Genomic DNA, 228022 nt, shown 5'->3' with positions numbered 1-228022 from the left:
GATCGGGCATCGACAGGCGGATCAGGGTGCCGGACACGAGATCGGCCTCGATCATCGGCAGCGGCATGTTGCCCCAGCCGATGCCCTGGCGCAGCAGGGCGTGCTTGGCGCCAAGGTCGGCGAGGCGCCAGGTCTTGGGGCTCATGACCGAGAAGTCCTTGCCTTCGGTGAAGCGCGAGCGGTCGCTGAGCACCAGCTGCGTATATTCGCGGCCGGCGCCGGGCGGGATCAGGTCCATGCGGCCGAGCGGATGGTCGGGCGCGGCCACGGGCACCATCGCCACCGAGCCGACCGAAACGCTTTCGAGCCCGTCGACACCGGCAAAAAGCGGGCCGGACAGGCCGACCACCGCCGTGCCGTCGAGCACCATCGCAGTGATCGCGCCCAGCGCTTCCACATGGAGGCGCAGCTGCACGGTCGGAAATTCCGCGGCAAAGGCCCGCAGGATCACGCCGAGGCGTTCGGCCGGAAACATGACGTCCACCGCCAGGTCGACTTCGGCCTCCAGACCGTCGAGCAGGCCTTTCACTTTGGCGCGCAATCCGTCGATCCCCTCGGCCACACCGCGCGCTTCCGACAGGACGGCACGGCCGGCTACGGTAAGCTGCGGCTTGCGCGTGCCTTCGCGTTCGAACAGCAGAACGCCGAGCTGGGCTTCGAGGTTGGCGATGCCGTAGCTGATGACGGAGACCGCGCGGTTCAGCTTGCGCCCGGCGGCAGCGAAACTGCCGGTGTCGACGATGGCCAGGAAGATGCGCAGCTGGTCCAGGGTCGGCGTACCGGGGTTGCTCACTTTTCAATCTCCTAGAACAGTCAGGTCGATTTTATCCCTCTGAACTTGAAATGCGGGCAAGTCTATATGGGGTTTCAAGAGAGGGCGGCACCTCACCCCGCCGCCCCCGGAGACAGGATATGATCGAACTTCGCCCTTATGACAGCCTCGGTGGTGCCAACCACGGCTGGCTCGACGCCAAGCATCACTTCTCGTTCGCCGGCTATCACGATCCGGCCCGCGTCCACTGGGGCAACCTGCGCGTCTGGAACGACGATGCGATCGCGCCGCAGACCGGCTTCCCGCCGCACCCCCACCGCGACATGGAAATCATCACTTATGTCCGCGAGGGTGCGATCACTCACCAGGACAACCTGGGCAACAAGGGCCGCACCGAGGCCGGCGACGTCCAGGTGATGAGCGCGGGCACCGGCATCACGCACTCGGAATACAACCTTGAGGACGTGACGACGAAGATCTTCCAGATCTGGATCATCCCGACCCGCGACGGCGAAGAACCGAGCTGGGGCGCCAAGCCCTTCCCCAAGGGCGACCGGTCGGGCCAGTTCGTCACGCTGGCATCGGGTTACGAGAATGACAACGATGCGCTGCCGATCCGCACCAATGCCCGCGTCATCGGCGCTACCCTCAAGGCCGGCGAAACCGCCGAATATCCGCTGGGCAAGGACCGCAAGGCCTACCTGGTGCCGGCCATCGGCGCGGTGCAGATCGAGGACGTGCGCGTCAACGCCCGCGACGGCGCGGCCATCAGCGACCTCGACGTCCTGCGGGTGACCGCGATCGAGGACAGCGAGATCGTCCTGGTCGACGCGGCCTGACACCAAGGCCGAAACGAGTTGGGGAGCGGGCGGAAATCGTCCGCTCCCTCATCTCCCGGATTGCAATTTACCAGATCGGCGCCGACCTTCTTCCCCGGCGCTCAGGCATACAAAAGAAGCGCAAGGAAGGATTGCCCCATGACCGTTCGCTCATCCGATATCGAAGGTGTAGACCTTGTCGTTCTCCCCCCCGTTCGCGACCTTGGGGACGGGTTCCAGGTCCGCCGCGCGCTGCCCACTGCGCAGCGCCGCATGGTCGGCCCTTTCATCTTCTTCGACCAGATGGGTGAGGCGGTGTTCCGCAGCGGCGAAGGCCTCGACGTACGCCCGCATCCGCATATCGGCCTTTCCACGCTGACCTACCTCGTCGAAGGCGAGATCCTCCACCGCGATTCCCTCGGCTCCGTTCAGGCGATCCGGCCCGGCGAGGTCAACTGGATGACCGCGGGCAGCGGGATCGTCCATTCCGAGCGCACGTCTCCCGAAGTCCGCGCCAGCGGCGGCAAGCTGTTCGGGCTCCAGACCTGGATCGCCCTGCCGAAGGAAGCCGAAGAGATCGCGCCGGCCTTCGCCCATCACAAGGCGGACGAGATCCCGGTGACCGAGGATGCCGGAACGCGCCTGACGCTGATCGCCGGTACGGCCGACGGCCTGACCTCGCCGCTCAAGACCTATTCCGACATGGTCTACGCCGATATCGTCATGCTCGACGGAGCGCGCTACCAGGTGAAGGCCGAGCACGTCGAACGCGCGATCTATGTCGTCGGCGGCGAAGTCGAAGTGGAAGGCCAGACCGGCAGCTTCAAGGAGACCGAACTGGTGGTCTTCAAGCCCGGCGCCGAGGTGATCCTCAAGGCCAAGGGCGGCACGCGCCTGATGCTGCTGGGCGGGGAGCCACTGCCGGAGAAGCGCCATATCTACTGGAACTTCGTCTCCTCCTCGCTCGACCGCATCGAGCAGGCCAAGGACGACTGGAAAGCCCAGCGCTTCGACCGTGTGCCCGACGAGAGCGAATTCATCCCCCTTCCGGCCTGAGGAGCTTCAAACCATGGCACATGGAACCGCGCATATCGGCGAAACCCCCTGGCGCACCGAGATCGTGGTCGGCGGTCACGCGATCACCGCCGACGAGCCCCAGGCGCTCGGCGGGCAGGGGGTGGGACCCGCGCCTTACGACCTGCTGCTCGCCAGCCTGGGGGCCTGCACGGCGATCACATTGAAGATGTACGCCAGTCGCAAGGGCTGGCCCCTGGTATCGGTCGATGTCGACTTGCGGCTCGCGGGTGCGAAGGACCAGATGCATATCGAGCGCAAACTCTCGATCGTGGGCCTCGACGAGGAGCAGAAGGCTCGGCTTGCCGATATTGCCGAGCGGACGCCGGTGACTTTGACGTTGAAGGCGGGGCTGGGGATCGAGACGGAGCTGGTTTGAAGTTCTCGCTCTCTTCCTCGTCATTGCGAGCGTAGCGAAGCAATCCAGGGGCGGCTTAGTGCGGCTCCTGGATTGCCGCGTCGGCTGCGCCTCCTCGCAATGACGAAGGGAGGTGTTGTGCCTCTTCAGCCTTTTTGCCGCAGTGCCCCCAGGTCGATCCCGTGCTTGTTCACTTTGTAGTAGAACGTCTTGCGCGGCAGATCGAGCGCGCGGATGGCCGCGCCGATCTCCCCGTTCGCGGCGATCACGGCGGCGACGATCTCCTCGCGCTCGAAGGCGTCGACCCGCTCGGTCAGGCCCTTGTTGCCCGAAGGGGAGGGCGTGGGAGAGGGATCGCCGAGGCCCAGCACGAACTGCTCCGCGAAATTGGCGAGTTCCCGCACGTTCCCCGGCCAGTCATGGCGTTCCAGCATCGTGCGGACCGCCGCGGTGACGGGCGGAAGCTCGCGGGCGACGCGGCTGGCGGCATCGCCGGCGAAGCGGGCGAAGAGAGCGGGGATGTCCTCGCGCCTTTCCCGTAGCGGCGGGATGCGCAGGCGCATGGCGGCGAGGCGGTAGAACAGCGGCGGCAGCAGCGAGGGCGGCGGGCCTTCGGCCGCATCCTGGCTGGTGGAGATCACGCGCACGTCGACGGGCATGGCCTCGCCCCGGCGGCGCAGGACGCGCTGCTCTACGAAGGGAAGCAGGCGCTCCTGCAAGTGCGCCGGGCCGCGGTCGATATCGTCGAGGTAGAGCGTGCCGCGATGAGCTGCGGCCAGGCCGGGTTCGTCGATGCCGGTTGCAGTGAAGAGCGGTTCCGCGAGCGCCTCGGGCATTCCGGCGCAGGCCAGAGGCAGAAAGCGGTGGCGCGCACGCTTGCCCGCGCGGTGGATCAGGCGGGCGAGGAGGTCCTTGCCGGTGCCGGTCTCGCCTTCGATGAACAAGTCTATATCCGCATTGGCCAGCACCGGCACCATCTCGCGAAGCCTGCGGATGGCGGGGCTTTCGCCCAGGAACAGCGGTGCGTCGGCATCTTGCGACATGGCCCGCAGGCGGCGGTTTTCCAGCGTCAGCCCGCGCGCGGTGGCGGCGCGGGTGACGGCGGCGATCAGCGCCTCGGGCGCGAAAGGCTTGGTGAGAAAGTCCCAGGCGCCCGCCTTGAGCATCTGTACCGCCATCTCGATGTCGCCGTGGCCGGTGACCAGCACGACGGGCAGATCGGCATCGCGCTCGTGAAGCTGGCGGAACAGGTCGATGCCGGAGACGTGCGGCATACGCACGTCGGTAACGACCACGCCAGGCCAGTCGGCGGTGAGCGCCGCCAGCGCCGGGGCGGCGGCCGGGAAGCTTTCGACTTCGAACCCGGCGAGTTTCAGCAGCTGTGCCGTCGAACGGGCAAGGTCTTCGTCGTCCTCGACGAGGGCGACGCGGCGGGTGCCGGCGGAAAGGTCGGTCATCGGGCCAGTCTCAATTGCAGTTCGAAGGCGGCCCCGGTGTCGCTGGGCACGAGGCGCAGGGCGCCGCCGAACTCCTGCGCGATATCCTGCGCGATCACCAGGCCCAGCCCGAGCCCTTCGGCGCGGCTGGTGGCGAAGGGCGTGAACAGGCGATCCGCGATGTCCGGGGCGATGCCGGGGCCATTGTCGGTGACAGTGATGCGCAGCGTTTCGCCCTCGATCGCCAGCGACAGGATGATGCGGGGCGCCGCGCGCCCGGCGAGCGCTTCGATGGCGTTCTGGAGGAGGTTCACCAGGATCTGTTCCAGCCGCACCTTGTCACCGCGAACCTTGAGGCCGGGGGGAATCGCCGGGGTTTCGAAGGTCAGCGCGGCAAGGCGCTCCTTGAGCAGGAGGCGCGCGCCGTCGAGCACTTCGGCCAGCGGCACCGCGCTCTCGCCGGTGCTGCCCTTGCGGGCGAAGCCGCGCAGCTGCGCGGTGATGATGCCGATGCGTTCGGCAAGGCGGTCGATGGCGGAAAGATTCTCGCGCACTTCCGCGGCCGCACCGAGGTCCAGCAATTGCCCGGCCGAGCTGGCATAGTTGCGGATCGCGGCCACGGGCTGCGCGGTTTCGTGAGCGACGCTGGCCGTGACTTGTCCCAGCGTGGCGAGGCGATTGGCGAGGCGCAGCTCCTCGCGCAGCAGGGCCGCGCGCTGTTCGAGCGCACTGCGCTCCTCCATCTCGCGGCGCAGTTCGGCCGTCCGCTCGGTGACGGCGGCTTCCAGCTGGGCGGTGCGTTCACGGCGGCGGCGGTTGCTCTGGGCGAGCCACCAGAGGGCGCCGACGGCGAGCAGGGCCAAAGTCGCGGCCACGGCCTGGGCGCTGCGCATCGGCGTGGTGACGGCCACCCGGATCGGCAGCGCCAGATTGACCTGCCACTGGTCGCGGTTGGGCGCGCTGGTGGCAAGAAGCAGGCGTCCGCTGCGTTCGGGCATGTGCAGCAGGCCGTCACCGTCGCTGGAGAAGCGGGCGGGCGTCAGGCGCGGAATTCCGATGTCGCCGGCAATGGCCCGCTGGAGGGCAGGATCGAGCGGGCGCGTCATGGCGAAGCGCCAGGCGGGGCGGCTGGCGACGAGGACCACCCCGTTGCGGTTGGTCACGAAGGTCTCGCCGCCTGCCGTGCGCCACTGGGCCTCGATCCGGTCGAAGTCGAGCTTGATGACGATCACACAGTCCCCGGCGGCTTTTCGCGCCAGGTATAGGCCGGGACGATGGCTTACGGTGCCCAGCGCGAACTGGGCGCCGTCGCCGCGGCGCAGGGCGTCGCGGTAATAGCGCCGGAAACGGTAGTCGCGGCCGACGAAACTGTCGCGGTGGCGCCAGTTGCTGGCGGCGATCGCGAACCCGTCTTCTCCCACCAGGTAGATGGCCGAGGCGCCGATCTGGCCGGCGAAGGATTCCAGCTTGGCATTGAGCCGCTCGTCCGCGCCGCTTTCGCGATTGGCGGCGGCGATCACGTCCCGGTCGTCCGCCAGGGTCTGCGGCAGGAGGCGGAACCGGGCGATCTCGCTGTCGAGCAAGGACTGGCGCAGCCGCGCGTCGGCAGCGACCGATGCGGAGAACGCCGCGGTGGCGCGCTGGCGCACGAATTCGCCGGCCAGACCCGCGGCAAGGAGCGCGGCGGCCAGGGCTGCCAGCAGCCAGTAGAGCGTGTGGCGACGATTCACCGCGCCAGCCTAGACCGGCAGGGAGCGATGTGCAAATTTCTGCACATCGCTGCAATGCAATGTGCCGATTGTTGCCCCTCGGCTCCGCATCTCTCCGCCGTAAAGGCCCGGAAATCAGCCGTTTCCAATGAATGCAAAAACTGCTTTTGCCGCAGCGTGGAATCGAACAGTTTCTGCCCGGCACGCGATAAGCATAAGTCTTGAGCGTGCCCGAGAGAGGAAGGAAGGCCTTACCATGCACGCCCAGTTGTCCGACACGCACGAACCGACCGCGCCAAAGCGCTGGTACGGACATCTTTATGTGCAAGTGCTCGTCGCCATCGCGGCGGGCGTGACGCTGGGCCACTTCGCCCCGGCCACGGGTGAGGCGCTGAAGCCGCTTGGCGATGCCTTCATCAAGCTGGTGAAGATGGTGATCGCGCCGGTCATTTTCCTGACCATCGTCACCGGCATCGCCTCCATGCGCGACTTGCGCTCGGTGGGCCGGGTGGCGGGCAAGGCGTTCGGCTATTTCTTCTTCTTCTCTACCCTGGCGCTGATCGTCGGGCTGGCCGTCGCAAACGTGGTTCGCCCCGGCCAGGGCCTGAACATCGATCCCGCCACGCTCGATGCCTCGAAGGTCGCACTTTACTCCGAGAAGGCACACGAAACGTCGATCACCGGGTTCCTGATGGAAATGATCCCGGACACATTCCTCTCCTCCATGACCCAGGGTAATATCCTTCAGGTCCTGGTGATCGCCATTCTCTTCGGCATTGCGCTGGCCATGCTGGGCGACCGCGGTGCGCGTCCGCTCTCGCTGCTGGAAGACGTGTCGCTGGTGTTCTTCAAGCTGGTCTCGATCGTCATGAAGGCCGCGCCGATCGGTGCTTTCGGCGCCATGGCCTTCACCATCGGCAAGTACGGCGTCGGCAGCCTTGCCAACCTCGTGGGCCTCGTCGCGACCTTCTACCTGACTTCCGCACTCTTCGTGGTGGTGGTGCTGGGCGTGGTCGCGCGGCTGGCAGGCTTCTCGATCTTCTCGCTGATTTCCTACCTCAAGGCCGAACTGCTGCTGGTGCTGGGCACGTCTTCCTCGGAAAGCGCGCTGCCTTCGCTGATGGAGAAGATGGAGCGCGCCGGCTGCCCCAAGAGCATCGTCGGCCTCGTCGTTCCCACCGGCTACAGCTTCAATCTCGACGGCACCAATATCTACATGACGCTGGCGGCGCTGTTCATCGCGCAGGCCTGCAACGTGGAACTGACGCTGGGCCAGCAGGTGCTGCTGCTGGGTGTGGCCATGCTCTCGTCAAAGGGTGCGGCGGGCGTCACCGGCGCGGGCTTCATCACCCTGGCCGCCACACTGTCGATCGTGCCTTCGGTGCCGGTCGCGGGGATGGCGCTGATCCTGGGCGTCGACCGCTTCATGTCGGAATGCCGCAGCCTCACCAACTTCATCGGCAATGCCGTGGCGACGGTGGTGGTCTCGCGCTGGGAAGGCCAACTCGACACCGAGCGGTTCAAGGCCGTGCTCGCCAATCGCGAGCCCGCTGCCACCGCGAGCCCCGCGCTCGTCTGACCCGAGATTGTTTGGGGCCGGTGCCGCTTTGAAAATACCCCGCGGGCATTCTTCAAACGGGCACTGACCCTCGGGGCTGCGGCCCCGCACAGGAATCATCCTTATGAAGACCGGTCTTCCGCGGCTGCTTGCCGCCACCCTTTGCTGCGCCCCGGCTCCGGCGCTTTTCGCAGCCCCCACCGCTGCACTGGCAGACGAGGCGAAAGCCCCGATCTACCCGGTTTCCTCCAATGGCGACGGCGCCGTCACTAACGGCTACAGCATCTCCCGCTGGGCCGAGGACTGGCGGTCGATGGCCGATACCAAGAAGCGCGACGACTTTCTCGACCGGCTCAAGTTCCTGCCCCTGAACGAGACCGGAGACATCTACGTCACGCTTTCGGGCGAACTGCGCCTGCGGGTCAACCAGACCACCAATCCCAACTTGCGCGAGGCCGAGGCCCAGCGGCAGGACATCAGCCGCATGGTGGTGGGCGCCGACGTCCATGTCGGCCCGCATTTGCGCTTCTACGGGGAACTGGCCCATGCCGGCCTCGCGGGCGAGAACATCGGCACGCCCGCCACCAACATGAGCAACGGCCTCGTCGCCCAGCAGTATTTCGCGGAGGCCAATGGCCGGCTGGCAGGGCTGGACGTGGGCATCCGCTATGGGCGGCAGGAGTTCGTGGACGGACCCAACCTGCTGACGTCGCAGCGCGACAACAACACCATCCACTACACGCTCAACGGCGTGCGCGCCTGGGCGCGCGGCAAGGCGGTGCGGGCGGACGTCTTCGACTTGCGCCCCACCGCTTATGGCGAGGACGGCATCGGCGACGACAAGAGCGATCCCGAGCGCCGCTTTTCCGGCGTGACGCTGGGTTATGCCGTGCCGAAGACGTTCCTGGGCGATTCGAAGCTCTTCGTGGATCCCTTCCTCTGGCGGCGCCGTAACGGCGTGGGCACCTGGGGAGGGCGGATCGGCCCGGCCACGCGCTATTACGGCGGGGTCCACGTCTACGGCGATGCCGGGCCGATCAACCTCGACTGGACGGTGAACCACCAGTGGGGCGAATTCATCGACCAGAAGATCGACGCCTGGCAGGTGCTGCTGGCGCAGTCCTACCGGCTGGGGGCGTCGAAGTCCGCGCCGCGGATCGGGCTCAGCGCGGACTATGCCAGCGGCGGGGGCGGCTATGGCGACGGCAAGCTGCGCGATGCCTACTCGCCTTTCGGCAACAACGTCTATTTCAGCTACCAGCTCTACCTGACGCCCAGCAACTTGCGCGCCATCGCGCCCACTTTCAGCTTCACGCCGCTGAAGAACGTGAAAGTGAATGCCGAATACCGCTTCGCCTGGCGTGACAGTGTCACCGATGCGGTCTATCGGGCCAACGGCCAACCCTTTGCCGGCACCCAGAACGGCCGGGCGCGCAAGATCGCCGAACTCGCCCGCTTGCAGGCGGTCTGGCAGATCTCGCCCCGCGTTTCGTTCACCGGGCGCTACGAGCATCTCGAAGCCGGCCCCGCGCTGACCGATGCGGGATACCGCAGCTCCGATTTCCTGGCGGGCTGGCTGAGTCTGCGTTTCTAGGGCGAAATTCGCCCTGGATCATTGGTTTGAAGCATTTTTTCGAGTCGTCAGGCGGCCTGCCTGACCTGAAAATGCTGTGAAGGAAAGGTCGTCGATGTCTCCCACCCGTCACGCTGCCGCCCGTGCGCTGCTTTCCGATCCCCTGACCAACAAGGGGACCGCTTTCACCGCCGAGGAGCGTGACGAGTTCGGCCTCCATGGCCTGCTGCCGCCCCATGTCGGCACGCTGGACAGCCAGATCGAGCGCCGCCGCAAGGCGCTGGAGGAAAAGGAAAGCGACTTCCAGCGCTACGCTTTCCTGCGCGAGCTTCAGGATTCGAACGAAGTGCTGTTCCATGCGCTGGTCCAGAGCGACCTGCCGCGCATGCTGCCACTGGTCTATACGCCCACCGTGGGCGAGGGCTGCGAGCGCTTCAGCGAGATCTGGCGCCGCCCGCGCGGCCTGTTCCTGAGCTACCCCAACAAGGACCGCATTTCCGACATCCTGGCCGACCCCGCCTATGACCGGGTCAAAGTGATCGTCGTCAGCGACGGCGAACGCATTCTCGGCCTGGGAGACCAGGGCGCGGGCGGCATGGGCATCCCCATCGGCAAGCTGGCGCTCTATACCGCCTGCGCCGGCATCCACCCTTCCGAAGTCCTGCCGATCCTGCTCGACCTCGGCACCGACAACCACGCGCGCCGCGAAGACCCGCTCTACGTAGGCTGGCGTGCCGGGCGCGTCCGGGGGCAGGACTACGACGATTTCGTCGAGGCTTTCGTCAGCGCGGTGGATGACCGCTTCCCCGGCGTCCTGCTCCAGTGGGAGGATTTCGCGGGCAAGAACGCCTACGATCTCCTGGTCCGCTATCGTGACCGGCTGCTCAGCTTCAACGACGACATCCAGGGCACCGCCGCCACAGCCGTCGGCACGCTTCTGGCAGCGATCGGCAGGACCGGCGTGCCGCTGACCGAGCAGCGCGTCGTGCTCTTCGGCGCGGGCGCGGCGGGCAGCGGCGTGGCGGAGATGCTGGTCCAGGCCATGGTCGCCGAAGGTCTCGACGACAGGTCCGCGCGCGCCCGGATCTGGGCGGTCGACCGGGACGGATTGATCCTTTCCGACGTGCCCCGCCTGCCGCCGCAGCAGCTTCGCCTTGCCCGCGATCCGGCAGAGATCGCAGGCTGGAACGTCAGCGGCCAGAACATGATCTCGCTTCAGGAAGTGGTCGCCAATGTCCACCCGACCGTGCTGATCGGCACATCGGGCCAGAAAGCGGCCTTCGATGAGCGCACCGTCCGCACCATGGCCGAAAACGTCGAGCGCCCGGTGATCTTCCCGCTATCGAACCCCATCTCGCGCGCCGAAGCCCATCCCGCGGACATCCTGGAGTGGACCGGCGGCAAGGCCATCGTCGGCACCGGCAGTCCCTTCGGCACGCCGGGCGTCACGCAAGTCAACAATGTCTATGTCTTCCCCGGTGTCGGCCTTGGCGCCCTGGCGAGCGGGGCGACCGCGATCAGCGACGGCATGTTCATGGTCGCCGCGCGCCGCCTGGGCGAACTGAGCCGCGCCGATCACGATGGCCTGCTGCCCGCCGTGACCGAGCTTCGCGACGTGGCACTGGAAATCGCCGTCGTGGTGGCGGCCCAGGCACAGGCCGAGGGTCTCGCCACGGCCGAGCCGGATGCGCTGACGCGGGAAAGCATTGCCGCCAGCATGTGGCAGGCCCAATACGTCTGAACGGCCACTAGCCCGAGAAGGAACACGACATGACCCCGGCAAGCGAAGCTCTCAAGGTCGGCCTCCTCGGGTACGGCTATGCCGGGGCCACGTTTCACGCTCCGCTGATCGGCGCGGTGGAAGGGCTGGAACTGGTCGGCGTCGCCAGCCGGAGCGCCGACAAGGTCCTGGCCGCGTTCCCCGGTGCGACGGTGCATGCCGACCCCGCGGCCCTGCTGGGCGATGCAGAACTCGATCTGGTGGTCGTGGCCACACCTAACGATACGCATTTCCCGCTGGCCCAGGCGGCCTTGCGCGCGGGCAAGAACGTCGTCGTCGACAAACCCTTCACGCTCGACATGGCCGAGGCCCGCGCGCTGATCGCCTTGGCCGAAGAGACTGGCCGCCAGCTCACCGTGTTCCACAATCGCCGCTGGGACAGCGATTTTCGCAGCATCTGCAAGGCCATTGAACAGGGTCTTCTCGGCGAAGTCTCACACCTCGAAAGCCACTTCGACCGCTTCCGCCCGCAAGTGCGTGACCGTTGGCGCGAGAACGATGGACCCGGCGCCGGCATCTGGTTCGATCTGGGGCCTCATCTCGTGGACCAGGCGCTGCTGCTGCTGGGCTTGCCGGACCGGGTCACGGCTTCTCTGGCACTCCAGCGCGAAGGCGCGCGCAGCGCCGACTGGGCCCATGTGGTGCTGGAGTTCGGCGCGAAGCGGGCGGTTCTGCATGCCTCGATGCTGGTGGCGGGCGGCGTGCCGCGCTTCATCGTCCACGGAACCGGCGGCAGCGCCGTCAAGCAGGGCATGGACGTGCAGGAAAGCCAGTTGCTCTCCGGCATGGCGCCTGGCGCCGAAGGGTGGGGCGAGGACCCTGATCCGCTCGTGCTCTACAATGGCGAAGGACAGGCAAGCCGTCTTCCGGCCGAACCCGGCGACCAGCGTGAGTTCTATCGCCTGGTGGCAGAAGCGGCGCGGGGCAGGGCGGCCAATCCGGTGCCGCCGATCCAGTCGCTCGCGGTCATGGCCGTGATCGAGGCGGCCGAGCGATCCGCTGCGGAAGGACGCGGCATGGAGCTGCCGCTGACTGAAGCCGAGCGCGCGGCCTGGACGGCAAGCCGGGCCGGGTGAGCCGGTCCTGGTCGTGAGGGCGGCCGAAGAACCCGCCTCTCGAACCCTGCGCCGCCGTCATCCCGAACCCGTTTCGCGCAAGTAGCCCAAACGAAAACGGGCCGCCCTTTCGGACGGCCCGTTTCTCATTTCCCTGCAGCCGAAGCTCAGCCCGCGGGTAGGAGCTTGCGGTCGCTGGCGATGCGGTTCATCGCCTTCTGCAGCTTCTCGAAAGCGCGCACCTCGATCTGGCGGACGCGCTCGCGGCTGACGTGATAGACCTGGCTCAGCTCTTCGAGCGTCTTGGGGTCTTCGGTCAGGCGGCGTTCCATCAGGATGTCACGCTCCCGCTCGTTAAGGCCGTCCATGGCCTCCACCAGCATGGCGTGGCGCACGGTGGCTTCTTCGGCATCGGCAACGGTTTCGTCCTGAAGCGGGCGTTCGTCCGCCAGGATGTCCTGCCACTGTCCTTCGCCTTCCTCGCGCAGGGAGACGTTCAGCGAAGCATCGCCGCCCATCATCATGCGCCGGTTCATGTTGACCACTTCCTGCTGGGAAACCCCGAGCGTGGTAGCGATCTTGGCGACATCGTCCGGATGAAGATCCGAATCCTCGTAAGCGTCGAGGTTCTTCTTCATGCGGCGAAGGTTGAAGAACAGCTTCTTCTGCGCGGCCGTGGTGCCCATCTTCACGAGCGACCACGAACGCAGGATGTACTCTTGAATCGAAGCCTTGATCCACCACATAGCATAAGTGGCGAGGCGGAAGCCCCGATCGGGTTCGAACTTCTTCACGCCCTGCATGAGGCCGATGTTGCCTTCGGAGATGAGTTCCGAGACCGGCAGGCCATAGCCGCGGTAACCCATGGCGATCTTCGCAACGAGGCGAAGATGGCTGGTGACCAGCTGGCCGGCTGCCGCCGGATCCTCATGCTCCTTGTAGCGCTTGGCGAGCATGTATTCCTGCTCGGGCGCGAGAAGCGGGAACTTGCGGATCTCGGACAGGTAACGGTTGAGGCTCTGCTCACCGCCCAGTGCCGGCACCGCCGGGAGATTACGTTCCTTGCTCACAATATCCGTCCTTTCCGGTCGGCCCGCGGTCGAAGACCCTTGCGAGGCGTCTTAGCTTGCGGCCACCTGTTCAAGATAGCACAATTATCCGATTTCAGTTTCGCAGTTCATCGATCAGCGTCTGCATGTCGTCGGGCAGCGGACTGATGAAATGGACTCTCTCTCCAGTAACGGGATGGACGAAGCCGAGTTCCGCGGCATGAAGAGCCTGACGGACGAAGCCGAGTCGCTGGAGGATCGGACGAATCGCAGTTGGGGTACGACCATATACAGGGTCTCCCAATAGCGAATGCCCGATTGACGACATGTGAACGCGCACCTGATGCGTCCTTCCGGTTTCCAGCCGGCACTCCACGAGCGATGCGTTCTTCAGCGTTTCCAGTGTCTTGTAATGGGTGACGGCATGCTTGCCGCGCCCGTCCTCCACCAGGGCCATCTTCTTGCGGTTGACACTCGATCGGGCGATGGCGCCGCGCACCGTTCCCGCGATCGGGATGGGGCGCCCGGACACGACGGCCCGGTAGGCGCGTGCGATCGAATGGTCGGCGAACTGCGCGGCCAGGCCCTCATGCGCCTTGTCGGTCTTGGCGACGACGAGCAGGCCGGACGTGTCCTTGTCGATTCGATGGACGATTCCCGGCCGCGCCACGCCGCCGATGCCGGAAAGCTGGCCGCGGCAGTGATGGAGCAGGGCGTTGACCAGGGTTCCGTCGAGATTGCCCGCCGCCGGATGCACGACGAGACCGGCCGGCTTGTCGACGATGACGAGATATTCGTCCTCGAACACGATGTTCAGCGGAATGTCCTGCGCGGCCGCCTCTGCCGGTGCGGCTTCGGGCACGTCGATCGCGAAAGCGGTGCCCCCCGCCACCTTGAGCGAAGCCTGCGAGACCGGCTTGCCGCTCAGCGTTATGCGCCCTTCGCCCATCAGCGCCTTGACGCGTTCGCGCGAAAGTCCGCTGGCCTCTGCCAGCGCCTTGTCCAGACGGCCGCCCTCGCTGCCGATGAACCCTTCGATGATGTTTTCGTAAGCCCCCATTGCCTGTAGGATTTGGGGATGAATGTCGAAGTGACAAGTGAGCTGATCGCAAGATTGCATGCAGAATCTTTACGTGCCCATCCGGAGGAATGCTGCGGCATCCTGCTGGGCACGCGGGAAAATGACGGCGAACGGATCGCGGGCGCGATTCCCGCCGCCAACGTCGCCGCGGAGCCTGCGCGCCATTTCGAGATCGACCCCCGCGTCCTGCTGGCCGCACACCGTGCCGCGCGCCAGGGCGGACCGCAAGTTATCGGCTATTACCACTCCCACCCCACCGGCGATCCCGTGCCTTCCGCCACGGACTGCGAACATTCCACCGGGGATTTGCGCGTTTGGGCGATCATAGCCGACGGGCAGGTTGCTTTCTGGCGCGATACCGGGAAAGGATTTGCGGCCGTCACGAGCCGTATTGTCGAATGATCCTTCGCAACGGCCTGAACTCGAATGATTACTGCAAAGGGAAGTCCCCGTTCCATGACCACAAGCTCGCTCGAACTTGCCAGCCTGCTTTGTTCGCGCCTGTGCCATGACATGCTCAGTCCCGTTGGTGCGCTGACCAACGGGCTGGAGCTGCTTGCGGACGAGAAGGACCCTGAAATGCGCCAGCGCTGCTTCGAGCTGCTGGACCAGAGCGCGCGGATTTCGGCTGACAAGCTGAAGTTCTTCCGCCTGGCCTTCGGCGCTGCGGGCGGCTTTGGCGACATGGTTCCCGTCACCGAGGCGCGCGCCCTGATCGATGCGCTGGTGGCCAACAACGCCCGCATCGTGCTGAACTGGGCGCTCGCCAGCGATATGCTGCCCAAGCCGGCGGTGAAGACGCTGCTCAACTTCGGCCTGATCGGCATCGAGGCGCTGCCGCGCGGCGGCACGCTGGATCTCGCGGCGGAATTCCGCGACGGCATGAGCGAGATCGTCGTGCGTGCGGCCGGCCCGCGCATCGCTTTCGACCGCGACATCGGCCGCGCCCTCGAAGGCGCGCTGCCGGAAGGCGACTTGTCGAGCCGCACCGCGCCGGCCGCGATGATCCAGCAACTTGCCCATGCCCAGGGCGGCAAGCTGCAATATGCCCTGGCCGACGACGCGCTGGTGCTCGGCGCCGTGCTGCCCGGCGCGTGAAGGCCTGAACGGAGAAGGGCGGAAGGACGACGATGAACCGCTGGCTTGTCAATTCCATCGTCAAGTCGCCCAACTTCAATGAGCGCAAGTTGCCGATCTCGATGGTCGTGCTGCATTATACCGGCATGAAATCCGCCGCCGAGGCGTTGGAGCGGATGTGCGATCCCGAGGCGGAAGTCTCGGCGCACTACATGATCGACGAGGCGGGCGCGGTGACTTCGCTCGTCCCTGAGGAAAAGCGGGCCTGGCATGCCGGGCGCTCCTACTGGCGGGGCGTTACCGACGTGAATTCGGCCTCGATCGGCATCGAACTGGTCAATCCCGGGCACGAATGGGGCTATCGTCCCTTTCCCGAAGCGCAGATGGAAGCCTTGCTTCCGCTGCTGGCCGATATCGTCAAGCGCAACCACATTCCGCGCGGCAACGTCGTCGGCCATTCCGACATTGCCCCGGCCCGCAAACAGGATCCCGGCGAGTTCTTCGACTGGGCCAGGCTGGGCGACCTGGGGCTGGCGCTGAAGATCCCGCTCGCGAAGATGAACTTGTTCTACGACAATCCGGGCGCCTTCTATCTCGCGCTGGAACGGTTCGGCTACGACATTTCCGACGGCCGCGCCGCAGTCACGGCTTTCCAGCGCCGCTGGCGGCCCGAACTGATCGACGGCCAGATCGATGGAGAAATCGGCGCGATTCTCTTGGAACTGCTGTTGGAGCAGGGCAGCGGCCGTGCTAGGTGACCGCTCGCACCGGGGGGCCGGGCAGCCGCGGGCGTCTTTTGACGCGCGAGGAAAGTCCGGGCTCCACGAAACAAGGGTGGCGGGTAACGCCCGCCGGGCGAGTCGGGTTTTCAGGCCCGGCGAAGCTTAGGGAAAGTGCCACAGAGAGCAGACCGCCTCGCCAACAGGGTTCGTCCCTTGCGGCAGGTAAGGGTGAAAGGGTGCGGTAAGAGCGCACCGCGCTTCCGGTAACGGAAAGCGGCATGGCAAACCCCACTCGGAGCAAGACCGAATAGGGGCTGCGCGCCGTCTTTGAACGGCGGGTTCGTTTCGGACCCAGGCAGCCCGGGTTGGTCGCTTGAGCGGCGCAGCAATGCGTCGCCTAGAGGAATGGCTGCCGCCGCGGCGTAAGGTCCCTCCTTGGGGAGACCACGCCAGGTACAAAACCCGGCTTACAGGCTCCCCGGTGCATTTTCATGACAACGCGCGATGCCGGATCGCCGCGCACGCTTTGTCGAACCGCTCAGGCGGGGGGGCGAACCGCTCAAGCGGGTGCTTCCGCAGCGACCTGGACCGTGATCCCGTCCTCGCTCTCGCAGGCCTGGATGAACCAGCGCTCGCTGCCCTGGAGCCCGATGGCGGTGAGGCGGCCGTGCATGTAGGCCCCGGTGTCGATACCCACGCGGTTGCCCCGGATCTCCGGTTCCTGCGTGATCGTATGCCCATGGATGACGAAGCCGCCGAATTCCCCATTGTGGCTGAGGAACGGTTCGCGGATCCACCGGCAGTCGTGCCCCAGCTGGTTTTCCAGCGGCGTTTCGGGTCGGACGCCGGCATGGACGAAGACGTAGTCGCCCACGCGGATCATCTTCTGGAACCCGTCGATGAAGTCGAAATCGTCCTGCGGGATGGCTTCCATCGCCGCGCGCTGCAGTTCGTCGAGTTCGGCATCCATCACGAATTGCGGGTCCATGCCATAAGACAGGATGGTCTCGCGGCCGCCGAATTTCAGGAAGCTGCGAAAGGCGTCCAGCTTGTCGCGGGAGACGAGCAGCATTTCCTCGTGATTGCCCTGGATGAATTCGACATCGCGTTCGCGCGCCCATTGCCGGGCGCGGGCCAGCACCCCGGCACTGTCCGGTCCGCGGTCGATCAGGTCGCCGAGCAGGATGACCAGGCTATGCGCACTGTTTCGTTGGGCGTCGTCGCGCTCGATCGCCTCTATCAGGCGCTCGAACAGGTCCAATCGGCCGTGGATGTCGCCGATCGCATAGATGCGCTGTCCAATGGGCAGTTGGGGAAGGCGGGCGCTGGGAGCGCGGCCGAGGAGGTTTCTGATCTTCGCGAGCATTGCGTTGGTGGCGACTATAGGAAACGCGGCTCATGCCCACAAGCACAACGCGGCCTTCGTCATACGCATTAAGCCGAGGCGTGCCGGCTTCGCGGGTAGTGGCCCAAAATCCACACAAGGTTTCCCGAATGTTTCTGGAATGAGATTTTTCTTGTTCCAATCTTGGGTGCGGTGCAGCAATATTGTGCAGCTGCAATCGCCTTCAAGACAGAAAGGCGATGCGGCAAAGCAGGCTGGGACGAGACACCCCAAGAAGAATTCAGTGAGGGAATGACCATGTTTATGTCCGTCCGCGGCGCTTTCGCCGCCACTCTGCTCGCATCCAGTGCAATCGCAGCAACTCCGGCTTTCGCTGACGAGGCCGACGCGCCTTCCGAAGTGACCGTGACCGGCAACGTCGCGCTCACCAGCGACTATCGCTTCCGCGGCGTCTCGCTCTCCGGTGGTGATCTGGCCGTCCAGGGCGGCATCACCGTCTCCCACAAGAGCGGTTTCTACGCCAGCATCTGGTCCTCCTCGCTTCACAGCAGCGAAGTGGACGTGGATGGCGACGGCGTGGGCGACGGATCGGTCTATGGCGACCAGGAACTCGATCTCATCGGCGGCTGGACGGGCGAAGTGACCTCGGGCCTGACGCTTGACGCCGGGCTGCTCTATTACGTCTATCCCAGTGGCAAGATCGGCGACGCGAACTATTGGGAGCCCTACGCCTCGATCAGCGGGCAGGTCGGACCGGCCAAGCTGAAGCTGGGCCTTGCCTACGACTGGAAGCAGAAGGGCCTGCTCGACAACAACGGCAGCAAGTCGGACAACCTCTACGTCTACGGCAATGTCGACGTTGCCATTCCGAACACGCCCGTCACCGTTTCCGGCCACCTCGGTTATACCGACGGCGTCCTTTCGCCCTGCTACTATTGCACGGACAGCCGGACGTTCAACGACAAGACCGGCATCGACTATTCGATCGGCGCCTCGATGACGCTGTTCGGCCCGCTTTCCGCCAGCATCAGCTATGTCGGCGTCAGCGGCGTCTCGGTCGACAGCTATACGGACGACACCGTGGTGGGCACGCTTACCGCCTCGTTCTGATCGACAAGCGTTTTGCAGGAGGACCCGCCCGGAGCGATCCGGGCGGGGCTTGCCTCTACTTGAGATAGAAGTCCACGGTCGTGACCACGCGCACCTTCTTGTAGGGCGTATCGGACACGCCCCAGCCACCACCCGAATCGCCGTCGCGCGCTTCGATGGTGAAATAGCCCTGGGTCGCGCTCTTGATGGCGCCGACCTGGGCGCCGCTGTCCTGCGCGAACTGTTCGGCAGCCGCCCGTGCATCGCGGGTAGCAGCAGCGACCATCGGCGGCTTGATGTCGTTGAGGCGAGTGAAAGTGAAAGCCATGCCCGAACCTTCCTCCAGGATGACCCCGCGCCGCACCAGTTCGAACTGACGCCTCACTGCCGATTGCGCGCGCTTCACGTCCTGAGTGCGCAAGGTGACGCGCTGGCGGACAGTGAAAGTGACGACGCCATTGTCCTTGCTCTGCTGCACGTTGGCCCCGGTCGGCTGCAGCGCATCGGCAGGGAACCCGAGTTCGCGGAAGAACGTCTCGATCGCCCGCGTATCGTTCTCGACGCCCGATTGCGCCGTCGAAAGATCGCCGGCGGAAGCGGAATAGGCGATCGTCCAGGTCGCAAGGTCGGCCGTGACGTCGCGCTCCGCCAGCCCGCGAACCGTCACCGAGCGATCCGCCCGGTGCGCGCGCTTCATGCCGTCGCCAAGGAGATAGCCGCCGGCCACCAGCCCGATGGCCAGGATCGTGGAGGCCGCCAGCCAGCCCCTAACGACAGGATCGCGCAAGAAGGAGGTGGAGTGGCGAGGGTCGGATGGGCTAGTGTCAGGCATCGCGGCTTCTCCCTGAAGTCTCGCGGAGCATGGCCGAACAGGTGTGTATCCGCGATGAACCGTTTTTCATATGCGATAAGTTGAAGGAATCTCCGTGACCAAGTACCTCCACACCATGATCCGCGTGACTGATCCGGACGCGACGATCCGCTTCTTCGAACTGATCGGCCTGCAGGAAACCCGCCGCTTTTCGAGTGAGCAGGGCCGGTTCACGCTGATCTATCTTGCCGTGCCGGGCGAGGAGTCCGAAGTGGAGCTGACCTATAACTGGCCGGCCGAGGACGGCTCGTTCGAGCAGTACGAGGGCGGCCGCAATTTCGGCCATCTCGCCTTCCAGGTCGACGATATCTACGCAACCTGCCAGACGCTGGCCGATGCCGGCGTGACGATCAACCGGCCGCCGCGCGACGGCCACATGGCCTTCATCCGTACGCCGGACGGCATTTCGGTCGAGCTGTTGCAGGACGGCCGTCTCGATCCCGCCGAGCCCTGGGCATCGATGCCGAACATCGGCAGCTGGTAAACCCGACGCCGCCGGGCGCGGGCTACGCTGGCTCAGTGCATTGGGCAACGCCCGGCGGCTTTTCGGACGGGTTCCCGAAAAGTTAGTTAACTTTGTGAAATAGACGCTTGTTCATTGGTGTGCCGCTGGCGCCGGACATACCTCCCGCCCCGCAACGGAAGTCTTGGGAATCGGTTGGCGACAGTGCCTCCGACAGCCGGGACAGGGATTAATTCCGATCTCCAGCGGGGGCTAACATGGGATTGGTTGAACTTGTTCGGCAGGCGCTTTCAGGCCTGCTTATGATCGAGCAGGAGCTTTTGCTCTTCGCCGGTTTCTGGGTGCTCATCGGCACTCTCGACGAAGTGGCGGTCGATTGCTGCTGGCTATGGTTCCGCATGACGGGGCGGGCACGGACGCAGCGCATCACGGGCGACGCTGCCCGCGCGCCGCTGCGGGGCAAGGCGGCGATCTTCATTGCCGCCTGGCAGGAAGACCAGGTGATTGGTCATACGATCCGCCATGCCTTGTCGGCCTGGCGGCAGGACGATTTCACGCTCTATGTCGGTTGCTACGGCAACGATGCCGCCACTGTCGGCGCAGCGATGGAGGGCGCGGGCACGGACGCGCGCGTTCGGGTGATCATCCATGAACGCGCCGGACCCACCACCAAGGCGGATTGTCTGAACCGGCTCTACCGCGCGCTTTGCGACGATGAACGCCAGAGCGGCCGGGCCTATCGCTGCGTCATTCTTCACGACGCCGAAGACATGGTCCATGCTGCCGAACTGGCCGTGGTCGATGCAGGTCTGGCTTCGGCGGACTTCGTGCAGATTCCGGTACGGCCGGAGCCGCAGGCGGCATCGCGCTGGGTGGGCGGCCACTATCTCGACGAGTTCACCGAAGCCCATACCAAGTCGCTGGTCGTCCGCGATGCCTTGGGGGCGGCGATTCCGGCAGCAGGAGTAGGCTGCGGGTTCGGCCGCGACATGCTGGAGCGGATCGCGCAAGGCCGCCTGGCCGAAGGCAATCCGGGTCCGTTCGCGGCGGAATGTCTCACCGAGGATTACGAACTGGGCGTTCTGGTATCGCGCGAAGGCGGGCGCTCGCGCTTCCTTCGCGTGCGGGACGAGCAAGGGGAACTCGTCGCGACGCGGGCCTATTTCCCGGCCCGGTTCCGCGAATCGATCCGGCAGAAGACGCGCTGGATCCATGGCATCGCCTTCCAGGGCTGGGAAAGGCTCGGCTGGGAAGGCAGTTCGGCAGATACCTGGATGGCCCTGCGTGACCGGCGCGGGCCTCTCACCGCGATCGTGCTCGCCAGCAGCTATGCCCTCATCCTGGTCGAGGGCATTCTCGGGGTTCCGCGGATCCTGGGCTGGGAAACCGCCACGAAGCCGCCGCCGATGCTGGCCTGGATGATCGCGGTCGGTCTGTTCAGCCTGGTGTGGCGCAGCGTGGTGCGCGCTGCACTCACGACCCGCGAATATGGGGTTGCCGAGGGTTTCCGCGCCATCTTGCGCATTCCGGTGGCCAACTACATCGCGATCATGGCCGGGCGTGATGCCTTGGCCTCCTACATCCGCACGCTGAGGGGCGGCGAGGTCACCTGGGACAAGACCCGGCACGATGCGCATCCGGCCTCGCTTGGCGGAGTGGCGGCAGCATGAGCCTGACACAGCCTTTTCGCGGACAGCCGCTCGTGGCCTTGCTGGCAGTGCTGGCAGGCTGGATGGGCGGCCGGATCTCAACCTGGCAAAGTCCTTTGCCGATCGAGGCAGACATCGTTCATGCTTCTCCGGTCGCAACCGGCGGCGGACAAGGTCTCGCTGGCAACGGCAGCGATGATGCCCTTGAAGGCCCCCTGTCGCCGCCCGGCTCGGGGCTCTATCCGCCCCTGGAATACCTGGCGATGGAGCGGGGCATGGCCGGGCCGGGTTATGCCATGCCGGCAAGGACGAGCCAGCCCTATCCCGTATTCGTGCGCGTGCCGGTATGGGTGAACGGCCCGGGTTACGGAGTAGCGACCCGGGCGCCGGCGGCTTTTCCTCTGAGTCAGGATCTCCCGATGCAGTATGGGATAAGCGGCCTGCCCGGCGCGCCGGAGTGGCGCGCGCGTGGCTTCGATGTCACGCCGGCCGCGTTCGTTTCCGGCACGGCAGCTGGGTCGCGCATGCCTTCGGGCCTGCCGCCGCTCTGGCAGCTTGCGGCTCAGCCCGGCCCGCCGCCGAGCGTAACCCCTGTCGCGGGACCGAGGCCGTTCCCCAAGCGATGGTCCGGAGATTCCTGGGCGCTGCTTCGGCATAACGGTGCAGGGGGGATCACCAACGGCGCGCTGCCCGCGACCTATGGTGCCAGCCAGACCGGCGCGGTGCTGCGCTATCGCCTGTCGCTGGACGATCCGCGGCGCCTTACGGGCTACATGCGCACGACCACGACGCTGAGTTCGGTCATGCGCGAAACCGCCGGCGCGCTGGGCTTTTCCGCCCGGCCTTTCCCGAAGCTGCCGGTCATCGCCGCACTCGAGGCCAGATTGACGGAGCAGGGGGGCGTGCACCGTTTCCAGCCGGCGGCCATGGCGATCACCGAGCTTCCGCCGTTTCCTCTGCCGAAGGGCTGGCGCGGCGAGGCCTACGGGCAGGCGGGCTATGTCGGCGGCACGTTCGCAACGCCTTTTGCTGACGGACAGTTTCGCGCCGACCGCGGGCTGTTCTCGGTGGGGCGCCTGGAAGGACGCCTGGGCGGAGGCGCCTGGGGCGGCGTGCAAAAAGGTGCCGGACGGCTCGATGCCGGACCGAGCGCGACGTTTGCCGTGCCGCTGGGACGCGGGGCATTCGGAAGGGTTGCCGTCGACTGGCGGTTCCGTATCGCCGGCGATGCCGATCCCGGCTCGGGGCCTGCCGTCACTCTATCCGCAGGTTTCTGATTCCCGGCTTTCCTAGCGGCGGATGCTGCGGTAGCGAGAGGGGTGGAATGGATGTCTACCTCCCCATAGCCAACCTCTCCGTCAACGGTCTCATCATCGTTGGCCTGGGGGCGATCACGGGCCTGCTTTCGGGCATGTTCGGCGTGGGCGGCGGCTTCCTCACCACGCCGTTGATGATCTTCTACGGCATCCCGCCGACCGTGGCCGCTGCTTCCGCGGCCAGCCAGGTGACCGGCGCCAGCGTCTCCGGCGTGTTCGCGCATACCCGGCGGGGCGGGGTGGATTATCACATGGGCACGGTCATGGTGGCCGGCGGCATCATCGGCACCGGCATCGGCGCGGCGCTGTTCAGCCTGCTGCAGCGGCTGGGGCAGATCGATACGGTCATCAATATCCTCTACGTGTTGATGCTCGGCTCGATCGGCGGACTGATGGCCAAGGAGAGCATCCAGACGATCCGTGCGGAGCGATCCGGGGTGCCCATCGCGGCCCGCAAGCGCCGCCACCACCCGATGGTCGCCAGCCTGCCGCTGCGCTGGCGATTCTACCGCTCGGGGCTGTACATCTCACCGCTTGCTCCGCTGTTGCTCGGCATGGGCACCGGCATCCTGACGATGCTGATGGGCGTGGGCGGCGGCTTCATCCTCGTGCCGGCGATGCTCTATATCCTTGGCATGAGTGCCAATGTCGTGGTCGGCACTTCGCTCTACCAGATCCTGTTCGTCACCATGGCGACGACGATGATGCATTCGATGACCACCCATGCGGTCGACATCGTGCTGGCCTCGCTGCTGCTGCTGGGATCCGTCACGGGCGCGCAACTCGGCGCGCAATTCGCCCAGAAAGCGAGCCCGGTGAAGCTGCGCCTCGTCCTGGCGATCATCGTGCTGCTGGTCGCGGGGCGCATGGCGATCGGGCTGGGCTATCGTCCGGACGAGATCTACACGGTCGCCCCGCTGTGAAGCGCGGGCTGGCCCCGTTCCTCGCGCTTGCCGCGGCCATGGCGCTCGGCGGCGCACGCGATCCGATCCTGGTTCCCGAGGTGTCCCAGCACGAAGTGGATCTGCGGCAAGGCTTCACCGGCACCGAATTGCTGCTGTTCGGCGCGATCCTTACGCCGGAAGGCTCCCGCGCTGCGCAGGATTACGACATCGTGGTCGTGCTCAAGGGACCGACCCAGTCCATCGTCCTGCGCGAAAAGCAGAAAGTCGCCGGCATCTGGATCAATGCGGACAGCACGGAATTGCGTTCCGCGCCGTCCTACTATGGCCTGGCGTCGACCCGGCCGATCAAGGACATCGTCGACGACAAGACGGCCGCGATCTACGAACTCGGTCTCAAGTGGCTGCAACTCTCGCCGATCGGGGCCATCGATCCCACCGAGCAGGCGCGCTTTTCCGACGGCCTGGTCGATCTCAATCGCCGCAACGGCCTCTATCGCGACGAGGAGGGCGGCGTGAAAGTGAGTGAGCAGGTGCTCTATCAGGCGCGCATCCGGCTGCCCTCGCAAGTGCCCATCGGCACCTATACGGCGGAGACTTATGCCATTTCGCGGGGGCGGGTGGTCGCTTCGGCCAGCAGCCAGGTCCAGGTGCGCAAGCTCGGCTTCGAAAGGGCGATCGCCAACTTCTCAGAAAACTACGGCTTTGCCTATGGCCTCTTGGCGGTCCTCGTTTCGGTGGGCATGGGCTGGCTTGCCGGACGGCTTTTCGCCCTCCGCTAGGCAGCATCGCCGGCCGCTCTTAGGCGGAAATTAACCGCGCCGAACTAGCGTTTTCGAACGAAAACGCTTGTTTCGAGGGCTCAATGAACGAGATGCGAATGGACGGCTTCGATCCTGCGACGGCCCCGCACCCCCGGGTGGGCGGCGAAGAGGGGCGCGAGCCGATCGGCGTGATCCTGGAGATTTCCGGTGCCGGCGCCCGCATCGCCTTCGATCTGGCGCGCCTCAACGATGCCGCGCAGCACGTCGATCCTTCGATCGCCATGTCGGGGCAAGTCGGCAGCCAGGTCAAGGTCCGGGTGGGCCGGGGCTGGTTGCTCGCCAGCATCCGCAACCAGAAGAGCGACGCCACCGTCCCCGGCGGCATCGTCGCCGAGGCCGACTTTTTGGGTGAAGGGCTGGAGGAACGGCTGACGGGTCGCATCCATGGATTTCGCCGCGGCGTCACGCGCTATCCGACGCCCGGCGCGCTGGTCTACCCGGCCGACACGGACGACTTGCGCCAGGTCTATGCCAGCGACGGGCGGCAGGCGGTTCAGATCGGCACCGTCTATCCCACCAAGGACATTCGCGCCGGGCTCTACATCGATGCCCTGCTCGGCAAGCACTTCGCGCTGCTGGGTTCGACCGGCACCGGCAAGTCTACGAGCACCGCGCTGATCCTCCACCGGATCTGCGAACAGGCGCCGGAAGGCCATATCATCATGGTCGATCCCCACGGCGAATATGCTGCCGCCTTCCGCAACACCGGCGTGATCCTCGACGTCTCGAACCTGCAGATGCCCTATTGGCTGATGAACTTCGAGGAACATTGCGAGGTCCTGGTCACCACGCGCGGCGATGAGCGGCAGCTGGATTGCGAGATCCTGGGCAAGTGCCTCCTGGAGGCGCGGGCGAGGAACCGCCTGGCGGAGCAGATCGGCAAGATCACCGTCGATTCGCCGATTCCCTATCTGCTCTCCGACTTGTCCAACATCCTGAACAACCACATGGGCAAGCTCGACAAGGGCCACTCCAGCGCGCCCTACATGCGGCTGCGCAACAAGCTCGACGAATTGAAGGGCGATCCGCGCTACCAGTTCATGTTCTCGGGCATGCTGGTGGGCGACACGATGGCCGAGTTCGTCTCGCAGCTGTTTCGCCTGCCTTCGCGCGGGCGGCCGATCTCGATCATCGACGTGTCCGGCGTGCCGTCCGACATCACCAGCACCGTGGTGGCCGTGCTCAGCCGCATGGTCTTCGACTTCGCCGTCTGGGCGCGGGAGGAGAAGACGCGGCCGATCCTGCTCGTCTGCGAGGAAGCGCACCGCTACGTTCCGAACGAGAAGAACGCCGACGGTTCGTCGGTCGGCCGCATCCTTTCGCGCATCGCCAAGGAGGGCCGAAAGTACGGCATTTCGCTGGGCCTTATCACGCAGCGGCCGTCCGACCTTGCGGAGGGCGTGCTCTCGCAGTGCGGCACGATCATCTCGATGCGTCTCAACAACGACCGCGATCAGGCTTTCGTCCGCGCGGCCATGCCTGAAGGCGCGCGGGGTTTCCTCGATTCCATCCCGGCGCTGCGCAACCGCGAATGCGTGATCTGCGGCGAAGGCGTGGCGATCCCGATCCGCGCTTCGTTCGACGATCTGGAGGAATTCCGCCGCCCGGCGTCCGCCGATCCCTCGTTCATCGAACTCTGGAGCCAATCCGGCGGCGAGGAGGAGATGGTGCTCCGCACGGTCCAGCGCTGGCGGGCCCAGGGCAGATAAGCAAAACCGCGGAGAACCCGGCGCGCGCGGTCAGGCCTTGAACGCCGCGCGCCACTTGCCCCAGCGGTAGTAGCCGATCGTCAGAGCGACAGTCAGGGCCGAACCGACGGGATAGGACCACCACACCGCGTCGCTGTCGATGACCGGATAGGCGAGCCAGTAGAAGCCCAGACGTCCCGGATAGAGACCCAGGAACATGATTACGAGCGGGGCCACCACGGCGCCATAGGCGCGCATCGTGCCGGTGAGGATCATCGTGATCGACACGATCACGAAGCTGGCCGTGCAGACGAGCTGAATGTGCCGGGCGATCGGCATGGCCGGGCTGTCTCCGCCCAGGAACAATGCCAGCAGCGGGCGGTCGAACAGCACGATCAGCGCCGCCACCAGGGTCGAGAGCGCCAGGTTGGTGACGAGGCCCACTTCGGTCACTTTGCCGACACGGCCATGGTCGCCCGCGCCGAGCGACTGCGCCACCATGGCGCTCACCGCCGAGCCGATCGCGAAAGCGGGCATCTGGAGGTAGTTCCACAATTGCAGCGAGGCCCCGTAGGCTGCCGCGGCGTCCAGCCCCTCGCGGTTGACGAGGCTGACCATGATGAGGCCGGCGGAGGACACCAGCAGCATCTGGGCGCCCATCGGCAGGCCCTTGACGATCACATAGGCCAGTTCAGGGCCGCGCGGCACCAGATAGCCCAGTTCCGGCCCGCGCAGGCGCATCGGCAGGTCCTGCCGGTAGATGCGCCAGAGCTGGTAGACCAGGCCGGCGAAGTTCGCGAAGGCCGTGGCCATGGCCGAGCCGGCGATACCCAGCGTGGGGATCGGGCCGGGCCCGATGATGAGGAGCGGATTGAGCACGATGTCGAGCGCGACCGTCAGGATCATGGCGTAGAGCGGCGTCTTGGAATCGCCCGCGCCGCGCATCCCCATGGAGACCATCATCGACATCGAGCCTAGCGGGATCGTCACGAAGATCACCCGCAAGTAGGCGAGCGCCTCGACCCGGCTGGCCTCGGGCGTGCCGAGCGAATGGAGCAGGGCATCCGCCCCGAACCAGCCGCCGATGCCGCAAAGCCCCGAGAGAACGAGACAGAAGCCCAGCCCGGAGCCGAACGTGCGCCGCGCCGCGTCGATGTCGCGCGCGCCGAAGTGCTGGCCGACGCGCACCGTCGTGGCCATGCCGAAGCCGAACACCAGCGCGAAGAGCAGGAACATGATGACGTTGGCATTGGCCGTTGCCGCCAGCGCGGCCTCGCCCAGCAAGCGCCCGACCCAGATCGCGTTGACCGACCCGTTCAGCGTCTGGAGCACGTTGGAAATCAGCATCGGCACCGAGAAGACCATCAGCGTCTTCAGGATCGGTCCCTGCGTGAGGTCGCCCTTCATCCGCTCCATCTGCCGGGGGGGCTGTCCCTCCTCGGGTTCGGTTTCCCCGTGCGGAATCGGTGATGCCTCGTTCATATGCCCCTCAAGTTCCCCGCGTATCGCCCCAGATGTGTATGTGCAGCCGGTCCGTGAAGCGATAGCCTTCCTGCGTGCATAAATCCGAGAGCCATCCCGACCTCTGCCGGATGACATCGCTGGAGCGACCTTCCGGCATCAGGAATATCCGCTCGGCGGGGATCGCGTGGCGTTCCTGGAGCGCGCGGACTTCGTCCACGTCGGCAGGTTCCGCCACCACGAACTTGAACCAGGCCCGCGGGTCCGCCGCCCAAGCGTCGAGCCGCTCGGGCACCAGCGCCAGTTCCGCCGGGTTGCCGCTGTGCGAGAGCTTGGGGCTGACGTTGTACTGCTGCACCCGTGCGTCGAGGCCCGCATGGGGCGCAACCGAGCCGTTCGTCTCGATCTCGACATGCATCCCCGGTCGCGCCTCGTCGAGCGCCGCCAGCATCCGCGCCAGCTGCGCGCCCTGAAGCAGGGGCTCGCCGCCGGTGATGACCAGCCGGTCGGGCGGAAGGTCGGCCACCATGCGCGCCACGTCGGCTTCTTCGGCCATGACCTGGTTGGCCTTTCGCTCGAACGCAAGCTCGTCCCGATGGAAGCGGTTATCGCCGGAAAAGCGCCAGGTATAGGCGGTGTCGCACCACTCGCAGGCCAGATTGCAGCGCGACAGCCGCACGAAAGTGCTCGGCCGCCCCATGCTGGCGCCTTCGCCCTGAAGCGAGGCGAATACTTCGGGTTCGCCGGGAGTGGTGGTGGCAAGAGCAAGCGTCACGGTATTCTCGAATGCAGTTTGATGGAGCGTGGTTGACACAGTTTACACGGTCCAGGGGAGAAAATGTCACCTTGTGTGGGAGGTGTCATCTTGCGGCTGGTTGCGTGCAGGAAGAGCAGGGCGATCACGCGCGCGAAGGTGTCAGATGCGCGTGATGTAGGAAATCGAAAAAAGTGAGAAGTCCTGGGGGATGATCCCCCAGACCCTCGGAATGTCGAGGTCTCGCCCTGGCTGGCCGTTTTGCGCCCACTGGGAGCCGGGAGACAAATGGCCTGCGGTCGCAAGGAGAGCACGGGCGTGGCTGCGCGCGCGACCTCGCCAGTATCGGGGTGCAGGGGTGTTAACCCCTGCGTTTCCCTTTTCTTATCCCAGCCGCGCCAGCGCCGCAGCCAGACGCTCCGCCTCCGCCGAGTGGTGCGCATGATCCGCACGCGCCTTGTCGATCGCCTCGGGCTTGGCCTTCTCGACGAAGGCCGGATTACCCAAACGCTTGTCGAGCGAATCCCGCTCCTTGACCGAAGCGGCCATGGCCTTTTCGAGGCGCGCCTTTTCCGCCGCAATGTCGATCACGCCTTCCAGCGGGATCGCCAGGGTCGCATCGCCCGCGCCCACCTGCATGGCGGCACCGGCGGGGGCAGCCTCGAAGTGGATCGCATCCAGACGGGCCAGACGGTCGATCGCGGTGCCGTTGCGGCCGATCACCGCGCGGGTCGCGTCGGAAGGGTCGGCGACATAGGCGGTAAGGCGGGCGCCCGGCGCGATGCCGAGTTCGGACTTGGCGCCGCGAAGGTTGCCGATCAGCGCGATCAGCCACTCGACTTCGGCCTTGGCCCCGGCATCGACCGCGGCTTCCGGTGCGGGCCATGCGGCGACGATCAGGTCGTTCTCGCGGGTGCCCATCTTGCTCCACAACTCTTCGGTGACGAAGGGCATGAAGGGGTGGAGCATGACGAGGATCTGGTCGAGCACCCAGCCGGCGACGGCCTTGGTCTCGTCATCGAAGCTGCCCTTGATGAGTTCGATGTACCAGTCGCAGAACTGGTTCCAGACGAAGTGGTAGATCGCATTGGCAGCCGCGTCGAAACGCAAGTCGGCCATGGCCTTGTCCAGCGCGGCGACGGTTTCGACGACTTCGCCGATGATCCACTTGTTGACCGCCGTGGTCGCCTTGGGGGCGGCGACGGAGGTGCTGGCGACGATGCCGTTGGACTGGCAGAAGCGCGCGGCGTTCCACAGCTTCGTGGCGAAGTTGCGGTAACCTTCGACGCGCTTTTCATCCATCTTCACGTCGCGGCCCTGGCTCTCCATGGCAGCCATGAAGAAGCGCAGCGCGTCGGCGCCGTACTTGTCGATCAGGCCCAGCGGATCGACCACGTTGCCCTTGGACTTCGACATCTTCTGGCCATCGGCGGCGCGGACGAGGCCGTGGAGGTAGAGCCGCTTCCACGGCACTTCCTTCATGAAGTGGATGCCCTGCATCGCCATGCGCGCATCCCAGAAGAACAGGATGTCGAAGCCGGAAACGAGCAGGTCGTTCGGATAGTGCTTCTTCAGCAGCGGCGCATCTTCATCAGGCCAGCCGAGCGTGGCGAAGGGCCAGAGCGCGGAGGAGAACCAGGTATCCAGCACGTCGTTGTCGCGGGTCAGCTTCTTGTTGCCGGCCTGCGCCTGTGCCTCTTCCTCGGTTTCGGCGACGAAGATTTCGCCGTCTTCCGAATACCACGCCGGGATGCGGTGGCCCCACCAGAGCTGGCGGGACACGCACCAGGGCTGGATGTTTTCCATCCAGTTGAAGAAGGTCTTTTCCCAGGTCTTGGGGACGATCTCGATGGCGCCCGAGCGGACGGCTTCCATCGGCGGGCCGGCCAGCGTCTGCGCATCCACGTACCACTGGTCGGTCAGCCAGGGTTCGATGACCACGCCGCTGCGGTCGCCGAACGGGGTCTGGATCACGCGATCCTCGACCTTTTCGAGCAGGCCGTCATCCTCCAGGAATGCGACGATCGCCTTGCGCGCCTCGAACCGGTCCATGCCGATGAACTGCGCGGGGACGAGGCCGTCCTGCGTCTGGCAGACCTTGGCATCGGCATCGAGCATGTTGAGCATGTCGCCGGCCTTGAAGCCTGCGCGCTTGCCCACCTCGAAGTCGTTGAAATCATGACCCGGGGTGATCTTCACCGCGCCGGAGCCCAGTTCGGGATCGGCATGCTCGTCCGCAACGATGGGAATCTCGCGGCCGGTGAGCGGCAGGGTGACGGTGGCGCCGCGTGCAAGGAGTTCCTTGTAGCGTTCATCCTCCGGGTTCACCGCGACGGCCATGTCGGCCAGCATCGTTTCGGGGCGGGTGGTGGCGACGTGGATGTGGCCCGAACCGTCCGAAAGCGGATACTTGATGTGCCAGAAGTGGCCGTTGGTCTCGCGCGTTTCGACCTCAAGGTCGGAAATGGCGGTGCGGAACTTGGGGTCCCAGTTCACCAGGCGCTTGTCGCGGTAGATCAGGCCCTGCTTGTGCAGATCCACGAAGACCTTGACCACGGCCTTGGTGAAGTGCGGGTCCATCGTGAACTGCTCGCGGCTCCAGTCCATCGAGCAGCCCAGGCGGCGCAGCTGGCCGGTGATGGTGCCGCCGGATTCGGCCTTCCATTCCCAGACCTTCTCGATGAACTGCTCACGCGTGTAGTTGGCGCGCTTGTCTTGCTTGGCCTCCATCTGGCGCTCGACCACCATCTGCGTGGCGATGCCGGCGTGGTCGGTGCCGACCACCCAGAGCGCGTCCTTGCCCTTCAGGCGTTCGTGACGGATCACGATGTCCTGCAGCGTATTGTCCAGCGCGTGGCCGATGTGGAGCGATCCGGTGACGTTCGGCGGCGGGTTCACGATGGTGAACGGCTGCGCGTCAGGGCGTTCGGGGCGGAAAAGGCCTTCGCCTTCCCAGTGCTGGTACCACTTCGCCTCGATCTGGGCGGGGTCGAAAGTCTTGTCCAGCGCGGCTTCGGGCGCGGTTTCGGGGGAGGCTTCTGGAGTGTCGGTCATGGCGCCGCGCTTTGCCAGTGCGGGGCGTCATTCGCAAGTGCCGCCAACACGGGATGCCGCCATAGTCGCGGGACGTGCATAAAGGATGGCTCCAATACGGTTGCGATTGCGAAATGAACAATTCGCCGCGCCGGGGGAACCCCTTGCCGGTACAGGCATTTTCCCCCAATACGAGCACACATGCGGGAATGGGCTGAATTCACTCTGTCGGAAAGCGACCAGGACGGCGTCCGGACTGTGGCGCTGAAGGGGCCGTTGCGCGTCCATTCTCTGGGCAATCTCGACCACAAGCTGGCCGCCTTGCACGGCCCGTTCGACCGGATCGACATGTCCGGCGTCACCGATATCGACACCACCGGCGCCTGGCTCGTCTGCCGCTATGCAAGCGAGCATAACCTTGAAGTCGTGGGTGAAAGCGACCAGGCCAAGCACCTGTTCGCGGCGATCGGCCGCGTCCCTGACGAACAGCCTGAGATCGAGCCGGAACGGCCTCTTCTGGTCCGCACGGTGGGCGAACTCGGTGATCTCGTGGTCGGCTGGGGGCACGGGCTGGTCCGCTCTGTCGGCTTCCTGGGGGAGCTGATCTCGGCGCTCGGCGCGGCTATCCGGCACCCCTCGCGGCTTCGGGGCACGGCGCTGGTGCATCACATGCAGCATGTGGGCGTCAACTCGCTGTGGATCGTCGGGTTGATGAGCTTCCTCATCGGCATCGTCATCGCCCAGCAGGGCGCGGTGCAGCTGGCGCAGTTCGGCGCCGAAATCTACACGATCAACCTCACCGGCCGGCTCGCGATGCGCGAACTGGGCATCCTGATGACCGCGATCATGGTCGCGGGGCGCTCGGGCTCGGCCTTTGCGGCGCAGATCGGCACGATGAAGTTGACCGAGGAGGTGGACGCCATGCGCACCATCGGCGTCTCGCCGATGCAGGCTCTGGTGGTTCCGCGCGTGCTGGCGGCGATGCTGATGATGCCGCTGCTCGGCTTCTATTCCACGGTGCTGGCGATCATCGGCGGCGCCTTCATCGCGAATTTCGCGCTCGATATTCCGTTCTGGACTTTCCTTCAGCGCACTCAGGAAGTCGTGCCGATCACTGACGTCTGGGTGGGCTTGCTCAAGGCCCCCGTCTTCGCGCTGATCGTCGCCCTCGCAGGCTGCTATCAGGGGATGCAGGTGACCTCGAACGCCGAGGAAGTGGGCGCGCGCACCACCCAGGCGGTGGTCACGGCGATCTTCACCGTGATCGTGCTCGACGCCTTCTTCGCGATCTTCTTCACCAAGATCGGCTGGCAATGATCGAAAGCGAAAGCCTTCAGGCGGAGCCGGCGGAAACCGCCGCCGATTCCGATGAGAAATTCCCGATCGTGGTCGAGGGGCTGCGCAATGCCTTCGGCGATCACGTCATTCACGAGAATCTCTCGCTCAAGGTCCGTAGGGGTGAGATTCTGGGCGTCGTCGGCGGATCGGGCACCGGCAAATCGGTGCTGATGCGCTCGATCATCGGGCTCCAGCAGCCGGAATCGGGCGAGATCACCGTGCTCGGTCATCACATGGGCGATTCCACCGATGAGGAAGGCCGCGACTTGCGCTCCCGGTGGGGCGTCTTGTTCCAGGGCGGCGCCTTGTTCTCGACCTTGACCGTGGGTGAGAACGTGGAAGTGCCGCTCAAGCAGTTCTATCCCGAAATCACCGACCAGATGCGCGGCGATATCGCGCGCTTCAAGGTCCGGCTCGCGGGCCTGTCGGAAGAATCCGCTTACAAGTATCCCAACGAGCTTTCGGGCGGCATGCGCAAGCGTGCCGGCCTGGCGCGGGCGCTGGCGCTCGATCCCGAACTTCTGTTTCTGGACGAGCCGACCGCCGGCCTCGACCCGATCGGTGCCGCCGCTTTCGACCGGCTGACGCGCGGGTTGAAGGAGACGCTCGGGCTGACGGTATTCCTCATCACTCACGATCTCGATACGCTTCACGCCATTTGCGATCGCGTGGCGGTGCTGGCGGACAAGCAGGTGATCGCCGTGGGCACGATCCCGGAATTGCTGGCGCTCGATCACCCCTGGATCCAGGAATATTTCAACGGCCCGCGCGGCCGTGCCGCGCTGGGCGCGAAAGACGAGATTTCGATGAACGACGACGCGCTTGTCGCGCAGGACGGTTCCCCTCCCGAAGGACCGGCCGTGGACAGCAGCAACGGGCGCGATATCAACGGACGCGGGGCATAGGGTAATCAGCATGGAAACACGGGCCAATCATATCTGGGTCGGAGCCGTCACGCTGGTCCTTCTGGCGACCCTGGCGGCGTTCATCATCTGGATTGCGCGCCTGAACGATGGTGCGCGCAACGAATACGACATCTTCTTCAAGCAATCGGTCGATGGCCTGGCCAAGGGGTCGGGCGTCGATTACGCGGGCGTGCCGGTAGGGCAGATCAAGGAAATCGAGCTGTGGCCGCAGGATCCCAGCTTCATCCGCGTGCGGGTGAAGGTGGACAAGAAAGTGCCCGTCACCGTCGGCACCACCGCCACGATACAGGGCAGCTTCACCGGCGTTGCCGATATCCAGCTTGAAGGCGCCGTGAAGGATGCGCCGCTGCTGACCGAGCCGGGTCCGGAAGGCGTGCCGGTCATCCCCACCAAGCGCGGCGGCCTGGGTGAAATCCTGTCGAACGCTCCGCTGTTGCTGGAGCGCCTGGCGACGCTGACCGAAAACCTCAACCTGCTCCTCTCGGAAGAGAACCGCCGGTCGATCACCGGTATTCTCAAGAACACCGACAAGATGACCAAGGATCTTTCGTCGGCGACGCCGCAAGTGAAGCAGACCCTGGCCGAACTTCAGGGCACGCTCAACCAGGCGACCCGCACGCTGACCGCGTTCGAAGGCGTGGCCGGCAAGGCCGACAGTCTTCTGGGCGATCAGGGCAATTCGCTGGCCGAGCAGCTCCGCAACACGCTGGGCGCGGCGCAGAAGTCGATGGAGACGCTGGACCAGACCCTGCAGCATGCGCAGCCGGCCTTCGATCAGGTCTCGCAGCAGACGCTTCCCGCCGCCGAAGCTGCGATCCGCGACTTGCGCGCCACCAGCAAGGCGCTGCGCAACGTGACGGAAAAGATCGACGAGCAGGGCGCTGGCGCGCTCATCAAGGGGCAGAAGCTGCCCACGTACAAGCCATGAACGGGCGATCCATGCGCCTGCACGAACCGAGAATGAAGATGGGAACCGCGATGAAGCTCCGGCACAAGACCCCGATCCTCGGCGGCGCGCTTGCAGCCGCGGCAGCCCTGGCGCTTTCGGGCTGCATCAGCCTGGCGCCCAAGGCCCCCGACCTGCTGCTGCGCCTGACGCCGGACCAGACCGCGCCGGCCGGTTCGCAGGCCGCCGGGCAGATCTCCGAGGCCATTGTCGTGCTCGATCCCGAAGCCGATCGCAGCCTGGACGTGCTGCGCGTGCCGGTGAGGGTGGACGGATCGACCCTGTCCTATCTCAAGGACGGCTGGTGGATTGAAAAGCCGAGCCGTCAGTTCCGCTCGCTTCTGGCAGAGACCTTGCGGGCCCAGACCGGCCAGCTCGTCGTCGAAGGCGGCGATTTCGAGGTCACCGGCAAGACGCTGATCGGCGGAAGGCTGCTGCAGATGGGCTATGACGTCCCCACGTCATCGGTCATCGTGCGTTTCGACGCGATCCGCACCGAGCGCAGCGGCCCGCTCGTGACCCGGCGGTTCGAGGCGATCGTGCCGGGCGTGAAGGCGGAAGCAGCCTCGGTCGGTCCGGCGCTCAACAAGGCGGCGAATGACGTTGCCAACCAGGTCGCCACCTGGGTGAAAAGCGGCGGGGCAAGCGCTGCGCCTCAATAATCATGACAATTGCTGTAAGTAATTGTCGCATTTGGGTGCAGGGTCGAGGTAAGTAGGAGGCGATTTGGAATTTTAATTCAGACGCCTCTTTTTATTTTTTCGCCCATTTTCTGTTTTCCAGAAATCCGCAGTCGGCCTTCATTCTTGAGGGCGGTGTTGTGGTAAAAACATCACAATGACACTTCTGTGACGTGACTTGTTCAGTGCGCTGTATTGAAAGCATTTTCCTGCGCTGTATTCGGCCCGGACCCCGCGGCCGCAACGGCCGGGTAAAACAGAATGCAGGAGCTACCATGAACAAGTTCGCCCTTCTTGGCGCCGTCGCCCTTTTTGCCGCGCCCGTCGCCGCCAATGCGCAGGCTTATGTCCAGGCTCAGACCGGTCTCGACAGCGTTTCGGTCAATGGCGGTTCGTCGGAAGGCCTGACTTACGGCGTGGCCGCAGGTTATGATTTCCCGGTGCGCGAAGCCTTGTTCTTCGGCATCCAGGCGGGCATTTCGGGCAGCACCACCAAGGAATGCGCAACCGATCTCCTGGCTACCGGGGACAAGCTCTGCGTTCGCGCCGGCCGCGATCTCTCCGCGATTGCCCGCGTCGGCACCAATGTCGGTGACACGACCAAGCTCTACGTGCTGGGTGGCTACACCAATGCCCGGCTGCGCGTGACGTACAACGACGGCGTCAACAAGGACAGCGACGGCGTCAACCTCGACGGTTTCCGCCTTGGCGCCGGTTTTGAACATGACTTCGGTGGCAACCTGTTCGGCAAGGTCGAATACAACTATTCGAACTTCGAACAGGGCTACAGCCGCCACTACGGCCTTGCCGGTCTTGGCGTGAAGTTCTGATCAGAGCCAAGTCTGCACGGCGGCTCTGCCGCGTGAGGCTATAAAAAAAGCCCGCTCCGGTTCGACCGGGGCGGGCTTTTCGGCTTTTTCGTGCAGCTTCAGGCGCGCGCCAGTGCGGCCAGCCGGATCGCCAGCTTGAACGCCTCGAACCTTGCGGCGCGGCGTTCGGCGGCTTCCCAGTCTTCGCCCCAGAGTTCGACCTGCCAGTCTTCTTCGAGGTTGGCCGCGTTCCACAGGGCCTCGGCATCGGCATCGGACCGAATCGCCGCCATGGCGATCACCAGCGACGCGGCAAGGCTGGAGAGCATCTTCAGCGCCGCCAGCGCAAAGTCGTTCTCGGCGGCGAGGGCGGTTTCCAGCCGCGCCAGCGTTTCGGCGGGCTGAGGCTTGTGGAGCACGCCGGAAATGCGGGCGAAGCGGATGTCGTAGCGCTGTTCGGCTTGCGCCAGCAGGGGCTCCCACAAGGCCAGCTGGCGCTGGTAGAGCGCGTCCTCGGGATCGCCGCGATAGCAGAGCGTGTCGGTTTCGGCATAAGGCAGCACGTCACGCACGGTCTGCGCCCGGTCCTGGGCGACGGCGTCGATCGCGAAGTCGGCCAGGTCGCGCAAGTGGAAGGACTGGGCGTCGATCTGCTCGCCCTGCGCGGCCCATTCGGCGGCCAGCGCTTCGGCCAGCGCGCGGGTGGGGACGATCTGCGCGCGGCCGCCGGCCGTCCTGATGGGGCGGCCGTCCAGCAGCACGCGCCACTGGCCATCGATCTCCCCGACGCCGGCTTCCTTGTAGAAGCGCTTCATCGCGGACTGCGCCATTTGCGGGCGAGGATCTTGGGGACGACGAAGACGTCGACAAGGCCGTTGGCGATCAGCAGGTAGCCGAGCCAGAGCGGCGCGGCGAGCTTGTTGGCGCCGATCGCCATGCCCGCAATCACGCAGGCGACGCCGAACAGGCGCACGAGCTGGATCGTGGCGAAGCGGGCCTTTGCGGGGTCTTTCTCGCTCACGTCAGCAGGTACTCCATGAGGTCGTTCGGCGCTTCGCAGACCTTTTCGGCGCCGGCCTCGATCAGTTCGCGCGGGTGATGATAGCCCCAATCCACGCCGACGGCACGGGTCCCGGCGGCCCGGGCCATCTTCATGTCATAGGCCGTGTCACCGATCATCACGGCGGCTTCCGGCATCGCCCCGGCCTCTATCAAGGCTTCCTCCAGCATCGCGGGATGCGGCTTGGAGGGATGGCGGTCGGCGGTCTGGAGCGTGACGAAAAGATCGGAAATCCCGTTCGCCGCCAGGCAATGCGTCAGGCCGCGATCGGACATGCCGGTAGCGACCGCGAGCGTCCAGCCGCGGGCGTGGAGCGTGCGCAGGCAATCCTCGATACCGGGGAACAGGGGTTGCGACACGCGCCCCTCTTCGCGGGCCTGGCGGAACGACACCTTGTAGGCCTCGGCCATGGCGTCCTGCTGGCGCTCGTCGCTTTCCGGCAGCAGCTGGCGGATGGCCTGCGGCAGCGAGAGGCCCACCGCGCGCCGGATCAGGGCGCGGGAGGGGGCGACCAGGCCGAATTCGGCGAAGCTCGCCTCCATCGCCTCGCAGATCGGCGCCTGGCCATCGACCAGCGTGCCGTCGCAATCGAAGACGGCGAGCTTCACGGACGTGGTCACCGCTTACCTCGCGGCGACGACGGACCACCTGCAGAGGGACGCGCGCCGCCGGGGCGGGGGGCGGGCTTGCCAGAGGGCTTGCCAGTGGGCTTGGAAGCGGGCCTGGAAGCGGGCTTGGCGCCGGGCCCGGCCTTGGCCGCCGGCCTGCCCGCGGGTTTTCCGGCAGGCTTGGCACCCAGCTTGCTGCCGGGCTTGCCCGAAGGCTTGCCGCGCGAACCGGGGCGTTCCGAGCTGCCGTCGCGGCGTGAGCGTCGTTCGCCGCGGCGTTCCTTGCGGTACTGCTTGGCATGGGCCTTGGCCATGCGCTTCTCGTCGTCCTTCCCGGGCGCCGGGGGCGCTTCGGGCAATTCGGCACCGTCGTTCTCGTCGAAGCCGAGCGAGGCCAGCGAATTGGCGAAATGCTCGGGCAGGGGGGCGGTCACGTCGAGCGGCACGCCGTCCGGGTGATCGATGATCAGGCGGCGCGCATGAAGGTGCATCTTGCGGCTGATCGTGCCCGAGAGGAACGCTTCCTGGCCGCCGTACTTGCCATCGCCGACGATGGGGTGGCCAATGGCGGCCATGTGGACGCGAAGCTGGTGGGTACGACCGGTCAGCGGGTGGAGTTCCACCCAGGCGGCGCGGTTGCCGGCGCGATCGAGCACGCGGTAGCGGGTGCGGGCCGACTGGCCGCCTTCCTCATCGACGTGCATCTTCTCGCCGCCGGTGCCCGGCTGCTTGGCGAGCGGCAGCTCGATCATACCGTCGTTGATGCTCGGCACGCCGACCACCAGCGCCCAGTAGATCTTGCGCGCGGTGCGACCGGAGAACCGCTTGGAGAAGAACGCCGCGCTGCCCGGCGTGCGGGCGACCAGCAGAACGCCCGAGGTGTCCTTGTCGAGGCGGTGGACCAGGCGCGGACGCGGACCCTTTCCGGCATAAGCGTCGAGCAGGCCGTCGACGTGCTCCTTCATGCCCGAGCCGCCCTGCGTGGCGAGGCCCGGCGGCTTGTTGAGCACGATGGCGGCGCGGTCCTGCGTGAGGACCATGGCGTCGGCGCGTTCGATCTCTTCCTCGGTCAGTTCGCGGCGCGGGCGCGATCCGCCCAGGCCGGGCTTGGCCTCGCCGCCCGGCGGTACGCGCAGGACCTGCCCGGGCGTCAGGCGGGTATCGACATCGGCGCGCTTGCCGTCGACGCGGATCTGCCCGGTTCGCGCCCAGCGCGAGACCATGGCGAAGCCCACTTCGGGCAAGTGGCGCTTGAACCAGCGATCGAGACGAACGCCTTCATCGTCGCGGCCTACGGTAAATTGGCGGACAGTGTCCGAATTGTCGCGGCTCATGCGGCGACTCCCTTCATGATGGAAAGACCGGCAAACAGCGCGGCGAAGCCTGCGATCAGCGTGATCGCGACATAGAAAGCCGCAAGACCGACCTGCCCGCGCGAGACGAGGGCAATGGTATCGAGGCTGAACGAGGAAAACGTGGTGAAGCCGCCTAATACGCCGACGCCGATAAGCAGGCGAGCGCTCTCGCCCTCGGTGCCGCGCAGCAGTAGCCAGCCGGCCAGCACGCCCATGGCAAGGCTGCCGACGACATTGACGGTCAGGGTGCCATAGGGAAACGCGCCGGCGCGGACAGGTCCGATGGCGGTGGTCCAGGCCAGCCCGGCGAGATACCGGAGCCAGGAGCCTAGACCGCCGCCGAACGCCACGAAGAGCGAGGAGGCAAGAAAGGAAGGTTGGGACATCGCGCCGCCTTAGCCGCGAATGCGCAGTTTTCCAATCGTCGCCGTCCGAACCGTCCGGCAGGGCAGTCGTCTATAAAGGTTCCAGGGTGCGACCCCACTCCGCAAGGAGACATAATAATGCAAATCTCATCGTCGACGAGCGCGCTGAGCGCTCTTTTCAATCCGCGTCAGGACATGGACGACAAGATCTCGACCGCGGTCGGCAATGGATCGATCAGCGATACGGACGCCTCGGCGCTCGAATCGGCCCTCGATTCGATCGACGACGCGCTCGGTACGAGCGGATCGGCCAGCCGGCTCGCGCCTTCGCAGATGAAGGATCGGATCGATTCGCTGATCTCCGACCAGGTGGAGAATGGCACGCTCAGCGAGGACCAGGCGAGCGCCTTGCAGTCGCTGTTCGCGCAAGGCCCGTCGCAAGGCGGCGATGCGGGCGCTGCGGGTGAAGGTGGCTCCGGCGGACCAGGCGGGCCGGGCGGCCCCGGTGGTCCCGGTGGCCCTCGCGGCGCGGGCGGTCCGCCTCCCGGCGGCGGGTCCGTCGAGGAAGCCGACGAAACCGACGAAACCGAGGCGACGGACGAAACGGATGAAACCGATTCGACCGACGATACCGAAGAGACCGACGAAGCCGACGCGACTCTCGCAGCCGTGCAGGCGTTTCTCGAGAACCTGAAGGCCCAACAGGCCGAGGGAACGACCTATACTGCTTCGGCGGCGACCTCGGCTGCGGTTTCCGCCGCGGGCCTGGTCGTGGATCAACTGGCCTGATCCTTTCTATCGGTGTATAAGTGCTCTCCATCGGGGCTTCAAAACCCGGTGGAGAGCGCATCCGGGCCAAGAAAACGGCCAAGGTTGCTTGCCTTCCGGTGCTGGCAGTGCTAGCGGCCCCCAACTTCGAGCCGACCCCGCCATGGGATTCGGTGCAAATTCGTGTTTTTCTTTCAGGGTACCTTCCGCGTCGGAATGCGGAATTCGTACTTTTGATTTGTGAGGTGTGTCGGTTTATGCAGATTCTCGTCCGCGACAATAACGTCGATCAGGCTCTTCGTGCGCTCAAGAAGAAGCTGCAGCGTGAAGGCGTCTACCGCGAGATGAAGCTGCGCCGTCACTACGAAAAGCCGTCGGAAAAGCGCGCTCGCGAAAAGGCCGCCGCTGTGCGTCGCGCCCGCAAGCTGGAGCGTAAGCGCATGGAGCGTGACGGCGCCAAGTAAGATCGGCGTCGGCCCCGCCCGGTGGGCGGGGTTGCGGCAGCGCATGGTTCCCGTTTCCGAGCGGGCCTCGCGCAAGGATGCCGCTACAGTCAGGATCGTGATGACACGATTGTGATTGGCACATCTTAAATTGCTCGGCTTGCGGCTTGAACGCCGCTCCGGCTTGAGCCATGAGGGCGCGGAAATTTCCATCCGCGCCCTTTGTGCATCTGCCGTGCAGGTGTTCCTGGCGGGCGAACCCGAACGAGGCCCTAGACCATGACTGAGATCACTCGCGTTCCGCTGCAGCCGATTGAAAAGGGCTCGCTGGGCAAGATCTGGCTCGGCGTCGCTGCAATCGCGCTGGCCGCGGGTGGTGTCGCCTATGCTGCCCTGCCGCCGCAGGTCCATGTCAAGACGCTGACCGCCGGCACCGGCGAATCGCCGACCGTGGCGGATGTGGTGCTCATCAACTACAAGGGCACGCTGCCTGACGGTAAGGTCTTCGACCAGGCCCAGCAGGTGCCGATGGCGCTCAACGAAGTGATCCCGGGCTTCTCCAAGGCGCTGGTGAAGATGCAGCGCGGCGGCAAGTACGACGTCGAGATTCCCGCGAAGCTTGCTTACGGCGACAAGGCCGTGGGCCAGATCCCGGCAAACACGGACCTGAACTTCGAGATCGAGCTGCTGGACTTCAAGAGCCGCGCCGAGATCGAACAGCAGCAGCGCCTGATGCAGCAGCTCCAGCAGATGCAGGGCGGCGGTGCTCCTGGCGCACCCGGCGCGGCCATCCCCGGCGGCGCCCTTCCGGGCGGTGCCGTGCCCGGCGCCGAAGGCCCGGCACGCTGATCGCGTCCTTCATGAACCGCAAGATCGGCTCTTCGCTTCTGGCGCTGGCTTTCGTCCTGCCTGCCGCGGCTCCGGCCGCCGCGCAGGAAAAGGCCGCGCCGGCTGTCGGCTCCACCGCTGCCGCGCCGGCCCGCAAGGTCGCCGTCACCACGCTGACCGCGGGGCAGGGCGAAAAGCCCACCCGTGAGGACTATGTGCTGGTGAGCTACAAGGGCATGCTCAAGGACGGCACCGTGTTCGACCAGAACGAGCAGATGCCGATGGCGGTTGGAAGCGTCGTGCCCGGCTTCGCCGACGGCCTCGTGCAGATGCAGCGCGGCGGCAGCTATCGCCTGGAGATCCCTTCGGAGCTGGCCTACGGCGCCGAGGGCGGCGGACCGATTCCGCCGAATTCGGATCTCGTCTTCGAAGTCACCTTGCTGGACTTCAAGACCCAGGCCGAGCTGGACGCGATGATCGCGGCACAACAAGGTCAAGGCCAGGAGCAGGCGCAACCGGGGCAATCCGGCCAGTAACGCGCCTGCCAATAGCACATCGGGGCGTGCTCCTCGCGGAGGCGTCCCTGCTTGAAGCAAATTCGGCCGGGTGCTAGCTGCCCGGACTGATCTCCCGGCGTGGTGCGCCATGCCGGTCAAACCTGAAGGAAAGCCATGTCGGTCGATACCGCAACCGTTGCGAAGATCGCCAGCCTTGCCCGCATCAAGGTGAGCGAGGCTGAAATCGAGGCGATGGTCCCCGAACTCAACGGCATTCTCGCCTGGGTGGAGCAACTCGGCGAAGTCGATACCTCGAACGTCGAGCCGATGACCGCCGTCATCCCCAACACGCTGCGCCTGCGCGACGACGTGATCGATGCCGATCCGCTGACCGGTGGCAACAAGCGCGATGCCGTTCTGGCCAATGCTCCCGCCGCCGAACACGGCTTCTTCGGCGTGCCCAAGGTGATCGAATAATGCCCGATACTTCAAACTCTCTTACGGAACTCGGCGTCGCGCAGATCCGCGACGGCGTTGCGAACGGCGATTTCTCCGCTGTCGAAGTGGCAGAAGCGTTCAACGCCAATGTCGCCGCCGCGCAGGAAGCGCTGAACGCCTTCATCATCGCCACGCCCGAAAAGGCGATCGAAGCCGCACAGGCCACCGATGCCAAGCGCGCGCGCGGCGAAGCGCTCGGCAAGATGGGCGGCGTGCCGATCGGCATGAAGGACCTGTTCGCGACTTTCGACGTGCAGACCACGGCCGCCAGCCACATGCTGGAAGGCTTCAAGCCGCAGTACGAATCGACCGTCTCGCAGAAGCTGTGGGACGCCGGCGCGGGCATGCTGGGCAAGCTCAACCTTGACCAGTTCGCCATGGGCTCGTCGAACGAGACCAGCTACTTCGGCAATGTGATCTCGCCGTGGAAGCGGAATGACGGCGGCAACGCCGCGCTGGCTCCGGGTGGTTCCTCGGGCGGTTCGTCGTCGGCTCTCGCCGCGCGTCTCTGCCCGGCGGCGACCGGCACGGATACCGGCGGCTCGATCCGCCAGCCTGCTGCGTTCACCGGCACCACCGGCATCAAGCCGACCTACGGCCGTTGCTCGCGCTGGGGCGTGGTCGCTTTCGCCAGTTCGCTCGACCAGGCAGGCCCGATGGCCCGCTCGGTGCAGGACTGCGCGATCATGCTCGAAGCCATGGCCGGTTTCGACGCCAAGGATTCGACCAGCCTCGACCTGCCGGTGCCGAACTGGGAAGCGGCGCTTTCCGGCGACATGAAGGGCAAGAAGGTCGGCATTCCCAAGGAATACCGCGTCGACGGCCTGGACGACGACGTGTCGAAGTCGTGGGACGACGGCATCGCCTGGTTGAAGGATGCGGGCGCGGAGATCGTCGAGATCTCGCTGCCGCACACCAAGTACGCGCTGCCGACATACTACATCATTGCGCCTGCCGAAGCCTCGTCCAACCTCGCGCGCTATGACGGCGTGCGTTATGGCCTTCGCGACCTCCCGGACGGTGCCAACCTTCAGGACATGTACGCCGCTACCCGCGCCGCCGGTTTCGGCCCCGAGGTGAAGCGCCGCATCCTGATCGGCACGTACGTGCTCTCGGCCGGCTTCTACGACGCCTACTACACGCAGGCCCAGAAGGTCCGCGCGCTAATCGCGCAGGACTTCGCGCATGCCTTCGAGCAGTGCGACGTGATCCTCGCGCCGACCGCGCCCTCGGCCGCTTTCGGCCTGGGCGAGAACGTCGACGATCCGCTGAAGATGTACCTCAACGACGTCTTCGCGGTCCCGGCCTCGCTCGCGGGTCTTCCGGCGATGTCGGTCCCGGCCGGCCTCAACCGTGAGGGTCTGCCGCTGGGTCTTCAGGTCATCGGCAAGGCTTTCGACGAACAGGGCGTGCTGAACGCCGGTCTCGCGCTTGAACAGCGCGCGCAGTTCGCGGCCAAGCCGGAGAAGTGGTGGTAGACTGGTTTACCCTTCTCGACCTGCTGGTAAGTCTCGGGGACCTTGTTCCCCGCAGCAAGCACAAGAGAGGGGACGACCGACCCGCTCGTCGGCGCAAGACGCCGGAGCGGGAAAGGAATGACGGGGAGGGGCAGCGGCACCTGCTGCTGCGTCGCCCCAGGAGTGGACCGAAACACGATGACTGAATCAACCTATCGCATCCAGGGCGCCACCGGTGACTGGGAGGTCGTGATCGGCCTCGAAGTCCACGCGCAGGTCACCTCGAACTCCAAGCTGTTCTCCGGCTCGGCGACGGCATTCGGTGCGGAGCCGAACAGCCAGGTCTCGCTGATCGACGCGGCGATGCCGGGCATGTTGCCGGTGCTGAACGGGGAATGCATCCGTCAGGCCGTGCGCACCGGCATGGCGATCGAGGCGCAGATCAACAAGTGGTCGCGCTTTGACCGCAAGAACTACTTCTACGCCGACCTTCCGCAGGGCTACCAGATCAGCCAGCTCTACCACCCGATCGTGGGTGAGGGCTCGCTGACCATCGACGCGGACGAGAAGGCAGGGATCCCGGCCGACAAGGTCATCGGCATCGAGCGCATCCACGTCGAACAGGACGCGGGCAAGCTGATGCATGACCAGCATCCGACGATGTCCTATGTCGACCTCAACCGTTCCGGCGTCGCGCTGATGGAAATCGTCAGCCGTCCGGACATGGCCTCCCCCGCCGAAGCCGGCGCCTACCTGTCGAAGCTGCGCACGATCCTGCGCTATGTCGGCTCGTGCGACGGCAACATGGACCAGGGCTCGATGCGCGCCGACGTCAACGTTTCGGTGCGCAAGCCCGGTGACGAACTCGGCACCCGTACCGAGACCAAGAACGTCAACTCCGTGCGCTTCGTCATGCAGGCGATCGAGCACGAGGCCAGCCGTCAGGTCGACGTGCTGGAAGCGGGCGGCAAGATCGTGCAGGAAACCCGCCTGTTCGACCCCACCACCGGCTCGACGCGTTCGATGCGCTCGAAGGAAGACGCGCACGACTATCGCTACTTCCCCGATCCGGACCTGCTGCCGCTGGAACTGGACGATGCCTTCCTGGAAGCATGCCGTGCCAGCCTGCCGGAACTGCCAGACGCCAAGCGCGCCCGCTATGAAGGCGAACTGGGGCTTTCCGCCTACAACGCCGCCGTGCTGACCGCCGACGTCGATACCTTCGCGTGGTTCGAGGCGCTGCTGGCCGAAACCGCTTCGGCGCAGGGCAAAGCGCCCGCCGAAGTGGCCAAGCAGGCGGCCAACTGGCTGATCTCCGAGTTCTTCGGCGCGCTCAACAAGCAGGGCAAGAGCCTTGAAGACTCGCCGATCAACCACGAGCAGGCGGCGGAACTGCTGGCGCTTGTCGGCAAGGGCACGATCTCGGGCTCGATCGCCAAGCAGGTGCTGGAAACGATGTTCGAGACCGGCGACAATGCCGGTGTCATCGTCGAGCGCGAGGGCCTGAAGCAGGAATCGGACACCGGCGCCATCGAGGCCAAGGTGGACGAGATCCTCGCCGCCAATGCCGACAAGGTCGCGCAGTACCGCGAAGGCAAGGTCGCGCTGTTCGGCTTCTTCGTCGGCCAGACGATGAAGGCCATGGCCGGCAAGGGCAACCCGCAGGTGGTGAACGAGATCCTCAAGGCCAAGCTGGGCTGATCTTGCGCCTGAACGAATAGAAAAAGCCCCGGAAAAGCAGAGCGCTTTTCCGGGGCTTTTTCGTTGTGCGGCGTGAGGTCCGCTCGGCAGTGACCCGGTTCGCCGGGGCCGGCCATTCCGGAAAACCCGGCGTCACGCCGGCGCGGGCGGCAGGTCTCATCCCGCCGCCGCACTCCCGGATCAGCTCGTTTTCGTGCCCTCCAGCGGCATGGTGCCGAAGAACCCGGCCTTGATCGTGCCGGTCAGCGCGGTTCCGTCGACCGTGGCCTTGCAGTCGAGGTCGATCGGCATGGGCGAAGTCATCTTCATCTTCCAGCTCAGCTGGTTGCCGCTGATGGTGCCGCCGCGCAGCTCCATCGTGCCGAGATCGCCCGTGATCTGGCCGGTGAAAGTGTCACCTTCGGGCACGATGGTCAGCGTGCCCTTCTGGTGGCCCATCGGGGTCTTGGTCGAGCATTCGTAAGTTCCGCCGAGCAGCGACATTCCATTTCTCTCCTTTATTCCTGGCCTTGAGGCGCGGCCGGGGCGGCGCGCACTTCCACGGGCAGGCCCAGGCCCTTGAGTTGCGGTTCCACCAGCTTGCGGTCGCCCACCACCACGAAGGTCAGGCCCTTGGGCTGGAGGTACTGGGTGGCGGCGGCACCGATCGCCTTGGCATCGATCGTGCGATAGCGCGCGGCGAGCCCGACGTAGTAGTCTTCGGGTCGGCCGAGGCGGTCATTCTTGCGGATCGCGGCCTGCACTGCCGCCCCGGTTTCGAACTGGTTGGGAAGCTGACGGATCGCGCCTTCGGTGACGCGCTGCAGTTCCTCGGCGGTCACCGGCTTGCTGCCCGGGAACGCGTCCATGTCGGCGATGATCGCCTTGATCGCCTCTCCCGTCTTGTCCGATTGGACCGGGGCCGAGACTTGTACCGAGCGCGGTCCGACAGGCTGTGCAACGCCGCTGCGCACGCCGTAACTCCAGCCCTTTTCCTCGCGCAGGTCCTTGTTGAGGCGCGAGAGGAAGCCGCCGCCCATCACGTCGTTGGCGAGCTGCAGTGCTTCGGTATCGGGCGTGCGGCCGGTCATCGGCAGCACGCGGCCCGCCATGATCACCGATTGCGGGGAGCCCGGACGGTCGATCAGGACGATGCGGTTGCCGCCTGCCGCCGGCACGGCGGCGCCGAGCGGCTTGACGGGCTTGGGCGCGGCCGGGGCCTGCCATTGCCCGAAGGCGCGTTCGAGCATCGGCTTCAGTTCGGCCATGGTCACATCGCCGACGACGGTGATGGTGGCGATATCGGGGCGAAGCCACTTGTCGCGCGCGGCCTTGAGCTGCGCCGGGGTCAACGCGGCCAGTGAGGCGGCATCGCCCAGGCCGTCACCCGGCTGGGCATAAGGATGCGTGCCGAAGAGTTCCGCCCCCAGCGAACGCGCGGCGAGAGCGTTCGGCGTGGAGAGCGCCTGTGCCAGCTCCGCTTCCGACTGCGCCTTGACACGGGCGACCTCGGAGGGGGCGAAGGCGGCGTCGCGGACGATCTGCGCGGTGAGATCAAGCGAAGGCGCCAGATTGGCGGACAGCGCCGAGAGCGTCACGCTGCTGGTATCGAGCGACCCGTCGATCGAGATGCTGGCGCCCAGTCGCTCCTGCGCTTCGGCGATCTGGGTGGCGTCGAGCTTGCTGGTGCCCTGGTCGAGCATGGCCAGCATCAGCCCCTGTGTGCCCGGCGTGTCGAGCGCATCGGCGGCATAGCCGGCGTCGAAGTCGAGCGTGAGGACCAGCTTTGGCACGGCCGTGCGGCGCGCGAGCGCGACCGGAATGCCGTTCGACAAGGTGGTGCGCTCGATGGCGGGGAAAGTCAGGGCGCCGATCTGGCCGAGGGGCGGCATATCGCGTTTGGGACCGGCGGCGAGGGTGGGGGTTTTCCCCTTGGGGGCGGCGCCCTTCGGGTTGGAGCCGGGCGCGGGGTTTTCCGCCTCGTCGCCCCAGCCGCCCATGGCATCGCCGCTTTCCTTGCGCTGGCCGGGCAGGACATCGAGCGCATAGACCGGGCGCGAGAGCCACTTGTTCATGGCCGCCTTGATCTCCGCCGGCGTCAGCGCGGCCATGCGGGCAAGGTCTTCCTTGTATTTTGCCGGATCGTCAGAATAGACTTGGCCCTCGGCCAGGGTCGCGCCCTTGCCGCTGAAGCCGCCGACGCGCTCCAGCCCGCCGATCTCGCCGGAGAGGGTGCTGACGACGGCGCGGCGCACTTCGTCTTCCGTCGGCCCGTCGCGCAAGTAGTCCGCCAGCACCTTGTCGAAAGCGGCATCGGCCTTGGCGCGGTCCACGCCGGGCTTCACGTCCATCGCCATGGTCAGGAAGCTGAGCTGCTGGAAGACCTGCGAATAGGCGGTGACCGCCACGGCCAGCTGCTGTCCGCGCACCAGTTCGTTGTCGAGCCGCGAACTGGCGAGGCCGCCGAGGATGTGCATGCCCATTTGCAGGGCGAGCGTCTCGCGGTCGTTGAGGCCGGGCGCGGTCCAGTTGCGGGTGAGGCGCAGGACCGGCACCTGATCGACGATCTCGCGCTTCACCGGTGCGCCCAGCGTCAGCGGTTCCGCGGTTACCGGCTTGATGTCCGGGCCGCGCGGGATGTCGCCGAACCACTTCTCCACTTTGGGCCGCGCGGTGGCGGCGTCGATGTCGCCCGAGAGCACGAGCACCACGTTGTTCGGGCCATAGTGATCGGTGAACCACTTGCGCACATCGGTGAGGGTGGCGGCGTCGAGATCGGCCATCGAGCCGATCGTCGAGTGGCGATAGGGGTGGCCGACGGGCAGCAGGCCTTCGCTCTGCGCATATTCGAACAGGCCGTAAGGCTGGTTGTCGCCCTGGCGCTTCTCGTTCTGGACGACGCCCCGCTGCTTGTCGAGCTTGTCCTGGGTCACCGCGGGCAGCAGGTGGCCCATGCGGTCGCTCTCCATGAACAGGGCCACGTCGAGCGCGCCGGTGGGCACGGTTTCCACGTAGTTGGTGCGATCGTACCAGGTCGAGCCGTTCGTGGGGGTGGAGCCTGCCGCTTCCAGCGGGATATCGAAGTCCGGCACGTTGGCCGAGCCGCCGAAGAACAAGTGCTCGTACAGGTGCGCGAAGCCGGTCTTGCCGCGCGGTTCGTTCTTGGAGCCGACCTTGTAATAGGCCGTCACGCCGACGATCGGGGCCTTGCGGTCGGTATGGACGATCGTGGTGAGGCCGTTGGCCAGCACGAACTTCTCGTAGGGAATGTCCACTTTGGCCACGAGTTCGGCCGGGGAGGCGGGGGCCGGACCCGCCTTGTCGGCAGGCGCGGCAGGCGCCGCGGCGAGGTCCGCTGTCGGGGCGCTGGCGCAGGCGGAGAGGAGCAGAGCGGCGGCGAGCGCGATGGCGCTGGAACGAGGAGCAAGTCGCATGGCCGAAGGTCTAGCACGTTGTTCGGCAAGGGCCAGCGGCAATGGTGCGGCGCCGGGATCGGCGGAACGCCGTCGCCCTGGATCCAGTCCGGGACGACGGATCCCTGATCCCTCAGCCCCGCTTGAAGATCTGCCCCGAATCGAAGCGGGTGATCCGCCATTCGCCGTCCGGATCGCGGCGGCATTCCATCGTCACGTCGGCAACGGCCAGCGGATCGCAATACTTGTCGAAGGGGCCGTCGCCCAGCGCGGCGAAGAAGACCAGGAGGTAGCCGACTTTCGCCTGGTCGGCGCCGTCGAACGAGACGCGCAGCGAGGTGATGATGTGGCGCATGGTCATCAGGCCCGCGCCCGCGCGCATGGCCTCGGCCCGGCCCTTGTAGAAGGCTTCCACTTCTGCCAGCCCTTCACGCCAGGCGCCGCCGACGTTGTAGGAGACGTCTTCGGCCAGCACGTCGGTCTTGCGCATTTCGAGGCCGTTGTGAATGTCCAGTTCGTCGCCCCATTCGTAGACGACCTGCTTGATCGCAAGCACGTCCGCTGCCTGCTGGGGAGTGAATTTCGCCACGTCTGATGCCTCTTCCCGTTGTTTTTCCGGTCTGGTTGGCGAAGGCTAGGCAAGGCGGCGTGCGGCGCCAAGCGAATGCGGCCCGATCGCCGCGTTCAACGCCCGGGCGACGTTTGGAAGCGGCCTGACCGAAAACCCGCGGAAAATCCTGCCCGATCTCAGGTGATTTTGGGGTGGCATTCGGCGCTGTGGTTCCCATCTTGTAGCCAGCCGGTTCCGGCTCTTGAGAATCCACGCTTTCTTCCCATCTGCGGCCGGAAATGACCGCGGCGCGAAAAATGTCACGGCATGCCTTGTGTTGTAAATATGCAACACTATATGGTCGAGATCAGGAGGCAATTCATACCATGAATCTCGAAAAATTCACTGACCGGGCCAAGGGGTTCCTTCAGGCGGCGCAGACCGTTGCGATCCGCATGAACCACCAGCGCATCAGCCCCGACCATGTCCTCAAGGCCCTTCTCGAGGATAGCGAGGGCATGGCGTCCGGTCTCATCCAGCGCGCGGGCGGCAACCCGGCCTTCGCCGTGCAGGAAGTTGACAAGGCGCTGGGCAAGATTCCCACCGTCTCGGGCAGCGGCGCGCAAGGCGCGCCTGGCCTGGACAATGACGCGGTGCGCGTGCTCGATCAGGCTGAGCAGCTCGCCGCCAAGTCCGGCGACAGCTTCGTCACCGTGGAGCGCATGTTGCTGGCGCTGGCGCTTGCCACCACCACTTCGGCCGGGCAGGCGCTCAAGGCCGCCAACCTCACGCCCCAGGCACTGGAGGCGGCGATTTCCGAGCTGCGCGGCGGCCGCAATGCCGACAGCGCCTCGGCCGAGAACGCTTACGACGCGATGAAGAAATACGCGCGCGACCTCACCCAGGCCGCGCGGGACGGCAAGCTCGATCCGGTGATCGGCCGCGACGAGGAAATCCGCCGCACCGTGCAGATCCTCGCCCGTCGCACCAAGAACAACCCCGTCCTCATCGGCGATCCCGGCGTCGGCAAGACCGCCATCGCCGAGGGCCTGGCGCTGCGCATCGCCAATGGCGACGTGCCCGACAGTCTCAAGGACCGCAGCCTCATGGCGCTCGACATGGGCTCGCTGATCGCGGGCGCCAAGTATCGGGGCGAGTTCGAGGAGCGGTTGAAGGCCGTGCTCGACGAAGTGAAGGGCGCGGACGGGCAGATCATCCTGTTCATCGACGAGATGCACACGCTGATCGGCGCGGGCGCTTCCGAAGGCTCGATGGACGCGGGCAATCTGCTCAAGCCTGCGCTGGCACGCGGCGAACTGCACTGCATCGGCGCGACCACGCTCGACGAATACCAGAAGTACGTCGAGAAGGACGCCGCCTTGCAGCGCCGCTTCCAGCCGGTCTTCGTGGGCGAGCCGACGGTCGAGGACACCATCTCGATCCTGCGCGGGCTCAAGGAAAAGTACGAGCTGCACCACGGCGTGCGCATCACCGATGCGGCGCTGGTGGCCGCGGCGACGCTTTCCAACCGCTACATCACCAACCGCTTCCTGCCGGACAAGGCGATCGACCTCATGGACGAGGCCGCCAGCCGCATCCGCATGGAAGTGGAAAGCAAGCCCGAGGAGATCGAGAAGCTCGACCGCCGGATCATCCAGCTCAAAATCGAGGAAATGGCCCTCGCCAAGGAGACCGACGAGGCTTCCCGGGACCGCCTCGTCGCTCTGCGCGAGGAATTGGCCAATCTGGAGCAGCAGTCGAGCGAACTGACCACCCGCTGGCAGAACGAACGCGACAAGATCGCCGCCGAGGGCAGGATCAAGGAGCAGCTCGACGCCGCGCGCAGCGAACTCGATCAGGCCCAGCGGCTTGGCGATCTCGCCAAGGCGGGCGAGCTGTCCTACGGCACGATCCCCTCGCTGGAGCGCAAGCTGACCGAAGCGCAGGCCCAGGCGGGCAACGCTCTTTTGCGTGAAGAGGTCACGGAGGACGACATCGCCGGTGTCGTCAGCCGCTGGACGGGCGTGCCGGTGGACAAGATGCTGGAAGGCGAGCGCGAGAAGCTCCTCAAGATGGAGGAGATGATCGGCGCGCGCGTGATCGGCCAGAAGGACGCGGTTTCCGCGGTGTCCAAGGCGGTGCGGCGTGCCCGCGCCGGGCTTCAGGATCCGAACCGGCCGCTCGGCTCGTTCCTGTTCCTCGGCCCCACGGGCGTCGGCAAGACCGAACTGACCAAGGCACTGGCCGGCTTCCTGTTCGACGACGACAGCGCGATGGTGCGCATCGACATGTCGGAGTTCATGGAAAAGCACGCGGTTTCCCGCCTGATCGGCGCGCCTCCGGGCTATGTCGGTTACGATGAAGGCGGCGTGCTGACCGAAGCCGTGCGGCGCCGGCCCTATCAGGTCGTGCTGTTCGACGAAGTCGAGAAGGCGCATCCGGACGTGTTCAACGTGCTGCTGCAAGTGCTCGACGATGGCCGCCTGACTGACGGACAGGGCAGGGTGGTGGACTTCACCAACACCCTTATCATCCTGACCAGCAACCTCGGCAGCCAGTACCTGACCCAGCTCGACGAGGATCAGGATGTGGACAGCGTGGAGCCGCAAGTGATGGAAGTGGTGCGCGGGCATTTCCGGCCCGAGTTCCTCAACCGCCTGGACGAAATCGTGCTGTTCCACCGCCTTGGCCAGGAACACATGGGCCCGATCGTCGATATCCAGGTCGCGCGCGTGCAGAAGCTGCTCAAGGACCGCAAGATCACGCTGGACCTCACCGAGGCCGCCAAGCGCTGGCTCGGTCGGGTAGGCTATGATCCCGTCTACGGCGCGCGGCCGCTGAAGCGCGCGGTGCAGCGCTACTTGCAGGACCCGCTGGCGGAGAAGCTGCTCGCCGGCGAAGTCCCCGACGGCTCGCATTTGCGGATCGACGATGGCGACGGCGCACTGGCGATCGTGGTGGAGTGATCGCGACCGTCCCGAACGGAAAAAGGCCTCGGCATTGCCGGGGCCTTTTTTTGTCATGGCGTCGCCGCTCAGCCCTGGTCCCACACGTCGAAGGGCTGCGCCCGGATCCAGCGCGTGGCGGCCCACTTGGCGCCTTGGCGGACCGGCGCGCCGGCATGACGGCTGCGGGGGTCCGGCGAACCGTCGGGGAGTGTATTGTCGAAGGCGACCATGTCGCCGCCGCCGCCCGCAACCGAGAGGTTCTGCTCGGGAAAGCAGGTTTCGCCCCCGAGATAGCCGGTGTTGAGATAGAGCAGCGCCGTCACCTTACGCTGGTTGGTGACGTGCGGCAGAGTATCCATGTGAGCGCGGTATTCCTGCCCGGGCGCATAGTGCAGCACGTTGAGCGGTTCGCCCTGTTCCACGCGCGTGCCGGTGGCCGCGGCCAGCCGCCGCATGATGGCCTGGAGCGGCAGGGACTCGCGGGTCGGACCGACCACGGCAGCAGATGACGTGCGGATCGGATGCGGTATGGCGCGGCCGGTGCGGGGATCCGCGACGATCGAGGGTGCCAGCAGGTCGCGCACGGACATGGCGAGATGCGCGCATTCCTCGGGTGTCACGAACTGCCGCCAGCGCCTGACCTGATAGCCCCGGCCCAGCCGTTCGGGTTCGGGCAGAGCGAGGGGATAGCCGTCCGCGTCGATCTCCATCCGCCCGAGCAGGTCCAGGTCTTGCGCGGCGGTGCCGCCGTAGCGCTCCGCGGTGTCCCGCAGGATGGCCGTGGCGCCTGCCCAGTCCTGAGGGGCGCCGGTACCGTTGGCGGTGAGAGCGGCCTCCATCAGCGCGGCATCCTCGCTGCCGGCGGACGTGGCCGCACGCAGCAGACGGCGCGCTTCGCCGAGGTCGCGAGGCAGGGGACTACCGATCAGCCGCCACCGCGCGAGCATGGCGAGACACTCGGCGTCCCCCCGAGCGCCGGCCTCCTGCGCGATCGCCACGGCGTCCTGCTGCCGCCCGCTGTCCAGCGCATTGCGGGCACGTTCACTGGCTTGAGTCATGACGCCTTTCTTGAACGCTCGAACGACCAAAGAAAAGGGGCGGCAGGATAACCCGCCGCCCCCGAAGAGTGGTTATGAACGAAAAGATCAGAACTTGGCAGTGATGCCGGTGTAGAAGTAGCGACCCATGTTCGGGTAGACGCCCGAGCCCTCGCCGATACCGGTCAGGCCGTACGGAGGCATCTTGTTGAACACGTTGTCGACGCCGAGGTAGAACGAATAGTTGTCGTCGATGTCGTAAGCGGCGCGGATGTCGTGGTAGAACACATCCGGATACTTCTTGATCGGCGCATAGTCTTCGTTCTGCGGCGGCAGGCCGTTCAGCGAATTGTAGTCCTCATAAGTGTTGAGGTACATGCCGCCGATCCAGCGCATCTGGTAGCCCAGCTTGAGCGCGCCGGTCTGGAACGATGCGTTCATGGTCACTGCGTCCGACGGATAGCTCAGTTCGTCGATCAGGCGATCCTTGAAAGTCGGATCGCTTGGGTCGGTGAACTGGTCCATCTTCAGATAGTGGGTCCAGTAAGCCGTCAGTGATACACGACCAAAGTCAAATGAGTGGTCATAGTTGACCTGCGTGTCGATGCCGCGCCACTTGAGCTTTGCATAGTTCAGCGAGCTTTGCAGCAGCGAACCTTCGAGGATTTGATTCGCCTGTTCGCCGTTAGGACCACCATTAGCGCCGGCGCGCTGGAACAGCGGGCAGAACGAGTTGTCGAGGCTCGTCGAATCGTAGCACAGGTTTGCAATGTCCTGCGCGTCGACGGAGGCGATCACGTTGTCGACGGTCATGTCCCAGAAGTCGACTGAAATCGACAGGCCCGGAACCCAGCGCGGCTGGATGAGAGCGCCGACAGTGAACGAATCCGAAGTCTCCGAACGAAGGTCGGGGTTGCCGCCGCTAATGATTTCCAGCGATTGCGCGTAGTTGAAGTCGTATCCGACCGGTACGCCGGCCGCGCGGCAGTTCGCTTCGCGATTGGCTGAACCCGCCGCGATGTTACGCTCGGAGCAAGGGTCAGTGAAGCCCGGTGCGAAATTCTGACCGGCAGCTGAGTAAAGTTCGACCAAGTTCGGTGCGCGAACCGAGCGAGCGTAAGTGCCTCGGAAGGTCAGATCCTGGACGGGGCTCCAGATGGCTTCACCACCATAGGCCCAGACCGTTCCGGCCGAACCCTTGTAGTCCGACACGCGGGCATTGCCGCGCAGGCTCAGGGTTTCGAAGAAAGGCTTGTCGTTGAGGATCGGCAGCAGGATTTCGCCGTAGGCTTCCTTCACTTCGAAGGCGGGTGCCGAGAACGACGGGATGGCGTTGTAGAACGCGTATCCGGCCTGCGTCACTTCGTCGAGATCGTAGCGAACCGTTTCACGGCGATATTCACCGCCGACCGAGAAGGCCACAGGGCCGCCCGGAAGGTTGAGGAACTCGCTGGTGTCGCCCGAGACATAGCCCATGACGTCGAACTGGCGCATCTTGCCGGTGGCGAGGCTGTTGGTGAGGATGTAATCCTTCGCCGCCTGGCTGACCGAACCCTGGCCGAACGGATTGAGCGGAACGCAGGCCGCGACGTCGCCGGCCAGCAGGTTCAGCGGATCGCCGATGCCGGACACCGAGCGAGCGGCAGCGGGGTTGACCTGCGAGCGGCAGACGATGTTGCCGTTGGCGTCCGTGGTGGAGTCAAGTGCCAGCAGGTAGCGCTGGACGTTGACGTTGCCGCGGATCAGGTTGCGTTCCTTGTGCTCGCCGTAGTTGACGGAAAGTTCGTACTTCCAGTCGTCGTTGAAGTCACCGCGCAGACCGCCGACGATGCGGAAGGTCTCGCGACGGATTTCTTCGTCACGGTTGCCGAAGTCGGCCCAGTTGCGACGCAGGTTGAAGCCGAAGGTGCCGTTGGCAATGGCGGCCTGCTGGGCTGCAAGCTTCTGGGCGGCGCTGGTGGTGACGTTGCCGTCATCGTCCACCGTGTCGGTGAAGGCAGCACCCGTGTTCGCGTTCACGGTAGAGGCCGCGAAGGTGTTGGTCAGCAGCTGGCGGGCGTCAGCGTTCAGGTAGGGGTTGTCGAGGCGGACGCGTTCGCGCGTGTCGCCGCCGAGCGTGGTGCCCTGCGAGAAGAACGGGCCGCTCTGCGAGCCGCGGGCATCGGTGCGGCTGTACTTCGCTTCGAAGAACGGCACGAGAGCCGGAGTGATCTCGTAGTGGCCGGTCAGGTTGACGGTATACCGCTTCAGGTCAGGCGAAAGTGCCATGAGCCGGCCTTCGCGGTTGCTGGAGCCGTTGCCACCCTGGAAGCTGCCGTTCGGGCCGATGCCGATGCGTTCGCCGGTCTGCGGGACCAGCGTGCCGTCGGGCTGGAACTGATAGTTGCAGGTGAAGGCCGAACCATTGGTGCCGCTTCCGCAAAGACCGGCGCTCGGGTTGCCGTATGCCGCGACCATGCCGCCCAGCGAGATCGTGGCCGAACGGATGTCGTTGTAGAACGTACGGTCGAACACGCCGTCCGAACCGTTCGGCGTGCCGGCGGGATCGGTGTCGGTAACCACGAAACCGTGGTTGTTGCGCAGGCCGGGGCGGCCGGAAGCGTAGAAGTCGTCCGAGTGCGAGTATTCACCGGCGAGGGTGATGTTACCGCGGCCTTCGGAGAAGTTCTTGCCGGCGACGAACGACACGAACTGCTTGCCGCCGTCCTTGTAGTTCGAGATGCCGTTCTGGGCACGAACGCTGAGGCCGTCGTAATCTTCCTTGAGGATGAAGTTCACGACGCCGGCGATAGCGTCCGAACCGTAAACGGCGGAGGCGCCGCCGGTCACCACGTCCACGCGCTCGATCAGGTCGGCCGGGATCGTGTTGACGTCCACCGAAACGGCGTTGACCAGAACGTCGCTGCCGACGTGACGACGGCCGTTGACGAGCACGAGCGTGCGCGAGGTGCCCAGGCCGCGAAGGTCAAGCAGGTTGAGGCCGCGGGTGCCGAGGAAGCGCGTCGAGTTCGCCTGGCTGAAGTTGCTGCGCAGCTGCGGCAGTTCGTTCAGCTGGTCGCCCACCGAGAGGTTGCCGCTGCTGAACACCTGCTCGCCGGTCAGGATGGCGACCGGGTTGGCCGATTCCAGATTCGGCGTCGAAATGCGCGAACCGGTGACGACGATGGCGGGGGCGCTGGCCGAGTCGTCGGCGTCGGCTGCGGCCTGGTCTTGCGCGTATGCGCTCGTGGCGAAGGCCAGAGCGAATACGGGCAGGCTGGCTGCGCTACGCAGCGCCGCCTTCTTCAGAGAGTTTTGCACGTTGTTGTGTCCCTTGTTGCTTTCGTGCGCACAGCTGGAAGCGTGACCAGACCCGCCGTGCACCCGGATGCAGCAATCTTCGTGCGTGGACGCGGAAGATTGCCATGAGGGATTTCTCGCGCCGAGGGCGTTCGCTTTCAATCGTAAACGCCGCCCTCGGCCGAATTGCAGCTACGGTTGTGACAAACCTGCAACAGCAAAACTCCGCATTTTCAGGGAGATTTCCGTCAATAACTCAGAGTAGTTGTGATCGGATTGTCACAAAAATCTAATGTCTAGGCAATATCGAGACGAAATATGTCGTGCGCGACCCATGATGACGAATTTAGTTGCTCGCGGCTTTTTTGCGCCGATCGTCATGGCCGTGAAGCAAACGTCACTTCACGCGGCGCATTTTGATCGGTCTTTGACCATTCACCGAGACGGTGAACGTTCCAAGCACGCCGCGTGCTATTTCTGCTTTGTTGCCGATCTTGGGGGAAAGCACGAACTCGCGCGTGTCGTTCTGCTCCCAGGTGCTGCCGTCCTCGAAATCGATCAGCCAGCCCGCACCGGTCCTTCTTACGCCGGCGACGGTCGTCGAGACTGCCTTCAACTCCTCGGCCGCATCTTCATTGCCTCCAAAGCCCATGAGTTTCGCGACCGGCGTTGCAAAACCGAACAGGCCGCGCTTGGCGGTTTCGACAGCCTTCTTGTCGGCGATGACGATTTCGTGCCGGCTGGTAGCCTGGTCGAGCGCGGCAACTTGTTTGTCGTAGCAGGCCAGGCGCGCGGCGGCGTCGGCGATTTCACGGCAGGCGACGAGTTGCCGGTAGGGTTCGGGTTGATCGGTGGGGTTCTTGTCGGCGGCCAGCGCCGCCTGGGAAGCCAGCAGCGCCATGGCCGCCGCTGACAGATATGCCTTGTTCAATGCCCGTTCCCTTCGCTGCCGGATATCTCCGGTTTGGTAGCAAGCCAGACCGTGCGGCAGCAAGCGAACTGATCGAGCCGCAGAATGTGGGGTCTTCTGCTGTGCTTTCGCAGCATTACCGCTCTCGATGGACGCGTCCGTGAAATGATGTTGCGGCAATGTCACGACATGGAACAGAAATTTGCGGACTGAGCTGAACGGGATTCGCTGTAAAACCCGCTCGTCTAATTCGCCTTTGTTGCGGATTTGTCACAAGGATCCGCGAATGTTGCGGGGAACCGTCAAAGCCCTTTGAGCAAGTCCTGCTTTGCGTAATGAAAGCCTATCTTCCGCCGCGCGAAATATCCTTACAGGGGGGTCGCGTGTCGGAAAATTCAAGGGGCGGCGTCACACCGTGCCTTAGAAAAAAGGGACACACACACGTGAACAAGCAAACTCTCACCGCGCTGAAGGCTGGCGCAGCACCTCTGGTGCTCGGCTTCGCCCTGCTCAGCAGCGGCGCCCAGGCGCAGGACGCGGCCGACGACACCGCCAGCGGTCCGGCGATCGTCGTTACCGGCAGCCGCATCGTCGCACCGAACCAGGCTTCGATCGCGCCGATCACCACCGTGACGTCGCAGGACATCCAGCTGCAGGGCACGACCCGCACGGAAGACCTGCTGAACTCGCTGCCGCAGGTTGTTGCCGGCCAGAGCTCGGGCCTCGCCAACGGCGCCACCGGCACCGCCACGGTCGACCTTCGCGGCCTCGGCCCGTCGCGTACGCTCGTGCTGATCAACGGTCGCCGTCTGATGACCGGTGACCCGAACAGCACCACTTCGGCGGCTGACCTTAACTTCATCCCGGCTGCGCTGGTGAAGCGCGTCGACGTGCTGACCGGCGGTGCTTCGGCGACGTACGGCGCGGACGCCGTTGCCGGCGTCGTCAACTTCGTGATGGATACCGAGTTCGAAGGCTTCAAGATCGACGCCAACTACGGTCTCTACACCCACAAGAACAAGAACGGCTTCATCGGCGACCTGCTCGATGCCAAGGCGGGCGATCCGGCTTATGCCTACCCGCGCGGCAGCAATGCCGACGGTGGCCAGTACGACCTGACCGCGGCCTTCGGCACCAGCTTCGACGACGGCCGTGGCCACGCCACTGCCTATGTCGGCTATCGCCGTGCCACCCCGGTTCTTCAGCGCAAGCGCGACTACTCGTCGTGCTCGATCGGCACGAACGCTGCCGGAACCTTCGCTTGCGGCGGTTCGGCAACGGCTGCACCGGGCAACGTCCTGTACTACGATCCGGCCAACACCAGCTCGTCGACGATCGGTGCTCTTGGCGCCGGCACGATCACGCAGGGCGGCCAGAACATCTACAACTTCGCGCCGCTGAACTATTATCAGCGTCCGGACGAACGTTACACGGCCGGCGTCTTCGCCGACTACGAAATCAACACCGCGATCCATCCCTACATGGAATTCATGTTCATGGATGACCGCACCGTCGCGCAGATCGCGCCGTCGGGCGATTTCGGCAACACGCTGACCATCAACTGCGACAACCCGCTGATGTCGGCCGCCCAGCGCGCCGAAATCTGCCAGCCGAGCAACCTGATCAACGGCTTCCTCGGCAACTTCCCGCTGGCAGCTGGTGCGAACTACAACACCAACCCCGGCGCCGCTCCGGTCAACTTCACCGATCCCACGACCGGTGCGACCTACAACAAGGCGTTCATGCAGCTTCTGCGTCGTAACGTCGAAGGCGGCGCTCGCCAGAGCGATCTCCAGCACACCTCGTTCCGTACCGTCATCGGTTCGCGCGGCGAGCTGGGCAAGGCCTGGTCCTACGACGCCTACTACCAGTATGGCCGCACCAACTATACGCAGGTCTACTCGAACGAGTTCTCGGCTGCCCGCCTTGCCAACGCGCTCGACGTTGTCCAGACGGCGAATGGCCCGGCTTGCCGCGTCACGGTTACCGGCCAGGACCCGAACTGCTCGCCCTATGACGTGTTCAGCGGCAACATCTCGCAGGCTTCGCTCGACTATCTGACGGCGACCGGCTTCATGAAGGGCCAGACCTCGCAGCAGGTGGCAAGCGCCAGCTTCACCGGCATGCTCGGCGAATACGGCATCAAGTCGCCGTGGTCGTCGGACGGCGTCAACGTGGCGCTTGGTGTGGAATACCGCCGCGACTCGCTGGAACTGCGGACCGACAACGCCTTCACCACCGGCGATCTCACCGGTCAGGGCGCTCCGACGCTCGACACCGACGGCGCCTACAAGGTCACCGAGTTCTTCGGCGAAATCGATATTCCGATCGTCCAGGACAGCTTCATCCAGAGCCTGTCGTTCAATGGCGGCTATCGCTACTCGCACTACAGCATCTCGAACGGCCGTACCTTCAACACCAACACCTACAAGCTGGGTGTCGATCTTGCCCCGGTCTCGGACATCCGTCTGCGCGCCGGCTACAACCGCGCCGTCCGCGTGCCGAACATCCAGGAACTGTTCGCTCCGCAGATCGTCGCGCTTGACGGCACGACCGATCCTTGCGCCGGTCAGGACGTGCTCACGCCCGTCTGCGCCGCACAGGGCGTCAGCGGTGGTACCTCGCTTAACCCGGCCGGCCAGTACAACGGCCTGATCGGTGGCAACCCCGACCTCAATCCGGAAAAGTCGACCACCAAGACCCTTGGCGTCGTTCTTCAGCCGCGTTGGGTTCCGGGTCTGACCGCCAGCGTCGACTGGTTCGACATCAAGGTGAAGCAGGCCATCCAGCAGTACGGCGCGGACGCGATCCTCGCGGCCTGCGGCTCGGGCACTACCGAAGCGTGCGACCTGGTCAACCGCGACCCCTCGGGCTCGCTGTGGCTGACCTCGGGCGGCTACGTGGTCGACATCTACCACAACGTCGGCGGCGTGAAGACGCGCGGCTTCGAGTTCAACGGCAACTACTCGACCGAGATCGGCAATGCCGGCCGCGTGTCGCTTAGCTTCGTGGGCACCTGGCTGAACAACTACATCGTCGATAACGGTCTGACCGAGTCGTACAACTGCGCCGGCTACTACGGCCCGACTTGCGGCACTCCGCTGCCCAAGTGGCGCCACAAGGCCCGCGTGAGCTACACCATGTCGAACGGCGTCGGCCTTTCGCTGCAGTGGCGCCACCTGTCGTCGGCCACGGTTGAGTTCTCCAACCCGTCGTCGTCGCTGATCACGTCGGCCTCGCGTGCGCTTCGCAATCAGAACTCGCTTGACGACAAGCTGAAGGCGATGGACTACTTCGACCTGACGCTGACCGCCGACCTCGGCAAGAACCTGACCTGGCGTCTGGGTGCGACCAACCTGCTGGACAAGGATCCGCCGCTGGTCACCTCGAACGCTTGCGCCAGCGTCGTCTGCAACGGCAACGCCTATCCGGGTACGTACGACGTTCTGGGTCGCTACGTGTTCACGGGCATCAGCATGAACTTCTAATCGTTCCCACGAACGGTTAGTCTTTGGCGGCGGTCTTCCCCGGAGGGCCGCCGCTTCTGTTTCCGGCGGACACGTCCGCCAAGCAATTCGGACCCCTGCATGACCACGACCGCCAAGCCATCGGAAAAGCCCAATCCCTCGGATGAGCTTCGCCGGATTGCCGGATTGGCTCGCATGGGGCGGCTCGACGAAGCGGCGCAGGCCGTCGTCGCGGCCGTGGCAGCCGAACCCGAAGATCCCGCGCTGGCCGCTCTCGGCGGTGCGGTTGAGTTCCACCGCGGCGATTTTTCGCGTGCTGCGACATATCTGGAGCGCGCCCATTCCCTGCGACCGCAGGACCTGGTCGTGCGCACCAATCTGGCCGAATCCTATTTGCGGACCGATCGCAAGGACGAGGCTCTGGCGCTCTGCGATGAGGCCTGCGCTTTCGCTGAACCGAGCCTGCGCCTTGCCCGGCTCGGTGCGCATCTGGCGCAGGAGGCCGGAGATTTTGCCAAGGCCGCACGGCTTTATCGCCATGTCCTGGCGAGGCAGCCGGACGATTGGTCGCTGCTGAACAATCTCGGCAACACTCTTAGCGAGCAGGGAGAGGCGGCGGAAGCCATCGAGGTGCTGCAGCGCGCGATGGCGCTGGCTCCCGATTCCCCGCCGATCCGTGTCAATCTGGGGACGGCCTTGCTCCTCGCGGAACGTGTGGAGGAAGGGGAGACCGTGCTGCGCGATGCGGCGCGCGATTTCCCGAACGATCATGTGCCGATGCTGACTCTGGCGCGTTTTTACCACGATAACGGTATCGAGGATCGCCAGTACGAAGCCATCGCCGAGGCCGCGCGGCGCGCGCCCGGCAATGCCGCGTTGCAATCCGATTACGGTCAGGAAGCCGCCCGGCGTAACGACTATGCCATCGCCGAAGGCCAGTTCGAGGCCGCTCTTGTCATCGAGCCGGCACTGGGCCCGTCCTTCGTCGGGCTTGCTGCCGTCTACGAACGCAGCAACCGCGAGGCGGAGCTGGAACCCTTGCGTGAGCGCGCCCTTGCCAGCGGAACCGATGCGCAATCGCTGGCCTATATCGATGCCCTGCGTTTCAAGCGGGCCGAGGACTTCGGGCAGGCATTCGAGGCGCTGGAGCAGTCGGGCGAGGTGGTCGTGGCCAATCGCCGCCATCAGCTTCGCGGCATCATGCTCGACCGCATGGGGCGCTATGACGAGGCTTTCGGCGAATTCGCCGCCATGAACGCCAGTCATCTCGACGAGCCGTCGCAGCCTGCCGTTCGCGCCGAGCGATTCCGCGGCGATCTCGCGCGGGATCGGGCGCTCGTGACGCCGCAGTGGCTGGGCGGCTGGAGCGAGACCCCGCCTGCCGATCGTGCCTCTCCGGTCATTCTGCTGGGCTTTCCTCGTTCAGGCACGACGTTGCTCGATACGATGCTGATGACGGCGCCGAACACCCTGGTGCTGGAAGAGGAACCTTTCTTCGGAGAAATCGAGACGCAGCTTGGCGGCGTGAACGCTTTGGCAGGGCTGGATGCCGAGGCCATCGTTGCCGCACGGGCCCGTTACTTCGAGCGCGTATCCCAGCATGCGCCGCTGGGGCCGGATACGTTGGCGCCAGACACGCTGATCATCGACAAGCACCCGCTGCACCTGGGCAAAGTCCCGGTGATCCGCCGCCTGTTCCCCGATGCCCGCTTCGTGCTGGCGCTGCGGCACCCCTGCGACGTCATCCTCAGCTGCTTCATCACCAACTTCCGCCCCAACAATGCCATGAGCAATTTCCTGGATCTGGAGACGGCGGCGCGGTTCTACGATCTCACCTTCTCCTATTGGGAGCAGGCGCGGGAGGTGTTCGACCTGCCGGTCCGTACGGTCGTTTACGAAAGGCTGGTTGCAGACCAGGCGCGCGAGCTGGCACCGCTGTTCGACTGGCTGGACCTGCCGTGGGCCGGCGAGGCGTTCGACCACCGCGAAGCCGCGCGTGCGCGCGGCGTGGTGCGTACGGCCAGCTACGCCCAGGTCACCGAGGCGATCTATACCCGCGCGGCCGGGCGCTGGCGGCGGTACGAGAAGCATCTTGAGCCGGTGCTGGATATCCTGCGGCCCTGGGTGGAGCGCTTCGGTTATTCGCTTGAGGACGACCGGGTGCCGGCCTGGGGCGGCCCGCCGGACCTCGACATCGATCCGGTCTGAACACGCTCGGGGGGGCAATGAACTCAGGGACTACGACTTTCGCGCAAGTGGACCGGCTGACGGCGGCGGGCAACCTCCCGGCCGCGGCGCAGGCCCTGCAGATTTTGCTGGAGAGTGCCGGATCGGAATCGGGTTCGCCCGATTTCGAACTGCCGCCGCTCGATGTGCCGGCGCTCATGGCGCAATGGCTCAAGCTGGCGGGTCTGCGCCGGGCCTTGCGGCAGCCGCACAAGGCGCTGGAGGCTGTCCACCGCGCGCTGGACCTGGCGCCGCTCGACTTCATGGCGCTTGTCATGCGGGCCGGGCTGCTGGAGCGGATCGGCGATGCCCAGGCGGGCGCGGCCTGGGGCGAAGCCCTGGCGCAGTTGCCGGATGGCCCCATGCCGTCGCCGCTCGAAGCTGCCGTAGCGGCGGGGAGGGCGTTTCATGCCAACTGGCTGGAGGAGCGCGGCCAGCACCTGGAGCAAGTCGCGCGGACGGCGGGCCAAGAGGCCGAGACTATCGAGGCCGATGCCGATGCCGATCTGGACTGGCGGATGGCGCGGTTCCGCGACAATATCCTGCGCAAGACGCGGGTCTATCACAGCGAACCCACGCATTTCCATTATCCCGGCCTGGTCGAGCGGGAGTTCCATCCCCGCCATGCGACACCTTGGCTGGCCGAAGTGGAGGCCGGTTTCGAGGCGATCCGTGCGGAGATGCTGGCGCTGATGCAGTCCGAGCGCGCCGAGCTGGAACCCTATATCCAATATGAGGACCGCGAGAACCTGGCGCAGTGGCGGCCGCTGAACCGCAGCCGGGACTGGAGCGCGATCCATCTGCTGCGACACGGCAGGGAAGTGACGCACAACGCCGCGCAGGCGCCGCGCACGATGGAGATCCTCTCGCGCCTGCCACAGCCGCAAGTTGCCGGCGCCTCCCCGAATGCGATGTTTTCGCTGCTGGCGCCGCACACCGCGATCCCGCCTCATGTCGGCGTCGACAATACGCGGCTGGTCTGCCACCTGCCGCTCGTCGTCCCGCCGGGTTGCTGGTTCCGCGTCGGTGCCGAGACGCGGGAATGGCGGGAAGGCGCGGCTTTCGCGTTCGACGATACGATCGAGCACGAGGCGATGAATCCCACCGATGTCCTCAGGATCGTGCTGATTTTCGACGTCTGGCATTACGGCCTTGCCGAAACCGAGCGCGGGGCGGTGGCGGCGACGATTGCCGCGGCGGGCCGCGACGTGGACGGGCGCTAGTGTCCGTGCCCGGGGACGAGAGGCAGGCGCTGGCCGAACTGGCGGAACAGGCGCTCGCCCGCGGCGACGAGGAACAGGCCGAAGCGCGGCTGGCGGCCTGGCTGGCCCGCAATCCGCGCCGCCATCCCGCCGATGTCACCGTCCTCCATTGGACCGCGATGCTGCGCCGCGCGCTCGACCGCCGTGACGGTGCCATTGCCGCGCTGGAGGCGGCGCAGCGGCTGGCGCCGGACAATGGCGGTGTGGTCCATGCGCTGGCGCATGTCTCGCTGGAGGCGGGGCGCCCCTCGGCGCGGCTGTTCGAGCAGGCGACCCTGTTGGCCCCCGCGAAAGGCGAGATCCGGCTGGGGCTCGCCTCGGCGCGGCTTGCCGAAGGGGAAGGGCCGCGCGGCCTGGCCGAGCTGGAGGCGATGCTCGCGGCCAACCCCGGCTGGATGGAAGGACATCGCCAGTTCGCCCAGTTGTCCGTCATGGTGGGGCAGGATGGCCGGCTGCTGGCGAGCATCGAGGCGGCCTTGCAGCGCTTCCCCCAGAGCGATGGCTTGCGGGCGCTCGCTATCGAACTGCTGCTTTCCGGCGAGCGCCATGCCGAAGTCCTGGCCGCAGCGGACCGCGCGATCGCTGTTCACGGGCCGGTTCGCACGTTCCTCCTGGCGCGGGCGGCTGCGCTAGACGAACTGGGACGGGGCGAGGAAGCGGCCGCCGCATTCGCCGCTCTGGGTGCCGCGACCGATCAGGGCCATGCGGTCTGGCGCCTGCGCCATCTGCTGCGACGGGGGGAGGCCGCGCAGGCCGTCTCGGAAATGGAGCCTCTTCTCGCCGGGGAGGGCGCGGAAGCGATCTGGCCTTACGCGGCCCTGGCCTGGCGACTGGCAGGCGATCCGCGGTCTGCTTGGTTGGAGGCGGAGGGGCTTGTCCGCGTGATCGACCTCGATCCTGCCGAGATCGGGCTGGACGCGCTCGTGCCGATGCTGCGCGGTCTCCATGCGCGATCCGGTCGGTTCCTCGATCAGTCCGTTCGCGGGGGGACTCAGACGGACGGGGTCTTGCTGGCGCGATGCGAACCGGAAATCACGCGCATCCGCGAAGTCCTGCGCGGCGAAATCGCAAAATTCGAAGACAGCCTTCCGCCGGTCGATGCCGCCCACCCCACGCTTGCGCGGAAGCGAGGCCGGCGTCCGCGGTTTGCCGGTAGCTGGTCGGTACGGCTGGCCGGCGCGGGCTTTCATGCGCCGCATCATCACCCGCAAGGCTGGATCAGCTCGGCGCTCTATCTCGCTGTTCCGCAAGGCCTTCCTCCCGGCGAGGGATGGCTCGATCTGAGTGGTGCGCCCGCAGGACTGGGCGATCTTGCCCCGCGCGTTTCGGCGGAGCCGAAGCCGGCGCGGCTCGTGCTGTTCCCGTCGTGGATGTGGCATGGGACCCGGCCTTTCGCCGCGGGCGAGCGCATGACGCTCGCCTTCGACGTAGCGCGCACTTGAAGTGCGATACGTCCCGATTTACCTTCGTTTCATCCAGTCTTTTCGGCGCGCGAACCCAAAGGTCGGCGCCACGGAGTTACACGATGCACATGATCACACGAGTTGCCGTCGCTGCCTGCGTCCTGGCAGCCAACCCCGCGCTGGCAAGCGACCCGGCGCCCCAGGTAACGGGCCAAACGATGGCGCAGACTGCACCGGTTGCGCCGGCCGCGGTTCCGGCCACGTCCGTCGCCAAGAACGACATCGAGAAGAAGGACCCGATGATCTGCCAGCGGGTGGAGGAAATCGGCTCGCGTCTGCGCGCAAAGAAGATCTGCATGAGCAAGAGCCAGTGGGAAGAACAGCGCCGCGGCGATCGTTCGAACATCGAGCGTTCGCAGATCCAGCGCGGCATGGACCCGGTGGGCTGATTCAGCGCGCCATCCTGCTCACGGAGCGGGCCCCCGCGCCGGGGCCCCCGCCGGCCGACGACGCCAGGCGACGGCGCCAGGCCATGACGCCGGGGCGCGATTTCACTCTGCCCGATTGACCTGCCGGTTTCAGCTGCTTAACCGGTTGATTAAATCGTCGGGCCTGAATCATCAGGTCCAGGTCATCGGGCAGGCATGCCCTCGCCGTTCGGTGGGGCTGGCCTGTGCGGGCAGGAAGGGGAAGCAGCATGAAACTGGACAGCAGCCTTGCCGCCGTCGTTACCGGCGCGGCATCGGGCCTGGGCGCAGCCACGGCGCGCGCGCTGGCGGAGCAGGGTGTGAAGGTCGCCGTGTTCGACCTTAACGCCGATGCCGGAGAAGCCATTGCGGCAGAGATCGGCGGCGTGTTCTGCCAGGTCGACGTGACTGACGATGCCAGCGTCGATGCCGGCTTCGCCAAGGCCCGCGCCGCTCATGGACAGGAACGGGTGCTGGTCAATTGCGCCGGCATCGCGCCTGCTTCCAGGACCGTCGGCCGGAACCGCGAGACCGGCGCGCCGCGCGCGCACGACATGGCCCTGTTCGAGAAGGCCATCGGCATCAATCTCATCGGCACTTTCCGCTGCATCAGCAAGGCGGCGGCGGGCATGGTCACGCTCGATCCCGTCGATGACGCCGGGGCGCGGGGCGCCATCGTCAACACGGCCTCGATCGCGGCGCAGGACGGGCAGATCGGGCAGGCGGCCTATGCGGCGTCGAAAGGCGGTGTGCTGGCGATGACCCTGCCGATCGCGCGCGACCTCATGAGTGAGGGAATCCGCGTGAACACGATCCTCCCCGGCATTTTCGAGACGCCGATGATGACCGGCATGCCGCAGCAGGTACAGGATTCGCTGGCCGCCATGGTTCCGTTCCCCAAGCGCCTGGGCAAGCCGGACGAATATGCGAAGCTCGCTCTCTTCATGCTGGAGCATGACTATATGAACGGCGAATCCGTCCGGCTCGACGGCGCGATCCGCATGGGCCCGAAGTAAGCGTTTCGGGGAACAGGGGCGGAAACCGGGACATGGCGCAAGGCAATTCCACAAGCGAGACCGGCGCGCCGCCGCCCGGCGCCCGCGCCCAGTTGCTCGAGACGGCGAGCGCCATCATGCGTGACGGCGACGTGATCGACATCTCGCTGTCCGAACTGTCGCTACGCTCGGGCCTCAATTCGGCGCTGGTGAAGTACTACTTCGGCAACAAGGCCGGGCTGCTCAAGGCGCTGCTCGACCGCGACTGGCAATCGATCGTCACCAGCGTCGACGCGCTGGTGGCCAAGGACGGCTGGTCGCCCGAGGCCAAGTTGCGGCGCCATCTCTGGAAGGTCGTCGATACCTTCTACGAGGTTCCCTACCTGAACCGCCTGACCATGCGCATGGTGCGCGAAAGCGACGATACCGAGGCGCGCCGCATTGCCGACTGCTACCTCTCGCCGATCTACCGCGCCTATGAACAGCTCATTGGCGACGGTGTGCGGGCAGGGGTGTTCCGTGAAATCGATCCGCAACTTTTCTACTTCACGGTGACCGGGGCGGTGGACCGATTCTTCTCGGCGCGGCTGGTGCTGAAGCATTGCTTCGACCAGGACACGTTGACCGAGGAACTGCGCGACCGCTACCGCGAACACACGATCGACATCATCATGGCAGGTATCCTTGCGCGCTGAAAAAAGCAGCTTCTGGCACATCGGCATTCTGGGCGGATCGGGTCTCGCCGCCGGCATCGAACTGGACGAGGCGCAGGAGATCACGGTCTCCAGCCCCTTCGGCGCGCCTTCCGGCCCGGTGACCACCGGCTGGCTTGGTGGTGTGCGCTTCACGTTCATCGCACGCCACGGCGCGGGTCACGCCATTCCGCCATCCGCCGTGAATTACCGGGCCAATATCGACGTGCTCAAGCGCTGCGGCGCTACCGACGTGCTGGCGCTCTCCGCGATCGGCTCGCTGCGTGAGGAGATGGCGCCGGGGCACATGGTCATGGTCGACCAGTTCATCGACCGGACCACGGGGCGTACGGGCAGCTTCTTCGGCACGGGGCTGGTCGCGCATGTCAGCCTGGCCGATCCCGTCTGCCCGCGCCTTTCCGCAATGGCAGGGGCTGCGGCCGAAGCGGCGGGAGCCAGGGTCCATCGCGCCGGCTGCTACCTCGCGATGGAGGGGCCGCAGTTCTCGACCCGCGCGGAAAGCCGGATGTATCGGAACTGGGGCGCCGACGTGATCGGCATGACCGGCATGCCCGAAGCGAAGCTCGCGCGGGAGGCGGAGCTTCCTTACGCCATGCTGGGCATGGTCACTGACTACGATTCCTGGCGCGAGGAAGAGGCCGGCGTCGAAGTCAGCCATGTCCTGGAAGTTATGCATGCCAATGCAAAAGTCGCGCGCGACATGCTGCGGAGCCTGGCGGCCGGCCTACCGCCCGAACGCGCACCCAGCCCCATCGACCGGGCGCTCGATCATGCCTTGATAACCGCGCCCGATGCGCGCGACCCGGCACTGGTGGCGCGGCTCGATGCCGTGGCCTGCCGCCTGTTCGGCGAGCGGGACTGATCTTCCGGGACAGGCGCGGGCCGGGCTGAGGCCCGTCATCCCCGCCTGGGCCTTAGCCTCCGCGCGTGACCGGGATCAGCGCTCCGGTAACGGCGCGGCCGGCGTCGGAGGCGAGGAAGGCGATCACGTCCGCTATCGCTTCGGGCTGAACCCAGGTGGCGAAGTCCGCATCCGGCATGTCCGCCCGGTTGGTCGGCGTGTCGATGATGCTGGGCAGGATGGCGTTGACGGTGACGCGGGTGCCGGCGAGTTCTTCGGCGAGCGCCTCGGTCAGGCGGTGGACGCCCGACTTGGAAGCGGCGTAGGCGCCCATGCCCATGCCGGCCTTTACCGCCGCTCCGGCGCCGATGCTGATGACCCGGCCCGCCGCCGATGCCTTGAGTTGGGGCAGGGCAAGCTGGGTGATCGTGGCCGCCGTCGTGAGGTTCATGGCCTGCATGCGCGCCCAGCTCGCCAGCGATCCGCCTTCCAGCGTTTCCCAGGTGAAGCCGCCCGCGACATTGACCAGCACGTCGATCCCGCCATGCGCAGCGGCAACCCGGTCGAGCGCGGACTGGGTGGCGGCGGCGTCGGTCAGGTCCACGCCGCCGATGTCGAGCGCGCCGACCAGCGGGTCACGGGCCTCGGGCGCGAAGTCGATACGCGCCACCTTGTCGCCGGTGCGGGCGAATGCGGCGGCCACTGCCGCGCCGAGAATGCCGAAACCACCGGTGACGATAACCGAACGTGCCATGAAAACTCCTCACTTTGGCGCGAGGCTAGCCATCCGTCCGGGTCGCGGCAAGGCGCCATCGGCCTGGACGGAAAGCCAACGCCCCGTCGATGCCGCAAGGGCAAAGGAAAGGGCGGCCGTCCCCCAGGAAGGCCGCCCCTGGTCCAGGCGAAAGGCCATTTCGGCCAGTTCGCCCGGGGCGCCTTTCAGCGCCTTTTCACATGCAGTTCAGAGCTGGCCGAGCATGTGGTCGGCGGAGCTGACTTCGAAGGCACCGGGCGCCTCGACGTTGATCTGCTCCACCACGCCGTCGTTCACGACCATCGAGAAGCGCTGGCCGCGGTGGCCCATGCCGAAGCCGGTGCCGTCCATCACCAGGTCCATGGCCTTCACGAAGTCGCCATTGCCGTCGGACAGCATGGTGACATCGGCAGAGCCCGAGGCCTTGCCCCAGGCGCCCATCACGAAGGCGTCGTTGACGGCGGTGCAGGCGATCTCGTCGACGCCCTTGGCCTTCAGTTCGGCGGCCTTGTCCACGAAGCCAGGCAGGTGCTTGGCCGAGCAGGTCGGGGTGAAGGCGCCGGGAACCGAGAACAGCGCGACCTTGCGGCCGGCGAAGAACGCCGCGCTCTGCACGGGTTCGGGGCCGCTTTCGCCGGCCTTGATCAGCTTCACGTCAGGCAGCTTGTCTCCAACGGCGATGGTCATCGTGTAAATCCTTCTGATGCAAGTCGATTGCGACGGTGCAGATATAGAGTGCCGGCGCGCTCCGGCAATGTCGCGGCCGGAGATTGCACGCCTCGTCACCGGCTTTAGGCGATGTTAACCAACTCGTGTAAACTCTTGCCCTGGGACGGGACGAAAACCCGCCATTGGAGGAGGAGCACGAAGATGAGCAACAAGCCTGAAACGCGCGTAAGCAAAAGCCGATCCTTCCTGGCGATCGCAGGCGCGGTGGCCGCGCTGGCAGCGCTCCCGGCAGCAGCCGCTCCGAAACCGGCGGCGATCGGCGATGACGGATCGGAACGCGTGCAGCGTCTGGACGCGATGCTGAAAGTCACGGCCATGCGGTGCGAGAGCCGGGGAGAGGGCTTCGATACCGATTACCGCACGTTCAGCCGGCAGCATCGCGGCGATCTCGACACGGCGGCGCGGCACATGCGCAGCGCCTATCTCCATGCCTATGGCGCGAAGAACGGCCAGCGCGCGCTGGAGCGGATGAACCTCGGGATGGCGAACCAGTACGGCGCCGGACATCCCTGGCTGGATTGCGGACAGCTGCGGCAAGTGACGCAGGGCCTCGCCATCGCCATCGGGCGCGAGCCTCTGGTCGAGACCGCCGGGCAGCTGCTGGGCTATCGTCCGGTGCAGACCATACCGGCGCTGGCCATCCGCTAGGGACATCCGCAAAGGCGGCTGACGGCCAGTTTCGGGGGCTATTCCGCCGTCCGAACCACCCCCCGAAAAACCATCGCATCGCACCGAAGGCGGCGCGTTTCCGGCTTTTGAGCCCAGGAAACGCGCCGCCTTTCGCGTGTGCTTCACGAAGGCGCTCTGCTGCCTTGACGGGTGCCGATTCGTGATCTAATTAGAATAAGCATTCCGGTTTTATAAAGGCGCCCGATCGCAAAGCGGCGCCGACTAGGGAGAGTTTGATGAGACTGGCATTCGTGCTTCTTTCCACGTCCGCGCTGGCCGTTCCGATGACCGCCATGGCCCAGACGGAATCCGCGCCGCAGCCTGCCGGCGAAACCGCGGCGCAGGAACAGCCCACCGGCCTTGGCGACATCATCGTCACTGCCAACCGCACGGCTTCGAGCGCGCAGGACACGCCGACCGCGCTCAACGTCTATTCGGGTGATGCACTGCGCGATGCCGGCATCGCTTCGGTGCGCGACCTTGCGTCGATCGACGCCAGCGTGAACATCTCTCCGTCCGCAGGCGCAGCTTATGTCGCGGTGCGCGGCATTGCCTCGACCGACGTGACGGAAATCGGCGACCCGTCCGTTCCCGTGTCGCGTGACGGTTTCTACACCAACCGTTCTTTCTCGCTGAACTCGTCGATGTACGATCTGGCGCGCATCGAAGTGCTGAAGGGCCCGCAGGGCACGCTCAACGGCCGTAACTCGACCGGCGGCCTGGTGAGCATCATCACCAATCGCCCGCAGTTCGTGAACGGCGGCTATAGCGCGGTCGAAGTGGGCAACTTCGGCGCGTTCACCGGTGAGATGGGCGCGAACCTGGCAGTGAGCGATACGTTCGCGATCCGCGCCTCGGGCACGTACCTGACCCACAAGGGCTATCGCAAGATCGACGGACCGACCACCTCCGGGGACGACGAGGACTTCGCCTCGGGCCGTATCCAGGCGATGTACAAGTCGGGCGGTCTTTCGGCATGGGTGTCCTACCAGCACGATTCCCGCACCGTGAACGGCGATGCCATCCTGCGCGGCACGCTGGGCGGGCCGAAGCCCAGCTTCAAGGACCTGGGCGCCTTCCCGGGCGATGCTGCACAGAAGACCACGCTGGAGGGGGACCGCGTCCGCTGGGAGCTGGCCTACTCGACCGACAGCAATCTCAACTTCATCTATGCCGGCGGCTACGACAGCCAGAACTGGCACAACGTTCTCGACGCCACCGGCCCGGAATATCCCGCCAACCGCCAGTTCCGCCAGAACGAGCGCCCGAAGACCTGGAACCACGAATTCCGGGTGAGCAACGACAGCGCATCGAAGCTGTTCTTCCAGGCCGGCTATTTCCGGTTCAGCGAGAACAACACGGTCGATTCCGGCCTGTTCAACCTCGACATGACCGGCCTGTTCGCGGATGGCGGTCCCTTGGCGGCGCTCGGCCAGCCGGACCAGTACGGCATCAAGTTCGACTACAAGATCAAGACGCGCTCGCAGGCCGTGTTCGCCCAGGTCGACTACGACCTGACCGACCAGCTCGAACTCAGCCTTGGCGGCCGCTACACCTGGGACAAGAAAGTGCGCAGCGGGCAGGCGTTCCTGGACCTGCAGGCCCTGTCCAGCCCCTTCGCGCCGGCCTTGAGCTTCCCGGTGGCGGGCGACGGCAGGCTGAGCGACGGGCAGCCGACCTGGCATGTCGGCCTGAACTATCGTCCCATGCCTGACACGCTGATCTATGCGAAGTACGACCGCGGCTACAAGTCCGGCGGCTTCAATTCGAACGGCAGTTCCGCTTCGGTGCCTTACGATCCCGAGCAGCTGGATGCCTTCGAGATCGGCACCAAGAACTCGCTGATGGGCAACAAGCTGCAGCTCAATGGCGACGTGTTTTATTCGAACTACCGTGGCTACCAGGCCTCGCAGACCTCGGACGTGCTCCAGGGCAGCGGCATCTTCAACGTCGGTTCGGCGAAGATCTTCGGCGTCGAAGGCGAAGTGAAGGCGCTCCTGGGCGAAACCACCCGGATCGGCATCAATGCGGCCTACCTGCACACCAAGTTCGGGGACGGCATCATCGTCGACGACGGCGATGGCAATCCGCAGGACATCAGCGGCAATCGCCTGCCCAATGCCCCGTCGTTCACCGTCACCGGTTCGATCGACCAGGACTTCGTCGTGGGTGCCGGCAAGGTCACTGCCCATGCCGACGCGAAGTTCTCGTCGAAGTACTACTTCTCGGCCTTCAACGTCGACGACATCTCGACCGACGATTTCGTGGTCGCCAATGCTTCGCTCGGTTACGAGCCGGACGTAGGCGGCTGGAAGGTGATCGCCTTCGTGCGCAACATCTTCGACAAGAACGTGCTGGCCTATGCGCAGCAGAACTTCGTCTCGCACACCAACAACTACCAGTTCCAGCCCCCGCGTACTTACGGCGTGCGGGCGAGCGTCAACTTCTGACGCCGGATACCGTCTTCGCGGGCCTGCATTTCTCCTCCGCGGGCCCGCGGCAAACTGCCCCACGCAAAATGGGGAGGGGCGTGGCATCGCTGCCGCGCCCCTTATTTTGTGCGGCCGGGATCAGCCGGCCGCGAATCTCGCGCTTCTGTTCAGAAGTCGGTCTTGAGATAGGCCAGGCACATCCGGCCCAGCTCGATCTTCAGTTCCTTCCAGTCCTGCGGATGGACCGATTCTCCGGTGGAACCGAGGCTCAGCTGGCGGGCGAGCGTGGCGAAGATGATCTGGTAGGCGGCATTGGCCTTGCGCTCGTGATCGCTGCCGCCGAACTGGTCGCTGTAGTTCAGCATGGCACCGATCCCCAGGGCGGCGGCACGGTTGGCGCTCTGGCGGCCGGGACCGGCGACCAGTGGGTCGAAAGCGGCGCGGGCCATGCTCTGGCGCAGGAGCGGCGCTTCCTCGCGCAGCAGTTCGGCGTAGTTCTCGACGAAGGCCGGAACGACGGTGACCAGCGAGTCGGACTGCTCATGCACGCGGGCCATCATCTCGTCCTCGCGCACTTCCATGCGCTTGAGATGATTGCCGATCACGGCGCGGACGAGGTTCTCCTTGCTTTCGAACCGCAAGTAGATGGACCCGATCGAGACGCTGCCTTCCTGGCTCACTTCCTGGAGGGTGAACTCTTCGCTTCCGCGTTCGAGCATGAGTTTTTCGGCCGCCGCGACCATGCGTTCGAGCGACGCCTTGCTGCGCCCCTGCTGGGGCTTGCGGCTGACGGAATCGACGGCGAGCTTTTTTTCAGCCGAGCGGGGCTTTGCGCGTGTTGACATGGCAGCAACAAACAGCCTATCGAAATCAGAACGTCAATTCTAATTCATATTTATTTCACACCGGCACGCACGCCATCGCGGCGGCGGCAATGACCCCAAGGGAGGGGAAGATGCGTTTTTCCGTATTTCTGAACGCCCGATCGCTCGGTCCCGAACAGGATCGCAGGCTGATGAAGGACCTTGAGGGGCACGCGAAACTGGCGGCCGATCTCGATTACGATGCCATCTTCCTGCCGGACCATCACTTCAACGGCTACATGCCGGTGGCCAGCGACAGCTTCATCTTCGCCGCTTATCTCGCCGCGCAGATGCCGAAGATGCATTTCGGCTTTTCGGTCGTCTCCGTGCCGCTGCACCACCCGGTGCGCCTTGCCGAGCGGATCAACATCCTGGACCAGCTGACCGACGGCAAGCTGCTGGTGGGCGTCGGTTCGGGCACCACGCCGGAAGAGATGATCGGCTTCGCGGTGGACTACCGGGATGCCGGTTCGATCGCGGAGAACAACCTGGCGCTGGCGGAACAGCTCTGGGCCAAGGGCATGGAAGACCCCGCCGTCGTGATCGACAACGGGCCTTACAAGGGCCGCGTGCTCCAGCGCATCACGCCTGCGCCTTATACGCCGGGTCATGCACGCCTGATGCCGGTGGCGATGAAGGAAGCCAGCGCGCGCCGTGCGGCGGAGAACGGCTGGCCGGCGTTCATCCCGGCCTTCACCCCGCCCAGGATCGGCGGCACCGAGCCCTTCGTCCACGTCAAGAAGTGGTTCGACATCTACAAGGGCTTCCTGCTCGATGCCGGGCATGACGATGCCGTGGTGAAGTCCGCGCTCGACTGGACGACTCACACCTATCAGGTGGTCCATGTGGCCGAGAGCGACGACCAGGCGCGCGAGGAACTGGAAGTGATCCTGCGCAGCTACCAGGAAGCGATCGAGCGCGAGGCCGAATTCAACGCCCGCGCCGAGAGCGACGATGCCAACAAGAAGACCGACAGGACGCCCGACGCCCTCAGCGACGACTGGATCGGCACCTGGTGCCTCTACGGTTCGCCCGAGACGGTTCAGGCGCATCTGGCGCCTTATGCCGAACTCGGCATCGGCAACGTGCTCTGCGGCACGACCACCGGCCCGCTGACCGAGCAGCGCCTCGCCTATGGCGACCAGACGCTGCGCCTGATGGCGGAGAAGGTGATGCCGGCGTTCAAGGCCGCAGTGCCGGCCTGAGGCTTTCGATACCGACATGACGGCGCGGCCCGCAAGAAGGCCGCGCCGGTTTAGGAGAATGCGATGACCGTGATTTCGCCCGCCGCTCCCCGGCGGATCGTGGGCCTCGGCGGAACGTTCCGCCAGGCCTCCTCCAGCGAGCGGATCGTGCGCGCCGTGCTGGCCGAATGCGCGGCACTGGGCGCCGAGACAGTGATGTTCGACGGGCCCGCGCTTGCGGGCCTGCCGCATTTCAACCCCGAGAAACCCGACCGCACGCCCGAGGAACAGGCGCTGGTGGAGGCCGTGCGCGGCGCTGACGGTATCGTCATCGGCAGCCCCGGCTATCACGGCGGCTATTCGGGCCTCGTCAAGAATGCGGTCGACCTGCTGGAAGACTTGCGCGGCGATAGGCGCGTCTATTTCGACGGGCGGCCGGTGGGCCTGGTGGTCACGGCGGCGGGCTGGCAGGCCTGCGGCACCACGCTTTCCGCCTTGCGCGACGTGGTCCATGCGATGCGCGGCTGGCCGACGCCGGTGGGCGTTGCAGTCAACTCGGTGGAGCAGAAGCCTTTCGCGCCGGACGGAACGCTGGCCGACGAAGGCATTGCCCGCGCCGTGCGTGCCCAGGCCGAGCAGATCATGGGCTTTCGCATGGCGCCGAGCCCGGTGGAGGTCGCCGCATGAGCGATGTGACTTTGGCGCAATCCTGCGCGCTCACGGCCGGCGGGTCGATGTGGTCGACACTGGCCGTGCCGGAAGCGGGGATCCCGTCTTTCACCATGTCCGATGGCCCGCTCGGCATCGCCAGCGGCAAAGTGGATGAGCGCGACATCGCCTTGCTCAGCCCTTGTTCGACCCTGCTGGGCGCCACCTGGGACCGCGACCTCACCCGCCGTATCGGCGCCCTGGTGGGCAGCGAGGCCGTGGCGCGCGGCGTGGATGCGGTGCTGGCGCCCAATCTCAATCTCGCGCGCAGTCCGCTGGCGGGCCGGGCCTTCGAGTATTTCTCCGAGGATCCGGTGCTGACCGGCGTGCTCGGCGCGGAATGGGTCAGGGGCCTGCAGTCGACCGGCACTGGCTCGGTCGCCAAGCACCTGGTCTGCAACGACAGCGAAACCGCGCGGGACGAAGTGGATGTGCGCCTGGACGAGCGCACCTTGCGCGAAGTCTACCTGCTGCCGTTCCAATACGCGGTGGAGGCGGGCTGCGTGGGCCTGCTGGCCGCCTACAACAAGGTCAATGGCGCCTGGTGCGCGGAGCAGGGCCATGTCCTGACCGAAGTGGTGAAGCAGGATTGGGGCTTCGATGGGCTCATCATGAGCGACTGGTTCGGCACCCATTCCAGCGAGGGCACGATCAATGCCGGCCTCGATCTGGAAATGCCGGGGCCGGCGCGGTTCATGGGGGGCAAGCTGGAGGCGGCGGTATCCGCAGGGGCGGTCGATCCGGCGCGCATCGAGGATGCGGCATCGCGCGTGGCCTCGGTCGCGCGCCGGGTCACTGCGAACAAGGCGCCGCCGATCCCCGCAGCCGAGGCCGAGGCGCTGCTGGTGGAGGCGGCAGCGGCCGGCTTCACCCTGCTGCGCAATGAGAGGGACATGCTCCCGCTCGCGCCGGGATCGGTGAAGACGCTGGCGGTCATCGGCCCCAATGCCTGGGCGCCGTGCTTCCAGGGCGGGACATTCGCGAAGATCTCGATCTCGCCCGATGCGCCGACCCCGGTGGACGCGCTGCGCGAGACTTACGGCGAGTCCTGCGAGATCCTGTTCGCGCCGGGCGTCGATCCGCAGCCGCGCCTGCCGAACATGAGCGTGACGCCCGCGATCGACATCGGCGACGGCTGCACGCGCGGCATGACGCTGGAATACTTCGCCGCGCCGGAATGTGCGGGCGAAGTGCTCACCCGCGAGACGCGCGATACCAATTCGCTGGTCTGGTTCGTGGGCGTGCATGAGCAGGCGCGTTTCATGGAGCCCGGCTCGGTGCGCGCCAGCGGACGCTACACCGCAGAGCGCAGCGGCGAGCACAAGCTGCACCTCGGTTCGACCGGCGCGGCACGCATCCTCGTCGATGGCAGGGAAGTGCTGCGCGCCGGGGGCGAGGTTCCTGCGGGCGACGTGATGGGCGTGCTGAAGCGCGGCGATTCCGATGCCGTCAGCCTGGATCTTGCCGAAGGGCAGGACGTGGCGATCACGGTCGAGTTCTCGTGGACCGGCGGGCGCGTGCAAGGTCTCTGGTATGGCCTGCGCAGCCCCGGCAGCGCCAAGGAAATGCTCCAGGTCGCTGTCGATGCTGCACAGGCAGCGGATGCCGTGTTCCTGATCGTGGGGGAAACCTCCGATTCCAGCGTGGAAAGCAAGGACCGGCCGGATACGCTGCTTCCCGCCGAGCAGCTTCGCCTGATCGAGGCGGTGACGGCGGCCAATCCGCGCACGGCGGTGATCGTCAATGTCGGCCATGCCTTCGACAGCGCGTGGGAGGAGAAGGCAGCGGCGCTGCTTGCCGTCTGGTATCCGGGTGAGGGCTTCGCCCGCGCGCTGGCGGATGTGCTCTCCGGCGCGCGCGAGCCTGGCGGCCGTCTGCCGGTGACGTTCGCGGCGAACGAGGCGGACTATCCGGCTTTCGCGCTCCAGCCTGCGGAGGACGGTTCGCTGACTTACGCCGAAGGCACCTTGCTGGGCTATCGCGGCCTTGCCGCCAGCGGCACGGCCGCGCGTCATCCCTTCGGTTCGGGCATGGGCTATGCGCGCTTCGCATGGGACGATGCTGCGGTGGAGGGCAGCATGCTGCACGTCACCGTGGCCAATCTGTCGGACCGCGGGGGCAGCGATGTCGTGCAGGTCTATCGCGACCATCCCGAACGCGCGCTGGTGGGTTTCGCCCGCGTCGTTCTGGCTTCCGGGGAGCGCCGCCGCATCGCTGTGCCGCTGGAACCCCGCGCGCTCCAGCGTTGGGGGACAGAGGGCTGGGAGCCGGTTGCTGACCGGCCGACGCTGCGGCTTGCACGGCATTGCGAAGATGCCGGACTGGCCGTCGAAATGGAGATCGCTGCGCTGACCTGAAGCGCAGCATTTTGCGGAAAAGGAAAGGCCCGCCGGGATCGCTCCCGGCGGGCCTTTCTGCTTTTGCTCTGCCTGACAGATCAGGCCATCAGCGGCGTCCGTCCGCGGGTCATGCCCATCGTCAGCGCGCCGATGGCGACCACCAGCGAGACCACGCCGGCAGTGACGAAAGCGCCCTGCATGGAGCCGGTCGCGCCGCTGGCCTGATGCACCAACACGGGTGAGATGAACTGGCCGAAGAAGAACGAGCCGGTCCAGATGCCCATGCCCCGGCCGCGATGCTCGAAGGGGAACTTGGTCTGGGCCCAGGCGATCAGCGAGGGAACCGCCATGCCCGCGCCGGTCTGCTGGATGGCCAGGCCGGCGATCATCTCGGCTGGATTGCGGGCGAGGCCGATCACCGCGAGGCCGGTGCCGAGAATGGCGAGGAAGGCCCCGAGCTGCACGCCGTTCGAACGGCCCGACAGGATTCGGAACAGCAGCGCGCCCAGGATCACGAACAGGCTGGGCAGGAAGCTCATCTTGGCGACGGCGCCCGGATCGGTCACCCCCACTTCACCGAAAGCGATGCTGCCATTGACGATGAAGACGTAGTACTGCGCGGCGGAGAACAGCGTCAACGCGGCGACGCCAAGCGCGGCGCCCAGCGGGAAGCGGGCTTTGTCGCCGGTGGCTTCCGCAGGTGCGTCGTCATGCGCGGCGCGGCCCTTGGGCTCGTAGAGGAAGGCCAGCATCGCGAAGTAGATCGGGAAGGCGACGAGGTAGACAAGGAAACCGCCGTTCCACTTCATCGACGCGACCAGGCCCGACATCAGGATCACGCCGGAAGCCAGGAATGGGCCCACCACGCCTTGCAGGAACAGCCAGTTGCGGCGGCTTTCATTGTCCCAGTAGTCGCCGATCAGGGTGTTGACGATGGTCAGGATGCCCGCCTCGCAAATGCCCAGCGCCAGGCGGCTGGCGAAGATCTGGTTCAGGTCGTCCAGGAAGAAGGGCAGGGTGCCGAACAGTCCGTAGAAGAACGTGCAGATCAGCAGCAGCCGGCGGCGGCCGAACTTGTCCACGAACCAGCCTGCGAACGGGGCGAGGATGGCGATGGTCAGGCCCGGCGCGGTGACCATCAGCGGCACCTTGGCGGCGGCGTTCGGGTCCGTGTGGAAGTGCGCGATCATCGACGCCACGATCGGGAACATCGACACGATCGCGAAGATCGGAAGGAAAGCCGCGATGACGATCGTCATGCCCTGCGGCTTCATGGTGAGCTTGCTGAAGAATCGGGAAACCGGGTTCATGCCTCTCCGCCCGCGCCGCTGACCGGCGCTATATTAGAATTGCTATTCTCTTTTTGTTATCGGTGATTTTGATCGCGGTCAATGCCATCGAAGGCCTTGACCGATGGGCTTCGATAAAATTAGAACCATCATTACAAATCATACGAGAGGAAGCATGACGAAAGCGCGCCTGCGGATGGGCATGGTGGGTGGAGGGCCAGGGTCCTTCATCGGCCCGGTGCACCGAATCGCTGCCGAACTGGACCGTGAGATCGAACTGGTGGCGGGCGCCTTCAGCAGCGATGCCGCGCGTTCGCGGCAGGCGGGCGAGAGCTATCGCATCGATCCCGCGCGGGCTTATCCCGATCTCGCGGCGATGCTGCGCGAAGAGGCGGCGCGGGAGGACGGGATCGATTTCGTTGCGGTGACGACGCCCAACTTCCATCACCTGCCTGCCGTGAAAGCCGCGCTCGCGGCCGGTATCCCGGTGATCTGCGACAAGCCTGCCACCGCCACCCTGGCCGAAGCCGAGGAGATGGCGGCGCTGGTGGCGGCTGCGGGATTGCCCTTCGCGCTGACCTACACTTACTCCGGCTATCCGCTGGTGCGCGAGGCCCGCGCCCGCGTCGCGGCCGGAGCGCTGGGCGCGATCCGCAAGGTCGTGGTCGAATATCCGCAAGGCTGGCTTGCCGCCGAGGCAGAGGGCAAGCAGGCCGAATGGCGCGTCGATCCTGCGCGCGCGGGCGCCGGCGGCTGCATTGCCGATATCGGCGTCCATGCCTTCCAGCTTGCCGAGTTCGTCACCGGCCTGCGCGTCACCCGCATCTTCTCGGACCTTGGCGCGGTGGTGCCGGGCCGCGTGCTCGACGACGATTGCCAGATCCTGCTGCGCTTCGAGAACGGCGCGCGCGGGGCCCTGCTCGCCAGCCAGATTGCGGTGGGCGAGCGCAATGGCCTGAGCTTGCGCATCTACGGCGAGAAGGGCGGGCTCTGCTGGCGACAGGAAAGCCCGAACGAATTGCGCCTCTATCACCTCGATGGCCGCACCGAACTGGTGCAGGCGGGCGATCCGGGCCTTGGTCTCGATGCCGTAGTGGCCAGCCGGACGCCGGGCGGACATCCCGAGGGATACCTCGAAGCCTTCGCCAACCTCTACCGCGACTTCGCCAGAATGCTGCGCGGCGAGCCCGGCGCACTGGTTCCCGGCATGGCCGAGGGCCTGCGCGGGATGCACCTGATCGACCTGGCCGTGCGTGCCAGCCGCGATGACCTCGGCTGGGTCCAGTTTCCCGCCTGATCGGAACGAGAAAGACCATGAGAACCATCAAGGGCCCCGCCATCTTCCTCGCCCAGTTCGCAGGCGACGAAGCGCCGTTCAACACGTTGGAGAGCATGGCCGACTGGGCTGCGGGTCTGGGCTACAAGGGCCTGCAGGTCCCCAGCGGAGACGCGCGGCTGTTCGATCTGGAAAAGGCCGCCGAGAGCCAGACCTATTGCGACGAAGTGACCGGCATGCTGGCCGACAAGGGCCTTTGCATCACCGAACTTTCGACACATCTTCAGGGCCAGCTCGTAGCGGTCCATCCCGCCTATGACGTGCAGTTCGACGGTTTTGCTGCGCCGCATGTGCGCGGCAATCCGAAAGCGCGGCAGGCCTGGGCGGTCGAGCAGATGAAGCTGGCGGCCAAGGCGAGCCGCCGCCTCGGCCTCACCACGCAGGCCAGTTTTTCCGGCGCGCTGGCGTGGCCCTATTTCTACGCCTGGCCTCAGCGCCCCGCGGGGTTGGTCGAGGATGCCTTCGACGAACTGGCCCGGCGCTGGAAGCCGATCCTCGACGTGTTCGACGAGAACGGCGTCGACATCGGTTTCGAGCTGCACCCCGGCGAGGACCTGCACGACGGCGCGACATTCGAGATGTTCCTGGACCGCGTCGGCAACCATCCGCGCGCGAACATCCTCTATGATCCCTCGCACTTCGTGCTGCAGCAGCTGGACTACCTCGCCTTCCTCGACATCTACCACAGCCGGGTGAAGTGCTTCCATGTGAAGGATGCCGAGTTCCGCCCGAATGGCCGGGTCGGGGTCTATGGCGGCTATCAGAACTGGGCGGACCGCCCCGGCCGCTTCCGCTCGCTGGGCGATGGGCAGGTGGATTTTGGGCAGATATTCTCGAAGCTGGCGCAGTACGATTTCGCCGGCTGGGCCGTGCTCGAATGGGAATGTGCGCTCAAGCATCCCGAGCAGGGCGCGGCGGAAGGCGCACCGTTCATCGAGCGGCATATCATCCGCGTCACCGATCGGGCCTTCGACGACTTCGCCGGCAGCGGCAGTGACCGCATGCTCAATGCCCGCCTGATGGGAATCGGCGAATGAGCGGCGCGAAGAACGGCTGGAACCGCCGCGAGTTCACGGCGGGCGCGGCGCTGCTGGCGCTGGCTCTGGGGATCCCGGCGGCGGGCGTGAAGCTGACCGATCTCGACGCGGCGGACCTGCCCAGCGACCGCCAGCGCCGACTGATCGCGGATGTCTCGGACCTCGTGATTCCGCGCACCGATACGCCGGGCGCGCGCGACGTGGGCGTTGGCGACTTCGTGGTTCTGGCCCTCGCGCACGGGCTTGCGGGAACCGGCGCGCCGATGGCGTCGGAAACGATAACGGCCGCTGTGGCCCCGTTCCGCCGCCGCAACGGTTCGCTGCGCCATCTGGCCTGGCTGGAGCATAGGCTCGACCGCGCGGCGGGCGGCGACTTCCTGCGGCACGATCTTGCCGAGCGCACGCGCCTGTTGGCCGCGCTCGATGCCGAGGCTTTCGCGCAAGGCGCCCCGCCTTCGCCGTGGACCGCGCTGAAGGGCCTGATCCTCACCGGCTATTACACCAGCGAAGCGGGCGGATCGCAGGAGCTTCGCTACGAACTCGTGCCCGGCAAATGGGAGTGGGACATCCCCCTCCAGCCCGGGATGCGCGCATTTTCCAGCGACTGGACCGCAGTGGATTTCGGCTGACCATGACAAACAACACGCAATTCGATGCGCCCCAGTCCGACGCGCCCCAGTTCGATGCGATCGTCGTCGGCTCGGGCATTACCGGCGGCTGGGCGGCCAAGGAACTGACCGAGGCGGGCCTCACCGTCCTGATGGTGGAGCGCGGCCGCAATATCGAGCATCAGACCGGCTACGACACCGAACTCAAGGCGCCTTGGGAAATGCCGTTTCGCGGGCAGGGCGATGCCGAGCTTTATGCGCGGGAATACCCGGTGCAGATGCTCAACCGGCACTTCAACGAGTTCACCGAAGGCCACTTCGTCAACGATGCCGATCAGCCCTACCAGAAGGCGCCCGGCAAGGACTTCGACTGGTTCCGTTCCTACCAGCTCGGCGGTCGCTCGCTGACCTGGGGGCGGCAGTGCTATCGCTGGTCGGACTACGACTTCGGCGCCAACAAGCGCGACGGGTTCGGCACCGACTGGCCGATCCGCTATGCCGACCTGGCGCCGTGGTACGACAAAGTGGAGGACTTCGTCGGCGTCTCGGGCGCGGCGGAGGGGCTGCCGCAGCTTCCCGACGGGCGCTTCCTGCCGCCGATGGAACTGAACTGCGTCGAATCCGCAATGCGGGAGCGAATCCGGGCGAAATACCCGGACCGCGTCATGACCATCGGCCGCACCGCGAACCTTACCGAAGCGCGGCCCGAGCAAGGCCGGGGGCATTGCCAGTATCGCAGCATCTGCGCGCGGGGCTGCTCCTACGGTGCCTATTTCTCGACGCAGTCGGCGACGCTGCCCGCGGCGCAGAAGACGGGCCGGCTCAAGGTCGTCACCGATGCACAAGTACACAAGGTGGACTACGATCCGAAGAGCGGCCGCGTCACCGGCGTGCGCTGGATCGACACCAGGACCGGCGAGCACAAGGTGGCATACGCCCGCGTCGTGTTCCTGAATGCGGGCGCGTTCAACTCGGTTCACCTGATGCTGAACTCGGCCAGCGAGGCGATGCCGCAGGGCCTCGCCAATTCCAGCGGCGTGCTGGGCACGCATATCATGGACCATGCCAATACGATGGCGGCCATGGCAGTGGTGCCCGGTTTCGAAGGGCGGACGAGTTTCGGGAACCGGCCGACCGGCATCGTCATCCCGCGCTTCCGCAATCTCGACACGCTGGACGGCGAGGGCTTCACGCGCGGCTATTCGTTCCAGGGCGGCGCGCTGCAAGGCACCTGGACGCGCGGCAAGCGGATGGGCGGCATCGGCAAGGACTACAAGGAAGAGCTGCACCAGATCGGCGCCTGGACGATGGTCCTGGTGGTCTTCGCGGATTCGATGCCGCGCGCCAGCAACCGCCTGACCCTCAGCAGGCGCACCGACCCGCGCGGCGTCCGCCAGCTTGAGATCGCCTTCGCGCACGGCAAGGAGGAAATGGCCGCGCTTGCTGATGCCCACCGCGAGGCGACGGCGATGCTCACCGATGCCGGCGGCCATGTCGTCATGGGCTTCGACAAGCCCGGCCACGGCGGCACTTCCATCCACGAGATGGGCGGCGCGCGCATGGGCTGGGATCCGAAAACCTCGGTGCTCAACCGGCACAGCCAGGCGCACGACATCCCGAATCTCTTCGTCACCGACGGCGCGCAGATGAGTTCGTCGGCCTGCCAGAACCCCTCGCTCACGTACATGGCGCTTACCGCGCGCGCCTGCGCAACGGCGGTTTCGATGCTGAAGGAAGGCGTGTTTTGACGGCGCTTGCGGCGCCGGCGCTTGCCGTGAACCTGACCGAGCGGCAGAAGTCGCTCGCCTATCTGACGCTGATGGTGGCGCTGGTCCTCGAGATCGTGGACGTCACCATCGTCAACACCGCGCTGCCGGTGATCGAGCAGGATTTCGGCGCGGCGGCGGCGCAGGCGCAATGGGTGGCGGCGGGCTATTCGCTGGCCTTTGCGCTGCTGCTCATGCTGGGCGGGCGGCTGGGCGATGCCTTCGGCTACAACCGCCTGTTCATCGGCGGCGTGGCTGGGTTCACTTTCGCCTCATTGCTCTGCGGAATGTCGGCCAGCCCGGACCAGCTGATTGCCGCGCGCGTGCTGCAGGGCGCGGCGGGGGCGATGATGGCGCCGCAGGTCATGGCGCTGATCCAGGTGCTGTTCGAGCCGCTGGAGCGTGTGGCGAAGCTGGCCTGGGTGGGCGTGATCGGCGGACTTTCGGCGATCTGCGGACCGATCATCGGCGGCGTGCTGATCCATGCGAACCTGTTCGATCTCGGCTGGCGAAGCGTGTTCCTGATCAATGTGCCGGTGGGCGTAGTAGCGGTCATGGTCGCGCGGCGGCTGCTTCCGGACGCGCGGTCGCCGCTCGCGCGCGGGATCGACGGGGGCGGGACCATGCTGTTCGCCGCGTCGATGGCGGCGCTGCTCTATCCCCTGGTGCGCGGGCATGATCTGGGCTGGCAGCCGTGGCATCTGGCGCTGCTGATCGCCGCGCCGGTGATGATGGCGCTTGTCTGGCGCCGGACGCTGCGCCGCCGGCGAAGGGGCGAGCCGACCTTGTTCGCGCCCGAATTGTTCCATCAACGACAGTTCTCGTTCGGTCTTGCCATCGCTCTCTGCTTCGGGGCGGCGACGGGTGGGTTCCTGTTCGTCTTCGCTTTCGGCGCGCAGAAATTGCTGAGCTTCTCGCCGCTCCAGACCGGCCTGCTGCACATACCGTTCAGTGCCGGGGTGATGCTCGGTATCGCATTCCTCGGCCGCAAGCTGGTGACCAGCCACGGCAGATGGGTGCTGGTCGGCGGGATCTCGCTGATGGCATTGTTCGCGGGTGGGACCTTGCTGTGGATCGAGAGCGGCGTGCCGTTCTGGTGGGCGCTGCCCTGTCTCGCACTGGCCGGGACCGGCATGGGCATGACCAGCGGGCCGCTGACGCCGGTGATCCTCGCCCGCGTCGATCGCAGCCATGCCGGCGCCGCGAGCGGTTTGATCAAGACCGTGCAGGAACTGGGAATGGCGCTGGGCATCGCGGTGGTCGGCACCGCCTTTTTTGCCGGGGGAGCGGCAGGCGCAGTGGGCGCCGTCCTGCCCGCGGTGGCGGCGATCGAGGGCCTCATGCTGATCTGCTTCGTGCTGGCGCTCCAGCTTCCGGCGCCGCTCTTTCCCGAGCAGGATGCTTGACTGGAATTCGCGTTCTATTTAAAACCAAGCCCAGCCTGGTAGCGGAGTCTCTCCGCTTGGGAAGTCGGCGCCGCTGCTAGAGCCGCGCCTTCATGCTGCGGGCCGCTTTGTCCTTCGGGACGACCCTTTCGGGGGTGGCGGCGCAGCATGTGAGCAGCACGATATCTGCGCACATCGTCCCGGCACTCCCCGAAAATCACTGGGAGAAGACGATGTCCGATTACGTGCGCAATCTCTGGTATCTGGGCGCCTGGGACCACGAAGTGCCCGAGGGCGGCATGCTGTCTCGCACATTGCTGGACGAGAAGTGGTTGATCGCCAGCCTGTCCGACGGGACATATGCAATGCTGACAGACCGCTGCCCGCACCGCTTCGTGCCGCTGAGCAAAGGGCGGTTGGAGCAGGATGTGATCCATTGCCCCTACCACGGGCTCGGCTTCGATCGCACCGGGGCCTGCGTGCACAATCCCTTTCCGGCGCCGCCGCCCGCGCATGCCCGCGCGCGGACGATGCCGGTGGTCCATCGCCATCGCGGACTGTGGTTCTGGCCCGGCGATCCCGAGCAGGCCGATCCCGCGTCGATCCCGGACTTCGCGTTCGTCGACCGGGAGGACATGCAGCGCAGCCGCCTCGTCATCCAGGGGCATTACGAGCTGGTGACGGACAACCTGATGGACCTGACGCATGCGGAGTTTCTCCACGTCGCCAGTTTCGGCGTGAACGGCTCGATCTTCTCGGGCCGGCAATCGGTCCTCACCGATGAGAGCGGAGCGATCTGGAACAACTGGGACATGGAGGCGGTCACCCCGCCGATGTGGGCCGCGCCGATGCTGGGCGAAGGGGACCGGGTGGACCAGTGGCTGCACATGCGCTGGCACGCGCCTGCGGCGATGGCGCTGGCGGTCGGACTGGCCCGCGCGGGGACGGGGCGCAAGGACATGGTCGTGCCGCAGATGCTCAACCCGCACATCATCACGCCGGAGACGCGTACCAGCAGCCACTACTTCTACGATCACGAGGCAACGCCCGAGGCCGAGGCCCTGGCGCGCCAGGTCTTCGTGGAGGAGGACGAACCGATGATCGAGGCGGCGCAGCAGGCGCTGGGCGAGCAGGACTTCTGGACGGCGCGTCCGGCGATCCTGGAAACCGATGCCGCCGCGATCCGCGCGCGGCGCCGGCTGATGCAGCTGCGGCGGGCAGAGGCGGGGGCGGAAGAGAAAGCCATCCTTGCCGAAGCAGGGTGAGGATCGGGGGCGGCGGCGCAGTGCGCTGCCGCTCCGTCGATCTGCGTCCTACCTGGCGTGATGCTCCTGGGCGTTCAGCATCATCAGCGCCAGGAAATCGTCGAAAGCGAGGCGGGCGTCGATCCTCGTGCAGACTCTCAGGCTGCGTCCGGCGATTTCGGCTCCGTAAGTGCCGTCGTCGTTGACGGCACGCGCCGTGACCGTCTCCAACCGGCTGCTCTCCGGCGTGAGCGTGCCCAGGACGACCGTGGGTGTATCGCCCATGGGCCAGGCGCCGCCGATATCGACGAAGTCGGGCGGCGAGGTGAAGCGATCGTAGAGCCACTGCGTGAAAGGCGAGATCGGCCGCAGCCGCGCCTCCATGTCCGCGATCGACATCTGCATCTGGCGATAGGTCGATTGCGGCACCTGGATCAGTTCCAGCGCCGGATCGCCGAGAACCCGGCGCGCGGCGGGAAGGTCGGCCATGAGATTGTATTCCCAGCCGCCCGCCGGTCCGCTGGCTGCTGCCCCAGTGCCTGACGAATAGTCTCCGCCGCCGATCCAGATCGCTTTCATGCGCCCGGCGATGCGCGGCTCCAGTTGCAGCGCGGCGGCAAGGTTGGTGAGCGGGCCGCCGCACGTGAAGACGAGCGGCAGCTTGTCCTCGCGCATGGCCTCGGCCACGATGGCCCTGGCGGCGGCGGAGGGCGTCAGCTCGCCCAGGTTCTCGGTGCCGGCGACTGTCGGAACCGCCGCGATCCCCAGGCGCTCCGCCAGTTCTATCGCGACCGCGGCGCCAAGCCGGGCCGTCCGGTCGGCAGGGCCTTGCGAGGGGAACTTGCGATCCAGCGCCGAGGATGTGACGAGCACGGTGCGCGCCTTGGGGCTGAGCAACTGATGGGCCAGCGCGACCAGCGAGTCCGGGTCGCCGGCATAGTCGTTGTCGGCAATCACGCGAACCGAGGCGCGCTGGGGGATCCGCTTGAAGTCGGCTGCGGCCAGGGGACCGTGCAGGGCAAGCGCGCTGCCCGCGCCGATCATGCCTGCCACGGCGCTGCGACGGTCCGTCATCATGGTTCAGCCTCCCTCGAAAGCACGGTAGCGATAGTCGCGGAAGCGAGCCAGGCCATTGCCGCTGGCGAAGAGGGCCGGGCGAAGGCTGGCGAGATCGTCCATCGTATTGGCATGGTAGCCGGAGACTTCGCTGCGCACGGCATGGCGGATCCAGTCGCCGCCGGGCACGCGGTGGTACATGGTCACGATCTGCCGTGCATTGACGATCCGCAGGTCGATCCGGCTGCCTTTCGCCACGGGCTCCTGCCAATAGCTTGGTTTGCCGCCGCGGTAGCTGACCATCCGGGTGCCGTCATAGCCCATGCCCAGGAACAGGCGATCGTTGAAGAACAGCAGCAGCCCCGCTTCGGCCCCGCCTTCCAGTTCCAGCGAGACGGTGCATTCGTAGGCATGGTCGCCGACAAGATGGGTAAGCGGGGAGCAGTCCTGCGGCCCGGCTCCCTTGGCGGCGAGCGCCAGCGCGCCGCCGCTGACCACGGCGCGCGTGCTTTCGCTGGGGGCCTGGTTGTAGAACCGCCAGCGCGTGCCCAGCGCGGCGCGCGAGAAATCGTCGGACCAGGCCATTCCCTGCCGAAGATCCCGCGGGGCCGAGACGCTGCCGGTCTGGCCGCGAACGGCGGGCTTGGGCAGGGGGCGGGAGAGATCGGCGCCCATGGCGCGGGGCCAGCCGTCCTTGTCCCACTGGATCGGTTCGAGCAGCGTCTGGCGGCCCAGCGTGTAGAAGCCGTTTTCATAGCCGTGATAGACGGCCCACCAGTCTCCGCCCGGCCCTTCCACCAGACTGGCATGCCCGCGCGAGAGCCACTTGTCCGCCGGGTTCCAGGTGCGGATGATCGGATTGTGCGGGCAGTCCTGCCAGGGGCCGTTGATCGAGCGGGCGCGGGCCACCGTCACCATGTGACCCGTGGGCGGACCGGCCGTGCCGCCCACCGCGGTCACCAGGTAGAACCAGTCGCCGCGGCGGAACAGCTTGGGGCCTTCCAGCGAATAGGCCTCGGTCACCCAGTCGTCGGGGTACTTCCAGCCATCGTAGACTTTCTCCACCGGCCCGTCGGTGGCGAGGCCGTCGTCCGTGAGGCGCACGCGGTTGACGCCCGAGAGGAACAGGTAGCGCTTGCCGTCTTCGCCCACGACATGGCCGGGGTCGATCAAGCCGCCGATGCCAAGGTCGATCGGGTCGCTCCAGGGGCCGCGAATGTCGTCGGCGTGGATGACGAAGATATTGGCAAAGCTCTTGAGGCCCTGCGACCAGGGCGCCTGCATGAACGGGATGTAGATGTAGTAGCGCCCCTCGTGCTTCACGAGATCGACCGCGAAGACGGTGCCGAGAGGCTTGTCGAGCGCGGGGCCGATGGGCGTCCAGTTCACCAGATCGCGCGAGTGCCAGATCAGCAGGCCCGGCGCCGCCTCGAAGGAGGAATGGGTGAGGTAATAGTCCTCACCGTCCTTGAGGATCGTCGGGTCCGGGAAATCGCCGGCCAGCGCGGGATTGAGATAAGTCCCGTCGCCGCGATCCGCCCGCCGCTGGCCCTCGGTGCCGGGCAGGGCAGGGGCCTTGGCCGGCGCGGCGCGGCCCGCGCTCCAGGCCGCACCCGAGCCCGCTGCGAGGCCCGCACCCAGGCCCGTGAGGGAACCCAGGCGCAAGGCGTCACGCCGGTCGATCATCGGGCGAGCGAAACGCGCTTGGCGTCGCTGTTGACCGAGGGGAAGGGCAGGTAGGAGACGCGCAGCTGCTGGAGCAGCGAAAGCTCGTGCTCGCCCTCGGGGAAGCCACCGGCATGGTCCACCAGGATGGTCGCCGGCGCGCCGAAGGGCCAGCGGCGATCGTAAGCCACTTCCATTTCGTCCAGGCTGAGCGGGCCTTTGCCTTCGTCGAAACGGACGGCTTCGCGAGGCAGGGCGGCGCCGTCGATCGAGACGTCCAACTTCTCGACCATCGAGAGGCCGAGGCCGCGATAATAGCCCAGCCGGGCCTCGAAGGCGAAGCCGGTCGGTGCATCGGCCGGGCCGGTGTTGCGCAGGGTGGCGGCGTCGATCAGGTACTTGTCGAACATCAGGCGATCTCCCTTTCCGCGTCGGCTTTGGCAATGAGGCGTTCGAACATGACGTGCTGGCGGCGGACCTGTTCGCGGCTGTCGACCGGCGAGACGTCCTGGATCCAGCGGTTGCCCTCGTATTCGCTGGAGAGCGTGCCTTCCCAGCCGCACTTCACCAGTTCGGGGATCACTTCGTCATAAGCGATCGTGGGATCGGTGCAGTCCTCGCTCATGCCGTAGAACTTGGCCTGGATATGCCGGAAATAGGGGGCATAGTCGCCGATCCGCCGGGGGTTGGCATAAGGCGCGTGGCGCAGGGTCTCGGCCATGGCGATTTCCGCCTTGTTGCCGCCCATCTTCACGGCGACTTCGTAGATCGTGTATTCGCACATGATCTTCTGTTCGTGCTGGTCGACGATGAACTGCGTCACTTCCGGCCGGGCGCCCTGCCGTTCGAAGCGGGCGCGGAATTCGGGCGGGTAATGCTTCATGAAGATGCCCATGTCGGGCAGGATGCCGAGGTGCTTCGTGCCCAGCCGATCCGCTTCCTCGATGGTGCGCAGGATCCAGGCATGTTCGAGATGCCAGGGCGCGTGGACTTCGACGCCCATGTGGACGTCCAGTTCCTCGGCATAAGGCACGCACTGCGCCAGGATGTCGGGCCGCACGAAGACCAGCACGCGCATGTTGCGGATGCCCAGGCGGTTGCAGAGCACCAGATCGCGCCGGATGCTCTCCACCTGTTCGGCATCGGAGATCAGTTCGCCCTTGCGCAGCTTGGTGTCGAGAAACATGTCGTAGCAGGTGAAATGCGCGCCGTGGCGGGCGAGCATCTCGTGCCAGCGGGCCACTTCGGCATCGTCGATATGCGGGAAGGCCGGCATGTTCTGCTCGGGCAGGATTTCGATGCCCGTCGCGCCGATCGACGCGCCGAAGGCGATGCAGTCCTCGACCGACATCTGCCCCAGGAACATCTCTTCCTGGAAGCTGTAGAGGCTGACGCCCCGCTGGATTTTCGACATGTACCCCATCTCCCGGGCCTGCCTGTGCAGTGCCTTAGTGTATTAGAATTACAATTCATGTTTGGGCGATGCGCGCGAGGCTGTCAATCGGGGGAGAGCGCAATTATTCGGTGTCGGCTCGGCTTAAGAGGTCAGCCGCGATCTTTGGCTAGATCGTCGGCCCGATCTTCGGGCAAGCGCTTCAGCTCCGGGCCGGGATGTCGATCACGCGGTCGGCCAGCCGGTCCACTTCCGCGCGGTCGTGGCTGACATAGAGGATCGGCAGGGCGAGTTCGTCGCGGATGCGTTCGATCACGGTGAGGATTTCCTCGCGTCTTTCGGCATCGACCGAGGCCAGCGGCTCGTCCATCAACAGGAAGCGGGGGCCGGAGAGCAAGGCGCGGCCGATCGCCACGCGCTGGGCTTCGCCGCCGGACAGCGTGGCCGGGCTCCGGTCGAGCAAGTGGCCGATGCCCAGGAAGCCGAGCGCGGTGTCGAGATCCATCCAGCGCTGCGCCGGCGGCGCCAGACGCCAGCCGTAGAGCAGGTTGTCCCGCACGGAGCGGTGCGGAAACAGGCGAAGGTCCTGGAATACGTAGCCGCAGCGGCGCTGCTCGGGCCGCAGGTCGATGCGCCGGGCCTTGTCGAACAGTATCGTGTCCTCGACGAGGATGTGGCCGGCGCTGGGCCGCGCGAGTCCGGCGATGGCGTCGAGCAGGGAGGTCTTGCCCGCGCCCGAAGGCCCGAACAGCGCGGTCAGGCCGCCTTTTTCGGTCCGGAAGACATATTCCAGCCGCAGCTTGCCGCGCTTCAGGGAGATCGCCAGGTCAAAGGGCATGATGTGCCGCCCCCGCCTGGCCGTATCGGGAGCCGCTGCGCCGCGCGAGCCATTCGGACGCCACCAGGGCGACGAGCGAGACGAGGATCGACAGCACGGCCAGGCGCGTCACCTGCCACTCCGAACCGGGCATCTGCAAGGCGCTGTAGATGGCGAGCGGCAGGGTCTGCGTTTCGCCCGGAATGTTGGAGGCGAATGTGATGGTCGCGCCGAATTCGCCGATCGAGCGGGCGAGGCCGAGCACGAGTCCGGCCAGGACGCCGGGCATGGCAAGCGGCAGGGTGATCGTCGCGAAAGTGCGCCAGCGCCCGGCGCCGAGCGTGCGGGCGGCGCTTTCGAGGCGGCGATCGACCGCCTCGATCGAGAGGCGCATGGCGCGGACCATGAGCGGCAGTGCCATGACTGCGGCGGCCAGCGCGGCGCCGGTCCAGCGGAAGATGAACGTCAGCCCGAAGCCTTCCGCGAAGAAACGGCCCAGCGGACCGGCCGGGCCGAAGGCGATCAGCAGGAGCCAGCCGGTGACGACAGGCGGCAGGACCAGCGGCAGGTGCACCAGCGCATCGAGCAGGACCTTGCCGGGAAAGCGCCAGCGGGCGAGCACCCAGGCGAGCGCAAAGGCGACCGGCAGGATCGCGGCCATGGCGACGCCGCTGACCTTCAGCGACAGGAGCAGGACCTGCCATTCTTCCGGGGAGAGGGCCGTCACGCCAGCGGGTCGTGCAGGATCAGCGCGCGCCGAAGCCGAAACGGCGGAACACGGCCTTGCCCTCGGTGGAGATCAGGTAGCGGCGGAAGCCTTCCGCGTCCTTGTGGCGCGAGGATGCCAGCACCGCCACCGGGTAGCTGATGGGGTCGTGCGAACTGGCGGGGAAAGTGCCTACCACCTGCACGCCGGGTTCGGCGCGGGCGTCGGTGCCGTAGACCACGCCCAGCGGCGCGGCGCCCCGGCTGACGAGCGCCAGCGCGGCGCGCACGTTTTCGGCGGGCGCCAGCTTGCCCTGCACCGAAGGCCAGACCTTGAGCCGGGTCAGCGCCTGCTTGGCATAGATTCCGGCAGGCACGGCGTTCGGGTCTGCCACGGCCAGTCGGTTCGGGCCAAGCGCGGCCGCCAGCGGGAAACCGGGGCGAATCGTCAGGCGCTTCGCCTTGCCCGCGGGGCCGACCAGCACCAGGGTATTGGTCAGGAACGACACGCGGGTCTTGGGGCGCAGCAGGCCCTTGGACTGCACTTCGTCCATCCAGGGTTCGTCGGCGGAGACGAAGACGTCTGCCGGGGCGCCCGATTCGATCTGGCGCGCGAGGGCGGACGATCCGGCAAAGGAGATCTTCGGGCGCGGATGCCCCTTGGCCGCCCAGGCGTCGGCCGCGGCATTCATCGATTCCTGCAGGCTGGCCGCCGCCAGCACCAGGGGTCCCGACTGCTGGGCAACGGCAGGTGCGACCGCCAGGGCGAAGACCGCGAACAGCGATGTCAGGAAGGCGAGCAGCCGGCGCATGGTGGAAGGTCTCCGAAAGGACTGGGCTATATTCCGTCGTATATGGCTGGATGCATGCATTGCAAGGCGTTGATGCGGCGCGACGCGGAGTGGCCTGGATGGTGTGGGCCCGATGGTTTGGGCCTGATGGTATGGGCAAGCCCGGAGGAAGATGTTAGCATCCCGATTCTGCGGGAAGGTTCGGGACGTCACGCCAAAAGGCGGACGGCATCGGACCGGCGGGCAAAACCGCCACGCATTAGGGGATGTTGTGAATGAACGTCGTGAACGAAGGTATCTTTCAGTTCGAACGCCGTCCGGAAGGTTTCGCCGGACTCCATCACGGGATCAGTTCAAGCCTGGTCTATGCCGCCCAGAGCGGCAAGTTGGGCAATCCGGAACATGACGCGCGCGGGTTGATGATCGCCGTCGCGCTCTGTGCCTGCTGCTGGCTGGGCCTCGGTTACTTCCTGCTCACCTGACGCGGCGGCCCCGGCCGGGGCCGGCCCCTCAGTCTGCCAGGAATGCCTTCACATCGCCCATGAAGCGATCGAACTGGTCATGGTGCAGCCAATGGCCGGCGTTTTCGTATTCGATCAGGCGGGCGTTCGGGAAGTGGTCGATCCGGCCGTCTTCGGCAGGGCTCTGGGCGAAGCTGTTCTGGCCCCAGAGCATGAGCATCGGGCAGGTGATCGCCTGCCACAGCGCGACGATGTCCGAAGTCGGCAGGTCCGATACCGACCAGACGTTGACGTAGTTGTCGAACTTCCAACTCCAGGTGCCGTCCTCGTTGCGGCTGGCGCCATGGATGGTGAGGTGGCGGGCCTGCTCCTCGGTGAGGAAGGTGTTTTCCTCCTTCATGCGCTGGTAGGCATCCTTGCGGGTGGCGTATTTGCGCGGCAGGCGGCCGGCGGCGCGGCGCTTGTCCTCGATCCACTGCTTCAGCCGCTCTCCCGGGCCGCGTTCCTCCATCTGTCGGCGGATCTGAGGCGGCGGGCCAAGCCCTTCGATGTTGACGAACTTCGCCACTTTCTCGGGGAACAGCCCGGTGAAGCGGGTGGCGATATTGCCGCCGAGCGAATGGGCGACGATCGTCACTTTCTCGTGCCCGAGCGTATGCACCAGTTGTGCGAAATCGTAGACGAAGGCGTCCATCCCGTAGTGCCCTTCGGGCGACCATTCGGAATCGCCGTGGCCGCGAAGGTCCGGGCAGATGACGTTCCAATCGTGCCGCAGTTCCTCCGCCACCCAGTCCCAACTGCGGCAATGGTCCCGCCCGCCGTGCTGGAGAATCAGCGGCGGCGCGTCCGGGTTGCCCCAATCGACGTAGTTGAGGCGCAGGCGCTGCGAGATGAAGCGGTTCGAAGTGGGACCAAGCTGGCTTTTCATGACGAAACCGTGATCCCGGCCCGCGCCGAGGTCAATGGGGAGAGGCTCGTTCTGCCCGCTGGACAGGGGGCATCAAGTGCCGATTTGCGGGGATCAAGTATTTCCTTACAGCGTGCGGCGCTTGGCAAACCGGGGTGCTTGGCCCTATCTCGCGCCCCAACGATATTCGACACATTCACGCCGGAGACTTTCACATGGCGACGACGCACAAGACCCGCATGCTCATCATCGGTTCCGGCCCGGCCGGACTCTCGGCCGCGATCTACGGCGCGCGCGCCGGGATGGAACCGATCGTGGTGCAGGGTCTGCAGCCCGGCGGCCAGCTTACCATCACCACCGATGTCGAGAACTACCCCGGCTTCCGCGAAGTGATCCAGGGCCCCTGGCTGATGCAGGAAATGGAGGCCCAGGCCGTCCACGTCGGCACCCGCATGATGTACGACATCATCACCTCGGTGGATCTGAACGGCCCGATCTTCACCGCGATCGGCGATTCGGGCGACATCTACGAGGGCGACACCCTGGTGATCGCCACCGGCGCGCAGGCGCAGTGGCTGGGCGTTCCGGGCGAGCAGGAACTCTCGGGCAAGGGCGTTTCGGCCTGCGCCACCTGCGACGGCTTCTTCTATCGCGGCAAGAAGGTCGTCGTGATCGGCGGCGGCAACACCGCCGTCGAGGAAGCGCTCTACCTGACCAACCATTCCGACGAAGTGACCCTGATCCACCGCCGCGACAGCTTGCGCGCCGAGAAGATCCTGCAGGACCGCCTCTTCGCCAACCCCAAGATCAATGTCGTCTGGGACAAGCGCGTAGAGCGCTTCATGGAAGGCGAGAACGGCGAACTTCGCGCCCTCGCGCTGATCGACACCAAGACCGGCGAGCAGAGCGAAATCCTGACCGACGGTGCCTTCGTGGCCATCGGTCACGCACCCGCGACCGAACTGTTCAAGGGCAAGCTGGCCATGGACGAGACCGGCTATCTGCTGGTCCAGCCGGGCACGCCGAAGACCGACATCGCCGGCGTCTTCGCTTGCGGCGACGTGATGGACCATGTCTATCGCCAGGCGATCACCGCTGCGGGAACCGGCTGCATGGCCGCGCTCGACGCCGAGCGCTATCTCGCCGCGCGGGACTTTGCCGAAGCGGCGAAAGTCGAGGCCTGAGGGTTTGCGTAAGGGGTTCGGGGATTTCCTCGAACCCCTTACGCCTAATCTGCGGCCAGCACGTCCAGCACTTGCGCAAGCAGCCAGTCCTGCGCGTCCGGCTCGACGTAGCTATGAGTCGCGCCGGCACAGCGCCGCACCCGGGGGTCCGCCTTCTGCCAGTGCGCCATGAAGGCAAGGCCGGTGCGATCCCGCTCGGCCACGAGCAGGCGAACGGGGCCTGAAAAGCCGGCGATGCCTGCCGCGATTTCCTGCGCGAGGCCGACGGGCTGGGCACGGGCCGGAAGTACGGCCGCCACCAGGCTGCGGACCAGCTTGCCTACCGCCACCTGGCCGGTCAGCAGACGCTTGATGGCAGCCGGATCGGCCAGCCGGCGCCGATAGTGGTCGCGCACGACTTCGGCCGGGGCCTCCGCGGCGGTGTCCTCGATGGTCCAGGGATTGGAAAGCACCAGCCCGTCCAGCCCCGCCCCTTTCGCGAGCATCAGCGCGCTGGCGGCGTCGCAGTTTCCGAAGCCGATCACGCGGCGAAGCCCCGGGCATTCCGCGCGGAAGGCTTCCAGGGCGGCGCGGATATCGGGGGCGCTTGACCGGAATTCGCCGTTCTCACCCTCGCTGTCGCCCACGCCGCGGCGATCGAAACGCAGCACGGGGTATCCTTCCGCCGCGATGCGCGCCGCGAAGCGGGCCTGGCCGTTCCAGGCACCGGCGCGCACTTCGTTGCCGCCGGAGACCAGCAGGAGACCGGTCTCGCCCGGTACCCCGTCGAGCGTGGCGACGAGGCGGGCGCCTTCGCAGGAAAACGTGAAATGCCGCCGCGTCATGGTTGCATGGCCTCCACCAGAAGCGCGGCGAGGGCATCGGCCTGCGCCGCGTCCTCGTCCGGCTCGGCGCGGAGCCAAAGGCCGCTGCCGCCGATCCGGTCCTGGGCGATGACGCTTGCCCCGATCGCAGGTTCCAGGCGCTCCAGGTCGCGAAAAAGCGCGCTGCCGAGTGGATATCCCGCCAGCACGAGACCATCCTCGCGGGCGGCGACCGTCAGGGCCTCGCGGTTTTCCTCCAGCCCGGCCTCGCGACTGGCCAGCATGCGCGCGCGAAGCATGCCGCGCAGGATCTGCGCGCCCTTCACCGGGGCATAGTGGAACGCGGGGAGGGGCGGCGTGAACAGGCAGCCGCCGCGCAGGCCCAGCGCATGGGTCGCGCGGAAGTGCTGCGCCGCGGCACCCATGGCGTCCTGCCAGTGCCGGGCATCTTGCCCTGGCAGGCCGGAGAGGCTCTCGTTCGTGCCGGGAAGATCGGGCAGCACACTGTCCATACCCGCACGGTCGAGCCGCCGCATGACTTCCACGGTGAAGCGGCGCAGGCGATTGCCCTCGTCGAACAGCGCGGGCACGATCAGCAGGCGGCAGGCGCGTCCGCTGCCGAAAGCGAGCGCCTGTTCCTCCTGGGAGCCTCCGTCGGGAAGCGGGCAGAGCCAGGTCGCGGGGGTCATCGGGCGATACCCCCCGCGCGGGTCATGCCGCGGTGCGCTTGGCTTTCGCGAAGTCCAGCAGGCCGCCGAAAGTCTCCAGCATCTCGCCGTCGATCTCGTCGTCCTCGATGATGATGTCCAGCCGGTCTTCCAGCTCGGTCAGCAGGCCGGCCACGGCCATCGAATCCAGCTCGGGCAAATGCCCGAACAGGCCGGTGTCGGCATCGAACGTTTCTGCCTGCCCCTGCTTGAGGCCCAGTACGTCCGTCAGGATGCGGCGCAGCAGCAGGTCGGTATCGTCTTGCATGGCCCCTCTCTTCGGGCATTGTCTTTAGTCTCCGCGCCTCTAGCCGCGCTTCGCGGTTGCGGCAAGGTACTGTGCACCTGCCCCCAGAATGCCGCGGGCGAATTCGCGGCCGAAATGCGGCCAGTTCAGCGGCGACCAGGGGCGGAACATGTCCAGCCGATATCGCGGCCGCACAATTTCCATCCAGTCGCGCTTGTAGGGATCGTCGCCGGTGCCGAAATCCACGAGATTCACCCGGTCCATGTCGATGACGTGGCGGAACAGCGCAGCGCTGAGCACCGAACCCGGCGAAAGCGGCTTCGCGGCCTCGCGGTGTGCCAGCTTGTGAATCCAGGCGGTGCCGTGCTCGACGGTCCACATCTGCGCGGCGACGGGCTCGCCGTCCGCCAGCGCCAGGCCAAGCCGCAGCCGCCCGGCCCGGCCTTCGGCCTCGGCAAATGCGCGCAGGAAGGCGGGACTGCCTTCGTGGGGCTTCCAGCTTTCGGCATAGATCGATTCGTAGGCACGCCAGACGTCCGCATCGAAGCGGTCGAGCACCCGGGTTTCCACTTTGCCGGACTTGCGCTTGAGCGTGGTGCGCAGCTTGCCGGGACGGGAAACGAGGTATTCCGCGTAATTGCGGCCATCCACCGGCAGGACGTGGTTGGTGTCGCAGGCTTCGCGGCGGACGCGCCAGCCGGCATTTCGAAATGCCGTTTCGAGGCGCGTGGCGCTGCGATCCTCGTCAGGTAAGCCGCTCAGCGTGATGCGCCGCGCCTTGCCCGCAAGGTCTGCCGCCAGCGCCTGGAGCAGCCCGTCACTGCGCGAGGCGAGGGGGCGATAGCGGAACGTGTACCAGTTCGACAGCGCCTGGAGGTGGCCTCCGGTGCCCTGCAGCGGCAGCACCGCCAGGTCGTCCTCCTCGCGCGCAACGGCGATCAGCGGAGCAAGACTGCAATGCTCGGCCAGTCCCTGGAACCAGGCGAACCGGTCGAACGGCGCGCGCTGGTTGCTCTCGGAAAGCCAGGCAGCTAACTGGCCATCCGATTGCACTTGCTTAAGATCGCGGTGATAATCGACCTCTATCACGTCCCGTTCGAACCCCTGCGGAGCCTATCCCCGTCATGACCGGCAGTACCGAAAATCCGATCCTGCCGCTCGACCATCTCGCCCTGCGCGGGAAGGATTCGGCCGAGGCGCTCGTGCTGCGCGGGGAGGTACTGGACTACAAGGCATTAAGAACGCGTGTCTCCCGCCTTGCGGCTTGGCTGGCGCGCGTGGTGCCGGAAAAGGGCGCGCGCGTGGCCTCGTGGGCGGCGAAGGGCGAACTGACCTGCCTGCTGCCGCTGGCCGCGGCCCGCGCCGATCTGGTCCATGTTCCGGTGAACCCGCTGCTCAAGCATGCGCAGGTCGCCCATATCCTGGCTGACAGCGGCGCGCTGGTGCTGATCGGCACGCCCTCGCGCCTGGCATCGCTGGGCGAGGGCGATGTCCCGCCGGCCTGCCGCATCATCGAGGAAGGCGCTGCGCTGGCTGAAGCCGCGGAGCAGGGCGGAGAACTGCCGCCCTCCGCGGCCGATCCCGACGAGCTGGCCGCGATCCTCTATACCAGTGGCTCCACCGGCCGCCCGAAAGGCGTCATGCTCAGCCATGCCAACATGTGGCTGGGGGCAGAGAGCGTGGCCGAATACCTGGGCCTCGCGGCCGACGATCGCACTCTCGCCGTGCTGCCGCTGTCCTTCGATTACGGGCAGAACCAGCTGCTTTCAACCTGGTATGCCGGGGGCTGCGTGGTGCCGCTGGACTACCTCATGCCGCGCGACGTGGTGAAGGCCGTGGACCGCCATGCCATCACCACCTTGGCCGCCGTGCCGCCGCTCTGGGTGCAGGTTTGCGAGCTGGACTGGCCTGCCGACGTGGCAGCGAACCTGCGCCGTCTCACCAATAGCGGGGGCGCGTTGACGGTCGATCTCGTGCGCCGCATGCGCGCCCTGTTCCCGCAGGCGCGGCTCTTCGCGATGTATGGCCTGACCGAAGCCTTCCGCTCCACGTACCTCGACCCCGCGCTGATCGACACGCATCCCAGCTCGATGGGCAAGGCGATTCCCCATGCCGAAGTGCTGGTCGTGACGGAAACCGGCAGGATTGCCGCGGACGGGGAGGAAGGGGAACTGGTCCATTGCGGCCCGCTGGTCGCCCAGGGCTACTGGCAGGACCGGGAGCGCACGGCGGAACGCTACAAGCCCGCACCCGCCGGATCGCGCTACGGCGGCATGGCGGTATGGTCGGGAGACCGCGTGAGGCGCGATGCGGAGGGCCTGCTCTATTTCGTCGGCCGCCGCGACGCCATGATCAAGAGCGCCGGCAACCGCATCAGCCCGCAGGAAGTGGAAGAGGCGGCGCTGGCGACCGGGCTCGTCGCCGAGGCGGTGGCCCTGGGGTTGGCGGATGCGCGGCTGGGGCAGGCGGTTCATCTCGTGGTCCGCGCGGCGCCCGGTGCTTCAGGCGCAGAGGAAGAATTGCCCCGTAAACTCATGCAGGAACTGCCGAATTTCATGCAGCCCAAAGTGATCCACTGGCGCGCGGCGCTGCCGATCGGGCCGAACGGCAAGATCGACCGTACCGGCCTTGCCGCCGCGCTCGCCGTGGAGATCCTGGCATGAAGGCGCTCGGTCCGATCCCCGCCGGGTTCGCGGCGATCGACGGCGTTCTGGCGGTCGGCGGCAAGCCGGTGACGCAGTGGGCGGCGCAAGCGGGCGACACGCCGCTGTTCCTCTACGAAGCGGACCGCGTGCGCCGCCGCGTGGCTGAACTGCGCGCGGCCATGCCCGAGCGCCTGGCACTGCACTATGCCGTTAAGGCCAATCCGTTCCCGCCGCTGCTGGCCTTGATGGACGGACTGGTGGACGGGTTCGACATCGCCTCGGGCGGGGAACTCGAGATCGTGCGGGGCGCGGGGATCGACCTTGCCGCCGTCAGCTTTGCCGGCCCCGGCAAGCGCGACCGCGAGTTGGAAGCGGCGATTCGCGCGGGCGTGACGCTCAATGTCGAATCGGAAGCCGAGGCCCGGCGCGCCATTCGCATCGGCGAATCGCTGTGCCTGACGCCGCGCCTTGCCATTCGCGTGAATCCGGATTTCGACCTCAAGGGATCTGGGATGAAGATGGGCGGCGGTGCCAAGCCCTTCGGCGTGGATGCCGCGCGGGTCCCGGAACTCGTGCGCGAGATCCTGGCCAGCGGCGCGGACTGGCAGGGCTTCCACATCTTCGCCGGAAGCCAGGCGCTCGATGCCGAGGCCATTGCCGAAACGCAGGGCCAGACGCTCGACCTGGCCGCGCGGCTGGCGCTGCAGAGCGGTGCGGTGCCGCCCCGCTGCAATCTCGGCGGCGGCCTTGGCATTCCCTATTTCCCGGGCGACACGCCGGTCGATCTGGCACTGGTGGGCGCGCGGCTGGCGGAGCGCTTCGAACGGCTGCCCGAGGTCTTGCAGGGAACGGCTTTCTGCATCGAACTCGGCCGCTATCTCGTTGGCGAATCGGGCATTTACATCGCGCGCGTGATCGACCGGAAGGAGAGCCACGGCGAAGTGTTCCTCGTTACCGACGGGGGCTTGCATCACCAGCTTGCCGCCTCGGGCAACTTCGGCACGGTGGTTCGACGCAACTACCCCTCCGCCATCGCCACCCGCTTCGGCGCCGATGTGGAGGAGGAGGCCTCGATCGTCGGCTGTCTGTGCACGCCGCTTGACAAGCTGGCCGACAAGGGCGGGTTTCCAAGGGCCGATGTGGGCGATCTGATCGCGGTGTTCTGCGCCGGGGCCTACGGCGCTTCGGCCAGCCCGGCGAACTTCCTCGGCCAGGGTCCGGCGCTGGAAATGCTGGTCTGACCCGGCGTTAGCGATTGGCGCCATGTTGTCCCATAGCGGGACCGCATGGGAATCGCGCTGTCAGGGCTAACGCAATGTTCACCCTTTTAAGCGATAGGCGAGACTGGAAATTTGCCCGGTCCGCCAGTCCCGTACTTGCGGAGAAGCGGGCGCCTTGAGGGATTAGCCTATGCCGCATCGTCGCCCCATCGGACTTCTGGCCGGCCCTGCGCTCGCCGGGATGTCGCTTGCCGGCATGTTGCTTTCGGGCTGTGCCAATGCCGCGCCGAAGCCTGAGCTTCCGCCCGCTCAGTTCGTGGCGATGCAGGAAGGGCCGAGCGAGGAATACGTGATCGGTCCGCTGGACCAGCTTACCGTGTTCGTCTGGCGCAATCCCGAGCTTGGCGCCAAAGTGCAGGTGCGGCCCGACGGGCGGATCACCACGCCGCTGATCTCCGACATGCCCGCCGTCGGCAAGACCCCTGCCATGTTGGCCGAGGACATCCGCCTCCAGCTTTCGCAATATATCCAGGACCCGCTGGTGTCGGTGATCGTCGACGGCTTTTCCGGCACGTACAGCCAGCAGATCCGCGTCGTGGGCGCGACCGAGAAGCCGGCTTCGATCCCCTATCGCGCCAACATGACCGTGCTCGATGCGATGATCGCGGTGGGCGGTCTCTCGGAATATGCCGCCGGCAACCGTGCGCGGCTGATCCGCTTCGACAAGGCGAGCGGCAAGCAGACCGAATATGCGCTGCGGCTGAGCGACTTGCTGAAGAAGGGCAAGAGCAAGGCCAACGTCATGCTGAAGCCGGGCGACGTGATCATCATCCCGGAAAGCATGTTCTGAGGATCGGACCTGACGGGAACGGATTGGCGCAATGAACGGCCTCTACGAAGAACTGCTCGCAGCCCTGCATAGCGTCTGGCACCGGCGCTGGATCGCGCTGGCGGCTGCCTGGGCGATCTGCCTGTTGGGCTGGCTGGTCGTGGCGCTGATCCCGAACACCTACGAATCGCGCGCGCGCATTTTCATCCAGCTCGACGATGCCCTGGCCGAACAGGTCGGCATCGGCGTGGCCGACAAGAAGCGCGATATCGAGCGTATCCGCCAGACGCTGACGAGCGCCGTGAACCTGGAGAAGGTCGTGCGCGGCACGCGGCTTGGCGACACGATCCAGTCGCCCAAGCAGATGGAATCCGCCGTCCTGGGCCTGGGCAAGAACGTCTCGGTCGTGGCGCAACAGGACAACCTGTTCGAAATCACCGCGACCGCCAACTACGCCTCGTTCTCGGATGCCGAGAATGCGCAACTGGCCCGCGAAGTGGCGCAGAAGCTGATCGACATCTTCCGCGAGGAAAACCTTTCGGGCGACCGTGGCGACATGGTCGAGACGCTGGAATTCGTGAACCAGCAGCTTCGCAGCCGCGAGAAGGAACTGGAAAGCGCCGAGCAGCGTCGCACCGCTTTCGAGGCCGAGCATCCCGAAATGGTGCTGGGCGGCGCCGCCGTGGCGCAGCGGCTGGAAAGCTCGCGCACTCAGTTGCGTGATCTTGAGGCGGACCTCTCCGCCGCGCAGAGTTCGCTGGCGGCCATCGACGGCCAGCTCGCCGGAACGCCGCGCACCGTCGCCGGCGGCGGCGCTGGCGGGGCCGCGGGTGCGCTTGCCGCCGCCCAGGCCGAGCTTTCGGCCATGCGCGCGCGGGGTCTGACCGACAACCATCCCGACGTGATCGTGGCGCGCAACCAGGTTGCCGCATTGCGCGGCCCGGCTGCGCAGGAAGCGGCCAATGGCGGCGGCACACCCAACCCGGCCTACAGTTCGCTCCAGTCGATCCGTGCCGAGCGTCTCGCCAATGTCCAGGCGCTGACCTCGCGCAAGGCGGCCCTGCAGTCCGACGTGGCCTCGCTCACGGCATCCGCGATCCAGGACCCCGAACTCGCCACCGAGGCTCAGCGCATCAACCGCGACTATGACGTGCTTCGCCAGCAGTACGACAAGCTCCTGCAGGACCGCGAGGAACTGCGCCTGCGCGGCGAAGTGAAGACCGAGCGCGAGGCCGTGAAGTTCCAGGTGGTCGACCCGCCGACGACGCCGCGCAAGCCCGTCGCGCCGAATCGTCCGCTCCTGCTCGTGGGCGTGCTCATGGCCGGGATCGTCGGCGGCTGTGCCGGTGCCTTCGCCCTCGGCAAGGTCCGGTCGGTCTTCGCGACCACGGCCGGGCTGGAGCGGGCCATCGGCCTGCCGGTGCTCGGTGCGATCTCGCAGAACGTCACGGACCATGTGCGCCAGCTTCGCCGCCGCCGGCTCAAGTATTTCTTTGGTGCGGGCGCGGCGCTTTGCGCGCTCTGCGTGGTGCTGCTCGCGGTCGAGTTCATCCAGCGCGGCATGGTGGCCTGAGGAACGGCGATGACGGAACACAGCAAGATCCCGCTTTCCGGGCATGACGACGCGGCGCACGAAGCCGAAAACCAGCCTCAAAAGCAGGCGCCGACCGGGCGCACCCGCGGCCCCGGCGAATCGCTGATCGAGCGCGCCGCCGGTCGCTTCGATTTCAACGCGATCATCGCGCGTCCCGGCCCGCTGCCGGTCGAACCGGCGCGCAAGGCGCCGGCTCCGGCCGACCCGCCTGCCGCCGTGCCTGCCGCCCCGACCGCCTCTGGCGCGCCTGCCTCTGTGCCGCCGCCATTCGCCGCGCCCTTGGCTGCCGAACAAGAACCCGCGCCGCCCCTGGCCGCGCCGCCCTTGGCTGAGCCGCCCTTTGCCGCGCCGATCGCCTTCAGCGACGACCATCATCCGATCGACCGCGAGCACTTGCGCGAGCAAGGCCTGATCGTGCCCGAAGGCACCGTCACCGCGCTGCTCGAAGAGTTTCGCATCGTGAAGCGCCAGCTTCTGGTCCAGGCCGCCGACTTGCGCCGCCAGGGCGCGGGCGCCGCCTCGCAGCGCATCCTGATCAGTTCGCCCCATCCCGGCGAAGGCAAGACTTACTGCGCGCTCAACCTCGCCCTGTCGATCGCGGCCGAGAAGGAGAGCGAAGTCCTGCTGGTCGATGCCGACTTCGCCAAGCCCTCGATCCTCTCCGCACTCGGCCTGCCGGGCGGTCCCGGGCTGATGGATGCGCTGATGGACGAGACCATCGATCCCGCCGCCTGCGTGCTCGGCACCGATATTCCGGGGCTCTGGATCATGCCGGCGGGCGATGCGACGATCAACGACAGCGAATACCTCGCCTCCTCGCGCACGGCCGAGGTGCTGGAGCGGCTGACCGAGAACGCGCCGCGCCGCATGGTGATCTTCGATTCGCCGCCCGCGCTGGCAGCGTCGCCCGCCGCGGAACTCGCCAAGTACGTCGGCCAGACGGTGGTGATCGTGCGCGCCGACCGCACCGGGCAGGGCGCGCTGGAGGATGCCATCTCGCTGCTGGGCGCCTGCCCCAACGTCCAGCTCCTGCTCAATGACGCGCAGTTCAGCCCGAGCGGTCGCCGCTTCGGCTCCTATTACGGATACAAGGGATGAAGTCGGCTTCCTGGACCTCGCTGGGGCTGGCCGCCTTGACCGCCGTGGCCGCGCTGCCCGTGCAGGCGCAGACCATGGGCTACGACCAGGTCGGCGCCGGCTCCGACGAGGCAGCTTCGCCAGCCGACAGCCCGTCCGGCGGCGGCAAGCCAGGCCGCGGCGAACGCGGCAAGGGCACGCGCCGGCTGGAAGTGACGCCTTATATCGAGATCGACCAGATCGTCGACGCGCAGCTCTCGCCGGGCAATGACGTGCTCACATATACCCAGCTGGCGGCGGGCGTGGACCTGGGCATCTCCGGGCGAAACAATGCCGCCTCGGCCTCGGTGCGCTACGAGCGCTACATCGGCTGGGGCCGGAAGGCACAGGACGGCGACGCCATCAGCGGCATCGTGCGCGGCTATACCACCATCACCCCCGGGTTGACGCTGGAAGCGGGCGCACTCGCCACCCAGGCGCGCGTCCAGAATGGCGGATCGGCGCTTTCCGCCGGCCTCACCAACGACGGGACGCGGACGAACATCTATTCGGTCTACGGCGGCCCGTCCTTCAAGACGCGCGCCGGCGATGTGGACTTCTCCGCAAACTACCGCGCCGGTTTCACCAAAGTGGAGCAGCCCGATGCCTATGTCGCCGTACCCGGCGGCGCGGCGGGCGATCTGTTCGACAAGAGCGTGACGCAAGTGGCCGATGTCGAGGCCGGGGTCGCGCCGTATGTCGTCGCGCCGGTCGGCCTGGGCGTGGCGGGCAGCATCTATCAGGAGGACGTCTCCAACCTCGACCAGCGCGTGCGCGACATGCAGGCGCGGGCATTGGTGACCGTTCCCGTCAGCCGCACCGTGCAGGTGGTGGGCGCGCTCGGCTACGAGGATGTGGAAGTCTCCAGCCGCGACGCGGTGCGCGATGCTGACGGCAATCCCGTGGTCGGCCGCGACGGACGCTATGTGACGGACAAGAGCGCCCCGCGCGAACTGGCCTACGATGTCAGCGGACTGCTCTGGGACGTGGCCGTGATGTGGCGCCCCAGCCGCCGCACCTCGCTTTCGGCCCATATCGGCCGCCGCTACGGCTCCACCAGCTTCGGCGGCACCCTGGCCTACGCGCCGGACGACCGCAGCCAGTTGAGCGTGGGCGTATACGACAGTGTCAGCGGTTTCGGCGGACAGCTTGGCCGCGCGCTCGATCAACTGCCCGACGATTTCGTGGCCGTGCGCGATCCGGTGACGGGCGAGCTGCGCGGCTGCGTCATTTCGCTCGATGGTAACAACTGCGTTTCCGGCGCGCTGGGTTCGGTGCGTTCGGCGGTCTACCGGGGCCGCGGCATCGCCGCGAGCTATTCGCGCGAGATCGGGCGTCTCAATGCCGGGATCGGCGCTGGCTACGACCGCCGCGACTTCATCGCCGGACGGAACACCGTCCTGGCCGCCGCGGACGGCGTGATCGACGAGAACTGGTGGATCGCGGCCTATGTCAGCGGCCAGCTCGGCCGCGATGCAGGCTGGTCGGCCAATGTCTACGCCAACTGGCTGACCAGCACCGATGCCCTGACCGGCAATGTCGAGGGCTACGGCGCCACGCTCGGCTATTACCGCATGCTGGCCCGCCGCCTCCGCGCGACGATGGCCCTCGGGATCGACGGGGTAACCCGGAACGATCCGCTATATGACGACTACTGGACCGCGTCCGCCCTTGCCGGCGTGCGCTACAGCTTCTGATTGCGAAGGAGAGCAGGGATGTTCGAACAATTCTACGGGTTCGAGGGCCGGCCTTTCCAGCTCACGCCCGATCCGGCCTTCTATTTCGAGAGCGCGACGCACCGCAAGGCGCTCTCCTACCTCGGCTACGGCCTGGCGCAGGGCGAGGGCTTCGTGGTGATCACGGGCGAAGTGGGCGCGGGCAAGTCCACGCTCGTCTCGCACCTCATGGCCACGATCGACCCGGCGCGCCTGACGGCCGCCTGCGTCGTCACCAGCGCGCTGGACGGGGAAGAGATCGTCCATGTCGTGGCGCAGGCCTTCGGGCTGCAGGTGTCCGGGCATGACAAGGCCTCGGCGCTCGGCGCGATCGAGACATTCCTCCATTCGGAAGCCCGCGCGGGCCGCCGCTGCCTGCTGATCGTGGACGAGGCACAGAACCTCTCGGTCGATGCGATCGAGGAGCTGCGCATGCTCTCGAACTTCCAGCTCGGCTCGCATCCGCTGCTCCAGACCCTGCTGCTGGGCCAGCCCGAGTTCCGCACGACCCTGCTGGAGAGCAACCAGCTCGAACAGCTGCGCCAGCGGGTGATCGCGACTCATCATCTTACGGCGATGGAGCCGCGCGAAGTGCAGGCTTACGTCGAGCACCGCCTGAACTGCGTCGGCTGGAAGGGCAATCCGGGCTTTGACAACCGCGTCTTCGCCGAAGTGCACGAGGCCACCGGCGGCATTCCGCGCCGGATCAACCAGATCGTCAACCGCCTGCTGCTGCTGGGCGCGGTCGAGCAGCGCGCATTGGTCGATCTCGAGATGCTGGCGGATGTCCTGGCCGAACTGGACGAGGACGGCACCCGCGCGCTGGTCAGCCAGCAGGCGCCTGTCGCCGAGGCGGACGGACCGGTGGCGGCCGCAAGCCAGCCGGCACCCGCGTCGGTGCTTCACCCCGACGCGCTGGATGCGGCGGCAGCCATCGCGCTGATCGAATCGGCACTGGCGGGTCGCGATTCGCAGATCGACGAGCTTCAGCATGCGGTGCTGGAACTCGCGGCCAATGTGGAACGCCAGAAGGAGGCACCCGCTTCCGGCGGCGAAGCCCAGATCGCCGCGCTTCAGGAGCAGCTGGCCCAGGCCGCGGCGCATAGCGCGCGTCTGGAAGCCCGCCTGGAAGAGCAGGAGCGCACCCTTCGCCACACGCTCACCATGCTGATCGAGTGGTTCGAAGGCGGCGAAGGCCAGCGGCAGGCAGCCTGAATTTCGAGCCGGTTCCGTAAGGATAGACGCCATGGATGAAGCCAGAGCCTCCAGCGGCCCCGTCAACGGGCTATCGGTCGATGTCGAGGACTGGTTCCAGGTCGGCGCTTTCGAAACCGTGATCGACCGCAGCGACTGGCCCGCCATTCGCACCCGGGTCGAGCGCAATTGCGACGAGATTCTGGCGCTGTTCGATGCGGCCGGGGTGAAGGGCACGTTCTTCACGCTCGGCTGGGTGGCGGTGCGCCATCCACGGCTGCTGCGCCGCATTGCCGAAGCGGGGCACGAAATGGCCAGCCACGGCTGGGATCACGAGCGGGTGTTCCGCATGGACGCCGCCACTTTCGGACGCGACCTCGACATGAGCCGCAAGGCCATCGAGGATGCTGCCGGGGTCAAAGTGAGCGGCTACCGCGCGCCCAGCTTCTCCATCGATGCGCGTACGCCCTGGGCCTTCGACGTGCTGGCCGAGCAGGGCTATGCCTATAGCTCCAGCGTCGCGCCGATCGCGCACGACCACTATGGCTGGCGCGAAGCGCCGCGTTTCGCCTTCCATCCGCTTGCCGACAGTCCCCTGGTGGAGATCCCGGTGACCACCGCGACATTCGCCGGCCGCCGTCTGGCCGCGGGCGGCGGCGGGTTCTTCCGCGTGCTGCCTTACGGGTTCTCCCGTTGGGCGATCCGCCAGGTCAATGCCGAAGGGCGACCGGCGGTGTTCTACTTCCACCCCTGGGAGATCGACCCCGACCAGCCGCGCGTGCCCAATGCGCCGCTGCGCTCGCGTCTGCGGCACTACACCAATCTCGGCCTGATGGCTGGAAAGCTGCGGCAGTTGATCGGCGACTTCCCGTGGGGGCGTATGGACGAACTCGCTGTGCGCGAAGCGGAACGCGCGCCCACGCTGGTCATGGGGCCGGGTGGAACCCTGGCGCCGGCCGGGGCGCTGGCTGCATGAACGCGCGGTTCGCTCCCGTCACGGGCGCGGTGAGGCTGGTCGATCTCGCCGATCCCGGCGAAGTCGCGCGGCTGGAGCTGTTCACCGCCCGCCACCCGCAGGCGACGCCGTTCCACCGCCCGGCCTGGTTCGTCTCCGTGGCCCGGGCGACGGGCAATCACGCCCTGGCGCTGGTCGAAGAGAGACAGGGCGAAATCGTGGCTTTCCTGCCGCTCGACGCCATTCATTCGCCGGTGTTCGGCCGGCTGCTGGCCTCGTCCGGCTTCGCGGTGGGCGGCGGTCTGCTGACGCGCGAGGGTGCGGATGGCGGAGCGATCTTCGCGGCGCTGGAGGAACTCGCGCTGCGCCGGTCCTGCCCGGCCATCGAACTGCGCGGCGGCGTATTGCCCGAGGCGGGGCGGGGCTGGACGCTCAAGACCGAGAGCCACTGCAATTTCGCCCGCCCGCTCGCGGCCGATGACGAGGCGCAGCTTCTGGACGTGCCGCGCAAGCAGCGCGCCGAAGTGCGCAAGGCGCTGGCGAACGATCTTGACGTGGAGGTCGGTACGAGCGAGCGAGACCGCGCTGCCCATTACGCCGTCTTTGCGGAAAGCTACCGCAATCTCGGTACGCCGGTGTTTCCGCAAAGGCTCCTCGGCAGCGTGCTCGATGCGTTCGGCGAGGATGCCGACGTGCTGACCGTGCGCCACCAGGGCCGGGCGGTGGCCAGCGTCATCACCCTTTACCACCGCGGCGCGGCCATGCCCTATTGGGGCGGGGGCACTCAGGAAGCGCGCCGGCTTCGCGCCAATGACCGGATGTATTTCGAACTGATGCTCCATGCGCGCCGGCGAGGCTGCACGGTGTTCGACTTCGGTCGCTCCAAGACCGGCAGCGGGGCCTATCACTTCAAGCGCAACTGGGGCTTCGAGCCGGAGCCGCTGACGTATGCCGCCTGGACCGCGCCGGGCGCGGCGCGGCGCGAAGCCGATCCCACCAGCAGCAAGCTCTCGCTCCAGATCAGGCTGTGGCAGCGCCTGCCTCTGGCCGTGGCCAATCGGCTCGGACCGCTGATCGCGCGCGGCATCGGCTGATGGGCGAGATCCTTTTCCTGGCCCACCGCATTCCTTTCCCGCCTGACCGGGGGGACAAGATCCGCTCGCACAATCTGTTCAAAGCTCTGGCGCGGCTGGCAGCGGTCCACCTCGGCTGCTTCGCGGACGATGCCGCCGATCATGCCTGCGAACAGGAGATGGCCGCACTGGCGGCCAGCCATATCCTGCTCGATCGCGGGAAATCCCTGCCGATCGCCGGGTTGCAGGCGCTGGCGAAAGGGCAGCCGCTCAGCCTCACGGCATTCCACGACCGGCGCATGGCGGGTTGGGTGAACAAAGTGCTGCGCAGCCGCCCGATCGAGACGATCTTCGTCTTTTCCGGCCAGATGGCGCAATATGTCCCTGAGGATTTTCGTGGTCGGCTGATCGTCGATCTGGTCGACGTCGATTCGGCGAAGTTCGAGGCTTACGGCGCCAGGGGAAGCGGTTTTCGCAGCTGGATGGAGCGCCGGGAAGGGCGCCTCCTGCGCGCCGAGGAAGCGCGGATCGCCTGGCGTGCAGACCGCACCCTGCTGGTGAGCAAGGCCGAGGCGGCGCTCTTCGCCGCGCGGCTGGACGAGGCCATGCCCGGCCGCTCGACCTGCCGGGTCGAGGCCGTGGGCAACGGCATCGACAGCGTACTTTTCGATCCCGCCCGGACCCTGCCGGAGCCGCGCCTGGCCGTGAAGGAGGGCGCTGCGGGGCCGCGCATCGTGTTTACCGGGCAGATGGACTACGCGCCGAACATCGCGGCGGTGGAGCGGGCGATCACGCGCATCCTGCCGCGGATTCGCGCCCGCCTGCCGAGGGCCAGCCTGCACGTCGTCGGCCGGAACCCGCCGCCTTCGCTGCTGTCCCGTCATGGACGAGATGGCGTTCACGTATGGGGCCGGGTCGAGGATATTCGCCCTTGGCTTGCCGCCGCGGACATGGCTCTCGTGCCTCTGGAGATCGCGCGCGGGGTGCAGAACAAGGTGCTGGAGGCGATGGCCATGGAACTGCCCGTGGTGCTCTCGCCCGGCGCGGCCACGGGTATCGAAGCCGAACATGGCCGCCATTTCTTCGTGGCCGAAAGCGACGAGGCGCTGGCGAATGCCGTCGTCCTCCTGGCCGAAGACCCCCAAAGCGCTCGCGCCATGGGACTGGCCGCACGCGAATGGATCCTCGCTCATGCAAGCTGGCAGGCGGCGCTTGCCAGCCTGCCGCGCATGATCGGCCTGCAGACGGAAAACCTGATCGATGCCGCCTGAGACCCTGGCCGTGAATTCTTCCCTGCAGGGGCGCTGGCAGGACGTTCCGGCGCGTTGGCGCCCGGCGCTCGTTCGCTGCGGCGCCGCCATGCTGGCGCTGCTCCTCCTGTTCGGCGGAGACTGGGCGGCGATGGCGCGGCAGTGGTGGGATATCTCCACTTACAACCACATCGTCCTGATCCCGCCGATTCTGGGCTGGCTGGTCTGGCAGCGCCGGGCGGAACTGGCGAAGCTCGAACCGCTCTGCTGGTGGCCCGGCCTTATCCTCATGGCGGGAGCTGCCTTCCTCTGGCTGCTCGGCGCGCTCTCCGGTCTCGACCTTGCGCGGCAGGCCGGGGCGGTGGCGATGCTCGGCTCTGCCGTCCCCTTGCTGCTCGGTCCGCGGGTGACGGCGGGCGTGCTGTTCCCGCTCTGCTACATGGCGTTCCTGGTGCCGGTGGGCGAGGAACTGGTCGAAGTGCTCCAGACGATCACGGCGAAGATCACCGTGGCGCTCACGCATTTCAGCGGCATTCCCGCCACGGTCGACGGCGTCTTCATCGACACGCCGGCCGGGCTGTTCGAGGTGGCGGAAGCCTGCTCGGGCGTGAAGTTCCTGATCGCGATGATCGCCTTCGGCCTGCTGGCCGCCAATGTCTGCTTCATCAGTTGGCGCCGCCGGGCGGCTATGATGCTCGCGTGCCTCGTGGTGCCGATCCTGGCCAACGGCGTGCGCGCCTGGGGGACGATCTTCGCCGCGCAGTTCGTGGGCGTCGAGAAGGCGGCCGGATTCGACCACATCGTCTACGGCTGGATCTTCTTCGCCGTGGTGCTGGCGGTCGTCATCGCGGGTGCCTGGCGCTTCTTCGATCGTCCGCTCGACGCGCCGATGATCGATGTCCCCGCGATCGTGCGCTCGCCTTTCCTGTCGCGGCTGGAAGCGGGCAGGGCTTCTGCCGTTGTGACGCTTGCCGGCATCGCGTTGCTGGTCGTGGCCGCCAAGGGCTGGGCGCTGGGCGCCGAGAGCCTCTCCGCGCCCCTGCCGGACCGGATCGAGCTTCCGCAAGTCGCCGGCTGGAGCCGGGCCGACTATGCCCCGGCAATCTGGTGGGAGCCGCGCGCCGAGGGCGCCGATCACCGCCTGCTGGGCCGCTATACCGACGGACAGGGGCACAGCGTCGATGTCTTCCTGGCGCTCTATGCCGGACAAGGCGAAGGCCGCGAGGCGGGCGGCTTCGGGCAGGGCGCGCTGACGCCGGGCAGCGCCTGGTCGTGGCAGTCGCCGGGGCCGGCCTTCGCGCAAGGCCGCAGTGAACGCTTCCTAGGCAATGGCAGGATCGAGCGGCTGGCCGTCACCTGGTATCGTACCGGCGACATGCTCACGGGGAGCAATGCCCACCTCAAGCTGGCGGTCATCGGTGACAACCTCCTGCTGCGCGCCCGTCCCACCACGACGCTGATTCTCTCGTCCGAGGACAGCCCGGGCGCTGCTGCGGCCGATTCCATTGCCCGTTTCCTGACGGCGTCCGGCCCCCCGGATGCGTGGATGGACCGCGTGACCAAGCTCCGCTAGGCCCTTCGCATATGTGTGGCATCGCCGGTATCTACCATCTCGAGACGCCCAAGCCGGTAGACCCGCTGCGCGTGGAAGCCATGTGCGACGCGCTGGCGCATCGCGGGCCGGACGGGAGCGGGGTCTGGACCGCGCCCGGCGTCGCGCTGGGCCACCGCCGCCTCTCGATCATCGACGTCGCCGGCTCCCCGCAGCCCATGGCATCGCCGGACGGGCGGGCGATGCTGGTGTTCAATGGCGAGATCTACAACTACCGCGAACTGCGCCGCGAACTGCGTGAGACCGGCGCCGAATTCCGTACCGATGGCGACAGCGAGGTCATCCTCGCCGCCTGGCAGCGCTGGGGACCGGACTGCGTTTCGCGCCTCCACGGCATGTTCGCCTTCGCGATATATGACCTGGAAGCGCGCAGCCTCTTCCTCGCGCGCGACCGGCTGGGCGTGAAGCCGCTGTTCCTGGCACCGCTCAGCGACGGCAGCCTGGCCTTCGGGTCCGAACTGAAAGCCTTGCTCGCGCATCCGCTGCTGCGCCGCGAGATCGATCCGCTCGCGGTCGAGGACTATCTTGCCTGGGGTTATGTTCCCGATAGCCGCGCGATCCTGAAGGGTGTGACCAAGCTGCCCGCGGGGCATTCACTGCTGCTGCGCCATGGCGCGCCGCTGCCGCGCCCGGTGCAATGGTGGGACATTTCCTTTGCCGAGCGCCGCCGGGGCCGAGTCGCCGATCTGGAGGCGGAACTGCTGCACCTCCTGCGCGAGGCGGTGTCGTCGCGCATGGTCGCGGACGTGCCGCTCGGCGCCTTCCTGTCGGGCGGCGTGGACAGCTCCAGCGTGGTCGCGCTCATGGCGGAGAACAGCGGGCAGCCGGTCAAGACATGTTCGATCGGTTTCGACATCGCTGCGCTCGACGAGAGCGACTATGCCGCGGAAATCGCCCGCCGTTTCGGCACCGACCATCGCGCCCGGCAGGTCTCGCCCGACGATTTCGAGGCGATCGACGGCCTCGCCGCGATGTTCGACGAGCCTTTCGCCGATGCGTCTGCCCTGCCGACCTGGCGCGTCTGCCAGCTGGCGCGCGAATCGGTGACAGTCGCCTTGTCCGGCGACGGCGCGGACGAGGCATTCGCGGGCTATCGCCGCCATCTGTTCCAGCGCAGCGAGGACCGCGTCCGGGGGTTCATCCCGCAGGCGATTCGCGGACCGCTGTTCGGCACGCTGGGCGGGCTCTATCCGAAAGCCGACTGGGCGCCGCGTCCGCTGCGCGCCAAATCGACCCTGCTCTCGCTCGCGGCGGACAGTGCCGAAGGCTATGCCCGGTCCATCGGTTTCACCCCTCCGGAACTGCGCGACAGGCTCTATTCCGACGATTTTCGCCGCCTTCGCGGTGATTACCGCGCGGAACGGTCCGTTCAGGACCTGATGCGCGCTGCGCCGGCGCGATCCGGCCTCGATCGCGCCCAGTATGCGGATCTCAAGCACTGGCTGCCGGGCGACATCCTGACGAAAGTGGACCGCGCAAGCATGGCGGTCAGCCTGGAAGCGCGCGAGCCGCTGCTCGACCATCGCCTGATCGAATTCGCCGCGAGTCTTCCCGAACACATGCGGGTGCGCGGCGGGCAGGGGAAGTGGCTGATGAAGCGCACCATGCGGCGTTTTCTGCCGGACCAGATCCTCTATCGGCCCAAGCAGGGCTTCGTCACGCCCATCGCCCAGTGGTTCCGTGGCCCCCTGGCGCAGTCGGCCCGGCAGATCGCCTCCAGCGCCGCACTCGCCCGCACCGGTTGGTTCGATGCCCCGCGCCTCGGCGCCCTGGTGGAAGACCATATTGCGGGACGAAGCGACCACTCGCGCCTACTCTGGCAACTGCTCATGCTCGACCGCTCCCTAACCCATTTGGGGATCTCCTGAATTTTCCCCCTTTCGCCGGGGAATTGCCGGGTTAACAACGGCCTGCGAAATTTATCGTGAAGGCGAGTTAACCTAACTTCTTCTTAGGACCTTTGCTCTAACCCCGGCAGCGACAACGTCATCGCAGGGTGTGCATGAAGTTAGCAGCGCATCAGTACACGATTGAATTGCGGACGCTTTCCGACGAGGAAAGCCATGTCCTGCGTGAGGGCGTAGAGGGGAATGATTTGCGAGGCCATCATGTCTGACCTCGGCGCAAGGGCCGCGAAGATCTGGAAGAGCGCCAGATTCCGGATCGTCTTCTGGGCCGCACTCACGGGCGTCATCCTGGGCGTGACCGGAGCCGCGCTGCCGCTGGAGGACGTGCTCGTGAACGGGCGTACGCTTCTTCGCAGCCGTCCTTCCGATGGCCAGATCGTACTCGTGTTTCAGGACGACAAGACGCTCCAGCAACTTCGGGTCTATGAACTGTCACGAGGCGACGACGCTACCGTTACGCAGCAGCTGTTCAAGGCCGGGGCAAGGCGCGTATTCTTCGATCGTTCGATGGGCTACTTCAGCGAAGACAAGGGCAACGAAGAGTTCATCAACACGTTGAAAGCCCATCGGGGAAAGATATTCCTCGGAGGAATGCCGAGTACGGATGGAGGGGCCGGAAATTACGCCGGTACAATCCCGGCGGCTGCGTTTCGTGCCAACGTCGACGTCGTGTCACTCATGGCGCTGCATCACCCGTTCAATCTCAGTATCAGCCTGCCGTTCGCCTCGAACAGCCCGATTGGTGTGCTTCCTACCCTGGCGGCAACCATCGCAGGGGTTTCCGGTCCGACTGACCGGATATTCCGACCGGACTATTCCATCGATCACAAGACCATTCCGACAGCAAGCTACGTCGATGTTCTCAGGGGCCGGATCGATCCCAGGATCGTCAGCGGCAAGGATGTCATCATCGCACCTAGCGCTGACATCTATCACGACATCCATCCCCTGCCGACCCAAGGCTACGCGCCGGGCGCTTACATCCACGCCATTGCAGCGGAGACCTTGAAGCAGGGCGTTCCGACCGAGCTTGGTTGGCTGCCGCCTTTCATGCTGGTGCTGGTTGTTGTCGTATCGGGCGTCGGGCGCGGGCGTGTTCTGGATGTCTATCGCTTTTCCGGTCTGGTCGCCGTGTTGATCGCTGCCCCTCTGGCGCTCGATCATTTTCGTATCCAGGTCGACATCGTGCCTGCCATTGCCATGGCTGCCGTAGCGGTATTCCGCATGCGAAACCTCGACCGCGTCGAAGTAGCAGGAGAAACCAATTCGGGGTCCGGCCTGCCCAGCGTCCAGGTTCTGCGCAAGTACGAGGCGGTTTCGAGCCGAATCCTGGTCGCGCTTCAGATCCGGAACTATGGCGCGATCATCGGCAGCTTCGCCGAACATGTCGAGGCGCAAGTCGCCAACGAGATCGTCCGCCGCATCCGGATCAGCGACAGCGAAGTGGTGGTCTACCACGAAGGCGGCATGTTCATGTGGCTCTCGACCATCCGCAGCACGTTCGACTTGTTCGAGAACCTCGAAGGACTGCACCGGATCGTCCAGAATGGCATCCAGGTCGGCGGTCTGGACATCGACCTTTCTTTCAACTGCGGGATCGATTCGGAGTTCGACCGGCCGGTATCCAGCCGCGTCGCCAGCGCCATGCAGTCGGCCGAGGAGGCAGTGCGCAACGACGAACTCGTCTACAAGTTCGACAGCCGCAAGCACGAGGCGCAGTGGGAAATCTCGCTGCTGACCCAGCTCGACCGTGCCATTGACAATGGCGAGGTCTGGGTGGCCTATCAGCCCAAGCTCGATGTCGCGAGCAATCGGGTTACAGGCGCTGAAGCTCTCGTACGCTGGACGCATCCGGAGCGCGGTCCGATCAGCCCGGACAAGTTCATCCGCATCGCGGAAGAATTTCACCGGATCGAGCGCATTACGCGCTTCGTGATCGACGATGCCGTTCGCTCTGCCGTGGAACTGCGCCGCCAGGGCCTCGACATGACGGTGTCGGTGAACATTTCCGCGCAGCTTCTGCGCAACCCCGGCCTGCCGGTGATGATTGCCGAGATCCTCGATACCTACGGTCTGCCCGCAGACCAGCTGATTCTCGAGATCACCGAGACCGACCGACTCGATCGCAGTTCGCGGACCTTCCAGATGCTGCAGAAGCTGGTGCAGTCGGGCATCCGGCTGTCGATCGACGATTTCGGGACGGGCAACGCGACGATCGACTACTTGCGCTATCTTCCCGCCACCGAGGTCAAGATCGACAAGGTCTTCGTCCAGGCGATGGAAGGCAACAAGGAAGACCTCCTGCTCGTCCAGTCGATCATCGAAATGGCCCATTCGCAGGATCGCACAGTTGTGGCCGAAGGCGTCGAGACGCAGGCGGCTCTGGAGATCCTGCGCGCCATGCAGTGTGACGCCATTCAGGGCTACTATGTCAGCCGCCCAGTCCCATTCCGGGATCTCCTGACGCAGATCGTGGGAAGAGAGACTCGAAGAACTGGTTAAAAAAGTCTTGATGACTTCTTAACCCATTGTTATCCATGTCCTCAGCCGCAAAATAGCGGCGGATCACATGGGGTAATGTTATGTACAGCTGGTACTGGGGCGGCCTCGGCCGTTAATCGCCATTTAGGCGGCGGCGTTTCGTTGATTATCTCATCGAAACGCCGCACTCACCAGAAAACCCTGGATATCAGCCATTTAACGCTGTCTTGGGTCGGTTGAGAAAGTTAATTACGCGGCTCACGCCTCTTCCAATTAGGAACGAGGCGTTTTTATTGGCCCTAACAAGGCCTTGCCAGCGTCGTTATTCGGACAAGTATCTCCGCTCGCGAAAGCCTCCCGGGGGCTTCGCGTTAACGACCGATTCGCAAATCGTTAACGATTTCAGTCTTCGCCGTGACCCATGGCGAGATAGCCGGCGCTCTGCATCTCGTTGAGACGGCTTACCGTGCGCTCGAATTCGAAGCGTCCATCGCCGGCCTGATAGAGGTCTTCCGGCGAGGCATCGGCCGCGGCGATGAGCTTTACCTTGTTCTCGTAGAGCGCGTCGATCAGCGTCACGAAACGCGCCGCCTCGTTACGGCGGTCGGGACCCATCCTGGGAATCCCCACGAGAATGACGGTGTGATAGGCGCGGGAAATCGCCAGGTAGTCGGCCGCCCCACGGGCTTCGCCGCAGAGCCGCTTGAAACTGAACACGCCCACGCCCTTGAGGCTCTTGGGGACGTGAAGCATGCGCCCGCCGCCGACGTCGAGGTCCGCTGAAGGGACATGGTCGCTGTCCTCGGGCGGATAGTCGGTAAGGCGGTAGAAGGCCTCGCGGGCCTGCTCGGTGGCTTCCTCGCCCAGCGGGTAGTGCCAGGTGGCCATGCCGCCCAGGCGATGGAGCCGGTAATCCGTCGGCCCGTTCAGCGTCAGCACGTCCAGTTCCTTCTCGATCAGGTCGATGAAGGGCAGGAAATGCTCGCGATTCAGGCCGTTCTTGTAGAGATCCTTCGGCGCACGGTTCGATGTGGTGACGATGGTCACGCCTTCATCGAGGATCAGATGCGTGAAGAGCCGGCTCATGATCATGGCATCGGCGGAATTGTTCACCACCATCTCGTCGAAGGCGAGAACGCGCACGTTGCGCGCGATCGTGGCGGCGACGGGCGGAATGGGATCGCCGCTTTCCTTGCGGCGTTCCTCGCGCAGCAGCGCGTGGACTTCCAGCATGAAGGCGTGAAAATGGATCCGGCGCTTTTCCTCGATGTCGAGCGTCTGATGGAACAGGTCCATCAGCATCGACTTGCCGCGCCCGACACCGCCCCACATGTAGAGACCGCGGGGGGAGGGGGCTTTCTTGCCCAGCAATTTGCCGAAGAGGCCGGTCGAAGTCCGCGCCTTGTAGATCTCGCGCTGGAGCTGGTTGAGCCGCTCGGCCGCGGCGGCCTGCTCCGGGTCGGATCGCAGTTCGCCGGTGGCCACCAAGGCCTCGTAGCGTTCGAGCATCGCGGTCATCGCACGCTCGGCTTGCGAAGAGTGCCGAGGAAGCTGGACACGAGACGGTCTCCCTGCTCGACGGAGCCGCGAAGGAACACGAGACGGCCCGTTTCGCGCATCACTTCGCACAATACGTCCAGCGGTTCGCCGATTTGCCCCGCGCCTATGAACTGGTTGTGCAGGTCCAGCGTCACCGAGCCGGACACCTGGGCGCCGAGCACGCTGAACATTGTCGCGAACATGGCCACGTCCACGAAGGCGAGAGTGACACCGCCGTGGACATTGCCGTGCATGTTGCTGTGGCGGCGTTCCAGATCGAGCAGGCGGACGCGGGCACTGCGCTCGCCTTCCCGCCTGATGATCATCGGTCCCAGCCCGACCGCGTTGAAGCGGGTATCGTCGTCGAGCGTCCAGGTGAACCAGCCCGGATGACCCGGGGCCGGTTCGTGGATGAATTCCGCGTCAGGCTGCACGACGAAGGGTCCGCGATCCGATCCTGCGGATCAGACCTGGCGCTCTGCCTGCATTTTCTTGATCTCTGCGATGGCGCGTGCCGGCGAGAGGCCCTTGGGGCAGACGTTGGCGCAGTTCATGATGGTGTGGCAGCGATAGAGGCGGAAGGGATCTTCCAGCTCGTCCAGGCGCTCACCGGTCATTTCGTCGCGGCTGTCGGCCAGCCAGCGGTAGGCCTGGAGCAGGATCGCCGGGCCCAGGAACTTGTCGGAATTCCACCAGTAGCTGGGGCACGAGGTCGAGCAGCAGGCGCACAGGATGCACTCGTAGAGGCCGTCCAGCTTCTCGCGCTGTTCCGGGCTCTGGAGGCGTTCCTTGCCCGAAGGCGTGGTCGAAACGGTCTGCAGCCAGGGACGGATCGAGGCGTACTGCGCGTAGAAGTGCGTGAAATCGGGGACGAGGTCCTTGATCACTTCCATGTGCGGCAGCGGCGTGATGCGAATGTCGCCCTTGAGGTCTTCGATCGCCGTGGTGCAAGCGAGACCGTTCGAGCCGTTCATGTTCATCGCGCAGGAACCGCAGATGCCTTCGCGGCAGGAGCGGCGGAAGGTCAGCGTCGAATCCAGCTCGTTCTTGATCTTGATGATCGCGTCGAGGACCATCGGACCGCAATTGTCGAGGTCGATCTCGAAGGTGTCGTAGCGCGGGTTCTCGCCCGAATCCGGGTCGTAGCGATAGACGGTGAACTTCTTGACGCGCGCGGCGCCCTCGGCCTTGTGAACCTTGCCCTGCTTCTTGATCTTGCTGTTGGCCGGGAGGGTGAAGCTCGCCATGAAGAAATCCCCGTGATCTTGCACTGCGGCACGAACCGCGACTGAATGTCCCCTTAGCGATTCAGCCGCGCGGGGCAAGGGCCAGAGTGCGGCTGAGAGCGGTTTCGTGGCCTCATGGTGTTGCAAATCGGTCCCGCGGGATTGCGGCAGGCGAACGAATCCGGTCGATTCGGAAGGCGTCGATCGTGGAATGGCCCGGCGTTCGGGGCTATGGTCGGTCGGTGGCGGCGGCGTGCGAGGGCATTCCGGACGAAGGCACAGATCGGATTGCCAATCGGGCGCTCGCCCTGTTTTCAGGAGAGCGAGCATGATGAAGCGCTATGTGATCGAACGCGACCTGCCGGGGGTAGGCGCGATGAGCGACGCGGAGCTGGGCGGAGCCACGCGCACCTCGAATGCCGCTCTGGCCAGGATAGCAGGCATCCAGTGGGAGCATTCCTACGTGGCGGGCGACAAGACCTTCTGCATCTATCTGGCGGAGAACGAGGATCTGATCCGCAAGCATGCCGAGCTTTCGGGCTTTCCGGCCAATCGCATCACCGAAGTCACCACTATCATCGATCCCACCACCGAGCGCACTTGCGCTGTGTGAGGCGGCTGCGTGCCAAAGAAAAAGGCCCCGCACGATCCCGTGCGAGGCCCTTTGTCCTGGAGTGTGTGAAGGGCCGCGCAGGCCGCCCTTCACATATCCTCAGTTGCCGAAAGTACGCTGCCACCAGCCGCGACGCGGCGAGGACGGGTCTTCGGCCGAGTCGTTCGCGCTGTCGCCATCAGCGGGCGCTGCGGCTGCAGGCTCTTCCACCTTGGCGGCTTCGACGGCGGGCGTCTCGGCAGCAGGTTCGGCTGCCGCTTCGACGGTTTCCACCTTCTTGCGGCGCGTACGCTTCGGCTTGGCCGGAGCCTCTTCGGCCGCCGGTGCTTCCACGGGTGCAGGTGCCTCCGCTACGGCGTCCACGGCATCCGCCTTCTTGCGGCGGGTGCGCTTCGGCTTGGCAGGAGCTTCCTCTGCCACCGGAGCTTCGACCGGCGCTTCCGTCACGGCTTCGACCGGTGCTTCCACGACATCCGCCTTCTTGCGACGGGTGCGCTTCGGCTTGGCAGGGGCTTCTTCGGCCGCCGGCGCTTCGACGGGGGCTTCCGCTACGGCTTCCACGGCATCCGCCTTCTTGCGACGGGTGCGCTTCGGCTTGGCAGGAGCTTCCTCCACCGCGACGACCGGCTCCGCGGCGACCACGACTTCGGCAACCACTTCCACCGGTTCCTCGGCTTCGGTGCCAGCGTCGTCGGCGGCATATTCGCCGGCTTCGTCGCCAGCGTGCTCGCCGTTTTCACCGTTTTCGCCGTTCTCACCGTTGCGACGACCGCGACGGCGACGACCGCCACGGCGGCGACGCTTGCGGGGGGCATCCGAATCGTCGCCTTCACCGGCGGGCGCGAAGTCTTCTTCGCCAGCCTCGGCATCGCCTTCGGTTTCGCCTGCTTCGTCACCGGACTCTTCGCCTTCGGCTTCGAACTCGCCCTCGGCGCCCTGGTCGTCACGCTGGTCGCGGTTGCGGCCACGGCGGCGCTTGCGGCGCTTGCGGCGCGAACCGCCTTCGCCGTCCTCGTCACGGCCTTCACCGCGGCCGCGCGATTCCTCGCGGGCTTCTTCTTCGAACTCGTCCTCTTCGTCGATGAAGTCATCCTCGACGTCTTCGGCGATCGGTTCGAAGCGCGGCACGAAGTCGTTGCGCGGGCCGGAAGAGACGACGCGCATCTTCGCGCCTTCGTTCTCGCCCTCGGGGATCACTTCGACGTTGACGCCGTAACGATCCTCGATGTCGGCCAGGTCGGTGCGCTTGGCGTTGAGCAGGTAGATCGCCGCTTCGGTCGATGCGAAGAGCGAAACCACGACGCCCTTGCCCTTGGCGGCTTCGTCTTCGATGAGACGCAGCGCCGAGAGGCCCGCCGAACTGGCGGTGCGGACGAGGCCGGTGCCGTCGCAGTGCGGGCAGGAGCGGGTGGTCGCTTCCAGGACGCCGGTGCGCAGGCGCTGGCGGCTCATTTCCATCAGGCCGAAGCTGGAAATGCGGCCGACCTGGATGCGGGCGCGATCGTTCTTGAGCGCTTCCTTGACGGCCTTCTCGACCTTGCGGACGTTCGAGCCGTACTCCATGTCGATGAAGTCGATCACGACGAGGCCGGCCATGTCGCGCAGGCGAAGCTGGCGGGCGATTTCCTGCGCGGCTTCGAGGTTGGTGGCGACCGCCGTCTGCTCGATGCCGTGCTCCTTGGTGGCGCGGCCCGAGTTGATGTCGATCGAGACGAGCGCCTCGGTCGGGTTGATGACGATGTAGCCGCCCGAACGCAGCTGCACGACGGGGTCGTACATCGCGGTCAGCTGGTCTTCGGCGCCGAAGCGCTGGAACAGCGGCACCGGATCGGCGTAAGGCTTAACCTTGCGGCCGTGGCTGGGCATCAGGAGCTTCATGAAGTCCTTCGCCGCGCGGTAGCCTTCCTCGCCCTCGACGATCACTTCCTCGATGTCGCGATTGTAGATGTCGCGGATGGCGCGCTTGATCAGGTCGCTGTCCGAATGGATCAGCGCCGGAGCGGCCGAACGCATCGTCATCTCGCGCAGTTCGTCCCAGAGGCGGGCGAGGTAGTCGAAATCGCGCTTGATCTCGGTCTTGGTGCGCTGGAGGCCGGCGGTGCGCACGATGCAGCCCATCGAACGCGGCAGGTCCATTTCGGCGATGATCGACTTCAGGCGCTTGCGGTCCGACGCCGAGCTGATCTTGCGGCTGATGCCGCCGCCGTGGCTGGAATTCGGCATGAGCACGCAGTAGCGGCCCGCCAGGCTGAGGTAGGTGGTGAGGGCGGCGCCCTTGTTGCCGCGTTCTTCCTTGACGACCTGCACCAACAGCACCTGGCGGCGGTGGATCACGTCCTGGATCTTGTAGCGGCGGCGCAGCGCCATGCGCTTGGCGCGCAGTTCGTCGGCTTCCTTCGAGCGGCCACCGTTACGGCCACCCTGGCGGCGACCGCGTCCGCGGCGTCCACGACCCGAGGATTCTTCTTCCGAAGCGTCTTCGTCCGAAGTCTCGAAGCCGTTCTCGACGTTGCCGTCCTCGATCGTGGCGACATGGTCCTTTTCGGACGTGTCGACTTCGGTCAGGCCGCCGTCCTGGAAGTCTTCGCCTTCGTAGCCTTCGCCGCCTTCTTCGTCCTCGTCATCGCCTTCCGAAGCGCGCAGGGCGGCTTCTTCCTCGGCATGCGCGGCTTCTTCCGCCAGCAGGGCCTCGCGGTCCTCCTTGGGGATCTGGTAGTAGTCGGGGTGGATTTCGCTGAAGGCAAGGAAGCCGTGGCGATTGCCGCCGAAGTCGACGAACGCCGCCTGGAGCGAAGGTTCCACGCGGGTGACCTTCGCCAGGTAGATGTTGCCCTTTATCTGCTTCTTGTCGGCCGATTCGAAATCGAACTCTTCAATGCGATTTCCCTTGAGTACCGCCACCCGCGTTTCTTCCGGGTGGCGCGCATCGATGAGCATGCGCGTTGCCATTGTATATTCTCCGTACGCGCTCTGCCCCGGCCGGATCAGCCAGGGCGGCGCGTGTCTGTTCGATGGTGCCCGCCGCGAGAAGGTCGGGCCTGCCGGATGCGGCAAGGCCAGCCTCGAAACGGGCGGAGGTAAAGTTGGAAACGGGGCAATCCAGCGCCCCGAGTGCGACTGTTTTCTTGTCTGTCGCGGCAGAGGCCGCGATGGTGCCCGCTGTCTTCCGGCGGATTGCCAGGAGACGGGCGGGCGTGTCTGCGAGCGGAAGTGCGCGTGGCGAGTTCGGACACGCGAAGAATTGCGCCCACACCGCCACCGCCCTCTCGGGCGTCGGCTGGCAAGGCGGCAATTGGCTTCTCATCTCTCGCGTCAACCTGTTCGATCCGGAACGAATTTTCCGGTTTTTGACGGCCGGGATTTGGCTTGGTCGGCCCTGTCCGGCACCATCCTAGTGGTGTCTGTCCGGATTTCGAAGGCCGAAGCTTCTTGGGCCCGGGTCGAAACGGCCTAGCATTCAAGACACTGCACGGCAAGTTCATTGCCGAACAGTGAGCGTTATCGCCGTGCGGATTGCCGCCAGGCGCGTGAAATCGGGGGAAAAGCGCTGTTCGGCGGGATTGCGGCGAGCGTTGGGCGATCCTAGTCAAACGGGATGTCGCGCAGCACGCAGCTCGTCATGATCCTTTCCGCGCCCCTGGCGCTGGCGATCGCATTGTGGGTGCTCTGGCCGCGTTTCTTCCCCTCGCAGCGTGATCTCGACTATGTCGTGCGCTTCGACCTGCCCGAGGTGGGCATGCCGGTGGACCTGCCGCGGATCGACGGGCCCGGCGATGCCAGCCGGCCGCTGGTGGTGATCGACGCGGGTCACGGCGGTTTCGATCCCGGCGCCGGGCAGGGCGATGCCAAGGAAAAGACGGTCGCACTCAGGATCGCCCTGGCGCTGCGCAACCGGCTGCTGGAGGACGGCGGCATTCGCGTGGCGCTGACCCGCGATGCCGATCGCTTCATCGCATTGCCGGACCGGCCGGACATGGCGCGGCGGCTTGGCGCCGACCTTTTCGTGTCGATCCATGCCGATAGCGCGGACAGCGACGCCGCGCGCGGGGCCAGCGTCTATGTCCTGTCCGAAAAGGGCTCCAGCGAGGCTGCCGAGCGCTTCGCCGCGCGGGAAAACGCGGCGGGGCGGGTCAATGGCGTCGCCCTGGCGCAGACCAGCCAGACGGTGGGCGCGATCCTGCTCGATCTGTCGCAGCGGGGCACCCAGGCCGGCTCCACGCAAGTCGGCGAACTCGTGCTGCGCGAGATGCGCGGCGCCAACCTCGGCCTCCACCGGGACCAGGTGCAGACCGCGGCGCTGGCCGTGCTCAAGGCGCCGGATATCCCCTCGATCCTGTTCGAGACCGGCTATATCAACAATGAGGCGGACGCTCAGCTGCTGACATCCCGCGCGGGGCAGCAGGCTCTGGCGGATGCCGCGGCCAAGGCCATCCGCGCCTATTTCGCCCGGAAAGTCGGCGTCTGACCGTCTCTTCTGCGCGCAGGAGCGGTTCGAGCAGAACGGTCGCTGCGACGAAAAGAGCACGCCGCATCTGGCCTTGCGCAAAAAGCCCGTGCTAGAGCCCGAGCCGCTGAACCGGGGCGTAGCAGTTTCCGATCCATCTTTGTTGCGGCATTTTTCCGGGTCCTCAGGTGTTTCCACCTGACCTGAAAATGCTCTAGAGGCAGTCGAAATGACCGACGAGATCATCGACAACGGCTCCGAGCAGCCGCCCGAGGACGCCCACTATCGCATCAGCCGTGGTGCCGGCCGTCGTTTCGGCCGACCCTTCGCTGCATTTGGGGGCGCCTGGCGCGAACGCAAGTGGCTGCGCCGCTTCACTTATGCCGCGGGAACCGGCCTCGTCGCGCTCGGCGGGCTCTGGATCGCCTTCACCCACGATCTTCCCGACGCCAGCAAGCTGCTGGAATATCAGCCGCCTTTGCCCACCATGGTGCGCGGCGTCGATGGCCAGATCGTCTACAGTTATGCTCGCGAGCGCCGCGTCCAGCTGCGCTACGTCGATTTCCCGAGGCCGCTGGTCGACGCTTTCCTCTCGGCCGAGGACAAGACGTTCTGGACCCACGGCGGCGTCGATGTCACCGGGCTTGCCGGCGCGGTCGTGGACTATGCCTCCAAGCTCGGCACCGGGGGCCGCGCGCGCGGCGGTTCGACGATCACCCAGCAGGTGGCCAAGAACATCCTGATCGGCGACGAATACTCGGTCACGCGCAAGCTCAAGGAAATGGTGGTCGCCCGCCGTATCGAGAGCGTGCTGAACAAGCCGCAGATTCTGGAACTCTACCTCAACGAGATTCCGCTGGGCCGCCAGAGCTTCGGCGTCCAGGCTGCTGCCCGGGCCTATTTCGGCAAGGATGTCGACCAGCTCCAGCTCCACGAAGCCGCGTTCCTGGCGATCCTGCCCAAGGCGCCGGAGCGTTACGGCCGCAAGCAGTACGAGGACATGGCGGTCGAGCGCCGCAACTGGGTGCTCGATCAGATGGTGACCAACGGCTGGGCGACGCGCGCCGATGCCGACGCCGCCAAGGCCCAGCCGCTCGGCCTGATCGCCCGCCGCGTCGAGACTTATCCCTCCGGCAACGGCTACTTCATCGAGGAAGTGCGCCGCCGCCTGATCGACCAGTACGGCGAAAAGGCCGAGGACGGGCCGAACAGCGTCTATGCCGGCGGCCTCTGGGTGCGCACTTCGCTCGATGCGCAGATGCAGGGCGCCGTGCGCGATGCCCTGCGCGCGGGTCTGCTACGCTATCAGGGCGGGCGGGCCTGGGCCCATCCGATCGCGCATATCGACGACATGAGCACCTGGCAGTCCCAGCTGATCGTTTCCAACAAGACGATCGATTACAAGGACTGGCGTGTCGGGGTGATCGTCGATCGCAGCGGCTCGACCGGCCGGATCGGGTTCTCCGACGGCAATATATCGACGCTCACCAATATCTCGGACCTCGCCAAAGTGGGTGACCTCGTCGCCGCGGCGCCGGTTTCCTCGGATACGTACGCAGTTCGCACCATTCCCGAGGTTTCGGGCGGCATGGTGATCGAGCAGCCGGGCACCGGCCGCATCATGGCGATGCAGGGCGGATTCGATTCCGGGCTCGATTCCTTCAACCGCGCCGTGCAGGCCGAACGTCAGCCTGGCTCCACCATCAAGCCTTTCGTCTACGCCACCGGCCTGCAATACGGCATGACGCCGGCGACCCAGGTGCTCGACGGCACGTTCTGCGTCTACCAGGGCGGGGCGCTGGGCAACAAATGCTTCCGCAACTTCGGCGGCGAAGGCGGTTCCGGCAGCCACACCATGCGTTGGGGCCTGGAACAGTCCCGCAACCTGATGACCATCCGCATCGCCAACGACACCGGCATGAAGCGCGTGGTGAAGACCTTCAAGACCGTCGGCATCGGGGACTACAAGCCCTACTTATCCTTCGCGCTCGGCGCGGGCGAAACCACGGTTTCGCGCATGGTCAACGCCTACTCCGCCCTGGCGAACAACGGCGTGCAGTTCGCGTCCTCGCCGATCGATTACGTGCAGGACCGCAATGGCAAGGTGATCTGGAAGCCGGACAACCGCCGGTGCGATACCTGCAACATGCCCGAATGGGACGGCAAGCCGATGCCGCGCGTCGTGCGCCGGGGCAAGCAGGTGATCGATTCCGGCACTGCCTATCAGGTGGTCCACATGCTCGAAGGCGTGGTGACCCGCGGCACAGCCGTGGTCCTGCGCGACCTTGGCATGCCGATGTTCGGCAAGACCGGCACCACCAACGGCCCGACCGACGTCTGGTTCGTCGGCGGCACGCAGGACTATGTCGGCGGCGTCTACCTCGGGTACGATACGCCGCGCTCGCTCGGTGGCTATGCGCAAGGCGGCCGTATTTCCGCGCCGATCTTCAAGCAGGTGGTCCAGGCCACGCGCGAGCGCTGGGGCACGCAGCCGTTCGTCGCGCCTGCGGGGATTCGCATGGTCCGCATCGATCGCGTCAGCGGCAAGCAGGTCATGGGCGTCGAGCCTGGCAACGACCCGAAGGCGGCCGTGATCTGGGAAGCCTTCAAGCCCGATACCGAGCCGCGCCAGTATTCGCCTGAAGACGAATTCGCGCGCCGCCGCGATGCGCTTGTCGCCGAGATTCGCGGCGTGCGCGAAGCCCGCCAGGCCGCGATCACCGCCAGTTCCGGCGAGCAGCAGGACTTCGCCGAACAACAGGGTGGCGTTTATTGAGCCTGCGAGGCGGGCGGGAGGTCTCTCTCGCTCGCCAAGCGTGAATTGCAGCCATACAACGGGCCTCTCTAACAGGGAGGATTGGATGCAATTCGTGATCGGTACGAAGAAAAGAACTTCGACTCTCGCACATTTCGGGCTGGGAATGACGGCGCTGGCCGTCGCTTTCGCGCCCTTTGGCCTTGCCGCGAAGGAAGCGGCTGCGGTCTCGGCGCCCGCACCGGCGTCAGGAGCCACGGGTTCGCCCTATGTGCGGCCGGACGTGGCGGCCTATCTCAAGGCGTCGAACGCGCATCCGATGCCGCCGCTGACGGCCGAAGTGATCGCGCAGATCCGCAAGCTGCCGCCGTCGGCCATGCCGTCCCGCGACCTTCCCGTCGGCGATCTCGCGGTGATGAAGGACCTGACCATGCCGGGGCCGGGCGGATCGATCCCCCTGCGCCTGTTCGATACGCGGGCAGAGCGCGGACCGGGACCGATGGTGGTGTTCTATCACGGCGGTGGCTACGTGCTCGGCAGCATCGATACCCATGCTGCGCTGGCCGCCGAAATCTCGCGCCAGCTCGACTTGCCGGTGGTCTCGGTCGAATATCGCCTGGCGCCGGAGCATCCCTGGCCCGCCGCTCCCGATGACGGAGAGGCTGCCGCACGCTGGGTGGCCGCGAACGGCAAGGCACTGGGCCGCGATGTCACGGGACTGGTTCTCAGCGGCGATAGCGCCGGCGGCAATCTCACCCTGATCGCCGCGGCGGCCCTGCGCGACAAGCCGGCGGCCGTGCCGGTGATCCTGCAAGTGCCGATCTATCCTGCCGCCGATTTTACCCGCAGCTATCCTTCGGCACAACAGTTCGCCAAGGGCTACGGCCTGGACGACAGCATGACCGCGCTGTTCCAGAAGCACTATGCCGCCGATCCCAAGAGCCCGCGCAGTTCACCGATCCTGGGCAGCCTGGCCGGCCTGCCGCCCACGGTTCTGGTCACCGCGGGGCTCGATCCGCTGCGCGATCAGGGCCGCGCTTATGCCGCGAAGCTCGTCGAGGCGGGCGTGCCGACGGCTTTCTATGAAGGCCGCGGGCTGGTCCACGGTTTCGCGACCTTCCGGCAGGCGATCCCGTCTGCTCAGACGGATACGGCGAACTTCCTCAAGATCGCCCGCACCATGCTGGACGAGATCCAGGCCGGCCAGAAGTAAACGCTCCAAAGGAAAAGGCCTCGCGGTCATGCCGCGAGGCCTTTTTTCCGTTGCCGGTTCCGGCGGCGGTTTTCGCCCCCGGTCAGGCGGTCTTCAAGCCGCGTGCGAGAGCAGTTCCGGCTCGGGCATCGGCGTGGGATCGGGCAGGCACTTGCGCATCGCGTCACCCAGCGAGTGCAGCAGCGCCTCGGGATTGACCTTGTCGTCCTTGCCGTAGATCAGGCTGATGACCAGCGGGTGACCCTCGGGCTGGCGCGGGACGAGACCGGAAAGGGCCTCTGCGCCGCTGCCGAAACCGGCCGGGCCGAACACATGGCGCGGGTCGCGGCAGGTATCGATGCGGTTCATCATGTCGGCGAACTGGAACTTGCCCTGCTCGTCGGCTTCGGCATTGAGACGGCGGACCATGCCCTCGCAGCGCTGGCGTGCGATGGTGGACAGCATGAGCCAGCCGGCTCCGTTCTGGGCAAGGGGTTCCTTGATCCCGCCGGCCAGTTCGCGCGTTGCGGCAAGGGCACGCGGACCATGGCGCCAGTTCACGATCTGCACGTCCAGCCCGACCATCGAGGTGAGCGCGACCGAAAGGCCGGTCTGGGCGACCAGGCGGTCCATCAGGCGGACGATCCGGCCGTCGCGGACCAGTTCGGGCTGGCCCGAAGTGCCGATCAACGCGGCGCGGGGCGTGAGGCTATAGGCGCGGGAATAGGGATCCTTGTGAAGCAGACCGAGTTCCACGAGGCTCGAAAGCAGTTCCGACGTGCTCGACTGTGGCCGATTGTAGCGGCGCACGATGTCCATGACGGTCGCTTCGCGGTGGGAATCGTCGAAATATTCGAGCACTTCGATGACGCGGCGAGCAATCTTCGCCTTGTTCGATGAGGTCGTCTTTCCAGGCATGAGGTCTCTCCTCCCTCCGGGTGGTGATGGAAACTCATTTCTCTCCTCGAGTCGGTCTCTATAAAAACTGAGCCTGACTCGTTTTTTGCTAAACCGGGTTAGCATCATGGCGATGCTGCTTCAATAGGCTTCGCGCATGCGATGATGTCGAAATGGAGGTAGTGCCAAGGAACTGGCGGATTTCTGCCATTTTATGGCCGAAACAATGCGTTGGAGCGCAAGTTTGCTGCGGCGGGCTGGCCTTGGCGAAGAGGGATGGGCATGTTTCAAGCGGCACAGGCAATTGACCGGAAAGGTAATGCACTGCGGTGACTCCAGACGATGTGACTCTCTCCCTGCAGGATCTGGCCGCCCCCGGTAGCTACCCGGATTGGCCGATGGCCTTCGTCGATCTGGGAAAAGAGGCCCGGGACGCCCCCGGATTTCGGCTGCGGCCTTATCCGGTGATCGGCCTTGGTCCTTGCGATCATCCGCTGGCAGCGCGACTCGACGCCTGCCTCGAACCGCGCTTCACGCCCGAGGCCTTGTTGGCGGCGGTGCGTGACCAGCCAAGCGCGGCGGCGGTTGTGACGCAGTTGCTGCGCATTCTGGATCATTTACCCGATGAGGAAGCACTCGTCGCCGAGTCGCTGGCCTATGCGGTGCTGCAGGGCAGCGACGCGCATCGGCGCTGGATCGCCGCGCGGCGCCCGGAGCACGCCGCGCTTCGCGAAGGGCGGGTAACGCTTGCGCGCGAAAGGGACATCCTGACCGTCACGCTGGATCGGCCGGAAGCGGGCAACGCCATCGATCGGACCATGCGCGACGCGCTTCATGAGGCCTTCGCGCTGGCCAATGCCGACCGGACCATCGAGCGGGTCCGCCTGCGGGCGGAGGGTCGCAGCTTCGGCCTGGGCGCGGACCTTTCGGAGTTCGGCACCACGACCGATCCGGCCACGGCCCATGCGATCCGCTGTGTCACGCTCCCCGCACGCGAGGCGCTGATGTGCGCGGACCGCATGGAAGTGCACATCGACGGGGCCTGCATCGGCGCCGGGCTCGAACTGGCGGCTTGCGCGGCGCGGATCACGGCGAGCCGCCGCGCGTGGTTCCAGTTGCCCGAACTGGCGATGGGCATATTGCCCGGGGCCGGGGGCTGCCTGTCGCTCAGCCGGCGGATCGGCCGGCAGCGCACGTTGTTGATGGTGTTAAGCGGCCGCCGGCTCGGCGCTCGCGAGGCGTTGGCCTGGGGTCTGGTCGATGCGCTGGTGGACGACCCGACCTGACGCGATCGTCATGCGTACATCCCCGCTGTCCAGACGGCCGCGCGCTTCCTGCCAGGTTCGGTCGAGCAGGCACAAGTCGGCTTGTTCGCCCACGGCGATGCGGCGCTGGCGTGAGAGGTCGAGCGGATCGGAAAGATAGAGTGCCAGCGCCTGCTCGGGCGTCAGGGCCTCTTCCGGCGTAAACGGGACGCCCGCGGCGGTGCGGCGCTGGACCGCAGCGCGCATGCCGGCCCAGGGGTCCGTGCTGCCATAAGGCGCGTCGCTTCCTCCGGCGAGGCAGATCCCGGCGTCCTGCAGACTGCGCAGACGGTACAGGTCGGGATGATGCCGGGTTTCGACTTCGGCAAGATAGCGGTCGCCATGCCCAGCAACGAACTGCGGTTGCACGCAGGCCTTGAGGTTCAGGTTGGCGAGGCGCGCCGCCAGTTCGGGCGAAACGACCGAGGCATGTTCGATCCGGTCACCGTCCAGGCTTCCCGCGGCCTCCAGCAGGGCGAGGGTGAAGACCAGCTCCACTTCGGTGACGCAGTGGACCGCCACGCCGCGGCCCTGGTCGTGCGCCTGGGTGATCCAGGCGCTCGCCTCCTCGAAATCCGGCAAGGCGCTTTCGTGCAAGTGGAGTTTGGCGGGGCCGAGGCGCCAGCCGTCCTGCTGCTGCGCGGACGCGAGCGACAGGGCGCCGCCCAGAACCACCGACTGTTTCAAAGCGCCGACCGCGCGCTGCGCAGCAAAATGGCGGGCCATTGCCGGATCGTTGCGCGGTGACAGATCGGTGATGCCGGTTATGCCCGAGGCCGCCAGGCGGCTGCTGGTCGCGGCAAAGTCCGGTGGTGTGCTGCCCAGGGTTTGCTGCAGCCAGCGGTCCTCGTCGAACAGCCTGCCGGTGAAGTGCCCGTTCTCGCGCTCCAGGCCGGGCGGGGCGGGGCCCCGGTCGAGGAGTTCGGCAAGCGCCAAGCTGTTGAGAAACCACATGCGGCCCGTCCTGTGCTGCATGCGCAGCGGCCGCGAGGGGACGATCGTGTCGAGCATGCGGGCATCGGGCAGCGTGCCGCCCAGAATGCTTTCGCAGAAACCTGTGGCGCGCAGCCAACCCTCGCCAGGCTGGGATAGCGCGCCGATCAGCGCGTCGCGGTGGGACACTTGCGGCGGCCCGCAAAAGACCGAGGCCTCGCGCACCGCCAGCGCGGCAAGATGGAGATGATGGTCGTGAAGGCCCGGTAGCAAGGCGCCACCGCGAGCCAGGATGACTGGCTCTCCCGCGCGGGGCTGGAGCGTGCCGATGGCTGTGACGAGCCGTCCTTCCAGGCGCAAGTCGGCCGTGCCCTGGCCGTGGATCTCGGCATCGCGGATCAGCATGCGAGCGTCGCGGCAAGGTAACGTTCGGTATCGGCGCCGAGCGGACGGATGGGCGCGCTCGGAACCCGCGGGGCAAGAGCGGGAAAGGGATGGCCGACTGCCTGGCCCCAACTGCGAAGTTCGCAGTCGAGCGCGGCGCGGTCGAAGGCGCGTTCCTCGGCCAGCGCCATGGCGACGATCGCGCTCATCGACAGGCCGATCCGCCTGGCACACCCTTGCTGCAACGCGCGAAGCACTTCGCGCGCGCCGACGATGCCGGTCAGCGGATCGGCGATGGCATCGCCCACATATCCGATTTCGCCGGTGACTTCGGCAAGGGCGCGGGACATGCCCCCGGCCACGCCGCAATCGTTGCCGATCCCGACCCAGTTGGCCGGCTCCCCGCGCGCGCCGTGGCCGGTCACGGTCAGCCAGACCAGCCCCGGAACCTCGCGCACAAGCGCGTCGGCATCGATGCCGAGATGGCGCAGCGCCCTGGGGCGCGAGCTTTCGATGACCACGTCGGCGCTGCGAATAAGGCCGATCAGACGCGCTTTCTGTTCGGCGCTGGCGAAATCGACGAGCAGGCTCGCCTTGCCCTGGTTGATGCGGTCAAACGTGGCGGGATCGTCGCGTCGGATCAGGTCCGGACGCGTAAGGCTTTCCACTTTTACGACTTCCATGCCGGCTTGCCATAGCAAGTGACCCGCCAGCGGGCCGGCCCAGATGGCCGAGAGATCCACCACCAGCGGACGATGTCCAGCGGTGCGCCTGCGCTTGTCTCCGCGTTCCAGGATTTCGACCGGAGCGGATACCGGTTCCTCGTCGGCGCTCGCCACGGGCAATCCCAGCATGCGCCCGCGCTCCAGCAGATCGGCGCAGTCATGCCGGAGGGCGGCTGCGGCGATGGCGGCATGATCGAAGACCGCCAACGCCTCGTCCTGGAACAGGGCGGGCAGGAGTTCGCGGTCGACATCGCGGATCAAGGTGAGTGCGAACCAGCGGCCGTCGCGGGTCGGCAGGAGGCGGCTGCCACCAAGCCCCGCGGAAATGCGGCCGCCGATGCGATAGCCGCCATGGGCGCCGCGTTCGCCAAGCAGGGCGGCGCCGTGGAGGCGGGGCAGGCCATGGTCGCGCGCGAGCGCCGCCAGTTGCCGGTCGGCCCAGCGCGCCAGCGGGATTGCGGGCCCCTTGGCCTGTGCGTCAGCCGGCAAGGACATCCTTGACCTTGCGGCGCAGGAGCTTGCCCATTTCGTTGTATGGAAGCTCCGACAAGAACACGATTTTCTCGGGCACGCGCGAGGAGCGCAGCCGTGCGCGAACAAGGTCCTTGAGATCCGGCTCGGCAGGCATGTCGTGTCCGTCACGCAGCACGATGGCGACGCCCACGGCTTCGCCCCATTCCACCGAGGGAATCGCGCAGGCGCAGGCATCGGCCACGGCAGGATGGGTCAGCAGCACGTCCTCGATCTCGCCGGGGGACATGTTCTCGCCGCCGCGCACGATCACGTCGTCGGCGCGGCCGGACAGGAAGAGGTAGCCGTGTTCGTCCATGTAGCCGGCATCGCGGGTGGGGAACCAGCCTTGCGCGTCGAGCGCGCTCTTTTCCTTGTATTCTCCCGAGACCTGTTCGCCGCGGACATAGATTTCGCCGGGCTGGCCGGGGCCGAGGGTCTCGCCGTCTTCGCCGCGAATCTCGATCTCCACCGTGGGGATCGGCTTGCCGAGCGAGGTCAGGCGCGCGCGGATCGCGGGGTCCTGGGAGGCGAGCGCCTCGCGGTGATCGTCCGGGCCGAGCAGGGCGACGGTGGAACTGGTTTCGGTGAGGCCGTAGGCATTGGTGAAGCCCGCTTCGGGGAACAGCTCCAGGGCCTTGCGGATCACTTCGAGTGGCATCTTGCCGCCACCATAGGCGATCGCGCGGAGGCTGGATATGCCTGCCGCGCCGGCCTGCTCCATCGCTTCGATGATGCGCGCGAGCATGGTCGGGACGACGAAGGCGTTGGACACCTGTTCGTCCGCGACGAGCGAGAGCCAGCCTTCGGGCGAGAAGGCGGGAAGCATGACGATCCGGCGCAGCGAATAGATCGAGGAGAGCAGGGCTGAAATGCCGGCGATGTGATAAGGCGGCACGACCACGAGCGCGGCATCGCCGGCATCGGCGGTGCCGAATTCCACGGTGCCGAAGATGTACCCCAGCAAGTTGGAATGGCGCAGGATCGCCGCTTTCGGCGCTGCGGTGGTGCCGCTGGTGAAGAGCTGGATCGCCACCCCTTCGCCGGGATCGTATTCGCGCGCATCCTCGGCTGGGACGGTTTCCTGAGCCTTCAGTGAGAACTCTTCTCTGGAAAGCACCGTATGGCCCTGGTCCGCGGCAAGGCGGGTGATGCGCTCCTCGTCCCCGATCACCAGCGCCGGGGCTATGCGGCCGAGCAGGGCGGCAAGATCGGCATCGGGCAGGCGGTAGTTGAGCGGGCAATAGGGCACGCCCGCCAGCGCGGCGCCGAACACGGCGATCACCGCCGCCTCGCTGCTTTCATCGAGCAGCGCGACATATTGAGCATCGCTTTGCCGGATCAGTTCGAAGGCGCCCCGTGCTGCGGCCAGCAGGTCGCCGTAAGTCCACCGCTTGCCCTCGCAGACGAGGCCGACGCGGTCGGGCGCGGCTTCTGCCGCCATTTCGAGGAGGAGGGCGATGTTCATCGGTGAGCGGGGCCTTGCAGCGCTTGCGGGAGAATGCCGGGATCAGTCGGAGGCGGGAAGCGGCTTGGCGTCCTTGACCACCAGCGCCACGCCGTCGACCGAGAGCGAACCCTTTCCGGGCTTCACGCAAAGCAGTTCGTACTTGCCGTCCGCATCGACGTAGCGTTTCCCCATGAGCGTGCCGGCCGAGAAGTCGGCCGCCAGCGGGGCGGCATCGGCGGACTTGGCTTCGTCCATCGGTGCGCCGCCGCATTCGATCGTGCCGTCGGCAGCGCGGATCACCATGACTTCGGTGTCGCAGGCAGCGCTCTTGAGACGGGTTCCAGGCTTCATCTTCTAGGTTCCTTGCAGTCGAATTGTCGGGAGCGGGATCAGGCGATCGCGCCCTTGGACTTGAGATCCTCGATCCGGTCCCAGTCCACGCCCATTTCCATGAGCACGATTTCGGTATGTTCCGAGGCCTGGGGCGAGCGCGTGGTTTCCAGCGCCTCGCCATTGAACTGGACCGGGCCGCGCACCAGTTTCAGCGGCTCTCCGCCGTCGGCGCCCTCGACCTCGATCAGCATGTCGTTGGCGAGCGCCTGCTCGTCGCTGGCCAGTTCGAGCAAGTTGAGGATCGGCGCCCACTGGCCCTTCAGCGTCTTCAGATGCTCCCGCCAATAGGCGAAGGGCTTCTCGGCGAAAGCGGCGACCAGGATGTCGCTGGCGGCCTTGGAGTGCTCGATCAGGCTGAGCACATCCTGGAAGCGCGGATCGTCCGCGGATTCGGGCCGGCCGACATGTTCGAAGGTGTCGCGAATGAGCCCGGTCGGGCTGACCATGCACAAGTTGATGGTGCGATTGTCGGACGTCCAGAAATTGCCCATGAAGGGATTCTTGGCACCGCCGCCCGAGCTGGGCATCGCGTTCTTGGTGATCACGCCGGTCTCGACGGCCTGCGCGATGTTCGCGCCCGAGGCCCAGGCCGCGGTGCTCATCAGCGAGACGTCGAGTTCCGCGGCCTCGCCGGTCTTCTCGCGGTGGAAGAGTGCGGCGGAGATGCCGCCGGCAATGAACATGCCGCCGATCGAATCGCCGAAGGCGGGCATCCCCTGGGAGAGCGGACCGGGCAGTTCGGGCGGGGTCATGCAATCGGCAATGCCGCTGCGCGACCAGAAGGCGGTGCCGTCGAAGCCGCCTTTTTCGCGCTCGGGTCCCTTGTCGCCCCAGGCACTGCCGCGCGCATAGATGATGTTCGGATTGGCGGCGCGGATGTGCTCGACGTCGAAGCGGTTCTTCTGGCGTACCTGCGGAAGGTAGTTGGTGAGAAACACGTCGCAGTGCTTCGCCATTTCGTAGAGCAGTTCCTGGCCTTCCGCGGTCGAGAGGTCGATGCCGACGCTGCGCTTGCCGCGATTGGGATGCTCGAACAGCGTATGGCGCAAGGGATCGAGCTGGACGCCGCCCATGTTGAGGAAGCCGCGCTGGGTATCGCCGCGCACGGGATGCTCGATCTTGATGACGTCCGCGCCCCAGTCGGCCAGGATCGCTCCGGCGGCCGGTGTGAATGTGAACTGCGCCACTTCGAGGACGCGCACCCCCTGCATCACCTTAGTTGCCATCGTCTGCCTGTCCCCGCTCATCGCTGAAAATTCTGTTATCGCTATGAAATCTTCGGCGAAGAGTGCCCGAGAGGCCCGGATTTCCGCCTCCGCCGAGGCTTCATTCGATTTGAGCGCAAAGGTGGGGGCTGGCAACCCGCGCCTCATCGTGCCCACGATCAAGCCTGCCAATTGCTGCGCCCTCCGCCTGTGCGATGCCTTCCTGCGCTGCATTGCAACATGATCCGGCTGGTGGATGGATCGCCGTGTGCAGTTGCAAAAAAGTTTTGATCGGTGCTGAAAATGCAATTGACTATCTGTTCAACAACTCCTAACCTAGGTTAGTAAGTTGAGAGAACCTCGACACCAACCTCGATTTTTTGGAGATGCCTGAGATGAACAAGTTCGTTGCCCTTGCCGCTGCTGCCGCTGTCGCCACCTTCGGCATCGTTCCGGCCGCTTTCGCCGAAACCACCCAGTCGGTTCGTGCCGTCACCGAAGAGGCCGCCGCGCCGCTCGACCTGACTGCCGGCAAGATGCTCTATGGTGCCAATGGCTACCGTCTGGCGCCGATCTACCGCGTTGCCGCAGACGGCAATCCGCAGGTCATCCTGAACGGCCGCCTCGTCACGGTCCCTGCCGCCAGCCTGACGGCCGTCGACGGCAAGCTGACCACCTCGCTGTCGAAGAAGGACATTGCCGCGGCCAAGTAAGCCGGGCGCAATAGCCAAGAAAAAAGGGCGGCTCCTGCGAGCCGCCCTTTTTTTGTGCCTGCCGTATTGATCGGTCCGGCCTGAGGAAATGGCGCTCAGTCGCGGCTGATATTGTCGTAGATGCGGTTCATGTAGCTGCGCAGCTGCTCGATCTCGCTTTCCGAAAAGCCTTGGAACATGCGTTCCTCGCGCTCATTGGCGATCTCTCCCAGCTGGTCGAGCAGGGGCTTTGCCTCGTCGGTCAGGTAGACCGCGCGTGCCCGGCGATCGTCGGCGCGGTCGCGGCGCTCCAGCAGGCCTTCCGCGCAGAGCCGGTCGATCAGCCGTCCGGCGGAGGCTTCCGACATTTCCAGGTATTCCGCGATGATGCGCTGCGTCGAGCCGGGATGGCGCGAAACCACCGCGATCATCGCCCATTGCGAGCGGGTCACGTTGAGAACGGCCACCTTGCGGTCGAAATTGCTGCGCTGAAGCCGGGAAATCACCGTCATGCGCAGGCCGACCTGGCGACGGGGACTGATGTCGGGGTCGTTGAAAGCCTCGCCCAGTCTGCCGGTCAGCTTTTCTTCCGCGTCGGTTGCCACTCAATACTCCTGCTTCGTTCCGGCGTTCAGACGCGCTCTATGACGATCGCCGGCGCCATGCCGCCCGCAGCGCACATGGTGATGAGGCCATAGCGGCCCCCGGTGCGCTCCAGTTCGTCAAGCGCGGTGCCGATAAGGATCGCCCCGGTCCCGGCGATGGGATGGCCCAGCGCGATCGAACCTCCATTCGGATTGACCTTCGCGCGGTCCAGGTCAAGGTCGCGGATGAATTTCTCGACCACCACGGCGAAGGCTTCGTTCACTTCCCAGACGTCGATCTGGTCCTTGGTCAGCCCGGCTTTTGCCAGCACCTTGTTGGCCGCCGGCACGGGGCCGTTGAGCATGAGGGTAGGGCAGTCTCCCGTCTCGGCCATGGCGACGATGCGCGCACGCGGCCTGAGGCCGTGCTTCTCGGCATAGTCCTTTGACGCCAGCAGGATCGCCGAGGCGCCGTCCACGACGCCGGACGATATGCCCACATGGTGGATCGGCTTGACGTCGAGATCGGGATAGACCTGCCTGATCAGTTCTACATAAGTCTTGCCGCCCGGCACGGAAGGCATGTCGAAGAACATCTCGAAGGCGGGCTTGAGCTGGGCGAGGCTTTCGGCCGTGGTGTCCGGGCGCGGGTATTCCTCATGGTCCAGGATGACATTGCCCTGATCGTCGCGGACCACGATGGTGGACTTGTCGAACCGGCCCTCTGCGATGGCCTGCGCGGCGCGGCGCTGGCTCTCGACGCCGAGCGCTTCCAGTTCCGCGCGGCCGATGCCTTCCATCGCCGCGATCGCATCGGCGGCGACGCCCTGGTTGGTCTGCGGATGCCTGGCCTGAAGCCGCGGATTGCCGGCGCCCATGCCCGCGCTGCCCAGCCCGGCCTCGCGCAACTTCATGCCATGGGCATTGGCGTAGGAGAGCATGTCCATCCCGCCGGCCACCATGAGATCCGACATGCCCGACATGATCATTGCGGAGGCGAGGCTGGTCGCGGTGAGGCTGGAGCCGCAGAAGCGGTTGAGCGTGACGCCGCCGGCCCGGATGTCGTAGCCGGCATCGAGCGCGGCCATGCGGCCGATGTCGCCGCCCTGAAGGCCGATGGCCGCCGAAACGCCCCAGATCACGTCGTCCACATCGGCCGTGTCGATGCCGTTGCGGTCCTTCAGCGCAGCCAGCACCGTGGCGGACAAGTGTTCCGGGTGCATGGCGGACAGCGCGCCCTTGCCCATCTTGCCGATGCTGCGCGGGGTGCGGACGGCGTCGATGATATAGGCGTCGGTCACGGTCTGCTCTCCTCGAAAATCCGCGCGGATCGGGCTTGCCTGCGCGCTTTGTCCGGGGTGATGCTGGCCCGGCCGGGGAATTGCAATTGGCGGCACGGCTCCTATCGCCTTGGCGATTGCCGCTGCGCCCAAGCATATCGTGGGGGCGGGGCCGGGTGCGAGGAAGGGGCCTGTTCGGTCAGCCGCCTTGACGCTGCGGCCACCCTCGCCATCATCTCCAGACAGAAAAATGCGAAAGGGCGGGCATGACGGGATTGGAACGGGCGGAGCAATCGGGGGGCGCCTTCGCACCTTTGCGCGAACCCACGTTCCGGCGGATCTGGACGGCCAGCCTGTTCTCGAATTTCGGACAGCTCTTCCTGGGCGTCGGCGCGGCCTGGGAAATGACGCGGCTCAGCAATTCGCCGAGCATGGTCGCGCTGGTGCAATCGGCGATGATGTTGCCGCTCGTCCTGGTGACGCTGCCTGCGGGCGCCATCGCCGACATGTTCGACCGTCGCCGCATCGCCATGACGGGCCTGACGTTCAGTGCGATCTGCGCGGCGGTGCTGGCGGTGGTGGCATTCCTCGGCCTGATCACGCCGTGGCTGCTGCTGTTGTTCTGCGCGCTGATCGGGGGAGGGGTCGCGCTCTATTCGCCGTCCTGGCAAGCGTCGATTCCCGAGCAGGTGTCGCGCGCGCATCTGCCTGCGGCGGTGGCTCTGGGGACGATCAGCTACAATGTCGCGCGCAGCTTCGGACCGGCCCTCGGCGGCCTGATCGTGGTGATCTACGGGGCCAAGGCTGTTTTCGGCATGACCTCGCTGCTCTATCTGCCGCTGCTGTTCGCCTTCTTCCTCTGGCGCCGCCGCCATGCACCTTCGCGGCTGCCGCCCGAGCGGATGGACCGCGCGATCATCGGCGGCGTTCGCTATGCGCTCCACGCCCCGGCGATCCGCACGGCGCTGGTGCGCGTGCTGGTCTTCGGCCTGAGCACGGCGACGGCCTCTGCCCTGGCGCCGCTGATCGCGCGGGACCTGCTGCACGGCGATGCGTCCACGTTCGGTGTGCTGCTCGGCGCGCAAGGCGTGGGCGCGGTGGCCGGCGCGCTGTTCGTCAGCCGCATCCGCGAGGCGATCTCGACCGAGTTGGCCGTGCGGATCTTCGCCATCGGGACCGGGCTGGCGCTTGTTGCGATCGGCATGAGCCATGACATCGTGGTGACCTGCGCGGCATTCCTGATCGTGGGCGCCTGCAATATCCTGACCGTCGCCATGCTCAACGTGACCGTGCAGCTCTCCGCGCCGCGCTGGGTGACGGCGCGGGCGCTCTCGCTGTTTTCCTCGGCCATCACCGCCGGAATCGGGCTGGGTGCCTGGGCCTGGGGCGAAGTGGCGGCGGGGTGGAGCGTGGCCTTTGCGCTGGTGGCTTCGGGCATCGCCGTTGGCGCGACCGCGCTGCTCGGACTGCTCATGCCCATCGGCGGCGACCAGGCCGATACCGAGGAAGTGCCGCTGGGCCACGAGCCCGCTGTGGGCATGGCCCTGACATTGCGGTCCGGGCCAGTGGTGATCGAGGTGGACTACGACGTCGATCCCGAACGCGCGCGGGACTTCTATGCAGTGATGATGAAAATGCAGTCGATGCGCAAACGCAACGGCGGCTTCGAATGGTCGCTTGCGCGGGACATCGCCGATCCCGCGCTCTGGACGGAGCGCTACCACTGCCCGACCTGGGGCGACTACTTGCGCCTGCGCGACCGCTTCACCCAGGCCGATATCGAGCTTCAGACCCAGGCCGATGCGTTCAACCGCTCCCACCAGGGCAACCGGGTGCGGCGCCGGCTGGAGCGGCCGTTCGGCTCGGTGCGATGGAAAGCCGATTCGCCCGACCCGCAGCAGGATACCGTCAGCTGGATGGCGCCCTGAACCCGCCGTTCCCATCCGGGGATTGCGGGAGTTCATGACCAGCGGCCAAGTCCGCACGAGACAAGAAACGGGAGAGAAGCGATGGAAGGCCGAAACTGGCGCGTCATCCAGTGGGCGACGGGCAATGTGGGCAGCCGCGCCTTGCGCACGGTGATCGAGCATCCCCGCATGGACCTTGTGGGGCTCTGGGTCAGCTCGCCCGAAAAGGTGGGCAAGGATGCAGGCGAACTCTGCGGATTGCCGCCCACGGGCGTGAAGGCCACCAATTCGCTGGACGAACTCGCGGCGCTCGATGCGGACTGCGTACTCTATATGCGGCAGGGCACCGACTGGGACGAGATCTGCACGCTGCTCGCATCGGGCAAGAACGTGGTCACCACGCGCGGCGACTTCCACAATCCCGCGCGGATGGACCCTGCACTTCGCGCACGGGTGGAGGAGGCCTGCCGCTCGGGCCAGACCTCGATCTACAGCACCGGATCGAGCCCCGGCTTCGTGACGGAAGCCCTGGCGATCCCGCTCCTGTCGCTCCAGCGTACGCACGGGCTACTGACCATTGACGAATATGCCGACGTCTCCAGCCGCAATTCGCCCGAGATGCTGTTCCAGGTCATGGGTTTCGCAGCGCCGATGGCGCCATTCGACCAGCGCCGGGCCGAGCATCTCAAGGGCGATTTCGGCAGCTCGCTGTCGCAGATTGCCGATGCCGTGGGCCTCAAGGTGGACGAGATCGAGGCGGTGGGCGAACTCTCGCCGACCCTCAAGGACCTGACGATCGCGGCGGGCACCGTCCCGGCCGGCACCGTCGGCGCGATGCGCACCACGATCACCTGCAAGAGCGGCGGCCGCCCGGTCATGCGGTTCCGCGCGAACTGGTATGTGACGACCGAGATCGAGCATGATTGGGACCTGCGCGAATCCGGATGGCGGATCACCACCGAGGGGGACACGCCGGTGAAGGTGGACATCACGTTCCCGGTCGCGGAGGAAGACTATGCCGCCTACACGCCGGGGTTGACGGCGCACCGGCCGGTCAATGCCATTCCCGCCGTCTGCGCTGCACCGCCGGGTATCCGCACGACGTCCGACTTGCCGCAGATCCTGCCGATCTACGGTTAGGGTCGAGAATCGCCGATGCGTGCCTGATCACACGGCCGAGAAGGCGCGGTTGCGGAACAGCGCGACCGCGTCCTTCGCGGACATCGGCCGTCCATAGTAATAGCCCTGGATCTTGCGGCAGCCGAGCTTGCGGATCATCTCGACTTCCTTTTCGGTCTCAGCGCCTTCCGCGGTCGTCGACATGTCGAGGCTGTCGGCCATGGCGACCACGGCGCGGATGATCGCCAGGCTTTCGGCATTGCCGGTGGCGGCGCCCTGCACGAAGGAGCGGTCGATCTTGATGGTCGAAAACCGCAACTTGCGCAGGTAGCCGAGCGAGGAATAGCCGGTGCCGAAATCGTCGAGCGCCACCTTGCAGCCCAGCGCCATGATCTTTTCGAGCGCGGAACGGGCGAGGGTGGCATCGCGCAGGAAGATGCTTTCGGTCACTTCCAGTTCGAGGCGCGCGGCCGGAAGCCCGCTTTCGGTGAGGGCGGAGACGACGCTGGTCACGAAATTCGGGTCGAGCAGTTGCTCGCCCGAGACATTCGCGGCCACGCGCACATGGTCCGGCCAGTTCATCGCTTCCCGGCAGGCTTCGCGCAGCACCCATTCGCCGATCGGGATGATCAGCCGGGTATCCTCCGCCAGGGGGATGAACTTCACCGGGCTGACCGCGCCGTGTTCCTTGCTGTTCCAGCGCAGCAGGGCCTCGAAGCTGACGACGGTTTCGTTCTGGGTATCCACCACGGGCTGGAAGTTGAGCGTGAACTCCTTGCGTTCCAGCGCCGAGCGCATGGACGATTCCAGCTTTCGGCGTTCCTCGGCGCGGGTGTGAAGCGCGGGTTCGTAAGTGAAATGGGCGTTGCCGCCTTCGTCTTTCGAGCGGTAGAGCGCGAGATCGGCATTGCGCATCAGCGTTTCCACTGCATCGCCGTCGCGCGGGCCGATGGCCGAGCCGATCGAGGCGCCCACGAACAGCGTATGGTGATCGACCTGGTAGGGCTGCGAGAGGCTCTGGATCACGCGCTGCGCCACGCGCTTGACGTAGTCGAGATCGGTGGCATCGCGGATGACGATGGCGAATTCGTCACCGCCCAGACGGCCGCAGACCTCGCGTTCCGTCATCTGTTCCTTCAGGCGCTCCGCCACGCGGGCCAGAAGCTGGTCGCCGACGTGATGCCCCAGGGTGTCGTTGATCGCCTTGAAGCGATCGAGGTCGATCATCAGGAACGCGCAGCGCATGCGCCACTGCGAAGCGTGGGAGAGTGCTTCGCCGAGGGCTTCGCCCAGCATCAGGCGATTGGGCATGCCGGTCAGCGGGTCGTACCGCGCGAGCCAGGCGATCTTGTCGGAGTTCTCGCGTGCTTCGGTCACATCGGAGCCGACGCCGTGGAACCCGTCGAACTGGCCGGTTTCGTCCACGTTCGGCGTTCCGGACAGCTCCCACCAGCGCGCCTTGCCTGACAGGGTGACGCGAATGAGCAAGTTGGAGAAGCTTTCGCGGCGCTTCAATCGTTCGGCCAGATCGTGAAGGCTTGCGGGGAAATCGCCGGTTTCCCAGTTCGCGCCGGCAATGAGCTGAAGGAACGGCAACCCTTCGATCTCGCGCGGTTGCTTGCCGAGCGCGAAGGCGAAACGCGGCGAGACGGCGCGGACCCGGCGGGTGGTGTCGATCTGCCAGAGCCAGTCGGCCTCGCCTTCCTCGAATTCGCGCAGCAGCAGCGAGACCACTTCGTCCCGCTCGACCATGCCCGCTTCGGCCACTTTGCCGGTAAGGAACTGCCGGGCGGACTGGATGGCGCCGGCCACGACCACGGCGATGAAGGCGGAAGCGACCAGCGCGACGTCGTAGAGGCCGAGCGCGAGGAAACAGGCGATGGCGGAACCGCCGGCAAGCCCGGTGAAGACGAGTGTGCCCATCGGCACGCCCGGGATCAGCACTGCGAAAGCCGTCATCAGCATCGCCAGGACGGTCCAGAGCTTCACTTGCACGTCCGCAGCCAGGAACGGCCCGAAGCCGCAGACCGGGATCGACCAGACCAGGCCCTTGACGATGGTTGCCGCCAGATAGGCGCGGGCCTCGCCGGGCCGCAGGTTCCGTCCCTCGGCTGCGGAAACGGCGTTGTCGATTCGGGCACCGTACCAGGCCGCGGCGCAGACGAGCACGGCCCAGCCCAGGATCAGCCGGGGATCGAGGCGCGGCGCCAGCAGTCCGGCGGCGGCCAGCATGGCGGCGAACTGCGTGACGAATCGGGCGACAGGCGCGCGGGAAAGGCACGAATATTGAATGCCGCGCAGACGCGCCCAATCCCCCTCCGCCGGCTGGGTCAGCCCAAGGATAGCGGAGACTGGCAGCTCCTTCGGGAGCGGTTGAGTGGGTTGCGACCGCTTTCTCACGCGGAGAGCCTATCGGGTGAAGGTTAGCGCGGAGTAAACCATCAGGCTGTTTTCAGGCGTCGTGCAAGATGGCCGGCAGCCGGGAAAATGCGCGCTGCCGCCATGATGGCCGCCGGGCTTCGGCTCGACCTGCGGCAAGGTCGAGCCGAAACGGCCTCTATTCGACGGTCACGCTCTTGGCGAGGTTGCGCGGCTGGTCGACGTCGGTGCCCTTCACGCAGGCGACGTGGTAGGCCAGCAGCTGCACCGGGACCGCATAGACCAGCGGGGCGATGAGCGGGTGGACGCGGGGCATCTCGATCGTGGCAATGCAGCCTTCGCCGGCTTCGGCAATGCCTTCGGCGTCCGAGATCAGCACGACCTTGCCGCCGCGCGCGCGCACTTCCTGCATGTTGCTGACGGTCTTCTCGAACAGCGGGCCGGAGGGGGCGAGGACGATCACCGGCACGGCTTCGTCGATGAGGGCGATGGGTCCGTGCTTCATTTCGCCCGAGGCGTAACCTTCGGCGTGGATGTAGCTGATTTCCTTCAGCTTCAGTGCGCCTTCCAGAGCCAGCGGATAGTCGGGGCCCCGGCCGAGGTAGAGCACATCGCGCGCCGGTGCGATCAGATGCGCCATGGCGGCGATCTCTTCGTCGAAGGCAAGCGCGGCGTTGAGGCTGGCAGGCGTTTGCAGCAGGTGGTGGACGACGTCCATCTCCTCGGCCCGGTCCATGCGCCCGCGCTTGACGGCGAGGTGCGCGGCCAGCGCCGCCAGCACGGCGAGCTGGCACGAGAAGGCCTTGGTGGAGGCCACGCCGATTTCCGGCCCGGCGTGAGTCGGCAGCAGCAGGTCGGCCTCGCGCGCCATCGTGCTGGTGGGCACGTTGACGACGACGGCGATCGTCTGCCCGGCCGCCTTGCAATGCTTGAGCGCGGCGAGCGTGTCCGCCGTCTCGCCCGATTGCGAGATGAACAGGGCCAGGCCGCCCGGCTCCAGCACGGGGTCGCGGTAGCGGAATTCGGAGGCCACATCGATGTCGACCGGCAGGCGGGCGAAGGTTTCGATCCAGTATTTCGCCACCATGCCCGCATAGAAGCTGGTGCCGCAGGCGACGATGGTGATGCGCTTGATCGCGGAAAGGTCGAAATCGATCTGCGGCAGTGCGACCGACTGGTCCACCTGGTGGATGTAGCTGCGCAGCGTCTGCGCCACCACGGTCGGCTGCTCGAAGATCTCCTTCTGCATGAAGTGGCGGTAATTGCCCTTCTCGATGGCGACGGCCGAGGCACCCGAGGAGACGATCTCGCGCTCCACCGGGTTGTTGTCGGCATCGAAGATCTGCGCGCCTTCGCGGGTGATGACGACCCAGTCGCCCTCGTCGAGATACGTGATGCGCTGGGTGAGGGGGGCCAGGGCGAGGGCGTCCGAACCGAGGTAGGTCTCGCCTTCGCCGTAGCCGACGACCAGCGGCGAGCCGAGGCGGGCGCCGATCAGCAGGTCGGGGTGCTGGCGGAAGGCGATCGCAAGCGCGAAGGCGCCGCGAAGCTGCGGGAGGACGACTTTCACGGCCTCTTGCGGGGAAAGCCCGGCCTCGACCTGTTCGGACACGAGGTGGGCTACCACTTCGGTGTCGGTCTGGCTCTCGAAAGTGCGGCCGCGCGATTCGAGGGCTTCGCGCAGCGGCTTGAAGTTCTCGATGATGCCGTTGTGGACCAGCGCCAGGTGCTCGGTGGCGTGGGGGTGCGCGTTGGCGGCCGTCGGCGCGCCGTGTGTGGCCCAGCGGGTGTGGGCGATGCCGATCAGGCCCGGTGCGGGATCGCGGGCAAGCTCGTTCACGAGATTGACCAGCTTGCCCTGCGCGCGGCGGCGGATCAGCTGGCCGTTCTCTACCGTGCAGACGCCCGCGCTGTCATAACCGCGATATTCCATGCGCCGAAGACCGTCGACCAGTCGATCCGCGACTTCTTCCTTGCCGACGATGCCGATGATTCCACACATTGCGCTTGCGTTACCTTAGTTCGAGCCGAAACTGGCGTGCCGTTACACCGATAATGGTTGGCGTTTGGTGGCGCCACCATGAAGGCTTGGTAATGTGTGCAAATCGGATGGGTTTTCGGATGTAATCCGAAGCGGTCAATCGTCCCCGCCGATCATCGCCGCAAGGCCGCCTACGGCGCCGAGGCCGAGCATGGTGCTCTCCCCGCGGTTCTGCCCGCCGTAAGGCACGGCGGCAGCCATCATCCGCCCGGCCAGACGCGAGAAGGGCAGGGACTGGATCCAGACGCGCCCGGGCCCGCGCAGCCGCGCGAAGAACACGCCCTCGCCGCCGAAGATCATCGACTTGACCGAACCGGCCCGGATCACGTCGAAGTCGATGCCCGCGGTGAAAGCGGCAACGCAGCCGGTATCGATGTGAAGTTCCTCGCCCGCGGCCAGGGTGCGTTCGATCACGGTGCCGCCCATCTGCACGAAGACCCAGCCATCGCCTTCGAGGCGCTGCATGATGAAGCCTTCGCCGCCGAACAGGCCGGTCATGATCTTCTGCTGGAAGTGCACCCCGATCGAGACCCCGCGCGCGGCGCAAAGGAAGGCGTCCTTCTGGCAGATCAGGCGGCCGTCCACGTCATCCAGCTTGATCGGCAGGATCGAGCCGGGGATCGGCGCGGCGAAGGCCACGCGGGCCTTGCCGCGGCCCTCATGGGTGAAGACGGTGGTGAACAGGCTCTCGCCCGTGACCAGCCGCTTGCCCGCGCCGAGCAGCTTGCCCATGAAACCGCCGCCCTGCTGCTCGGAGCCGTCTCCGAACACGGTAGACATGGCGATCGACGAATCCTTCCACACCATCGCTCCTGCCTCCGCAACCGCGCTTTCGCCGGGATCGAGCTCGATCTCCACGAACTGCAGCTCGTGGCCCTTGATCTCGAAATCGACATCGTCCGCGATCGCGGAATTTCGGCTGTGGCTCCAGGGGTTGTTGGACATGGATACTCCGTAGGCGGGAAAGATTCGGTGCCTGATATCTGGGTTTCGTGAAAGTTCTTGTCAAACCGCGTCCGTCGGATAGTCTGCAGGCTTCGACGAACACTGTTCCGACGACAATCGACCGGCAAAGACCGGCATACGATCGGTGTTCCTGGAGAGGATGTTCCTGGAGAGGATCGGCCGATGAACTTCATCAAGAAGTCGGTTTCATTTACTTCTATCGGTCTGGCCGGTGCTGTTGTCGGGATGGTCGCTACGGCCGGTTCCGGAGCTGCTTTCGCGCGTGACATCGGCGGCAGTGCCGCGGTGGTGAACACGGCGCTTCATGTCGAGAGCCAGAACGGCGTCAGCAAGGGCTTTGCCCTGATCCGTGCCGGCAAGCCCGCGCAGGCGGTAAAGATGTTCGATTCGGTGATCCTGGCCAGCGAGCAGGCGCTGAGCGGCGATGCCCGCCCGCGGCTCTGCCAGTCCCAGGCTGCGGATGCGCCGGTGGCCGCGGGCAAGGCGGTCGCGGTGAGCAGCGCCGTCTGCGATGCGCACTTTGGCAAGGGCTTCGCGCTCGTCGATCTCGGCCGGGGCGACCTTGCCGAGGGCGAGCTGCGGCGCGCCACGGAGCTGGCGCCGGACAATGCGCATTTCGCCAACGAATATGCGGAACTGTTCAAGTCCCGCCGTGAATGGCAGCGCTCTTACGATCTGTTCTCCCATGCCTGGGCGCTGGTGGACAAGGACGCCAAGGGTACTGACGCATCGGTGGCGGCGCGCGCGCTGCGCGGGATGGGCTACAACAAGATCGAGATGGGCCAGTTGGACGATGCCGCCAAGCTGTTCCGCCAGTCGCTCGATTACGATCCGAGCAACGCCGGCGCCAAGAGCGAACTGGACTTCATCGCCCAGAAGCAGGCCATCGGCGCCTGATCGGCCGGTTTCCTCGCAGACATGACGACGGGCGGTCCATGACCGCCCGTTTTCGCATCAGCCTGCCGACTTTTCGGCTTTTTTCTTCTTCATCGCATCGTGGAAACGGTCGGCCCAGCCGGGCTTGACCAGTTGTTCGCCGCGCACCAGCCGCAGCTCGCCGTCAGCGACGTCGCGGGTGACCGTGCTGCCGGCCGCGACGATGGCGTCGGCACCGATCTTGACCGGGGCGACGAGGGCGCTGTTCGAGCCGATGAAGGCGCGCTCGCCGATGACGGTCCGGTGCTTGAAGTAGCCGTCGTAATTGCAGGTGATGGTGCCTGCGCCGAGGTTGGCCTTGGCGCCGATCGTGGCATCGCCCACGTAAGTCAGGTGGTTGGCCTTGGCGCCTTCGCCCAGTTCGGCGTTCTTCACTTCGACGAAGTTGCCGACCTTGGCGCCCTTGCGCAGCACCGCGCCGGGGCGCAGCCTGGCGTAGGGACCGATGGCGACACCGCTTTCGAGGGTCGCGCCTTCGAGGTGCGAAAAGGCGTGGATGACGACATTGTCCGCCACGGTCACGCCGGGGGCAAAGACCACGTTGGGCTCGATGGTGACATCGCGGCCGAGCACGGTGTCCCAGGCGAAGAACACCGTTTCGGGTGCGATCAGGGTCACGCCGTCCGCCATGGCGGCGATGCGGCGCCGGGCCTGCCAGCGGGCTTCGGCCTCGGCCAGTTCGCCGCGGCTGTTGATGCCGCCCACTTCATCGGGATCCGGCGTGACGATCACCGCGCAGGCCCGTCCTTCGAGCGTCGCCACATTGACGATGTCGACCAGGTAATATTCGCCCTGGGCATTGTCGTTGCCGACACGGGCGAGCAGGTCGAACAGGTCTGCCGACTTCACTGCCATCAGCCCGGAATTGCAGAGGCGGCAGGCGCGCTGCTCTTCGGTGGCGTCCTTGTATTCCACCATCATCGCGATGCGCCCGTCGTCATGGGCGAGCACGCGGCCATATTGCAGCGGCTCGTCCGGCTCGAACCCGAGCACGACGACGGCCGGCGAATCGTCGGCATGGAGCCGGTCGATCATCGCGCGCATCGTTGCGGTGCTGACGAAAGGCACGTCGCCGTAGAGAATCAGCACGTCGCCCGCGAATCCCGAAAGCGCCGTTTCGGCCTGCTGCACCGCATGTCCGGTGCCGAGCTGGGGTTCCTGAACGGCAATCGCCGCGCGGCCGCCAAGGGCCTTTTCCAGCTGTTCGCGGCCGTGCCCGGCCACCACCACCTGCCGCTCTGGCGCCAGCGCTGCTGCACTTTCGAGCAGGTGTTCCAGCATCGGCCGCGCGGCTATGGGATGGAGAACCTTGTGCAAGTCACTCTTCATGCGAGTGCCCTTGCCGGCAGCGAGAACGACGATAGCGAGGGGCGTTGAATGTTCGACCATGTGCATCACTTGCCAGCAAATTGTTGCGGTTTCCACAGCGACAAGCCACTGATCGGGGAATGACGGACTTCCCTTTCGATATCGTCGGTTTCGATCTGGACGGAACCCTGCTGGATTCGCTCGGCGATCTGGCCGTAGCCCTCAACCATGCCTTGTCTCTGGAGGGGCGCCCGGCGATTCCCTTCGATGCCGTGCGCGACCTTGTGGGCGGCGGCGCCAAGAAGATGCTGGCCCGGGGGCTGGAAGTCACCGGCGGTCCGGTTTCGGACGCGCGGCTAAGCGCGCTGCACCAGGCGCTGATCGATTTCTACAGCGACCATGTCGCCGTGCAGACCCGGCTCTATCCGGGCGGAGAGGCCATGCTCCAGGGGCTGGCGGCGCGCGGCGTCAGGATCGCGGTGGTGACCAACAAGCTGGAGCACCTGGCCGTGAAGATATTCGCGGAGCTGGGCCTTTCGCATCATTTCTTCACGGTGATCGGCGGCGATACGCTCGGCCCCGGCCGGGCCAAGCCGAAACCGGATCTGATCGAACTCATGCTGGAGCGGGCCGGCAGCGCCGACAGGCCCATCCGCGCGGCCTTCGTCGGCGATACCACATACGATACCGGCGCGGCGGCCGCTGCGGGCATTCCCTGCGTGGCAGTGAGCTTCGGCTTCAACGATCGCCCGGCGCAGGAGCTTGGCGCGGCCGCCGTGATCGACCACTTCGACGAACTGATCCCCACGCTCGAACGCATCGGCGCGGCCGCGGAAGCGGTGTGATCGCAACGCCCCGCCGATAAGCGGGGCGCCGGCGGCCCTGGGCATACCGGGCGGCTTGTCCGCTCCCGGCAATCGTGCGAGCCCTCGCTCGACAAGAGCGGGAGAGAAACGCGATGCCGACGCCGGGTGAGAAACTGCGCGCGCTGATCGAGAACGGTGAGCACTTCGTCGCGGCCGAGGCCTATTCGGCCCTGACCGGGCGCATCGTCGAGCATGTCGGCTTCAAGGCGGCCTATCTTGGCGGCCATGCCTGCTCGGCGTTTCATTATGCGGTGCCGGACAACGGCGTGTTCAGCCAGGTCGAGATGATCGAGCAGTCCGCCCGGATCGCGCAGGCCATCGACATCCCGCTCATCGTCGACGCGGATACCCTGGGCGAGACGGTGGCCGACGCCTATCATTTCACGCGCCGTTACGCCGCGGCCGGGATCGCGGGCTACCATGTCGAGGACGAGGTCAATCCCAAGCATTCCAAGCATGTGAACGGTCTCTGTTCGGTCGAGGACATGCAGCTGCGAATCGAGGCCGGGGTGAAGGGACGGGGTGATTCCGGTCTGGTCATCATCGCGCGCTGCGACGAACTCTATACCAGCGCCAATGGCGGCGGCGGGGGCGGATCGGTCGAGGAAGCCATCCGCCGCGGCCACGCTTATGCCGAGGCCGGCGCCGATGCCATCGTCTTCGCCAGCGCACCGCCCGAGCAGCAGGCCGAAGTGATCCCGCACATGACCATCCCGGTCTGCACGCTGGGCTTCAACCTGCCTGACACGGCCTTCACCCTCTCCACCGCCTGGGGCTGGGTCTCGGCTGCGGTGGGCCATCTTGCCATGGCCCGCGAGCTGATGGAAACCGGCGCGGTGAAAAGCGCGATGAACGCTTTCACCAACTTCCCGGAAAAATACGACCTGATCGACCAAAGCCTCTACGACGACCTCATCGCCGAATGGGCGGAGCGCACCGGCCGGCCCACCCGCCCCAACCACGCGCGCTAGAGGGGGGCTGCACTGGCCTTGCAGTTCGGGCGGGCGCTTAAAGCCCGATCCCTCAAGGCCTGGGCGATTCGGCGCCCTCGGGCAAGGCCAGGACCTCCAGGCCCTCGTTCGGATCGAGATAGCGCTGTGCCATCGTCTGGAGGTCTCCGGCCGTGATCCTGATCAGCCGCTCGCGGGCCTGGGTGAAGCGGGCGATGCGGTCGGGCTGGCTCTGCGCGCGGTCGACCAGCGAGAGCCAGGTCGCGTTGCCTTTCAGTGCGTTCTGGTAGGCTTCGAGCAGGGGGGCGCGGGCGCGCTGCAGCACGTCGTCGCTGACGGGCGCGGCGCGGAGATCGAGCAGGACCTTGCGGATCGCCTCGCGGCTGGCGGGAACGTCGGCAACGTCGATCGAGGCGGCGATGGCGAACGTGCCGTAACCCTTCCAGTAATGCGACAGCGAGCTGCCGGCCGAGGGTGAATAGGCCTTGCCCAGGGCTTCGCGCAGACTGTCGGTCAGCTCGATGCGGACGACACGCTCGAGCATTTCCAGCCTGAGCGTGTCGAGCGGGTCCGAATCGTCGCGCGTGGGCCAGGTCAGCCGCAACAGGGCCTGATCGGCAGGGCCGGTGTGGCGAACCACCCGGGCGCTGCGGTCTGCCGTGAAGGTGCGCTGCGGCTGTTCGTCATAAGCCCGGAACGCCGCTTCACGCGGCGGGAGAGCGCCCAGCGTCCCGGCCACGAAGGCGATGGCCTTGTCCTCGTCGAAATCGCCGACGAGGCCCACTTCCACGGCGCCATGGGCAAGGCGATCCGAAATGCTCTTCTGCAGCCGGGCATAAGTCAGCCGCCGATAGGTCTCGACCGGCTGGAGGCTGAAGCGCGGGTCGTTGTCGGAAACGATGCGGCCAAGATCCGCGCTCATCGCCGAGGACGGCGTGGCGCGAAGCCGGGCGAAAGTGTTGTTCACCTGCTGGCGGTACTGCACTTCACCCTCTGCGCGGTATCCGGGATCGGTGACCAGGGCGGTGAGCAGCTGAAGTTGCAGTTCCAGGTCGCGCGGGGTGGTGACCGTCTGTGCGTCGAAACTGGCCGTGCTGCTCGACAGGCCGAAGCCCAGCGTATGGCCCGCCATGATGCTGTCCAGATCGTCGCGGCTGTGCTTGCCGAGGCCGCCCTTTTCGAGCCAGCCCACCATATCCGTGGCCAGGGGGTCGTCCCGCGTCTCCAGCATGTCGCCACCGTCGATGGAGAGGCTGACGCGCACGCGATCCTTTTCCAGTTCGGTCTGCTTGAGATTGAGCATGACGCCGTTGGAAAAACGCAGCTCGCGAATGCCCAGCAGGGGATCGCGGGTATCGCTGACGACCGCGCCGGGCGTGCCGAAGGCGGTATAGCCGAAGTTCGCGGCTGCGGCCGCGTTTTCGCGAGGCACGGGGCCGCGCATGGCTTGCTGCCAGGCGCTGCGCAGGGCTGGTTCGCCGCCGTCCGGCGCCTTGCGGCCCTCGAAGCGGATCAGGGGCTTGTCGAGCGCCAGCGCCTCGCGCCGGACAGCGGCCAGCACGGCCTTGGGCGTGATCCGGGGCGCAAAAGCCTCGAAGCGTTCGAGCCCGGAGGCCGGCGTGGAGGGCACCAGCCGATCGTCGACGAGCGCCAGCGCGATAGCCGCCAGCACCGCATTGCTGCGGGTATTCGCCGAACCGGCCGCATCGACGAGCGAACTGCGCAATTGGGCGAGCTGTTCGGAGACTTCGGCGGCGCTGAAACCGTGCGCCAGGGCGCGGCGATACTCGCGGGCGACGGCGGCCACGCCGTCCGCCCATTTGCCGTCCACGCTGTCGATGATGAGGCGGGTGGAGCGAGCGGTTTCGAAAACGTCTCCCGTGCCGAAGCCGGCGCCGCGGAATGGGGGCTGGGCACTGCGCGAAAGGCGCTGCAGGCGGCGGTTGACGATGGCGTAGCCGATCGAGCGCAGCAGGTTCTCCTGCCGCTGGGCGATCGTGTCGGGCTCGTCCAGCCAGGCGCCGTTGCGCTGGATGGTCAGCCGTTCCGACAGTGCGGGATCGACCCAGATGCCGGTGCGCTTGCGATCCTTGGCATCCACCGGCCCGGCATCGGGCTGCAGCTCGGCCTGCGGACCCTGCCAGTCTCCGAAGTGGCGCACGATCCCGGCCTCGACCGCTGCCGGATCGAAGTCTCCGACGATGACCAGGATGACATGGCCTGGAACATATTCGCGCGCATAGAACGCGCGCAGGTTCTGTGCGTTGGCGGCATTGAGCGTGGCGACGGTGCCGATGGGGAAGCGGCTGGAATAGAGCGCGCGGGGGTAGAAGAAGCGCGTCGAATCGATGGTGTTGCGCAAGGCGAAGGTGTTGCGATCGCGCATTTCCGAAAGGATCACGCCGCGCTCGCGGTCGATCGCGGCTTGCGAGATCGTCAGCTCGCCCGCGGTCTCGCGCATGAGCATGAGCGCCGTGTCGAGAAGGGCGGCGTCGCTGCGCGGCAGGTCCAGCTTGTAGACGGTGCGTTCGAAGCTGGTGGAGGCATTGGTGTCCGCGCCGAAAGCCAGGCCGTCGCGTTCGAGAAGAGGGATCATCTGACCTTCGGGCACGCGCTTGCTGCCGTTGAAGGCCATGTGCTCCACGAAATGCGCGAAGCCCTGTTCGTCGTCATGCTCGTCGAGCGAGCCGGCGGCGACTTCCATCCGCACCACGGCGGTTCCGACGGGGGTGGCATTGCGCCGCACGATATAGCGCATGCCGTTGGCGAGGCGCCCGAAGCGGAACTCGGAATCGAGCGGGATGTCGCTCTTTTCGAAGGCCCAGCTGGTGTCGTTGGTGCCGGCTCTCTCGGCGCGCGGCACGGCCTCTCGGGCCGATGCGCCGAGCGGCGCGGCAAAGAGCAGGGCGGTGAGGAGAATCTTCCGCATCGCGCGGGAGTGCCTCACCAAGTCGCTGATAACAAGAGGCTGCGGCCTTCCGCTATCCTGGCGAGGCGGACAACGGGCAAACGAAAAGAGCCCGGCGCGCCTCGTGGCGGCCGGGCTCTTTTCAAGGTCCTGCGAGACTTACTTGCCGCGCAGCTTGCGGTGCTTCGACAGGTCGAGCACTTCGCTCGGGCCGTTGTCGTCCTGCAGCAGGCCGAGGCGGCGCGCGACTTCCTGGTAGGCCTCTTCTTCACCGCCGAGGTCGCGGCGGAAGCGGTCCTTGTCCAGCTTTTCGCCGGTGAACATGTCCCACAGGCGGCAGCCGTCAGGGCTGATCTCGTCCGCCAGGATCACGCGGCTGTAGTCGCCGTCCCAGATGCGGCCGAATTCGAGCTTGAAGTCCACGAGGCGAATGTTGATCGCCGCGAACATGCCGCACATGAAGTCGTTCACGCGGATCGCCATCGCCGAGATGTCCTGCATCTCTTCGTTGGTGGCCCAGCCGAAGCAGGCGATGTGCTCTTCGGCGATCATCGGATCGCCCAGCGCATCGTCCTTGTAGTAATATTCGATCAGCGTGTGCGGCAGGGGCTCGCCCTCAGGAATGCCCAGGCGCTTCGAGATCGAACCGGCCGCCACATTGCGCACCACGACCTCGATCGGGATGATCTCGACCTGGCGGACGAGCTGCTCGCGCATGTTGAGGCGGCGGATGAAGTGGTTGGGCACGCCAATGTGATTCAGGCGCGTGAACACGTACTCGCTGATGCGGTTGTTGATCACGCCCTTGCCCTGGATCGTGCCCTTTTTCTGCGCGTTGAACGCAGTGGCATCGTCCTTGAAATACTGAATCAGGGTGCCGGGTTCAGGGCCTTCGTAGAGGATCTTGGCCTTGCCCTCGTAGATCTGGCGGCGACGGGACATGCGTGTTCGTCCTTGAAACTGTATAAAGAGCAAACCCCGGCTTGTAGGACGTCGGGCGACCGCGGGCCGGGGCGTTCGAGCGGGCATATAATGGAAGCAGGGGTAAAAGCAAACCGGTTGGGCCCGTCCGGCAGGGGCGCCCATCGGCGGATCGCTCCAGAGCTATCCGTACGCCGGGGTCAGCGGCCCGATCCGGCGATTTCCGCCACGAGATTGCGGGCCGCCTCGCGCACCTGACGCCAGGTCGTCTCGAAGCCTTCGGGGCCGCCATAATAGGGATCTTCCACGTCCTGCCCTTCCAGTCCGGGCACATGGTCCAGGAGGAGCGAAAGGCGGGCGGAATGGCCGGCAGGGGCGATGCGCCTCAAATTCGCGAGATTGCTGGCGTCCAGCGCGACGATGCGGTCGAATCTGCGGAAGTCGTCGGCTTTGACCTGCCTGGCGCGATAGGATGAGATATCGATGCCGTGGCGGAGCGCCTCGGCGCAGGAGCGCGGGTCGGGGCCTTTGCCGATATGCCAGGCGCCGGTCCCGGCAGAGTCGATATCGAGGTCCAGTCCCGCTTCGTCCGCCGCCTCGCGAAGCGCCGCTTCGGCAACTGGGGAGCGGCAGATATTGCCGAGGCAGACGAAAAGGATGGACGCTGGAGGCACTACGGACATGGCGCCTAGCCTACAGGCGGTCGGTGCCGATCTCAAATGCGTTTGGAGGGTGGTCCGGGGTCAGCGATGCCCGAACAGGCGTTCGAGGAAAGTGGGCTGGTCCATCGGCTGGATGGGGCCATGGAAGCGGCGGCGCAGGCCGGGATCGAGCGGCGCGCGCGGCGTCCAGATCCGTTCCGAGCGATAAGTGCTGTCTTGCGTCAGGGCCATTGGCGGCTCCATTTCTAGGGATCATTCCTGAGAATAAACCCTAGGACGCGCGGAAAGTTTCCTTTTCCGCGCGCCGCGGAGCCGTTGTCCGAGGTTCAGCGGGCGAGGGCGCCGGCCTCTTCGGCGAGCTGGCGGACCATGGCGCCGACTTCCCGGCCCAGGAAGGGCTTGCCCAGCATGGGCCGCTCGCTGTGGTCCTTGGGCAGGTGCTGACGGTCGTAGCCGCTGACGAAGGCGAAGGGCGTGGACCTTGCTGCCAGTTCGTCCGCCACGGCGTCGATTCGCTCGCCATTCAGGTTGCCGTCCAGGAGGGCGAGGTCGGGGCCGGTCTCGCGGATCATGGCAATGGCCTGTTCGCAGGACGTGGCAGGGCCGAGAGCGATGGCGCCCGAGTCCTCGATCTCCATCATCAGTTCCATGGCCACCAGCGGCTCGTCCTCGACGATCAGCACCCGCAGGCCCTGCGGGCTCGGGCGGTGTGCCGCCGCATCGACGGCGAGGGCGTCGGCCGACATTGAGTCAGCGGCCAGGGAGATAACAGACTGAGGGCCAGCGGCCTCATGGATCGCCGCGGCGGGCGCGCCGCCAGCAGTTTCGCTTACCAGGAGCGGTGGCGGTTCGAGTGCGGCATCGTCGGCCAGCGGCAGTACCAGGTGCCAGCGCACGCCTTCGGGGGCATATTCGGCGCTGATGCGGGCGCCGTCGGCAGCCATGCTGCTTTCGATGAGGGTCGAGCCGAAGCCCCGGCGCTGCGGCGCGACGACCGGCGGACCGCCCCGTTCGCTCCATGTGAGCGAGAGGACATGGCGCGTCAGCGACCAGTCGAGCGCGACCGTGCCGGTCTCGTTGGACAAAGCGCCGTACTTGTGCGCGTTGGTGGCCAGCTCATGGAGGATCAGCGAAAAACGCAAGGCGAGTTCGGGCGGCAGGTCCACGTCGGGTCCGGCCAGGCGCAGCCGTTCCTCGCTCACGGCGCCGATCGCCACCTGGTCCGCGATGAGCCGGCGCAGGCTGGCGGGTTCCCAGGTCGTGGCGCTGAGGAGCGAATGGGCGCGGGCGAGAGACTGCAGGCGCCCACCGAACGATTGCTGGAATTCCTCCGCCGAACGGGCATGGCGGAACCCCTGCGAGGCGATGGCCTGCACTGTGGCCAGCGTGTTCTTCACGCGGTGGTTCAGCTCGCCGATCAGCAGGCGCTGCGTTTCCTCGGCGCGGTGGCGCTCGGTCACGTCGAGCAGTTCGATCATCACGCTGGCCCCGCGCGAGCCCGTGCCCGCCAGCGAGGAACAGTACCATTCGCCTTCGCGCAGAGCCTTGTCGGCCCGCAGGAAGCGGTGCTCCTGCGTTTCGCGGCGATCTTCCCCGCCGAGCAGGGCGCGCATGCCTTCGACGAAGCGCGCGCGGTCGGCCGGGGCCAGGAAGGGGGCTTCCTCCACTTTCAGGCCGAGCACGTCCTGCGCGGAGAAGCCGATCTCGCGCTCCGCGCTGCGATACCAGCTGACGATCCGCAAGTTGGCGTCGATCTCCAGCACGGCGAGCGGCGAATTGTCGCCGTGCGCGCGCAGGCGACCGAGCGCGAGGCCGAGTTCGTCGCGCTGGCGTGCGATCTCGCGGCGCTGGCGGGCGAGTTCGACGAAGACCGCGACCTTGGAGTTCAGCTCGACCATGTCGAGCGGCTTGAGCAGGTAATCGACGGCCCCGGCTTCGTAGCCACGGAACCGGCGGCGTTCGTCGGTGGCGAGCGCGGTCAGGAAGATGATGGGGACGGCGCGGGTACGCTCTGTACCGCGCATCAGTTCGGCCAGTTCGAAGCCGTCCATCTCGGGCATCATCACGTCGAGCAGGGCCAGCGCGAAATCGTCGCGCAGCATGGCTTCGAGCGCCTCGAAGCCGGACGAGACGGTGACGAGTTCGACACCCGGCTGGTCGAGCGCGGCTTCCAGGACGAGCAGGTTCTCCCGGATATCGTCCACGGCCAGGATCTTGAGCGGCTCATTCAGCAAAGGCGGCCTCCTGGACGTCGTGTTTGGTGCGTCGCCAGATCTTTTCCATTGGCGCGAACTCGGCGAAGCTATCGCCCTCTGCGGAGAAGTGCACGGTTTCCTTCGAGCCAAGCCCCAGGAATCCGCCGGGCGGAAGGGACTGCGCGAACAGGCCGAGCGCGCGGTCCTGAAGCGCCCTGTCGAAATAGATCAGCACGTTGCGGCTGGACACCAGTTGAACCTCGGAGAACACGGCGTCGCTCGCCAGATTGTGGTCGGCGAAGACCGCGCGGCGGCGCAGGGTCGGGTCGAACCGGGCCACGCCGTAGTTCGCGGTGTAATAGTCCGCAAGCGACCCCTGGCCGCCTGCCTCGTGATAATTGCGGGAAAAGCCTGCGATCCGGTCGATCTCGTAGACCCCGGCTTCCGCCTTGGCGAGGGCGGCGGGGTTGATGTCGGTGCAGTAGAACAAGGTGCGTTCTTCCAGCCCTTCCTCGCGGAACAGGATGGCCAGCGAGTAGAATTCCTCGCCATTGGCGCAGCCGGCCACCCAGACCTTGATCGAGGGCCAGGTGCGCAGATGCGGGATGACCTGTTCGCGGATGGCCCGGAAATACTCGGGGTCGCGGAACATCTCGCTGACCTGGATGGTCAGGAAACCGATCAGGACGTTGAGGCTCTCGGGATCGTGGAGAATCCGATCGAGCAGGCTGGAGAGGTGCGGATAGCCGAAATGGGATTGCGCCCGCTGCAGCCGGCGCAGCAGCGAGGCGCGGGAATAGTCCCGGAAATCGTACTGGTATCGCCGCCAGATCGCCTCGATGAGGAGGTCTACCTCGATATCCTCCACCGCTTCGACGGCGCGCCGTCCAAGGAGTTTCATCGCGGCATCCACACGCGGACGAGGCTGAGCAGCTTGTCGACGTCTAGCGGCTTGGAGAGATAGTCGTTGGCGCCGGCTTCCAGGCACTCGCGATGGTCGCGTTCCATGGCCTTGGCGGTGAGGGCGATGATCGGCAGGCCCTTCCACTGCGGGTTCTTGCGGATTTCGCGCGTGCAGGCGAGGCCGTCCATTTCCGGCATCATCACGTCCATCAGCACCAGGTCGACACCGACCCCGCCGCTGTCGCGGATATCGCTGTCCGCGACGCGGGCGAGTTCGTTCAGAGCCTCGATGCCGTTACGGGCGATGCGGACGTGGACGCCATGCGGTTCGAGCACCGAGGTGAGGGCGTAGATGTTGCGGATGTCGTCTTCCACCACCAGGATCTGGCGGCCTTCCAGCGCGGCATCGCGGCCCAGCGAGCGGGCGAGGAGCTGCTGCTTCTCGTCCGGCATCTCGGACACGACCTGGTGCAGGAACAGCGTCACTTCGTCGAGCAGGCGCTCGGGGCTCTTGGCGCCCTTGACGATGATCGACTTGGAATAGCGCCGCAGCCGCATCTCTTCCTCTTCGGAGAGTTCGCGGCCGGTATAGACGATCACCGGCGGGAAGCCGACGCTCTCGTCGTGGGAGAGACGTTCGAGCAGGTCGAGACCGGACATGTCGGGCAGGTTGAGATCCAGCACCATGCAGTCGAAGGTTTCCTCGCCAAGGCGGGCAAGGCAGTCGGCGGCGCTCTGGACGTCCACGGTCTCGACATCGCGCGAGGCGAGGAGGAGGTGGATCGCCTCGGCCTGGCGGGGGTCGTCCTCCACCACCAGCACGCGGCGCAGGCGTTGGTCCATGCGGGCTTCGAGGCCCTCCAGCATGCCTACCAGCGTGTCGCGGCTGACCGGCTTGAACAGATAGCCCACCGCGCCGCTGGCCAGCGCGGCATGGTCGTCGTGATCGGCAGAGACGATGTGGACGGGGATGTGGCGCGTGCGGGTGTCGCGCTTGATGCGGTCGAGCACGGAAAGCCCGGTGTGGTCGGGCAGGTGCATGTCCAGGATCACCGCCTGCGGCAGATATTGCCGGGCGAGCAGGGCGCCTTCGTCGGCCGTGCCCGCGATCAGGCATTCGAAGCCCACTTCATGCGCCAGATCACTGAGAATCCGGGCAAAAGCGGGGTCATCCTCGACGATCAGGATGACGCGGGAATCACCCGAAAGCGTCTCGCGGTCGTCGGAAGGAGCAGGGCCGCGGCGGGTCGCGGGGGCTGTCGTCTGCGATGCGGCCGGGGTGGGCGTGGGGCTGGACCGGCCCGGGATCAGCGGGGTGCTGGCGGTATCGCCGGGCGTGAAGGTCTCGGGCAGTTCCAGAGTGAACACGCTGCCCGTGCCGGGCGTGCTGTCCACCGTGATGGTGCCGCCGAGCAAGTGCGCCAGTTCGCGGGAGATCGACAGGCCCAGCCCGGTGCCGCCGTACTTGCGGGCGATGCCGCCGTCCGCCTGGCGGAAGGCCTCGAAGATCGCGTCCTGCTGGTCCGTGGGAATGCCGGGGCCGGTGTCGCGCACCGCGAAGGCGATGCGGCCTTTCGCGGCCCGCGCGACGACGAGCGAGACTTCGCCCTGCGAGGTGAACTTGATGGCGTTGGAGAGGAAGTTCTTGAGCACCTGCTCCAGCCGCAGCGGGTCGGTCTCGATCTCGGTCACGCCCTCGGCCGCATGCATCGTCAGCGACAGGCCCTTGCCCGAGGCTGCGGCGGAGAAAGTGTTCTCCAGCTTGCCGAGCATGGCGTCCATCGGCACGCGGTGCGGTTCCAGTTCGAGCCGCCCGGCCTCGATCTTGGAAATGTCGAGCACGTCGTTGATCAGCGTCAGCAGATCGTTGCCGGAAGATTCGATGGTCTCGGCATAACGGACCTGCTCGCCCGAGAGGTTGCCCTGGCGATTGTCGGCCAGGAGGCGGGCCATGATGAGCAGCGAATTGAGCGGCGTACGCAGTTCGTGGCTCATATTGGCGAGGAATTCGGACTTGTAGCGGCTCGCCTGTTCCAACTCGTCCGTCTGGCTGCGCAGGCGGGTCTGCGAACGGGTCAGTTCATCGCGCTGAGCTTCGAGCGACTGGGCCTGTTCCTCGAGCTGCGAATTGCTGCGCTCCAGCTCGGCCTGCTGCTCTTCGAGCTGGGTCTGAGAGTGAAGCAGCAGCTTGCTCTGCGCTTCCAGTTCGTCGTTGGTGGCGCGCAGTTCCTCGCTCTGGTTCTGGAGTTCCTCGGCCTGCTGCTGGGTCTCCGAAAGCAGGTGTTCCAGGCGGGCGCGATACTTGGCCGAACGCAGGGTGATGCCGAGCGAACTGCCGACGAGATCGAGGAAGGCGGCGAGGTCTTCCGGCCGCGCTTCCGGCGTGTCGAGGAAACCGAGTTCGACCACGGCATTGACCGTACCGTCGACGTGGGGCGCGCCCAGCACCAGCCGGGCCGGCGTTGCCTGGCCGAGCGCGGTTCCGAACGAGAGGTAGCCTGCCGGAACGCGGGCGATGGTGGTGGTGCGGCCATGGCGCATGACTTCGCCGAGCAGGCTCTCGCCCGGCTCCATGCGCTCGGGAACGGTGGCTCCGGCCGGCACGCCATATGTGGCGATCTTGCGGAAGGCGCCATCGTCCTTGACGTAGAGGGCGCCGGCGATCGCGCCGAAGCGCTCGGCCAGGAAGGAGAGGGTGCGGCTGCCCAGTTCGTCCAGCGCGATGCTGCCGGCTGTGGCCCGCGCCAGGTCCGTCTCGCTTTCGCGCAGCCATTGCTGGTGACGGTTGTCGTTACGGTAGCGGATGAGGAAGAAACCGATGACCGCCAGCAGGATATTGGTGATGCCCGACAAGGCGCGGTTCGTCATCGCCACTTCCAGGCCCAGCCCCTGCGGCGCCATGAAATAGGCGACGATGGTGCAGCCGATCCCGGAGATGGCGGCCAGCAGCGGCGTCACCGGGCGGCGGGCGACAAAGGCGATCACCGTGGGCAGCAGGTAGAGAACGCTCACCCCCGTTCCCAGGGGAATGGTGGCGTCGATCAGGAGGCAGAGCCCCAGGGTAATGATAATGACGAGCGCTAGCTGGACGTGAGGACTGAAAGCCTTGCTGGGCGACATTATGAATCTCAAGGGGAAACGCCGGCTGCAGGCGGACCGCTCCTCCCCCCAAACTTCAAGGGCGGTCCCCGGATCGGGAGGTTGAACGCAGGCAGGGTTCCATCGGTTCCCGAGGGAACGTGATAAATCTTATATTACCCAAGATTTTCGAGGTTTCGTGAAGCGCAGCGGCGCAGGGTGAGTGAGGGTTTCATTAAGTAAGTTCCGGTAGGGCGTGCTGAAATCCCGACGAACTTCGCCGAAAGACTGGTCCTCCGATGCGCAGAATCACTCACCAGTTGCACCGCCTCCTCAAGGACATATCCGGCAATATCCTGCCGATGGCGGCCATCGGCATGGTCGTGGCGGCGGCGATCGTGGGATCGGCCATCGATCTCAGCCGCAACTTCAAGGTGGAGAACCAGCTCCAGGCCGCCTGCGACTCCGCGGTGCTGGCGGCGCGGCGCACCGTGGCGACGGACGCGGATTCGACGACGCCGGTCAACGGACTGGCGCCGTCCGTCCACACCGTGGCAGACAACTACTTCAAGACCAATTTCGACGATTCCACTCTTGGCACGGGCACCACGAACTTCGAGGTGTCTTCCCCGGACAAGGGCCAGACCGTCGAGGGCACGGCCGCGACCGTGCTGGACACCGTGGTCATGCGCCTGTTCGGGTTCAACAATTTCGCTCTGAGCGTGAAATGCACATCGTCCATGGGCATCGGCAATGCCGACGTGATGATGGTGCTGGATACCACCGGCTCGATGGCGGAATCGCTGAGCGGATCGACCCGCATCGCCGCGCTGCGCAGCGCGATGAAGAACTTCTACACCACGGTTTCCGGCGCGACCAAGGAAACCAATGCCCGTGTGCGCTACGGCTTCGTGCCCTACAGTTCGTCGGTCAACGTCGGCAAGCTGCTCAACGCCGTGGACAAGAGCTACATCGCCGACAGCTGGAACTACCAGTCGCGCGTGCCGATCTTCCTGAACGTCGCAAATGGGACGAAGACGGGGACTTCGGTAGACTATTCCAATCCCACATCGAAAACGACCCAGGGCAATACCGGCTACAACCAAAACCAGTGCTCGAAGAATTTGCCGTCCAGCCAGACGAGCTATTCGGACAACGGCTCGTCCACGTCCGAGACCACGATGTCCGGCACGAGCCCGAATATCATCGTTACGATTGTGACCAAGCAGCCCCAGCAAATGCTGACGTACGAATGCAAGAGCAGCAAAGGCACGTATTATATTTATACGACCACCTACTCGCGCACGAAGACGACCACTGACACTTACAAGAACGCCACGAATTCTACAAATGTGAAGGGTTCTACCTTCGACCATTGGGAATATCGCCAGGTCACCGGCGTCGATACGTCCAAGTTCAAGACGTTCGGCTCTACCCCCGTGCTCAACGGCAATAACGGCGCGTCCGTTTCCTACACCTGGGGCGGTTGCATCGAGGAGCGCAGCACGTCGAACACGGCGAACTTCAGCTACAACTCGATCACGGGCCTCAGCCCGTCGACGGCGCTGGACATCGATATCGACAGCGCGCCAACGTCGGATGCCAAGACCAAGTGGGGCCCGCTCTGGCCGGAGATCTCCTACCGCCGTGCGGGCAGCAGTTCCAGCACCTGGACACGCAACACGACGACGGATGGCGCATCGGCCGGAACCTATTGCCCCGCCGAAGCGAAGCTCCTGACCGAGATGGACCAGTCCAGCTTCAACACTTACGCGAACTCGCTGACGGCGGTGGGCGGCACTTACCTCGACATCGGCATGATCTGGGGCGGGCGGATGCTCTCGCCCGACGGTATCTTCAAAGACACGGTGAACCTGGAGCCCACCAACGGCGGTGAAGTCGCCCGGCACATCATCTTCATGACCGACGGCCAGATGGACACGTCCAACTATGTGCCGACGGCCTGGGGCATGGACTGGTGGGACCTGCGCACGACGGCCGGCGGCTCGGAAAGCGATGCCGACGCGCGCCACACGTCGCGCTTCCTCGCCGTCTGCGAGGCGATCAAGGCCAAGGGTATCCGCGTCTGGGTGATCGCCTTCACTTCGGGGCTTTCCACCGACCTGAAGACCTGCGCCTCCGACGACAGTTCCTATGTCGCCACCAACGCCACCGATCTCAACACCGCGTTCCAGGAAATCGCCAAGCAGGTCGGCGAACTGAGGATCACCGAGTGATGCTGCGCCGCCTGTCGCATTCGGCTGCCGGAGCGCTCCGGCGCCTCCGGGCCGACTGCCGGGCCGATACCCGGGGCGTGACCGCGATCGAGTTCGCCGTGGCGGGCCCGGTCCTCATCATCCTGCTCATGGGCATCTTCGATCTTGGCCACATGGCTTACATCCGCGCCGTGCTCCAGGGCGGCGTACAGCAAGTGGCCCGCAACGGCACGCTGGAGACTGCCGAGACGGAAGCGGGCGATGCCTATGTCAAGCGACTGGTCGACGGCGTCGCGCCGGGAGCCAAAGTGGAAATCACGCGGTCGAGCTATTTCGACTTCACCGACATCGCCCGGCCGGAGGCCTGGAACGACAAGAACAACAACAGCATCTGCGACAATGGCGAATCCTACACGGACGAGAACAAGAACGGCCATTGGGACGCCGATGTCGGCAAGAGCGGCAATGGCGGCGCGAACGACGTGGTCGTTTACACCGTGAAGGTCACGTATACGCCCGTGTTCCCCGTTCCCGGACTGACCGACGGGAACACCAAGCGCACGCTCTCGGCCACGGCCGTCAGGAAGAACCAGCCTTACGCCCTTCAGCAGGCGGTAGGCTCGGCAGCAGGGACCTGCCAATGATGGCATCGCCGAACAGGCCGAAGGACTGGCCGCGCTGCGCCGCGCTCCTGCACCGTCTGCGCGAGGACCAGAGCGGCGTCTCGTTCATCGAACTGGCGCTTATCCTGCCGGTGCTGCTGACCCTGGGGCTTTACGGCACCGAAGTGGCGATGATGGCCATGACCAACATGCAGGTCGGCGAAATCGCGACGTCCGTGGCGGACAATGCCTCCCGCCTCGGGCAGACGGACAACAGCACCGTCAGCCCGACGGTCAAGGAAGCGCAAGTCGATTCGGTCATGTGGGGCGCCCTGAAAGAGGGCAGCAGCTTCGATTTCGAAACCAATGGCCGCGTCGTCCTGTCCAGCCTGGAATACGACAGCGATACCAAGCGGCAGTTCATCCACTGGCAGCGGTGCCGCGGCGATCTGGACCGCAAGTCAGCTTATGGTGAGGCGGATCCCTACAAGACCGGCCCGGTGCTGGACGGCATGGGTGTGAAGGACCACAAGATCTACTCGGTGCCCAATTCCGCAGTGATGTTCGTGGAAGTCTACTACCACTACCAGCCGCTGTTCGGGACGATGTTCGTGAAGGACCAGGTGTTCAAGCACGAGGCGGCCTTCCTGATTCGCGACGACCGCAGCCTCAACCCCAGCGGCACCAAGAACGGCATTACCGGAACCGGCAGCCAGTCGCTCTGCACCTGAGGCGAAGGCCCTTGGGGCCCGCCCCTTGCAGGGATGTTTTCAGATCTGCGGAAAAAACGAATTGGTCGGGGAGACAGGATTCGAACCTGCGACATCTTGCTCCCAAAGCAAGCGCGCTACCGGGCTGCGCCACTCCCCGACCCTTCGGTCGTCGATGTTGATCCGGGACCAGAAGTCCCGGTGCCGTTGGTGGGCCCGGCAGGATTCGAACCCGCGACCTAGCCGTTATGAGCGGCCAGCTCTAACCGCTGAGCTACAGGCCCCAACTGCCACGCCCGGCTCCATCGACGAGGCCGGACGAGAAGCCCGTTAGCTTGGCAATTCGTTCTGCGCAAGCGCTACGCTGGACATGATGTTGGCAACATTGCTCGGTTTTACACCGCGGCGTTCCAGATGCGCGAAAAGTGTGCGCCACCAGCCGTAGAGCGCGTCCAGATCCTGCGCGTCCCGCACGTAAGGCGTATAGCCGGGAACGAGCGAGGGGCTGTGGAAGGAGAAGACCAGCACCGGCAACCCGGCATCGATGGCCACGTCGACACCGCGCAGCGCTTCCTCGGCCGTGATTCCCTCCGGCGTCAGGGGGATGCGCTCCAGCAGTCCGGCACGGGCGAGGGCGCCGCGCAGCTGCGGCATGCGCCAGAGCGCGGGGTATATCGTATTGCCAAGCTGCCGCAGCGGTCCCCAATAGACGGTGGTCAGCGGCAGTTCGAGCAGCCGCCGCGCGTTGTCCGTCCAATAAGGTTGCAGCGGATGGGTGCGATAGTTCGGCCCGCCGGAAGCGCTGTAGTCGAACCGCGCGCGTACCGAAGTGTCGATGGCGATGCCGAATTCGTCCAGGATCTCGGCAGTGCGCGGGCCGAGCCCGTAGCGTCCGGCCCGGTAGATGCGCGGCGCCGTGCCGAAAGCCTCGACGATTCGGCCGTGAAGGCGCGCGAACTTCTCGCGCTCCAGTTCGAAGCCCAGGTTCCCGGCGTAGGAGTTGAACTCGGTCACGGCCTCGTCGAACGGGGGGTTCACCCAGGGGTGAAGCTGGACGCCCACTTCCGCCCGCCCGGCCGCGACCGCTTCGCCGATGGCTTCGGGTGCCAGCGGCGAATCGGCGACCGGATAATCCACGAGATAGATCGGCACGACGCCGAACTCCTCGCAGAACTGCTGGAACGTGCGCAGTGCCGGGACGGAAAGCGTGCCATGCCCGTGCCGGTCGAGCGGCGCGTTCCAGTCGAACTCTTCCTCGGTATCGACCGTGACGATGAAACGCTGGCCGAATCCCTCGCTGAATTGCGCAAGGGCATCGGCGCGCGGCGGCAGGAGGAGGTTGGTCCCCGGCAAGACAGAATATTCCCTCAATCGGGTCGCATCCGACAGAACGACAATATGGACGAAGCGGCTCCGGGACCAGGCAGGCTGGCCTGCGAATCCGCAAGTACGGCAGGAACGGCCTAGAGGAAAAGTGTTCCGCTTCGGTAAAGGGGCGGGACGAAAGTCTTCCCCCGCACGGTCTGGAACCCTCTCCGCGAGGGGCTCAGAGCGCGCGGCTTTCGGCGTCCTGCGCGCGGCCCAGCGCCGATGCCGCAAAGGCGGGGAGCGACAGCCGCAGCTCGTCGCCGTCGCGCTGGAGGCTGCCGCCGGCAGCGTCGGCTTCGGCCGCTGCCAGGCGTAAGGTGAAGCCGATGCCGAACATGCCGGTGGAAAGCGACTGGCCGCGCTCGCTCACCGGCGTTTCGAACAGGCTCTGGGCATCGCGCGCCAGCAGCAGCGAGGGCAAGGTCACTCGCATGGCCACGCGCCCGTTCTCCACGGCGAGCCGGACCGGCAGCAGTTCGTGCGGCGCAGTCATCCCTGCGAGTACGGCGAAGACGCGCCATATCATACGCTCGATCTCGGTCCGCTCGATGGCGATCGGCAGCGCCGGCCCGCCCGTTTCGGGAAGGACGAAACCACTGCCGCGCGGCTCGGTCCAGGCCTTGAGGCGCGCAACGGTCTCGGACAGGACGGCGACGAGGTCGCTTTCGCCCGATTCGATGCCGAGGGCGCCCGATTCGAGCTTTACCAACCGGTCGAGTTCCTCGAATCCGGCCAGGATATGGGCGCAGTCCCCGGCGATGGCCGCGGCAAGGGCGCGATATTCGTGCGGCGCAGGGCCGTAGAGCTGCTGCTGGATGATCTCCGCGGCGACCTGGATGGCATTGGCCGGCGTGCGCAGTTCGTGCAACACCTGGCGCATGCGGTCCGCCTCGCTGGGTTCGGCGGCCGGGGCCGCGTCGACGGCGGCGATCTTGCCGGGGCGGCGCAGGCGCCCGGCATAGCCTGTGAATCGGCCGCTCGCGGGGTCGAAGTGCGGCACGGCATCCACTTGCCAGGCACCGCTCACGGCAGGAGCGCCGGTGATCTCGATGGCAACCGCGCGGAGGGGTTGGCGGTGCCGGATGGAAAGTGCCAGACCGGGAATATGCATCGAGGCCATCTGCACGGACGGCAGCGGCGCTGCAGGATCGAGCGGCTCACTCACCATCGGGTCGAGCGCCGCGAGGTTGAGGCCGATCAGCGCGCTGGCATGGGAACCGTCGGCCCAGCAGACGCGGCCTTCCGAATCCGTCGCGAAATCCATGGCGACGGGGGCGCTGGCGCTGGGCGAATCGCCCAAAGGCAGGCGGGGAGAGCCGCCGGCAATGCCCGGTGCGTGATGCTCGCGTGCCTTGCGGAATTCCTCGATGCGGCGGACGATCGCGCCGATGCCGTCGCCGCCTTCTATGCCGGTCCCGCCGCCGCTGGTCTCCAGCCCGCTGCGCAGCGCGGCCGAACGGCGCGAGGTGGCGGCCTGTTCGAAATCGGCAAAGGAAATCGGCTCGGCGCCCCGCGGGTGCTCCGTCTCCGGTTCCTCTTCGGCGTCCGGCAGTTCGGCTTCGTCGAGCAAGTCGAAAGGTTCGCCCTCAACGGGCGTCTGAGGCGCGGCGTGGTTTTCGCTCGCGGCCTCGCTCGGAAACTGAATTTCGAAAGTGGAAACGGAGACTTCCAGGACTTGCGCGTTCGGGGCGGGTGGCAGGCCGCGATCCTGGATGCCCAGACGGTCGAGCAGCGCGCCGACTTCCGGGCCGAGATCGCGGCGGTGGCGCAAGATGCCGCGGGCGCGCACGGGCAGGGCGGGCACGAGGCGAAGCCAGCCCGCTTCGTCCAGTCGCGCCGTGCCGATGGCAGCCAGGGCGACCTCGGGTTCCGCTTCGGCGAACAGGGCCAGAAGACGGGCATTGGTCAGGGGCTGGAGCGGCTGGCGCACCAGCCGCGCACGGTCTGCCGCGCCGATCTGTGCGCCGAGTTCTTCGACCCGGGCAAAGCCGGCCTCGATGGCGTCGGAACGGGCGTCCTCGGGCAGGCGCCCCAGGATGTCGATCAACTGCCGGTACTGGATGCGCGCCAGCGCGTCCCCGGAGGACGGCAGGCGCAGTACCGTGGCAAGGCGATCGTCGAAATGCATTCCGGCTCCATAGGCGGTCTGCAAGCCCTTGCGAAGCCGCCCTATCCCTATTGTTACCCGAAGTAGGCCCTTAGAGGTTAAGTCAGGGTCACCAAGCGGCGAACTTTACTTCGAAAAATGCAGCGGCGCCCGTGTTTCCTGCCCGCCCGGTAGGAGGCTTTGCCGGTCTTCCATGTTCCGCCGATGGGGGAAAGGAGCCGGAAAGGCCCGCAAATCCGGCCGCCGGCCTATGCGAAAACGCTCTCTAGCAAACTGTGCAGACGCTGTAAGTCGGCAGATTGTAGGCGTTGCAATGCGGGACGATTACGCTAAGGGATAATATTATTACAGGGGTGTCAGCGTTTTCGAGTGGATATTGCATGCCGGATCACGCTGCGCGCCCGCAAGGAAAGTTTCGCATGATTAATCTCGATGACATCGATCGCCGCTTGCTTGCAGAGTTGCAGGACGAAGGCCGCATCACCAATGTCGAACTCGCCCAGCGCGTCGGTCTCACCGCTCCGCCGTGCCTGCGCCGTGTGCGCAGCCTGGAGGAATCGGGCATCATCCAGGGCTACCACGCCGATCTGGACGCTTCGAAGCTGGGCTTCACCATCACCGTCTTCGCGCTGGTCAGCCTGAAGAGCCAGGCCGAGGAATCGCTGCGCGCCTTCGAGGACCACATGAAGGGTCTGCCCGAAGTGCGCGAGTGCCACATGCTCAACGGCGAGATCGACTTCATTCTGAAGATCGTCAGTCGCGACCTGCAGAGCTTCCAGGAATTCCTCACCAGCAAGCTGACGCCCGCACCGAACGTGGACAGCGTCAAGACCTCGCTGACGATCCGCACCGCCAAAAGCGTGCCGGGCGTTCCGCTGGAAGCCTGAAAGCGAATCACCGCGTGGCAATGACGAGAAAAAGGCGCCGCGTCCTGCTCCTGGGCGCGGCGTTGCTGTTGGCAGCCGGGAACCTCTGGTGGTTCACACGGGGAAGCAGTCAGCCCGAGCCGGACTTCGTGCTGGGCGCGACGTTCGAATATGCGAGCATCGCGGCGCAGGACCTGCCTTCACTGCCGCGCTACGATGCCGCCAAGGGAACGTGGCAGGCCCGCGGCCGGCCGGTCACCGCGATAAAGGATCACGTTCGCCCTTATCGCGCCTCCGATTCTGTCACGAAGTGGAGCCCCACGTCCTATGTGGCGATAGGGGTGGAGGCGAGTGCCGGTCCCAGCCAGCTTCACCCGATCTTTCTCGATCTCGTCCGCGCGGGGATCTGCGATGTTGCCGTCGTTCAGGACGGCATGTCGCCCGATCCGCGCGGGGAGGTGGCTGTCTTGATCCAGCATGTCGTGTCCGTCAGGGACGGCACGGGCAGCGCGGTGAAATGCCACGCGCGTCAGAGCGCGGCAGCGCCCTCCAGCGCCAGCAGATAGCTCTTCGCACCGAAACCGGCGACGGTGGCCTTTGCCGCCATGCCGACCCATGACGTGTGGCGGAATTCCTCGCGGGCGTGCGGGTTGGAGAGGTGCACCTCGATCACCGGCACCTTGATAGACCGGATCGCGTCATGCAGTGCGATAGAGGTGTGCGTATAGGCGCCGGGATTGATCAGCACCGCATGGGCGCCTTCGTCCTCGGCTTCGTGCAGCCAGTCGATCAGGTGGCCTTCGTGGTTCGACTGGCGCATCTCGATGGAGCAATCCAGCGTCTCGCCGCGCTCCACCAGCATGGCGCCGATGTCGTCCAGCGTCTGCGAACCGTAGATGCCGGGTTCGCGCTTGCCCAGGCGGTTGAGGTTCGGTCCGTTGAGGACGTAGACGAGCTTGCTGGCCATTTCGCGATTTCCCGGTGCGGTTGCTATCCGGGCGCGGCTCTAGAGCATTTTCAGGCCCGCTGGAAACACCCCGAGGCGCCGAACCGGCAAAGTAGCGCGGCGCGTCAGCGGGGTGCGGGCATCTGGTCGTCGATGGGGCGGCCGTCCGCCTGCGTACCGACGGGAGGCTGCGGCGCGCTGCCGCCGAAGTCGGGTGCAGCATCCTGCGCACCCTCCGGCGGCGTTTCCGCCTCCGACTGGTCGGCATCGGCGTCGCCCTGATAGAACTTCGCGAGTTCGGCGTCGTTGGCCTTGAGCCGCGCGGAGGCTGCCGCGCTTTCCGCCTGCTGCCGGGCGGAGGCTTCCTGTTCCGCGGAACTCTTCGCCGCGGCCAGCTGCTTTTCCAGCTCTTCCTCGCGGCTCGGCCCGCAGGCTGCCAGCACCAGGGCCGGGCTCAAGACCAGTGCAATGGGCAAGACATTCCGAAACACGCAGTGGCTCCCCGCCAGACATCGCCGTGAGACCGCAAAAGTGACGGTCCTGCCGGGATCTCTAGCGGGGAAGGTTTGGCTTAATCTTAACGGGCGAAAATCTAGCGATCCGAGCCCTTGGCCTTGCCCCACTGCCGCATCGCCGAATATCCGAGGTATCCGGTGCCGAAGAGGGCGTAGAGCGGCTCCGGGATGCCGTTCAGATAGGCCGACATGCTGCTGCCGATGGCTTCGGCGGTCCGGGGGCTCAGGGCACCGATCAGGCCCATGGGCAGCGACCACAGGATCATGAGGTAGATGACGTAGAGAAAGCTCGGCCTGGCCCGGCTGGTCCAGGGATCGCGCGACTCGGCTTCTGCGACGATCGGCGAGAGACCTGCCTGAAGCATCTGCAATTCCTGAGAATTTTCGAGTTTAAGCAGTTCCAGCTTGGCGCGGTCCCGTGCATCGGGATCGGGGATCACCTTGTCGATGATCTTCGAGACCGGCGCGAGTATCGAATCGAACAGGGGCATTGGCGGGCACTCCCTAGGATGGTGGCCCGCAACCAGATAATCGAAGCGATCGATGTAGGAAAATGCTGCCAGTCATCGCCGCAGTCGGCGGTTCTTGCAGGAAGTGAGGCGGGGAGAAACTGCTCCAGCCGCCTCGCGGATCAGACGTCGGACGGTATCGGCCGGTCGAGATAAGTGGTTTCGCCCTGCCGGCGCGCTTCCCAGGCATTGGTGCGCTCGCGGGCATAGGCCTTCTGCACGCGAACCCGGCTGATGCCGTATCGCTTGGCGAGGTCGCCGTAAGTCGCGCCATCGATCACGGCGACATAGATCGCGGCATTGCGCTCTTCGCTGGAGCTAGGATTCTCAGAGGACATCGACATTCTCCCGCGTTCTGCGCCGTGCTGGTTGGTCACCCGTCGCAGGCGATTCGCCCTCGGCAACGTATCAAGCCTGGGTTCCGATCCCAATCGGACGCGGTCTTGTCCGAAAACGAAATGAGGGCTGAAACGAAAACGCCGTCTCCCGCACGAAGCAGGAGACGGCGTTTTTCATTGGTCGGGACGAGAGGATTCGAACCTCCGACCCCCACACCCCCAGTGTGATGCGCTACCAGGCTGCGCTACGTCCCGACCGGAGCGCGGCCTATAGGAGGCCTTTTTCGAGAGCGCAAGCGTCTGAATGACACTTTCTTCACGGTGCTTGAACGGCACTTGTGGATACCTATTTGGCGACGGCTTCGGTGAGGCCCACGGGGGATGGCGGCTTTCCGCAGGAAGGCCGCGCGTTGCCAGTGCTCCGCTTTGTTGCTAACCGCGCGCATCCGGCAAAGTCCATAGAATGGATTTTCCCGGCGAGGCGTGCGGCAGATCGGATGCCGCGTATTGCCGCGCCGGCACGAACACGACGAGAAGGCCCTTCAGTTCAATGCAAAGCTCGATTCTCAACCAGCTCGCCGCCGCCGCTCCTGCCGGCGCGCCGCCGGCATGGATCCAGTATCTGCCCTTCGTCGCGATGGCGGTGATCTTCTGGTTCCTCATCCTGCGTCCGCAGATGAAGCAGCAGAAGGAGCACAAGAATAAGCTTTCGGCGCTCAAGAAGGGTGACGAAGTGCTGACCGGAGGCGGCCTCGTCGGCAAGATCGTCAAGATCGACGACAACTACGCCGATATCCAGCTTGCGCAGGGCGTCGTCGTCAAGGCGGTCAAGTCGACCATCGTCGATGTGATCCCGCCGGCCGGCTCGAAGCCCGCAAACGACTGAATTTCCGGCATCGCCGGGCTGAACCTGGCGATTCCCGATATCATGGAGCGCCCTGGACCGGGCGCTCTTTCGGAGAGAAGCCACAGGCTATGCTCGAATTTCCTACCTGGAAGAAGCTCTGGTACTGGGCGCTGACGATCGTCATCGCCCTTTGCGCCGTGCCGTCGCTGGTCTCGCTGACCAATGCGCGCTGGCCCGCATTCCTGCCGGAGCCAAAGATCAATCTCGGCCTCGACCTGGCCGGCGGCAGCCGCCTCCTGCTGGAGGCCGACCGCAAGCAGGTCGTCCAGCAGCGCCTGGAAGGCATGGAGGAATCCGTGCGCACGCGCCTGCGCCAGGCCAGCCCGACCATCGCCATCGGCGATTTTTCCAGCAACGGCGGCCAGCTGGCCTTCACCGTGCGCGACGCTTCGCAGGTGGATGCCGCGCGGGAAGCGATCCTGCCGCTGACCTCCGGCGCGGGCCTGACCGGCCAGCGTGACTGGGACATCACCGTACAGGACGGCACGCGCTTCATCCTCGTGCCGACCCAGGCCGGTATCGACCTGGCAATCAGCAATGCGATGGAAACTGCGGTCGAAGTGGTCCGCAAGCGCATCGACGCGCTCGGCACCAAGGAGCCCGACATCCGCCGCCTCGGCGGTACCCGCATCGACGTGCAGGTGCCCGGCCTCCAGGACCCGCAGGCGCTGAAGAACCTGCTTGGCCAGACCGCCAAGCTCGAATTCAAGCTGGTCGACGAAACGGCTGTGCCCAGCGATCTGGCCAAGGGCATCGTGCCTCCGGGCGACGAGATCGTGCCTTACGCCGATCCCACTTCGCCGGCTGCCGGCGGCGTTCCCGCCATTGCGGTGAAGCGTCTGGGCGGTATCAAGGGCGACGAACTGACCGATGCCAAGCAGGCCTTCGAACCGAAGACCAACGCGGCGGTCGTCTCGATCACCTTCAATCAGCAGGGCGGCGAGAAGTTCGCCAAGCTGACGACCGAGAACGTCAACAAGCGCTTCGCCATCATCCTCGACGGCAAAGTGCTCTCCGCGCCCAGCATCAACGAGCCGATCCTGGGCGGCAGCGCCCAGATCTCGGGCAGCTTCAACGTCCAGTCTGCCACGCAGCTCGCCATCGCCCTGCGTTCGGGCGCGCTTCCGGTCGATCTGACCGTCGTCGAGGAGCGCACCGTCGGTCCCGACCTCGGCGCCGATTCGATCCAGAAGGGCGTCGTCGCCATGGGCGTCGGCTCGCTGCTGCTGATGGTGTTCATCTTCCTGACTTATGGCCGCCTCGGCGCCTATGCGAACCTGGCGCTGGTCATCAACGTGCTGATGATCCTGGGCGTGATGGCGGTGCTGGGCACCACCCTGACGCTTCCCGGCATCGCCGGCTTCGTGCTGACGATCGGTGCGGCGGTCGACGCCAACGTGCTCATCAACGAGCGTATCCGCGAGGAACGCCATCGCGGCCGCCGCGTGGTGCAGTCGGTCGAGCTGGGCTACAAGGAGGCGAGCCGCGCCATCTTCGACGCCAACATCACCAACGCCATCTCGGCGGTGCTGATGTTCGCCTTCGGCTCGGGTCCGGTCCGCGGTTTCGCGGTCGTCCTCATGATCGGTATCGCGACTTCGGTGTTCACCGCCGTCACGATGAGCCGGATGTGGGTTGCGGGCTGGCTGCGTCGCACCCGTCCCAGCGACCTGAACGTATAAAGGTACTGGCGCATGAAGCTCCTCAAGCTCATTCCCGATCACACGAACATCCACTTCCTGCGCTGGCAGTGGCCGTTCTTCATCACCAACCTGCTGGCGATGGCGGCATCGATCGTGCTGCTGTTCACGCATGGCCTCAACCTGGGTGTTGACTTCGTCGGCGGCCAGATGATCCGCGTGACGTTCGAGCAGAGCGCCACGGCGCCGGTCGGCAAGCTGCGCGACAGCGTGGATTCGCTCGGCTTCGGCGAGCCGGTGATCCAGACTTTCGGCAAGCCCAACGAAGTCTCGGTCCGCATGAAGCTGCCGGAAGGTGCGGAGGACAACCCGAAGCTGGCCGACGGCATGGCGCGCAAGATTACCGAAAAGGTGCGTCATGACTTCGCCGACGCCCGTGTCGACGGCGTCGACTCGGTCTCGGGCAAAGTCTCCGGCGAGCTGTTCCACACCGGCATGCTCGCCCTCGGCCTGGCGATGATCTGTATCTCGATCTACATCTGGATCCGGTTCGAATGGCAGTTCGCCGCCGGCGCGCTGTTCGCGCTGGTGCAGGACATCCTGCTGACCGTGGGCATGTTCTCGCTGACGCAGATGGAGTTCGACCTCAACATCGTCGCCGCGCTGCTGACGCTGCTGGGCTACTCGCTGAACGACAAGATCGTCGTTTACGACCGCATCCGCGAGAACATGAAGAAGCACCGCCGCATGCCGATGAGCGAGCTGCTCGACCTCTCGGTGAACGAGACGCTGTCGCGCACGATCGCGACCTCGCTCTCGGTGCTGATCATGCTCGTCTCGCTGCTGCTGCTCGGCCCCGACGTGATCTTCGGCTTCACCGCTGCGATCACCCTGGGCATCTTCATCGGTACCTACAGCTCGATCTTCATGTCCGCGCCGATCCTGATCTGGCTGGGCGTGAAGTCGGACTCCTTCGTGAAGACGGAAACCGATATCGACCGCCAGGAACGCCTCGCCCGCGAGGGCGGCGCGCGGCCCTGAGCCGAAGCACCTCAAGATGACGAAAGGGCCGTTCCTGCAAGGGAGCGGCCCTTTTCATATCAGGCCGCAGCGTAGACCGGCTCGCCCGAAAGCACGTCGCGCCAGAAGCGGACGAGGTTCTGGGCATTCACGCCCCAGGAGAATCTGCTGACGTTCGCGGAAACGTCCTGCTGGCTCGGCGGATCGGCCAGGATGTCGCGCACGGCATCGGCGATCGCTTCGGGGGTGCGCTCGGCGATGATGCGCCCGGCGCTTTCGTCCTTCACCACCTCGCGGGCGCCGCCGATGTCGGGGATGACGATCGGCGTGCCGCAGGCCAGTCCTTCCACCCAGACATTGGCGAGGCCCTCGCTGGCCGAAGGCAGGACCAGCACGTCGGCCGCGCAAAGGACATGGGGCAGCAGGTCGTGGCCGACGAGGCCGAGGAACTGCACCCGGTCGGCCACGCCCAGCCAGTCTGCCAGGGCATGGAGCGACTTGTCGTCCTCGCCCGTGCCGGCAAGGGCGAGACGCGCACCGGGCAGGTGAGTGAGTGCCTCGATCACCAGGCGCTGTCCCTTGCGCGGGATCAGCGAGCCGGGCGTGACGATCAGCGGCCCTTCCGACCAGATCCCGAGGTTGGGCATCGCCGAGACGAGTGCCCGGGCGGCGCCGCGTGCCACGGGGTGGAAGCGCTCATGGTCGAGGCCGGTGTAGTGAACGCCGATCCGTTCGGCGGGCATGCCCAGGGCGATCATGTCGCTGCGCAAGGCCTCGCTGACCGCCAGCATTCCGGCGGCCTGCTGCGCCGCCCGCTGCATCTGTTTGAGCGCAACGGGGCGCTGTCCCCAGTAATGGATGTCCGCCCCGCGCGACTTGATGGTGAGCGGCAGCCCCAGTTCGCGCGCGATCAGCGCGGCGGCGGGGCCGTCCGGGAAGAAGAACTGCGCATCGACCAGGTCGAACGGCCGCTCGGCATGGAGGCGGCGGACGAGCGGCAGCACGGCGCGGGCGATCCGGCCGGGATTGGTATCGCCGCCGATCTTCGGGATCAGCGTGAACTTGGGATAGTGCACTTCGAAGCCGGCGATGCTGCTGGATTCGGGAATGTGCCTGAGCTTGTCGTAGGGATGGCGGCGGGACAGCGGCCAGGGCGGAATGCCGATGGGGCTGACCATGGTGAGGTCCACCTCGCCCCCGGCGACGATCGCCCGCATCTGGTTGCCGACGAAGACGCCGAAGGACGGCTTCACCGGATTCGGAAACAGCGTGGCAATGGAGAGGATGCGCATGGCTTCCCTTTAGAGGCGGAAAGTTAGAGCTTTCTGACGAGCATGTCCGCAACGGCCAGCCACTGGGGATGTTCCACCGGTACGGGCGGCTGGCCGCTGATCGGGGGCAGCAGGACCAGCGCCTCGCCGCCGCTCTCGATCAGCCTTCCGAATGCGAATCGGCCGCCGGGGAGTGGGGCGAGCACGTCGCGGTTCAGCAGGCGCGAAGCCTGGTGCAGGGGCGTCTGTCGCAGCCAGACCTGGTCTCCGGTGCGGTATTCGCCGCAGGTCGCCTCCACTTCCATCACCATCCACGGCAGGTCGGCGGCAAGATCGCTCGGCAGCAGGGCCTCGCGCCGGAGACGCGGGCTTTCGGCGCCGCTTTCGGAGAGGAGAGCCACGACCATGACCGGCTCGCTGGCCTCGCTGCGCAGGAGGCTCTCCGGATCGACACCCAGCGCCTGGGCGATCCGGTTCATCCAGACGAGCGAGAGGTTGCGCATGCCCGTCTCAAGGCGGCCGATGGTCTGCGCGGTCGTGACGGGCCGGCACGCGGCAGCGACATCGGCCAGGGTCAGGCCCTTCTGAAGCCGGATGTCGCGAATGCGGTTGATCATCGAGAAGCTGGCCCCTTGCCGATCCGGCGCAGCCTTGGCGGAGGGCTAACCGATCTGGTTTCCCTCATCGCCGCGGAGAGCCGTCTTGGCAAGGGACGGCGGGCAGGCGCGGCGGCTTGCCCGCCTGCCGCGCCTAGGCACCAGGCTCCCTTATCCCTCGACCAGTTCGGCCAGTTCCAGCCAGCGTTCTTCCGCGGCTTCCTTTTCGCCGCGCGACTTGTCGATGGCGGCGGTCAGGCTGGCGAATTTCGCCGGATCGCGGGTGTAGAGCGCTGGATCGGCCATGGCCGCTTCGTCGCGGGCGATGGCGGCTTCCAGTTCCTCGATCCGCTTGGGCAACAGTTCGTAGTCGCGCTGGTCCTTGTAGGACAGCTTGCCCTTCCTGGGCGGCGGCGGAGCGGCGGTATTGGCGCTCTCCTTCGCCTTGGCCTTGCCGCTGGCGGTGCGCTGGCGGCGCTTGGCCTCCCAATCGGCATAGCCGCCGGCGATCACATCGATATGGCCGGTGCCGTCGAGGCCGAGCGTGACGTTGACCGTGCGGTCGAGGAAGTCACGGTCGTGGCTGACGATCAGCACCGTGCCGTTATAGTCCGCGATCACTTCCTGAAGCAGGTCGAGCGTTTCGAGGTCGAGGTCGTTGGTCGGCTCGTCCAGTACCAGCAGGTTCGATGTTCGCGCGAATTCGCGGGCGAACAGCAGGCGCGAGCGCTCGCCGCCCGAAAGCGTGCCCACTTTCGCCTCGACCAGACCGGGATCGAACAGGAAGTCCTTGAGATAGCCCTGGATGTGCTTGCGCACGCCCACCACGTCGATCCAGTCCCCGCCCTCGGCCAGGACGTCGCGAATGCGCATTTCCGGGCTCATGCGGCTGCGCTGCTGGTCGATGACGGTGGCGTCAAGCGTGGCGGCGCGCGTCACGGTGCCGGAATCCGGCTGCAATTCGCCGATCAGCAGCTTCAGCAGCGTCGTCTTGCCCGAGCCGTTGGAGCCGACGATGCCGATGCGGTCGCCGCGCTGGATGCGCAAGTTGAAGTCCTTGATGACCGTGCGGGCGGCCTCTCCGGTTCCGAACGTCTTGGTGACGTGCTCGGCGACGATGACGGACTTGGTCTTGCTGTCGTCCGCCACGACGGCGAGCTTGGCTGCGCCCTGCGGCCCCATCATGGCCGCGCGCTGGGCCCGCATTTCCCAGAGCTTGGCAAGGCGCCCCTGGTTGCGCTTGCGCCGCGCGGTCACGCCGCGTTCCAGCCAGTGCGCCTCGATCTTGAGCTTGGCGTCCAGCTTCTGGGCGGCGCGTTCCTCTTCGGCGTAGACCTCGTTTTCCCAGGCTTCGTAGCCGCCGAAGCCGATGTCCCTGCGGCGCATGCTGCCCCGGTCCAGCCAGAGCGTCGCATTGGTCAGGCGGGTCAGGAAGGTGCGATCGTGGCTGATTACGACGAAAGCGCCGTTGTAGCGCTGCAGCCAGGATTCCAGCCAGTCGATCGCGGCAAGGTCGAGGTGGTTGGTCGGCTCGTCCAGCAGCAGCAGGTCGGGCTCGGAGGCGAGGGCACGGCACAAGGCGGCGCGACGGCGTTCACCGCCGCTGGCGCTCTTCGCCTCGCGCGAGAGGTCGATGCCGAGCTGATCGGCGATCGATTCGACTTCGTGGCGCGGCGGGGCATCGTCGCCGTGAATGGCGAAATCGAGAAGGGTGTCGAACCCGGTGAAGAATGGGTCCTGTTCCAGCGTGACCACGCGGGTGCCCGGCTGGACCGAGCGCGTGCCCTTGTCCGCATCGACGCTGCCGGCAATCAGCTTGAGCAGCGTGGTCTTGCCCGCGCCGTTGCGCCCGATCAGCGCCAGCCGATCGCGCGGGGCGATGTTGATGTCGAGGTCCTGGAAGAGCCAGCCGGAGCCCTGGATCAGGCCGAGGCCTTCCCAGCTGAGAATAGGTGCGATTGCCATGGCTCGGCGCCCTACAGGGCCGGGCGGGGGGCTGGCAAGCCGCACGGCGCGGCATTGCGAGCGTGGACTTTCGGCCACACCTCCGATCCGGCGCTGCCTTCCTGCCACATTCAGGACTTGTTCAAGGCGGCGGGCTTAGGCAGCAAGTCGATATGAAACAGGCTCTTTCTTTCCTGGCGGCCCCTGCCGCGCTGGCTCTTGCGGCCTTCGGGTCGGTCGTGCCCACGCTGACTGCGCATGCAGCCGATCCCGGCGGCGAGCAGGGTGAGGTGCGCCGCGAACGCAGGGCCGGCAACATCCTGTCCATCCGCGAGATCGAGCAGATCGTTCTGCCGCGCATGTCCGGGAAGCAATATCTCGGCCCGGATTACGATTCGGCCGCCATGGCCTATCGCCTGAAGTTCATCCAGAGCGGCAAGGTCTACTACGTCGATGTCGACGCGCGCACGGGGCGGGTGATCGGCCAATCGCGTTGAACGATGCCGCGTAGAAGCGCAGGCCCGTCGATCCGCGGGAACCAACGCGGGGGCCGTCGCTTGACGCTGCCGGGCTTTCGCCCCATTTGAACTCCGCCCCCACCGGCCCACTTTCATTGGGCCCGCCCTCTTAGGGAGAGACCGAATTGCGCATCCTGATCGTCGAGGATGAACCCACGCTCGGCAACCAGCTCAAGACCACGCTGGAACAGACCGGATATGCCGTAGACTTGTCCGTCGATGGCGAGGACGGCCACTTCCTGGGTTCGACCGAGGAATACGACGCCGTTATCCTCGACCTTGGCCTGCCGGAGATCGATGGCCTTACCGTGCTGGGCATGTGGCGCAGGGAAGGGCGCAATTTCCCCGTCCTGGTCCTTACCGCCCGCGATTCCTGGTCCGACAAGGTGGCCGGGCTCGACGCCGGCGCGGACGACTATCTGGCCAAGCCCTTCCAGACCGAGGAACTGATCGCCCGCCTGCGCGCGCTGATCCGCCGTGCCTCGGGCAACACTTCCAGCGAACTGACCGCCGGCGACGTGCGGCTGGACACCCGTTCGGGCCGCGTCACCCTGGCCGGGGAGCCGGTCAAGCTGACCGCGCAGGAATACAAGCTGCTGTCCTACCTGATGCACCACAAGGGCAAGGTGGTCAGCCGCACCGAACTGATCGAGCACATCTACGATCAGGATTTCGACCGCGATTCGAACACGATCGAGGTCTTCGTCACGCGCATCCGCAAGAAGCTGGGTGCCGATGTCATCACGACGATCCGTGGCCTTGGCTACAGCCTCGACGACCCCGCAGAACCCGGCCGCGGCTGACGTGTCAGCCCCGGAACCGGGCCTCCCGGAAGCGGGATCCGGCACGAAAGCGTCCCGTGCGGCGGCTGCCGGCGTAGCGGGGGCCGGCGCGGCGGGGGCCAGCGAAGCCGGGTCCCATGCGCCGGGAACCGGAGAGAGCGGCGGCGCCCAGGTGCGGGCCGCCAATACCGGCTCGCTCGCGCGCCGCATGATGCTGATCGCTGCGGGATGGATCTTCATCCTGCTGCTGGTCGGCGGACTGGCGCTCGACCGGACGCTGACCGGCCTCATCACGCGCAATTTCGACGAGCAGCTCGGCTACATGCTCACCGGCATGATCGGCTCGGTGGAAATAGGGCCGGACGGCGAAGTCTTCTTCATCCGTCCGCTGGGCGACCAGCGCTTTCTGGAGCCCAATTCCGGGCTCTACTGGCAGATTCGCGCCAAGGGCCATGAGGATTTCCCGTCGCGTTCGCTATGGGACCGCAGCATCAACGTGCCGCCCGAGCATTTCGACGCCCAGCAACACGTCTATGACAGCCCGCAGTTTCCCGGCGAGCCCCTGCGCGTGATGGAGCGGGCGGTGATCCTGCCGGGCAGCGATGCCCAGTGGATGTTCACGGTCGCGGCCAGCCGGGTCGATCTGAACGACCAGATCAAGATGGTGCGCGGCATTCTCGTCTATAGCTTCGTCGCGCTGGGCTTCGGCCTGCTGCTCATGGCGGGCATGCAGACCTGGTACGGCCTGTTCCCGCTGCGCCATGTGCGCCGCGCAATCCAGAAGCTGCGCACGACCGGGGCCAGCCGCGTCACCCAGCCGCTGCCGCAGGAAGTGGAACCGCTGGTCGACGAGCTGAATGCACTGCTCGCCCATACCGAAAGACAGGCCGAGGAAGCGCGCATGCATGCAGGCAACCTCGCTCACGCGCTCAAGACGCCGCTTACGGTGGTGATGAACGCGGCCACGGCCAAGGCGCCCGATCTCTCGGACACCGTGATTCGCGAGGCAGCGGTCATGCGCCGCCAGGTCGATCACCATCTGGCGCGGGCGAGGGCGGTCGGCCGCCGCGCCGTCGGGCAATCGCGCGCGGAAGTCTGGCCGAGCCTGGAGGCCGTGCTGCGCGCTGTGGAGCGGCTCTACGACCAGGCGCGGCTGGACCTGGATGGCAATCACGACGCCGTCGTGGCCCTTGAAAAGCAGGATCTCGAGGAGATTCTCGGCAACCTGATCGAGAATGCGGCCAAGTACGGCGGCGGCAGCGTGTTCGTGACGGTGGATCCCGATCGCACCTCGCGCTTGTGCGAAGTGTGGATCGAGGACGACGGCATGGGCATTCCCGAAACCGAGCGTATCCGCATCTTCGATCGCGGCGCGCGTCTCGATACCGGCAAGCCCGGCACCGGGCTGGGCCTTGCCATCGTGCGCGATGTCGTGGAAATCTACGGCGGCACCGTGGAACTCGACGAGAGCGAGGACCTGGGCGGCTTGCTGGTCAAGCTCAAGCTGCCGCGGGTCGATGCCTAGGTTCACGATCCCATCCGGCGCCTGGCTTCCCTTATCCGGCTTCGGACGGGATTTTCGTGGGAACCGGCGCAGAGGCGGTTGCGGCTCCGTTCATTCATCCCCATTGGCGCGGTTTGCCAGATCAAGGACCCTTTCATGACCGATTCCATCAACCTGTCGCTGTCGTCGGACGAGATCGAAATCATCGTCGACGCCCTCGAAGCCGATCTCGAAGGCTACGTAGAAGCTGCCAAGGAAGCGCGCGGCAACAACAACCGCGAGGACGTGGCGACCTTCACCGAAGCGGCCACGCGTATCCAGACGCTGATGTCGAAGCTTCAGGATCTGGTGGAAGACTGACCTTCCGGGCCAGCTTTTCCTTCAGGAGCTGCCGTCCCGGGCCATCCCGGGACGACGGCTCCCTATACGGATCCGATTCCCTGAGAACCTGGGCTCAGGCCTGGTTCTTCGCGCGCTCGTGGTGGCGGATCACTTCGTCGATGATGAAGCGGATGAACTTCTCGCCGAAATCGGGGTCGAGATGGGCGTCTTCCGCCAGCTTGCGCAGACGCACGATCTGGCGTTCCTCGCGGCCGGGGTCGGAGGCGGGAAGGTCGTTCTTCGCCTTATAGGCGCCTACCGCCTGGGTGATCCGGAAGCGTTCCGCCAACATGTGGATCAGAGCGGCGTCGATATTGTCGATGCTCGCACGGAAACCGGCGAGTACGAGGTCGGCTGCGGGAGTGTCCTGGGTCATCGCGTGGTCCGCTAGCACGGGTTCGCCGCCTCTTCCAGTCGGGGCGTTCGACCGTCCCGTGGCATTCGCTCTTGCGTTACGGACGCCGAACGCGCAATGCGCGGGTCGATGAGTGCCGATGTCATTCCCCTGCGCGCACGCGGGTCGCAGCCTACCCTCGCTCCCATGCTGGCGCTCACCGCTCCCGGCATGAACAGCGTCAACGCCGTCATTCTGGACCGGATGCAGAGCGAGATTCCGCTCATCCCGGCGCTTGCCGGGCATCTGATCTCGGGCGGTGGCAAGCGCATGCGCCCGATGCTGATGGTCGCGGCGGCGGAGCTGTGCGGCTATCAAGGCACCCGCCATCACAAGCTGGCCGCGGCCGTGGAATTCCTTCACACCGCCACGCTGCTTCATGACGATGTCGTCGACGGTTCGGACATGCGCCGCGGCAAGGCCGCCGCCAATATCGTCTTCGGCAATCCCGCGACGGTCCTGGTGGGCGATTTCCTGTTCACGCGCGCTTTCGAATTGATGGTGGAAGACGGCAGCCTCAAGGTCCTCAAGATCTTCTCCAAGGCCAGCTCGATCATTGCCGAGGGCGAGGTCGATCAGTTGACCGCCCAGCGCCGGATCGAGACGAGCGAGGAGCACTACCTCCAGATCATCGGTTCCAAGACCGCGGCGCTCTTCGCCGCCGCCACGCGCATTCCGGCGATAGTTGCTGAAAAGAACGAAGCGGAGGAGCACGCGCTCGACGCCTACGGTCGCAATCTCGGCATCGCGTTCCAGCTGGTCGACGACGCCATCGACTACGATTCGGAAGCCTCCGAATCGGGCAAGGACAAGGGTGACGATTTCCGCGAGGGCAAGATGACCCTGCCGGTGATCCTGGCCTATGCGCGCGGCAATGCCGAGGAACGCAAGTTCTGGGAAGACGCCATCGCCGGTTTCCGCACCGAGGATGAGGACCTGGCCCACGCCGTGGAACTCATCAACCGCCACGGCTGCGTGGAGGCGACGCGGGAACGCGCGCGTCTCTATGCCCAGCGGGCCATCGATTCGCTCTCGATCTTCCCCGCCGGCGCGGCGCGGGAGGCCATGTGCGAAGCGGTCGAGTTCGCGGTGGCGCGCCGCTACTGAGCCTCGGGCTTTTCCATCTTCGTTATCGGACGCCGGGCAGCATCTGTCCGGCGTTTTCGTATGTGCTCTGCCGATAGTTATCGTTGGCGTAACTTTAATGGCGCTGGAAATTTTGCGACGAGGCTGCCGGGGTAAATGAGTAAAGCGTCGATCTATTCGGTTGATACTATAGGACAATGGCTATAGGTTCGCGGCGTTACGAGTTCCTGCCTCGGGAGATCGTCGTTGGTTCGAAGTGGTCGATCCTCATTTCGGTTCCTTCTCGCGGGCATCCTGCTTTGTGGGCTTGCCGGACTTTCCGAGGCGAGGGCGCAAGGTGCTCCGGACGATGCCTCTGGCGTTCAGGCCGGCGGCGTTTCTGTCGATACCGTCGATGAAGGGCGGGTCCCAATACCCCCTCCGGCCGGACGCGGCGGCACCGGCTGGACGCTCATCGTTAGTCCTTATGTCTGGGGCGCTTCCATTGGCGGCGACCTTGGCCTGGCCGGGTTGCAGACACAGGCGCATTTGCCCTTCGGCGATATCTTCCACCATCTCGACCTTGCGGCCATGGGGACCGTCGAAGCGGTGAACGGCCGCTGGGGCGGATATCTCGATGCCCAGCATGTGAAGACCTCGCAGACCGAGCAGGTGCTGTCGCTGCCCGTGGATCTCAGCATCCGCACCACGCGCGTGGCGGGCGGGTTCTACTACAAGGCCTGGATCGTTCCGCTTCCCGGCGAGACGGCCTTCGGCAGTCCCCGAAACGTCTCTTTCGAACCGACCGTAGGCCTGCGCTGGACCGACCTGAAGGCCAGCGCCGCCGTCGGGCCCCTGGCCCTGCAGACGGGGAAAGGGGCGAACTGGGTCGATCCCTTCGTGGGTCTGCGCATGAATGCCGATCTCTCGCGGCGCTGGAATCTGTTCGCCCAGGCCGACGTGGGCGGCTTCGGCGCCGGCTCCGACATCAGCGTCAATGCTGTCGCCATGCTGGGGTACCGCACGCATGTCTTCGGGCAGCGCACGATCCTGCGGGCAGGCTACCGCTTCATCTACGAGGATTACGACCAGCCCGATTTCACCGGGCGCGGCAAGTTCGTCTGGGACATGCAGCAACGCGGCCCGCTGATGGGACTGTCGATGCTCTTCTGATTGCTCCGTTGCCACGAGGAGAATTGCCGATGCGCATGACGACCACATTCGGGCGGGCGCTTTGCGCGCTGGCCTTGCCGGGCCTGCTGACCGCGGGTGTCGCCGCCGATGCCTGCACGCGGGCAGTCTATCTGGGGCCGAACGACAACGTCATCACGGCCCGCTCGATGGACTGGAAGAGCGACATCGTCTCCAACTTGTGGATCCTGCCGCGGGGCATGGCGCGGACCGGCGAGGCAGGGGCCAATTCCATCAAGTGGACTTCGAAATACGGCAGCGTCGTCGTCAGCGGCTATGACGTCTCCAGCACGGACGGCGTCAACGAGAAAGGGCTCAACGCCAACATGCTCTGGCTGGTCGAATCGGAATATCCGCATTTCGATGGCAAGGGTAAGCCGGGGCTGACGATCGCGGCCTGGGCGCAATATGCGCTCGACAACTTCGCGACCGTTGCCGAGGCCGTGGCGGCGTTCGAAAAGGAGCCTTTCACGGTCGTCACCGACAGTGTGCCGGGCGAGGACCGCCTGACGACCGTGCACCTCTCCATGTCGGACGCCACGGGAGACAGCGCCATCGTCGAATATATCGGCGGCAAGCAGGTGATCCACCACGGTCGCCAGTTCCAGGTCATGACCAATTCGCCGACTTACGACGAGCAACTGGCACTCAATACCTACTGGAAAGGCATCGGCGGCACGACCATGCTGCCGGGCACTAACCGCGCGGCGGATCGCTTCGCGCGAGCTTCCTTCTATATCAACGCCATTCCCAAGGAACCGGACCCCAACAAGGCGCTCGCCGCGGTGTTCAGCGTGATCCGCAATGCCTCGGTGCCCTATGGCATCAACACGCCGGAAGAACCGAACATCTCATCCACCCGCTGGCGCATCGTCTTCGATCACAAGCGACAGCTGTACTTCTTCGAATCGGCTTTGACGCCCAACACCTTCTGGGTCGACCTGAAGAAGATCGATTTCTCGAAGGAGACGGGCAAAGTGAAAAAGCTCGATCTCGGTCCAGATCAGAACCACACGTTCTCGGGCGAGGCGAACAAGGACTTCGTGGACCACGCACCGTTCCGGTTCCTGGGTTTGACGGGCTGAATTTCCGCTATTTTCAAGGATGTTGGACGGTGACGGGCGCCCGGCATCGCTCGCACGGTGGGCTTTTCGCGCAACAGTCCACCGTGCAATGAAGTTGCAATAAGGCCGCAATTGCGGTGGCAGGGGAAGCACCCTATTCAGGCCGCGTCATGCCCTCCGAATCCGAGCAGGCGCCGTCGGGTTATCAACCTGGCTCGCCGCGCCAACGCCTCGTATCATCGTTCCTCTCCGCGGGGCTGATCCTTCTTGCGCTGTTGCTGGCCATCTACCAGACGGGCCTCGTTCCCGAACTTGCGAAGAAGACGACCGCGCTGACCACGTTCGACGTCGTCGACCATGATCGCGACAAGGGCGGGGACAAACCGGCCCAGCCCAAGCAGCGCGAGGAAAAGAAGGTCGAGCAGAAGCAGCAGGCCGCGGTGGTGCAGGAAAAAGTGCCGACGCCACCTGTCGAAACGCCGGTGGAGAAGAAGCCGGCTTTCACCTTCCTCAAGATGTCCAGCCAGGACTTCGCCGCGGCGGATATCGGCAAGATGAAGGGGCAGGGGCTGGCGCAGGGTGCTCCGGCACCGGGCGGTTCGGGCGGGACTTACGGCCCCGGCGAAGGCCCCGGCGGCGCGACGCTCTACAACGCGGACTGGTTCCGCCGGCCCACCGATGCGCAGCTTGGCGGGTACTTGCCGGAAAAGCGGCCCAATACCGGCTGGGGCATGATCGCCTGCCAGACCATGGAGCATTACAAGGTCGACAATTGCCAGATCCTGGGCGAATCGCCGCGCGGCTCTGGCTTCGGCCGGGCGGTGCTCAATGCGGCTTGGCAGTTCGAGGTTCTTCCGCCGCGCATCAACGGCAAGCCGCAGCTGGGGACCTGGGTGCGCATCCGCATCGACTACGGGACTAAGAGCGACATCTGAACGGGCCGCGAAAGCGGATGGTGGACTGAATCGGGCCTAGCCGCCCGGGCAAGCCGCCCGGTCAGGCCATGTGCCAGGTCTTGGAAGAGGTCTCGATCCGGGCCAGCATATCATCCAGCGACATGGGCCGGGCGATGTGGAAGCCCTGGGCCAGCGAGAACCCGGCGATCCGGGCGCTGAGGAGCTGGTCTTCGGTCTCGATCCCTTCGATCACGCATTCCAGCGAGAGCGCGCGCGCAAGGTTACGGATTGCCGAGATCAGGCGGCGGCCCACGGTCTCGTCGAGCCGGGGCGCGAAGCTGCGGTCGATCTTGACCATGTCGAGCGGCAACTGGTGCAGCGACGACAGGCTCGAATAGCCGGTGCCGAAGTCGTCCAGCGCAATCCGGGCGCCGGTGGCGCGCAGGCGCTCCAGGACGATACGAGCGGTGTCGAGTTCGGCGATCAGGGTCGTCTCGGTGATTTCGAAGAGCAGGCGACGGGCGTCGCTGCCGCTCGTTTCGATCCGTTCCAGCAAAGTGCCGATTGTCTCGGCGTCCGAAATGTCGTGGCCCGACAAGTTGAACGAGACCGAGATAGGGTGCGGCAGGCGGGCCAGGGTATCGAGCGCATGATCGAACAGGGTCGCCGTCACTTCGCGGGCACGGCCCACGCGTTCGGCCGCGGCGATCATCATTTCCGGCGCGATCACGCCCAGCGTGGGCGAGGTCCAGCGGGCGAGGCATTCGAAGCCGACTGGCTGGTTGCTTTCGGTGGCGATGATCGGCTGATAGGCGACCGAGAGTTCGTGCGAGAGGTCCGCGCTCTGCATCGCTGCATCGAGTGCCTGCTCGGAGCGGATCAGGGTTTCCAGGTGATCGGAAAAGCGCACGCACTGGCCGCGCCGGTGATTCTTGGCATGGTAGAGCGCAAAGTCGGCGCGGTCGTAAAGCGAATGCGCGGTGCGCGCGCTTTCCGGATAGATCGCAATTCCCGCCGATCCGCCGACGGCCATCGTCACTTCGCCGATCCGGGCCGGGCTGCGGATGGCGGCGCAGAACTTCTGCGCGATCGCCTCCGCCTCGTCGGGGCCACCGGGCACGATGAAGCCGAATTCGTCGCCGCCGAGGCGGGCGATCGTCACGCTGGGATCGCACTGCGCGATCAGGCGCGTGCCGATGACCTGGAGCAGCCGGTCGCCCTGGGCATGGCCATAAGTATCGTTGACGGGCTTGAAGCGGTCCAGATCTATCAGGCCGACGCAGAAGACTTTGTCTTCGCCGCTTTCCAGCAGGTTTTCGAGCGTGGCGAAGAAATAGCGGCGGTTGGGCAGGCCGGTAAGTGCGTCGGTCTGCGCCAGCCGGGCGTTCTCGTCACCCAGCGCCTGAGCCTGCCGGCGTTCGGCGCGCAAGTCGCGCTGGGCGACCTCCAGTTCGACGAACGAATCGTACGTGTCGCGCAGGATCTTGAGGATCACGGCCGCCACCAGCGCGATGTTGATCGCCACGGCGGTGAGCGTCGCCGAACCCGTCGTCACGCAATAGACGAGGAACATGCCCAGTGCCGTCAGGCAGATCAGCAGGGCGGCGGTGGGCAGGAACGTCAGGCAGAACACGCAGCCGAGTACGGTGACGGACACGAAAACCGCGACATGGCCATGCTCGTAAGGGCCGCCGTAACGGTCGAGGCAGAGCGACCAGACGGCGAAAGCCATGGCGAAGACCAGCGCCAGCCAGATCGCCCGGCGCATGCGCCGCAGCGCGACATCCGCTTCCAGATCGCGCTGGCCGATGGGGCGCAGCCATACCAGCATGCGAATCAGGCAGCAGGCGATGAGGACGGCGGGGATCGTAAGGGTGAGAAATCCGGGAGCCAGCGCACGATGCGTATAGGCCAGGATGGCCGCATTGACCGACAAGAGTCCGTAAAGCGGCGGGATTCGTTCGCGCAGGCGCAAGTACTGCGCCACGGGCAAGGGGTAATGCCCGGCGCGGTGCATCTTGTATTCGATTACATTGGCGTCAGGCAAAACGTGAACTCCTGAGAGTTTTGCTTAGGTATGATTCCTTGATGAAGAGTAGACGTCTTCAACAATTTCATCCGTTTCGGATCAGGGTCCAGTGAGGCTGGAGCCTTTCCCGCTCCCGCCACGCGCACTAAGGAGTCGTGCGTGAGCGACCTTCCCATCCAAGCCGTATTGCCCGAAGTCCTGTCCGCATTGCGTGACGGTCCTCACGCTGTGCTGATAGCGCCGCCGGGCGCCGGCAAGACGACCGCACTGGCTCCGGCACTGCTGGCGGAGCCCTGGTGCACGGGCACGGTGATCCTGCTTTCGCCGCGCCGCGTGGCTGCCCGTGCCGCGGCCGAGCGCATGGCCGAGCAACTGGGCGAGAAGGCCGGGGAGACGATCGGCTACGTCACCCGTCTCGATGTGAAGCGCTCCGCCCGGACGCGGATCGTGGTCATGACCGAGGCGATCTTCGTGGCCACCATCGTATCCGATCCGGAGCTGTCCGGCGTCTCTGCGGTGTTGTTCGATGAGGCCCACGAGCGGCATCTCGACAGCGACCTCGGCCTCGCGCTCGCCATCGAATCGAGTCAGGTCCTGCGCGAGGATCTGCGCATCGTCGTCATGTCGGCGACGATCGACGGCGCGCGTTTTTCACGGTTGCTGGGCGGGAATGCGCCGGTGATCGAAAGTGCGGGCAAGGCGTGGCCGCTGGCGATCCGCTGGCTGGGCGGGTCGCCCGACCAGCGGATCGAAGATGCCATGACGTCCGCCGTGCTCACCGCATGGCGCGAGCAGGAGGGGGACATTCTTGCCTTCCTCCCCGGCGTGCGGGACATCGACCGGGTGGCGGAGCGGCTGGCGGAACGCCTGCCGGCCGCGCTCGTCCTGCCTCTGCATGGCCAATGCGAGCCGGCAGCCCAGCGCGCGGCGATCCGCCGCGACTCGCAGGGACGCCGCCGGATCGTGCTTTCCACGGCGATTGCAGAAACTTCGCTGACGCTCGAGGGCGTTTCCGTGGTCGTCGACAGCGGCCTGTCGCGCCGGGCTGAATTCGACAAGGCCGCCGGGGTCACCCGGCTGGCGACTCACCGCGCGAGTCGCGCCTCGGCTGCCCAGCGCGCGGGCCGCGCGGCCCGACAGGGGCCGGGCACGGCCTACCGGCTGTGGGAAGAGGCGGCGCATCCCGGGCGTCCCGAATTCGACCCGCCGGAGATGCTCACCAGCGACCTGGCGCCGCTGACCCTGTCGCTGGCCCAATGGGGTGGCGGTGATCCGGCGGCGATGGCCTGGCTCGATCCCCCGCCGCCGCCCGCTCTGGATGCCGCGCGGCGGCAACTGGCCGCCCTTGGCGCGCTGGACGGAGACGACCGGATCACGGCTTTCGGCCGCAAGGTTGCGGCACTGCCCATGGACCCCGCGCAGGCGGCGATGATCCTTCATGCCGCCGAGTGCGGCGCCGCCCCCGTCGCGGCCCGGCTCGCCCTGCTGCTGCAGGAGCGTGGGCTGGGTGGCCGCAGCGAGGATCTGGCGCAGCGCCTCTCGCGCTGGGATGGCGATCGCTCGCCGCGGGCGGAAGCGTCTCGCAAGCTTGCGGCGGGCTGGGCGCGCCGGGCCCGCGCGCTGATCGCAGGGGAGGACGACAGGCAGGACGTGCCTCCCGGCGTTCTGCTGGCGCTGGGGCGGCCCGACATGGTTGCGCGCCGCCGCGATGCGAGTGGTGAGAACTGGCTCTCCGCCGGGGGCAGGGGCTACGTGCTCGACCCGGCCTCGCCGCTGGCCTCGCGCGAATGGCTGGTGATCGGCGACGCCCAGGGCCAGGCCAAGGGCGCGCGGATCCTGTCCGGCGCGTCGCTGGAGGCGACGGACGTGGAGCAGGGCCTGACCGACCGGATCGAGCGCCGCTCCGTCCTGCGCTGGAACGAGGCTGAGGGCCGGGTGGAGGCGCGGCTAGAACGGCGGCTGGGCGCGATCACGCTGGCCAGCGGCCCCGATCCGGCGCCCGATCCGGTGGCCATCGCCGCGTTCCTGCTCGAACGGGTGCGGGAGAAGGGGCTCGACCTCGTGCCTTTCGGCAAGGGCACGCTCTCGCTGCTGCGCCGGGCGCGCTACGCGGGGATCGCGGCGCTTTCCGAGCAGGCCCTGCTGGCCGATCTCGACGCATGGCTGGGGCCGCTGCTCGGACGGCGGCTCGATGCGATCGACAAGGGCGCTCTGGCCGAATCGCTGCGCAATCGCCTGGCCTGGGACGACCAGCAAGCGCTGGAGAAGCTGGCTCCGCCCGAGTTCCGCAGTCCGGCGGGGAGCACGCATGCCATCGATTACGAGGACGAGGGCGGGCCAAGCGTGGAAGTGCGGGTTCAGGCCCTGTTCGGCCTCGACCGCCATCCGACGTTCGGCCAGCCGCCGCAGCCGCTCCTTCTCAAGCTGACGTCTCCTGCCGGCCGTCCGATCCAGACAACCCGCGATTTGCCGGGATTCTGGCGCGGATCCTGGCGCGATGTGCAGCGCGACATGAAGGGGCGATATCCCCGACATCGCTGGCCCGACGCGCCCTGGACCGAGGATCCCAGCCTCAAGACGCGCAACGCATTCGAGAGGTCAAAAGGAGAAGCATCCGGGAAGACGTGATTTGCGCTTGATTCTCTCCCTGATTCGGAGGCAAAGCGCTCGGCCATGAGTGCACGCATCTATCAGCGCCCGAAGAACGCCATGCAGTCCGGCAAGGCACTGCTGGACCAGTGGGTCCTCGAGTTCGCCCCTTCCGAAGCGAAGAAGCCCGATCCCCTGATGGGGTGGGCCGGTTCCGGCGACATGCAGCAGCAGGTCACGCTGAGGTTCCCGGATCTGGAAGAGGCCAAGGCCTATGCCGCGCGCTACGGTATCGAGGCCGAAGTGCACAGCACCCCGCCGCGCCGCCTCAAGATCCAGGCTTACGCCGACAACTTCCGCTGATCCGCTGCGCTGCGGCGCACGTTTCTGAGCAAATCGGCCCGCGTTTCCGGCAAGGATACGCGGGCCGCTGCCGTTATGGCGTCGGCACGGCTCGCCGCCGTCATGGCCCGCACGAAGCCCCTGTTGAAAAGCCCGACAATCCGGGCTGGACAAACCGGGCGCGCCTCTCCATATGGCCGCCCGGGAGTCGGGTGGACGTTTGCGTTCGCCAACCTGGTCAGGTCCGGAAGGAAGCAGCCACAACGGATAGCGGCGGGTCGCCCGGCTCCTTCAGCCCACATCATGCAACATGATTGCCGGACCCGCCGATGCCCAGCGCTTCGGTTGGGGGATTCGGCTCTGGGCTGTGGAGCAAATTGCTTTTCCCCTGACATTCCCGTCCCCAGTCCCTAGTTTACGCGCGATGGACGATTCACGCGACATGTTCGGCGATACCCCCCCTTGGGACGACAAGGAGGAGGAGGCGCCCGCACCGACCCAAGCCGAGCTGGAACAGGCCGGTCAGGCGTCGATGTTCGGCGCGCCTGACGCCGCGCCTGTCGCATCGACGCCGGCCCCGGCGGAAGCGAAGCCTGAGGCTGCGGTGTCCAAGCCTGTCGCCAAGGCCGAGCCGGCCCAGGCCGAACCGGTCCAGGCGGAACCGGCCAAGCCTGAATCCGGCAAGCCCGCGGCCGCTCCGGCGCAGCCCTACCGGGTGCTGGCGCGCAAGTATCGTCCGCAGACTTTCGCCGAGCTGATCGGTCAGGAAGCCATGGTCCAGACCCTGGCCAACGCCATCAAGCGCGACCGGCTGGCCCATGCCTTCCTGATGACCGGCGTGCGCGGGGTGGGCAAGACGTCCACCGCGCGGCTGATCGCAAAGGCGCTCAACTGCATCGGCCCGGACGGGCAGGGCGGCCCGACCATCGATCCCTGCGGCCAGTGCGAGCCCTGCCTGGCGATTGCCGAGGGCCGCCATATCGACGTGATCGAGATGGATGCCGCCTCGCATACGGGTGTCGACGACGTGCGCGAGATCATCGAGGCCGTGCGCTATGCCGCGGTTTCGGCGCGCTACAAGATCTACATCATCGACGAAGTCCACATGCTTTCCCGCAACGCTTTCAATGCCTTGCTGAAGACGCTTGAGGAACCGCCGGCCCATGTGAAGTTCCTTTTCGCGACAACCGAAGTGGACAAGCTGCCGGTCACGGTGCTGTCCCGCTGCCAGCGCTTCGACTTGCGCCGTATCCCGGCACCGATGCTGGCCGCGCATTTCGCCCGGGTCTGCGGCCTGGAGGGCGTGGAAGCCGAGGACGAGGCGCTGGCCATGGTCGCCGCCGCCGCCGAAGGTTCGGTGCGCGACGGGCTCTCGATCCTCGACCAGGCCATCGCCCATGCCGATCTCGATGGCGAGGGGCAGGTCCTGGCCGAGAAGGTGCGCGACATGCTCGGCCTTTCGGACAAGAGCGTGCAGCGCGGCCTCGTCACCGCGATTCTCGACGGCAAGGGCGGCGAACTGCTCGAACTCGTGGCGCGCCAGTTCTCGCTGGGCGTCGAGCCGATCGCGATCATGCGCGGGCTGATGACCCTGGTTCACCGCATCGCCGTGGCGCAAGTCGCCGGCGGCGCGCACGATGCCCATTCCGCGGAAGAACGCGAGGCGATCGAAGGCTGGGCGAAGTCGCTCAAGGCCGGGCAGGTCCATCGCATCTGGCAGCTCCTGCTCAAGGGGCACGAGGAAGTGAAATCCGCGCCCGATCCGCTGGTCGCCGCGCAAATGGCGCTGCTGCGGATCCTGCATGCCTCGGACATGCCGGACCCGGGCTCGCTGGTGAAGAAGCTGGAAGAGCTGGCCGCGCGGGCCCCTGCTACCGCGCCGGTGCCTGTCGCTTCCGGTGCGCCGGAAACAGGCGGCGCTGGGGGCGAGGGCATGGCACAGGCCGCTCCCGTCCCGGCCGCGCCTGCCCCGGCGCCCAGTGTGGAGATGATCGCGCGCCGCTGGGAAGAGCTGATCGACGATGTCGAGCATATGGGCGAGCTTTCCAGCGCCAATACCATGCGCATGCAGGTGCGGGTGGTCGAGCTGGGCGCCAGCCTGCTGCGCTTCTCGCAGCCGCCCGGCTTCAGCGAAGACATCACCGGCATCCTGCGCGCCTGCCTGACCAAGGCCACCGGCGAGCGCTGGGAGGTCTACAAGGTCGGCGAGCAGGGCGCGCCCACCCTGGTGGAGCAGGCCGAGGCGAAGAAGAACGCGGAAAGCGATGCCGTGAACCGGCATCCGTTGATCCTGGCCACCAAGGCCGCTTTCCCGCAAGCCGAAGTTATCGAAGATGATCGTCCGATTGCCGTTGGCGGCGGCGGACGGAACTGGAGACATTGAAATGAAGTCGATGGAAGAGATGCTCAAGGCGGCCCAGCAGGCGGCCGAGACCATCCAGAAGCAGATGGACGAAGCGCAGACCAAGCTGGACGCGATGGAAGTCGAAGGACTTTCGGGCGGCGGACTGGTCAAGATCCGCTGCTCGGCCAAGGGCCGCGTGATCGGCGTGTCGATCGACGACAGCCTGATGCAGCCAGGCGAAAAGCAGATCCTCGAAGACCTGATCGCCGCTGCCTACAATGACGCGCGCGTCAAGGCGGACTCGGTCGCCGGCGAGGAACTGGCCAAGGCCCAGCAGGGCATGGGCCTGCCGCCCGGCTTCAAGATGCCGTTCTGATCCATGCAGTGCCTTCCTGCGCCCGCTGGTCCACGCCGTCACAGGCGAACGAGCGCAGGCGCAGGAACCGCGATTTCCACCAGGGTTGACGAAACTCCGGCTGAATCGCGCTATATTGGATCAGGGGCCCGGTGTTTTCTATGAACCGGGATCTAGGGGAAGGGTGAAGTGGTGCGGTTAGCGCTTCCACAGTCTTTCGGCGTCAATCCCATTGCGTGAGGCGCCAGAGACCCCATATCGTCCCGCGAAGGCCGGGGGGCTCACAGCCTACCCGCGTGTGTGTTGAAATGGATATGACCTTGAACCTGCTTCCCCTGCTTCCCTTGCGCGACATCGTCGTGTTCCCCGGCATGGTCGTGCCGCTTTTCGTCGGACGCGAGAAATCGGTGGCCGCGCTCGAAGCGGCGATGGCGGGTGAAAAGGATATCTTCCTCCTCGCGCAGCTCGATCCCGGTTGCGACGATCCCGACCGCGACGATCTTTACGATACCGGCGTGATCGCCAGCGTCCTCCAGCTGCTCAAGCTGCCGGACGGCACCGTGCGCGTCCTCGTCGAAGGACAGGAACGCGCGAAGCTGGAAACGCTGCGCTCCGAGCAGTCCGCCGAGGGCGAGATGCTGGTCGCGCAAGTCGAGCGCGTGGAGCAGGTCGAGGCCGACGGCACCGAAACCGCCGCGATGATGCGTTCGGTGGTCGAGCAGTTCGGCGAATATGCGAAGCTCAACAAGAAGCTTTCGCAGGATGCCGGCGACCAGCTCGGCGACATCGAGGACGCGGCCAAGCTGGCCGACACCATCGCCGCGCAGCTTTCCGCCAAAGTGGGCGACAAGCAGGCCGTGCTGTCCGAGCCGGACCCGCTCAAGCGCCTGGAAATGGTCTTCTCCTTCATGGAAGGCGAACTCGGCGTCCTGCAGGTCGAGCGCAAGATCCGTGGCCGCGTGAAGCGGCAGATGGAAAAGACCCAGCGCGAATATTACCTCAACGAGCAGCTGAAGGCGATCCAGTCGGAACTCGGCGGCGGCGACGGCGAGGAAGCGAACGAACTTCAGGAGCTTCAGGAGCGCATCGAAAGCACGCGTCTCTCGAAGGAAGCGCGTGAAAAGGCTACGGGCGAGCTGAAGAAGCTGCGCTCGATGCAGCCGATGAGCGCCGAAGCCACGGTCATCCGCAATTACCTCGACGTGCTGCTGGGCCTGCCCTGGGGCAAGAAGAGCAAGCTGAAGCGCGACATTTCCTCTGCGCAGGAAATCCTCGACGCCGATCACTACGCGCTGGACAAGGTCAAGGATCGCATCGTCGAGTACCTGGCAGTGCAGGCGCGCACCAACAAGCTGAAGGGGCCGATCCTCTGCCTCGTCGGCCCGCCGGGCGTGGGCAAGACCTCGCTGGGCAAGTCGATCGCCAAGGCGACCGGCCGCGAATTCATCCGCCAATCGCTGGGCGGCGTGCGCGACGAAGCCGAAATTCGGGGACACCGTCGCACGTACATCGGCTCGCTGCCGGGCAAGATCGTCACCAACCTCAAGAAGGCCGGCAAATCGAACCCGCTCTTCCTGCTCGACGAGATCGACAAGCTGGGCCAGGATTTCCGCGGCGATCCCGCCTCGGCGCTGCTCGAAGTGCTGGATCCGGAGCAGAACTCGAAGTTCCAGGACCACTACCTGGAACTGGACATCGACCTTTCGGACGTGATGTTCGTCTGCACCGCGAACAGCCTGAACCTGCCGCAGCCGCTGCTCGACCGCATGGAGATCATCCGCCTCGAAGGCTATACCGAGGACGAGAAGGTCGAGATCGCCGAGCGTCACCTCGTGCGCAAGCAGGTCGAGGCGCATGGGCTTAAGAAGGGTGAGTTCACGCTGACCCAGGAAGGCCTGCGTGACCTGATCCGCTACTACACCCGTGAGGCGGGCGTCCGCACGCTGGAGCGCGAGATCGCCAAGCTGGCGCGCAAGTCGCTGCGCCAGATCCTGGAAGGCAAGGCGAGCGAAGTCACGATCACGCCGGAAAACCTCTCCGACTTCGCGGGCGTGCGCAAGTTCCGCCACGGCGTGGGCGAGGAAGAGCATCAGGTGGGCGCCGTCACCGGCCTTGCCTGGACCGAAGTGGGCGGCGAACTGCTGACCATCGAAAGCGTGACCGTGCCCGGCAAGGGCCAGATCAAGGCGACCGGCAAGCTCGGCGATGTGATGAGCGAGTCGATCCAGGCCGCCTTCAGCTTCGTGAAGGCGCGCTCGCCCGCTTACGGCATCAAGCCTTCGACGATCCAGAAGAAGGACATCCACATCCACCTGCCCGAAGGCGCGGTGCCCAAGGATGGTCCCTCGGCCGGTATCGGCATGGTAACGTCGATCGTCTCGACGCTCAGCGGCGTGCCGGTTCGCAAGGACGTCGCCATGACCGGCGAGGTTACTTTGCGCGGGCGTGTGCTGCCGATCGGCGGGCTCAAGGAAAAGCTCCTGGCCGCCCTGCGCGGCGGCATCACTACGGTGCTGATCCCGGAGGAGAACCGCAAGGACCTGGCGGAGATCCCCGAGAACGTGAAACAGGGCCTGGACATCATTCCGGTCGCGCATGTCGACGAAGTGCTTGCCCGGGCGCTTACCGAGCCGCTCGAGGCCATCGAGTGGACCGAGGCGGACGAACTGGCAGCAGCGCCTTCGCAAACGCCGGCGCCGTCTGCCACCGCGCACTGATAGGCTGCGGGACATCCTTTTCATGTCTGGAGAGGGTGTCCCGCGGTAATTTTCGGTTAAACGGATGGGCCTGAAAGAAAGTCTTTTGCGTGACGGCGCTTGTCAGGAGCGAAGTCACCCTGTAACGGCCCCCGTTCCTGCCGCGCATCTTGCCGCAGGATTTTGCTAGAAGGATCTTGAAATGGGTTACCGGGTTGCCGTCGTCGGCGCGACCGGAAATGTCGGCCGCGAAATGCTCAACATCCTCGCCGAGCGCGAATTCCCCTGCGACGAAATCGCAGCGGTGGCTTCGTCGCGTTCGACCGGGACCGAGATTGAATTCGGCGAAACCGGCAAAATGCTCAAAGTAAAGAACATCGAGCATTTCGATTTCACCGGCTGGGACATCGCTCTCTTCGCCGCCGGATCCGGCCCGACCGCGATCCACGCTCCGCGTGCTGCCGCGCAGGGCTGCGTCGTGATCGACAACTCGTCGCTTTACCGCATGGAGCCGGACATTCCGCTGGTGGTGCCGGAAGTGAACCCGGACGCGATCGACGGCTACAAGGCGCGCAACATCATCGCCAACCCCAACTGCTCGACCGCGCAGATGGTGGTGGCGCTGAAGCCGCTGCACGACAAGGCGAAGATCAAGCGCGTCGTCGTCTCGACCTACCAGTCGGTTTCCGGCGCGGGCAAGGAAGGCATGGACGAGCTGTTCGAGCAGAGCCGCGCGATCTTCGTGGGCGACCAGGTCGAGGCGAAGAAGTTCACCAAGCAGATCGCCTTCAACGTGATCCCGCACATCGACGTTTTCCTGGACGATGGTTCGACCAAGGAAGAATGGAAGATGGTCGTGGAAACCAAGAAGATCCTCGATCCCAAGATCAAGGTTCAGGCCACGTGCGTGCGCGTGCCGGTCTTCGTGGGCCACTCGGAATCGCTCAACATCGAGTTCGAGGAAGAAATCTCGGCGATCGAAGCCCAGGACATCCTGCGTGAAGCGCCGGGCGTGATGCTCGTCGACAAGCGCGAGGACGGCGGATACGTCACCCCGGTGGAAGCCGTGGGCGATGGCGCCACCTACATCAGCCGCGTTCGCGAGGACTCGACCGTCGACAACGGCCTGGCGCTGTGGTGCGTCTCCGACAACTTGCGCAAGGGCGCCGCCCTCAACGCGGTGCAGATCGCCGAACTGCTGGGCCGCCGTCACCTCAAGAAGGGCTGACGCGGCGGGCTTCGGCCCGAATCGATAAAAAAAGGGCCTGTGGAGCATTCGCTTCGCAGGCCCTTTTTCTATTGGCAGCTCAAGTATTCTGCCTTCCCCGGGGGCGACGGATCAGCCCTCGGTCTCGTCCGATCTTGCCGCGCCGGCCTTCATCTCGGCATAGGCGGCGTCGCGCGCTTCGCCTTCCAGCGTGAGGAGATAGCCCGAGGCTTCCTTGTAAGTGAGGAACGGCAGGCCGTCGGCAACGATCGGCTCGGTGCGGCTGTTGTAGATTCGTTTCAGCAGGCGTCGCTGCGGCCTGCTCAGCGGCGGGTTTTCGCCTGCCGGTTGCGCGTCGGTGGTTTCCATGCAGCGCTCTATCATGCCCCGGTTTGCAACGGCAATGGCGCGGGCGTGTTCGACAGGTTAGTCTGGCGCCCATGACCCGAACCCTGACCGGCGGCTGCCAGTGCGGCCGCATTCGCTACGAGGCCCAGGTCGAGAACGACGAGGCCTATCTTTGCCACTGCCGCTATTGCCAGAAGGCGACGGGCGGCTTTGCGGCGGCGTTCGTGCAAGTGGCGAAGGCCGGTGTCGCCTGGGCGCATGAACCGGACTGGTACCAAAGCTCGGCCATCGCTCGCCGGCCGTTCTGTTCGCACTGCGGAACGCCGCTCGGCTTCGACTTCATCGAAAGCAGCGGCAATATGGACCTGACACTCGGCAGCTTCGACGATCCCGGTTTCTTCCGCCCGACCACGCATTCCGGCTGCGAAAGCTTGCATCCTGCGTGGCTCGATACCAAGGACTTGCCGAGACATTACAGCGCGGAGACCGAAAGCGTCGCCTCGCGCTGGAAGGCGGCAGGACTGGAGGTTCCCTAAGTGAGCGATCTGCGCAAGGAAGTCATCGAAGGTTACGCAGGCACCGATCTGGCCGTGCATGTCATGGGCGACACCGGCGCGCGGCCGTTGCTGCTGCTCCACGGCCTGTTTTCCAGCGCCGACGTGAACTGGATCAAGTACGGCAACGCGAAGATCCTTGCCGATGCCGGGTTCGAGGTCTTCATGCCCGACCTTCGCGCTCACGGCCAGAGCGGCGCGCCGCACGACCCGGCGGCCTATCCCGCCGACGTGCTGGTTGAGGACCTGAAGCTGGTGATCGCGGCGCTCGGCCTTGCCGACTACGACCTCGGCGGTTTCTCGCTCGGCGCTCGGACGGCGGTGCGCGGCGTCCTGGCGGGGCTAGCGCCGCGCAAGCTGATCCTGGGCGGCATGGGCCTCACCGGCCTGTCCGGCTGGGCACGGCGCAGCGCGCACTTCGTGGATGCCATCGACCGTTTCGGCACCATCGAGCGCGGCGACAAGGCTTTCGTCGCGCAGGCCTTCATGAAGTCGATGAAGATCGACCGCGTCGCCGCGCGGCTGTTGCTGGGTTCGGTCGACGATACGGGGGCGGATGCGATCGCGCGGATCACCATGCCCACGCTCTGCGTCTGCGGCGGCGAGGACCACGACAACGGTTCGGCGACGGAACTGGCCGAGGCGCTGCCGCAAGGCGAGTATGTCGAGACGCCGGGCAATCACATGTCCTCGGTGACGTTCAAGGATATGGGGCGGGCTATGGCGGCGTTTCTGCTCGATTGAACCTCGTCATTGCGAGGAGGCGAAACCGACGTGGCAATCCAGAGCGGCGCGGGACTGCCCTGGATTGCTTCGCTACGCTCGCAATGACGAAGTGAGGGAAGGGGGAAGGGGTACAGGCATGTAGGAGGGAACGCACGCATCGGTGTCTCCCCTGCTTATTCTCCTCCCTTTCTGCCTCAACGGTTGATCTGACGCAGCGGGCGACTAGTCTCCCGCGCCATCAGAGAGAAAAATGAGGCAAACCCCATGAAATTCGCATCCACTGCGCTTGCCGCGCTCGCGGCCGGGCTTTCGTTCGGCATTGCCGCGCCGGCCTTCGCCGAAGACGCACCGGCCTATCCGCAGACCGCGCAAGGCGCCGCGCAGTTCATCGCGGCGGCCGAGAAGGACCTGTTCGATTTCTCGGTCGACAATGCCCGCGTCAACTGGGTGAACTACACGTATCTCACTGACGACACCGATGCCCTGGCGGCGCAGTCCAACGGGCTGCTGACCGAGAAGCAGGTCGCCTATGCCGTGGAAGCCGCGAAGTTTTCCAAGCTGCCCGGCCTCGACGCCGACGTCTCGCGCAAGCTGGGCATCCTGCGCCAGGGCATCGTCCTGCCGGCGCCGACCACGCCGGGCGCGGCGGCGCAGTTGAGCGAGATCAGCACGCGGCTTGCCTCCACTTACGGCAAGGGCCGCGGCACGCTGGACGGCAAGGAGATCAACGGCTCGGATATCGAGGCGGAGATGGGCAACCTCACGCACACGCCTGCCGAGTTCGCCGAGATGTGGACGACCTGGCACGACAATGTCGGCAAGCCGATGAAGGGCGACTACGTCAAGATGGTCGGCATCGCCAACCAGGGCGCCAAGGAACTCGGCTATGCCGACGTCGGTGCCATGTGGCGTTCGGGCTACGACATGAGCCCCGAGCAGTTCTCCGCCGAAACGCAGCGCCTGTGGGAAGAAGTGAAGCCGCTCTATCTCGCGCTGCATACGTACGTCCGCCATAAGCTGAACGAGAAGTACGGCGATGCCGTGCAGCCCAAGACCGGACCGATCCGCGCCGACCTGCTGGGCAACATGTGGGCGCAGGAGTGGGGTACGATCTATCCGCTGGTCGCGCCGAAGGGTGCCGGCGATCTCGGCTACGACATCGGCGATCTGCTGAAGGCGCAGGGGCGCACGCCGATCGACATGGTCAAGGCGGGTGAGGGCTTCTACTCGTCGCTCGGCTTTGCGGCGCTGCCCGAGACCTTCTGGAAGCGCTCGATGATCGTGAAGCCCGCCGACCGCGAGGTGATCTGCCACGCCTCGGCCTGGGACGTGGACAACAAGGACGACGTGCGCATCAAGATGTGCACCAAGGTGGATTCGACCGACTTCGTGACGATCCATCACGAGCTCGGCCACAACTATTACCAGCGCGCCTACAACAAGCAGCCGTTCCTCTACCTCAACGGCGCCAACGACGGCTTCCACGAGGCCATCGGTGATTTCATCGCGCTGTCGATCACGCCGCAGTACCTCGTGCAGATCGGCCTGCTCGACAAGGCCAAGGTGCCCAGCGCCGACAAGGACATCGGCCTCCTGCTGCGCCAGGCGATGGACAAAGTGGCGTTCCTGCCCTTCGGCCTGCTGATCGACCGTTATCGCTGGGGCATCTTCGACGGTTCGATCCAGCCCGCCGACTACAACAAGGCCTGGACCAAGATGCGGCTGGACTACCAGGGCGTTACCCCGCCCGCCGCACGCAGCGACGACGGTTTCGATGCCGGCGCGAAGTTCCATGTTCCCGGCAACACGCCTTACACGCGCTACTTCCTCGCCCGCATCCTGCAGTTCCAGTTCTACCAGGCGGCGTGCAAGCAGGCCGGCTGGAAAGGGCCGCTGCACCGTTGCAGCTTCTACGGCGACAAGAAGGTCGGCGCGAACCTGAACAAGATGCTGGAAATGGGCATGTCGAAGCCCTGGCCGGAAGCGCTCAAGGCTTTCACCGGCACCCCGCAGATGAGTGCCAAGCCGATGCTCGACTACTTCGCGCCGCTGAAGAAGTGGCTCGACGAGCAGAACAAGGGCGAGAAGCAGGGCTGGTGACGCCTGCGCCCGCGCGATCGAGGGCGGCGCGAGGTGGCCCTGGATTGCCGCGGGCCTTCGGCCCTCGCAATGACGAGGTTGGGGAAGATACTTTGAATTGAAAAAGGGGAGCCGGTTTGCACCGGCTCCCCTTTTTGTTTGCGCGGCAAGGGGTGATCGCCCCCTGTCCGTCCTTGGACGCTTAGAAGTCCACCGTGATGCCGGTGAAGAACGTGCGGCCGTAGACGTCATACGTCGTCGGGTAAGTGTTGGCCTGTTCCTGGTTGTCGCCGAGGATCGGCGGCTTCCTATTGAACATGTTGATCATGCCGATATTCCAGGTGAAGCGCTTGGCCACGTCGATCTGCGCGGTGAGATCGAAGTAGTCGTAGGCCTTGATCCGCTCGACGCTGTAAGTGGTCGAGCCGTCGTCGTCCTTGACCGGCGAGAGGTGACGCCAGGCGAGCGAGAGCGTCTTGCCCTCGGTCGACCAGGTCGCGCGGCCGTTGAGGCGCCACTTGGCGTAGACGTTGCCGCAGAGCAGGCCGAACTTGCCGGCGCATTCCACGGTGAGGTCCGACAGGGCCGCGATCGGCTTGAACGTGAAGTTCATCAGGCGCGTGCCGCTGAAGCGCAGGGTCAGCTTGCTGGAATCGTGCACGCCGAATGCCAGCGGAACCGCGTACTGCATGTCGAAGTCGATGCCGTCGGTCTTCACGCCGCCCGAGTTGGACAGGTTGTCGGCTGCGCCGGTGATCGTGTAGCTGTTGGCGTCACGCGGCAGCATCGAGCAATAGCTGGTGTCGTAAGGCGTCCAGCCGTTCGCGGCGGTGCCGTAGCAGGCCGAGATGATGTTCGAGGTGCCGGCGGCGGTGATGTAGTTGTCGATCTTGATGTGGTAGTAATCGACGGTCAGCGACAGGCCCGGGATGAAGCGGGGCTGGATCATCGTGCCGAAGGTCCAGGTGTTCGCCGTTTCTTCACGCAGCGAGGTGTTGCCGCCGTTGTAGCTGTCGATCTGCGAATCGCCGCCGTTGTATTCGGTGCCGATCAGGTTCGCCGGAATGCCTGCCGAAACGCAGCTGGCGTTGAGGTTGGCATTCGAGAGCGCTGCCGTCGTCGCGCAGGGGTCGGTGGCCTGCTCGAAGTTCTGGGCGTTGCCGCTGTAGAGGTCGTTGACCGTGGGTGCCCGCACCGCGCGCGAGAACTGGCCGCGCAGGCTGACGTCCTTGATCGGCGCCCAGACGAGGCCGCCAGAGAACGTGCCGACCGACTTGGCCGCCGTCGAATAGTACGAATAGCGTGCGGCGCCGTTGAATTCGAGGCGGTCGATGAAGGGCTTGTCGGCGATCAGGGGCACGTTGAACTCGGCGAAGAGTTCCTTGACGTTGTAGCCGCCCGAAATCGGTTCCGAACCGTTGAAGCCGATCACGTCACCCGAAGCGAGGGCTTCGTCGGGATCGAAGCTGCCGTGCTCGCTGCGATACTCGCCGCCGATCGCCAGGCCGGCCGGACCGGCGCCGAGATCGAACAGGTTGTTGTTGGTGATCGCGCCGCTGACGACCTTCTCGGTGATGGTCGAGCGATTCACCGTGTCGATCGAGATGAAGTCGGCCGCTTCCTGGCTGATGTTGCCGGCGCCGAAGATGTTCAGCGGGACGCAGCCATTGCTGGTGTCCGAGCAGACGAGATTGCCGTCGGCATCGTACGTGGTGCGCAGGGCCTGCTGGACGCGGCTGGCCGAGACGTTGCCATACTGGTGCTCGACCTGCTTCGTGCGCGAATAGCTGAAGTAGGCGTCGTAGCTCCAGTCGCCCGAAATCTCGCCGCGCGCGCCGATCAGGCCGCGATAGGCCTTGCTGTCGAGGTTGGAGATGCGGTTGCCCACTTCGGACAGGCGGCGATAGACCGATGCCGAGGTGTAGCCGTCGCCGTCGGTGTCGTAGCTGCCCAGCAGCGATTGGGCATCGGCCGACAGGAACGAGGAATCGGTGTCGAGCGAGAACGTGCCGGTCAGCGGGGTCGGCGCGAGCTGGTTCTTCACGCGGTTGTGGATGTACTGGCCTTCGCCGTAGATCGTCAGGTGATCGCTGACGTCGAAGTGCGCCTGGGCCGAGAAGAGCGCGCGCTTCTGCGGGACCTGGAGGTAGTTCTCCGAGGCGTAGTTATAGGCATCGGCCGAAGTGTAGGCAGAGGTGCTGCCGTCCTGGCCGAACTTGTAGTTGCTGCCGTCAAGCGCGATACGGCCGGCCGGGATCGAGCTGGAACCGCCGCCGGTCAGGCCGCCTTCGCCGTCATCGGTCTGCGCGATCGAGGTGTAGCTGCGGGCGGACTGCAGGATCGACTTGCGGCGCATGTAGTCGCCGTAGATCGTGATGTTGCCGCGGCCTTCGGCGAAGTTCTTGCCGACGAGAAGCCCGCCATTGTACTGGGCGCCGTCGCCATCGCCGGTCAGGCGGTAGTTGGCGTTGGCCTGCACGCCTTCGAAATCCTGCTTGGTGATGAAGTTCACCACGCCGGTCACGGCGTCGGAGCCATAGACCGCGGACTTGCCGCCGGTCACCACGTCCACGCGCTCGATCAGCGCGGTCGGAATCGTGTTGAGGTCGACGATCTGGTTGGTGTCATAGGACACGTAGCGATGGCCGTTGACGAGCACCAGCGTGCGGGCGGCGCCCAGGCCGCGCAAGTCGGCCGTGGCGACGCCGCCGCCCGGATTGTTCGACGCGGCGGTCGCGCCCGGCAGGATCTGCGGCAGGTCCTTGAGGATGTTCTCGACGTTGACCTGGCCGGTCAGCGCGATTTCCTTGGCGGAAACGGCCATGATCGGCGCGGCCTGTTCCAGGTTCGGATTGGACAGGCGCGAGCCGGTGACGACGATGGCGCCGCCTTCGGGCTCGGCATCGGCGGAGGCTTGGGCATGCGCCACGGCGGGCAAGCCCATCAGCAGGGTGGACGCCAGCAGCAGGCGCTTCATCTCGGATGTCATTCGGTACTCCCTTTGCAGTTTCCGGCGCGGGATTTGCCGCAGGCCGGAACCAGATCAGGGGGTGTGCTCCCAAGATGAACTATCTGTCATCATGTAATAATAGTTCAATTATATTGTTGGATCGCCGAGTTGTAGATGGGCAACTATTATTTCAAACGCTGATACATCTATGTAAAAATAGCGTGAAATATTGAAACAAACGCGTCACATGGAATAACTTGTTGATGGCTCTTGTTTGAATAATATTATTATCATGCGCTAAAGTTTGGCATCACAAGATTGCTGAATTCGTTGGCCGATGCAATGGATCATTCTGACCGTTCGCCGGGAAATTCTGAAACAAAACGGGCGCCGCTCCTTTCGGAACGGCGCCCGCCGGATGTCTCGCTGCGCCGCGGCTTAGCGGAACGGCGGCTCGTTGAAGGCGCGCAGCTTGCGGGAATGGAGTTTCTCACCCTCGGCGCGAAGCAGGTCGCAGGCGTGGAGACCGATCTTGAGGTGGCTGGCGATGGCCTCCTCGTAGAAGCGGTTGGCCTGGCCCGGTAGCTTGAGTTCGCCGTGAATCGGCTTGTCGGACACGCAGAGCAGGGTGCCGTAGGGCACGCGGAAGCGATAGCCCTGGGCGCTGATCGTCGCGCTTTCCATGTCGATGCCGATGGCGCGGCTGAGGCTGAAGCGATGGGCGGATTCGGTATAGCGCAGTTCCCAGTTGCGATCGTCGGTAGTGACGACGGTGCCGGTGCGCATCCGCTTCTTGAGATTGGCGCCGCCTTCGCCGCTGACGGCCTCGGCAGCCGAGGCCAGTGCCTGCTGCACTTCGGCGATCGCGGGAAGCGGGATTTCCGGCGGGAGCACCGGATCGAGCACATGGTCGTCGCGCAGATAGGCATGGGCGAGCACGTAGTCGCCGATGCGCTGCCCTTCGCGCAGGCCGCCGCAGTGGCCGATCATCAGCCAGACTTCGGGGCGGATCACCGCGAGGTGATCGGTGATGGTCTTGGCGTTCGAGGGGCCGACGCCGATGTTGACGAGCGTGATGCCCGACTTGTCCGGCCGGATCAGGTGGTAGGCCGGCATCTGGTGGCGGCGCCAGGCCGTATCGGACAGACGCTCGCGCGCATTGTCCACCGGCGTGTCGAGGTAGAGGCCGCCGGCGCCCGACAGCGCGGTGTAGCCGTCCGAACCGATCTGCTTGCCGGCCCAGTCCACGAACTCGTCCACGTAGCGGTGGTAGTTGGTGAAGAGGATATAGCGCTGGCAATGCTCGACGCTGGTGCCGGTGTAGTGCTGCAGGCGCGCCAGGCTGAAGTCGGTGCGCAGGCCATCGAAGAGGGCCAGCGGCAGCGGCTCGTCGGAGCCCTGGCGGAAGACGCCGTCGGCGATTTCGTCACCGATCATGGCCAGTTCGGTGGTCGGGAAATGCGCGGCCAGTTCCTGCGGGGTGACGCTGCCCATGCCGACGCCGTCGAGGACGTAGGGGAAGGGGATTTCCTGCGTCGAGCGGCCGACCTCGATCTCCACCTCGTAATCCTCGTGGAGCAGCGCGAGCTGTTCCGTCAGGTAGTCCGCGAAAAGACGCGGCTTGGTGATCGTGGTGACGTAGACCCCGCTTTCGTTCAGGCGGCCGAAGGATCGGCTGTAGAACGTGCCGCGCTCGATGCCGGCATAAGTGATGCGCAACTCGGGATAAGACCAGGCGCGCGTCTCGCGGCGGTCGAGCGGGGGCGGGGTGCCGTTTTCGATGAAGGCGGAAATGTCTGCGCGCAGGGTGTTGACGGCAGTTTCGTATACGCGGACCAGTTCCGCGAGGGTGTTTTCTATCGTTTCCATCGCCCACTCTTACGCGATTCGTATTGCAGTGCAATAGTCGCGGGCGAGGATGGCTGAACCCTGCGGTCGCCAGGCGCGGTGGCTACAGCGGCCGCATCAGATAAGTCACGGTCTTGCCGTTCTCCAGCAGCGCCTCGCCAACGGGTTCGAAGCCGAGGGCGCAATGGAAGGCTTCGCTGGCGGGATTGGGCGGATCGGAATTGACCTCGCAGACCGCCCGGTCGTGACCGGCCGCGCGGGCCTCATCGAACAAATGGGCATAGAGCTTGCGGGCAAGGCCGCGTCCCCGCGCCTGGGGAGCGGTGACGACGCGGTCGATATAGACGAAACGCGGATACTTCGCGCGGAACCACTGGAAGTTGGCGCTATCGTAATCGGCGTCCTGATCGAAAGCGATCAGGGCTGCGTCGAGTCGCCCGATCCGCGCCGCCACGAAAGCGCGCTCCACCAGCATGTCCATGCGGGCCTTGTCGGCGAGCGAGAGTTCCACGGCATGGCTGTTGTTGAGCGCCAGCAGTGCGGCGCGCAGGTCTTCGTCGGCCGCGTAGTCGTGCCGAAGCTCGACCGGGATGTCGGTGATCATGGTCTGTTTCCTGCAAAAAGAGAAAGGCCCCCGCTCCGGTTGGAGCGAGGGCCCTGAATCTCTTCGGTCGTTACCGCGAAAAGGAAGCTCAGGCTTCTTCTTCGGTCTCGGCAACTTCCTCTTCGACCGCGATTTCGCCGGGTTCGGCGTTCGGGTCGTAGGCTTCGGTGAAGCCGGAGACGTCCTGTTCGAACATCGCGGCCATCACGTCCACGCCCTGCGACTGCAGGTCGGCTTCGTCGGGCGAACGGGCAACGTTCACCTTGACGTTCACCGAGACTTCGGGGTGCAGGTTAACGCGAACGTCGAACACGCCGATGGTCTTGATCGGGCGTTCGAGCACGATCATCTGCTTGCTGACTTCGGCGCCCTGCTCGTTGAGAGCGTCGACGATGTCACGCACCGAGACCGAACCGTAGAGCTGGCCCGAGTTCGACGAAGCGCGGATCAGGACGACCTGCTTGCCTTCGACGTTACCCGAGTGCGCTTCGGCCGAGGTACGGCGTTCGGCGTTTTCGGATTCGATCTTCGCGCGGTTGGCTTCGAAGACCTTCTTGTTCTTCTCGTTGGCGCGCAGGGCCTTCTTGTTGGGAAGAAGGTAGTTGCGGGCGTAACCGTCCTTGACGGAAACGACATCGCCGATGGCGCCGAGCTTTTCGACGCGTTCGAGGAGGATGATGTCCATGGGGCTAGCCCTCCTTACTTGACGATGTAGGGCAGCAGGCCGATGTGCCGGGCGCGCTTGATCGCCTGGCTCAGCTCACGCTGCTTCTTTGCGGAAACCGCGGTGATGCGGCTGGGAACGATCTTGCCACGCTCGGACATGAAGCCCTGAAGCAGACGCACGTCCTTGTAGTCGATGGCCGGAGCGTTCTTGCCCGAGAACGGGCAGGACTTGCGGCGGCGGAAGAATGCACGTGCCATGGAAATCAGTTCCCTTCACGTTCACGACGGCGAGTACGCTCGCGGTCGCTCTTGCGCATCATGACCGACGGACCGGCTTCGTGTTCGTCGACACGAATGGTCACGTAACGAATGACGTCTTCGTTGATCTGCGTCTGGCGCTCGAGCTCGGCGACGACGTCGCCCGAAGCTTCGATGTTCAGCATCACGAAGTGCGCCTTGCGGTTGCGCTTGATCTTGTAGGCGAGATTCTTGAGGCCCCAGGTCTCGGTCTTGGTGACCTTGCCCTGGTTCGACTCGACGATCTCGGTAGCGGTGGTGGCAAGCGCGTCGACTTGCGCCTGGCTGAGGTCCTGGCGTGCCAGGAACACGTGCTCATATAGAGCCACGGCAGCTTCCTTTTCTCTAGTCTAACCGATCGCTGGCTTGTCCGCGGGATTGCGGGGCCCCTCCGGCTTTCTTCCCTCCCGTCCGGCATGTCGCACGAGACGGAAGGCGGCCCCTTAGCGGATCTGGCGCGGAACGCAAGACAAAGCTGCATTCCCGGCGGCCGGGAAACGTTCCTAACCGCAATCCAGCCTCGGGCGCAATCGGGGCGGCAGGCGATCCCCCGCGCATGGCAAGACGGCGGACCTTGCGGCCCGCCGTCTGCTTGCGACCCTTCCCGGGCTAGTCTTGCGTCAGCGCAGCAGGCTCATGACGTTCTGCTGGGCCTGGTTGGCCTGGGCCAGCATCGCGGTCGAGGCTTGGCTGAGGATCTGCGCCTTGGCCATCTGCGTGGTCTCGGTGGAATAGTCGGCATCCTCGATCCGCGACTTGGCATCGGACAAGTTGGTGACGTTGTTGGTCAGGTTGTTGATCGCCGATTCGAGGCGGTTCTGACCGGCGCCGAGCGAGGCGCGGTTGGCATTGACGTCCGCCAGGGCGTCGTCGACGTTGTCGAGCGTGGCGGAGGCAGCGGTGCTGGTCGAGACGTCGAGCGCCGAGGCGGTGAGGTTGGCGCCGTCGATCACCTTGGAGGTCAGCGTAACGGTTTCACCCGAGTTCGCGCCGGTCTGGATGTCGAAGGTGACGTCGCTGCCGGTCGTGGCGAAGAGGTTGTTGCCGTTGAACTTGGTCTGCGAAAGGACGTCGCCGATCTGGTCGGTGAGCGCCGTGACTTCCTGCTGCATCGCGTCGCGGTCGCTGTCCTGATAGGTGCTGGAAGCCGACTGGATCGCCAGTTCGCGCACCCGCTGCAGCATGTTCGACACTTCGGAAAGCGCGCCGTCGGCGGTCTGGGCGAGCGAGATGCCGTCGTTGGCATTGCGGATGCCCTGGCTCATGCCGCGAACCTGCGCGGTCATCGAGGTGGAGATGGCGAGGCCGGCGGCGTCGTCCTTCGCGGAGTTGATGCGCTTGCCGGTGGAGAGGCGCTCCATGGCGGTGCCCAGCATCTTGTTGGCGGAGTTGGAAGCGTTTGCGGCGCGCAGGGCGCTGATATTGGTATTGATGACGGACATCGTAAATCCCCGGATTGTCAGGCGGTTGGCAGGTGGCGGAAGCTCTCTTCCGTTCGAAGCTGAGAACGGATGCCGGCTTGCGGAGTTAAGGGCAGGGCGGGGATTTCGTGAGCGTTGGGGGCGCAAGTCGCTTGGGACTCACGACTTTGTCCGCTTTCGCTTGATCGCGGGTGGTTTCCCCCGCATGGCTGCTGCCACCATTCAACAGGGGATATTCTTCAAGATGGCTTCCGGCCTCGTTGCTCTTCTCGATGACGTTGCGGTGATCGCCCGCGCCGCCGCAGCCTCGCTCGACGACGTGGGACTGGGCGTCGCCAAGGCCGGGAGCAAGGCGGCGGGCGTCGTGATCGACGATGCCGCGGTGACGCCGGGCTATGTCACCGACTTCACGCCCGAGCGCGAATTGCCGATCATCTGGAAGATCACCAAGGGCAGCTTGCGCAACAAGCTGTTCATCCTGCTGCCGATCGCGCTGGTGCTGAGCGCGTTCATGCCCTGGCTGATCACGCCGATCCTGATGCTGGGCGGTAGCTATCTGGCGTTCGAAGGCGCCGAGAAGGTCATCGAAAAGTTCGGCGGCGCCCATCACGGAGAGACGCTGGAAGCCCCCGTCACCGACGTGGCCGCTTTCGAGCAGGCGCGGGTTTCGGGCGCGATCCGCACCGACCTGATCCTCTCGGCGGAGATCATGGCGATCGCCCTTTCGGAAGTGGCCGACAGTTCGCTTCTCACCCGCGCGGTGGCGCTGGCGCTGGTGGGCATTCTCATCACCGCGGGCGTTTACGGCGCTGTCGCGCTGATCGTGAAGATGGACGACATCGGCCTGCATCTCGCCAAGAAGCAGGGCAAGGGCACGCAGGCTTTCGGGCGCATGCTGGTGAACGGCATGCCGAAAGTGCTGACGGTGCTGGCCTCGGTCGGCACACTGGCGATGCTCTGGGTCGGCGGCGGGATCATCCTGCACGGGCTGGAAGAGCTGGGCGTTCCCGCTCCCGCGCATGTGGCGCACCAGTTCCAGCACTGGCTGGCCGTGCTGGGCGGCCCGGTCGGCGGCGCGCTCGGCTGGCTGGGCTATGCCGCGGCGTCGGCCGTGGTGGGCCTGGCGCTGGGCGCGGTGATCGCGGCGATCGTGCACTTCATCGCCAAGGCGCGCGGCGGGGCGCATTGATCCAGAATAGCCGTCGTCCCGGATCGAGTCCGGGGCTGACGTTTCAGAGCCTCGCCAGCAGGTCCTTCGCGAACACCGTCAGCGTATCGTCTCGCGCGCCCATGACGACCACGCGGTCGCCGGGTTTGGCGATTTCGGCGATGCGAGCGGCGCAGTCTTCGCGGGAGGGTACGTACTCGGCCTTTCCGCCATCGGCCTCGATCAGGCGCACGATGCGTTCGCTGCCTTCGGAGCGGTCCACGGTGCCGCCGAAGTAGACCGGATCGCACAGGATCGTCATATCGTCCGGCCCCAGCCTGGTTGCCAGAACTTGCGCCAGTTCACGGCCCATCTGCTTGAGCGGGCCATAGCCGTGGGGCTGGAAGAACGCGATCACGCGCCCCGGATGGGCCTTGAGCGTTGCCAGCGTGGCGGAAACCTTGTCCGGGTTGTGGCCGAAGTCGTCGATCACCGTCACGCCCGAGGGAGAGGTGCCGACGATGTCGAACCGCCGGGCCAGACCGACGAAGCTGCCGAGCCCTGCAACCGCATCGGCCACGGCAACCCCGGCCGCGTTGGCGGCGGCAATGGCGGCCAGCGCGTTGTAGAGATTGTGACGCCCCGGCACCTTGAGTACGAGCGCGTGTGAAGATCCGTCGCGGCGATCGAGCACGGTGGCGGTCAGCGAAGTCGGGCCTTCGACTACTTCGGTCGCGCCGATCTGCGCGTCCGGTGAGGTGATTCCAAACGTCACCAGAGCCTTGGCATGCGGGGCGAGGGCGGCGGTCTCCGCGTCGTCGAGATTGATCGCCGAAACGTCCGCGCGGCCCAGGAAATCCCCGAAAAGCTGGCGCAGTTCCTCAAGGCTCTTGTGGTCCAGGCTGACATTGCCAAGCACCGCTACCTTGGGGCGATAAAGCGCGATGGAGCCGTCGCTCTCGTCCACTTCCGACACGAAGACCTCGCCCTCACCGACGCGGGCGCTGGCGAAAGGCGCGTCGGGGCTGGCGAAGTTCTTCATCACCGCGCCGTTCATGATCGTGGGGTCGCGGCCCGCATGAGTCATGATCCAGCCGGTCATGCCGGTGACAGTGGACTTGCCCGATGTGCCGCCTATCGCCACACCGAAAGGAGCGGCGTTGAACAGCGTCGCCAGAAGTTCGGCGCGGCTCATGCGCGGGCAGCCGAATTCCTTGGCGCGGACCACTTCGGGCACGGTATCTTCAACGGCCGCCGAAGCCACCAGCGTCTGCTCCGCGCCGGTGATCCCGCTGCCGTCCTGCGGGTGCAGGTCGAAGCCGAGGCTCTCCAGCCAGGCGAACTTCTCGGGCGTGCGGCCCTGGTCGCGGCTACGGTCCGAGCCGGCGACTTGCGCGCCGTGGCCCTTGAGGATCAGCGCGAGCGGCAACATGCCCGATCCGCCGATGCCGCAGAAGAACCAGGGATGTGAAGTGAGTTCGTGATGCGCGGAAGTCATGACGCTTCGGTATGCGGCCTTGTTCGTCCTGACAACCTCGATAGGAAGGTGCCATGACCCGTATCGCAGTTTGTGCACCGTCCACCCCGATCACCCGCGAGGATGCGGAGGCCGTCACCGCGCTTGCCGCCGCCGAGTTCCCCGATGTGGAGCTGGCGATCCACGACCAGTGCTTCGAGGTGGAGGGCCACTTCGCCGGCAGCGATGCGCGGCGGATCGCGGCGCTGGTGGAATGCGCGAACGATCCCTCGGTGGACGCGGTGTGGTTCGCCCGCGGCGGCTATGGAGCCTGCCGCGTCGCCGAAGCGGCCATCGCGAAGTTCACGCACGATGCGCAGGGCAAGACGTTCCTCGGCTATTCCGATGCCGGCTATCTGCTCGGCGGCCTCTACCGGGCGCGGATCGGCAAGCCCGTTCATGGCCCGATGCTGGCCGACATCCGGCGCGAGGGCGGCGCGGAGGCGGTGCGCCGCGCGCTTCGCTGGCTGACCGGCGATACCTCGGGCCTGGAGCCGACCGGAGACGATCATCCGCGCGTCGCCTTCAACCTGATGACGCTGGCGATGCTCTGCGGCACCCCGCTGATGCCGGGGCTCGCCAAGCATGTCGTGCTGGTGGAAGAGGTGTCGGAGTATCTCTACGCGGTGGACCGCCTGTTCTTCCACCTGACTGCGCATCTCGGCGGGGTGGCGGGATTGCGGCTTGGCCGGGTCAGCGACGTGCCCGAAAACGACCGCCCGTTCGGCGTCGAGGCCGAGGAGATCGTGCGTCACTGGTGCACGCACCATTCGATCCCCTACCTTGGCCGCGCGGATATCGGCCACGATGCGGCGAACCGTATCGTGCCCTTCGGGCTTGCAGAGCGGCTCCAAGGTCAATAACGCGCCGCGCCACACAAGAATTTCAAAAATCGGCAGGGCGCAACCGTAGGGCCCGCCGGACAGAAGGAGCCGCCAAGATGCGTGCATTCGTTTTCCCCGGACAGGGCAGCCAGAAGGTCGGCATGGGCGCCGAACTCGCCGAAGCCAGCGCCGTCGCGCGCGAAGTCTTCCAGGAAGTGGACGAGGCGCTCGGCCAGAACCTCTTCCGCGTGATGACGCAGGGCCCCGAGGAGGAACTGACCCTCACCGAGAACGCCCAGCCCGCGATCATGGCCAATGCCATCGCCGTGCTGCGCGTGCTGGAGAAGGAAGGCGGCGTGACGCTGGCCGACAAGGCGGACTTCGTCGCCGGGCACTCGCTGGGCGAATATACCGCGCTCTGCGCCGCCGGTGCCTTCAGCCTTGCCGACACCGCGCGTCTGCTGAAGCTGCGCGGCCAGTCGATGCAGGCGGCCGTTCCGGTCGGCCTTGGCGCGATGGCGGCACTGCTGGGTGCGGACATCGAGAAGGCCACCGAACTCGCTGCTGCTGCGGCCGAAGGTCAGGTCTGCACCGTCGCCAACGACAACGACCCCACGCAAGTCGTGATCTCGGGCCATCGCGAGGCCATCGAACGCGCTGTTGCGCTGGTGAAGGACTTCGGGATCAAGCGCGGCGTGCTGCTGCCGGTTTCGGCGCCGTTCCACTGCCCGCTGATGCAGCCCGCTGCCGACGCCATGGCCGAAGCCCTGGGCAAGACCCCTCCCGGCAGCCTGCATGTGCCGCTCTTCGCCAACGTCACTGCCTCGGTCGTCACCGATCCCGCCGAAGTCCAGCGCCTGCTGGTCGAGCAGGTCACCGGCCGCGTCCGCTGGCGCGAAAGCGCCATCGCCATGCGCGAAGCGGGCGTCGAGACTTTCGTCGAACTCGGCGGCAAAGTGCTCGGCCCGATGATCAAGCGCTCGGCCGGCGAAGTGGAGGTGATCTCCGCCGTGACCATGGCCGAGATCGAGGAGCTGGCCAAAACCCTTTGATCCGCGTCGTCCCGGGCTTGACCCGGGACCGCAGGAGGCATGAAGAAAGGTCCGTTCAGCGGGCCAGCGCTCCCCGCCTTGGGAGAGCGCGTCACGGAGATTTGAAAAGATGTTCAACCTCAACGGAATGACCGCCCTCGTCACCGGCGCCTCGGGCGGCATCGGCTCCTCGATCGCCCGCGCGCTGGCCGCGCAGGGTGCGCGCCTGGCCATCTCGGGCTCGAATGCCGACAAGCTGCGCGCCTTCCGCGACGAGCTGGACGAGCACACCCCGCAGCATGTGCAGGACGTCGATCACGTCGCCATCGCCTGCAACCTCGGCGATCCCGAGCAAGTGGAGAAGCTGGTTCCCGCCGCGCTCGAATCGCTCGGCAAGATCGACATCCTCATCAACAACGCCGGCATCACGCGCGACAACCTCGCCATGCGGATGAAGGACGAGGAGTGGGATCAGGTCATCAAGATCAACCTCGAATCGACCTTCCGCCTGATGCGCGCCGTCACCAAGCCGATGATGAAGGCGCGCTTCGGCCGCATCATCAACGTCACCTCGGTCGTCGGCACCACCGGCAATCCCGGCCAGATGAACTACTGCGCGGCCAAGGGCGGCATCACCGCCATGTCGAAGAGCCTCGCGCAGGAACTCGCCAGCCGCAATGTCACTGTGAACTGCGTCGCGCCGGGCTTCATTCGCACCGCGATGACCGACGTTCTGCCCGATGCGCAGAAGGACGCGCTGAACGGCCGCATCCCGATGGGCCGCATGGGCGAGGGCGAGGATATCGCTGCCGCCGCCGTGTTCCTCGCCTCGAAGGAAGCGGGCTACGTCACCGGCCAGACGATCCACGTCAACGGCGGCATGGTGATGATCTGACAGGACGCGCGGGGTCGTGCGGATGGTGAGGGTCGAACCTTGCGATCCGCGCGAGCCCGATGCGGCCGCGATGATGGCGCGCCTTTCGGGTGCGCTCGCCGCGATCACCGGCGATGGCGGCACGGCCTCGTTCGATCCGTCCGACGTCCTTGTGCCCCGCTCCCTTTTCGTGCTGGCGCGGGACGGGGAGGGCGCCGCGATCGGTTGCGGCGCCTATCGGCCTCTCGAAGGCGATATGGCCGAGATCAAGCGCATGTATGCCGAGCAGGGCTGCGGCGCGGCGCTCCTGGCCAAGCTGGAAAGGGCTGCATCGGCCGATGGCTATCGACAGGTCTGCCTTTCCACCCGCAAGATCAACGAACGGGCGACGGCCTTTTATCGGCGGCACGGCTACCTGCCCATTGCGCCTTATGGGCGATATGCGGGCCGGAAAGAATCGATCTGCCTGGGCAAGGCGTTGATTGAAGCAATTTGACGGGGCGGAGCACGAAGCGCGTTCGAAGTGGACGAAAAACGTCTAAAGTCCCCTCATTTATCCCCAGATTCACCGGTACCCGGTCAATACTCGCTTGCCGCATGCCTTCCGTTCGCTAGAGATATTCGTCCTGAAATTCGGGATGTTTTGCATCCCTTGCCCGATCAAGGGGGACTAAAGGCTGTCATGAAGGCCACCATCGAACGTTCCACGCTCCTGCGCTGCCTGTCGCACGTGCAGTCCGTTGTCGAGCGGCGCAATACCATTCCCATTCTCTCGAACGTCCTGATCGAGGCCTCGGGCACCGGGTCCTTGCGCATCATGGCGACCGACCTCGATCTGCAGGTCGTCGAGACGCTTGGCGTCGTCTCGGTCGAGCAGGCCGGCGCGATCACCGTTTCCGCCCACTTGCTGTTCGACATCGCGCGCAAGCTGCCCGATGGCAGCCAGGTGAGCCTCGACGCTTCGGACAACCGCATGGTCGTGAAGGCCGGACGCAGCCGCTTCCAGCTTCCCACCTTGCCGCGCGACGATTTCCCGATGATCGCCGAGGGCGAGCTGCCGACCAGCTTCGAGATTCCGGCCGCCACGCTGGGTCAGCTGATCGACCGCACGCGCTTTGCGATCTCGACCGAAGAGACGCGCTATTACCTCAACGGCATCTTCCTCCACGTTTCGGACGAGGAACTGAAGGCCGCGGCCACTGACGGTCACCGCCTTGCGCGCTTCACCCTGGCCCGCCCGGACGGCGCCGAGGGCATGCCCGATGTGATCGTGCCCCGCAAATGCGTCGGCGAGCTGCGCAAGCTGCTTGAAGAAGCGCTCGATACCAATGTCCTGGTCGATCTTTCGGCCAGCAAGATCCGCTTCACTCTGGGCGGCGAGCACGGCGTTGTGCTGACGAGCAAGCTGATCGACGGCACGTTCCCCGATTACACGCGCGTGATCCCGACCGGCAACGACAAGCTGCTCAAGATCGATCCCAAGAGCTTCTTCGAAGGCGTGGACCGCGTGGCGACCATCGCCACCGAGAAGACCCGTGCCGTGAAGATGGCGCTGGAGCAGGACCGCGTGACCCTGTCCGTCACCTCGCCGGACAACGGCACGGCAGCGGAAGAAGTCCCGGCGGACTACTCTTCGGATGGTTTCGAGATCGGCTTCAACGCCAACTATCTCAAGGACATCCTGGGCCAGATCGACGGCGATACCGTGGAACTCCACCTTGCCGACGCCGGCGCGCCGACGCTGATCCGCCAGGACGAGAAGAGCCCCGCGCTCTATGTCCTGATGCCGATGCGCGTCTGACCGGACGGTTCGATCGAACAGGAAAAGGCCGGGGTTCACCCCCGGCCTTTTTTGTTGGCGCCGTAACCGCCGCTGTCACCGCCGCCGTCCGGGCTGCCCTGGGCCCGGAGCGGCAGCCTGCTCTCAGCTTTCCTGGATCGAGGGGTGGGCCTTGGCGATCATGCGGTCCACTTCGGTGAACTTCTCGCGCGGGGCGCCCTGGCGGGCATTGGCGACTTCGGCCTCGTCGATCTTCTGCCACTCGGTGAACTTCACGTAATCGATCCCTCGCTCGGCGGCGAGGGCGTCGAAACCGGGACGTCCGGCCTTGCCGCTGCCGGCTTCGCCCAGGGCGCCGACATCGGCGTCGATCTTCTCCACGATGGCGAAACCATCGGGGCGGTTGGTGCCGATCGTGCCGGTCGGTCCACGCCGCGCCCAGCCGACGCAGTAGAGGCCGGGCATGATCCGCCCATCGACATTGGCAAAGCGGCCACCCTGCTCGTCGTAGGGCACGTCGGGAATGCGGGAGGTCTGATAGCCGATGCAGGCCACGACGATTCCGGCCGGCACATGATAAGTCTCGCCCGTTCCCACTGGCTTGCCGTCAACCAGCCGCGTGCGTTCCACCTCCACGCCTTCCACCCGGTCGGTGCCGAGTATGGCGCGGGGCGCGGCGAAGAAATCGAACTCGATTCGCACGTCGCGGTCCGGGCAGGGCGCGTCGTCGGCCATGCCGGTGCCGTTGTCGTTCGCGCTGCCGCCCGCCATCGCGAAGCTGCGCAAGTGGCCCATGGTCTTGCGCATGCCCGGATCGAGCGCCGCGTCTTCCGCCAGGGGCGGCAGGTCGGCGGGATCGACGCGGGGGCAGGCGCGCGAGAGCTTCGCCAGTTCGCCCAGCTCCTTCGGCGTCATCGTCACCTGGTGCGGTCCGCGCCGCCCGAGAATGACGATGCGCCTGATCCGCGAGGCTTCGAGGGCGGTGAGAGCATGGGCGACGATGTCGCTCCCTTCGAATTCGGCGCCGGACTTGGCAAGGATCCGCGCCACGTCGAGCGCGACATTGCCGTTGCCCACGACCACGGCCGTGTCATGCGCGAAATCGGGATGCAGCTCCGCGAATTGCGGATGCCCGTTATACCAGCCGACGAAGGAGGCGCTGCCGAAGACATTGGGCAGGTCTTCTCCCGGAAGGTCCAGCCTGCGGTCGTTCGGCGCGCCCGTGGCGAGGACGACGGCGTCGTAGAGGCCGCGCAGTTCGTCGATCGAGATGTCCCGGCCCACCATGACATTGCCGACGAAGCGCACGTTCTCGCTGAGGGCGGTGGTTTCGTAGCGGCGGGCCACGCTCTTGATCGACTGGTGATCGGGGGCAACGCCGGTACGGATCAGGCCGAAGGGGACGGGCGAGGAATCGAAGATGTCGACCCGGACGCCGTCTTTCCATTGCTTGAGCGCTGCCTCGGCCGTGTAGTATCCGGCCGGTCCCGATCCGACGATGGCGATGTGTCGCATGGATTTTTCTCCCAAGCGGGCGGAACCTGGGCAAATGCGCCCGCCAGCAAAGAAGCAAACACGGCTGCGGACCGGCGGCAAGCGAAATCCGGCAGATCGGGCGAGATGTGCCATATCCGGTCGACAATGGGTTTGGTTGTCGGGACTTAACACTTTCGCAATGGCCGCGCGGCAATAGCCGATGCGATGGCGAGGAAGGGATTCAACAAGCTGCCGGGGGCACCGCGTGAAGACGCGCAGAACCCGCATGCCCCTGCGACTCGTCCCGAGGCCCAGAACCGGCCCGGCATTCCGAATTTCGCCTTTTTGCGCCCGCGCGGACCGAGCAGCGATCCCCTTCATTTCTTCATAGCCCGGCGCTGGGAACTCATGGCGCCGGCCATGGTCTGCATCATGGTGGGGCTGGGCGTCGTCTCGCACAGCGCGCCGGGCCGGCTGCCCCTGGCGCTGTCCTTTGCGGCCATGCTGCTCTGTCTTGGCGCGCCGCTGCTGGCGACCGTGGAGAACAGGTTCCATCATCGCAGCTGGAAACGCTATCCGCTGATGTTGCTGGCGGTGGCCATGCCCATGCTGCTCTTCGGCGTCGCCGCGGCGCAATGGACTCAGGATACCGCCGCGCTCGACTGGCGGCTGACCGTCAAGGGCTATGGCATTCTGGTTCTGCTCGCCACCGTGCTGCTCGACCGCCGCCTGACCTCGATCGTGGCCGCCACCGTCGGTCTCTGGGCCGGCGCTGCGGCGCATTCCGCTTCCACCGCGACCCTGGGCATGCTGGGCGCGGGCCTGGGCATCGGCCTTGTCGTGGCGATGCGCCAGGCGCGGCTCGGCGCCGAGGAATCGGCGCACCGGGCGGAGCAGGAACGCGAACGGCACCGTGCCGAGGAACTCCTGCGCGAATATGAGGATACCGGGCAGGGCTGGTTCTGGGAAACCGACCGCCGGGGCTGCATCGCCTACGTCTCGCCGCGCATTGCCGAACTGCTCGATACCGAACAGATCCAGCTTTACGGACGACCCTTTCTGAGCCTGTTCCGCCTGCGCGCGGAAGACCATGACAGCGAGCGGACGCTGGCGTTCCACCTCTCGACCCGCTCGTCCTTCCAGGACGTGACGGTGCGGGCGGCGACGAACGAGAAGGACGAGCGCTGGTGGTCGATCAACGGTCGCCCGGTGCTCGACCAGTTCCACAATTTCCTGGGGTTCCGCGGCTCGGGCATAGACCTCACCGAAACGCGCAAGTCGCAGCAGCACGTCACCCAACTGGCGCGCTTCGATTCGCTGACCAAGCTGGCCAACCGGTTCCAGATGTCGGAATGGCTGGAAAAGGTCATCAACTCGCCCCGCATCGAGAACCGCGCCTGCGCGGTGTTCCTGCTGGATCTCGACCGCTTCAAGCAGGTCAACGATACGATGGGGCATCCGGCCGGCGACGCCCTGCTCAAGCAAGTGGCAGAGCGCCTGCGCGTGACCGTGGCGAACATGGGCCGGGTCGGACGGCTGGGCGGCGACGAGTTCCAGGTCATCCTGCCCGGCTATCACCAGCACGAGGGGCTTGGCCATCTCGCCCGCCGGATCATCGAGAATCTCTCGCAGCCCTATTCGATCGACGGCACCCGCGTCATCATCGGTGCTTCCCTGGGCATCGCCATGTGCCCCGAAGACGGTACCACGGTCGAAACGCTGATCCGCAATGCCGACCTCGCGCTCTATGCCGCCAAGGGTGGTGGCCGCGGGCGCCATCATTTCTACGACGACGATCTTCATTCCGACGCCCGCGAGCGCCAGCAGCTTGAACAGGACTTGCGCGACGCCATCGACGCGGGCGCGCTGGAGCTGCACTACCAGCCGCAAGTGCACACCACGACCGAGAAGATCACCGGATTCGAGGCGCTGCTGCGCTGGAAGCATCCCAAGCACGGCTATCTCTCGCCCGCCAAATTCGTGCCCGTGGCCGAGGAAACCGGCCTGGTGGCGGAAATCGGCGAATGGGCACTGCGAAAGGCCTGCAGCGATCTGGCCGGCTGGCCGCACGCGGTGCGCGTGGCCGTGAACGTCTCGCCGCTCCAGTTCGCCAATACCGAACTGCCGGCGATCGTCGCGCGCGCGATCGCCGATTCGGGCATCGATCCCGGCCGCCTCGAACTGGAAATCACGGAAAGCGTGTTTCTGGGCGAGGATATCTCCACCGAGGCGATGTTCAGCGCCCTCAAGGATGTCGGCGTACGCCTGGCGCTCGACGATTTCGGAACCGGCTACTCCTCGCTCGGCTATCTGAAGAAGGCGCCGTTCGACAAGATCAAGATCGACCAGAGTTTCGTGCGCGGCGCCACCATCGAGGGCAGCCGCAACGGCGCGATCATTTCCTCCATCGTCAGCCTCGCCGAGGCGCTGGGCATGGAAACGACGGCGGAAGGAGTGGAGACGCTCGACGAACTCGATCTGGTACGCCTGCTCGGATGCAGCCATGTCCAAGGCTATATCTATGAAAAGTCGCTGACTTCCGCCGAAGTCGTGGCGCGGCTGGAGCGGGGGTTGATCGCGGTGGCCGTGGGCCCGCGCTCGGCCCGCGCACCTCGCCAGACCATGCTGCGCAAGGTCGTGCTGGAGCACGGCGGGCACATCTATCACGCCACGATCCGCAACATCTCCAGCACCGGCGCCATGGTCGAGGGCTTGTGGAACGTGCCCGCGGAGACCCAGTTCGGCATTCATCTCGCCGACGACAATGTCGTTCTGGCCACCGCGCGCTGGTGCCGGGAGGATCGCATGGGCGTGGAATTCGTCCGCCCGCTCGAACTCGATGCCACCGGCGGGGTGCAGTTCACGCCGGCCCGCGCCGGTCCGGAATCGGCTCCGGAAGGCGGCGATGCGGGATTGCTGCGCAAGGCCGGCTGACGCCCTACCCGAAAATGCGCGATCACCGCATTTTCAAACGATCCAAGCGCTGCTAACGGCGCTTCCATGACCGAACTCGCCCAGATCCGAAATTTCTCGATCATTGCCCATATCGACCACGGCAAGTCGACGCTTGCCGACCGTCTGATCCAGCGCACCGGTGGCCTCTCCGACCGTGAGATGAGCGCCCAGGTGCTCGACAACATGGACATCGAGAAGGAACGCGGCATCACCATCAAGGCGCAGACCGTGCGCCTGAACTACACCGCGTCCGACGGGCTCACTTATGAGCTGAACCTGATGGACACGCCGGGCCACGTCGACTTCGCTTATGAAGTCAGCCGCAGCCTGGCCGCCTGCGAAGGCGCGCTGCTGGTGGTGGACGCCGCGCAGGGCGTGGAAGCGCAGACCCTGGCCAATGTCTATCAGTCAATCGAGCACGACCACGAGATCGTCCCGGTCATCAACAAGATCGACCTGCCTGCCGCCGAACCCGAAAAGGTGCGCCACGAAATCGAGGAAGTGATCGGCATCGACGCTTCCGAAGCCGTGCTGGCCTCCGCCAAGTCGGGCATCGGCATCGACGAGATCCTCGAAGCCGTCGTCGCCAAGATACCTGCGCCGAAGGGCGACCGTACCGCGCCGCTGAAGGCCATGCTGGTCGATTCCTGGTACGATCCGTACCTGGGCGTCGTCATTCTGGTGCGCGTGATCGACGGCGTCATCAAGAAGGGCTTGAACGTCAAGTTCATGCAGGGCGGCACCGATCACCTGGTGGACCGCGTGGGCTGCTTCACGCCCAAGCGCATCGACCTGCCGGAACTCGGTCCGGGCGAGATCGGCTTCATCACCGCGCAGATCAAGGAAGTGGAGCAGGCCAAGGTCGGCGACACCATCACCACGGTGAAGGGCGGCGCGACGCAGGCCCTGCCGGGCTACAAGGAAGTGCAGTCCGTGGTGTTCTGCGGCCTGTTCCCGGTCGACGCCAACGACTTCGAGAAGCTGCGCGAATCGATTGGCAAGCTGCGCCTGAACGACGCCTCCTTCAGCTTCGAGATGGAATCGAGCGCGGCGCTGGGCTTCGGCTTCCGCTGCGGCTTCCTGGGTCTGCTGCATCTGGAAATCATCCAGGAGCGCCTGAGCCGCGAGTACGACCTCGATCTCATCACCACCGCGCCGTCCGTGGTCTATCGCCTGACGATGACCGACGGCACCGTGAAGGAACTGCACAACCCGGCCGACATGCCCGATCCCGTGAAGATCGACTTCATGGAAGAGCCGTGGATCAAGGCGGTGATCTACACGCCGGACGAATACCTCGGCTCGATCCTGAAGCTCTGTCAGGACCGTCGCGGTATCCAGAAGGACCTGACTTACGTGGGCGGCCGCGCCCAGGTGACCTACGAGCTGCCGCTGAACGAAGTGGTGTTCGACTTCTACGACCGCCTGAAGTCGATCAGCCGCGGCTATGCCAGCTTCGACTACGAGCAGATCGGGCTTCAGGAGGGTGACCTCGTGATGATGAACATCCTCGTGAACAACGAGCCGGTCGATGCGCTGTCGATGGTGGTCCACCGCAGCCAGGCCGAACCGCGCGGCCGAGCGCTGGTGGAACGCCTGAAGGAACTGATCCCCCGGCACATGTTCAAGATCCCGATCCAGGCCGCCATCGGCGCCAAGGTGATCGCGCGCGAGACGATTTCCGCGATGCGCAAGGACGTGACCGCCAAGTGCTACGGCGGCGACATCACCCGTAAGAAGAAGCTCCTGGAAAAGCAGAAGGAAGGCAAGAAGCGCATGCGCGAGTACGGCAACGTGCAGATCCCGCAGGAAGCCTTCATCGCCGCACTGCGCATGGGCGAGGAATAAGTCCCGCCCGACCCGGCGGCGGTTCGAATGACCGCCGCCGCCTCCATCATTGAAACGCTTGTCCGTCCGCGCCGAGATGTCGGTGCGGGGTGGCCGGATGCTCGCGCCCTGGTTCGCGCCCGTTCTTGACCGGATGCGGGGTAAATCAGTTCATTTCCGATCCAATTCCCCTTGGAATTCGCTGAAATCGGTTGCGACTCGTTGCCTGAGCAAGGTTGGTTAAGGTTCCCGACTTAGCTCGGGGATGGCTGACGGCGCGATTCGATGTCTTCAGCAATCGATTCCAACGAAATGCCTTGGTCATAGTGGCCCGGCGATGAGTCCATTGTGGTTAAATTGGCGCCTGTAACGGGTTGATAGTACGTTTACAGACAACCTATAACTGCGTGGCAACGGTGGCGCGGATGAGGCACGACGGAACGAGGGTGGTTCGGTAGCGTTATGGAACTTGAGCGAATGGACGCTGGCGGCGACATGACGCAGTTTCAACGCATTCTTGCGATATTTCCCAGTCTGACTTCGAAACAGCACGAGGTGTTGGGCTTCGTCGCCGAAAACCGCACCAGCAAGGAAATTGCCTGGGAATTGGGCATTTCCGAAAGCGCCGTGAACCAGCGGATCGAAGGCGTTCGCAGCCGCACCGGATCGCCGCCGCGTGCCGAGCTCGCCCGTGCTTACAGGCAGTTCCAACAGGACCAGGCTCAACCGGAACAGATTCAGCCGGACCTGGCAGCAGCCTGTAATCCGCTACCAGAGAAGAATCCTCAGGTTCCGACCGTTTCCCTCTTCGATGAGGATCGGGGCAGGGACGAACTGGTCGAAAGGCTCACGCTTGCCGACGGCGCCACATTCAAGGTGACGGCGCCCTGGCAGGAAGAGAATTTCTCCCGGGTCGTTCCGGAGGTGCTCGATGGAGCGAACGCGGGTCTCAGCCGCACGGCCGCCATGATCGCCATCGCCGGGGGATTGCTCCTCGTCGCGGTGTTCGGTCTGGACCTGGCCACCAAGCTGAGCAGCCTGCTTTGACCCAACCTCCTGCCACGATTGAGACACGCGCATCGGACGGGCCGATGCCGCTGGATGGGGGTCACTATGTCGATCACGATTTCCGCTGCTACCGCCCGGATCGCGCGCCAGCTTCCCGAGGCCGAACTTTCGCTCGATTCGGCTCTGCTCGCTTCGGCGCGTCTGATGGAATCGATGCTGCTGGCACGCCAGGCAGATGGCATCGCCACGTTCACCGGCCAGACCGCGCTGATGCGCCTGGCCAAGACCCAGCGCACTTTGCTCGAAAGCCAGAACGACATGATCCGCGTCCACCAGGAACTCCTGGGCATCGGCCGCGACATCAATGCGATTGCCGACGAGCCGGAAGCCTGCCCGGATCGCGCCCAGCTGGTGGACGACGCCGCCATGTTGCGATCGGCCTAAGCGACCCAGGTACGATCGCGGGTTCCGCGCGTTTCGGGCGGCATGGCCATGGGGGGCTTGCATGCTGACCTGGGGCGCGCGGGCCTACGTTCAATATGGGCTCTACCTCATACTCTTCCTCTTGGCCTGGCGGCGCGGCGATGCACCTGAGCGCGTCCTTGCCGGGATCATGCTCGGCATGGTCGTGGTGGACCGGATCTATCATCTCGGCCGCGGCACGGACCTGCTGGTGTACCACGGGGTGGATGTCGTCCATCTGGCGATCGACACGTCGAGCCTGCTCGGCATCGGCTACGTCGCGCTCCATGCCAACAGGTTCTACCCTTTATGGATAGGTGGGGCGCAGATCATCGCCTTTTCGAGCCATTTCTATCGGCTGGGTCTCGTCGAAATCCAGACGACGGCCTATCAGGTGATGTCGATCATACCATCTTACGTGCAGCTGCTGGCGATGGCCCTGGGCCTGGCGTGTCACATGCGGCGGCAGAAGCGACGGGGCAATTATCCGTCCTGGCGCAGATACTCCGCCCCGTCGTCGGCGCGGGGAGCGAGGTCGTTGCCCGCCGTCTGATTCGGCGCTTTGGCTCGCTGAGCACGATCTACACCGCTTCGGCCCAGGCGCTGGCGGACGAAATCGACGAATCGGGCATCAACAGCCGCGCCATCGCGGCAGTGATCGTCGCGGCGCGAGACCTTGCAGCCGTTGCCGGGCGGGAGACCCTGCTGGGCGAACCGATGAAGACGGGCAGCCCGGCTTTCCGCCAGTATCTCGCCAAAAGGCTGCTCGGCCGCCGCGAGGAATGCGTGATGGTGCTGTTCTTCACCCATGAAGGCCTGTTCATCGCGGAGGACTTCCACGTCGGCACGCGCCAATCCACCTGCGAACTGCCCCTGCGGCGGACGGTTCGCCGGGCTTTCGACCTCGACGCCCGCCGCTTGGTGATGGCGCACAACCACCCCTCCGGCGATCCCACGCCCAGCGCCGACGACGTCCAGTCCACCCGGACTTTCCGGCAGGTGATGGGGGCTCTGGAATTCAGCCTGGACGACCATTTCGTCGTCGCGCGGGGGGGTATCTTCAGTATGAGTGACAACGGTCTGATTTAGATGGCGATTTGCCTTAAGGGACGTGCAACCGGATTGTCTTAGGGGCTATCTATACCGACACGCGCATTCGCGCCGCACGCCTGCATGGAGATTGGGTTTGACCGACATCGTCACCGTACCGACCACGCCTTTCGAGGGACAGGCGCCAGGAACGTCCGGCCTGCGCAAGAAAGTGCGCGTGTTCCAGCAGCCGAACTATGCCGAGAACTTCATCCAGTCGGTGTTCGACGTGGTGAAGCCGCAGTCTGGCGCTGCTTCGGCCGAAGCGGCGCTGGTGATCGGCGGTGACGGCCGCTTCCACAACCGCGCGGTGATCCAGCAGGCGATCCGCATGGCCGCGGCCAATGGCTATGCCCGCGTACTGGTAGGGCAGGGCGGCATTCTTTCCACGCCAGCCGCCAGCAACGTGATCCGCCAATACGGCGCCAGCGGCGGCCTGATCCTCTCGGCCAGCCACAACCCCGGCG

At 65.9% G+C, this 228022-nt stretch carries 194 protein-coding genes, 3 tRNA genes and 2 other RNA genes (2 of these 199 only partly in view); 115 read left to right on the top strand and 84 right to left on the bottom strand.

Annotated elements, in window-relative coordinates; all coding sequences use genetic code 11:
* A protein-coding gene (locus tag ACZ1J6_RS13640; protein ID WP_132263490.1) for a LysR family transcriptional regulator crosses the window boundary here: on the bottom strand, positions 1–793 show its 5' portion. The gene continues 137 nt to the left of window position 1, outside the view; the window shows 793 of its 930 coding nt (coding positions 1–793); its start codon is at positions 791–793; its stop codon lies off the left edge, out of view.
* Positions 794–912: 119 nt separating this feature from the next.
* On the opposite strand from ACZ1J6_RS13640, the gene ACZ1J6_RS13635 reads away from it, so the two are divergent.
* The 3 genes from ACZ1J6_RS13635 to ACZ1J6_RS13625 all read left to right on the top strand — a co-directional run bounded on the left by ACZ1J6_RS13635 (position 913) and on the right by ACZ1J6_RS13625 (position 3043).
* Positions 913–1611: a pirin family protein gene (locus ACZ1J6_RS13635; protein ID WP_132263489.1), complete on the top strand. Its 699-nt coding sequence runs from the start codon at positions 913–915 to the stop codon at positions 1609–1611.
* A gap of 138 nt (positions 1612–1749) precedes the next feature.
* Positions 1750–2646 (top strand): pirin family protein, encoded by an 897-nt coding sequence (locus ACZ1J6_RS13630; protein ID WP_132263487.1) that lies wholly within the window; start codon positions 1750–1752, stop codon positions 2644–2646.
* 13 nt (positions 2647–2659) lie between these two features.
* Positions 2660–3043 (top strand): OsmC family protein, encoded by a 384-nt coding sequence (locus ACZ1J6_RS13625; protein WP_431566957.1) that lies wholly within the window; start codon positions 2660–2662, stop codon positions 3041–3043.
* A 125-nt stretch (positions 3044–3168) separates the two neighbouring features.
* Here the strand turns inward: ACZ1J6_RS13625 and ACZ1J6_RS13620 are convergent, their stop codons facing one another.
* Complete coding sequence (locus ACZ1J6_RS13620; protein ID WP_132263484.1) at positions 3169–4479, bottom strand: sigma-54-dependent transcriptional regulator; 1311 nt, start codon at positions 4477–4479, stop codon at positions 3169–3171.
* Entirely contained in the window at positions 4476–6188 is a 1713-nt protein-coding gene (locus tag ACZ1J6_RS13615; RefSeq protein ID WP_431566956.1) for a sensor histidine kinase, read from the bottom strand. Before ACZ1J6_RS13615 ends, ACZ1J6_RS13620 begins: the two co-directional genes overlap by 4 nt.
* A 235-nt stretch (positions 6189–6423) precedes the next feature.
* On the opposite strand from ACZ1J6_RS13615, the gene ACZ1J6_RS13610 reads away from it, so the two are divergent.
* The 4 genes from ACZ1J6_RS13610 to ACZ1J6_RS13595 all read left to right on the top strand — a co-directional run bounded on the left by ACZ1J6_RS13610 (position 6424) and on the right by ACZ1J6_RS13595 (position 12154).
* Positions 6424–7746 (top strand): dicarboxylate/amino acid:cation symporter, encoded by a 1323-nt coding sequence (locus tag ACZ1J6_RS13610; RefSeq protein ID WP_132263481.1) that lies wholly within the window; start codon positions 6424–6426, stop codon positions 7744–7746.
* Positions 7747–7849: 103 nt separating this feature from the next.
* Complete coding sequence (locus tag ACZ1J6_RS13605) at positions 7850–9319, top strand: alginate export family protein (RefSeq protein ID WP_431566955.1); 1470 nt, start codon at positions 7850–7852, stop codon at positions 9317–9319.
* A 94-nt stretch (positions 9320–9413) separates the two neighbouring features.
* On the top strand, positions 9414–11039 hold the full coding sequence (locus ACZ1J6_RS13600) for an NAD-dependent malic enzyme (RefSeq protein ID WP_431566954.1): 1626 nt from the start codon (positions 9414–9416) through the stop codon (positions 11037–11039).
* A 29-nt stretch (positions 11040–11068) separates the two neighbouring features.
* Positions 11069–12154: an oxidoreductase gene (locus tag ACZ1J6_RS13595; RefSeq protein ID WP_431566953.1), complete on the top strand. Its 1086-nt coding sequence runs from the start codon at positions 11069–11071 to the stop codon at positions 12152–12154.
* Between the two features lie 146 nt (positions 12155–12300).
* On the opposite strand, the gene rpoH is transcribed toward ACZ1J6_RS13595, so the two are convergent.
* Positions 12301–13203, bottom strand: a complete 903-nt coding sequence (rpoH, locus tag ACZ1J6_RS13590; RefSeq protein ID WP_132263473.1) for an RNA polymerase sigma factor RpoH — start codon at positions 13201–13203, stop codon at positions 12301–12303.
* 94 nt (positions 13204–13297) lie between these two features.
* The gene (locus ACZ1J6_RS13585; protein WP_132263471.1) at positions 13298–14242 is read right to left on the bottom strand and encodes an RluA family pseudouridine synthase; all 945 of its coding nucleotides are present in this window, start codon (positions 14240–14242) and stop codon (positions 13298–13300) included.
* 18 nt (positions 14243–14260) lie between these two features.
* Between ACZ1J6_RS13585 and ACZ1J6_RS13580 the strand changes: the two genes are divergently transcribed.
* The 4 genes from ACZ1J6_RS13580 to rnpB all read left to right on the top strand — a co-directional run bounded on the left by ACZ1J6_RS13580 (position 14261) and on the right by rnpB (position 16548).
* Positions 14261–14665, top strand: a complete 405-nt coding sequence (locus ACZ1J6_RS13580; protein ID WP_431566952.1) for a M67 family metallopeptidase — start codon at positions 14261–14263, stop codon at positions 14663–14665.
* Between the two features lie 54 nt (positions 14666–14719).
* Positions 14720–15361, top strand: a complete 642-nt coding sequence (locus tag ACZ1J6_RS13575; protein WP_132263467.1) for a histidine phosphotransferase family protein — start codon at positions 14720–14722, stop codon at positions 15359–15361.
* Between the two features lie 32 nt (positions 15362–15393).
* Positions 15394–16098, top strand: coding sequence for an N-acetylmuramoyl-L-alanine amidase (locus ACZ1J6_RS13570; protein WP_132263465.1), 705 nt, complete (start codon positions 15394–15396; stop codon positions 16096–16098).
* A 9-nt stretch (positions 16099–16107) separates the two neighbouring features.
* Positions 16108–16548: RNase P RNA component class A (gene rnpB, locus ACZ1J6_RS13565), an RNA gene on the top strand.
* Between the two features lie 73 nt (positions 16549–16621).
* Here rnpB and ACZ1J6_RS13560 read toward each other — a convergent pair.
* Positions 16622–17428, bottom strand: coding sequence for a metallophosphoesterase (locus ACZ1J6_RS13560; RefSeq protein WP_134093174.1), 807 nt, complete (start codon positions 17426–17428; stop codon positions 16622–16624).
* Between the two features lie 276 nt (positions 17429–17704).
* Between ACZ1J6_RS13560 and ACZ1J6_RS13555 the strand changes: the two genes are divergently transcribed.
* Positions 17705–18517: a TorF family putative porin gene (locus tag ACZ1J6_RS13555; protein ID WP_431566951.1), complete on the top strand. Its 813-nt coding sequence runs from the start codon at positions 17705–17707 to the stop codon at positions 18515–18517.
* A gap of 55 nt (positions 18518–18572) precedes the next feature.
* Here the strand turns inward: ACZ1J6_RS13555 and ACZ1J6_RS13550 are convergent, their stop codons facing one another.
* Entirely contained in the window at positions 18573–19328 is a 756-nt protein-coding gene (locus ACZ1J6_RS13550) for an SIMPL domain-containing protein (protein WP_132263460.1), read from the bottom strand.
* Between the two features lie 94 nt (positions 19329–19422).
* Here ACZ1J6_RS13550 and ACZ1J6_RS13545 point away from each other — a divergent pair, with 94 nt between their 5' ends.
* The 6 genes from ACZ1J6_RS13545 to ACZ1J6_RS13520 all read left to right on the top strand — a co-directional run bounded on the left by ACZ1J6_RS13545 (position 19423) and on the right by ACZ1J6_RS13520 (position 26230).
* Positions 19423–19851 carry a VOC family protein gene (locus ACZ1J6_RS13545; RefSeq protein ID WP_132263458.1) on the top strand — a complete coding sequence of 143 codons (429 nt, stop codon included), beginning with the start codon at positions 19423–19425 and terminating at the stop codon, positions 19849–19851.
* A 281-nt stretch (positions 19852–20132) separates the two neighbouring features.
* Positions 20133–21500 carry a glycosyl transferase family protein gene (locus tag ACZ1J6_RS13540; protein ID WP_243654092.1) on the top strand — a complete coding sequence of 456 codons (1368 nt, stop codon included), beginning with the start codon at positions 20133–20135 and terminating at the stop codon, positions 21498–21500.
* On the top strand, positions 21497–22756 hold the full coding sequence (locus tag ACZ1J6_RS13535; RefSeq protein WP_431566950.1) for a hypothetical protein: 1260 nt from the start codon (positions 21497–21499) through the stop codon (positions 22754–22756). The genes ACZ1J6_RS13540 and ACZ1J6_RS13535 overlap by 4 nt, the downstream gene beginning before the upstream one ends.
* Before the next feature lie 47 nt (positions 22757–22803).
* Positions 22804–23718: a sulfite exporter TauE/SafE family protein gene (locus tag ACZ1J6_RS13530; protein ID WP_132263452.1), complete on the top strand. Its 915-nt coding sequence runs from the start codon at positions 22804–22806 to the stop codon at positions 23716–23718.
* A 38-nt stretch (positions 23719–23756) separates the two neighbouring features.
* Positions 23757–24479 carry a TIGR02186 family protein gene (locus ACZ1J6_RS13525; RefSeq protein WP_132264180.1) on the top strand — a complete coding sequence of 241 codons (723 nt, stop codon included), beginning with the start codon at positions 23757–23759 and terminating at the stop codon, positions 24477–24479.
* A gap of 83 nt (positions 24480–24562) precedes the next feature.
* Positions 24563–26230 carry an ATP-binding protein gene (locus tag ACZ1J6_RS13520; protein ID WP_132263450.1) on the top strand — a complete coding sequence of 556 codons (1668 nt, stop codon included), beginning with the start codon at positions 24563–24565 and terminating at the stop codon, positions 26228–26230.
* Between the two features lie 30 nt (positions 26231–26260).
* Here the strand turns inward: ACZ1J6_RS13520 and ACZ1J6_RS13515 are convergent, their stop codons facing one another.
* The 3 genes from ACZ1J6_RS13515 to ACZ1J6_RS13505 all read right to left on the bottom strand — a co-directional run bounded on the left by ACZ1J6_RS13515 (position 26261) and on the right by ACZ1J6_RS13505 (position 31478).
* Positions 26261–27691: an MATE family efflux transporter gene (locus tag ACZ1J6_RS13515; protein ID WP_431566949.1), complete on the bottom strand. Its 1431-nt coding sequence runs from the start codon at positions 27689–27691 to the stop codon at positions 26261–26263.
* A 7-nt stretch (positions 27692–27698) separates the two neighbouring features.
* Positions 27699–28445, bottom strand: coding sequence for a 7-carboxy-7-deazaguanine synthase QueE (locus ACZ1J6_RS13510; protein ID WP_431566948.1), 747 nt, complete (start codon positions 28443–28445; stop codon positions 27699–27701).
* 363 nt (positions 28446–28808) lie between these two features.
* Positions 28809–31478: a valine--tRNA ligase gene (locus tag ACZ1J6_RS13505; protein ID WP_431566947.1), complete on the bottom strand. Its 2670-nt coding sequence runs from the start codon at positions 31476–31478 to the stop codon at positions 28809–28811.
* A gap of 180 nt (positions 31479–31658) precedes the next feature.
* Between ACZ1J6_RS13505 and ACZ1J6_RS13500 the strand changes: the two genes are divergently transcribed.
* The 5 genes from ACZ1J6_RS13500 to ACZ1J6_RS13480 all read left to right on the top strand — a co-directional run bounded on the left by ACZ1J6_RS13500 (position 31659) and on the right by ACZ1J6_RS13480 (position 36177).
* Positions 31659–32774, top strand: a complete 1116-nt coding sequence (locus tag ACZ1J6_RS13500) for an ABC transporter permease (RefSeq protein ID WP_465128121.1) — start codon at positions 31659–31661, stop codon at positions 32772–32774.
* Entirely contained in the window at positions 32771–33700 is a 930-nt protein-coding gene (locus ACZ1J6_RS13495) for an ABC transporter ATP-binding protein (RefSeq protein ID WP_243654090.1), read from the top strand. The genes ACZ1J6_RS13500 and ACZ1J6_RS13495 overlap by 4 nt, the downstream gene beginning before the upstream one ends.
* 10 nt (positions 33701–33710) lie before the next feature.
* Entirely contained in the window at positions 33711–34649 is a 939-nt protein-coding gene (locus tag ACZ1J6_RS13490) for an MlaD family protein (RefSeq protein ID WP_132263441.1), read from the top strand.
* A gap of 32 nt (positions 34650–34681) precedes the next feature.
* Entirely contained in the window at positions 34682–35329 is a 648-nt protein-coding gene (locus ACZ1J6_RS13485; protein ID WP_465128120.1) for an ABC-type transport auxiliary lipoprotein family protein, read from the top strand.
* A 293-nt stretch (positions 35330–35622) separates the two neighbouring features.
* Positions 35623–36177, top strand: a complete 555-nt coding sequence (locus ACZ1J6_RS13480) for an outer membrane protein (RefSeq protein WP_431566946.1) — start codon at positions 35623–35625, stop codon at positions 36175–36177.
* A gap of 98 nt (positions 36178–36275) precedes the next feature.
* Here the strand turns inward: ACZ1J6_RS13480 and ACZ1J6_RS13475 are convergent, their stop codons facing one another.
* From ACZ1J6_RS13475 to crcB, 5 genes are read right to left on the bottom strand one after another with little or no spacing between them, the layout of a single operon-like run.
* Positions 36276–36971, bottom strand: coding sequence for an ATP12 family chaperone protein (locus ACZ1J6_RS13475; RefSeq protein ID WP_132264176.1), 696 nt, complete (start codon positions 36969–36971; stop codon positions 36276–36278).
* Positions 36968–37177, bottom strand: a complete 210-nt coding sequence (locus ACZ1J6_RS13470; protein WP_132263437.1) for a hypothetical protein — start codon at positions 37175–37177, stop codon at positions 36968–36970. The genes ACZ1J6_RS13475 and ACZ1J6_RS13470 overlap by 4 nt, the downstream gene beginning before the upstream one ends.
* Positions 37174–37824 (bottom strand): HAD-IA family hydrolase, encoded by a 651-nt coding sequence (locus ACZ1J6_RS13465; protein WP_431566971.1) that lies wholly within the window; start codon positions 37822–37824, stop codon positions 37174–37176. Before ACZ1J6_RS13465 ends, ACZ1J6_RS13470 begins: the two co-directional genes overlap by 4 nt.
* A gap of 8 nt (positions 37825–37832) precedes the next feature.
* A complete protein-coding gene (locus ACZ1J6_RS13460; RefSeq protein ID WP_431566945.1) occupies positions 37833–39158 on the bottom strand; it encodes an RluA family pseudouridine synthase in 1326 nt (441 codons plus the stop codon).
* Complete coding sequence (gene crcB, locus ACZ1J6_RS13455; protein WP_132263433.1) at positions 39155–39565, bottom strand: fluoride efflux transporter CrcB; 411 nt, start codon at positions 39563–39565, stop codon at positions 39155–39157. The genes ACZ1J6_RS13460 and crcB overlap by 4 nt, the downstream gene beginning before the upstream one ends.
* A 117-nt stretch (positions 39566–39682) precedes the next feature.
* Here crcB and ACZ1J6_RS13450 point away from each other — a divergent pair, with 117 nt between their 5' ends.
* The 7 genes from ACZ1J6_RS13450 to gatB all read left to right on the top strand — a co-directional run bounded on the left by ACZ1J6_RS13450 (position 39683) and on the right by gatB (position 45736).
* Complete coding sequence (locus ACZ1J6_RS13450; RefSeq protein ID WP_431566944.1) at positions 39683–40333, top strand: hypothetical protein; 651 nt, start codon at positions 39683–39685, stop codon at positions 40331–40333.
* 236 nt (positions 40334–40569) lie between these two features.
* Entirely contained in the window at positions 40570–40776 is a 207-nt protein-coding gene (gene rpsU / locus ACZ1J6_RS13445; RefSeq protein ID WP_007688176.1) for a 30S ribosomal protein S21, read from the top strand.
* 258 nt (positions 40777–41034) lie between these two features.
* Positions 41035–41604: an FKBP-type peptidyl-prolyl cis-trans isomerase gene (locus ACZ1J6_RS13440; protein WP_314465875.1), complete on the top strand. Its 570-nt coding sequence runs from the start codon at positions 41035–41037 to the stop codon at positions 41602–41604.
* Positions 41605–41615: 11 nt separating this feature from the next.
* Positions 41616–42119, top strand: coding sequence for an FKBP-type peptidyl-prolyl cis-trans isomerase (locus ACZ1J6_RS13435; protein ID WP_132263428.1), 504 nt, complete (start codon positions 41616–41618; stop codon positions 42117–42119).
* Positions 42120–42254: 135 nt separating this feature from the next.
* Complete coding sequence (gene gatC, locus ACZ1J6_RS13430; RefSeq protein WP_134093159.1) at positions 42255–42557, top strand: Asp-tRNA(Asn)/Glu-tRNA(Gln) amidotransferase subunit GatC; 303 nt, start codon at positions 42255–42257, stop codon at positions 42555–42557.
* Positions 42557–44056 (top strand): Asp-tRNA(Asn)/Glu-tRNA(Gln) amidotransferase subunit GatA, encoded by a 1500-nt coding sequence (gatA, locus tag ACZ1J6_RS13425; protein WP_431566943.1) that lies wholly within the window; start codon positions 42557–42559, stop codon positions 44054–44056. The genes gatC and gatA overlap by 1 nt, the downstream gene beginning before the upstream one ends.
* A 177-nt stretch (positions 44057–44233) precedes the next feature.
* On the top strand, positions 44234–45736 hold the full coding sequence (gene gatB, locus ACZ1J6_RS13420; protein WP_431566942.1) for an Asp-tRNA(Asn)/Glu-tRNA(Gln) amidotransferase subunit GatB: 1503 nt from the start codon (positions 44234–44236) through the stop codon (positions 45734–45736).
* 180 nt (positions 45737–45916) lie between these two features.
* Here gatB and ACZ1J6_RS13415 read toward each other — a convergent pair whose 3' ends face one another.
* The 3 genes from ACZ1J6_RS13415 to ACZ1J6_RS13405 form a co-directional block, all read right to left on the bottom strand.
* Positions 45917–46219, bottom strand: coding sequence for a hypothetical protein (locus ACZ1J6_RS13415; protein ID WP_132263421.1), 303 nt, complete (start codon positions 46217–46219; stop codon positions 45917–45919).
* A gap of 14 nt (positions 46220–46233) precedes the next feature.
* A complete protein-coding gene (locus ACZ1J6_RS13410; RefSeq protein ID WP_431566941.1) occupies positions 46234–49149 on the bottom strand; it encodes a M16 family metallopeptidase in 2916 nt (971 codons plus the stop codon).
* 112 nt (positions 49150–49261) lie between these two features.
* Complete coding sequence (locus ACZ1J6_RS13405; protein ID WP_134093155.1) at positions 49262–49717, bottom strand: nuclear transport factor 2 family protein; 456 nt, start codon at positions 49715–49717, stop codon at positions 49262–49264.
* 347 nt (positions 49718–50064) lie between these two features.
* On the opposite strand from ACZ1J6_RS13405, the gene clpB reads away from it, so the two are divergent.
* The gene (clpB, locus tag ACZ1J6_RS13400; RefSeq protein ID WP_431566940.1) at positions 50065–52644 is read left to right on the top strand and encodes an ATP-dependent chaperone ClpB; all 2580 of its coding nucleotides are present in this window, start codon (positions 50065–50067) and stop codon (positions 52642–52644) included.
* 68 nt (positions 52645–52712) lie between these two features.
* Here the strand turns inward: clpB and ACZ1J6_RS13395 are convergent, their stop codons facing one another.
* The 3 genes from ACZ1J6_RS13395 to ACZ1J6_RS13385 all read right to left on the bottom strand — a co-directional run bounded on the left by ACZ1J6_RS13395 (position 52713) and on the right by ACZ1J6_RS13385 (position 57873).
* Entirely contained in the window at positions 52713–53684 is a 972-nt protein-coding gene (locus tag ACZ1J6_RS13395; protein ID WP_431566939.1) for a 2OG-Fe(II) oxygenase, read from the bottom strand.
* Between the two features lie 87 nt (positions 53685–53771).
* Complete coding sequence (locus ACZ1J6_RS13390) at positions 53772–56963, bottom strand: TonB-dependent receptor domain-containing protein (RefSeq protein WP_431566938.1); 3192 nt, start codon at positions 56961–56963, stop codon at positions 53772–53774.
* Positions 56964–57339: 376 nt separating this feature from the next.
* A complete protein-coding gene (locus ACZ1J6_RS13385) occupies positions 57340–57873 on the bottom strand; it encodes a hypothetical protein (protein WP_431566937.1) in 534 nt (177 codons plus the stop codon).
* A gap of 422 nt (positions 57874–58295) precedes the next feature.
* Between ACZ1J6_RS13385 and ACZ1J6_RS13380 the strand changes: the two genes are divergently transcribed.
* From ACZ1J6_RS13380 to mtnP, 8 genes are all read left to right on the top strand, one after another.
* The gene (locus tag ACZ1J6_RS13380) at positions 58296–61340 is read left to right on the top strand and encodes a TonB-dependent receptor domain-containing protein (protein WP_431566936.1); all 3045 of its coding nucleotides are present in this window, start codon (positions 58296–58298) and stop codon (positions 61338–61340) included.
* A gap of 99 nt (positions 61341–61439) precedes the next feature.
* Positions 61440–63527, top strand: coding sequence for a tetratricopeptide repeat-containing sulfotransferase family protein (locus ACZ1J6_RS13375; RefSeq protein ID WP_431566935.1), 2088 nt, complete (start codon positions 61440–61442; stop codon positions 63525–63527).
* Between the two features lie 17 nt (positions 63528–63544).
* Entirely contained in the window at positions 63545–64768 is a 1224-nt protein-coding gene (locus ACZ1J6_RS13370) for an aspartyl/asparaginyl beta-hydroxylase domain-containing protein (RefSeq protein ID WP_431566934.1), read from the top strand.
* 5 nt (positions 64769–64773) lie between these two features.
* On the top strand, positions 64774–66249 hold the full coding sequence (locus ACZ1J6_RS13365; RefSeq protein ID WP_465128119.1) for a 2OG-Fe(II) oxygenase family protein: 1476 nt from the start codon (positions 64774–64776) through the stop codon (positions 66247–66249).
* 83 nt (positions 66250–66332) lie between these two features.
* Complete coding sequence (locus ACZ1J6_RS13360; protein WP_431566932.1) at positions 66333–66659, top strand: hypothetical protein; 327 nt, start codon at positions 66333–66335, stop codon at positions 66657–66659.
* A gap of 248 nt (positions 66660–66907) precedes the next feature.
* The gene (locus ACZ1J6_RS13355) at positions 66908–67693 is read left to right on the top strand and encodes an SDR family oxidoreductase (RefSeq protein ID WP_431566931.1); all 786 of its coding nucleotides are present in this window, start codon (positions 66908–66910) and stop codon (positions 67691–67693) included.
* Positions 67694–67725: 32 nt separating this feature from the next.
* The gene (locus tag ACZ1J6_RS13350) at positions 67726–68367 is read left to right on the top strand and encodes a TetR family transcriptional regulator (protein WP_132263401.1); all 642 of its coding nucleotides are present in this window, start codon (positions 67726–67728) and stop codon (positions 68365–68367) included.
* Positions 68357–69247 carry an S-methyl-5'-thioadenosine phosphorylase gene (mtnP, locus tag ACZ1J6_RS13345; protein ID WP_431566930.1) on the top strand — a complete coding sequence of 297 codons (891 nt, stop codon included), beginning with the start codon at positions 68357–68359 and terminating at the stop codon, positions 69245–69247. Before ACZ1J6_RS13350 ends, mtnP begins: the two co-directional genes overlap by 11 nt.
* A gap of 52 nt (positions 69248–69299) precedes the next feature.
* Here mtnP and ACZ1J6_RS13340 read toward each other — a convergent pair whose 3' ends face one another.
* Positions 69300–69980 (bottom strand): SDR family NAD(P)-dependent oxidoreductase, encoded by a 681-nt coding sequence (locus ACZ1J6_RS13340; RefSeq protein ID WP_134093145.1) that lies wholly within the window; start codon positions 69978–69980, stop codon positions 69300–69302.
* A gap of 207 nt (positions 69981–70187) precedes the next feature.
* On the bottom strand, positions 70188–70667 hold the full coding sequence (locus ACZ1J6_RS13335; protein ID WP_132263396.1) for a peroxiredoxin: 480 nt from the start codon (positions 70665–70667) through the stop codon (positions 70188–70190).
* Between the two features lie 183 nt (positions 70668–70850).
* On the opposite strand from ACZ1J6_RS13335, the gene ACZ1J6_RS13330 reads away from it, so the two are divergent.
* Together ACZ1J6_RS13330 and ACZ1J6_RS13325 are read left to right on the top strand one after the other, a co-directional pair.
* Positions 70851–71357, top strand: a complete 507-nt coding sequence (locus ACZ1J6_RS13330; RefSeq protein WP_132263394.1) for an S-adenosyl-L-homocysteine hydrolase — start codon at positions 70851–70853, stop codon at positions 71355–71357.
* 257 nt (positions 71358–71614) lie between these two features.
* The gene (locus ACZ1J6_RS13325; RefSeq protein ID WP_431566929.1) at positions 71615–73828 is read left to right on the top strand and encodes a TonB-dependent receptor; all 2214 of its coding nucleotides are present in this window, start codon (positions 71615–71617) and stop codon (positions 73826–73828) included.
* A 149-nt stretch (positions 73829–73977) separates the two neighbouring features.
* On the opposite strand, the gene ACZ1J6_RS13320 is transcribed toward ACZ1J6_RS13325, so the two are convergent.
* Positions 73978–74655 carry a TetR/AcrR family transcriptional regulator gene (locus ACZ1J6_RS13320; protein ID WP_132263391.1) on the bottom strand — a complete coding sequence of 226 codons (678 nt, stop codon included), beginning with the start codon at positions 74653–74655 and terminating at the stop codon, positions 73978–73980.
* 110 nt (positions 74656–74765) lie between these two features.
* Between ACZ1J6_RS13320 and ACZ1J6_RS13315 the strand changes: the two genes are divergently transcribed.
* The 3 genes from ACZ1J6_RS13315 (at position 74766) to ACZ1J6_RS13305 (ending at position 78922) form a co-directional block, all read left to right on the top strand.
* Positions 74766–75878 carry an LLM class flavin-dependent oxidoreductase gene (locus tag ACZ1J6_RS13315; RefSeq protein ID WP_132263389.1) on the top strand — a complete coding sequence of 371 codons (1113 nt, stop codon included), beginning with the start codon at positions 74766–74768 and terminating at the stop codon, positions 75876–75878.
* Positions 75879–75941: 63 nt separating this feature from the next.
* Complete coding sequence (locus ACZ1J6_RS13310) at positions 75942–76544, top strand: NADPH-dependent FMN reductase (RefSeq protein ID WP_431566928.1); 603 nt, start codon at positions 75942–75944, stop codon at positions 76542–76544.
* A complete protein-coding gene (locus ACZ1J6_RS13305) occupies positions 76541–78922 on the top strand; it encodes a beta-glucosidase (RefSeq protein WP_431566927.1) in 2382 nt (793 codons plus the stop codon). Before ACZ1J6_RS13310 ends, ACZ1J6_RS13305 begins: the two co-directional genes overlap by 4 nt.
* An 80-nt stretch (positions 78923–79002) precedes the next feature.
* Here the strand turns inward: ACZ1J6_RS13305 and ACZ1J6_RS13300 are convergent, their stop codons facing one another.
* A complete protein-coding gene (locus tag ACZ1J6_RS13300; RefSeq protein WP_314465830.1) occupies positions 79003–80214 on the bottom strand; it encodes an MFS transporter in 1212 nt (403 codons plus the stop codon).
* A gap of 154 nt (positions 80215–80368) precedes the next feature.
* Here ACZ1J6_RS13300 and ACZ1J6_RS13295 point away from each other — a divergent pair, with 154 nt between their 5' ends.
* From ACZ1J6_RS13295 to ACZ1J6_RS13270, 6 genes are all read left to right on the top strand, one after another.
* A complete protein-coding gene (locus ACZ1J6_RS13295) occupies positions 80369–81490 on the top strand; it encodes a Gfo/Idh/MocA family protein (protein ID WP_431566926.1) in 1122 nt (373 codons plus the stop codon).
* A 17-nt stretch (positions 81491–81507) separates the two neighbouring features.
* Positions 81508–82566, top strand: a complete 1059-nt coding sequence (locus tag ACZ1J6_RS13290) for a sugar phosphate isomerase/epimerase family protein (protein ID WP_431566925.1) — start codon at positions 81508–81510, stop codon at positions 82564–82566.
* Positions 82563–83195, top strand: coding sequence for a gluconate 2-dehydrogenase subunit 3 family protein (locus tag ACZ1J6_RS13285; RefSeq protein ID WP_431566924.1), 633 nt, complete (start codon positions 82563–82565; stop codon positions 83193–83195). The genes ACZ1J6_RS13290 and ACZ1J6_RS13285 overlap by 4 nt, the downstream gene beginning before the upstream one ends.
* A gap of 2 nt (positions 83196–83197) precedes the next feature.
* Positions 83198–84922: a GMC oxidoreductase gene (locus ACZ1J6_RS13280; RefSeq protein ID WP_465128118.1), complete on the top strand. Its 1725-nt coding sequence runs from the start codon at positions 83198–83200 to the stop codon at positions 84920–84922.
* Complete coding sequence (locus tag ACZ1J6_RS13275) at positions 84919–86346, top strand: MFS transporter (RefSeq protein WP_431566922.1); 1428 nt, start codon at positions 84919–84921, stop codon at positions 86344–86346. Before ACZ1J6_RS13280 ends, ACZ1J6_RS13275 begins: the two co-directional genes overlap by 4 nt.
* A 212-nt stretch (positions 86347–86558) precedes the next feature.
* Positions 86559–87590, top strand: coding sequence for a Rieske 2Fe-2S domain-containing protein (locus ACZ1J6_RS13270; protein ID WP_431566921.1), 1032 nt, complete (start codon positions 86559–86561; stop codon positions 87588–87590).
* Positions 87591–87638: 48 nt separating this feature from the next.
* Here the strand turns inward: ACZ1J6_RS13270 and ACZ1J6_RS13265 are convergent, their stop codons facing one another.
* From ACZ1J6_RS13265 to modA, 7 genes are all read right to left on the bottom strand, one after another.
* On the bottom strand, positions 87639–88646 hold the full coding sequence (locus ACZ1J6_RS13265; protein ID WP_465128117.1) for a nucleoside hydrolase: 1008 nt from the start codon (positions 88644–88646) through the stop codon (positions 87639–87641).
* 3 nt (positions 88647–88649) lie between these two features.
* Positions 88650–90311 (bottom strand): family 43 glycosylhydrolase, encoded by a 1662-nt coding sequence (locus ACZ1J6_RS13260; RefSeq protein WP_431566919.1) that lies wholly within the window; start codon positions 90309–90311, stop codon positions 88650–88652.
* Positions 90308–90700 carry a C-glycoside deglycosidase beta subunit domain-containing protein gene (locus ACZ1J6_RS13255; RefSeq protein WP_134093134.1) on the bottom strand — a complete coding sequence of 131 codons (393 nt, stop codon included), beginning with the start codon at positions 90698–90700 and terminating at the stop codon, positions 90308–90310. Before ACZ1J6_RS13255 ends, ACZ1J6_RS13260 begins: the two co-directional genes overlap by 4 nt.
* Positions 90700–91704, bottom strand: a complete 1005-nt coding sequence (locus ACZ1J6_RS13250; RefSeq protein ID WP_431566918.1) for a sugar phosphate isomerase/epimerase family protein — start codon at positions 91702–91704, stop codon at positions 90700–90702. The genes ACZ1J6_RS13255 and ACZ1J6_RS13250 overlap by 1 nt, the downstream gene beginning before the upstream one ends.
* Positions 91705–91885: 181 nt before the next feature.
* Positions 91886–92521: a molybdenum ABC transporter ATP-binding protein gene (locus ACZ1J6_RS13245; RefSeq protein WP_431566917.1), complete on the bottom strand. Its 636-nt coding sequence runs from the start codon at positions 92519–92521 to the stop codon at positions 91886–91888.
* Positions 92511–93227, bottom strand: coding sequence for a molybdate ABC transporter permease subunit (modB, locus tag ACZ1J6_RS13240; RefSeq protein WP_134093131.1), 717 nt, complete (start codon positions 93225–93227; stop codon positions 92511–92513). The genes ACZ1J6_RS13245 and modB overlap by 11 nt, the downstream gene beginning before the upstream one ends.
* 19 nt (positions 93228–93246) lie before the next feature.
* Entirely contained in the window at positions 93247–94017 is a 771-nt protein-coding gene (gene modA, locus ACZ1J6_RS13235) for a molybdate ABC transporter substrate-binding protein (RefSeq protein WP_431566916.1), read from the bottom strand.
* Positions 94018–94271: 254 nt separating this feature from the next.
* Between modA and ACZ1J6_RS13230 the strand changes: the two genes are divergently transcribed.
* A complete protein-coding gene (locus ACZ1J6_RS13230) occupies positions 94272–94478 on the top strand; it encodes a hypothetical protein (protein ID WP_132263366.1) in 207 nt (68 codons plus the stop codon).
* 28 nt (positions 94479–94506) lie between these two features.
* On the opposite strand, the gene ACZ1J6_RS13225 is transcribed toward ACZ1J6_RS13230, so the two are convergent.
* Entirely contained in the window at positions 94507–95385 is an 879-nt protein-coding gene (locus tag ACZ1J6_RS13225) for an alpha/beta fold hydrolase (RefSeq protein WP_134093129.1), read from the bottom strand.
* 194 nt (positions 95386–95579) lie between these two features.
* Between ACZ1J6_RS13225 and trxB the strand changes: the two genes are divergently transcribed.
* Positions 95580–96548, top strand: a complete 969-nt coding sequence (gene trxB / locus ACZ1J6_RS13220) for a thioredoxin-disulfide reductase (RefSeq protein ID WP_132263362.1) — start codon at positions 95580–95582, stop codon at positions 96546–96548.
* A 44-nt stretch (positions 96549–96592) separates the two neighbouring features.
* Here the strand turns inward: trxB and ACZ1J6_RS13215 are convergent, their stop codons facing one another.
* Genes ACZ1J6_RS13215 through ACZ1J6_RS13200 form a run of 4 tightly spaced genes read right to left on the bottom strand, consistent with a single transcriptional unit; the run spans position 96593 to position 99394 of the window.
* Positions 96593–97372: a hydrolase 1, exosortase A system-associated gene (locus ACZ1J6_RS13215; RefSeq protein ID WP_431566915.1), complete on the bottom strand. Its 780-nt coding sequence runs from the start codon at positions 97370–97372 to the stop codon at positions 96593–96595.
* Positions 97369–98040, bottom strand: a complete 672-nt coding sequence (locus ACZ1J6_RS13210; protein ID WP_431566914.1) for a hypothetical protein — start codon at positions 98038–98040, stop codon at positions 97369–97371. Before ACZ1J6_RS13210 ends, ACZ1J6_RS13215 begins: the two co-directional genes overlap by 4 nt.
* Positions 98041–98062: 22 nt before the next feature.
* Positions 98063–98326 (bottom strand): phosphopantetheine-binding protein, encoded by a 264-nt coding sequence (locus ACZ1J6_RS13205; RefSeq protein WP_132263357.1) that lies wholly within the window; start codon positions 98324–98326, stop codon positions 98063–98065.
* Positions 98327–98365: 39 nt separating this feature from the next.
* The gene (locus ACZ1J6_RS13200) at positions 98366–99394 is read right to left on the bottom strand and encodes a GNAT family N-acetyltransferase (protein WP_431566913.1); all 1029 of its coding nucleotides are present in this window, start codon (positions 99392–99394) and stop codon (positions 98366–98368) included.
* Between the two features lie 35 nt (positions 99395–99429).
* On the opposite strand from ACZ1J6_RS13200, the gene ACZ1J6_RS13195 reads away from it, so the two are divergent.
* From ACZ1J6_RS13195 to ACZ1J6_RS13135, 13 genes are all read left to right on the top strand, one after another.
* Positions 99430–100968: an acyl-CoA ligase (AMP-forming), exosortase A system-associated gene (locus ACZ1J6_RS13195; protein ID WP_465128116.1), complete on the top strand. Its 1539-nt coding sequence runs from the start codon at positions 99430–99432 to the stop codon at positions 100966–100968.
* Entirely contained in the window at positions 100965–102191 is a 1227-nt protein-coding gene (locus ACZ1J6_RS13190) for a pyridoxal-dependent decarboxylase, exosortase A system-associated (RefSeq protein WP_431566911.1), read from the top strand. Before ACZ1J6_RS13195 ends, ACZ1J6_RS13190 begins: the two co-directional genes overlap by 4 nt.
* 169 nt (positions 102192–102360) lie before the next feature.
* Positions 102361–103020 carry an XrtA/PEP-CTERM system exopolysaccharide export protein gene (locus ACZ1J6_RS13185; protein WP_132263350.1) on the top strand — a complete coding sequence of 220 codons (660 nt, stop codon included), beginning with the start codon at positions 102361–102363 and terminating at the stop codon, positions 103018–103020.
* A gap of 31 nt (positions 103021–103051) precedes the next feature.
* Positions 103052–104572, top strand: coding sequence for an XrtA system polysaccharide chain length determinant (locus tag ACZ1J6_RS13180; RefSeq protein ID WP_132263349.1), 1521 nt, complete (start codon positions 103052–103054; stop codon positions 104570–104572).
* 9 nt (positions 104573–104581) lie between these two features.
* The gene (locus ACZ1J6_RS13175; RefSeq protein WP_465128115.1) at positions 104582–105691 is read left to right on the top strand and encodes a P-loop NTPase family protein; all 1110 of its coding nucleotides are present in this window, start codon (positions 104582–104584) and stop codon (positions 105689–105691) included.
* Positions 105688–107406 (top strand): preprotein translocase subunit YajC, encoded by a 1719-nt coding sequence (locus ACZ1J6_RS13170; RefSeq protein WP_431566909.1) that lies wholly within the window; start codon positions 105688–105690, stop codon positions 107404–107406. The genes ACZ1J6_RS13175 and ACZ1J6_RS13170 overlap by 4 nt, the downstream gene beginning before the upstream one ends.
* An 18-nt stretch (positions 107407–107424) precedes the next feature.
* Positions 107425–108639 (top strand): XrtA/PEP-CTERM system-associated ATPase, encoded by a 1215-nt coding sequence (locus tag ACZ1J6_RS13165; RefSeq protein WP_431566908.1) that lies wholly within the window; start codon positions 107425–107427, stop codon positions 108637–108639.
* Positions 108640–108670: 31 nt separating this feature from the next.
* The gene (locus ACZ1J6_RS13160; protein WP_431566907.1) at positions 108671–109594 is read left to right on the top strand and encodes an XrtA system polysaccharide deacetylase; all 924 of its coding nucleotides are present in this window, start codon (positions 108671–108673) and stop codon (positions 109592–109594) included.
* Entirely contained in the window at positions 109591–110667 is a 1077-nt protein-coding gene (locus ACZ1J6_RS13155) for a FemAB family XrtA/PEP-CTERM system-associated protein (protein ID WP_431566906.1), read from the top strand. The genes ACZ1J6_RS13160 and ACZ1J6_RS13155 overlap by 4 nt, the downstream gene beginning before the upstream one ends.
* On the top strand, positions 110667–111917 hold the full coding sequence (locus ACZ1J6_RS13150; protein WP_431566905.1) for a TIGR03087 family PEP-CTERM/XrtA system glycosyltransferase: 1251 nt from the start codon (positions 110667–110669) through the stop codon (positions 111915–111917). The genes ACZ1J6_RS13155 and ACZ1J6_RS13150 overlap by 1 nt, the downstream gene beginning before the upstream one ends.
* Complete coding sequence (gene xrtA, locus ACZ1J6_RS13145; protein ID WP_431566904.1) at positions 111907–113469, top strand: exosortase A; 1563 nt, start codon at positions 111907–111909, stop codon at positions 113467–113469. Before ACZ1J6_RS13150 ends, xrtA begins: the two co-directional genes overlap by 11 nt.
* 11 nt (positions 113470–113480) lie before the next feature.
* Positions 113481–115376: an XrtA/PEP-CTERM system amidotransferase gene (locus ACZ1J6_RS13140; protein ID WP_431566903.1), complete on the top strand. Its 1896-nt coding sequence runs from the start codon at positions 113481–113483 to the stop codon at positions 115374–115376.
* Between the two features lie 240 nt (positions 115377–115616).
* Positions 115617–117917 carry an EAL domain-containing protein gene (locus ACZ1J6_RS13135; protein WP_431566902.1) on the top strand — a complete coding sequence of 767 codons (2301 nt, stop codon included), beginning with the start codon at positions 115617–115619 and terminating at the stop codon, positions 117915–117917.
* Positions 117918–118298: 381 nt separating this feature from the next.
* On the opposite strand, the gene zapE is transcribed toward ACZ1J6_RS13135, so the two are convergent.
* Genes zapE through ACZ1J6_RS13120 form a run of 3 tightly spaced genes read right to left on the bottom strand, consistent with a single transcriptional unit; the run spans position 118299 to position 120682 of the window.
* Positions 118299–119414, bottom strand: coding sequence for a cell division protein ZapE (gene zapE, locus ACZ1J6_RS13130; RefSeq protein ID WP_431566901.1), 1116 nt, complete (start codon positions 119412–119414; stop codon positions 118299–118301).
* Positions 119411–119869 carry a PaaI family thioesterase gene (locus tag ACZ1J6_RS13125; protein WP_134093116.1) on the bottom strand — a complete coding sequence of 153 codons (459 nt, stop codon included), beginning with the start codon at positions 119867–119869 and terminating at the stop codon, positions 119411–119413. Before ACZ1J6_RS13125 ends, zapE begins: the two co-directional genes overlap by 4 nt.
* A 30-nt stretch (positions 119870–119899) precedes the next feature.
* Positions 119900–120682 carry a succinate dehydrogenase iron-sulfur subunit gene (locus tag ACZ1J6_RS13120; protein ID WP_132263331.1) on the bottom strand — a complete coding sequence of 261 codons (783 nt, stop codon included), beginning with the start codon at positions 120680–120682 and terminating at the stop codon, positions 119900–119902.
* Positions 120683–120989: 307 nt separating this feature from the next.
* Here ACZ1J6_RS13120 and ACZ1J6_RS13115 point away from each other — a divergent pair, with 307 nt between their 5' ends.
* A complete protein-coding gene (locus ACZ1J6_RS13115) occupies positions 120990–121274 on the top strand; it encodes a DUF4242 domain-containing protein (RefSeq protein ID WP_431566900.1) in 285 nt (94 codons plus the stop codon).
* A gap of 99 nt (positions 121275–121373) precedes the next feature.
* Here ACZ1J6_RS13115 and ACZ1J6_RS13110 read toward each other — a convergent pair whose 3' ends face one another.
* Positions 121374–124223, bottom strand: a complete 2850-nt coding sequence (locus ACZ1J6_RS13110) for an Rne/Rng family ribonuclease (protein ID WP_431566899.1) — start codon at positions 124221–124223, stop codon at positions 121374–121376.
* A gap of 646 nt (positions 124224–124869) precedes the next feature.
* Here ACZ1J6_RS13110 and ACZ1J6_RS13105 point away from each other — a divergent pair.
* The 3 genes from ACZ1J6_RS13105 (at position 124870) to ACZ1J6_RS13095 (ending at position 129686) form a co-directional block, all read left to right on the top strand.
* Complete coding sequence (locus ACZ1J6_RS13105; RefSeq protein WP_431566898.1) at positions 124870–125739, top strand: N-acetylmuramoyl-L-alanine amidase family protein; 870 nt, start codon at positions 124870–124872, stop codon at positions 125737–125739.
* A 208-nt stretch (positions 125740–125947) separates the two neighbouring features.
* Positions 125948–128494, top strand: a complete 2547-nt coding sequence (locus ACZ1J6_RS13100; RefSeq protein WP_431566897.1) for a penicillin-binding protein 1A — start codon at positions 125948–125950, stop codon at positions 128492–128494.
* 145 nt (positions 128495–128639) lie between these two features.
* Entirely contained in the window at positions 128640–129686 is a 1047-nt protein-coding gene (locus tag ACZ1J6_RS13095) for an alpha/beta hydrolase (RefSeq protein ID WP_431566896.1), read from the top strand.
* A gap of 93 nt (positions 129687–129779) precedes the next feature.
* Here the strand turns inward: ACZ1J6_RS13095 and ACZ1J6_RS13090 are convergent, their stop codons facing one another.
* Positions 129780–130583 (bottom strand): helix-turn-helix domain-containing protein, encoded by an 804-nt coding sequence (locus ACZ1J6_RS13090; protein ID WP_132263324.1) that lies wholly within the window; start codon positions 130581–130583, stop codon positions 129780–129782.
* 377 nt (positions 130584–130960) lie between these two features.
* Between ACZ1J6_RS13090 and ACZ1J6_RS13085 the strand changes: the two genes are divergently transcribed.
* On the top strand, positions 130961–131848 hold the full coding sequence (locus ACZ1J6_RS13085) for an enoyl-CoA hydratase/isomerase family protein (RefSeq protein WP_431566895.1): 888 nt from the start codon (positions 130961–130963) through the stop codon (positions 131846–131848).
* Here ACZ1J6_RS13085 and ACZ1J6_RS13080 read toward each other — a convergent pair.
* Genes ACZ1J6_RS13080 through ACZ1J6_RS13060 form a run of 5 tightly spaced genes read right to left on the bottom strand, consistent with a single transcriptional unit; the run spans position 131771 to position 137508 of the window.
* Positions 131771–133204 carry an amidohydrolase family protein gene (locus ACZ1J6_RS13080; RefSeq protein WP_431566894.1) on the bottom strand — a complete coding sequence of 478 codons (1434 nt, stop codon included), beginning with the start codon at positions 133202–133204 and terminating at the stop codon, positions 131771–131773. The genes ACZ1J6_RS13085 and ACZ1J6_RS13080 overlap by 78 nt on opposite strands.
* Entirely contained in the window at positions 133198–134403 is a 1206-nt protein-coding gene (locus ACZ1J6_RS13075; protein WP_431566893.1) for a CoA transferase, read from the bottom strand. The genes ACZ1J6_RS13080 and ACZ1J6_RS13075 overlap by 7 nt, the downstream gene beginning before the upstream one ends.
* On the bottom strand, positions 134387–135886 hold the full coding sequence (locus ACZ1J6_RS13070; RefSeq protein ID WP_431566892.1) for a class I adenylate-forming enzyme family protein: 1500 nt from the start codon (positions 135884–135886) through the stop codon (positions 134387–134389). Before ACZ1J6_RS13070 ends, ACZ1J6_RS13075 begins: the two co-directional genes overlap by 17 nt.
* 42 nt (positions 135887–135928) lie before the next feature.
* Positions 135929–136219, bottom strand: a complete 291-nt coding sequence (locus ACZ1J6_RS13065) for a hypothetical protein (protein WP_431566891.1) — start codon at positions 136217–136219, stop codon at positions 135929–135931.
* A 38-nt stretch (positions 136220–136257) separates the two neighbouring features.
* Positions 136258–137508 (bottom strand): CaiB/BaiF CoA transferase family protein, encoded by a 1251-nt coding sequence (locus ACZ1J6_RS13060; protein ID WP_465128114.1) that lies wholly within the window; start codon positions 137506–137508, stop codon positions 136258–136260.
* A gap of 353 nt (positions 137509–137861) precedes the next feature.
* Between ACZ1J6_RS13060 and ACZ1J6_RS13055 the strand changes: the two genes are divergently transcribed.
* The gene (locus ACZ1J6_RS13055) at positions 137862–138179 is read left to right on the top strand and encodes a hypothetical protein (protein WP_132263310.1); all 318 of its coding nucleotides are present in this window, start codon (positions 137862–137864) and stop codon (positions 138177–138179) included.
* Between the two features lie 95 nt (positions 138180–138274).
* Here the strand turns inward: ACZ1J6_RS13055 and ACZ1J6_RS13050 are convergent, their stop codons facing one another.
* Together ACZ1J6_RS13050 and ACZ1J6_RS13045 are read right to left on the bottom strand one after the other, a co-directional pair.
* Complete coding sequence (locus ACZ1J6_RS13050; RefSeq protein WP_132263308.1) at positions 138275–138763, bottom strand: MarR family winged helix-turn-helix transcriptional regulator; 489 nt, start codon at positions 138761–138763, stop codon at positions 138275–138277.
* A 26-nt stretch (positions 138764–138789) separates the two neighbouring features.
* Positions 138790–140043 (bottom strand): acetyl-CoA C-acetyltransferase, encoded by a 1254-nt coding sequence (locus tag ACZ1J6_RS13045; RefSeq protein WP_431566889.1) that lies wholly within the window; start codon positions 140041–140043, stop codon positions 138790–138792.
* 245 nt (positions 140044–140288) lie between these two features.
* Here ACZ1J6_RS13045 and ACZ1J6_RS13040 point away from each other — a divergent pair, with 245 nt between their 5' ends.
* Entirely contained in the window at positions 140289–141950 is a 1662-nt protein-coding gene (locus tag ACZ1J6_RS13040) for an MFS transporter (protein WP_431566888.1), read from the top strand.
* 81 nt (positions 141951–142031) lie between these two features.
* Positions 142032–143069, top strand: a complete 1038-nt coding sequence (locus tag ACZ1J6_RS13035; protein ID WP_431566887.1) for an NAD(P)H-dependent amine dehydrogenase family protein — start codon at positions 142032–142034, stop codon at positions 143067–143069.
* A gap of 27 nt (positions 143070–143096) precedes the next feature.
* On the opposite strand, the gene ACZ1J6_RS13030 is transcribed toward ACZ1J6_RS13035, so the two are convergent.
* The 3 genes from ACZ1J6_RS13030 to ACZ1J6_RS13020 all read right to left on the bottom strand — a co-directional run bounded on the left by ACZ1J6_RS13030 (position 143097) and on the right by ACZ1J6_RS13020 (position 148413).
* Positions 143097–145280, bottom strand: coding sequence for a putative bifunctional diguanylate cyclase/phosphodiesterase (locus ACZ1J6_RS13030; RefSeq protein ID WP_431566886.1), 2184 nt, complete (start codon positions 145278–145280; stop codon positions 143097–143099).
* A gap of 325 nt (positions 145281–145605) precedes the next feature.
* Positions 145606–147429 carry a glutamine--fructose-6-phosphate transaminase (isomerizing) gene (gene glmS, locus ACZ1J6_RS13025; protein ID WP_314465733.1) on the bottom strand — a complete coding sequence of 608 codons (1824 nt, stop codon included), beginning with the start codon at positions 147427–147429 and terminating at the stop codon, positions 145606–145608.
* Positions 147430–147564: 135 nt separating this feature from the next.
* Positions 147565–148413 carry a TIGR00266 family protein gene (locus tag ACZ1J6_RS13020; protein ID WP_134093105.1) on the bottom strand — a complete coding sequence of 283 codons (849 nt, stop codon included), beginning with the start codon at positions 148411–148413 and terminating at the stop codon, positions 147565–147567.
* A 183-nt stretch (positions 148414–148596) separates the two neighbouring features.
* Here ACZ1J6_RS13020 and ACZ1J6_RS13015 point away from each other — a divergent pair, with 183 nt between their 5' ends.
* Complete coding sequence (locus ACZ1J6_RS13015; RefSeq protein WP_431566885.1) at positions 148597–149331, top strand: tetratricopeptide repeat protein; 735 nt, start codon at positions 148597–148599, stop codon at positions 149329–149331.
* A gap of 57 nt (positions 149332–149388) precedes the next feature.
* On the opposite strand, the gene glmU is transcribed toward ACZ1J6_RS13015, so the two are convergent.
* Positions 149389–150759, bottom strand: coding sequence for a bifunctional UDP-N-acetylglucosamine diphosphorylase/glucosamine-1-phosphate N-acetyltransferase GlmU (gene glmU / locus ACZ1J6_RS13010; protein ID WP_134093104.1), 1371 nt, complete (start codon positions 150757–150759; stop codon positions 149389–149391).
* A gap of 59 nt (positions 150760–150818) precedes the next feature.
* Here glmU and ACZ1J6_RS13005 point away from each other — a divergent pair, with 59 nt between their 5' ends.
* Together ACZ1J6_RS13005 and ACZ1J6_RS13000 are read left to right on the top strand one after the other, a co-directional pair.
* Positions 150819–151523 carry an HAD hydrolase-like protein gene (locus ACZ1J6_RS13005; RefSeq protein WP_431566884.1) on the top strand — a complete coding sequence of 235 codons (705 nt, stop codon included), beginning with the start codon at positions 150819–150821 and terminating at the stop codon, positions 151521–151523.
* A gap of 113 nt (positions 151524–151636) precedes the next feature.
* Positions 151637–152515, top strand: a complete 879-nt coding sequence (locus ACZ1J6_RS13000; protein ID WP_134093102.1) for an isocitrate lyase/PEP mutase family protein — start codon at positions 151637–151639, stop codon at positions 152513–152515.
* Between the two features lie 52 nt (positions 152516–152567).
* On the opposite strand, the gene ACZ1J6_RS12995 is transcribed toward ACZ1J6_RS13000, so the two are convergent.
* The 7 genes from ACZ1J6_RS12995 to ACZ1J6_RS12965 all read right to left on the bottom strand — a co-directional run bounded on the left by ACZ1J6_RS12995 (position 152568) and on the right by ACZ1J6_RS12965 (position 163203).
* A complete protein-coding gene (locus tag ACZ1J6_RS12995) occupies positions 152568–155423 on the bottom strand; it encodes a M16 family metallopeptidase (protein WP_431566883.1) in 2856 nt (951 codons plus the stop codon).
* Positions 155424–155561: 138 nt separating this feature from the next.
* Entirely contained in the window at positions 155562–156344 is a 783-nt protein-coding gene (gene purC / locus ACZ1J6_RS12990) for a phosphoribosylaminoimidazolesuccinocarboxamide synthase (RefSeq protein ID WP_132263291.1), read from the bottom strand.
* A 179-nt stretch (positions 156345–156523) separates the two neighbouring features.
* On the bottom strand, positions 156524–157006 hold the full coding sequence (locus tag ACZ1J6_RS12985; protein WP_431566882.1) for a low molecular weight protein-tyrosine-phosphatase: 483 nt from the start codon (positions 157004–157006) through the stop codon (positions 156524–156526).
* A gap of 60 nt (positions 157007–157066) precedes the next feature.
* Positions 157067–157216, bottom strand: coding sequence for a hypothetical protein (locus ACZ1J6_RS12980; RefSeq protein WP_021235825.1), 150 nt, complete (start codon positions 157214–157216; stop codon positions 157067–157069).
* Between the two features lie 95 nt (positions 157217–157311).
* Entirely contained in the window at positions 157312–159219 is a 1908-nt protein-coding gene (locus ACZ1J6_RS12975; protein ID WP_431566881.1) for a response regulator, read from the bottom strand.
* Positions 159209–160081, bottom strand: a complete 873-nt coding sequence (locus ACZ1J6_RS12970; protein ID WP_431566880.1) for a CheR family methyltransferase — start codon at positions 160079–160081, stop codon at positions 159209–159211. The genes ACZ1J6_RS12975 and ACZ1J6_RS12970 overlap by 11 nt, the downstream gene beginning before the upstream one ends.
* Positions 160078–163203: a response regulator gene (locus ACZ1J6_RS12965; RefSeq protein WP_431566879.1), complete on the bottom strand. Its 3126-nt coding sequence runs from the start codon at positions 163201–163203 to the stop codon at positions 160078–160080. The genes ACZ1J6_RS12970 and ACZ1J6_RS12965 overlap by 4 nt, the downstream gene beginning before the upstream one ends.
* Positions 163204–163460: 257 nt before the next feature.
* Here ACZ1J6_RS12965 and ACZ1J6_RS12960 point away from each other — a divergent pair, with 257 nt between their 5' ends.
* Genes ACZ1J6_RS12960 through ACZ1J6_RS12950 form a run of 3 tightly spaced genes read left to right on the top strand, consistent with a single transcriptional unit; the run spans position 163461 to position 166710 of the window.
* Positions 163461–165398, top strand: a complete 1938-nt coding sequence (locus tag ACZ1J6_RS12960; protein ID WP_431566878.1) for a TadE/TadG family type IV pilus assembly protein — start codon at positions 163461–163463, stop codon at positions 165396–165398.
* Positions 165398–166021: a TadE/TadG family type IV pilus assembly protein gene (locus ACZ1J6_RS12955; protein WP_132264156.1), complete on the top strand. Its 624-nt coding sequence runs from the start codon at positions 165398–165400 to the stop codon at positions 166019–166021. Before ACZ1J6_RS12960 ends, ACZ1J6_RS12955 begins: the two co-directional genes overlap by 1 nt.
* Entirely contained in the window at positions 166021–166710 is a 690-nt protein-coding gene (locus ACZ1J6_RS12950; protein ID WP_431566877.1) for a TadE/TadG family type IV pilus assembly protein, read from the top strand. Before ACZ1J6_RS12955 ends, ACZ1J6_RS12950 begins: the two co-directional genes overlap by 1 nt.
* A 62-nt stretch (positions 166711–166772) precedes the next feature.
* Here the strand turns inward: ACZ1J6_RS12950 and ACZ1J6_RS12945 are convergent.
* The 4 genes from ACZ1J6_RS12945 to ACZ1J6_RS12930 all read right to left on the bottom strand — a co-directional run bounded on the left by ACZ1J6_RS12945 (position 166773) and on the right by ACZ1J6_RS12930 (position 170185).
* Positions 166773–166849: transfer RNA gene (locus ACZ1J6_RS12945), tRNA-Pro, on the bottom strand.
* Positions 166850–166897: 48 nt separating this feature from the next.
* A tRNA-Ile gene (locus tag ACZ1J6_RS12940) sits at positions 166898–166973 on the bottom strand.
* Between the two features lie 46 nt (positions 166974–167019).
* Positions 167020–168042, bottom strand: a complete 1023-nt coding sequence (locus tag ACZ1J6_RS12935; RefSeq protein ID WP_431566876.1) for a polysaccharide deacetylase family protein — start codon at positions 168040–168042, stop codon at positions 167020–167022.
* 193 nt (positions 168043–168235) lie between these two features.
* Positions 168236–170185 (bottom strand): histidine kinase, encoded by a 1950-nt coding sequence (locus ACZ1J6_RS12930; RefSeq protein ID WP_431566875.1) that lies wholly within the window; start codon positions 170183–170185, stop codon positions 168236–168238.
* 398 nt (positions 170186–170583) lie between these two features.
* Here ACZ1J6_RS12930 and ACZ1J6_RS12925 point away from each other — a divergent pair, with 398 nt between their 5' ends.
* Positions 170584–171051 carry an Lrp/AsnC family transcriptional regulator gene (locus ACZ1J6_RS12925; protein ID WP_031342574.1) on the top strand — a complete coding sequence of 156 codons (468 nt, stop codon included), beginning with the start codon at positions 170584–170586 and terminating at the stop codon, positions 171049–171051.
* A 20-nt stretch (positions 171052–171071) separates the two neighbouring features.
* The gene (locus ACZ1J6_RS12920; protein ID WP_431566874.1) at positions 171072–171596 is read left to right on the top strand and encodes a hypothetical protein; all 525 of its coding nucleotides are present in this window, start codon (positions 171072–171074) and stop codon (positions 171594–171596) included.
* Here ACZ1J6_RS12920 and aroQ read toward each other — a convergent pair.
* The 5 genes from aroQ to ACZ1J6_RS12895 form a co-directional block, all read right to left on the bottom strand.
* Positions 171560–171997, bottom strand: coding sequence for a type II 3-dehydroquinate dehydratase (gene aroQ, locus ACZ1J6_RS12915; RefSeq protein WP_132263275.1), 438 nt, complete (start codon positions 171995–171997; stop codon positions 171560–171562). The two genes, ACZ1J6_RS12920 and aroQ, sit on opposite strands and share 37 nt — an antisense overlap.
* Before the next feature lie 104 nt (positions 171998–172101).
* The gene (locus tag ACZ1J6_RS12910; RefSeq protein ID WP_431566873.1) at positions 172102–172434 is read right to left on the bottom strand and encodes a hypothetical protein; all 333 of its coding nucleotides are present in this window, start codon (positions 172432–172434) and stop codon (positions 172102–172104) included.
* 134 nt (positions 172435–172568) lie between these two features.
* Positions 172569–172982 (bottom strand): holin family protein, encoded by a 414-nt coding sequence (locus ACZ1J6_RS12905; protein ID WP_431566872.1) that lies wholly within the window; start codon positions 172980–172982, stop codon positions 172569–172571.
* A gap of 140 nt (positions 172983–173122) precedes the next feature.
* Positions 173123–173338 (bottom strand): hypothetical protein, encoded by a 216-nt coding sequence (locus tag ACZ1J6_RS12900; RefSeq protein WP_132263271.1) that lies wholly within the window; start codon positions 173336–173338, stop codon positions 173123–173125.
* A 178-nt stretch (positions 173339–173516) separates the two neighbouring features.
* Positions 173517–173593, bottom strand: a tRNA-Pro gene (locus tag ACZ1J6_RS12895).
* A gap of 295 nt (positions 173594–173888) precedes the next feature.
* Here ACZ1J6_RS12895 and yajC point away from each other — a divergent pair.
* The 3 genes from yajC to secF all read left to right on the top strand — a co-directional run bounded on the left by yajC (position 173889) and on the right by secF (position 176926).
* Positions 173889–174224 (top strand): preprotein translocase subunit YajC, encoded by a 336-nt coding sequence (yajC, locus tag ACZ1J6_RS12890; RefSeq protein ID WP_086491997.1) that lies wholly within the window; start codon positions 173889–173891, stop codon positions 174222–174224.
* An 89-nt stretch (positions 174225–174313) separates the two neighbouring features.
* A complete protein-coding gene (secD, locus tag ACZ1J6_RS12885; RefSeq protein ID WP_132263269.1) occupies positions 174314–175927 on the top strand; it encodes a protein translocase subunit SecD in 1614 nt (537 codons plus the stop codon).
* 12 nt (positions 175928–175939) lie between these two features.
* Positions 175940–176926 carry a protein translocase subunit SecF gene (secF, locus tag ACZ1J6_RS12880; RefSeq protein WP_132263267.1) on the top strand — a complete coding sequence of 329 codons (987 nt, stop codon included), beginning with the start codon at positions 175940–175942 and terminating at the stop codon, positions 176924–176926.
* Positions 176927–176985: 59 nt separating this feature from the next.
* Here the strand turns inward: secF and ACZ1J6_RS12875 are convergent, their stop codons facing one another.
* The 3 genes from ACZ1J6_RS12875 to ACZ1J6_RS12865 all read right to left on the bottom strand — a co-directional run bounded on the left by ACZ1J6_RS12875 (position 176986) and on the right by ACZ1J6_RS12865 (position 180737).
* Positions 176986–178197 carry a glycosyltransferase gene (locus tag ACZ1J6_RS12875; protein WP_431566871.1) on the bottom strand — a complete coding sequence of 404 codons (1212 nt, stop codon included), beginning with the start codon at positions 178195–178197 and terminating at the stop codon, positions 176986–176988.
* A 23-nt stretch (positions 178198–178220) separates the two neighbouring features.
* Positions 178221–178793, bottom strand: a complete 573-nt coding sequence (locus ACZ1J6_RS12870) for a helix-turn-helix domain-containing protein (protein WP_431566870.1) — start codon at positions 178791–178793, stop codon at positions 178221–178223.
* A 150-nt stretch (positions 178794–178943) separates the two neighbouring features.
* Positions 178944–180737, bottom strand: coding sequence for an ABC-F family ATP-binding cassette domain-containing protein (locus ACZ1J6_RS12865; RefSeq protein ID WP_132263261.1), 1794 nt, complete (start codon positions 180735–180737; stop codon positions 178944–178946).
* A gap of 152 nt (positions 180738–180889) precedes the next feature.
* Here ACZ1J6_RS12865 and ACZ1J6_RS12860 point away from each other — a divergent pair, with 152 nt between their 5' ends.
* From ACZ1J6_RS12860 to ACZ1J6_RS12845, 4 genes are all read left to right on the top strand, one after another.
* Positions 180890–181213, top strand: a complete 324-nt coding sequence (locus ACZ1J6_RS12860) for a PepSY domain-containing protein (protein WP_314465700.1) — start codon at positions 180890–180892, stop codon at positions 181211–181213.
* A 146-nt stretch (positions 181214–181359) separates the two neighbouring features.
* Positions 181360–182037, top strand: coding sequence for a response regulator transcription factor (locus ACZ1J6_RS12855; RefSeq protein WP_021232972.1), 678 nt, complete (start codon positions 181360–181362; stop codon positions 182035–182037).
* A gap of 187 nt (positions 182038–182224) precedes the next feature.
* A complete protein-coding gene (locus ACZ1J6_RS12850) occupies positions 182225–183541 on the top strand; it encodes a sensor histidine kinase (protein WP_132264152.1) in 1317 nt (438 codons plus the stop codon).
* A gap of 135 nt (positions 183542–183676) precedes the next feature.
* Entirely contained in the window at positions 183677–183880 is a 204-nt protein-coding gene (locus tag ACZ1J6_RS12845) for a hypothetical protein (RefSeq protein ID WP_132263258.1), read from the top strand.
* Positions 183881–183974: 94 nt separating this feature from the next.
* On the opposite strand, the gene ACZ1J6_RS12840 is transcribed toward ACZ1J6_RS12845, so the two are convergent.
* Entirely contained in the window at positions 183975–184277 is a 303-nt protein-coding gene (locus ACZ1J6_RS12840; protein ID WP_132263256.1) for a chorismate mutase, read from the bottom strand.
* 108 nt (positions 184278–184385) lie between these two features.
* Here ACZ1J6_RS12840 and ACZ1J6_RS12835 point away from each other — a divergent pair, with 108 nt between their 5' ends.
* From ACZ1J6_RS12835 to ACZ1J6_RS12820, 4 genes are all read left to right on the top strand, one after another.
* The gene (locus ACZ1J6_RS12835; protein ID WP_132263255.1) at positions 184386–185402 is read left to right on the top strand and encodes a polyprenyl synthetase family protein; all 1017 of its coding nucleotides are present in this window, start codon (positions 184386–184388) and stop codon (positions 185400–185402) included.
* Positions 185403–185627: 225 nt separating this feature from the next.
* A complete protein-coding gene (locus ACZ1J6_RS12830; RefSeq protein ID WP_465128113.1) occupies positions 185628–186533 on the top strand; it encodes a hypothetical protein in 906 nt (301 codons plus the stop codon).
* Between the two features lie 29 nt (positions 186534–186562).
* Positions 186563–187636, top strand: a complete 1074-nt coding sequence (locus ACZ1J6_RS12825; protein WP_465128112.1) for a linear amide C-N hydrolase — start codon at positions 186563–186565, stop codon at positions 187634–187636.
* 149 nt (positions 187637–187785) lie between these two features.
* Entirely contained in the window at positions 187786–188550 is a 765-nt protein-coding gene (locus ACZ1J6_RS12820; protein WP_207912816.1) for an energy transducer TonB, read from the top strand.
* Between the two features lie 61 nt (positions 188551–188611).
* Here the strand turns inward: ACZ1J6_RS12820 and ACZ1J6_RS12815 are convergent, their stop codons facing one another.
* A complete protein-coding gene (locus ACZ1J6_RS12815) occupies positions 188612–190558 on the bottom strand; it encodes a putative bifunctional diguanylate cyclase/phosphodiesterase (protein ID WP_431566866.1) in 1947 nt (648 codons plus the stop codon).
* A gap of 141 nt (positions 190559–190699) precedes the next feature.
* Between ACZ1J6_RS12815 and hrpB the strand changes: the two genes are divergently transcribed.
* From hrpB to ACZ1J6_RS12780, 7 genes are all read left to right on the top strand, one after another.
* Positions 190700–193168: an ATP-dependent helicase HrpB gene (gene hrpB, locus ACZ1J6_RS12810; RefSeq protein ID WP_431566865.1), complete on the top strand. Its 2469-nt coding sequence runs from the start codon at positions 190700–190702 to the stop codon at positions 193166–193168.
* 45 nt (positions 193169–193213) lie between these two features.
* The gene (locus ACZ1J6_RS12805; protein ID WP_134093082.1) at positions 193214–193492 is read left to right on the top strand and encodes an ETC complex I subunit; all 279 of its coding nucleotides are present in this window, start codon (positions 193214–193216) and stop codon (positions 193490–193492) included.
* A 180-nt stretch (positions 193493–193672) separates the two neighbouring features.
* Positions 193673–193767, top strand: an RNA gene (gene ffs, locus ACZ1J6_RS12800) — signal recognition particle sRNA small type.
* A 128-nt stretch (positions 193768–193895) separates the two neighbouring features.
* Positions 193896–195854: a DNA polymerase III subunit gamma/tau gene (locus ACZ1J6_RS12795; RefSeq protein WP_431566864.1), complete on the top strand. Its 1959-nt coding sequence runs from the start codon at positions 193896–193898 to the stop codon at positions 195852–195854.
* A gap of 1 nt (position 195855) precedes the next feature.
* Positions 195856–196191 carry a YbaB/EbfC family nucleoid-associated protein gene (locus tag ACZ1J6_RS12790; RefSeq protein ID WP_132263246.1) on the top strand — a complete coding sequence of 112 codons (336 nt, stop codon included), beginning with the start codon at positions 195856–195858 and terminating at the stop codon, positions 196189–196191.
* Positions 196192–196484: 293 nt separating this feature from the next.
* Positions 196485–198887: an endopeptidase La gene (gene lon, locus ACZ1J6_RS12785; protein WP_132263245.1), complete on the top strand. Its 2403-nt coding sequence runs from the start codon at positions 196485–196487 to the stop codon at positions 198885–198887.
* A gap of 181 nt (positions 198888–199068) precedes the next feature.
* Complete coding sequence (locus tag ACZ1J6_RS12780) at positions 199069–200094, top strand: aspartate-semialdehyde dehydrogenase (protein ID WP_134093080.1); 1026 nt, start codon at positions 199069–199071, stop codon at positions 200092–200094.
* 111 nt (positions 200095–200205) lie between these two features.
* Here the strand turns inward: ACZ1J6_RS12780 and ACZ1J6_RS12775 are convergent, their stop codons facing one another.
* Positions 200206–200442: a hypothetical protein gene (locus tag ACZ1J6_RS12775; RefSeq protein WP_431566863.1), complete on the bottom strand. Its 237-nt coding sequence runs from the start codon at positions 200440–200442 to the stop codon at positions 200206–200208.
* Positions 200443–200513: 71 nt separating this feature from the next.
* Between ACZ1J6_RS12775 and ACZ1J6_RS12770 the strand changes: the two genes are divergently transcribed.
* The 3 genes from ACZ1J6_RS12770 (at position 200514) to ACZ1J6_RS12760 (ending at position 203801) form a co-directional block, all read left to right on the top strand.
* Positions 200514–200957, top strand: coding sequence for a GFA family protein (locus tag ACZ1J6_RS12770; protein ID WP_431566862.1), 444 nt, complete (start codon positions 200514–200516; stop codon positions 200955–200957).
* Positions 200958–201719, top strand: coding sequence for an alpha/beta fold hydrolase (locus ACZ1J6_RS12765; protein ID WP_465128111.1), 762 nt, complete (start codon positions 200958–200960; stop codon positions 201717–201719).
* Between the two features lie 246 nt (positions 201720–201965).
* On the top strand, positions 201966–203801 hold the full coding sequence (locus tag ACZ1J6_RS12760; RefSeq protein WP_431566860.1) for a M2 family metallopeptidase: 1836 nt from the start codon (positions 201966–201968) through the stop codon (positions 203799–203801).
* 181 nt (positions 203802–203982) lie between these two features.
* Here ACZ1J6_RS12760 and ACZ1J6_RS12755 read toward each other — a convergent pair whose 3' ends face one another.
* From ACZ1J6_RS12755 to ACZ1J6_RS12725, 7 genes are all read right to left on the bottom strand, one after another.
* Positions 203983–206769 carry a TonB-dependent receptor gene (locus ACZ1J6_RS12755; RefSeq protein ID WP_465128110.1) on the bottom strand — a complete coding sequence of 929 codons (2787 nt, stop codon included), beginning with the start codon at positions 206767–206769 and terminating at the stop codon, positions 203983–203985.
* Positions 206770–207168: 399 nt separating this feature from the next.
* Positions 207169–208599: an AMP nucleosidase gene (locus ACZ1J6_RS12750; RefSeq protein ID WP_431566858.1), complete on the bottom strand. Its 1431-nt coding sequence runs from the start codon at positions 208597–208599 to the stop codon at positions 207169–207171.
* Positions 208600–208681: 82 nt separating this feature from the next.
* Positions 208682–209182, bottom strand: a complete 501-nt coding sequence (locus ACZ1J6_RS12745) for a GNAT family N-acetyltransferase (protein ID WP_431566857.1) — start codon at positions 209180–209182, stop codon at positions 208682–208684.
* Positions 209183–209270: 88 nt separating this feature from the next.
* Positions 209271–209867: a 50S ribosomal protein L9 gene (gene rplI / locus ACZ1J6_RS12740; protein WP_132263229.1), complete on the bottom strand. Its 597-nt coding sequence runs from the start codon at positions 209865–209867 to the stop codon at positions 209271–209273.
* A 14-nt stretch (positions 209868–209881) separates the two neighbouring features.
* Positions 209882–210106, bottom strand: a complete 225-nt coding sequence (rpsR, locus tag ACZ1J6_RS12735; RefSeq protein WP_021232952.1) for a 30S ribosomal protein S18 — start codon at positions 210104–210106, stop codon at positions 209882–209884.
* A gap of 5 nt (positions 210107–210111) precedes the next feature.
* Entirely contained in the window at positions 210112–210474 is a 363-nt protein-coding gene (rpsF, locus tag ACZ1J6_RS12730) for a 30S ribosomal protein S6 (protein WP_132263227.1), read from the bottom strand.
* A 291-nt stretch (positions 210475–210765) separates the two neighbouring features.
* Positions 210766–211587: a flagellin N-terminal helical domain-containing protein gene (locus ACZ1J6_RS12725; protein ID WP_132263226.1), complete on the bottom strand. Its 822-nt coding sequence runs from the start codon at positions 211585–211587 to the stop codon at positions 210766–210768.
* A 223-nt stretch (positions 211588–211810) separates the two neighbouring features.
* Between ACZ1J6_RS12725 and ACZ1J6_RS12720 the strand changes: the two genes are divergently transcribed.
* Positions 211811–212755 (top strand): DUF808 domain-containing protein, encoded by a 945-nt coding sequence (locus tag ACZ1J6_RS12720; protein WP_431566856.1) that lies wholly within the window; start codon positions 211811–211813, stop codon positions 212753–212755.
* A 43-nt stretch (positions 212756–212798) separates the two neighbouring features.
* Here ACZ1J6_RS12720 and ACZ1J6_RS12715 read toward each other — a convergent pair whose 3' ends face one another.
* Positions 212799–214211 carry a glutamate ligase domain-containing protein gene (locus tag ACZ1J6_RS12715; protein WP_431566855.1) on the bottom strand — a complete coding sequence of 471 codons (1413 nt, stop codon included), beginning with the start codon at positions 214209–214211 and terminating at the stop codon, positions 212799–212801.
* Positions 214212–214264: 53 nt separating this feature from the next.
* Here ACZ1J6_RS12715 and ACZ1J6_RS12710 point away from each other — a divergent pair, with 53 nt between their 5' ends.
* From ACZ1J6_RS12710 to dnaN, 5 genes are all read left to right on the top strand, one after another.
* Positions 214265–215092, top strand: a complete 828-nt coding sequence (locus ACZ1J6_RS12710; protein WP_431566854.1) for an LD-carboxypeptidase — start codon at positions 214265–214267, stop codon at positions 215090–215092.
* Between the two features lie 77 nt (positions 215093–215169).
* Positions 215170–216105 (top strand): ACP S-malonyltransferase, encoded by a 936-nt coding sequence (gene fabD / locus ACZ1J6_RS12705; protein WP_132263220.1) that lies wholly within the window; start codon positions 215170–215172, stop codon positions 216103–216105.
* A gap of 109 nt (positions 216106–216214) precedes the next feature.
* Complete coding sequence (fabG, locus tag ACZ1J6_RS12700; protein ID WP_132263218.1) at positions 216215–216979, top strand: 3-oxoacyl-[acyl-carrier-protein] reductase; 765 nt, start codon at positions 216215–216217, stop codon at positions 216977–216979.
* Positions 216980–217001: 22 nt separating this feature from the next.
* Complete coding sequence (locus tag ACZ1J6_RS12695) at positions 217002–217454, top strand: GNAT family N-acetyltransferase (protein WP_431566970.1); 453 nt, start codon at positions 217002–217004, stop codon at positions 217452–217454.
* A 186-nt stretch (positions 217455–217640) separates the two neighbouring features.
* Positions 217641–218759: a DNA polymerase III subunit beta gene (dnaN, locus tag ACZ1J6_RS12690; RefSeq protein WP_132263216.1), complete on the top strand. Its 1119-nt coding sequence runs from the start codon at positions 217641–217643 to the stop codon at positions 218757–218759.
* A gap of 123 nt (positions 218760–218882) precedes the next feature.
* On the opposite strand, the gene ACZ1J6_RS12685 is transcribed toward dnaN, so the two are convergent.
* Positions 218883–220253, bottom strand: a complete 1371-nt coding sequence (locus ACZ1J6_RS12685; protein ID WP_132263215.1) for an FAD-dependent oxidoreductase — start codon at positions 220251–220253, stop codon at positions 218883–218885.
* 186 nt (positions 220254–220439) lie between these two features.
* On the opposite strand from ACZ1J6_RS12685, the gene ACZ1J6_RS12680 reads away from it, so the two are divergent.
* The 7 genes from ACZ1J6_RS12680 to ACZ1J6_RS12650 all read left to right on the top strand — a co-directional run.
* Complete coding sequence (locus ACZ1J6_RS12680) at positions 220440–223148, top strand: EAL domain-containing protein (RefSeq protein ID WP_431566853.1); 2709 nt, start codon at positions 220440–220442, stop codon at positions 223146–223148.
* A gap of 66 nt (positions 223149–223214) precedes the next feature.
* Entirely contained in the window at positions 223215–225017 is a 1803-nt protein-coding gene (lepA, locus tag ACZ1J6_RS12675; RefSeq protein WP_132263211.1) for a translation elongation factor 4, read from the top strand.
* Positions 225018–225473: 456 nt separating this feature from the next.
* A complete protein-coding gene (locus ACZ1J6_RS12670; RefSeq protein WP_431566852.1) occupies positions 225474–226043 on the top strand; it encodes a helix-turn-helix transcriptional regulator in 570 nt (189 codons plus the stop codon).
* A gap of 66 nt (positions 226044–226109) precedes the next feature.
* On the top strand, positions 226110–226448 hold the full coding sequence (locus ACZ1J6_RS12665; protein WP_132264142.1) for a hypothetical protein: 339 nt from the start codon (positions 226110–226112) through the stop codon (positions 226446–226448).
* A gap of 61 nt (positions 226449–226509) precedes the next feature.
* Positions 226510–227019 carry a hypothetical protein gene (locus tag ACZ1J6_RS12660; protein WP_134093068.1) on the top strand — a complete coding sequence of 170 codons (510 nt, stop codon included), beginning with the start codon at positions 226510–226512 and terminating at the stop codon, positions 227017–227019.
* On the top strand, positions 226917–227555 hold the full coding sequence (locus tag ACZ1J6_RS12655; protein ID WP_431566851.1) for a JAB domain-containing protein: 639 nt from the start codon (positions 226917–226919) through the stop codon (positions 227553–227555). The genes ACZ1J6_RS12660 and ACZ1J6_RS12655 overlap by 103 nt, the downstream gene beginning before the upstream one ends.
* Positions 227556–227652: 97 nt before the next feature.
* A protein-coding gene (locus ACZ1J6_RS12650) for an alpha-D-glucose phosphate-specific phosphoglucomutase (RefSeq protein ID WP_431566850.1) crosses the window boundary here: on the top strand, positions 227653–228022 show its 5' portion. Its footprint extends 1280 nt past the window's final position; the window shows 370 of its 1650 coding nt (coding positions 1–370); its start codon is at positions 227653–227655; the stop codon falls past the right edge of the window.

This window comes from Novosphingobium sp. BL-S-21, assembly GCF_055521655.1.
Note: the sequence above shows the minus strand (reverse complement) of the source record. Positions and strands in the feature narration are given on the sequence as shown.

Excerpts from the sequence above, each read along its gene's own strand:
- ACZ1J6_RS13440 (WP_314465875.1), top strand. The coding sequence starts at position 41,035 with ATGACTGAGATCACTCGCGTTCCGCTGCAGCCGATTGAAAAGGGCTCG.
- ACZ1J6_RS13630 (WP_132263487.1), top strand. The coding sequence starts at position 1,750 with ATGACCGTTCGCTCATCCGATATCGAAGGTGTAGACCTTGTCGTTCTC.
- gatB (WP_431566942.1), top strand. The coding sequence starts at position 44,234 with ATGACTGAATCAACCTATCGCATCCAGGGCGCCACCGGTGACTGGGAG.
- ACZ1J6_RS13335 (WP_132263396.1), bottom strand. The coding sequence starts at position 70,667 with ATGACCATCGCCGTTGGAGACAAGCTGCCTGACGTGAAGCTGATCAAG.
- ACZ1J6_RS12925 (WP_031342574.1), top strand. The coding sequence starts at position 170,584 with ATGATTAATCTCGATGACATCGATCGCCGCTTGCTTGCAGAGTTGCAG.
- ACZ1J6_RS12965 (WP_431566879.1), bottom strand. The coding sequence starts at position 163,203 with ATGTCGCCCAGCAAGGCTTTCAGTCCTCACGTCCAGCTAGCGCTCGTC.
- ACZ1J6_RS13230 (WP_132263366.1), top strand. The coding sequence starts at position 94,272 with ATGAACGTCGTGAACGAAGGTATCTTTCAGTTCGAACGCCGTCCGGAA.
- ACZ1J6_RS13270 (WP_431566921.1), top strand. The coding sequence starts at position 86,559 with ATGTCCGATTACGTGCGCAATCTCTGGTATCTGGGCGCCTGGGACCAC.
- ACZ1J6_RS13075 (WP_431566893.1), bottom strand. The coding sequence starts at position 134,403 with ATGTCCTTGCCGGCTGACGCACAGGCCAAGGGGCCCGCAATCCCGCTG.
- lepA (WP_132263211.1), top strand. The coding sequence starts at position 223,215 with ATGACCGAACTCGCCCAGATCCGAAATTTCTCGATCATTGCCCATATC.
- ACZ1J6_RS13560 (WP_134093174.1), bottom strand. The coding sequence starts at position 17,428 with ATGCTCGCGAAGATCAGAAACCTCCTCGGCCGCGCTCCCAGCGCCCGC.
- ACZ1J6_RS13585 (WP_132263471.1), bottom strand. The coding sequence starts at position 14,242 with ATGGGGGCTTACGAAAACATCATCGAAGGGTTCATCGGCAGCGAGGGC.
- ACZ1J6_RS13160 (WP_431566907.1), top strand. The coding sequence starts at position 108,671 with ATGGATGAAGCCAGAGCCTCCAGCGGCCCCGTCAACGGGCTATCGGTC.
- rpsU (WP_007688176.1), top strand. The coding sequence starts at position 40,570 with ATGCAGATTCTCGTCCGCGACAATAACGTCGATCAGGCTCTTCGTGCG.
- ACZ1J6_RS12750 (WP_431566858.1), bottom strand. The coding sequence starts at position 208,599 with ATGGAAACGATAGAAAACACCCTCGCGGAACTGGTCCGCGTATACGAA.
- ACZ1J6_RS13460 (WP_431566945.1), bottom strand. The coding sequence starts at position 39,158 with ATGAGCCGCGACAATTCGGACACTGTCCGCCAATTTACCGTAGGCCGC.
- ACZ1J6_RS12950 (WP_431566877.1), top strand. The coding sequence starts at position 166,021 with ATGGCATCGCCGAACAGGCCGAAGGACTGGCCGCGCTGCGCCGCGCTC.
- ACZ1J6_RS12960 (WP_431566878.1), top strand. The coding sequence starts at position 163,461 with ATGCGCAGAATCACTCACCAGTTGCACCGCCTCCTCAAGGACATATCC.
- ACZ1J6_RS12805 (WP_134093082.1), top strand. The coding sequence starts at position 193,214 with ATGAGTGCACGCATCTATCAGCGCCCGAAGAACGCCATGCAGTCCGGC.
- ACZ1J6_RS12900 (WP_132263271.1), bottom strand. The coding sequence starts at position 173,338 with ATGTCCTCTGAGAATCCTAGCTCCAGCGAAGAGCGCAATGCCGCGATC.
- ACZ1J6_RS12870 (WP_431566870.1), bottom strand. The coding sequence starts at position 178,793 with ATGATCAACCGCATTCGCGACATCCGGCTTCAGAAGGGCCTGACCCTG.
- ACZ1J6_RS12770 (WP_431566862.1), top strand. The coding sequence starts at position 200,514 with ATGACCCGAACCCTGACCGGCGGCTGCCAGTGCGGCCGCATTCGCTAC.
- crcB (WP_132263433.1), bottom strand. The coding sequence starts at position 39,565 with ATGTCCCAACCTTCCTTTCTTGCCTCCTCGCTCTTCGTGGCGTTCGGC.
- ACZ1J6_RS12670 (WP_431566852.1), top strand. The coding sequence starts at position 225,474 with ATGGACGCTGGCGGCGACATGACGCAGTTTCAACGCATTCTTGCGATA.
- ACZ1J6_RS13180 (WP_132263349.1), top strand. The coding sequence starts at position 103,052 with ATGAACGGCCTCTACGAAGAACTGCTCGCAGCCCTGCATAGCGTCTGG.
- ACZ1J6_RS13095 (WP_431566896.1), top strand. The coding sequence starts at position 128,640 with ATGACGGCGCTGGCCGTCGCTTTCGCGCCCTTTGGCCTTGCCGCGAAG.
- ACZ1J6_RS13570 (WP_132263465.1), top strand. The coding sequence starts at position 15,394 with ATGAACCGCTGGCTTGTCAATTCCATCGTCAAGTCGCCCAACTTCAAT.
- ACZ1J6_RS13210 (WP_431566914.1), bottom strand. The coding sequence starts at position 98,040 with ATGACCCCCGCGACCTGGCTCTGCCCGCTTCCCGACGGAGGCTCCCAG.
- ACZ1J6_RS12955 (WP_132264156.1), top strand. The coding sequence starts at position 165,398 with ATGCTGCGCCGCCTGTCGCATTCGGCTGCCGGAGCGCTCCGGCGCCTC.
- ACZ1J6_RS13185 (WP_132263350.1), top strand. The coding sequence starts at position 102,361 with ATGCCGCATCGTCGCCCCATCGGACTTCTGGCCGGCCCTGCGCTCGCC.
- ACZ1J6_RS13215 (WP_431566915.1), bottom strand. The coding sequence starts at position 97,372 with ATGACGCGGCGGCATTTCACGTTTTCCTGCGAAGGCGCCCGCCTCGTC.
- ACZ1J6_RS12780 (WP_134093080.1), top strand. The coding sequence starts at position 199,069 with ATGGGTTACCGGGTTGCCGTCGTCGGCGCGACCGGAAATGTCGGCCGC.
- ACZ1J6_RS13300 (WP_314465830.1), bottom strand. The coding sequence starts at position 80,214 with ATGAACCCGGTTTCCCGATTCTTCAGCAAGCTCACCATGAAGCCGCAG.
- dnaN (WP_132263216.1), top strand. The coding sequence starts at position 217,641 with ATGAAGGCCACCATCGAACGTTCCACGCTCCTGCGCTGCCTGTCGCAC.
- ACZ1J6_RS13065 (WP_431566891.1), bottom strand. The coding sequence starts at position 136,219 with ATGAAGCCTGGAACCCGTCTCAAGAGCGCTGCCTGCGACACCGAAGTC.
- ACZ1J6_RS13035 (WP_431566887.1), top strand. The coding sequence starts at position 142,032 with ATGGAAGGCCGAAACTGGCGCGTCATCCAGTGGGCGACGGGCAATGTG.
- ACZ1J6_RS12720 (WP_431566856.1), top strand. The coding sequence starts at position 211,811 with ATGGCTTCCGGCCTCGTTGCTCTTCTCGATGACGTTGCGGTGATCGCC.
- aroQ (WP_132263275.1), bottom strand. The coding sequence starts at position 171,997 with ATGGCCAGCAAGCTCGTCTACGTCCTCAACGGACCGAACCTCAACCGC.
- ACZ1J6_RS13295 (WP_431566926.1), top strand. The coding sequence starts at position 80,369 with ATGACGAAAGCGCGCCTGCGGATGGGCATGGTGGGTGGAGGGCCAGGG.
- ACZ1J6_RS12775 (WP_431566863.1), bottom strand. The coding sequence starts at position 200,442 with ATGGAAACCACCGACGCGCAACCGGCAGGCGAAAACCCGCCGCTGAGC.
- ACZ1J6_RS12760 (WP_431566860.1), top strand. The coding sequence starts at position 201,966 with ATGAAATTCGCATCCACTGCGCTTGCCGCGCTCGCGGCCGGGCTTTCG.
- purC (WP_132263291.1), bottom strand. The coding sequence starts at position 156,344 with ATGTCCCGTCGCCGCCAGATCTACGAGGGCAAGGCCAAGATCCTCTAC.
- ACZ1J6_RS13395 (WP_431566939.1), bottom strand. The coding sequence starts at position 53,684 with ATGACTCAAGCCAGTGAACGTGCCCGCAATGCGCTGGACAGCGGGCGG.
- glmS (WP_314465733.1), bottom strand. The coding sequence starts at position 147,429 with ATGTGTGGAATCATCGGCATCGTCGGCAAGGAAGAAGTCGCGGATCGA.
- ACZ1J6_RS13620 (WP_132263484.1), bottom strand. The coding sequence starts at position 4,479 with ATGACCGACCTTTCCGCCGGCACCCGCCGCGTCGCCCTCGTCGAGGAC.
- ACZ1J6_RS12715 (WP_431566855.1), bottom strand. The coding sequence starts at position 214,211 with ATGACTTCCGCGCATCACGAACTCACTTCACATCCCTGGTTCTTCTGC.
- ACZ1J6_RS13000 (WP_134093102.1), top strand. The coding sequence starts at position 151,637 with ATGCCGACGCCGGGTGAGAAACTGCGCGCGCTGATCGAGAACGGTGAG.
- ACZ1J6_RS13085 (WP_431566895.1), top strand. The coding sequence starts at position 130,961 with ATGGCCTTCGTCGATCTGGGAAAAGAGGCCCGGGACGCCCCCGGATTT.
- ACZ1J6_RS13100 (WP_431566897.1), top strand. The coding sequence starts at position 125,948 with ATGACCGACGAGATCATCGACAACGGCTCCGAGCAGCCGCCCGAGGAC.
- secF (WP_132263267.1), top strand. The coding sequence starts at position 175,940 with ATGAAGCTCCTCAAGCTCATTCCCGATCACACGAACATCCACTTCCTG.
- ACZ1J6_RS12860 (WP_314465700.1), top strand. The coding sequence starts at position 180,890 with ATGAAACAGGCTCTTTCTTTCCTGGCGGCCCCTGCCGCGCTGGCTCTT.
- ACZ1J6_RS13190 (WP_431566911.1), top strand. The coding sequence starts at position 100,965 with ATGAAGGCGCTCGGTCCGATCCCCGCCGGGTTCGCGGCGATCGACGGC.
- ACZ1J6_RS13155 (WP_431566906.1), top strand. The coding sequence starts at position 109,591 with ATGAACGCGCGGTTCGCTCCCGTCACGGGCGCGGTGAGGCTGGTCGAT.
- ACZ1J6_RS13450 (WP_431566944.1), top strand. The coding sequence starts at position 39,683 with ATGCAAATCTCATCGTCGACGAGCGCGCTGAGCGCTCTTTTCAATCCG.
- ACZ1J6_RS13625 (WP_431566957.1), top strand. The coding sequence starts at position 2,660 with ATGGCACATGGAACCGCGCATATCGGCGAAACCCCCTGGCGCACCGAG.
- ACZ1J6_RS12755 (WP_465128110.1), bottom strand. The coding sequence starts at position 206,769 with ATGACATCCGAGATGAAGCGCCTGCTGCTGGCGTCCACCCTGCTGATG.
- ACZ1J6_RS13315 (WP_132263389.1), top strand. The coding sequence starts at position 74,766 with ATGCGTTTTTCCGTATTTCTGAACGCCCGATCGCTCGGTCCCGAACAG.
- ACZ1J6_RS13530 (WP_132263452.1), top strand. The coding sequence starts at position 22,804 with ATGGATGTCTACCTCCCCATAGCCAACCTCTCCGTCAACGGTCTCATC.
- ACZ1J6_RS13255 (WP_134093134.1), bottom strand. The coding sequence starts at position 90,700 with ATGTTCGACAAGTACCTGATCGACGCCGCCACCCTGCGCAACACCGGC.
- ACZ1J6_RS13370 (WP_431566934.1), top strand. The coding sequence starts at position 63,545 with ATGAACTCAGGGACTACGACTTTCGCGCAAGTGGACCGGCTGACGGCG.
- ACZ1J6_RS12905 (WP_431566872.1), bottom strand. The coding sequence starts at position 172,982 with ATGCCCCTGTTCGATTCGATACTCGCGCCGGTCTCGAAGATCATCGAC.
- ACZ1J6_RS12710 (WP_431566854.1), top strand. The coding sequence starts at position 214,265 with ATGACCCGTATCGCAGTTTGTGCACCGTCCACCCCGATCACCCGCGAG.
- ACZ1J6_RS13285 (WP_431566924.1), top strand. The coding sequence starts at position 82,563 with ATGAGCGGCGCGAAGAACGGCTGGAACCGCCGCGAGTTCACGGCGGGC.
- zapE (WP_431566901.1), bottom strand. The coding sequence starts at position 119,414 with ATGACCGCGATGCTCGAACGCTACGAGGCCTTGGTGGCCACCGGCGAA.
- fabG (WP_132263218.1), top strand. The coding sequence starts at position 216,215 with ATGTTCAACCTCAACGGAATGACCGCCCTCGTCACCGGCGCCTCGGGC.
- ACZ1J6_RS13600 (WP_431566954.1), top strand. The coding sequence starts at position 9,414 with ATGTCTCCCACCCGTCACGCTGCCGCCCGTGCGCTGCTTTCCGATCCC.
- gatA (WP_431566943.1), top strand. The coding sequence starts at position 42,557 with ATGCCCGATACTTCAAACTCTCTTACGGAACTCGGCGTCGCGCAGATC.
- ACZ1J6_RS12660 (WP_134093068.1), top strand. The coding sequence starts at position 226,510 with ATGCTGACCTGGGGCGCGCGGGCCTACGTTCAATATGGGCTCTACCTC.
- secD (WP_132263269.1), top strand. The coding sequence starts at position 174,314 with ATGCTCGAATTTCCTACCTGGAAGAAGCTCTGGTACTGGGCGCTGACG.
- ACZ1J6_RS13505 (WP_431566947.1), bottom strand. The coding sequence starts at position 31,478 with ATGACCGACACTCCAGAAGCCTCCCCCGAAACCGCGCCCGAAGCCGCG.
- yajC (WP_086491997.1), top strand. The coding sequence starts at position 173,889 with ATGCAAAGCTCGATTCTCAACCAGCTCGCCGCCGCCGCTCCTGCCGGC.
- ACZ1J6_RS13325 (WP_431566929.1), top strand. The coding sequence starts at position 71,615 with ATGAGACTGGCATTCGTGCTTCTTTCCACGTCCGCGCTGGCCGTTCCG.
- ACZ1J6_RS12845 (WP_132263258.1), top strand. The coding sequence starts at position 183,677 with ATGACCGATTCCATCAACCTGTCGCTGTCGTCGGACGAGATCGAAATC.
- ACZ1J6_RS13090 (WP_132263324.1), bottom strand. The coding sequence starts at position 130,583 with ATGCCTGGAAAGACGACCTCATCGAACAAGGCGAAGATTGCTCGCCGC.
- ACZ1J6_RS13375 (WP_431566935.1), top strand. The coding sequence starts at position 61,440 with ATGACCACGACCGCCAAGCCATCGGAAAAGCCCAATCCCTCGGATGAG.
- ACZ1J6_RS13540 (WP_243654092.1), top strand. The coding sequence starts at position 20,133 with ATGATCGAGCAGGAGCTTTTGCTCTTCGCCGGTTTCTGGGTGCTCATC.
- ACZ1J6_RS13290 (WP_431566925.1), top strand. The coding sequence starts at position 81,508 with ATGAGAACCATCAAGGGCCCCGCCATCTTCCTCGCCCAGTTCGCAGGC.
- ACZ1J6_RS13060 (WP_465128114.1), bottom strand. The coding sequence starts at position 137,508 with ATGAGCGGGGACAGGCAGACGATGGCAACTAAGGTGATGCAGGGGGTG.
- ACZ1J6_RS13360 (WP_431566932.1), top strand. The coding sequence starts at position 66,333 with ATGCACATGATCACACGAGTTGCCGTCGCTGCCTGCGTCCTGGCAGCC.
- xrtA (WP_431566904.1), top strand. The coding sequence starts at position 111,907 with ATGCCGCCTGAGACCCTGGCCGTGAATTCTTCCCTGCAGGGGCGCTGG.
- ACZ1J6_RS13550 (WP_132263460.1), bottom strand. The coding sequence starts at position 19,328 with ATGCCTGACACTAGCCCATCCGACCCTCGCCACTCCACCTCCTTCTTG.
- ACZ1J6_RS13595 (WP_431566953.1), top strand. The coding sequence starts at position 11,069 with ATGACCCCGGCAAGCGAAGCTCTCAAGGTCGGCCTCCTCGGGTACGGC.
- ACZ1J6_RS12745 (WP_431566857.1), bottom strand. The coding sequence starts at position 209,182 with ATGATCACCGACATCCCGGTCGAGCTTCGGCACGACTACGCGGCCGAC.
- ACZ1J6_RS12825 (WP_465128112.1), top strand. The coding sequence starts at position 186,563 with ATGCGCATGACGACCACATTCGGGCGGGCGCTTTGCGCGCTGGCCTTG.
- ACZ1J6_RS13555 (WP_431566951.1), top strand. The coding sequence starts at position 17,705 with ATGTTTATGTCCGTCCGCGGCGCTTTCGCCGCCACTCTGCTCGCATCC.
- ACZ1J6_RS13320 (WP_132263391.1), bottom strand. The coding sequence starts at position 74,655 with ATGTCAACACGCGCAAAGCCCCGCTCGGCTGAAAAAAAGCTCGCCGTC.
- ACZ1J6_RS12970 (WP_431566880.1), bottom strand. The coding sequence starts at position 160,081 with ATGAAACTCCTTGGACGGCGCGCCGTCGAAGCGGTGGAGGATATCGAG.
- fabD (WP_132263220.1), top strand. The coding sequence starts at position 215,170 with ATGCGTGCATTCGTTTTCCCCGGACAGGGCAGCCAGAAGGTCGGCATG.
- gatC (WP_134093159.1), top strand. The coding sequence starts at position 42,255 with ATGTCGGTCGATACCGCAACCGTTGCGAAGATCGCCAGCCTTGCCCGC.
- ACZ1J6_RS13120 (WP_132263331.1), bottom strand. The coding sequence starts at position 120,682 with ATGGCGAGCTTCACCCTCCCGGCCAACAGCAAGATCAAGAAGCAGGGC.
- ACZ1J6_RS13305 (WP_431566927.1), top strand. The coding sequence starts at position 76,541 with ATGAGCGATGTGACTTTGGCGCAATCCTGCGCGCTCACGGCCGGCGGG.
- ACZ1J6_RS12995 (WP_431566883.1), bottom strand. The coding sequence starts at position 155,423 with ATGCGGAAGATTCTCCTCACCGCCCTGCTCTTTGCCGCGCCGCTCGGC.
- ACZ1J6_RS12790 (WP_132263246.1), top strand. The coding sequence starts at position 195,856 with ATGAAGTCGATGGAAGAGATGCTCAAGGCGGCCCAGCAGGCGGCCGAG.
- ACZ1J6_RS13355 (WP_431566931.1), top strand. The coding sequence starts at position 66,908 with ATGAAACTGGACAGCAGCCTTGCCGCCGTCGTTACCGGCGCGGCATCG.
- ACZ1J6_RS12840 (WP_132263256.1), bottom strand. The coding sequence starts at position 184,277 with ATGACCCAGGACACTCCCGCAGCCGACCTCGTACTCGCCGGTTTCCGT.
- ACZ1J6_RS13165 (WP_431566908.1), top strand. The coding sequence starts at position 107,425 with ATGTTCGAACAATTCTACGGGTTCGAGGGCCGGCCTTTCCAGCTCACG.
- ACZ1J6_RS13515 (WP_431566949.1), bottom strand. The coding sequence starts at position 27,691 with ATGAACGAGGCATCACCGATTCCGCACGGGGAAACCGAACCCGAGGAG.
- ACZ1J6_RS13110 (WP_431566899.1), bottom strand. The coding sequence starts at position 124,223 with ATGGCAACGCGCATGCTCATCGATGCGCGCCACCCGGAAGAAACGCGG.
- ACZ1J6_RS13535 (WP_431566950.1), top strand. The coding sequence starts at position 21,497 with ATGAGCCTGACACAGCCTTTTCGCGGACAGCCGCTCGTGGCCTTGCTG.
- ACZ1J6_RS12850 (WP_132264152.1), top strand. The coding sequence starts at position 182,225 with ATGATGCTGATCGCTGCGGGATGGATCTTCATCCTGCTGCTGGTCGGC.
- ACZ1J6_RS13030 (WP_431566886.1), bottom strand. The coding sequence starts at position 145,280 with ATGCTGGCCGCCGCCGGACTGCTGGCGCCGCGCCTCGATCCCCGGCTG.
- ACZ1J6_RS13330 (WP_132263394.1), top strand. The coding sequence starts at position 70,851 with ATGAGCAACAAGCCTGAAACGCGCGTAAGCAAAAGCCGATCCTTCCTG.
- modA (WP_431566916.1), bottom strand. The coding sequence starts at position 94,017 with ATGCGCCGGCTGCTCGCCTTCCTGACATCGCTGTTCGCGGTCTTCGCC.
- ACZ1J6_RS13205 (WP_132263357.1), bottom strand. The coding sequence starts at position 98,326 with ATGCAAGACGATACCGACCTGCTGCTGCGCCGCATCCTGACGGACGTA.
- ACZ1J6_RS12795 (WP_431566864.1), top strand. The coding sequence starts at position 193,896 with ATGGACGATTCACGCGACATGTTCGGCGATACCCCCCCTTGGGACGAC.
- ACZ1J6_RS13140 (WP_431566903.1), top strand. The coding sequence starts at position 113,481 with ATGTGTGGCATCGCCGGTATCTACCATCTCGAGACGCCCAAGCCGGTA.
- ACZ1J6_RS12725 (WP_132263226.1), bottom strand. The coding sequence starts at position 211,587 with ATGTCCGTCATCAATACCAATATCAGCGCCCTGCGCGCCGCAAACGCT.
- ACZ1J6_RS12665 (WP_132264142.1), top strand. The coding sequence starts at position 226,110 with ATGTCGATCACGATTTCCGCTGCTACCGCCCGGATCGCGCGCCAGCTT.
- rpsR (WP_021232952.1), bottom strand. The coding sequence starts at position 210,106 with ATGGCACGTGCATTCTTCCGCCGCCGCAAGTCCTGCCCGTTCTCGGGC.
- ACZ1J6_RS13080 (WP_431566894.1), bottom strand. The coding sequence starts at position 133,204 with ATGCTGATCCGCGATGCCGAGATCCACGGCCAGGGCACGGCCGACTTG.
- ACZ1J6_RS13415 (WP_132263421.1), bottom strand. The coding sequence starts at position 46,219 with ATGTCGCTGCTCGGCGGAACTTACGAATGCTCGACCAAGACCCCGATG.
- ACZ1J6_RS12875 (WP_431566871.1), bottom strand. The coding sequence starts at position 178,197 with ATGCGCATCCTCTCCATTGCCACGCTGTTTCCGAATCCGGTGAAGCCG.
- clpB (WP_431566940.1), top strand. The coding sequence starts at position 50,065 with ATGAATCTCGAAAAATTCACTGACCGGGCCAAGGGGTTCCTTCAGGCG.
- ACZ1J6_RS13410 (WP_431566941.1), bottom strand. The coding sequence starts at position 49,149 with ATGCGACTTGCTCCTCGTTCCAGCGCCATCGCGCTCGCCGCCGCTCTG.
- ACZ1J6_RS13340 (WP_134093145.1), bottom strand. The coding sequence starts at position 69,980 with ATGGCACGTTCGGTTATCGTCACCGGTGGTTTCGGCATTCTCGGCGCG.
- ACZ1J6_RS13195 (WP_465128116.1), top strand. The coding sequence starts at position 99,430 with ATGACCGGCAGTACCGAAAATCCGATCCTGCCGCTCGACCATCTCGCC.
- ACZ1J6_RS13495 (WP_243654090.1), top strand. The coding sequence starts at position 32,771 with ATGATCGAAAGCGAAAGCCTTCAGGCGGAGCCGGCGGAAACCGCCGCC.
- ACZ1J6_RS13245 (WP_431566917.1), bottom strand. The coding sequence starts at position 92,521 with ATGCCCTTTGACCTGGCGATCTCCCTGAAGCGCGGCAAGCTGCGGCTG.
- lon (WP_132263245.1), top strand. The coding sequence starts at position 196,485 with ATGACCTTGAACCTGCTTCCCCTGCTTCCCTTGCGCGACATCGTCGTG.
- ACZ1J6_RS13475 (WP_132264176.1), bottom strand. The coding sequence starts at position 36,971 with ATGAAGCGCTTCTACAAGGAAGCCGGCGTCGGGGAGATCGATGGCCAG.
- ACZ1J6_RS13310 (WP_431566928.1), top strand. The coding sequence starts at position 75,942 with ATGACCGTGATTTCGCCCGCCGCTCCCCGGCGGATCGTGGGCCTCGGC.
- ACZ1J6_RS12865 (WP_132263261.1), bottom strand. The coding sequence starts at position 180,737 with ATGGCAATCGCACCTATTCTCAGCTGGGAAGGCCTCGGCCTGATCCAG.
- ACZ1J6_RS12835 (WP_132263255.1), top strand. The coding sequence starts at position 184,386 with ATGAGTGCCGATGTCATTCCCCTGCGCGCACGCGGGTCGCAGCCTACC.
- ACZ1J6_RS13020 (WP_134093105.1), bottom strand. The coding sequence starts at position 148,413 with ATGTCCAACAACCCCTGGAGCCACAGCCGAAATTCCGCGATCGCGGAC.
- ACZ1J6_RS13070 (WP_431566892.1), bottom strand. The coding sequence starts at position 135,886 with ATGAACATCGCCCTCCTCCTCGAAATGGCGGCAGAAGCCGCGCCCGAC.
- ACZ1J6_RS13265 (WP_465128117.1), bottom strand. The coding sequence starts at position 88,646 with ATGATGACGGACCGTCGCAGCGCCGTGGCAGGCATGATCGGCGCGGGC.
- ACZ1J6_RS13055 (WP_132263310.1), top strand. The coding sequence starts at position 137,862 with ATGAACAAGTTCGTTGCCCTTGCCGCTGCTGCCGCTGTCGCCACCTTC.
- ACZ1J6_RS13350 (WP_132263401.1), top strand. The coding sequence starts at position 67,726 with ATGGCGCAAGGCAATTCCACAAGCGAGACCGGCGCGCCGCCGCCCGGC.
- ACZ1J6_RS13435 (WP_132263428.1), top strand. The coding sequence starts at position 41,616 with ATGAACCGCAAGATCGGCTCTTCGCTTCTGGCGCTGGCTTTCGTCCTG.
- rplI (WP_132263229.1), bottom strand. The coding sequence starts at position 209,867 with ATGGACATCATCCTCCTCGAACGCGTCGAAAAGCTCGGCGCCATCGGC.
- ACZ1J6_RS13175 (WP_465128115.1), top strand. The coding sequence starts at position 104,582 with ATGACGGAACACAGCAAGATCCCGCTTTCCGGGCATGACGACGCGGCG.
- ACZ1J6_RS13040 (WP_431566888.1), top strand. The coding sequence starts at position 140,289 with ATGACGGGATTGGAACGGGCGGAGCAATCGGGGGGCGCCTTCGCACCT.
- ACZ1J6_RS12985 (WP_431566882.1), bottom strand. The coding sequence starts at position 157,006 with ATGTCCGTAGTGCCTCCAGCGTCCATCCTTTTCGTCTGCCTCGGCAAT.
- trxB (WP_132263362.1), top strand. The coding sequence starts at position 95,580 with ATGGCGACGACGCACAAGACCCGCATGCTCATCATCGGTTCCGGCCCG.
- ACZ1J6_RS12820 (WP_207912816.1), top strand. The coding sequence starts at position 187,786 with ATGCCCTCCGAATCCGAGCAGGCGCCGTCGGGTTATCAACCTGGCTCG.
- ACZ1J6_RS13150 (WP_431566905.1), top strand. The coding sequence starts at position 110,667 with ATGGGCGAGATCCTTTTCCTGGCCCACCGCATTCCTTTCCCGCCTGAC.
- ACZ1J6_RS12680 (WP_431566853.1), top strand. The coding sequence starts at position 220,440 with ATGGCGAGGAAGGGATTCAACAAGCTGCCGGGGGCACCGCGTGAAGAC.
- ACZ1J6_RS13170 (WP_431566909.1), top strand. The coding sequence starts at position 105,688 with ATGAAGTCGGCTTCCTGGACCTCGCTGGGGCTGGCCGCCTTGACCGCC.
- ACZ1J6_RS12980 (WP_021235825.1), bottom strand. The coding sequence starts at position 157,216 with ATGGCCCTGACGCAAGACAGCACTTATCGCTCGGAACGGATCTGGACG.
- ACZ1J6_RS12920 (WP_431566874.1), top strand. The coding sequence starts at position 171,072 with ATGACGAGAAAAAGGCGCCGCGTCCTGCTCCTGGGCGCGGCGTTGCTG.
- ACZ1J6_RS13480 (WP_431566946.1), top strand. The coding sequence starts at position 35,623 with ATGAACAAGTTCGCCCTTCTTGGCGCCGTCGCCCTTTTTGCCGCGCCC.
- glmU (WP_134093104.1), bottom strand. The coding sequence starts at position 150,759 with ATGGTCGAACATTCAACGCCCCTCGCTATCGTCGTTCTCGCTGCCGGC.
- ACZ1J6_RS13115 (WP_431566900.1), top strand. The coding sequence starts at position 120,990 with ATGATGAAGCGCTATGTGATCGAACGCGACCTGCCGGGGGTAGGCGCG.
- ACZ1J6_RS12685 (WP_132263215.1), bottom strand. The coding sequence starts at position 220,253 with ATGCGACACATCGCCATCGTCGGATCGGGACCGGCCGGATACTACACG.
- ACZ1J6_RS13605 (WP_431566955.1), top strand. The coding sequence starts at position 7,850 with ATGAAGACCGGTCTTCCGCGGCTGCTTGCCGCCACCCTTTGCTGCGCC.
- ACZ1J6_RS13490 (WP_132263441.1), top strand. The coding sequence starts at position 33,711 with ATGGAAACACGGGCCAATCATATCTGGGTCGGAGCCGTCACGCTGGTC.
- ACZ1J6_RS13580 (WP_431566952.1), top strand. The coding sequence starts at position 14,261 with ATGAATGTCGAAGTGACAAGTGAGCTGATCGCAAGATTGCATGCAGAA.
- ACZ1J6_RS13525 (WP_132264180.1), top strand. The coding sequence starts at position 23,757 with ATGGCGCTCGGCGGCGCACGCGATCCGATCCTGGTTCCCGAGGTGTCC.
- ACZ1J6_RS13260 (WP_431566919.1), bottom strand. The coding sequence starts at position 90,311 with ATGATCGACCGGCGTGACGCCTTGCGCCTGGGTTCCCTCACGGGCCTG.
- ACZ1J6_RS13250 (WP_431566918.1), bottom strand. The coding sequence starts at position 91,704 with ATGTCGAAAATCCAGCGGGGCGTCAGCCTCTACAGCTTCCAGGAAGAG.
- ACZ1J6_RS12930 (WP_431566875.1), bottom strand. The coding sequence starts at position 170,185 with ATGCATTTCGACGATCGCCTTGCCACGGTACTGCGCCTGCCGTCCTCC.
- ACZ1J6_RS13225 (WP_134093129.1), bottom strand. The coding sequence starts at position 95,385 with ATGAAAAGCCAGCTTGGTCCCACTTCGAACCGCTTCATCTCGCAGCGC.
- ACZ1J6_RS13520 (WP_132263450.1), top strand. The coding sequence starts at position 24,563 with ATGAACGAGATGCGAATGGACGGCTTCGATCCTGCGACGGCCCCGCAC.
- ACZ1J6_RS13610 (WP_132263481.1), top strand. The coding sequence starts at position 6,424 with ATGCACGCCCAGTTGTCCGACACGCACGAACCGACCGCGCCAAAGCGC.
- ACZ1J6_RS12695 (WP_431566970.1), top strand. The coding sequence starts at position 217,002 with ATGGTGAGGGTCGAACCTTGCGATCCGCGCGAGCCCGATGCGGCCGCG.
- ACZ1J6_RS13575 (WP_132263467.1), top strand. The coding sequence starts at position 14,720 with ATGACCACAAGCTCGCTCGAACTTGCCAGCCTGCTTTGTTCGCGCCTG.
- ACZ1J6_RS13485 (WP_465128120.1), top strand. The coding sequence starts at position 34,682 with ATGAAGATGGGAACCGCGATGAAGCTCCGGCACAAGACCCCGATCCTC.
- ACZ1J6_RS13635 (WP_132263489.1), top strand. The coding sequence starts at position 913 with ATGATCGAACTTCGCCCTTATGACAGCCTCGGTGGTGCCAACCACGGC.
- ACZ1J6_RS13280 (WP_465128118.1), top strand. The coding sequence starts at position 83,198 with ATGACAAACAACACGCAATTCGATGCGCCCCAGTCCGACGCGCCCCAG.
- ACZ1J6_RS13500 (WP_465128121.1), top strand. The coding sequence starts at position 31,659 with ATGCGGGAATGGGCTGAATTCACTCTGTCGGAAAGCGACCAGGACGGC.
- ACZ1J6_RS13015 (WP_431566885.1), top strand. The coding sequence starts at position 148,597 with ATGAACTTCATCAAGAAGTCGGTTTCATTTACTTCTATCGGTCTGGCC.
- ACZ1J6_RS13135 (WP_431566902.1), top strand. The coding sequence starts at position 115,617 with ATGTCTGACCTCGGCGCAAGGGCCGCGAAGATCTGGAAGAGCGCCAGA.
- ACZ1J6_RS13105 (WP_431566898.1), top strand. The coding sequence starts at position 124,870 with ATGTCGCGCAGCACGCAGCTCGTCATGATCCTTTCCGCGCCCCTGGCG.
- ACZ1J6_RS13005 (WP_431566884.1), top strand. The coding sequence starts at position 150,819 with ATGACGGACTTCCCTTTCGATATCGTCGGTTTCGATCTGGACGGAACC.